Annotated in this window: 200 protein-coding genes, 6 pseudogenes and 2 riboswitches (1 of these 208 running past the window's edge); of the genes and pseudogenes, 112 read left to right on the forward strand and 94 right to left on the reverse strand. The window is 68.2% G+C overall.

Annotation, left to right across the window (positions count from 1 at the left end; all coding sequences use genetic code 11):
• Both VXM69_RS34770 and VXM69_RS34775 read left to right on the forward strand, forming a co-directional pair.
• A protein-coding gene (locus VXM69_RS34770) for an ATP-binding protein (protein ID WP_200088039.1) crosses the window boundary here: on the forward strand, positions 1–806 show its 3' portion. Its footprint begins 472 nt before the window's first position; the window shows 806 of its 1,278 coding nt (coding positions 473–1,278); its start codon lies off the left edge, out of view; the stop codon is at positions 804–806.
• Between the two features lie 671 nt (positions 807–1,477).
• Complete coding sequence (locus VXM69_RS34775; protein WP_231750658.1) at positions 1,478–1,792, forward strand: VOC family protein; 315 nt, start codon at positions 1,478–1,480, stop codon at positions 1,790–1,792.
• A 375-nt stretch (positions 1,793–2,167) separates the two neighbouring features.
• On the opposite strand, the gene VXM69_RS34780 is transcribed toward VXM69_RS34775, so the two are convergent.
• The 8 genes from VXM69_RS34780 to VXM69_RS34815 form a co-directional block, all read right to left on the reverse strand.
• A complete protein-coding gene (locus tag VXM69_RS34780) occupies positions 2,168–3,067 on the reverse strand; it encodes an MBL fold metallo-hydrolase (protein WP_367190812.1) in 900 nt (299 codons plus the stop codon).
• 61 nt (positions 3,068–3,128) lie between these two features.
• Positions 3,129–3,665 carry a DUF3331 domain-containing protein gene (locus VXM69_RS34785; protein WP_185733135.1) on the reverse strand — a complete coding sequence of 179 codons (537 nt, stop codon included), beginning with the start codon at positions 3,663–3,665 and terminating at the stop codon, positions 3,129–3,131.
• Between the two features lie 116 nt (positions 3,666–3,781).
• Positions 3,782–4,603 (reverse strand): alpha/beta hydrolase, encoded by an 822-nt coding sequence (locus VXM69_RS34790; protein ID WP_069706410.1) that lies wholly within the window; start codon positions 4,601–4,603, stop codon positions 3,782–3,784.
• Between the two features lie 304 nt (positions 4,604–4,907).
• On the reverse strand, positions 4,908–5,654 hold the full coding sequence (locus VXM69_RS34795; RefSeq protein WP_034190443.1) for a glucose 1-dehydrogenase: 747 nt from the start codon (positions 5,652–5,654) through the stop codon (positions 4,908–4,910).
• Positions 5,655–5,813: 159 nt separating this feature from the next.
• Positions 5,814–6,455 carry an HD domain-containing protein gene (locus tag VXM69_RS34800; RefSeq protein WP_124671152.1) on the reverse strand — a complete coding sequence of 214 codons (642 nt, stop codon included), beginning with the start codon at positions 6,453–6,455 and terminating at the stop codon, positions 5,814–5,816.
• Between the two features lie 66 nt (positions 6,456–6,521).
• Positions 6,522–7,991, reverse strand: coding sequence for a catalase (locus tag VXM69_RS34805; protein ID WP_367190813.1), 1,470 nt, complete (start codon positions 7,989–7,991; stop codon positions 6,522–6,524).
• A gap of 376 nt (positions 7,992–8,367) precedes the next feature.
• Entirely contained in the window at positions 8,368–9,300 is a 933-nt protein-coding gene (locus tag VXM69_RS34810) for an AraC family transcriptional regulator (protein ID WP_082744782.1), read from the reverse strand.
• Positions 9,301–9,536: 236 nt separating this feature from the next.
• Entirely contained in the window at positions 9,537–11,003 is a 1,467-nt protein-coding gene (locus tag VXM69_RS34815) for an efflux transporter outer membrane subunit (RefSeq protein ID WP_367190635.1), read from the reverse strand.
• Between the two features lie 97 nt (positions 11,004–11,100).
• Between VXM69_RS34815 and VXM69_RS34820 the strand changes: the two genes are divergently transcribed.
• From VXM69_RS34820 to VXM69_RS34830, 3 genes are all read left to right on the forward strand, one after another.
• Positions 11,101–11,718 (forward strand): TetR/AcrR family transcriptional regulator, encoded by a 618-nt coding sequence (locus VXM69_RS34820; RefSeq protein ID WP_049035844.1) that lies wholly within the window; start codon positions 11,101–11,103, stop codon positions 11,716–11,718.
• A 76-nt stretch (positions 11,719–11,794) separates the two neighbouring features.
• Positions 11,795–12,916, forward strand: coding sequence for an efflux RND transporter periplasmic adaptor subunit (locus VXM69_RS34825; protein WP_367190636.1), 1,122 nt, complete (start codon positions 11,795–11,797; stop codon positions 12,914–12,916).
• Positions 12,913–16,017 (forward strand): efflux RND transporter permease subunit, encoded by a 3,105-nt coding sequence (locus VXM69_RS34830; protein WP_034190447.1) that lies wholly within the window; start codon positions 12,913–12,915, stop codon positions 16,015–16,017. Before VXM69_RS34825 ends, VXM69_RS34830 begins: the two co-directional genes overlap by 4 nt.
• A 304-nt stretch (positions 16,018–16,321) precedes the next feature.
• On the opposite strand, the gene VXM69_RS34835 is transcribed toward VXM69_RS34830, so the two are convergent.
• Entirely contained in the window at positions 16,322–17,656 is a 1,335-nt protein-coding gene (locus VXM69_RS34835) for a PLP-dependent aminotransferase family protein (RefSeq protein ID WP_367190637.1), read from the reverse strand.
• 477 nt (positions 17,657–18,133) lie between these two features.
• Here VXM69_RS34835 and VXM69_RS34840 point away from each other — a divergent pair, with 477 nt between their 5' ends.
• The gene (locus tag VXM69_RS34840; RefSeq protein WP_049035835.1) at positions 18,134–18,892 is read left to right on the forward strand and encodes a sulfite exporter TauE/SafE family protein; all 759 of its coding nucleotides are present in this window, start codon (positions 18,134–18,136) and stop codon (positions 18,890–18,892) included.
• Between the two features lie 135 nt (positions 18,893–19,027).
• On the opposite strand, the gene VXM69_RS34845 is transcribed toward VXM69_RS34840, so the two are convergent.
• Positions 19,028–20,050 (reverse strand): ABC transporter substrate-binding protein, encoded by a 1,023-nt coding sequence (locus tag VXM69_RS34845; RefSeq protein ID WP_124609961.1) that lies wholly within the window; start codon positions 20,048–20,050, stop codon positions 19,028–19,030.
• A gap of 140 nt (positions 20,051–20,190) precedes the next feature.
• Positions 20,191–20,312, reverse strand: a riboswitch (guanidine-I (ykkC/yxkD leader).
• 432 nt (positions 20,313–20,744) lie between these two features.
• Positions 20,745–20,876: riboswitch (guanidine-I (ykkC/yxkD leader) on the forward strand.
• Between the two features lie 57 nt (positions 20,877–20,933).
• Here VXM69_RS34845 and VXM69_RS34850 point away from each other — a divergent pair.
• The 6 genes from VXM69_RS34850 (at position 20,934) to VXM69_RS34875 (ending at position 29,833) form a co-directional block, all read left to right on the forward strand.
• Positions 20,934–21,701 (forward strand): urea amidolyase associated protein UAAP1, encoded by a 768-nt coding sequence (locus VXM69_RS34850; protein ID WP_367190638.1) that lies wholly within the window; start codon positions 20,934–20,936, stop codon positions 21,699–21,701.
• Positions 21,702–21,712: 11 nt separating this feature from the next.
• Complete coding sequence (locus VXM69_RS34855) at positions 21,713–22,369, forward strand: urea amidolyase associated protein UAAP2 (RefSeq protein ID WP_034190452.1); 657 nt, start codon at positions 21,713–21,715, stop codon at positions 22,367–22,369.
• Positions 22,366–25,971 (forward strand): urea carboxylase, encoded by a 3,606-nt coding sequence (gene uca / locus VXM69_RS34860; RefSeq protein ID WP_367190639.1) that lies wholly within the window; start codon positions 22,366–22,368, stop codon positions 25,969–25,971. The genes VXM69_RS34855 and uca overlap by 4 nt, the downstream gene beginning before the upstream one ends.
• The gene (gene atzF / locus VXM69_RS34865; RefSeq protein ID WP_034190454.1) at positions 25,968–27,836 is read left to right on the forward strand and encodes an allophanate hydrolase; all 1,869 of its coding nucleotides are present in this window, start codon (positions 25,968–25,970) and stop codon (positions 27,834–27,836) included. Before uca ends, atzF begins: the two co-directional genes overlap by 4 nt.
• 65 nt (positions 27,837–27,901) lie before the next feature.
• On the forward strand, positions 27,902–28,876 hold the full coding sequence (locus tag VXM69_RS34870; protein ID WP_034190455.1) for an ABC transporter permease: 975 nt from the start codon (positions 27,902–27,904) through the stop codon (positions 28,874–28,876).
• A 45-nt stretch (positions 28,877–28,921) separates the two neighbouring features.
• Positions 28,922–29,833 (forward strand): ABC transporter ATP-binding protein, encoded by a 912-nt coding sequence (locus VXM69_RS34875; RefSeq protein ID WP_367190640.1) that lies wholly within the window; start codon positions 28,922–28,924, stop codon positions 29,831–29,833.
• Between the two features lie 29 nt (positions 29,834–29,862).
• Here the strand turns inward: VXM69_RS34875 and VXM69_RS34880 are convergent, their stop codons facing one another.
• From VXM69_RS34880 to VXM69_RS34915, 8 genes are all read right to left on the reverse strand, one after another.
• A complete protein-coding gene (locus VXM69_RS34880; RefSeq protein ID WP_059562218.1) occupies positions 29,863–31,056 on the reverse strand; it encodes an MFS transporter in 1,194 nt (397 codons plus the stop codon).
• Between the two features lie 144 nt (positions 31,057–31,200).
• Positions 31,201–32,628: an MFS transporter gene (locus VXM69_RS34885; RefSeq protein WP_124609965.1), complete on the reverse strand. Its 1,428-nt coding sequence runs from the start codon at positions 32,626–32,628 to the stop codon at positions 31,201–31,203.
• 206 nt (positions 32,629–32,834) lie between these two features.
• Positions 32,835–33,278, reverse strand: coding sequence for a type II 3-dehydroquinate dehydratase (aroQ, locus tag VXM69_RS34890; RefSeq protein ID WP_069706399.1), 444 nt, complete (start codon positions 33,276–33,278; stop codon positions 32,835–32,837).
• A 19-nt stretch (positions 33,279–33,297) separates the two neighbouring features.
• The gene (gene aroE, locus VXM69_RS34895) at positions 33,298–34,131 is read right to left on the reverse strand and encodes a shikimate dehydrogenase (protein WP_059562215.1); all 834 of its coding nucleotides are present in this window, start codon (positions 34,129–34,131) and stop codon (positions 33,298–33,300) included.
• Complete coding sequence (locus tag VXM69_RS34900; RefSeq protein WP_034190460.1) at positions 34,131–35,351, reverse strand: CaiB/BaiF CoA-transferase family protein; 1,221 nt, start codon at positions 35,349–35,351, stop codon at positions 34,131–34,133. Before VXM69_RS34900 ends, aroE begins: the two co-directional genes overlap by 1 nt.
• Entirely contained in the window at positions 35,351–35,809 is a 459-nt protein-coding gene (locus VXM69_RS34905; RefSeq protein ID WP_034190461.1) for a MaoC family dehydratase, read from the reverse strand. The genes VXM69_RS34900 and VXM69_RS34905 overlap by 1 nt, the downstream gene beginning before the upstream one ends.
• A 2-nt stretch (positions 35,810–35,811) precedes the next feature.
• Entirely contained in the window at positions 35,812–36,204 is a 393-nt protein-coding gene (locus VXM69_RS34910) for a VOC family protein (protein WP_034190462.1), read from the reverse strand.
• On the reverse strand, positions 36,201–37,151 hold the full coding sequence (locus tag VXM69_RS34915; RefSeq protein WP_034190463.1) for a ketopantoate reductase family protein: 951 nt from the start codon (positions 37,149–37,151) through the stop codon (positions 36,201–36,203). Before VXM69_RS34915 ends, VXM69_RS34910 begins: the two co-directional genes overlap by 4 nt.
• Positions 37,152–37,232: 81 nt before the next feature.
• Between VXM69_RS34915 and VXM69_RS34920 the strand changes: the two genes are divergently transcribed.
• The gene (locus VXM69_RS34920) at positions 37,233–38,165 is read left to right on the forward strand and encodes a LysR family transcriptional regulator (protein WP_367190641.1); all 933 of its coding nucleotides are present in this window, start codon (positions 37,233–37,235) and stop codon (positions 38,163–38,165) included.
• 142 nt (positions 38,166–38,307) lie between these two features.
• On the opposite strand, the gene VXM69_RS34925 is transcribed toward VXM69_RS34920, so the two are convergent.
• The 3 genes and pseudogenes from VXM69_RS34925 to VXM69_RS34935 all read right to left on the reverse strand — a co-directional run bounded on the left by VXM69_RS34925 (position 38,308) and on the right by VXM69_RS34935 (position 42,053).
• Positions 38,308–40,575 carry a LamG-like jellyroll fold domain-containing protein gene (locus VXM69_RS34925; protein WP_367190642.1) on the reverse strand — a complete coding sequence of 756 codons (2,268 nt, stop codon included), beginning with the start codon at positions 40,573–40,575 and terminating at the stop codon, positions 38,308–38,310.
• A 217-nt stretch (positions 40,576–40,792) separates the two neighbouring features.
• Positions 40,793–40,942 (reverse strand): annotated as a pseudogene (locus VXM69_RS34930) (integrase core domain-containing protein); the annotation flags it as partial.
• A 127-nt stretch (positions 40,943–41,069) separates the two neighbouring features.
• The gene (locus tag VXM69_RS34935) at positions 41,070–42,053 is read right to left on the reverse strand and encodes a GlxA family transcriptional regulator (protein WP_080287918.1); all 984 of its coding nucleotides are present in this window, start codon (positions 42,051–42,053) and stop codon (positions 41,070–41,072) included.
• Positions 42,054–42,333: 280 nt separating this feature from the next.
• Here VXM69_RS34935 and VXM69_RS34940 point away from each other — a divergent pair, with 280 nt between their 5' ends.
• Positions 42,334–43,320, forward strand: coding sequence for an alpha/beta hydrolase (locus VXM69_RS34940; RefSeq protein WP_367190643.1), 987 nt, complete (start codon positions 42,334–42,336; stop codon positions 43,318–43,320).
• A gap of 209 nt (positions 43,321–43,529) precedes the next feature.
• Positions 43,530–45,008, forward strand: coding sequence for a catalase (locus VXM69_RS34945; protein WP_367190644.1), 1,479 nt, complete (start codon positions 43,530–43,532; stop codon positions 45,006–45,008).
• A 293-nt stretch (positions 45,009–45,301) separates the two neighbouring features.
• Here the strand turns inward: VXM69_RS34945 and VXM69_RS34950 are convergent, their stop codons facing one another.
• The 5 genes from VXM69_RS34950 to ansP all read right to left on the reverse strand — a co-directional run bounded on the left by VXM69_RS34950 (position 45,302) and on the right by ansP (position 50,950).
• A complete protein-coding gene (locus VXM69_RS34950) occupies positions 45,302–46,123 on the reverse strand; it encodes an IclR family transcriptional regulator (RefSeq protein ID WP_367190645.1) in 822 nt (273 codons plus the stop codon).
• Positions 46,124–46,158: 35 nt separating this feature from the next.
• The gene (locus tag VXM69_RS34955; RefSeq protein WP_367190646.1) at positions 46,159–46,965 is read right to left on the reverse strand and encodes a transglutaminase domain-containing protein; all 807 of its coding nucleotides are present in this window, start codon (positions 46,963–46,965) and stop codon (positions 46,159–46,161) included.
• An 8-nt stretch (positions 46,966–46,973) separates the two neighbouring features.
• The gene (locus VXM69_RS34960; RefSeq protein ID WP_069245754.1) at positions 46,974–47,915 is read right to left on the reverse strand and encodes an alpha-E domain-containing protein; all 942 of its coding nucleotides are present in this window, start codon (positions 47,913–47,915) and stop codon (positions 46,974–46,976) included.
• Between the two features lie 64 nt (positions 47,916–47,979).
• The gene (locus tag VXM69_RS34965; RefSeq protein WP_049036808.1) at positions 47,980–49,392 is read right to left on the reverse strand and encodes a circularly permuted type 2 ATP-grasp protein; all 1,413 of its coding nucleotides are present in this window, start codon (positions 49,390–49,392) and stop codon (positions 47,980–47,982) included.
• A gap of 67 nt (positions 49,393–49,459) precedes the next feature.
• Complete coding sequence (gene ansP, locus VXM69_RS34970; protein WP_367190647.1) at positions 49,460–50,950, reverse strand: L-asparagine permease; 1,491 nt, start codon at positions 50,948–50,950, stop codon at positions 49,460–49,462.
• Positions 50,951–51,465: 515 nt separating this feature from the next.
• Between ansP and VXM69_RS34975 the strand changes: the two genes are divergently transcribed.
• The 5 genes from VXM69_RS34975 to VXM69_RS34995 all read left to right on the forward strand — a co-directional run bounded on the left by VXM69_RS34975 (position 51,466) and on the right by VXM69_RS34995 (position 55,841).
• Positions 51,466–52,272: a transporter substrate-binding domain-containing protein gene (locus tag VXM69_RS34975; protein ID WP_034189546.1), complete on the forward strand. Its 807-nt coding sequence runs from the start codon at positions 51,466–51,468 to the stop codon at positions 52,270–52,272.
• An 89-nt stretch (positions 52,273–52,361) separates the two neighbouring features.
• A complete protein-coding gene (locus tag VXM69_RS34980) occupies positions 52,362–53,048 on the forward strand; it encodes an amino acid ABC transporter permease (protein ID WP_049036812.1) in 687 nt (228 codons plus the stop codon).
• Positions 53,045–53,695, forward strand: coding sequence for an amino acid ABC transporter permease (locus VXM69_RS34985; RefSeq protein ID WP_069705813.1), 651 nt, complete (start codon positions 53,045–53,047; stop codon positions 53,693–53,695). The genes VXM69_RS34980 and VXM69_RS34985 overlap by 4 nt, the downstream gene beginning before the upstream one ends.
• Positions 53,682–54,431 carry an amino acid ABC transporter ATP-binding protein gene (locus tag VXM69_RS34990; protein ID WP_034189549.1) on the forward strand — a complete coding sequence of 250 codons (750 nt, stop codon included), beginning with the start codon at positions 53,682–53,684 and terminating at the stop codon, positions 54,429–54,431. The genes VXM69_RS34985 and VXM69_RS34990 overlap by 14 nt, the downstream gene beginning before the upstream one ends.
• A 255-nt stretch (positions 54,432–54,686) precedes the next feature.
• Entirely contained in the window at positions 54,687–55,841 is a 1,155-nt protein-coding gene (locus VXM69_RS34995) for an aldose epimerase family protein (protein WP_226254329.1), read from the forward strand.
• A gap of 27 nt (positions 55,842–55,868) precedes the next feature.
• Here VXM69_RS34995 and VXM69_RS35000 read toward each other — a convergent pair whose 3' ends face one another.
• Together VXM69_RS35000 and VXM69_RS35005 are read right to left on the reverse strand one after the other, a co-directional pair.
• A complete protein-coding gene (locus tag VXM69_RS35000) occupies positions 55,869–56,729 on the reverse strand; it encodes a PhzF family phenazine biosynthesis protein (protein ID WP_049029026.1) in 861 nt (286 codons plus the stop codon).
• An 80-nt stretch (positions 56,730–56,809) separates the two neighbouring features.
• Positions 56,810–57,781: an AraC family transcriptional regulator gene (locus tag VXM69_RS35005; protein ID WP_034189552.1), complete on the reverse strand. Its 972-nt coding sequence runs from the start codon at positions 57,779–57,781 to the stop codon at positions 56,810–56,812.
• A gap of 94 nt (positions 57,782–57,875) precedes the next feature.
• Between VXM69_RS35005 and VXM69_RS35010 the strand changes: the two genes are divergently transcribed.
• Positions 57,876–58,709: an oxidoreductase gene (locus tag VXM69_RS35010; RefSeq protein WP_301743065.1), complete on the forward strand. Its 834-nt coding sequence runs from the start codon at positions 57,876–57,878 to the stop codon at positions 58,707–58,709.
• Between the two features lie 153 nt (positions 58,710–58,862).
• Positions 58,863–59,699, forward strand: coding sequence for an alpha/beta hydrolase (locus tag VXM69_RS35015; RefSeq protein ID WP_034189573.1), 837 nt, complete (start codon positions 58,863–58,865; stop codon positions 59,697–59,699).
• 103 nt (positions 59,700–59,802) lie between these two features.
• Here the strand turns inward: VXM69_RS35015 and VXM69_RS35020 are convergent, their stop codons facing one another.
• Positions 59,803–60,723 (reverse strand): LysR substrate-binding domain-containing protein, encoded by a 921-nt coding sequence (locus VXM69_RS35020; RefSeq protein WP_059561327.1) that lies wholly within the window; start codon positions 60,721–60,723, stop codon positions 59,803–59,805.
• A gap of 164 nt (positions 60,724–60,887) precedes the next feature.
• Between VXM69_RS35020 and VXM69_RS35025 the strand changes: the two genes are divergently transcribed.
• Complete coding sequence (locus VXM69_RS35025; RefSeq protein WP_124610147.1) at positions 60,888–61,538, forward strand: LysE family translocator; 651 nt, start codon at positions 60,888–60,890, stop codon at positions 61,536–61,538.
• A gap of 84 nt (positions 61,539–61,622) precedes the next feature.
• Here the strand turns inward: VXM69_RS35025 and VXM69_RS35030 are convergent, their stop codons facing one another.
• Complete coding sequence (locus VXM69_RS35030; RefSeq protein ID WP_049029037.1) at positions 61,623–62,330, reverse strand: DUF3142 domain-containing protein; 708 nt, start codon at positions 62,328–62,330, stop codon at positions 61,623–61,625.
• Between the two features lie 7 nt (positions 62,331–62,337).
• Entirely contained in the window at positions 62,338–64,509 is a 2,172-nt protein-coding gene (locus VXM69_RS35035) for a hypothetical protein (protein WP_367190648.1), read from the reverse strand.
• A gap of 449 nt (positions 64,510–64,958) precedes the next feature.
• On the opposite strand from VXM69_RS35035, the gene VXM69_RS35040 reads away from it, so the two are divergent.
• The 3 genes from VXM69_RS35040 (at position 64,959) to VXM69_RS35050 (ending at position 68,038) form a co-directional block, all read left to right on the forward strand.
• Positions 64,959–66,479: a hypothetical protein gene (locus tag VXM69_RS35040; protein WP_367190649.1), complete on the forward strand. Its 1,521-nt coding sequence runs from the start codon at positions 64,959–64,961 to the stop codon at positions 66,477–66,479.
• Positions 66,480–66,511: 32 nt separating this feature from the next.
• Complete coding sequence (locus VXM69_RS35045) at positions 66,512–66,838, forward strand: hypothetical protein (protein WP_367190650.1); 327 nt, start codon at positions 66,512–66,514, stop codon at positions 66,836–66,838.
• Positions 66,839–66,985: 147 nt separating this feature from the next.
• On the forward strand, positions 66,986–68,038 hold the full coding sequence (locus tag VXM69_RS35050; protein WP_367190651.1) for an AraC family transcriptional regulator: 1,053 nt from the start codon (positions 66,986–66,988) through the stop codon (positions 68,036–68,038).
• Between the two features lie 21 nt (positions 68,039–68,059).
• Here the strand turns inward: VXM69_RS35050 and VXM69_RS35055 are convergent, their stop codons facing one another.
• Together VXM69_RS35055 and VXM69_RS35060 are read right to left on the reverse strand one after the other, a co-directional pair.
• Positions 68,060–69,475, reverse strand: a complete 1,416-nt coding sequence (locus VXM69_RS35055) for a hypothetical protein (protein WP_034189560.1) — start codon at positions 69,473–69,475, stop codon at positions 68,060–68,062.
• Between the two features lie 130 nt (positions 69,476–69,605).
• Positions 69,606–70,367, reverse strand: a complete 762-nt coding sequence (locus VXM69_RS35060; protein ID WP_124671266.1) for a fumarylacetoacetate hydrolase family protein — start codon at positions 70,365–70,367, stop codon at positions 69,606–69,608.
• A 296-nt stretch (positions 70,368–70,663) separates the two neighbouring features.
• Here VXM69_RS35060 and VXM69_RS35065 point away from each other — a divergent pair, with 296 nt between their 5' ends.
• From VXM69_RS35065 to VXM69_RS35075, 3 genes are read left to right on the forward strand one after another with little or no spacing between them, the layout of a single operon-like run.
• On the forward strand, positions 70,664–71,143 hold the full coding sequence (locus VXM69_RS35065; protein ID WP_034189562.1) for a universal stress protein: 480 nt from the start codon (positions 70,664–70,666) through the stop codon (positions 71,141–71,143).
• Positions 71,144–71,158: 15 nt separating this feature from the next.
• Complete coding sequence (locus tag VXM69_RS35070; RefSeq protein ID WP_034189563.1) at positions 71,159–71,350, forward strand: DUF2964 family protein; 192 nt, start codon at positions 71,159–71,161, stop codon at positions 71,348–71,350.
• 58 nt (positions 71,351–71,408) lie between these two features.
• Positions 71,409–73,142 (forward strand): phage integrase family protein, encoded by a 1,734-nt coding sequence (locus tag VXM69_RS35075; protein WP_367190652.1) that lies wholly within the window; start codon positions 71,409–71,411, stop codon positions 73,140–73,142.
• 52 nt (positions 73,143–73,194) lie between these two features.
• Here VXM69_RS35075 and VXM69_RS35080 read toward each other — a convergent pair whose 3' ends face one another.
• Complete coding sequence (locus tag VXM69_RS35080) at positions 73,195–75,225, reverse strand: SMI1/KNR4 family protein (protein WP_367190653.1); 2,031 nt, start codon at positions 75,223–75,225, stop codon at positions 73,195–73,197.
• A 285-nt stretch (positions 75,226–75,510) separates the two neighbouring features.
• Between VXM69_RS35080 and VXM69_RS35085 the strand changes: the two genes are divergently transcribed.
• Both VXM69_RS35085 and VXM69_RS35090 read left to right on the forward strand, forming a co-directional pair.
• Entirely contained in the window at positions 75,511–75,834 is a 324-nt protein-coding gene (locus tag VXM69_RS35085) for a TfoX/Sxy family protein (protein WP_034189565.1), read from the forward strand.
• A gap of 71 nt (positions 75,835–75,905) precedes the next feature.
• A complete protein-coding gene (locus VXM69_RS35090; protein WP_059561308.1) occupies positions 75,906–76,823 on the forward strand; it encodes a hypothetical protein in 918 nt (305 codons plus the stop codon).
• Positions 76,824–76,853: 30 nt separating this feature from the next.
• On the opposite strand, the gene VXM69_RS35095 is transcribed toward VXM69_RS35090, so the two are convergent.
• Both VXM69_RS35095 and VXM69_RS35100 read right to left on the reverse strand, forming a co-directional pair.
• Entirely contained in the window at positions 76,854–78,005 is a 1,152-nt protein-coding gene (locus VXM69_RS35095) for a branched-chain amino acid ABC transporter substrate-binding protein (protein WP_367190654.1), read from the reverse strand.
• 41 nt (positions 78,006–78,046) lie between these two features.
• On the reverse strand, positions 78,047–79,276 hold the full coding sequence (locus tag VXM69_RS35100) for an FAD-binding oxidoreductase (RefSeq protein ID WP_226254345.1): 1,230 nt from the start codon (positions 79,274–79,276) through the stop codon (positions 78,047–78,049).
• A 231-nt stretch (positions 79,277–79,507) separates the two neighbouring features.
• Here VXM69_RS35100 and VXM69_RS35105 point away from each other — a divergent pair, with 231 nt between their 5' ends.
• The gene (locus VXM69_RS35105; RefSeq protein WP_049032151.1) at positions 79,508–80,920 is read left to right on the forward strand and encodes a PLP-dependent aminotransferase family protein; all 1,413 of its coding nucleotides are present in this window, start codon (positions 79,508–79,510) and stop codon (positions 80,918–80,920) included.
• 25 nt (positions 80,921–80,945) lie between these two features.
• Here the strand turns inward: VXM69_RS35105 and VXM69_RS35110 are convergent, their stop codons facing one another.
• Positions 80,946–83,120 carry a DUF4132 domain-containing protein gene (locus VXM69_RS35110; RefSeq protein WP_367190655.1) on the reverse strand — a complete coding sequence of 725 codons (2,175 nt, stop codon included), beginning with the start codon at positions 83,118–83,120 and terminating at the stop codon, positions 80,946–80,948.
• Between the two features lie 578 nt (positions 83,121–83,698).
• On the opposite strand from VXM69_RS35110, the gene VXM69_RS35115 reads away from it, so the two are divergent.
• Positions 83,699–85,123: a PLP-dependent aminotransferase family protein gene (locus VXM69_RS35115; protein ID WP_059561294.1), complete on the forward strand. Its 1,425-nt coding sequence runs from the start codon at positions 83,699–83,701 to the stop codon at positions 85,121–85,123.
• 58 nt (positions 85,124–85,181) lie between these two features.
• Here VXM69_RS35115 and gcvA read toward each other — a convergent pair whose 3' ends face one another.
• Positions 85,182–86,102, reverse strand: a complete 921-nt coding sequence (gcvA, locus tag VXM69_RS35120) for a transcriptional regulator GcvA (protein WP_034190509.1) — start codon at positions 86,100–86,102, stop codon at positions 85,182–85,184.
• A gap of 125 nt (positions 86,103–86,227) precedes the next feature.
• Here gcvA and VXM69_RS35125 point away from each other — a divergent pair.
• Together VXM69_RS35125 and VXM69_RS35130 are read left to right on the forward strand one after the other, a co-directional pair.
• A pseudogene (locus VXM69_RS35125) lies at positions 86,228–87,575 on the forward strand (aminotransferase class III-fold pyridoxal phosphate-dependent enzyme).
• Complete coding sequence (locus VXM69_RS35130) at positions 87,572–87,706, forward strand: hypothetical protein (protein WP_264172389.1); 135 nt, start codon at positions 87,572–87,574, stop codon at positions 87,704–87,706. Before VXM69_RS35125 ends, VXM69_RS35130 begins: the two are co-directional and overlap by 4 nt.
• A gap of 2 nt (positions 87,707–87,708) precedes the next feature.
• Here VXM69_RS35130 and moaD read toward each other — a convergent pair whose 3' ends face one another.
• From moaD to fdhD, 5 genes are all read right to left on the reverse strand, one after another.
• On the reverse strand, positions 87,709–87,966 hold the full coding sequence (gene moaD / locus VXM69_RS35135) for a molybdopterin converting factor subunit 1 (RefSeq protein WP_034190508.1): 258 nt from the start codon (positions 87,964–87,966) through the stop codon (positions 87,709–87,711).
• A gap of 52 nt (positions 87,967–88,018) precedes the next feature.
• Positions 88,019–88,591 (reverse strand): molybdenum cofactor biosynthesis protein MoaE, encoded by a 573-nt coding sequence (locus VXM69_RS35140; RefSeq protein ID WP_034190507.1) that lies wholly within the window; start codon positions 88,589–88,591, stop codon positions 88,019–88,021.
• 47 nt (positions 88,592–88,638) lie between these two features.
• Complete coding sequence (gene moaA, locus VXM69_RS35145; protein WP_367190656.1) at positions 88,639–89,763, reverse strand: GTP 3',8-cyclase MoaA; 1,125 nt, start codon at positions 89,761–89,763, stop codon at positions 88,639–88,641.
• A gap of 199 nt (positions 89,764–89,962) precedes the next feature.
• Positions 89,963–91,177: a gephyrin-like molybdotransferase Glp gene (gene glp, locus VXM69_RS35150; protein ID WP_367190657.1), complete on the reverse strand. Its 1,215-nt coding sequence runs from the start codon at positions 91,175–91,177 to the stop codon at positions 89,963–89,965.
• Positions 91,174–92,046: a formate dehydrogenase accessory sulfurtransferase FdhD gene (fdhD, locus tag VXM69_RS35155; protein ID WP_059561282.1), complete on the reverse strand. Its 873-nt coding sequence runs from the start codon at positions 92,044–92,046 to the stop codon at positions 91,174–91,176. Before fdhD ends, glp begins: the two co-directional genes overlap by 4 nt.
• Positions 92,047–92,452: 406 nt before the next feature.
• Here fdhD and VXM69_RS35160 point away from each other — a divergent pair, with 406 nt between their 5' ends.
• The 4 genes from VXM69_RS35160 to VXM69_RS35175 all read left to right on the forward strand — a co-directional run bounded on the left by VXM69_RS35160 (position 92,453) and on the right by VXM69_RS35175 (position 96,452).
• A complete protein-coding gene (locus VXM69_RS35160; protein ID WP_069705799.1) occupies positions 92,453–93,853 on the forward strand; it encodes a cytochrome ubiquinol oxidase subunit I in 1,401 nt (466 codons plus the stop codon).
• A gap of 3 nt (positions 93,854–93,856) precedes the next feature.
• Entirely contained in the window at positions 93,857–94,864 is a 1,008-nt protein-coding gene (gene cydB / locus VXM69_RS35165; protein WP_367190658.1) for a cytochrome d ubiquinol oxidase subunit II, read from the forward strand.
• A gap of 160 nt (positions 94,865–95,024) precedes the next feature.
• A complete protein-coding gene (locus VXM69_RS35170) occupies positions 95,025–95,945 on the forward strand; it encodes a bestrophin family protein (protein WP_124608192.1) in 921 nt (306 codons plus the stop codon).
• Positions 95,946–96,038: 93 nt separating this feature from the next.
• The gene (locus VXM69_RS35175) at positions 96,039–96,452 is read left to right on the forward strand and encodes a VOC family protein (RefSeq protein ID WP_124608193.1); all 414 of its coding nucleotides are present in this window, start codon (positions 96,039–96,041) and stop codon (positions 96,450–96,452) included.
• A gap of 9 nt (positions 96,453–96,461) precedes the next feature.
• Here the strand turns inward: VXM69_RS35175 and VXM69_RS35180 are convergent.
• The 4 genes and pseudogenes from VXM69_RS35180 to VXM69_RS35195 form a co-directional block, all read right to left on the reverse strand.
• Positions 96,462–96,878 (reverse strand): annotated as a pseudogene (locus tag VXM69_RS35180) (tryptophan--tRNA ligase); the annotation flags it as partial.
• Between the two features lie 9 nt (positions 96,879–96,887).
• Positions 96,888–97,644 (reverse strand): IS5 family transposase gene (locus tag VXM69_RS35185; protein WP_367190788.1). Its coding sequence is split into 2 segments (ribosomal slippage): positions 96,888–97,323 and positions 97,322–97,644, totalling 759 coding nucleotides; the frame shifts between segments, so codons are not numbered across the junction.
• Positions 97,645–97,699: 55 nt separating this feature from the next.
• A pseudogene (locus VXM69_RS35190) lies at positions 97,700–98,302 on the reverse strand (tryptophan--tRNA ligase); the annotation flags it as partial.
• 214 nt (positions 98,303–98,516) lie between these two features.
• Positions 98,517–98,678: a hypothetical protein gene (locus VXM69_RS35195; protein WP_175028498.1), complete on the reverse strand. Its 162-nt coding sequence runs from the start codon at positions 98,676–98,678 to the stop codon at positions 98,517–98,519.
• A gap of 703 nt (positions 98,679–99,381) precedes the next feature.
• Between VXM69_RS35195 and VXM69_RS35200 the strand changes: the two genes are divergently transcribed.
• The 4 genes from VXM69_RS35200 (at position 99,382) to argE (ending at position 103,068) form a co-directional block, all read left to right on the forward strand.
• Positions 99,382–100,704 (forward strand): NAD(P)/FAD-dependent oxidoreductase, encoded by a 1,323-nt coding sequence (locus tag VXM69_RS35200; protein ID WP_226229509.1) that lies wholly within the window; start codon positions 99,382–99,384, stop codon positions 100,702–100,704.
• Between the two features lie 84 nt (positions 100,705–100,788).
• The gene (locus VXM69_RS35205; RefSeq protein ID WP_034190498.1) at positions 100,789–101,226 is read left to right on the forward strand and encodes a RidA family protein; all 438 of its coding nucleotides are present in this window, start codon (positions 100,789–100,791) and stop codon (positions 101,224–101,226) included.
• Positions 101,227–101,234: 8 nt separating this feature from the next.
• Positions 101,235–101,912, forward strand: coding sequence for a DUF1028 domain-containing protein (locus VXM69_RS35210; RefSeq protein ID WP_059561271.1), 678 nt, complete (start codon positions 101,235–101,237; stop codon positions 101,910–101,912).
• Complete coding sequence (gene argE, locus VXM69_RS35215; RefSeq protein ID WP_367190659.1) at positions 101,905–103,068, forward strand: acetylornithine deacetylase; 1,164 nt, start codon at positions 101,905–101,907, stop codon at positions 103,066–103,068. Before VXM69_RS35210 ends, argE begins: the two co-directional genes overlap by 8 nt.
• A 45-nt stretch (positions 103,069–103,113) precedes the next feature.
• On the opposite strand, the gene VXM69_RS35220 is transcribed toward argE, so the two are convergent.
• Positions 103,114–104,046, reverse strand: a complete 933-nt coding sequence (locus VXM69_RS35220; protein WP_367190660.1) for a LysR substrate-binding domain-containing protein — start codon at positions 104,044–104,046, stop codon at positions 103,114–103,116.
• A 403-nt stretch (positions 104,047–104,449) separates the two neighbouring features.
• Between VXM69_RS35220 and VXM69_RS35225 the strand changes: the two genes are divergently transcribed.
• On the forward strand, positions 104,450–105,871 hold the full coding sequence (locus tag VXM69_RS35225; RefSeq protein WP_069705795.1) for a cytosine permease: 1,422 nt from the start codon (positions 104,450–104,452) through the stop codon (positions 105,869–105,871).
• A 100-nt stretch (positions 105,872–105,971) separates the two neighbouring features.
• On the opposite strand, the gene VXM69_RS35230 is transcribed toward VXM69_RS35225, so the two are convergent.
• From VXM69_RS35230 to VXM69_RS35250, 5 genes are all read right to left on the reverse strand, one after another.
• A complete protein-coding gene (locus tag VXM69_RS35230; RefSeq protein WP_034190493.1) occupies positions 105,972–108,251 on the reverse strand; it encodes an FdhF/YdeP family oxidoreductase in 2,280 nt (759 codons plus the stop codon).
• Positions 108,252–108,373: 122 nt separating this feature from the next.
• On the reverse strand, positions 108,374–111,214 hold the full coding sequence (locus VXM69_RS35235) for an AAA family ATPase (protein ID WP_069705794.1): 2,841 nt from the start codon (positions 111,212–111,214) through the stop codon (positions 108,374–108,376).
• A gap of 620 nt (positions 111,215–111,834) precedes the next feature.
• The gene (locus VXM69_RS35240; RefSeq protein WP_049031555.1) at positions 111,835–112,104 is read right to left on the reverse strand and encodes a hypothetical protein; all 270 of its coding nucleotides are present in this window, start codon (positions 112,102–112,104) and stop codon (positions 111,835–111,837) included.
• Positions 112,105–112,213: 109 nt separating this feature from the next.
• Positions 112,214–113,029 carry a family 1 encapsulin nanocompartment shell protein gene (locus VXM69_RS35245; RefSeq protein WP_034190491.1) on the reverse strand — a complete coding sequence of 272 codons (816 nt, stop codon included), beginning with the start codon at positions 113,027–113,029 and terminating at the stop codon, positions 112,214–112,216.
• Positions 113,022–114,002 carry a Dyp-type peroxidase gene (locus VXM69_RS35250; RefSeq protein WP_367190661.1) on the reverse strand — a complete coding sequence of 327 codons (981 nt, stop codon included), beginning with the start codon at positions 114,000–114,002 and terminating at the stop codon, positions 113,022–113,024. Before VXM69_RS35250 ends, VXM69_RS35245 begins: the two co-directional genes overlap by 8 nt.
• Before the next feature lie 464 nt (positions 114,003–114,466).
• Between VXM69_RS35250 and VXM69_RS35255 the strand changes: the two genes are divergently transcribed.
• The 6 genes from VXM69_RS35255 to VXM69_RS35280 all read left to right on the forward strand — a co-directional run bounded on the left by VXM69_RS35255 (position 114,467) and on the right by VXM69_RS35280 (position 118,041).
• Entirely contained in the window at positions 114,467–114,820 is a 354-nt protein-coding gene (locus VXM69_RS35255; protein ID WP_367190662.1) for a LysR family transcriptional regulator, read from the forward strand.
• The gene (locus tag VXM69_RS35260) at positions 114,817–115,266 is read left to right on the forward strand and encodes a phosphate-starvation-inducible PsiE family protein (RefSeq protein WP_034190488.1); all 450 of its coding nucleotides are present in this window, start codon (positions 114,817–114,819) and stop codon (positions 115,264–115,266) included. Before VXM69_RS35255 ends, VXM69_RS35260 begins: the two co-directional genes overlap by 4 nt.
• A 49-nt stretch (positions 115,267–115,315) precedes the next feature.
• Positions 115,316–115,513, forward strand: coding sequence for a hypothetical protein (locus tag VXM69_RS35265; protein WP_034190487.1), 198 nt, complete (start codon positions 115,316–115,318; stop codon positions 115,511–115,513).
• 68 nt (positions 115,514–115,581) lie between these two features.
• Positions 115,582–116,037: a DUF1269 domain-containing protein gene (locus VXM69_RS35270; protein WP_034190486.1), complete on the forward strand. Its 456-nt coding sequence runs from the start codon at positions 115,582–115,584 to the stop codon at positions 116,035–116,037.
• 34 nt (positions 116,038–116,071) lie between these two features.
• On the forward strand, positions 116,072–116,326 hold the full coding sequence (locus VXM69_RS35275) for a hypothetical protein (RefSeq protein WP_034190485.1): 255 nt from the start codon (positions 116,072–116,074) through the stop codon (positions 116,324–116,326).
• Between the two features lie 290 nt (positions 116,327–116,616).
• A complete protein-coding gene (locus VXM69_RS35280) occupies positions 116,617–118,041 on the forward strand; it encodes a PLP-dependent aminotransferase family protein (RefSeq protein WP_059561253.1) in 1,425 nt (474 codons plus the stop codon).
• Between the two features lie 34 nt (positions 118,042–118,075).
• On the opposite strand, the gene VXM69_RS35285 is transcribed toward VXM69_RS35280, so the two are convergent.
• Positions 118,076–119,236 carry an NAD-dependent formate dehydrogenase gene (locus tag VXM69_RS35285; RefSeq protein ID WP_367190663.1) on the reverse strand — a complete coding sequence of 387 codons (1,161 nt, stop codon included), beginning with the start codon at positions 119,234–119,236 and terminating at the stop codon, positions 118,076–118,078.
• 234 nt (positions 119,237–119,470) lie between these two features.
• Here VXM69_RS35285 and VXM69_RS35290 point away from each other — a divergent pair, with 234 nt between their 5' ends.
• Entirely contained in the window at positions 119,471–121,003 is a 1,533-nt protein-coding gene (locus tag VXM69_RS35290; RefSeq protein WP_367190664.1) for an FAD-dependent oxidoreductase, read from the forward strand.
• 41 nt (positions 121,004–121,044) lie between these two features.
• Entirely contained in the window at positions 121,045–121,422 is a 378-nt protein-coding gene (locus VXM69_RS35295) for a DUF5594 family protein (RefSeq protein ID WP_034189952.1), read from the forward strand.
• Between the two features lie 49 nt (positions 121,423–121,471).
• On the opposite strand, the gene VXM69_RS35300 is transcribed toward VXM69_RS35295, so the two are convergent.
• The gene (locus tag VXM69_RS35300) at positions 121,472–121,690 is read right to left on the reverse strand and encodes a DUF6566 family protein (RefSeq protein ID WP_034189953.1); all 219 of its coding nucleotides are present in this window, start codon (positions 121,688–121,690) and stop codon (positions 121,472–121,474) included.
• Positions 121,691–121,812: 122 nt separating this feature from the next.
• On the opposite strand from VXM69_RS35300, the gene VXM69_RS35305 reads away from it, so the two are divergent.
• The 4 genes from VXM69_RS35305 (at position 121,813) to VXM69_RS35320 (ending at position 124,674) form a co-directional block, all read left to right on the forward strand.
• Positions 121,813–122,451 (forward strand): MarC family protein, encoded by a 639-nt coding sequence (locus tag VXM69_RS35305; protein ID WP_367190665.1) that lies wholly within the window; start codon positions 121,813–121,815, stop codon positions 122,449–122,451.
• A 45-nt stretch (positions 122,452–122,496) separates the two neighbouring features.
• The gene (locus VXM69_RS35310; protein WP_367190666.1) at positions 122,497–122,961 is read left to right on the forward strand and encodes a hypothetical protein; all 465 of its coding nucleotides are present in this window, start codon (positions 122,497–122,499) and stop codon (positions 122,959–122,961) included.
• A 151-nt stretch (positions 122,962–123,112) separates the two neighbouring features.
• Positions 123,113–124,318: an alcohol dehydrogenase catalytic domain-containing protein gene (locus tag VXM69_RS35315; RefSeq protein ID WP_367190667.1), complete on the forward strand. Its 1,206-nt coding sequence runs from the start codon at positions 123,113–123,115 to the stop codon at positions 124,316–124,318.
• A 32-nt stretch (positions 124,319–124,350) separates the two neighbouring features.
• Positions 124,351–124,674, forward strand: coding sequence for a ferredoxin (locus VXM69_RS35320; protein ID WP_034189956.1), 324 nt, complete (start codon positions 124,351–124,353; stop codon positions 124,672–124,674).
• Between the two features lie 10 nt (positions 124,675–124,684).
• Here VXM69_RS35320 and VXM69_RS35325 read toward each other — a convergent pair whose 3' ends face one another.
• Positions 124,685–126,277, reverse strand: coding sequence for an ATP-binding protein (locus VXM69_RS35325; RefSeq protein WP_367190668.1), 1,593 nt, complete (start codon positions 126,275–126,277; stop codon positions 124,685–124,687).
• A 282-nt stretch (positions 126,278–126,559) separates the two neighbouring features.
• Here VXM69_RS35325 and VXM69_RS35330 point away from each other — a divergent pair, with 282 nt between their 5' ends.
• The 11 genes from VXM69_RS35330 (at position 126,560) to VXM69_RS35380 (ending at position 138,718) form a co-directional block, all read left to right on the forward strand.
• On the forward strand, positions 126,560–126,928 hold the full coding sequence (locus tag VXM69_RS35330; RefSeq protein WP_367190669.1) for a chemotaxis protein: 369 nt from the start codon (positions 126,560–126,562) through the stop codon (positions 126,926–126,928).
• A 210-nt stretch (positions 126,929–127,138) separates the two neighbouring features.
• A complete protein-coding gene (locus VXM69_RS35335; protein ID WP_367190670.1) occupies positions 127,139–127,918 on the forward strand; it encodes a BON domain-containing protein in 780 nt (259 codons plus the stop codon).
• Between the two features lie 46 nt (positions 127,919–127,964).
• Positions 127,965–130,742, forward strand: coding sequence for an ABC transporter transmembrane domain-containing protein (locus tag VXM69_RS35340; RefSeq protein WP_367190671.1), 2,778 nt, complete (start codon positions 127,965–127,967; stop codon positions 130,740–130,742).
• Positions 130,687–131,211 carry a hypothetical protein gene (locus tag VXM69_RS35345; protein ID WP_175028771.1) on the forward strand — a complete coding sequence of 175 codons (525 nt, stop codon included), beginning with the start codon at positions 130,687–130,689 and terminating at the stop codon, positions 131,209–131,211. Before VXM69_RS35340 ends, VXM69_RS35345 begins: the two co-directional genes overlap by 56 nt.
• Positions 131,212–131,365: 154 nt before the next feature.
• Positions 131,366–132,145: an SDR family oxidoreductase gene (locus VXM69_RS35350; RefSeq protein ID WP_124608200.1), complete on the forward strand. Its 780-nt coding sequence runs from the start codon at positions 131,366–131,368 to the stop codon at positions 132,143–132,145.
• Positions 132,136–132,747, forward strand: coding sequence for an HAD-IIIA family hydrolase (locus tag VXM69_RS35355; protein WP_034189961.1), 612 nt, complete (start codon positions 132,136–132,138; stop codon positions 132,745–132,747). Before VXM69_RS35350 ends, VXM69_RS35355 begins: the two co-directional genes overlap by 10 nt.
• On the forward strand, positions 132,744–133,946 hold the full coding sequence (locus VXM69_RS35360; protein ID WP_059561385.1) for a glycosyltransferase family 9 protein: 1,203 nt from the start codon (positions 132,744–132,746) through the stop codon (positions 133,944–133,946). Before VXM69_RS35355 ends, VXM69_RS35360 begins: the two co-directional genes overlap by 4 nt.
• Before the next feature lie 3 nt (positions 133,947–133,949).
• Complete coding sequence (locus VXM69_RS35365; RefSeq protein WP_367190672.1) at positions 133,950–135,695, forward strand: carbamoyltransferase; 1,746 nt, start codon at positions 133,950–133,952, stop codon at positions 135,693–135,695.
• Positions 135,692–136,693 (forward strand): glycosyltransferase family 2 protein, encoded by a 1,002-nt coding sequence (locus tag VXM69_RS35370; protein WP_367190673.1) that lies wholly within the window; start codon positions 135,692–135,694, stop codon positions 136,691–136,693. The genes VXM69_RS35365 and VXM69_RS35370 overlap by 4 nt, the downstream gene beginning before the upstream one ends.
• On the forward strand, positions 136,690–137,778 hold the full coding sequence (locus VXM69_RS35375; RefSeq protein WP_367190674.1) for a glycosyltransferase family 9 protein: 1,089 nt from the start codon (positions 136,690–136,692) through the stop codon (positions 137,776–137,778). The genes VXM69_RS35370 and VXM69_RS35375 overlap by 4 nt, the downstream gene beginning before the upstream one ends.
• Positions 137,768–138,718 carry a glycosyltransferase gene (locus VXM69_RS35380; protein WP_367190675.1) on the forward strand — a complete coding sequence of 317 codons (951 nt, stop codon included), beginning with the start codon at positions 137,768–137,770 and terminating at the stop codon, positions 138,716–138,718. Before VXM69_RS35375 ends, VXM69_RS35380 begins: the two co-directional genes overlap by 11 nt.
• 10 nt (positions 138,719–138,728) lie before the next feature.
• Here the strand turns inward: VXM69_RS35380 and VXM69_RS35385 are convergent, their stop codons facing one another.
• The gene (locus tag VXM69_RS35385) at positions 138,729–139,757 is read right to left on the reverse strand and encodes a sigma-54 interaction domain-containing protein (RefSeq protein ID WP_367190676.1); all 1,029 of its coding nucleotides are present in this window, start codon (positions 139,755–139,757) and stop codon (positions 138,729–138,731) included.
• A 351-nt stretch (positions 139,758–140,108) separates the two neighbouring features.
• On the opposite strand from VXM69_RS35385, the gene VXM69_RS35390 reads away from it, so the two are divergent.
• Entirely contained in the window at positions 140,109–141,476 is a 1,368-nt protein-coding gene (locus VXM69_RS35390) for a sigma-54-dependent transcriptional regulator (protein ID WP_367190677.1), read from the forward strand.
• A gap of 17 nt (positions 141,477–141,493) precedes the next feature.
• On the opposite strand, the gene VXM69_RS35395 is transcribed toward VXM69_RS35390, so the two are convergent.
• Positions 141,494–142,417 (reverse strand): glycosyltransferase family 2 protein, encoded by a 924-nt coding sequence (locus tag VXM69_RS35395; protein WP_367190678.1) that lies wholly within the window; start codon positions 142,415–142,417, stop codon positions 141,494–141,496.
• Positions 142,396–143,106, reverse strand: a complete 711-nt coding sequence (locus tag VXM69_RS35400; protein WP_226229531.1) for a PIG-L family deacetylase — start codon at positions 143,104–143,106, stop codon at positions 142,396–142,398. The genes VXM69_RS35395 and VXM69_RS35400 overlap by 22 nt, the downstream gene beginning before the upstream one ends.
• A gap of 101 nt (positions 143,107–143,207) precedes the next feature.
• Here VXM69_RS35400 and VXM69_RS35405 point away from each other — a divergent pair, with 101 nt between their 5' ends.
• Positions 143,208–145,520 (forward strand): ATP-binding protein, encoded by a 2,313-nt coding sequence (locus VXM69_RS35405; protein WP_175028776.1) that lies wholly within the window; start codon positions 143,208–143,210, stop codon positions 145,518–145,520.
• Between the two features lie 25 nt (positions 145,521–145,545).
• Here VXM69_RS35405 and VXM69_RS35410 read toward each other — a convergent pair whose 3' ends face one another.
• Positions 145,546–146,592: a UDP-glucuronic acid decarboxylase family protein gene (locus tag VXM69_RS35410; protein ID WP_367190679.1), complete on the reverse strand. Its 1,047-nt coding sequence runs from the start codon at positions 146,590–146,592 to the stop codon at positions 145,546–145,548.
• Complete coding sequence (locus VXM69_RS35415; protein WP_301742479.1) at positions 146,592–147,911, reverse strand: glycosyltransferase family 1 protein; 1,320 nt, start codon at positions 147,909–147,911, stop codon at positions 146,592–146,594. The genes VXM69_RS35410 and VXM69_RS35415 overlap by 1 nt, the downstream gene beginning before the upstream one ends.
• Before the next feature lie 243 nt (positions 147,912–148,154).
• Here VXM69_RS35415 and VXM69_RS35420 point away from each other — a divergent pair, with 243 nt between their 5' ends.
• From VXM69_RS35420 to VXM69_RS35450, 7 genes are all read left to right on the forward strand, one after another.
• Positions 148,155–148,550: a BON domain-containing protein gene (locus tag VXM69_RS35420; RefSeq protein WP_367190680.1), complete on the forward strand. Its 396-nt coding sequence runs from the start codon at positions 148,155–148,157 to the stop codon at positions 148,548–148,550.
• Positions 148,551–148,577: 27 nt separating this feature from the next.
• On the forward strand, positions 148,578–149,606 hold the full coding sequence (locus VXM69_RS35425; RefSeq protein WP_367190681.1) for an SDR family oxidoreductase: 1,029 nt from the start codon (positions 148,578–148,580) through the stop codon (positions 149,604–149,606).
• 27 nt (positions 149,607–149,633) lie between these two features.
• A complete protein-coding gene (locus VXM69_RS35430; RefSeq protein WP_049035074.1) occupies positions 149,634–149,933 on the forward strand; it encodes a DUF2795 domain-containing protein in 300 nt (99 codons plus the stop codon).
• Positions 149,934–149,999: 66 nt separating this feature from the next.
• On the forward strand, positions 150,000–150,566 hold the full coding sequence (locus tag VXM69_RS35435) for a hypothetical protein (RefSeq protein WP_367190682.1): 567 nt from the start codon (positions 150,000–150,002) through the stop codon (positions 150,564–150,566).
• 127 nt (positions 150,567–150,693) lie between these two features.
• On the forward strand, positions 150,694–151,551 hold the full coding sequence (locus tag VXM69_RS35440) for an SDR family oxidoreductase (RefSeq protein ID WP_226253167.1): 858 nt from the start codon (positions 150,694–150,696) through the stop codon (positions 151,549–151,551).
• A gap of 41 nt (positions 151,552–151,592) precedes the next feature.
• Complete coding sequence (locus tag VXM69_RS35445) at positions 151,593–152,198, forward strand: DUF4142 domain-containing protein (RefSeq protein ID WP_124669544.1); 606 nt, start codon at positions 151,593–151,595, stop codon at positions 152,196–152,198.
• Positions 152,199–152,256: 58 nt separating this feature from the next.
• On the forward strand, positions 152,257–152,865 hold the full coding sequence (locus VXM69_RS35450) for a DUF892 family protein (protein ID WP_034189977.1): 609 nt from the start codon (positions 152,257–152,259) through the stop codon (positions 152,863–152,865).
• Between the two features lie 67 nt (positions 152,866–152,932).
• Here the strand turns inward: VXM69_RS35450 and VXM69_RS35455 are convergent, their stop codons facing one another.
• Entirely contained in the window at positions 152,933–154,243 is a 1,311-nt protein-coding gene (locus VXM69_RS35455; RefSeq protein WP_367190683.1) for an NRAMP family divalent metal transporter, read from the reverse strand.
• Positions 154,240–154,905: a UdgX family uracil-DNA binding protein gene (locus VXM69_RS35460; protein WP_367190684.1), complete on the reverse strand. Its 666-nt coding sequence runs from the start codon at positions 154,903–154,905 to the stop codon at positions 154,240–154,242. Before VXM69_RS35460 ends, VXM69_RS35455 begins: the two co-directional genes overlap by 4 nt.
• Positions 154,906–155,138: 233 nt before the next feature.
• Between VXM69_RS35460 and VXM69_RS35465 the strand changes: the two genes are divergently transcribed.
• On the forward strand, positions 155,139–155,627 hold the full coding sequence (locus VXM69_RS35465; RefSeq protein WP_175028784.1) for a response regulator: 489 nt from the start codon (positions 155,139–155,141) through the stop codon (positions 155,625–155,627).
• 212 nt (positions 155,628–155,839) lie between these two features.
• Here the strand turns inward: VXM69_RS35465 and VXM69_RS35470 are convergent, their stop codons facing one another.
• From VXM69_RS35470 to VXM69_RS35480, 3 genes are all read right to left on the reverse strand, one after another.
• Positions 155,840–156,322, reverse strand: coding sequence for a PRC-barrel domain-containing protein (locus tag VXM69_RS35470; protein WP_034189979.1), 483 nt, complete (start codon positions 156,320–156,322; stop codon positions 155,840–155,842).
• 89 nt (positions 156,323–156,411) lie between these two features.
• Complete coding sequence (locus tag VXM69_RS35475; RefSeq protein WP_034189980.1) at positions 156,412–156,843, reverse strand: CBS domain-containing protein; 432 nt, start codon at positions 156,841–156,843, stop codon at positions 156,412–156,414.
• 79 nt (positions 156,844–156,922) lie between these two features.
• Positions 156,923–157,177: a hypothetical protein gene (locus VXM69_RS35480; protein WP_034189981.1), complete on the reverse strand. Its 255-nt coding sequence runs from the start codon at positions 157,175–157,177 to the stop codon at positions 156,923–156,925.
• Positions 157,178–157,343: 166 nt separating this feature from the next.
• Here VXM69_RS35480 and VXM69_RS35485 point away from each other — a divergent pair, with 166 nt between their 5' ends.
• The 12 genes from VXM69_RS35485 to ligD all read left to right on the forward strand — a co-directional run bounded on the left by VXM69_RS35485 (position 157,344) and on the right by ligD (position 167,826).
• Positions 157,344–157,649 carry a hypothetical protein gene (locus tag VXM69_RS35485; protein WP_367190685.1) on the forward strand — a complete coding sequence of 102 codons (306 nt, stop codon included), beginning with the start codon at positions 157,344–157,346 and terminating at the stop codon, positions 157,647–157,649.
• Between the two features lie 180 nt (positions 157,650–157,829).
• Positions 157,830–158,078, forward strand: a complete 249-nt coding sequence (locus VXM69_RS35490; protein WP_082744758.1) for a hypothetical protein — start codon at positions 157,830–157,832, stop codon at positions 158,076–158,078.
• Positions 158,075–158,386 (forward strand): hypothetical protein, encoded by a 312-nt coding sequence (locus tag VXM69_RS35495; protein WP_124608215.1) that lies wholly within the window; start codon positions 158,075–158,077, stop codon positions 158,384–158,386. The genes VXM69_RS35490 and VXM69_RS35495 overlap by 4 nt, the downstream gene beginning before the upstream one ends.
• 25 nt (positions 158,387–158,411) lie before the next feature.
• The gene (locus VXM69_RS35500; RefSeq protein WP_034189983.1) at positions 158,412–158,726 is read left to right on the forward strand and encodes a hypothetical protein; all 315 of its coding nucleotides are present in this window, start codon (positions 158,412–158,414) and stop codon (positions 158,724–158,726) included.
• Positions 158,727–158,938: 212 nt separating this feature from the next.
• Positions 158,939–160,372 carry an RNA polymerase factor sigma-54 gene (rpoN, locus tag VXM69_RS35505; protein ID WP_367190686.1) on the forward strand — a complete coding sequence of 478 codons (1,434 nt, stop codon included), beginning with the start codon at positions 158,939–158,941 and terminating at the stop codon, positions 160,370–160,372.
• Positions 160,373–160,446: 74 nt separating this feature from the next.
• Positions 160,447–160,635, forward strand: a complete 189-nt coding sequence (locus VXM69_RS35510) for a DUF3008 family protein (protein ID WP_049028728.1) — start codon at positions 160,447–160,449, stop codon at positions 160,633–160,635.
• Positions 160,636–160,681: 46 nt separating this feature from the next.
• Entirely contained in the window at positions 160,682–160,843 is a 162-nt protein-coding gene (locus VXM69_RS35515; RefSeq protein ID WP_027792525.1) for a DUF1328 family protein, read from the forward strand.
• Positions 160,840–161,226, forward strand: coding sequence for a DUF3022 domain-containing protein (locus tag VXM69_RS35520; RefSeq protein WP_175028786.1), 387 nt, complete (start codon positions 160,840–160,842; stop codon positions 161,224–161,226). The genes VXM69_RS35515 and VXM69_RS35520 overlap by 4 nt, the downstream gene beginning before the upstream one ends.
• A 122-nt stretch (positions 161,227–161,348) precedes the next feature.
• Positions 161,349–163,454, forward strand: coding sequence for a catalase HPII (gene katE, locus VXM69_RS35525; RefSeq protein WP_367190687.1), 2,106 nt, complete (start codon positions 161,349–161,351; stop codon positions 163,452–163,454).
• Between the two features lie 15 nt (positions 163,455–163,469).
• Positions 163,470–163,973 carry a DUF421 domain-containing protein gene (locus VXM69_RS35530; protein WP_367190688.1) on the forward strand — a complete coding sequence of 168 codons (504 nt, stop codon included), beginning with the start codon at positions 163,470–163,472 and terminating at the stop codon, positions 163,971–163,973.
• 37 nt (positions 163,974–164,010) lie between these two features.
• Positions 164,011–165,006 (forward strand): Ku protein, encoded by a 996-nt coding sequence (locus VXM69_RS35535; protein ID WP_367190689.1) that lies wholly within the window; start codon positions 164,011–164,013, stop codon positions 165,004–165,006.
• A 24-nt stretch (positions 165,007–165,030) separates the two neighbouring features.
• Entirely contained in the window at positions 165,031–167,826 is a 2,796-nt protein-coding gene (gene ligD, locus VXM69_RS35540) for a DNA ligase D (RefSeq protein WP_367190690.1), read from the forward strand.
• 5 nt (positions 167,827–167,831) lie between these two features.
• On the opposite strand, the gene VXM69_RS35545 is transcribed toward ligD, so the two are convergent.
• The gene (locus tag VXM69_RS35545; RefSeq protein ID WP_124608221.1) at positions 167,832–169,151 is read right to left on the reverse strand and encodes a cation:proton antiporter; all 1,320 of its coding nucleotides are present in this window, start codon (positions 169,149–169,151) and stop codon (positions 167,832–167,834) included.
• Positions 169,152–169,193: 42 nt separating this feature from the next.
• Complete coding sequence (locus VXM69_RS35550; RefSeq protein ID WP_034189992.1) at positions 169,194–169,550, reverse strand: DUF3175 domain-containing protein; 357 nt, start codon at positions 169,548–169,550, stop codon at positions 169,194–169,196.
• 157 nt (positions 169,551–169,707) lie between these two features.
• On the opposite strand from VXM69_RS35550, the gene VXM69_RS35555 reads away from it, so the two are divergent.
• The 5 genes from VXM69_RS35555 to VXM69_RS35575 all read left to right on the forward strand — a co-directional run bounded on the left by VXM69_RS35555 (position 169,708) and on the right by VXM69_RS35575 (position 172,171).
• Positions 169,708–170,124 carry a hypothetical protein gene (locus tag VXM69_RS35555; protein WP_226229551.1) on the forward strand — a complete coding sequence of 139 codons (417 nt, stop codon included), beginning with the start codon at positions 169,708–169,710 and terminating at the stop codon, positions 170,122–170,124.
• A gap of 96 nt (positions 170,125–170,220) precedes the next feature.
• Entirely contained in the window at positions 170,221–170,586 is a 366-nt protein-coding gene (locus VXM69_RS35560; protein ID WP_049029431.1) for a DUF3022 domain-containing protein, read from the forward strand.
• Positions 170,587–170,784: 198 nt separating this feature from the next.
• Positions 170,785–171,333 (forward strand): type 1 glutamine amidotransferase domain-containing protein, encoded by a 549-nt coding sequence (locus VXM69_RS35565; protein WP_034189995.1) that lies wholly within the window; start codon positions 170,785–170,787, stop codon positions 171,331–171,333.
• A 4-nt stretch (positions 171,334–171,337) separates the two neighbouring features.
• A complete protein-coding gene (locus tag VXM69_RS35570) occupies positions 171,338–171,670 on the forward strand; it encodes a DUF1488 domain-containing protein (RefSeq protein WP_124669530.1) in 333 nt (110 codons plus the stop codon).
• 255 nt (positions 171,671–171,925) lie between these two features.
• Positions 171,926–172,171, forward strand: a complete 246-nt coding sequence (locus tag VXM69_RS35575; protein ID WP_034190091.1) for a hypothetical protein — start codon at positions 171,926–171,928, stop codon at positions 172,169–172,171.
• A gap of 30 nt (positions 172,172–172,201) precedes the next feature.
• Here the strand turns inward: VXM69_RS35575 and VXM69_RS35580 are convergent, their stop codons facing one another.
• Positions 172,202–173,452 carry a phosphatidylserine decarboxylase family protein gene (locus VXM69_RS35580; protein WP_367190691.1) on the reverse strand — a complete coding sequence of 417 codons (1,251 nt, stop codon included), beginning with the start codon at positions 173,450–173,452 and terminating at the stop codon, positions 172,202–172,204.
• Positions 173,453–173,562: 110 nt separating this feature from the next.
• On the opposite strand from VXM69_RS35580, the gene VXM69_RS35585 reads away from it, so the two are divergent.
• Positions 173,563–173,811 carry a hypothetical protein gene (locus tag VXM69_RS35585; protein WP_059561180.1) on the forward strand — a complete coding sequence of 83 codons (249 nt, stop codon included), beginning with the start codon at positions 173,563–173,565 and terminating at the stop codon, positions 173,809–173,811.
• A 108-nt stretch (positions 173,812–173,919) separates the two neighbouring features.
• Here the strand turns inward: VXM69_RS35585 and treY are convergent, their stop codons facing one another.
• From treY to VXM69_RS35630, 9 genes and pseudogenes are all read right to left on the reverse strand, one after another.
• Positions 173,920–176,685 carry a malto-oligosyltrehalose synthase gene (gene treY / locus VXM69_RS35590; RefSeq protein ID WP_367190692.1) on the reverse strand — a complete coding sequence of 922 codons (2,766 nt, stop codon included), beginning with the start codon at positions 176,683–176,685 and terminating at the stop codon, positions 173,920–173,922.
• Positions 176,682–178,925, reverse strand: coding sequence for a 4-alpha-glucanotransferase (gene malQ, locus VXM69_RS35595; protein ID WP_367190693.1), 2,244 nt, complete (start codon positions 178,923–178,925; stop codon positions 176,682–176,684). Before malQ ends, treY begins: the two co-directional genes overlap by 4 nt.
• Positions 178,922–180,793, reverse strand: coding sequence for a malto-oligosyltrehalose trehalohydrolase (gene treZ, locus VXM69_RS35600; protein ID WP_124669525.1), 1,872 nt, complete (start codon positions 180,791–180,793; stop codon positions 178,922–178,924). Before treZ ends, malQ begins: the two co-directional genes overlap by 4 nt.
• 8 nt (positions 180,794–180,801) lie before the next feature.
• Positions 180,802–182,916, reverse strand: a complete 2,115-nt coding sequence (gene glgX, locus VXM69_RS35605) for a glycogen debranching protein GlgX (protein ID WP_367190694.1) — start codon at positions 182,914–182,916, stop codon at positions 180,802–180,804.
• 32 nt (positions 182,917–182,948) lie between these two features.
• Positions 182,949–185,156 (reverse strand): 1,4-alpha-glucan branching protein GlgB, encoded by a 2,208-nt coding sequence (gene glgB / locus VXM69_RS35610; protein ID WP_367190695.1) that lies wholly within the window; start codon positions 185,154–185,156, stop codon positions 182,949–182,951.
• Entirely contained in the window at positions 185,153–188,566 is a 3,414-nt protein-coding gene (gene treS, locus VXM69_RS35615; protein ID WP_059561372.1) for a maltose alpha-D-glucosyltransferase, read from the reverse strand. Before treS ends, glgB begins: the two co-directional genes overlap by 4 nt.
• Positions 188,566–191,958 (reverse strand): maltotransferase domain-containing protein, encoded by a 3,393-nt coding sequence (locus VXM69_RS35620; RefSeq protein ID WP_367190696.1) that lies wholly within the window; start codon positions 191,956–191,958, stop codon positions 188,566–188,568. Before VXM69_RS35620 ends, treS begins: the two co-directional genes overlap by 1 nt.
• A 154-nt stretch (positions 191,959–192,112) precedes the next feature.
• Complete coding sequence (locus VXM69_RS35625; RefSeq protein WP_069705760.1) at positions 192,113–192,601, reverse strand: phage protein NinX family protein; 489 nt, start codon at positions 192,599–192,601, stop codon at positions 192,113–192,115.
• A pseudogene (locus VXM69_RS35630) lies at positions 192,487–192,836 on the reverse strand (endonuclease); the annotation flags it as partial. The gene VXM69_RS35625 and the pseudogene VXM69_RS35630, both read right to left, overlap by 115 nt.
• 103 nt (positions 192,837–192,939) lie before the next feature.
• On the opposite strand from VXM69_RS35630, the gene VXM69_RS35635 reads away from it, so the two are divergent.
• Both VXM69_RS35635 and VXM69_RS35640 read left to right on the forward strand, forming a co-directional pair.
• Positions 192,940–193,182, forward strand: coding sequence for a DUF6566 family protein (locus VXM69_RS35635; RefSeq protein ID WP_049035449.1), 243 nt, complete (start codon positions 192,940–192,942; stop codon positions 193,180–193,182).
• A 26-nt stretch (positions 193,183–193,208) separates the two neighbouring features.
• Positions 193,209–193,530 (forward strand): annotated as a pseudogene (locus VXM69_RS35640) (2Fe-2S iron-sulfur cluster-binding protein); the annotation flags it as partial.
• Positions 193,531–193,560: 30 nt separating this feature from the next.
• On the opposite strand, the gene VXM69_RS35645 reads toward VXM69_RS35640, so the two are convergent.
• From VXM69_RS35645 to VXM69_RS35675, 7 genes are all read right to left on the reverse strand, one after another.
• Positions 193,561–193,965, reverse strand: coding sequence for a hypothetical protein (locus VXM69_RS35645; RefSeq protein ID WP_124608231.1), 405 nt, complete (start codon positions 193,963–193,965; stop codon positions 193,561–193,563).
• Positions 193,966–194,010: 45 nt separating this feature from the next.
• A complete protein-coding gene (locus VXM69_RS35650; RefSeq protein WP_367190697.1) occupies positions 194,011–195,123 on the reverse strand; it encodes a DUF6402 family protein in 1,113 nt (370 codons plus the stop codon).
• Between the two features lie 953 nt (positions 195,124–196,076).
• Positions 196,077–197,120, reverse strand: coding sequence for a Rieske (2Fe-2S) protein (locus VXM69_RS35655; protein WP_367190698.1), 1,044 nt, complete (start codon positions 197,118–197,120; stop codon positions 196,077–196,079).
• A gap of 5 nt (positions 197,121–197,125) precedes the next feature.
• Positions 197,126–198,178 (reverse strand): Rieske 2Fe-2S domain-containing protein, encoded by a 1,053-nt coding sequence (locus tag VXM69_RS35660; RefSeq protein WP_367190699.1) that lies wholly within the window; start codon positions 198,176–198,178, stop codon positions 197,126–197,128.
• Between the two features lie 12 nt (positions 198,179–198,190).
• Positions 198,191–199,273 carry a terpene synthase family protein gene (locus VXM69_RS35665; RefSeq protein ID WP_367190700.1) on the reverse strand — a complete coding sequence of 361 codons (1,083 nt, stop codon included), beginning with the start codon at positions 199,271–199,273 and terminating at the stop codon, positions 198,191–198,193.
• Positions 199,274–199,286: 13 nt separating this feature from the next.
• Positions 199,287–200,249 (reverse strand): cyclopropane-fatty-acyl-phospholipid synthase family protein, encoded by a 963-nt coding sequence (locus tag VXM69_RS35670; RefSeq protein WP_367190701.1) that lies wholly within the window; start codon positions 200,247–200,249, stop codon positions 199,287–199,289.
• Positions 200,250–200,872: 623 nt separating this feature from the next.
• Complete coding sequence (locus VXM69_RS35675) at positions 200,873–201,547, reverse strand: HAD family hydrolase (protein ID WP_034190015.1); 675 nt, start codon at positions 201,545–201,547, stop codon at positions 200,873–200,875.
• Positions 201,548–201,777: 230 nt separating this feature from the next.
• On the opposite strand from VXM69_RS35675, the gene VXM69_RS35680 reads away from it, so the two are divergent.
• Positions 201,778–202,962 carry a sugar transporter gene (locus tag VXM69_RS35680; RefSeq protein WP_367190702.1) on the forward strand — a complete coding sequence of 395 codons (1,185 nt, stop codon included), beginning with the start codon at positions 201,778–201,780 and terminating at the stop codon, positions 202,960–202,962.
• 75 nt (positions 202,963–203,037) lie between these two features.
• On the opposite strand, the gene VXM69_RS35685 is transcribed toward VXM69_RS35680, so the two are convergent.
• From VXM69_RS35685 to VXM69_RS35695, 3 genes are all read right to left on the reverse strand, one after another.
• A complete protein-coding gene (locus tag VXM69_RS35685; RefSeq protein ID WP_367190703.1) occupies positions 203,038–204,225 on the reverse strand; it encodes a helix-turn-helix domain-containing protein in 1,188 nt (395 codons plus the stop codon).
• A 152-nt stretch (positions 204,226–204,377) separates the two neighbouring features.
• Complete coding sequence (locus VXM69_RS35690; protein ID WP_034190018.1) at positions 204,378–205,505, reverse strand: NAD(P)-dependent alcohol dehydrogenase; 1,128 nt, start codon at positions 205,503–205,505, stop codon at positions 204,378–204,380.
• Between the two features lie 14 nt (positions 205,506–205,519).
• A complete protein-coding gene (locus VXM69_RS35695; protein WP_367190704.1) occupies positions 205,520–206,989 on the reverse strand; it encodes a benzaldehyde dehydrogenase in 1,470 nt (489 codons plus the stop codon).
• Positions 206,990–207,400: 411 nt separating this feature from the next.
• Here VXM69_RS35695 and VXM69_RS35700 point away from each other — a divergent pair, with 411 nt between their 5' ends.
• From VXM69_RS35700 to VXM69_RS35745, 10 genes are all read left to right on the forward strand, one after another.
• On the forward strand, positions 207,401–207,913 hold the full coding sequence (locus tag VXM69_RS35700) for a hypothetical protein (protein ID WP_367190705.1): 513 nt from the start codon (positions 207,401–207,403) through the stop codon (positions 207,911–207,913).
• A 124-nt stretch (positions 207,914–208,037) separates the two neighbouring features.
• Positions 208,038–210,197 (forward strand): alpha-galactosidase, encoded by a 2,160-nt coding sequence (locus VXM69_RS35705; protein ID WP_367190706.1) that lies wholly within the window; start codon positions 208,038–208,040, stop codon positions 210,195–210,197.
• A 138-nt stretch (positions 210,198–210,335) separates the two neighbouring features.
• Complete coding sequence (locus VXM69_RS35710) at positions 210,336–210,773, forward strand: hypothetical protein (protein WP_367190707.1); 438 nt, start codon at positions 210,336–210,338, stop codon at positions 210,771–210,773.
• Positions 210,774–211,125: 352 nt separating this feature from the next.
• Positions 211,126–212,262 (forward strand): muconate/chloromuconate family cycloisomerase, encoded by a 1,137-nt coding sequence (locus VXM69_RS35715; protein WP_069705749.1) that lies wholly within the window; start codon positions 211,126–211,128, stop codon positions 212,260–212,262.
• A 53-nt stretch (positions 212,263–212,315) separates the two neighbouring features.
• Positions 212,316–213,251 (forward strand): catechol 1,2-dioxygenase, encoded by a 936-nt coding sequence (gene catA, locus VXM69_RS35720; RefSeq protein ID WP_226229582.1) that lies wholly within the window; start codon positions 212,316–212,318, stop codon positions 213,249–213,251.
• A gap of 113 nt (positions 213,252–213,364) precedes the next feature.
• Positions 213,365–214,723, forward strand: coding sequence for a Rieske 2Fe-2S domain-containing protein (locus VXM69_RS35725; RefSeq protein ID WP_367190708.1), 1,359 nt, complete (start codon positions 213,365–213,367; stop codon positions 214,721–214,723).
• Positions 214,720–215,208, forward strand: a complete 489-nt coding sequence (benB, locus tag VXM69_RS35730) for a benzoate 1,2-dioxygenase small subunit (RefSeq protein WP_034190024.1) — start codon at positions 214,720–214,722, stop codon at positions 215,206–215,208. The genes VXM69_RS35725 and benB overlap by 4 nt, the downstream gene beginning before the upstream one ends.
• Before the next feature lie 39 nt (positions 215,209–215,247).
• Positions 215,248–216,270: a benzoate 1,2-dioxygenase electron transfer component BenC gene (benC, locus tag VXM69_RS35735; protein WP_367190709.1), complete on the forward strand. Its 1,023-nt coding sequence runs from the start codon at positions 215,248–215,250 to the stop codon at positions 216,268–216,270.
• A complete protein-coding gene (gene benD / locus VXM69_RS35740; protein WP_367190710.1) occupies positions 216,267–217,043 on the forward strand; it encodes a benzoate diol dehydrogenase BenD in 777 nt (258 codons plus the stop codon). Before benC ends, benD begins: the two co-directional genes overlap by 4 nt.
• Positions 217,044–217,128: 85 nt before the next feature.
• Positions 217,129–217,527, forward strand: a complete 399-nt coding sequence (locus VXM69_RS35745; protein ID WP_124669509.1) for a RidA family protein — start codon at positions 217,129–217,131, stop codon at positions 217,525–217,527.
• A 56-nt stretch (positions 217,528–217,583) separates the two neighbouring features.
• On the opposite strand, the gene VXM69_RS35750 is transcribed toward VXM69_RS35745, so the two are convergent.
• From VXM69_RS35750 to VXM69_RS35770, 5 genes are all read right to left on the reverse strand, one after another.
• Positions 217,584–219,176, reverse strand: a complete 1,593-nt coding sequence (locus VXM69_RS35750; RefSeq protein ID WP_367190711.1) for a c-type cytochrome — start codon at positions 219,174–219,176, stop codon at positions 217,584–217,586.
• Positions 219,167–219,568: a cytochrome C oxidase subunit I gene (locus tag VXM69_RS35755; RefSeq protein ID WP_124669507.1), complete on the reverse strand. Its 402-nt coding sequence runs from the start codon at positions 219,566–219,568 to the stop codon at positions 219,167–219,169. The genes VXM69_RS35750 and VXM69_RS35755 overlap by 10 nt, the downstream gene beginning before the upstream one ends.
• Positions 219,565–222,201, reverse strand: a complete 2,637-nt coding sequence (gene ctaD / locus VXM69_RS35760) for a cytochrome c oxidase subunit I (RefSeq protein ID WP_367190712.1) — start codon at positions 222,199–222,201, stop codon at positions 219,565–219,567. The genes VXM69_RS35755 and ctaD overlap by 4 nt, the downstream gene beginning before the upstream one ends.
• Positions 222,202–222,214: 13 nt before the next feature.
• A complete protein-coding gene (gene coxB, locus VXM69_RS35765; RefSeq protein WP_367190713.1) occupies positions 222,215–223,222 on the reverse strand; it encodes a cytochrome c oxidase subunit II in 1,008 nt (335 codons plus the stop codon).
• A 168-nt stretch (positions 223,223–223,390) separates the two neighbouring features.
• On the reverse strand, positions 223,391–225,208 hold the full coding sequence (locus VXM69_RS35770) for a thiamine pyrophosphate-requiring protein (protein WP_367190714.1): 1,818 nt from the start codon (positions 225,206–225,208) through the stop codon (positions 223,391–223,393).
• A gap of 125 nt (positions 225,209–225,333) precedes the next feature.
• Here VXM69_RS35770 and VXM69_RS35775 point away from each other — a divergent pair, with 125 nt between their 5' ends.
• Positions 225,334–225,717, forward strand: a complete 384-nt coding sequence (locus tag VXM69_RS35775) for a DUF305 domain-containing protein (RefSeq protein ID WP_034190032.1) — start codon at positions 225,334–225,336, stop codon at positions 225,715–225,717.
• A gap of 20 nt (positions 225,718–225,737) precedes the next feature.
• Here VXM69_RS35775 and VXM69_RS35780 read toward each other — a convergent pair whose 3' ends face one another.
• The gene (locus VXM69_RS35780; protein ID WP_260449317.1) at positions 225,738–225,869 is read right to left on the reverse strand and encodes a hypothetical protein; all 132 of its coding nucleotides are present in this window, start codon (positions 225,867–225,869) and stop codon (positions 225,738–225,740) included.
• An 18-nt stretch (positions 225,870–225,887) separates the two neighbouring features.
• On the opposite strand from VXM69_RS35780, the gene VXM69_RS35785 reads away from it, so the two are divergent.
• From VXM69_RS35785 to VXM69_RS35795, 3 genes are all read left to right on the forward strand, one after another.
• The gene (locus VXM69_RS35785) at positions 225,888–226,388 is read left to right on the forward strand and encodes a low affinity iron permease family protein (RefSeq protein ID WP_034190033.1); all 501 of its coding nucleotides are present in this window, start codon (positions 225,888–225,890) and stop codon (positions 226,386–226,388) included.
• 156 nt (positions 226,389–226,544) lie between these two features.
• Positions 226,545–227,024, forward strand: coding sequence for a BON domain-containing protein (locus VXM69_RS35790; RefSeq protein ID WP_034190034.1), 480 nt, complete (start codon positions 226,545–226,547; stop codon positions 227,022–227,024).
• Between the two features lie 53 nt (positions 227,025–227,077).
• On the forward strand, positions 227,078–227,560 hold the full coding sequence (locus tag VXM69_RS35795) for a DUF1641 domain-containing protein (RefSeq protein WP_367190715.1): 483 nt from the start codon (positions 227,078–227,080) through the stop codon (positions 227,558–227,560).
• The last annotated feature ends 96 nt before the right edge of the window (positions 227,561–227,656 follow it).

The following is a 227,656-nucleotide window of genomic DNA, read 5'->3' on the forward strand; positions in this document are numbered from 1 at the left end:
CGTGGCACCTGAACCGCCCCATCCGCGATCTTGCCGCAGCCGCGCGTGAGCATCGCACTGGCCATCACCTGAACCGCGTGCGCACACGCGGGCCGCGCGAACTGCGCGAGCTGATTGGCGACTTCAACGACATGACGCGCGAGCTGGCCGAGGCAGAGCGCGAGCGCGCCGTGATGCTCGCGAGTATCGCGCACGACCTGCGGACACCGATCACACGCATGCAGGTGCGGGCAGACCTGCTGACCGACCGTAGCGATCGCGAGGGCTTTCTGCGCGATACCGAATCCATGTCGCGTGTCATCACGCAGTTTCTCGACTTTGCGCACGAGAGCCCCGAAGGGTCGCCGCAAATCAGCGTGGACACGCATTGTCGTCGCGATTACACCGACGCACCGAGTCCGGGCGGCGAAGCGCATACCGATGCACTTGTCACGCTCGATCTGCACGCGGGGCTCGACTTCATGCTGCCCATGGTCGATATCGACCGCATTCTCTCCAACCTTGTCGAGAATGCGCTGACCTACGGCGAGCCGCCCGTGGAGATCGCCACGCGAGCGCATGACGAGCACTACGAAATCGTGGTGCGAGATCACGGGGCCGGCGTGTCCGAGCCTGACCTGGACCGCGTGCTGCGTCCGTTTGTCCGGCTCGATCCCGCGCGCGGCGGCACCGCGCACAGCGGATTGGGCCTCGCCATCGTCCGCCGCCTCGTTCGCCATCACGGCGGCACGCTGCAGATTTCCAACGCGGCCGACGGCGGCCTTGTCATAGCGATGAGGTTTCCGAAGCACAGCGCCGCGCGATGAAGTGCCGCATGCGCTGTCGCCGCTCGTCCGGGGGGCAGCGGTGTCTAGTCGAGCTTCCCTGCGCCCACCGCTTCGGCAAGCGTGAGGGCGCCTTCGTTGAGGTCCTCGGTGGTGTGTTCACCAGGTGTTGGCGGAAGGGAGGAACGGCAACCCGACATCGATGACTCCGTTCACGATATGTTTCCCCTTCATCATCGCTTCCAGTGTTCGATACCGATGACTGTGCGGATCGTGCAGCGTGAGTGCACGTCGAAGTGATCGAGACCCTTTTCGACGTGACAGGATACGGGCGCTTCATGGCTGTTCAGCAGGGCCGCCAGACGGCGATTCGACCGGACGACGCGAGTCGAATCGAATTCCCCATAGCTCGGCGCGAATGACACAACTCGTCTACGTCCGCATTAAATTTGTCCACTCACGCAGTGGACCAAGCGTTCCGGCAGTACCCCCTGATTTCTAGACCGATTCCCGGCGCACCGTGCCGCCGGCCGGGCGAAGCACCGAGTTCAGACAGTACGCTTTCGACCTCAAGCTCAGTCAAGCTTCAATCACTGCATGAATCTGGCCGATGCTGTTGAAAGCCAATTATTTTGGCATCTGATACATTCCGTTGGCATCCATTTCGGGGGCACGTCATGAAACTTCGGACCGTGTATTTGAAGGTGAGTGATATGGAGACGTCCACTTCTTTCTGGGAGCGACTTCTCGGATATGAACCGCTGAAGCGGTCCGGCAAGTGGACTGAATTCTTGATCGGCACAAACAGACTGGGCCTTTTGTTAAACGATTTTGGAGACGAGATAAAAGGTAGCAGCTCCGTCCCGGTCTTTGAGTTCGAAGAAAGTGCACTTCACGAATTCGTGAAACGGGCAACAGAAAACGGCGCCGCCATCGTGATGGACGGATTGAAGATCGCGTCCATGAAAAGCATTGTATTGAGCAGCCCCGACGGACACGAGTTCGAGCTTTGCATGTGCCGCAACTAACCACGGGCTTTGCAGTTCGTCGTATGTCCCGCGAACGACCGCTTGGCGGCGACGAAGGGCCGTTGCAGGAGCCGCGACGAATGTCGCCCGGGTCGCAAAGCATCCTTCGCGCGAGCACACAACGGCCGCTCGACATCATGTGCCGCTGATTGTCGATGCCACATAACGGAAGGATAACGAAGTAATGCCGCTTATTTTCAGGCGTATCGACTCGAACTTCAATCACGGTAGCGCCCCGCATGCCGTGCATGCCAGGCTCAGCTCGCATACACGGTCAGGGTCCAGTCCAGCCGTGGCTCAAGATCCAGTGAACCCGCGCTCCGAGAGAGCCCAGGAGCACCGACCCGCCGAACGCCAGGTTCACCGCCGATTGCATCAGATCGTATTCAACGGAATTCTCAGATAGCGCTTGCCGTTGTTTTCCAAAGGCGGAAGGGCGCCGGCCCGCATGTTCACCTGCATCGCTTGAAGAATCAGCTTCGGCAAGGTCAGCGTCGCGTCTCGTGCGGTACGTGCCGCGACGAACGCGTCTTCAGTAATCCCGTCACGAACGTGTACGTTCGTGGTGCGTTCGGCCCCGATTGTCGTTTCCCACGCGTAGGCGTCCCGTCCGGGCGCCTTGTAGTCGTGACTCAGGAACAGTCTTGCTTCGTCGGGAAGGCAAAGCAGTCGCCGAATGGAGCGGAAAAGCCGCCTGGCGTCTCCGCCCGGCAAGTCGGCTCTCGCCGTCCCGTAGTCCGGCATGAACATCGTGTTGCCGCAGAACACCGAATCGCCGATGACGTAGGCGACACTGTCGGGCGTATGTCCGGGAACGTCGAGAACCCTGCACTCGATCGCCCCGATGTTGAATCGCTCGCCGTCATCGAACAGGTGATCGAATTGCGAGCCGTCGCGCAGGAACTCCGGTCCGGCGTTAAACAAGCTGCCGAAGCGTCGCTGTACCGCGGTGATCGCGCGTCCGATTGCGAGCGCACCGCCGACACGCGCCTGCAGAAAGGACGCGGCGCTCAGGTGGTCCGCATGGACATGGGTTTCGAGCAGCCATACGATCGAGAGGCCTTCCGATTCGATATAAGCGACGATAGCGCGGGCCGATGTCTCCGAACATCGGCACGTCGGTGCGTCGAAGTCGAGGACCGGGTCGATGATTGCTGCGGCAAGCGAGATCGGATCGTGAACGACATAACTCGCGGTAGATGTCGCCTCGTCAAAAAAGGAATGGACAACCGGCACCGGATGTTTTCCGGCACGCGTCCGAACGATGCCCGCGATGGCGCGTTCGAGCGATTGATCCACGCGATGTCTCCTTTTCTTGCCCCCGTCCGTCTCCGATTCAAGCCTCGGAGACGAGTTGGGCAAAGTGCGGTTCGAGTTCGGGAAAAGCATCCGCGTGCCGATCGCCAGGCCGGTTCGGCGTCGAGGCCCTGGATTCAGAGACCGACCCGACTGATGTCTGACCGCCCCGGCAAGGCGGCGAATCGATGGCCGACGCCTTGATCATTGCCGTCGCGTTGCTGCACATCGCGTTTCGCGCGCGCTTTGGACGAAAGACCGCGTCCCCTCGAGCAATCGAGTCGCCGCTCAGAATGCAAACGCCGTCCTTCCGGGCAATCACTCTCTGCCAGGTCTGCTCGCCGTATCGACACGTCGTTGAACTGCTCCACGAGACGAGCACGGTGTCGGCGGACGGGCGCTCGAGAATCACGATGCGGACCGCCCCGAGGTTCGAATCGGTCCTGCACGCACGCTCGTCCGCTCCCGCTGAAAGCGGTGCAGCCGGAGGCGATCGCAGGGCATCGAGGATCCTGTCCCAACGATTCCGGTCGCTGATGTCGTTTGCGACGTCGTCGATACCTGGAGTGTTTTCCATAGCTTCAATATCGCCGTTGGATGCTGGATGCAGCGTGAGAAACGGTGCTGCCAGGCGGGCGGTTTTTGCGCGGGGCCTGTGCAAAGCGCTGCACAGGCACATCGCAGACAGACGATTCAGCTTTGCAGGAAATCGAGTAGATCGAGGTTGACTGCGCTCGCGTTGATCGTCGCCATGCCGTGCGAGCCGCCGGGATAGATCTTGAGCCGTGCGTTCGGGGCGATTTCAACCGACCGTCGTGCCGATGCGTCGATCGGCACGATCTGGTCGTCGTCGCCGTGCAGAATGAGGAGGGGAACGTCGATTTTTTTCAGGTCTTCGGTGTAGTCGACCTCGGAGAATTCACGAATGCAATCAAATTGCCCCTTGATCGAACCCATCAGGCCTTGCACCTGGAAGGCGTCGATCGTGCCTTGTGACACGTCGGCACCCGGGCGGTTGAAGTTGTAAAACGGTACGGCGAGATCCTTGTAGAGCTGCGAACGATTGTTCACCACGCCGGCGCGCAGTCCATCGAATACATCGATCGGCAGACCGCCCGGGTTATCGGTGGTCTTGAGCATGATCGGCGGAACCGCGCCGATCAGCACCGCCTTTGCGACGCGTCCGGTTCCGTGGCGGCCGATGTAGCGTGCGACCTCGCCTCCACCGGTCGAATGCCCGACCAGCACCGCGCCGCGCAGATCGAGATGGTTCAGGAGTGCCGCGAGATCGTCGGCATACTGATCCATGTGGTTCCCGTCCCACGTTTGACCGGAACGGCCGTGGCCGCGGCGATCGTGTGCAATGACACGATAGCCTCGGGTGCCGAGGAACAGCATTTGTGCATCCCAGGCGTCGGCACAGAGCGGCCACCCATGGGAGAAGACGACCGGCGTGCCTGTCCCCCAGTCCTTGTAGAAAATCTCGGTACCGTCCGTGGAGTTGAAATAGCTCATGGCACGTTCCTGATCAGGTTGATTTGAAGGAAGTCTCGGGCAGGGCAATACGGAGCATCGTGTCGAGTTGGCGATCGCGAACGGCGCGTCGCACCGGCGCCCGCTGGTTTCCGGCGTGGCGGTGAGCAGCGACCCGCGCATGCGGGCCGCACTCACGAAGTGCGGGCATCGTCGTTTCGTTTCAGTGACTGCAGTCGTCACGCTCCGAATCGACGTGGCAACCCGCTGAGCCGCGGGAAATCCGGAGCGATCGTCATATGCATTGCGTCGATGGCGGGGCCGACGGTACGCGAGCGAACCCGCGTCAGCGCATGCCGCCGCTGGCGATGATGTGTTCGCCCGTCAGCCACTTTGCGTCGCCGGAAGCGAGGAAAACCGCAATCGATGCAACGTCGTCCGGCCGGCCCACGCGTCCGAGCGGCGTCTGGCTGACCGCTGAACTCTCGAACTCCGATCCGATCACGCCGGCGCTTTGCGCACCTTCGGTCACGATCACGCCGGGGTTGATCGTATTCACGCGAATGCCGCGCGGCCCGAGTTCGCGCGCGAGCGCGCCTGTGATGGAATCCACCGCGCCTTTCGTGCCGCTGTAGACGGCGGTCGTCGCCGGTGTGAGCGTCGAGACGACCGAGCTGACATTGATGATGCTGGCGCCTTCGCCCAGGTGCTGGACGGCGGCCTGTGTCGTGAGCAGGACCCCGAGCACGTTGATGTCGAATTGCCTGCGGTATTGCGCTTCCGTGAACGCCTCGATCGGCGCGAACTCGTAGACGCCCGAGTTGTTGACGAGAATGTCGAGGCGCCCATACGTTTCGATCGCCGCGTCGACGATGCCTTTCGCGTCGGCCGCCTTCGACACGTCGCCGCCCACGGCAACCGCTTTTCCCCCGGCCGTGGTGATGGCGGACACGACGTCGTCCGCGCCGGCCTTGCTGCTGGCGTAGTTCACGACGACCGACGCGCCCTCTGCCGCGAGCGCCTTGGCGATGGCGGCGCCGATACCTTTCGACGCACCGGTTACAACGGCCACTTTTCCTGCAAGCTTGCCCATGATGTTCACCTCAGTGTGAATGATTCCGTTGATGGACACCGGCCAGCCGTCTCGCACGATGCGATCGCCGGTGTTTTCTGCCTGTGCGGACCTGCATGCGGTCGCGATCGCCTGGCGCGGCGCGACTGGCCGGCCGTCGATGCGCGGGACATGGCATCGTCAACCCGGCCATGCCGAATCGCGGATGACGGAACAGAAATTCCCCCGATGGAAGTGAGGCTCCTTGTCGGCGATCACGTCGGCCTTCACGTTGCCGAACGTGGTCTCCGGTTTGTGCTTGATGCCGTTGTAGAACGCTTGAATGATCTCTTCCTTGAAGTGCGGCGGGCGCGGGTGCGCATGCGTCACGGCTTCGCGTTCCTCGTGCGAGAACGCATGGTACGAAAGTCCGAGCACATCCATCTCGACCCCGGCGGTCACCAGCGCAACGACCGGGTGCATATGGCGCGGAATGCCGGGCGTGGTATGCAGCGCAATGGCCGTCCAGACGAGATCGATGTCGGCCGCGGTGATGCCCCGGCCCGAGAGAAAGTCGCGGGCCGCATTGGCTCCGTCGACTTCGAAGCGTTCGGTGGCGCTGCTGTACGCGCCGGTGAGGCCGATGTCATGGAACATGGCGCCCGCGTACAACAGTTCCGGATCGAATTTCAGGCCGCGACGCACGCCTTCCAGGGCGCCGAACAAATAGACGCGGCTCGAATGATGAAAGAGCAGCGGGGTGGACGTGTCGCGCACGAACTCGGTAATTTCCCGCGCAAGCTGACTGTCGGGCACGGCGACATCCTGAATGACCTGCGACATGACGGTTCTCCATCGAAATGTGAGCGGATGCCGGCGTCCTGGCGGACGCCGCACGCGAACGGCCGGTTACTTCGCCGCAGCCGTCGCCCCGATTCCCGCGAGGGCCTCGCGAACGCCCGCGCCGTACTCGGGGTCCGCCTTCGCGCAATGGAGGATGTGGCGTTCCTGGATAGGCGCGTGGACGGAGGCCAGCTGCCGGGCGGTGTTGTCGAACAGCACCTGTCGCTGCGCCCGACTCATCAGGCGAAACAGATTCCCTGGCTGCGCGAAGTGATCGACGTCCACGCGGTGGTCCCAATGTGCGGCGTCGCCTTCGATTCGCAGCGGCGGCTCGTGAAGATCGGGCCGCACTTCCCACTCGCCGGCACTGTTCGGGTAGTAGGACGGCGTGCCGCCGAGGTTGTCGTCGGTGCGCATGGCGCCATCGCGGTGGTAGCTGTGGAAGGGGCACTTCGGCGCATTGACGGGAATGTGATTGAAGTTCACGCCCAGTCGATAACGTTGCGTGTCGCCATAAGAGAAGAGCCGCGCCTGCAGCATCTTGTCCGGCGAAAAGCCGATGCCGGGCACGACGTTCGCGGGCGAGAACGCGGCCTGCTCGACCTCGGCGAAGTAGTTGCCCGGGTTGCGGTTCAATTCGAGCACGCCGACCTCGATCAGCGGGAAATCGCTTTTCGGCCAGACCTTGGTCAGGTCGAACGGGTTGAACGGCAGCGCCCTGGCCTCGTCGTCGTTCATCACCTGAATGAAGAGGGTCCAGCGCGGGAACTCGCCGCGTTCGATGCTTTCGTAAAGGTCGCGGCCATGCGTTTCCCGGTCCTTGCCCACGAGCTGTTCGGCTTCGCCGTCGGTCAGATTCTCGATGCCTTGCTGCGTACGGAAGTGGAATTTCACCCACGTCCGCTGGTTGTCGGCATCGACGAGGCTGAACGTATGGCTGCCGAATCCATGCATGTGACGATAGCTGCGCGGGATGCCCCTGTCGCTCATGACGATCGTGACCTGATGAAGCGCCTCCGGCAGCAGCGTCCAGAAGTCCCAGTTGCTGTTTGCGCTGCGCAGTCCGGTGCGCGGATCGCGCTTGATCGCGTGATTGAGATCGGGAAAACGCAGCGGATCACGGAAAAAGAACACGGGCGTGTTGTTGCCCACGATGTCCCAGTTTCCTTCTTCCGTATAGAACTTCACCGCGAAGCCCCGGATATCGCGTTCGGCATCGGCGGCGCCGCGCTCGCCGGCGACTGTCGAAAAGCGCATGAATACCGGCGTTGCCTTGCCGATTTCCGAAAAGAGTTTCGCCTTGGTGTAGCGCGTGATGTCGTGCGTGACCGTGAATACGCCATGCGCGCCCGATCCTTTGGCGTGCATGCGTCGTTCGGGAATGACCTCGCGGTCGAAGTGCGCGAGTTTCTCGATCAGCCAGATATCCTGCAGCAGCGCGGGACCGCGCGGGCCGGCCGTTTCGATGTTCAGATTGTCGGCGACGGGCGCACCGGTTGCGTGATCGAGACGCGTAGACGTATCGCGATTTTTCATGCGTCGACTCCAGGAGGGGTGGGCGGACCGGCGCAGCGCCATGCCGTTTCGGGGCGGGCGGCCGCGCGAGGCTTTACGGGAAAATCAACGTGCAATTTCGGCAGGTGCGCCGACATGAAACGGCCGGACCGCGATGGCCACCCGTTCGACGAGTGACGCGCCACGGAGGCATCGACGAGTCGATGTGAGAGAAGCGTACCCGCGGGGTGCCCGCGCGATCTTGTATAAAACACCGGTTCGTTGGACGATTCGCGGACGACCGTCGAATACCGGGGGCAGGGGCTGAATCCGGATCAGGAGGCGGCGGTGCGGGGTGCGTCGGTGCATGTCGAGCGGACACACATGCGCCGCCCGTGACGTTTGCACCGGTGCGGGGCTATCGGTTGCGCTGCGCCCAGTCTTTCGGCCCGCACCCCTCGAGACGCGAGAACACGCGCGAGAAATGGCTCTGGTCGAAAAATCCGCAGTCCGACGCGATGCTGGCCAGGCTCGCATCGGTGTCCCGCAACAGCGATTTCGCACGCTCGATACGGCGCTTGAGCAGCCACTGATGGGGCGTGCTGCCGGTGGTCTGCTTGAAGGCTTCGCCGAAGTAACTGGTGGAGAGATTGCACTCGCGCGCGAGATCGGCGATCGACGGATTGTCGTGCAGGTGGGACGCGAAATAATCCTCGATGCGCCGCATCTGCCAAGGAGCGAGTCCGGAGCGGCGCGGCCGGAGCGCCGGATCGGCTCGGCCATAGCGTGTGACGACGTGTTCGCAGAACGCCAGCGCGAGGTAATCGATGAACAGCGCACTCGTCAGGTTGGGCTGCTGCAGGACCGTCTGCAGCGTATGCGACAGACTGAGCAGCACCGGGTCGCTGGCGCCGAGATGCGGCTGCACGAGTCCTCCTATGCGCCGGCGCCGCTTTTGATCGGTGAATTCCTCGATCGCGCCCTGGGCCAGATAGAGCCGCATGGTATCGAACGGCATGTCGAGACGGCGCGTCGGGCTCGAGCGCAGGTCGAGCAGAAAGCAACTGCCGGGACTGCACGACGCGGACGCGTCGAGATTGCCGCTTGAATAACGGAGGCCGGGATCGGGGCCGAGTATCAGCGGCATCTGGAAGACGAAGGCTTCCTCCGGTTGCGGCGTGAGCGAGCGCCCCGGCTGGGGCCGCGGGTTGATCAACCGGGTGAACGAAATCGGTTGCCCGTGGGAGAAAACGCCGGCCCGCACGGTCGGTGCATCTCGCAGGAGAAACCGTCTGGCGAGCGTGTCGTCTGCAACCGGTTGACCGTAATCGACAGGATCCTTGTCGTTCATTCATCGCGCCCTGGAGTGCGCCCGGTCGGGCGTGGCGTGCCTTTGCCCGACGGCGGGTTCAAATGAAATCAGGCCCAATTTAGCGCAATTCGATGACGGCCGCGCGATGCGTGCAGTCACGCGCGTGACGCTGTCCGATCGCGGGTGCGACGCGCACGGCAATGGTGCGATTCGCACTCGCGCGGAACCGGACGGTGCGCGGGCGTCGTTGCGCGCGCCAACGCAGGGCGGCTTCGTCAGCGTGAACTCAACGACGTCTGACCGCCGTGCGATGCTGGGTCCCAGCCGCCGCCGAGCGCCTTGAACGTCGAGATCGCGGCCCGCGCGGATTCCGTCTGTGCTTGCGCACGCGCGTCGGCGGCCTGCAGCAGCGTCTCGTTCGCGTGCAATACGTCGATGAAGCTCGCCGCACCGCTGCGGTACGCGGTCATCGACGCATCCTTGGCGCGGGAAAACGACGACTCGGCATGCGACAGCGTGGCCGCCTGCGCCTGTCGATTCACCAATGACGAGAGCGAGTTCTCGACGTCCTCGGACGCGCGGAGGACGGCCTGCCGATAGGCCGCGAGCGCCTGCGCGTCGGCGCCTTTCGCCGCTTCGACATCGGCGCCGATGCGCGCGAAATCGAACAGGCGCCAGCGCAGCCCGACGAGGCCGGCCGCCTGGTTGGCGCCGCTCGAGAACAACGTACCGGTGGCGGCGGCGGTCGCGCTGCCGAGGAAGGCGTTCAGCGAGACCGTCGGGTAGTACTCGCCGATCGCGGCGCCAATGCGCGCATTGGCCGCGGCGAGGTGACGTTCGGCGGCGATCAGGTCGGGACGTCTTTGCAGCAGATCGGCCGGCGTGCCCATTTCCGCGAGCGACGGCGCAACGGGGATCACGGCGGGCGGGCTCAGCTCCGCGCGGTGCGTGCCGGGAGGCGTGCCGAGCATCACGTCGAGGGCGTTCGACGCCGCGTCGAGCGCCGCGAGCAGGACGGGCACGCTGGCCTGAACCTGATCGAGCGCGCCTTGCGCCTGCTGAACCTGATAGTCGGCCGCCGCACCTTTCGAATACAGGAGTTTCACGTCCGCGAGCAGTGTCTGCTGCGTCTGCACCTGCCGGGTCGCGATGTCCAGACGGGCCTGGAGCCCCCGGATCGTGACGTAGAGGTCCGCGGTCTGGGCCGCGACGGCAAGGCGGGTGGCGACCGCCGCCGCCTGCGTCGCCGAGTAATCGGCGAGCGCGGCTTCACGCTGGCGGCGCAGACCGCCAAAGATGTCGATCTCCCAACCGGCCTCCAGGTTGGTTTCGTACTCGGTGCCCCAGCGCGCGTAACCCGGTGTGGCATTGAGCAATTGCCCCAACGGCGTGTCGACGGACTGATAGGCGCGGGCCGCCGACGCGGAAACCGAGGCCGACGGGAGGAGCGCCGCGTTGGCCGTGCCGAGGCGCGCGCGTGCCTGAGTGATTTGCGCGACGGCCTGAGCCAGGTCCAGGTTCTGCGCTAGCGCCAGCGAAACGTAACGCGTGAGCAGCGGGTCGTTGAAGCTTTCCCACCAGGCGGAGAGATCGGCAACCGGAGCCTGTGCCGTGCCGGCGGACGGCTGGGTCAGGTAGTGCTGCGCCAGCGGCGCATCCGGGCGGTGGTAGTCGGGACCCACGGCGCACGCCGAAAGGGCGGCGACGCTGGCCAGGAGAACAAGTGGACGGTGCAGGGGCATGATCATCTCGGGAGCGCAACGGCAGAGCGGATAGTGTGACCAATATACAATATGGTCACAAGTTGTCAACTCGCGAGTGAGCGGCTAAGCTTGAGACATGAACAAACCGACTCCCTCCGCCTCCCCGTCCCGCGGCCCCTCGGACCACGAAGTTCGCGCGCAGATCGTCGACGCCGCAACGGAATACTTCAGCCGCTACGGCTACGAAAAGACCACCGTTTCCGACCTCGCGAAGGAAATCGGGTTTTCAAAAGCCTATATCTACAAATTCTTCGATTCCAAGCAGGCGATCGGTCAAGTCATCTGCGCGAATCGCCTCGCCGCGATGATCACCGCCGTCAAGGAAAACATCGACGGCGCGCACAGCGCGACGGAAAAATTTCGCTGTATGTTCAAGACCTTGCTTTCATCCGGAAGCGAGCTCTTCTTCCAGGATCGCAAGCTTTACGACATCGCCGCCGTGTCGGCCGCATCGCCCTGGCCATCGGTCCAGGGTTATGAGGACCAGATCCGGCAACTCGTCGCCGAGATCCTGCGGCTCGGGCGCGAAACCGGCGAATTCGAACGCAAGACGCCGCAAGACGAGGCGGTGAACGGGATCTTTCTGGTGATGAAGCCCTATTTCAATCCGCTGCTGCTCCAGTACAACCTCGAGGGTGCGGAAGAGGCGACGACCCAACTTGCGAACCTGGTACTCAGAAGTCTCGCGCCATGAATCTTGTTGTGACTGTTGACTGAATTGGTCACTGGTATCAGAATGAGGGCTCCTGTTCTTTGCGAGAGGGGACCTCATGTTCCGGCGCCATCATTTTGTCTACACATTGGGCGTGGCTTCGCTTGCGCTCGCGGCATGCGGCGAGCATCCGGCCGCCGATCCGCGCACCGAGGCACCACTTGTGCGTACGAGCGCCGTTCACGGCGCGGCGGGGGCGAGCCGGTCGTTTTCGGGTGTCGTGGGCGCCCGCGTTCAGAGCGATCTCGGTTTCCGGGTTCAGGGCAAGGTCATCGAGCGGCTGGTCGACGCGGGCCAGACGGTCAAGCGCGGCCAGCCGCTGATGCGCATCGATCCGATCGACCTGGGGCTGCAGGCCCGTGCGCAGCAGAAGCTCGTGGATGCCGCCCAGGCGCGCGCGACGCAGACGGCCGCCGACGAGGCGCGCTATCGGGATCTCGTCGCGGCCGGCGCGGTTTCGGCATCGACCTATGACCAGCTCAAGGCGGCGGCCGACTCCGCCAAGGCCCAGCTCGTCGCGGCGCAGGCGCAGGCGGTGCTCGCCAACAACGCGTCCGGCTACGCCGTCGTCATGGCGGACGCCGACGGCGTGGTGGTCGAGACGCTGGCGGAGCCCGGCCAGGTCGTCGCGCCGGGACAAATCGTCGTGCGGCTCGCGCATGCCGGCCCCCGCGAGGCCGTCGTCCAGCTTCCCGAGACGCTGCGTCCCGCATCCGGCTCGATCGCCGAGGCGACGCTGTACGGCGCGGCCCAGAAGCCCGTTCCCGCCGTCCTGCGCCAGCTCTCCGACTCCGCCGATCGGCTGACACGGACCTACGAGGCGCGATACGTTCTCCAGGGCGCGCTGTCGAATGCGCCGCTCGGCGCGACCGTGACGCTCGATCTCGCAGGCGATGCCGGCCAGGCACCCGCCGGCATGGTGGTACCGGTCGGCGCGGTGTTCGATCCAGGCACGGGCACCGGGGTCTGGACGGTCGACCGGGCCCAGTCGCGCGTGACCTGGCGCAAGGTGCGCGTCACCGCATTGAGCGACGACAGTGCGACGGTGACGGGCGACCTTCGCGACGGCGATCAGGTCGTCGCGCTCGGTGCCCAGTTGTTGCACGACGGAGAGCAGGTGCGTCTCGCCAACGACAAGATGATCGCGGCATCCGTCGCCGCGCAAGGAGCGGCGCGATGAGCGGCTTCAACTTGTCGGCGCTCGCGGTGCGGGAGCGCTCGGTCACGCTGTTTCTGATCATCCTGATTTCGATCGCCGGCGTGGTGGCCTTCCTGAAACTGGGGCGGGCCGAAGATCCGCCCTTTACCGTCAAGTCGATGACGGTCATCACGGCGTGGCCCGGCGCGACCGCGCAGGAAATGCAGGACCAGGTGGCCGAGCCGCTCGAAAAGCGCATGCAGGAACTGCGCTGGTACGACCGGACCGAGACCTATACGCGTCCGGGGCTGGCCTTCACCACCGTGACCTTGCTCGACAGTACGCCGCCCGCGGACGTGCCCGAGGAGTTCTATCAGGCGCGCAAGAAGCTGCATGACGAAGCGGGCAACCTGCCGCCCGGCGTGATCGGCCCGCTCGTCAACGATGAGTACTCCGACGTGACGTTCGCGCTGTTCGCGCTGAAGGCGAAAGGCGAGCCGCAACGAGTGCTGGTGCGCGACGCCGAGGGATTGCGCCAGCGGCTTCTTCATGTGCCGGGCGTCAAGAAGGTGAACATCATCGGCGAGCAGGCGGAACGGATCTACGTCTCGTTTTCGCACGACCGGCTCGCGACGCTCGGCGTGACGCCGCAGGAGATCTTCGCCGCGTTGAACAACCAGAACGTTCTGACGCCGGCCGGTTCGATCGATACGGCGGGCGCGCAGGTCTTCATTCGCGTCGAAGGCGCGTTCGACAAGCTGCAGACCATTCGTGACACGCCGATCGTCGTTCAGGGCCGCACGCTGAAGCTTTCCGATGTGGCGACCGTCGAACGCGGTTACGAAGACCCGGCCACATTCCAGATTCGCAACAACGGCGAACCGGCGTTGCTGCTCGGCGTCGTGATGCGGGACGGCTGGAACGGGCTCAACCTCGGCAAGGCGCTCGACGCGGAGGTCGCATCGATCAACGGCGGGATGCCGCTCGGCATGAGCCTCACGAAGGTGACCGACCAGGCCGTCAATATCCATTCGGCCGTCGACGAATTCATGGTCAAGTTCTTCGTCGCGCTGCTCGTGGTGATGGTCGTGAGCTTCGCGAGCATGGGATGGCGCGTCGGCATCGTCGTGTCGGCGGCGGTGCCGCTGACGCTCGCGGGGGTCTTCGTCGTGATGGCCGCCACGGGCAAGAGCTTCGACCGCATCACGCTCGGTTCGCTGATTCTCGCGCTGGGCCTGCTCGTCGACGACGCGATCATCGCCATCGAAATGATGGTCGTGAAAATGGAGGAGGGCTACAACCGCGTCCAGGCGTCGGCTTACGCGTGGAGCCACACGGCCGCGCCGATGCTGTCGGGCACGCTGGTCACGGCGGTCGGCTTCATGCCGAACGGCTTCGCGCGCTCGACGGCGGGCGAATACACGAGCAACATGTTCTGGATCGTCGGCATCGCGTTGATCACGTCGTGGGTCGTGGCCGTCGTCTTCACGCCGTACCTCGGCGTCAAGCTGTTGCCCGACATCGCCGTGATCGAAGGCGGCCACGAGGCGATCTACAACACGCGGAACTACCAGCGCTTTCGCCGTTTCCTCGGGCGCGTGATCGGCCGCAAGTGGATGGTCGCCGGGATCGTGGTGGCATCGTTCGTGATCGCCGTGATGGGCATGGGGCTGGTGAAGAAGCAGTTCTTCCCGACGTCCGATCGCCCGGAAGTGCTCGTCGAAGTGCAGATGCCCTACGGGACTTCGATCGAGCAGACCGCGTCGGCAACGGAAAAGGTCGAGGCGTGGCTCGCGAAGCAGCCGGAAGCGCAGATCGTGACCTCGTACATCGGGCAGGGCGCGCCGCGCTTCTATCTGGCGATGTCTCCGGAGCTGCCGGATTCGTCCTTCTCGAAGATCGTGATCCGCACGAACGACGAGCGTCAACGTGAAGCGCTCAAATTCCGTCTGCGCAAGGTCGTCGCCGCAGGCCTGGTGCCCGGGGCGCAGGTTCGCGTCACGCAGCTGGTGTTCGGCCCTTACTCGCCTTACCCCGTCGCGTTCAGGGTCATGGGCCCGGACGCGGGGACGTTGCGCACGATCGCCGCACAGGTCGAACGGACGATGAACGCCAGCCCGATGATGCGAACGGTGAACGCCGACTGGGGGCCGCGCGTACCCACCGTGCACTTCACGCTCGATCAGACTCGTCTCGGGTCGTTCGGGCTGACGTCCAGCTCGGTCGCGCAGCAACTGCAATTCCTGCTGACCGGGATTCCCGTCACGCACGTGCGCGAGGACATTCGTTCGGTGGAACTGGTCGCGCGTTCGGCGGGAGACACCCGGCTCGACCCGCAACGGATCGAAGGATTCACGCTGGTCGGTACCGCGGGGCAGCGGGTGCCGCTCTCGCAGGTCGGCAAGGTCGACATCCGCATGGAGGATCCGATCCTGCGCCGTCGCGATCGAACGCCGACGATCACCGTGCGCGGCGATATCGCCGAAGGATTGCAACCGCCCGATGTGTCGACCGCGATGCTCGCGCAGCTGCAGCCCATCATCGCGAAGCTGCCGGGCGGCTACCGGATCGAGGAGGCCGGCTCCATCGAGGAGGCCAACAAGGCGACCAATGCACTCGCGCCGCTGTTTCCGATCATGATCGCGCTGACGTTGCTCATCATCATTTTCCAGACGCGCTCGATTGCCGCGACCATGATGGTGTTCGCGACCAGTCCGCTGGGTCTGATCGGCGTGGTGCCGACGCTTCTGCTGTTCAATCAGCCCTTCGGCATCAACGCCTTGGTGGGACTCATTGCGCTGTCCGGCATCCTGATGCGCAACACGCTGATCCTGATCGGCCAGATCGAGGTGAACACGCACGCGGGCATGATGCCGTTCGATGCGGTGGTGGAGGCGACCCTGCAGCGCTCGCGGCCGGTGATCCTGACGGCGGTTGCCGCGATGCTGGCGTTCATTCCGCTGACCCATTCCGTGTTCTGGGGCACGCTGGCTTATACGCTGATCGGAGGAACCTTCGCCGGAACGATTCTGACGCTGGTGTTTCTGCCGGCCATGTACTCGATCTGGTTCAAGATCCGGCCCGCGGCAGGAGAAAGCCGTTCCGCGCTCGAACCCAGCGCCGGCGTGACAACGGAGGCATGAGCGCGCCGGGCGATGAAGGTATCGCCCGGCGCCTCGCGACGCGGAGTCGACCTGCGTCCGGTTGCGAGCCCGGCGGCGAACGGATTGACGCTGCGGGAAGGCGAGCCATGGCTTGCAGTCGAGATCGGGAGAGGCGATCCGGTGCGCCCCGTTTGTTCTTTGCGCGGTGACTTCGGGGCGTCGGGCCGTGGCACGGAATCGGACCGACGCCGGACGGCGACTCGATGCGGCGGCGGGAGGTGACAGGCAGGTGAGACGAGATCCGGCCTTCGCAGGCCGGCAATGCCGGCCGGGACAAGACTGACTACCGATCAGTATGGTCTTTCACCACGTTCGCGACTGTCTCGAGGGAGCGCCGGAGCGTGTCGAGGTCGACCGAACCCAGTGCCAGGCGAACGGCGTGCGGAACGTGTCTCGACGCAGCAAAGGGATGTGCCGTCGACACCGAGATGCGCTCACGCAGCAACGCCTTCGCAACGGCATCCGCCCGAACCTCGTGTGGCAGCGGCAGCCAGACGAAGTACGACGAGGAGTGACGGACCGGCTTCAAATGACCGAGGACTTCGCTCACGACGGCCTGGCGCAGGGAAGCGTCACGCCGTTTCTCCGCTTCGAGCCTTGCAACGGTGCCGTCCTCGATCCAGCCGCAGGCAATCGCCGTCATGGCGGCGGGCGTGTTCCAGACGGTCGCCCGGATCGTGCGTTCCAGTTTGCCGACCCAGTCGCGCGGTGCGCTGACCATGCCGATGCGCAGCCCCGTCGCGACGCTCTTCGACAAGCTGGACACGTACACCGTCAGTTCGGGCGCAAGCATCGCAAGCGGCGGCGGCGGACGCTTCTCCAGAAAGGCATAAGCCGCATCCTCGATCAGGATCAGTCCGTGTTGCCGGGCAATGGACACCAGATGACGCCTTTGACGGGCGCTCACCACCCATCCCAGCGGGTTATGCAGGGTCGGCATCGTGTACATCGCGCGCACCCGTCTTCGCCGGCACAATTTCGCCAGGGCATCCAGATCGGGGCCGTCTGCCGCACCTGGAATCGTCACGAGTTCGAGCCGGAAAGCCTCGGCGGTCAGCTTGAAACCGGGGTACGTCAGCGCGTCCACCGCGACGACGTCGCCGGGGTCGAGCAATGCCATGGCGGTCGCGGTGAGCCCGTGCTGTGCGCCGCTCACGAGCAGCGTGTTCTCGGGTGACGCCGACAAGCCGCGGCTGGTCAGATGGCGGGCCATGGTCTCCCGCTCGTGCGGCCGTCCGCCATGGGGATGGTAGCGAAGCAATGCGTCCAGGTTGCCCGACCCCGCCAGCTCTCGCAGCGCCGTTCTCAGAAGCTCGCCCTGACCCGGCATGGAAGGGTTGTTGAAGTTCAGGTCGATCGCGCCGTCGTTCCAGGCCTGGAGATCGACGCCATGACCGCGCGGAAGCACTTCCTTCACAAACGTGCCGCGGCCGGTTTCACCGCTGACCAATCCCATTGCATCGAGCTCGGCGTAGACGCGCGTGGCGGTCGCGAGCGACAGCCCCTCTCGCGCGGCGAGATCGCGGTGGGTCGGCAGTCGGGTTCCGGGACGCAGTCGACCTTCGTGGATGTCCGCCGCGAACCGGTCAACCACTTCCTTGTAGCGAAGTCGAGGCATGTCGATTCAATACAATCGTTTGAATGTACCGATTATCTTCCAAACATCGCGCGTGATACCGACGCTTCTCGCGTCTTGTCGCAGTCGCTCGCCTTTACGCATCGACATTTGTGCAGGTCACGCGCCTCCAGGATCAGAAATTACGGCGCAATTCGACAGATTTACATACGCCGAAACCTGCGATCCGGATGACGCTTGCCGGCTCGGAAAAGACCTGAAGGGAGCCGGCCTGGCAGGCTGCTGCACGTCCAAGACATCGCCTGATGTATCCATGACAATAATTTGATTGTACTGAAATGGCGAACTACGATGCGTTGTCGATTCAAGCCAGACCCGTGATTTCCGGCAGATCGCCGCACTGGCGGTCAGCGCGAACGTCACACCGACCCGGCGCGCCGGACTGCATGCGCCGTCGTTTGCGGGGTCGATCTCACTGAATACGCTTCCCGTTACCGAGGTGAAGGGAAGGGAGGCAACATGGAACTGAACGTCACTGTCATCCTCATCACTTTCGCGGGTGTTTTCCTGATCTGCTTCATGAAGGGCGCCTTCGGTGGCGGTTTCGCCATCGTCGGCATCCCGCTGCTGTCGCTCGTCATGGATCCCGTCACGGCGGGCGGCTTGCTTGCGCCGCTGTTCATTGCAATGGATCTGTTCGGTCTGCGGTACTGGAAGCCGTCGACCTGGTCCAAGCCCGACCTCGTGTGGCTGGTGCCCGGACTGGTCGTCGGCATCGGGATCGGTTATGTGCTGTTTCGCGGGCTGGACCACCGGGCAATCGCCATCGTGATGGCCATCGTGACACTGACGTTCGTCGGAATGTGGTTCATGCGAGGGGGTGAAGTCGTGGTGCGTGCGCGCTCGTCGCGCAAAGCGGTCGCAGCCGGCATGACCTCGGGCATTACCACGATGGTCGCGCACTCCGGAGGGCCGCCGTTGGCGATGTACCTGCTGCCGCTCGGTCTCGGCAAGCAGATGTATGCCGGGACGACCAGCATGTTTTTCACGGTAGGCAACCTCCTCAAGGCGTTGCCCTGGCTGGCGCTGGCGAGGCCGACGGGCGCTGTCTGGGCGTTGATGGCCATCTGCCTTCCCGCCATTCCCGCGGGCGTCTGGCTGGGCTGGCGCCTGCATGACAGGCTGAACCAGCGTCAGATGTACCGAGCCTGTTATGGCTTGCTGATGGTCACGGCCCTGAAACTGCTGTGGGATGGTGCATCCGGATTTCTGCGTTAGAGATCCTGCGCTGTTGCTCGCGACCGCTGGTGGCAGCGTGCGCCGATTCGACAGTCGGCCCGCGGCGGCCACCGCGCGGCCGTTCGTCGGGAACGGCCGGATCGGTAACCGGGGCGGCACGCGGGCCGGCCGCCGTCAATGCGGCGCGGTGAACCGCGGATCGATGTACGCGTCGACGTCCTGCGACTGCTTGTACACGGCGTTGCGCACGTTGAACGCGTTCGCGTTGCGCGTCGAGCCGTAGAGGGAGTCGAGCCCGTCGCCCTTGCGGAACGCACGTTTCGCGGCGGCCTCGTCGAGCAGGTGCGTGCCCTTCAGCAGCGGAAGGTATTGTTCCGGCGCGAGTCCGACGCGTGCCGACATGATCTTGACCGCGTCGCCCTGCGTCTTCGGATCGTTGATGTACGCGACGCAGCGATACCAGACCTTGACCACCTTCGCCCAGTCGGCCCGGCGCGCGGCGAGGCTCGTCGGCGCGACCGTGATCGCGTCGTAGATCAGCCCCGGCGCATCGGCCGACGTGAAGATCGCCCGCGCGCCCGGCGCGCGCTTCAACGCTTCGCCCGCATTCGGTTGCCACGCGGCCACCGCGGCGATATCGGCCGACGAGCCGAGCACCTGCGGCAGTTCGTTGGTTTTCGCATTCACGAGCGTGACGTCGCTGTTCTTGAGCCCGTGCTTCTGCAGCGCGGTTTCAAGCAGCAGGTGGTCGACGAGGCCGAGTTCCACGCCGACCTTCTTGCCCTTCAGCGCCTCGACGGTGCGCAACGGCGGTTTCGCGACGATCATGTCGTTGCCGGCCGAATAGTCGGTCAGCAGGATCATCACGTTCTTCGCGCCGGACGCGCCGGTGACGAGCGCATCGCCGTTGGTCGCCGCGACCGCGTCGAGCTTGCCCGCCGAAAACGCGTCGAGCGACGCCGAGTAATCGAACCATTCGAAATCGACGTCGACGCCGGCTTCCTTGAACCAGCCCTTGTCGAGCGCGACCTGGAACGCGACCCAGCCGGGCCAGTCGCTGTAGCCGATCTTCAGCGGGGCGGCGGCTTGCGCGGCGGGGGCCGCCCACAGCGCGGCAGCCGCGACGGCGGCCCCCACTGCGTGGCGGACAAAACGGAAGGACGACAGGCGGCGGAACGCCGGGGCGGGACGGGTCATCGTTGTTCTCCAGGAGACCGGGATCGGGATCGTCGATACGGACCGCACGTGAACGCACGGTCCGACTGCGTGACCGGTTCCTGCGGATGCGGAACGGAAAAAGCGGCCACGGAGAGGCACGATGGCCGTTGCCATCGCCAATCTCCCGGGCTTTTGTCCCGCCGTGTAGCGCATGCGCGTCCGCTCTCGCGATCGGACGAACCCGCGCCGGGCTGCTCTCGGACCAGACGTTCGGTGAACCGGAACCCTAGCACCCCTAAGATGCGACGCCGCCGCACCTCTCGGCGTCATGCCGAGCGAGAAGCGTGCCAACGGCACGCGGCGGCGCGTTTCAGCGGCGGCGCGTGGCGTGCTGAAGTTCGATGAAGCGGGCGGCGAACAGCGCGGTCAATACGCGCCGGAGCAGGTCGAGCTTGTTCATGAGGGGCGGGACATCGAGTGACGGTGTGCCGATTCAGCAATGCCCGTGCCACCGTGTATCGCACCATGCGCGATCGCATTGCACGCACTGCGCCGGTGCGCGTTCGCGTGTGCGTGGTGCGCCGCGCGCCCGGTGCGGGGGCAAGCGGACGCGGCGGCTTCGCGCATGCCGGGCGTCGGCGCGCCGCCGTGCGGCGTCGTGCGGTCGGGGCGAGGACGTTGGCACGCAATTCGCTTGATCGACATTCGAGAGGTGCGAAGCAATTTGCATCATCTTCAGGATCGCTAGGGTTCCGGTCGTGCGGCGTACGCCGCGCGATGCCTGGTCCGAGAGCAATCCGGTCTTGCCTTTGCCTCGATGCGAGGAAACGGCGAGGCTCCACGGAGGGATAAAAGCCCGGGAGGTCGCGATGTCGTTCGGTCGCCCTCTCACGCCTTTTGTCCAACCGACCCCGGAGCCGCCATGTCGCCGAGCCCCCAAGCCACCCCCGTCTCTGTCCTCGCGCCACCGCCGCACGTCGCGTGGGAAACGCTGATTCCTGCCGGAACCCATTGGTCCGGCATCCTGCGCCGCGGTCTCGCGCTGCGCATCGTCGACGTCGACGGCGGCGCGAACCTGTCTGCCGTCTTTCATCGCCAGGAAGACCTGCTCGAACGTTACAACATGGCCGACACGCTGAAGGCGCAGCACACCGCGCATCTCACGAGCGGCCATGCGCTGTACACGGACATGGGGCGCGTGATCGCGTCGATCACCGCCGATACGCTCGGCTGGCACGACCCGCTCGGCGGCGTCGGCGATGCGCGGTTGTTTGCGCACAAGTACGGCACGACGTCGTACCAGGCCGATCGCAACGCGATGATCCGCAACGGCCGCGACAGTCTCGTGCTCGAGCTCGCGAAATACGGGCTGTCGGCGCGCGACCTGGCCGCGAACGTCAACTTCTTCAGCAAGCTGGACACGCGCGAGGACGGCGCGCTCGATTTCGTCGCGGGACATTCGCCGGCCGGCAGCGCGCTGGACCTGCGCTTCGAGATGAACACGCTCGCGGCGTTCTCGACCGCGCCGCATCCGCTCGATCCGCGCCCCGACTATGCGCCGAAGGCCGTGAAGCTGATCGCATACCGCGCGTATCCGGCCGATGGCGCGGCGTCCGACGACGACCCGTGCCGGCACGCGTGCGCCGAGAACACGCGCGGCTTCGCCAACACCGACCGTCTGTTCGCATAAGGAGCGAGGCCATGCCGATCATCGAAAGCCGTCTCGACCCGCGCGACGCAATCCACGACGTCACGCTGAACGCGGGCGACCCGTGGCTGTACGACCTGAAGCGCGGGCAGGTCCTGCGCATTCTCGACCTCGAGGGCAACCAGGCCGTCGATACGCTGTTCTACCGCTCCGACGATCCCGAGGAGCGCTACAGTGCGCAGGACACGATCCGAGCGCAGCGCAACCTGTACCTGAGCGCGGGCAGCGTGCTCGTCTCGAGCCGCGGCAATCCGATGGCGACGATCGTCGCCGATACGTGCGGCCGCCACGACACGCTCGGCGGCGCCTGCGCGGCCGAGAGCAACACGGTGCGCTATGCGCTCGACAAACGCTACATGCACAACTGCCGCGACAGTTTCCTCAACGCGATCGCGCACTGCACGTGCGGAACCGGCGCGCGGCTCACCAAGCGCGACCTGGTCGGCAATGTCAATTTCTTCATGAACGTACCCGTCACGCCGCGCGGCGGGCTCACGTTCGAGGACGGCATCTCCGCGCCCGGCAAATACGTCGAGATGCGCGCGGAGATGGACGTTACGGTGCTGATCTCGAACTGCCCGCAGCTCAACAATCCGTGCAACGGCTACAACCCGACGCCCGTGCGGCTGACGATCTGGGAGGCCGCATGAGATTCTCCAAAGTGCTCGTCGCGAACCGCGGCGAAATCGCCTGCCGCGTGATCCGCACGCTGAAGCGCCTCGGCATCGCGTCGGTCGCGATCTATTCGGACGCCGATCGCGACGCGCGCCACGTGGCGCTCGCCGACGAGGCCGTGCGAGTCGGGCCGGCACCGGCGGCCGACAGCTATCTGAACGTCGCGGCGATCCTCGCGGCCGCGCGCGAGACCGGCGCGCAGGCGGTGCACCCCGGCTACGGCTTCCTGTCCGAGCATGCCGGTTTCGCCGACGCATGCGAAGCAGCCGGCCTGCGCTTCATCGGGCCGCGCGGCGATCACATGCGCGCGTTCGGTCTCAAGCACACCGCGCGCGAACTCGCCGCCGCGCAGGGCGTCGCGCTGCTGCCGGGCACCGGGCTGCTCGACGACGTGGCGACGGCGCTCGCCGAAGCCGACGCGATCGGCTACCCGGTGATGCTGAAAAGCACTGCGGGCGGCGGCGGCATCGGCATGTCGCTGTGCCGCGATGCCGCGCAGCTCGGCGCGGCGTTCGAATCCGTCGTGCGGCTCGGCACCGCGAACTTCGCGCATGCGGGCGTGTATCTCGAGAAGTTCGTCGAACACGCGCGGCACATCGAGGTGCAGATCTTCGGCGACGGCCGCGGCGGCGCGATTTCGCTCGGCGAACGCGATTGCTCGGTGCAGCGTCGCAACCAGAAAGTGATCGAGGAAACGCCCGCGCCCGACCTGACCGACGCCGAGCGCGACGCGTTGCACGCGAGCGCGGTGCGGCTGGCGCGCGCGGTGGGCTACGCGTCGGCCGGCACGGTCGAGTTCGTGTTCGACGCAAGCGCGCGGCGGTTCTATTTCCTCGAGGTGAACACGCGGCTGCAGGTCGAGCATGGCGTGACCGAAGCGGTGACGGGCGTCGATCTCGTCGAATGGATGATCCTGCAGGCCGAAGGCGACCTGCCGCCGCTCGACACGCTTGCCGTTGCGCCACGCGGCGCGAGCATTCAGGTGCGGCTCTATGCGGAGGATCCGCACAAGCAGTTCCAGCCGAGTGCCGGGCTGCTCACGCACGTCGCGTTTCCCGAAAACGTGCGGGTCGACGGCTGGATCGAGGCAGGCACGGAGATCAGCGCGTTTTACGATCCGCTGCTCGCGAAGCTGATCGTGCGCGGCGACACGCGGCGCGACGCGCTGGCCGCGCTGCGGGCCGCGCTCGAACAGACCGAGCTGTACGGGATCGAGACCAATCTCGACTACCTGCGTGCCGTGGCCGGCTCCGACACGTTTGCGCGCGGCGCGCCGACGACCGCCTTTCTGTCGCGCTTCGCGTTCGCGCCGCACACGATCGACGTGCTCGACGGCGGCGTGCAGACCACCGTGCAGCAGTCCCCGGGGCGCGTCGGCTACTGGAGTGTCGGGGTGCCGCCGTCGGGTCCGATGGACGATCGCGCGTTCGATCTCGCCAACGCGCTGATCGGCAACCCGCGCGACGCGGCCGGGCTCGAGTTCACGATGGTCGGCGGGACGCTGCGCTTCAATACCGCGACGCTGTTCGCGCTCGGCGGCGCGCCGCTCGCGGCCACGCTCGACGGCGAACCCGTGCCGTTCTGGCAGGTCGTTCGCGCGCGGTCGGGCGCGGTGCTGAAACTGGGCGGCGTGACGGGCGCGGGCGTGCGTGCGTGTCTCGTCGTCAAGGGCGGGCTGCAGGTGCCCGACTATCTCGGCAGCAAGGCGACCTTCACGCTGGGCCAGTTCGGCGGCCACGCGGGCCGCGCGCTGCGCAAGGGCGACGTGCTGCATCTGCACGCGGACGCCGGGCGCGGCGACGCGGGCGCGGCGCTGTCGACGGCCGACGTTCCCGTGCCGACGCATGCGTGGACGCTCGGCGTGCTCGATGGCCCGCACGGCGCACCGAATTTCTTCACGCCGGACGACATCGCGATGCTCCACGGCACGCAATGGACGGTCCACTACAACTCCAGCCGCACCGGCGTGCGGCTGATCGGGCCGAAGCCGCGGTGGGCGCGTGCGGACGGCGGCGAGGCTGGGCTGCATCCGTCGAACATCCACGACAACGCATATGCGATCGGTGCCGTCGACTTCACCGGCGACATGCCGGTGATTCTCGGCCCGGACGGGCCGAGCCTCGGCGGTTTCGTGTGTCCGGTGACGGTCGTGCGCGACGAGTTGTGGAAGCTCGGGCAGTTGCGGCCGGGCGATACCGTGCAGTTCGTGCGTGCGGGCGCGTCGGCCGGGAAACCGGCTGACGAGATCGTGCAGCCGACGCGCGACGTCGCCGCTGCTGCCTGCGCGGCGCCCGGCGAATGCGTGCTGCATCGCGACCCGTCGGCCGGCGGCGTCGGCGTCGTCTATCGGCGCTCGGGCGATCGCAACGTGCTGGTCGAATACGGGCCGCTCGTGCTCGACCTGAACCTGCGCTTTCGCGTGCATGCGCTGATGTGCTGGCTCGACGCGCACCGGTTGCCCGGCATGCTCGACCTGACGCCGGGCATCCGTTCGCTTCAGGTGCAGTTCGACGCGAGCGTGCTGCCGCTCGAAACACTGCTCGCGCATCTGCAGGCCGCCGAGCGCGAATTGCCCGACGTGGCCGACATGCGCGTGCCGAACCGCATCGTGCATCTGCCGCTGTCGTGGGACGACCCGTCGACGCGCGTCGCGATCGAGCGCTACATGCAGTCGGTGCGGCCCGACGCGCCGTGGTGTCCGAGCAATATCGAGTTCATCCGGCGCATCAACGGCCTCGCGAGCATCGACGACGTGAAGCGCATCGTGTTCGACGCGCGCTACCTGGTGATGGGGCTCGGCGACGTCTACCTCGGCGCCCCCGTCGCGACGCCGATCGATCCGCGCCACCGGCTCGTGACGACCAAGTACAACCCCGCGCGGACCTGGACGCCGGAGAACGCGGTCGGCATCGGCGGCGCGTATCTGTGCGTGTACGGGATGGAAGGGCCCGGCGGCTATCAGTTCGTCGGCCGTACCGTGCAGATGTGGAACCGTCACCGCAGCACGCGCGAATTCGAAGCCGGCAAGCCGTGGCTGCTGCGGTTCTTCGACGAGATCCGTTTCTATGAAGTCAGCGAGGCCGAATTGAGCGAGTTGCGCGCGGATTTCATCGCGGGCCGCGCGACGCTGAAGATCGAGGATTCCGTGTTCGATCTGCGCGCCTACAACGGCTTCCTGCACGACGAGGCCGACTCGATCGCGGCGTTCAAGGCGACGCAGCAGGCCGCATTCGACGCCGAACGCGAGCGGTGGCGGGCAGCCGGCCATGCGGAATACGTCGGCGAGACGGAGCAGGACGACGCGCATGCGGCGCCGGCGGCAGCCACGCTCGACGATACGCAGCGGGCGATCGCCGCGGACGTGTCGGGCAGCGTATGGAAGGTGCTGGTGGAAGCCGGTGAGCGCGTGACCGAAGGGCAGGTCGTCGCGATCGTCGAATCGATGAAGATGGAGGTGGCGGTGACGGCAACGGAAGACGGCACGATCGAGACGATCGATTGCGCGCCCGGCGCGGCGGTGGTGGCCGGGCAGCGGCTGATGGTGATGAAGGCGGGTGCCGCCGAGGAGGTGGCATGAGCACGACGGAGCACTCGATCCTGCCGGGGCTGCAATCGATTGCCGCGCTGCGCGCGCGCTACGCGGCGGGCGACCTGACGCCGCATGCGCTCGTCGATGCGATTGCCGCGCATTTCGACGCGGGCGATCCGCACCATGCGTGGATCCGGCCGCTGACGCGCGACGAGATGTCGTCGTATGCCGACGCGCTGGCCGGTCGCGACATGGCGTCGCTGCCGCTTTACGGCGTGCCGTTCGCGATCAAGGACAACATCGACCTCGCCGGCATACCGACGACGGCAGGCTGCCCCGCGTACGCCTACACGCCGGCACGCAGCGCGCCCGTCGTCGAACGGCTGATCGCGGCCGGCGCGATTCCCGTCGGCAAGACCAATCTCGACCAGTTCGCGACCGGGCTCTCGGGGCAGCGCTCGCCTTACGGCGCGTGCCGCAATGCGCTCGATCCGCGCTACGCGTCGGGCGGCTCCAGCTCGGGGTCGGCCGTGGCGGTCGCGCTCGGCGTCGCAGCGTTCTCGCTCGGCACCGACACGGCCGGCTCGGGGCGCGTGCCGGCCGCGTTCCACGGGCTGGTCGGGCTCAAGCCGACGCGCGGCGTGCTGAGCACGCTCGGCGTGGTGCCGGCCTGCCGGTCGCTCGATTGCGTATCGGTGTTCGCGCGTTCGGCGGACGATGCGCGCACGGTGTTCGCCGCCGCGCACGGCGTGACCGAAGGCGACCCGTACGGGCGCGCGTGGCAACCGCTGTTGGGCGCGGACGGCCTGCGAGCGCACGCGGCGCGGCCGCTCGGGCAAGTGCGTTTCGGCACGCCGCGGGCCGATCAGCTCGAATTCTTCGGCGACGCATCGTATCGCGCGGCCTGGGCGGCGGCGCTCGAGCGGCTTCGCGCGACCGGCGCGCAACTCGTCGAGATCGACTTCGGCCCGTTCCTGGCCGCCGCGCGGCTGCTGTACGAAGGCCCGTGGGTGGCCGAGCGGCTCGCCGCGATCGGCGCGTTCGCCGCGCGCGAACCCGATGCGCTGCATCCGGTGATCCGCGAAATCGTCGGCGGCGCGTCGCGCTTCAGCGCCGCCGATGCGTTCACCGCGTTCGACCGGCTCGCCGCGCTGCGGATCGACGCGGCCCGCGCGTGGGATGGCCTCGACGCGATCGTGATGCCGACCTCGGCGACGACGGCCACCGTCGACGCGCTCGAAGCCGATCCGATCGCGATCAATTCGCGCTTCGGCTACTACACGAACTTCGTGAACCTGCTCGACCTGTCGGCGATCGCGGTGCCGGCGGGCACGTGCGAAACCGGGCCGCACGCGGGCTTGCCGTTCGGCATCACGTTCGTCGGTCGCGCGCACGACGATGCGCGGCTGCTCGATCTCGCGCACGCGTGGGGTGACGGCGCCGCGAGCGCCGGCGACCTCCGGCCATCGGCAGCCGCGGTCACGCCGCGTGCCGCATCGGCCGGCGTCGTGCGGCTGGCCGTCGTCGGCGCGCATCTTCGCGGCGAACCGTTGAACGGGCAGCTCACGGAACGCGGCGCGCGCTTCGTCGCCGCCACCACGACGGCGCCCGCCTATCGCCTCTATGCGCTCTCCGCCGAGGCGAGCGGCGGCGTGGCGAAGCCGGGCCTCGTGCGCGTGCCGGACGGCGGCGCGCCGATCGCGGTCGAGATCTGGGAGATGCCGGTCGAGGCATACGGCAGCTTCGTCGCCGGCATCGCGGCGCCGCTCGGTATCGGCACGCTTACGCTCGCCGACGATTCGCGGGTGCAGGGCTTCCTGTGCGAGAGCGTCGCGCTGGGCGACGCGCAGGACATCACGCGCTTCGGCGGCTGGCGGGCCTACCGCGCGCAGTCCGGCGGCGCATTGCACTGATTGCACGGTCGCGCGCTGCCGCGGCAGCCGCGCGACCGGTACCCGAAACCGAAATGGAGATTCCCATGACAACGACCCGCTACACGACCGGCTGGCTCGCGGTGCGCCGCGAGCTGACGACGCGCGGCAAATGGACCCTCGGGCTGGCGTCGTTCCTGCTGCCGTTCGCCGTCTGGTGCCTGATCAGCTATGTGCCGTTCGTCTGGCATCCGCAAATGCGCGTGACGAATCCGGGCAGCGTCGACTATTTCCAGACCGGCATGCAGGTCGATCGCGACGTGTTCGACGACGAGCTCGCGCATGCGCGGGCCGCCCACGCCGCGGTGCCCGAAGGCGTGCGCGCGAATCCGGTCTACCTGCCGGCGCCGCATCAGGTGCTGCGTGCGTTCTACACGGCGTTCACGACGCCGCCGGCCTCCCGCGACGGCGTATGGCTGCACGAGAGCCTGTGGCACAGCATCCGCATCATCTTCTGGGGCTTCGTGATCTCGTCCGCGATCGGCGTGCCGCTCGGCATCGTCTGCGGCACCTTCAGCGCGCTCGCGCGGCTGCAGGAGCCGTTCCTGGAGTTCTTCCGCTACCTGCCGGCGCCGGCGTTCGGCGCGTTGATGGTCGCGATACTCGGCATCTACGATGCGCCGAAGATCGCGATCATCGTGATCGGCACGCTGTTCCAGCAGGTGCTGATCATCGCGAATACCACGCGCAAGCTCGAATACGGGCTGTTCGAGGCCGCGATGACGCTCGGCACGAAGAAGCTGAAGCTGCTCACGCATGTCGTGATTCCGGGCGTGCTGCCGGACCTGTATCGGGATCAGCGGATCCTGCTCGGCTGGGCATGGACCTACCTGATCGTCGCCGAACTCGTCGGCACCAGTTCCGGCATCACGTGGTACATCAGCCAGCAGGCGCGCTACCAGCATTTCGACAACGTGTATGCGGCGATCCTGATGATCGGGATCATCGGCCTCGGCACCGACATCGTGCTCGGGCTGCTCGGCCGCCGGTTCTTTCCGTGGGACCGCACGCTCAAGGCGTGACATCCGTTGACGCAACCCCATCGACCGTTTCTCGCAGAGGGCATCATGCAGAACCCCCAGGCCGTTCCCGATTACCTGGTTCAATCCGACGCGGTGCGCGAGCGCTTCGCGCGGCTGAAGGCCCGCGACGTGATACTCGACGTGCGGCACGTCGGCAAGCGTTTCGCGACGCCGCAAGGCGAATGCATCGCGCTCGACGACATCAGTTTCCGCACGCACCGGCGCGAGTTCGTGTGCGTGATCGGCCCGTCCGGCTGCGGCAAGTCGACGTTGATCCGGATCCTGGCCGGGCTCGAGGCGCAGTCGAGCGGCGAGGTGCTGCTGGACGGCAAGCCGGTGCAGGGGCCGGGCGCCGATCGCGGGATGGTGTTCCAGGGCTATACGCTGTTTCCGTGGCTCACGGTGAAGAAGAACGTGATGTTCGGCCTGCGCATGAACGGCAGCAGCAGCGGCGAGGCCGAGCGCGAGGCGCTGCAGTGGCTCGATCTCGTCGGGCTGACGCGTTTCGCCGACGTGTATCCGCATCAGTTGTCGGGCGGCATGAAGCAGCGTGTGGCGATTGCCCGCGCGCTCGCGAACCGTCCGCGGATCCTGCTGATGGACGAACCGTTCGGTGCGCTCGATGCGCAGACGCGGGCGCGGATGCAGGCGCACCTGCTCGACATCTGGCGCAACATCGACGTGACGATCCTGTTCATCACGCACGACCTCGACGAGGCGATTTTTCTGGCCGACCGGATCCTGGTGCTGAAATCGAACCCCGGCGGAGTGCAGGAACTGATCGAGGTGCCGGTGCCGCGGCCGCGCGACCTCTCGCAGGTCAATACGCCCGAATTCATTGCGACGAAAGCGCGGCTCGAGGCACTGATCCATCCGAAGGAGGCCGTCGCGGCGGAAGACGAGGGTGTCAAGCCGCACATGATCCGGATGACGGACGTTTCGGACAACGTCGAGTAGCGGCGAGCGTGCCGCGACATGTCACGCGGTCACGCGCTTGCGTGGTTGATTCGAGGCAGCCATGCAAACGCGATCGTCACCAGCGTCACGCCCACCACGAGCATCGGCACCACCATCGGCCACGCGCCCAGGTGATAGCGCGGATCGGTGAAGCTCGCTGCCGTCTGGCCCGCGCTGAACGCGAAGAACATCATGATGAAGCCGGACCAGGAGACGGCGCGGCCTGCAAGGTGGGGCAGGCCGCTGACCGCTCCAGCCTGTCCGCACGGCTGATGAATGCCGTGGCCGAGGCAATACACGCCATGCCCGACGAGCAGCGGCCAGATGCTGCCGGGAAGCAGCGCGCACCCCAATGCCTGGATCACCGCGCCGGACAGGCTCAACGTCGCGCCTTGTCGTACCGTTCGCAACATGCTTTGGCGGCGCAGCAACACGCGGCAGCCAAACGTACTCAGCACATAGACGAGCGTCCCGGTTGCCGGTATCCAGCCATAACGCTGGGGCGAGATGCCGAGCTGCCCGATGTAGATCGTCGGCGACAGCAGCAGAAAGCAGAACATGCCGGTGTACGTCGACGCGGCCAGCAGCGTCCATACCCTGAACGGGGCATTGCCGAGTATCTCGCGCACCTCCTGGGTCGAGTTCCGGCTCGGCGGGCTGCGCACGAAGCTTTCCTCGAAGCCGTACCAGCACATGACGAGCAACCCGAACGCATACACGCTCATCCCGGCGAGCACCCATCGCCATCCGGCTTGCTGGGCGACATACGCACCGAGGAGCGGGGCGAGGAACGCCATCATCCCCATCCCCATGAAACCGCGCGCCATCACGTACGGACCGTCGCCCGCCGAATACCGGTCGCGCACCGTCGCACGCGCGCATACCAGTATCGCGGCCATGGCCAGCCCCTGCATCGCGCGAGCGGCCACCAGCATCGCCGCGGTCGAGGCCAGCGCAGCGGCCAGCGCGGTCAGCGCATAGAGCGCAAGGCCGGTCAGCAGCACGGGGCGGCGGCCGAACCGGTCGGCAAGGCTGCCCATCGGCAATTGCCCGACACCGAATATCAGCGCGAAAACCGTGAGGCTGACACTGGCGGAGCCCAGCGTGGCGGCGATTTCGGGCAGCGCCGGCAGGTAACTGTCGGTCGCCACCGGCTGGGCCGCCAGCAGAAGCGGCAACATGAGCGCGAAGTTCAGGCGAGCGGGTCGCGTGGTGTCCGGCATGGCGGTTTTCGACACGGTATCGGGCATCGAGCTTCGAATAAGCGCAGCGGTTACGCAAGGTTGCTCGTGCGGCGAGGGCGGCCGCGGCGAGCTGAAATGGCTGGACGGAAGGGGCGCCGAACCCGACGCCCCGCCGAACGCCGGTTAGCCGCCGACGGATCCGGGCACGGGTTCGCGCACGACGCGATCGTGCGACAGTGCCTCGGCGCGCAGCAGGTCGTATTCTGCCTTGCCGACCGGTTGCGCGTTCGCTCGCCCCAAATCGTTCAAATGGACACGACTGGTCTCGCGTGCGCTCCAGGCAGCGAGCGACGCGATCATGGTGATGCCGAACGCGATCGCACCGACGATCAGCCAGACGTGATGGGCACCCGGCGGCGCGACCGCGGTGAACAGCGCGGGCAGCATCGCCGTGGCCGCGGTACCGAGGTTCTGCGCGATGGCCATCGCCGAGACGCGCGTGCGGGTCGGGAAGAGTTCCGGGTAAAAGGCGGGAAATACCGCGTTGTAGCCCTGGTACACCACGCCCCACATCAGCATCGACATCACGAAGGCGAGCGGCACGTTCCGGATGCTGATCGCATACAGGTAGGCGAACGCGAGCAGCCCGGCGGCCAGCGAGCCGACGATGATCGGCGGCCGGCGGCCGACGCGGTCGGACAGGTTGCCGACGAACGGAATCACGATCATCGCAACGATATTGCCCATCACCGTGATCCAGAGATAGACATCCTTCTGGAATCCGATTCCATACGCCGGCTGGACCGCATAGGCCGCGCCGAAGATCGTGGCGACGACCGGAATCACGTTCATCATCGACATGCAGGCCACGCGCAGCATGTCGGGAAAGTGGTGCCTGAAAGCGTCGGCCACCGGCGAGCCGGCTTGCGACCGGTTGCGCACCGCTTCGTCGAAGGCCGGCGACTCGTCGACCTCGCGGCGAATGATCAGGCCCGCGACGATGACCAGCGCACTCAGCAGGAACGGAATGCGCCAGCCCCAGCTGTCGAATTGCGCGGACGGCATGTAGTAGGCGAGCGGCAGGAACACGGCGGCGGCCAGCACTTGCCCGGCCTGCACGCCCTGCAGCGTGAAGCTGACGAAGTAGCCGCGCCGGCCGAACGGCGCGTGCTCCAGGATCATCGAGCTCGCGCCGGTGATCTCGCCGGCCACGGCGAAACCCTGCAGCAGGCGAAGCGTCACGAGCAACGCGGGCGCGATCAGCCCGGCTTGCTGATAGGTCGGCAGGAGGCCGACGCCGACGGTCGAGATGCCCATCAGGAACATGCAGAACAGCAGGACGGTTTTCCGTCCGCGCGTATCGCCGAGGTGGCCCAGCACGAACGCGCCGATCGGGCGGGACACGTAGCCGACGCCGTAAGTGGCCAGCGACGCGATGATGGCGGTGGTGGGGCTGCCGTGCGGAAAGAATATCTGCGGGAAGATCAGCGCCGATGCCGTGGCGTAGATGAAGAAATCGTAGTATTCGAGCACCGATCCGATCCAGCCGCTGATGGCGGCTTTTCTCGATTGGTGCCTGCCCCTGGGCTCGTCTCGCAAGGTCGTGGTCATCGTCGTCTCCGGATATTGATATGCGTGCCGGGCAAGGCGGGTGATGCGCGGCGTCGTCACTGCCCGATGTGTCGACGCCGTCGTGCGACCAGACCGCGGCCAGTCGATACGGCGCGCGGCGAGCACGCGCGGTGCGCAACGCCGCGCGTTGGCGACGGCTGCGCATGCGCGTCGGTCCCGCATCGGCAGCCGATGCGGGAATCGGCTTATTCGTCGCCGAGCGCCGAAACCGCGGCCCTCAGTGCGAGCAGATAGCTTTGGACCCCGAACCCGCAAATCTGCCCGCTGACGATCTCGGCCAGGACGGAGTGATGCCGGAACGGCTCGCGTGCATGAATGTTGGACATGTGCAGCTCGACGATCGGGCACGTGAGGATCGCCAGGGCATCGCGAATGCCGTAGTTGTAATGCGTCCATGCGCCCGCGTTGATCAGCACCGCGTCCTGGCGTTCCTCGAAAGCGCGATGGATGCGCTCGCACATCGCGCCTTCGCCGTTGGTCTGGAACGACTCCACCTGTACGCCCAGTTCCGTCGCCAGCGCTTGCAGCCGCGCATCGATCTGCGCGAGCGTGATCGTCCCGTACTGCGCGGGATCGCGCTTGCCGAACATGTTGTGATTGATGCCGTGCAGCATCAGGATCTTCTTCATGCGAATCTCCGTCGCGGGTTCAATCAAAGGGCACGGCCAGGCGATCGATCACCGCGCTGGTCTGCGGGCGTACGCCGCGCCACCACGCGAATGCTTCGGCCGCCTGCTCGACCAGCATGCCGACGCCATCCGCGATCCCGTGGACCCCTGCGTTTTTCGCGAGCCGCAGAAACGGCGTCAGACGCTTGCCGTATGCCAGTTCGTAGGCCGTGCCGGCCGGGCTGAACACGCTCGGCGGGACCGGCGGCAGGTCGCCGGTCAGGCTGGCCGACGTCGCATTGACGACCAGGTCGAAACGCCCCATCCGGGCGAGGTCCGCGTAGCCGCTGGCGACGAGCGGACCGCGTCCGGCGACCTGCTCCGCCAGTGCGCGCGCCTTGTCGACGTCGCGATTCGCGATGACCAGTTCGGCCGGTCCCGCTTCGAGGAACGGCAACAGCGCGCCGCGCGCCGCGCCGCCTGCGCCGAGCACCAGCACACGCTTGCCGGCCATCGGCAGGTTGAGGTTCGCTTCGATGTCGCGCACCAGCCCGATGCCGTCGAAGTTGTCCGCCAGGATGCGGCCGCCGTCGAACTTGAGCGCGTTGGCCGCGCCCGCCAGCCGCGCCCGCTCGCTGCGTTCGTCCGACATCGCGAACGCGTCGAGCTTGAACGGCGCGGTGACGTTGATGCCTTTGCCGCCACCCTCGAAAAACGCCCGAACCGCGGCCGCGAACGCGCCTGCCGGCGCGACGGGCCCCTCGATCGCCGTATAGCTGATGTCCTGCCGCGTCTCCTTCGCGAACAGCCCGTGAATCAACGGGGATTTCGTGTGCCCGATCGGATTGCCGATCACCGCGTATTGGTCGGTCATCATTGGCTCGCTTTTGAATAGAGGACGCCGTCGGCCTGCATCGCGTCGATCTCGGCCGAATCGAACCCGAGGGCGCGCGCGACTTCCGCGTTGTGCTGCCCGAGATCGGGCGCGACGTCGCGAATCGTCGTGTCGCAATCGGAAAACCGGAACGGCAGGTTGGGCAGGCGCAGCGTCCCGTAGCGCGGATGCTGTTGCTCGACGACCATGCCTCTGGCCTGGATCTGCGGATCGTTCAGCACTTCGTCGATGCGCTGCACCTTCGCGCACGGCACGTCGATGCCGTCCAGCAGGTCCAGTACCGACGCGACGGAGCGCGCGGCCACCCACGGCTCGACGACCGACAGAATCTCCGCGCGGTGCGCGTTGCGCCCGACGCTGTCGTGGAAGCGCGTATCGGCGCCGAAATCCGCCGGCCCGCCGTGCGTCGCGATCAGCTCGGCGAAGCGTTTCCACGCGTCGTCGACTTGCGCGGCGATCACGAGATCGCCGTCCGACGCGCGGAACACGCCGTAGAGCGTCGAGGTCGGCATGTCGTGCCCGGTCTGCTCGGGCAGCACGCCCTGCAGCGTGTAGCACTGCACCGCATATTCGTGCATCGATACCAGCGTGTCGTACAGCGCCATGTCGATGTGCTGCCCGCGGCCGCTCTTCACGCGCCCCAGCAGCGCGGCGTTGATGGCCGCGACCGCATGGATGCCGGTGTACATGTCGCCGAGCGAGATGCGCAGCAGCGGCGGCCGTTCGCCCGGCGTGCCGACCATCTGCATGATCCCGCTCTTGGCCTCGGCGATCAGCCCGAAGCCCGCGCGATGCGCATCGGGGCCGGTATGCCCGTACGCGGAAATCGAACAGTAGACGAGGCCCGGATTGCGCGCCGACAGTTCGTCATAACCGAGCCCGAGCTTGTCCAGCGCGCCCGGCCGATAGTTCTCGATGAACACGTCGGCGGAGTCGCACAGCCGCTGCATGAATGCCTTGCCGCGCGCATCCTTCATGTTGACGCTCACGCCGCGCTTGCCCATGTTGAGCTGCAGGAAGTAGCCGCTTTGCTGGTCGTCGAGCACGGTCGCGTGCTGCCGTCCGGCGTCGCCTGACCCGGGGCGCTCGACCTTGATGACTTCGGCGCCGAGCGCCGCCAGACAGCGTCCGACATACGGCCCGGCAAGGAAGTGGCTGTAGTCGACGACGCGAATGCCTTCGAGTGGGCGAGCCTGCATTACAGTGCCTCCGGGCGGCGCGGCACCATCAGGCGGTGCTCGCCGTGTTGAACGACCTGACCGTCCTGATTGATCAGCTCCGACGGCAGCACGACGATGCCCCAGCCCGGGCGGCTCTTGCTCGCCCGCATCGAGCCCACGCGGAACTTGACGTGAAGCACGTCGCCGACCTTGATCGGCAGCAGGAAATCCCAGGTCCAGCCGAGCGACATGCCCGGCAGAAAGCGATAGTCGCTCTGCGTCTTCAGGCCGTCGGCGATGGACAGGCCGAACAGCCCGTGCGCGACGAGGCAGCCGAAGTGGCTGGCGTTCGCGTATTCCTCGTCCACGTGGACGGGCGTATGGTCGCCGGTGAGGTCGGCGTACGCGAGGATGCGCGCCTTGGTCACGGTGTAAGTCGGGCTCGTGCACGTGTCGCCCTCGCGGGCGTCGTCCCAGTATTTTTCGACGATCGTCATGGTCATGCCTCCGCGCGCGGGTTGATCGCCAGTGCCTGCGCGACGCAGGAAGCCGGCCTGGCCTGGATCAGTTCGACCGCCAGCCCGTCGGGCAGGCGAAGCCAGTTCCGTCCCTGCGGCATTTCCGTCACGCCGAATCGTTGTGCCGCGGCCAGCGCGGCCTCCAGGTCCTCGCACATCACGCCGAGATGGGCGAGGCGGCCTTCCGGGCCGTCGTGTTCCGGCGCGTGGATGAACTGCAGGCCGCCGAGCGTCCAGTACTGCCGCGGCGCGTCGAGCGTGCCGTCCACTTCGCGCAGGGTCATGCCGAGCACGTCCTCGAAGAAACGGATGTGCCAGCGGATGTCCTTCACCCAGATCGCGACGTGTTCGAGATAGGCTTTCGGGACGCTCATGCGGCGGTCTCCTTCCGTTGACGGTCGGCCATCGCGCGTTCCAGCCCCTTGATGCAGGCGACGAGCGTGGCATTGACCGGGGTCGGCACGCCGTAGCGCTGCCCCCAGCGCACGACCGAACCGTTGATGAAGTCGATTTCGGTGATCGAGCCCTTCTCGAGGCTTTGCAGCATCGACGTCTTGAAGCTCGCGGGCAGCCCCTCGGCGGCCAACGTCCATGCCTGCTCGGGATCGGTCATCGACAGCTTCACGCCCGCCGCCTGGGCGGCCGCGATCGCCTCGGCCACGGCCGCGAGCGACGTCGCCTTCAACAGCGGCTCGTCGTAAAGCTGCCCGTAGGTGAGGCCGGTCAGGCCGGTCAGCGCGCCCGTCGCGACATTCACCAGCAGCTTGTCCCACATCGTGCCGACGATGTTGTCGCTGATCGTCGTGGCGAGGCCCGCGGCATTGAACGCGGCGGCGATTGCCTCGACGCGCGGCGTGATGCGGCCGTCGAGTTCGCCGATATAGGTGTATTTGCCGATCACGCCGGATTCGATGTGACCCGCGCCGCGCAGCACGCCGCCGACGTAGGTCTTGCCCGCGAGGACGCGCTCGCGGCCGACGACGTCGATCAGGATGTCCTCGTGTCCGAGGCCGTTCTGCAGCGACAGCACGGTGGTATCGGGCCCCACCAGCGACTGGGCGCCGCGGATGGCCGCATCGGTGTGGAACGACTTGACCAGCACGACCACCAGGTCGGCCACGCCGACATCGGCAGCCCGCGTCGTCGCGTGGACCCGTACGTGGCGGGTGCCGCCGGTATCGTCGACGCGCAGGCCGTTATCGCGCATCGCATCGACGTGCGCGGGCGAGCGGTCGATCAGCCAGGTCTCGTGGCCACCTTGGGTGAGGGTGGCGCCGATCGCGCAGCCCAGTGCGCCGGCCCCCAGAATCGCTATTTTCAATGGCTTCTCCTTGACGTATGGCGTCACGATAGGAGTCGCCGCTCATGCCGACAATGCAATGGATACAATGTCGTCATTGCCATGGACAATAACGCCACGATGCCCGCCGACCTGCCCGACCTGAAGCTGCTTCAGCTTTTCGATCTCCTGTACGAGGTGCGCAGCGTCACGCGCGTCGCCGAGCAACTGGGCCAGAGCCAACCGACGGTCAGCATCTGGCTCGGGCACTTGCGGGAACATCTGCACGATCCGCTGTTCATTCGCACACCCGGCGGCATGGCGCCGACCCCGCAAGCCGACGCGCTGATCGGGCCCTGCCGGGAAATTCTCGAATCCCTGCGGCGCTTCACCGCGTGGGAGATCGCGTTCGATCCCGCGACGGCCCAGCGACGGTTTCGCATCTGCATGACCGACGCGAGTCACGTCACGCTGCTCCCGCGGCTGCTGGCCCATGTCCGCGCGCAGGCGCCCGGCGTCCGGCTGGAAGCCGCACGGATCGACGGCAATACGGAACGCGCGCTCGAATCCGGCGAAGCCGATCTCGCGATCGGCTACGTGCCGTGGCTGGGCGGCGGTATTTATCAGCAGAAACTGTACGACCAGGACTGGGTCTGTCTGGCCAACCGGCATCATCCGAGGATTCGCGGCCGCCTCGGCGCGAAGCAGTACCGTGCCGAAGGCCATGTCGCCATTACGGGCGGAACGGGGGCGCAACTGCTCGAACAGGCGCTGCGGCAGGCGCGCATCGAGCGAGACGTCGTGCTGGAGTTACCGGGTTTCCTGGGTTTGGGTGCGATCGTCCAGACGACCGACCTGATCACGACGTTACCGCGCCATATCGGCCAGACCCTGGCTCAGGCGAGCGATCTGGCGGTTCATGCCTGCCCGATCCCGGTCGAAGGCTTCGCGGTTCGGCAGCATTGGCATGCGCGCTATCACCACGAGGCCGGCAATCGATGGCTGCGCGGTGTCGTGATCCGGTTGTTCGGTGCATCGCATCCGTCCACGGCGTAGGGAAGTGCGCGTGTTCGGCGGTGCCTGGAGACCGAACGTCACCGCCGGACGGCAGCCACGAACGGCAGCCACGAACGGCACGACCGGTTCTCCATGCACCGATCGTGCCGCCGTGTGGCCGGACGGCGTGCGCTGGCCGGCCTCAACCGGTCATCAGCGCCACGATCTGCGCGGCGCCGAGCGCGCCGCGGTAAATGCGCAGGTCCTCGAGCAGGCCGTTGAAGGTCGAGACGGGGTACTGCGATTTGCCGAGCCAGTTATGCGTGAGACCGCCGAGCCGGAACGGCGCGAGAAACATGCCCGTGTTGCCGGCGACCGGCTTGCCGTTCATGTAAAGCGTCGCCGTCGGGCCGGCGAGCGTGACCGCCACGTGCACCCATTGCTTGTCCGGCATCGTCGGTGCGTCGACCATCTGGTCGCCGAACCCGTTCACCGCGATCGCGAAGCGCATCGACTGATTGTCGGTGCGCCAGTCGGTACGCGGCATCAGCGTGACGTAGCTGCCGAAGCGGCCGCTCAGGTCGAGAATCGGCGCCCAGCTTTGCCCGCGGTCGTTCCAGTACACCCACACCGCGATCGTGAAATCCGCTACGTCGGACAGAATCTCGCCCGCCAGTTCGACGTACGCGCCGGCTCCGTTGAGCGACACCGCATGGGTGCGGCGTCCCGGGGCCCATGTCGCCCCGTTCAGCGTGCCGTGGTGGCCGTTGCCCGACCGGTCGGCGGCCGTGAGGCCGCTGCCCTCATCGAACGTCAGGTGCGCGAGCAACAGCGTCGAGGTTGCCACCTTCACCTCGTTCGACGCGGCCGATTCGCCCGCCGGCGTTTGCGCCGTGACGACATAGAAGTACGTGCCGGGCCCGGGCGGAGTATCGGTGTGCGTCAGCCAATCGGTGACGCCGGTGCGGAGGGTGGTGTACGGCCCCCCGGCGATCGTCGCGCGCTTGACGTTGTAGCCGCTCGCATTGCTGCATCCCCACCAGGACAGCACGACCTTGTCCGCGCTTGCGTAGCCCGTGAGGCCGCTCGGCGTCGGGGCCGGCGTGCCCGGATCGCGCGTGCACGTGAGCGTGCCGTAGCCGAGCTGGTCGTAGCCGCCGCTGGCGCTGCCGTAGTTGCCGCCGCCGCCTTCCGGCGCGACGAATTCGGCAAAGCGTTGCGTGTAAGGTGCCGCGAGACCCTTTCGATTGATGTAATGGTTTGCCACCAGGGCCCAGCAAGGGCGGCCGCCGCCTTGCGAACCGGTCGCGAACGCCGTTTGCGTGACGTCCACGTTCTGGTAGGTGGCGAACGGCACGGGGAAGAACGAGCCGTCCGCCTGCTTGAGGTTCGACTTCGCCACGTATTCGGCACCCGCCAGGAAGCGGTTGTTGTCGTAACCGTACAGATCGATGCCCTGATTCCACGCCATCTCGCAGATCGCGCCGGTCAGCGCGATGCCGAGCTGGGTATGGCCCTGGTCGCGGCCGGCTTCCTGCCATTGGCCGAGGTAACCGGGGTGTACGAAATACACGGCCATGCCGATACTGCCGTTGCCGGCGCCGTTCTTGAAGTACGAGACGGCATCGTCGACGATATCCGCGTTGTCGCACAGTACGCCGATGGCCAGCATCGACGCGAGGTTGCACAGTTCCCAGTTGGCCCAGTAATGCGTGCGTTGGCGGTCGACGGGGCGGTGCAGGAACCCGTGGTTGATCGGATGGAAGACATCGAGCATCATCTTCTGAAACGCGGCGAGGCCGCTGGCATTCCAGCCGTCGTAACCGCGCATCATCTCGCCCACGTTCGCGAATTCGTAGCCGTAGATGCCGGCAGCCAACGCCACGTTGCTGTTGCCGCCGAGCGCCGTGAGCGTCGACGACCACCTGTCCAGGTACTCCACCGCCTTGTCGCCGTGACGCTTGTCACCCGATACCCGCCAGCACAGTGCATGGCCATAGGCGAAGGCGATGTCGCCGTAGAGGATCCAGTAGTTCTCGTTGCTCCCGCCGCGCCTGATCTCGGGCTGCGGGTTCGGGATGCTCGTCAGGCGGGTATGGAAGTTTGAGAGAAGCAGGTTCCAGCTGTCGATCCACGGGGAAGCATGTGCGCCGACCTTGGCGCGCATGCGTGCGAAATCCGCTTCGGTATGCAGTAGGCCGGGATGGGAAAAGGTGCGGATTCGAGCGGCGCCGGTCGACGGCGTACCGCCCTCGCTACCGTTCGATGCGGGCACGGTGCCCGACGACTGACCGCTACTGGTCGGCGCTGCGCGCACGCCCTCGGCAAACGCGTTTTCACTGTCTCCGCCGCATCCTGCCAGAAGCGTTGCACTGAGTCCCATCAGGAAATGGCGCCGCGCAATGTTTTCGATGATACCGAGCCCGGCGACTTCCTCCGATAAGGGTGTCGCCGTGTCCTTGTCTCTCATGTATGGACTCCTTTTCTTTTGATGTAATCGAATTGTTAGTGAATGTACTAACTGTTCCGTATTTCATTATGAGCGGCTGGGTATTCTATCCAGCAGGGCAGGGAGGCGATCAAGAGGTAAATAACGAATTCACTGATGACATGTGTTTGTCATGTCGGCGACGTAGCGGCATCGAGACGCGCGGGGACGTTGATCTGCGGCGGGATTTTGTAGCCAATCAGGCAGTGAGTCTCGCGTCGATATTGTCGGAATCCAGCCAGGCTCGACGGACCGTGGCCGGAGGTTGGTAGCGATGAGCGCGGTGGGGCCTGCGCTCGTTATAGAACTGCCGCCAGCGTTCGATGAGCATCCTGGCATCGGCGCGGCTGCAGGCCGTCGATTACCAGCATCTGCTCGTCGATAAATCGCTTCTTCATCGAGTCCTCCTCGTCCCTGGGATAAAAGAGAACTCACTTGCTGGATGGCTACAAGAAACGTCTCAGGTCACCCGGCCTTTATCGTGGTCGAAACTTATCTCGATATATGTTAGGAAGGACTCCAGTTATTTTCCGAAATATTTTCCTGAAGGCCGATGAATCTGAATATCCAATCGACCAGGCAATATCGTTGATTGTTTTATTCGTGAGCTCCAGTTCCTCGCGCGCCTTCATGATGCGGATCTGCTGAATATATTCAGTAGGACGCATCCCGGTCGCCTTCGTGAAGCGGCGTATGAATGTTCGCTCCGTGAGATGTACTCGAGCAGCGAGATTTTGGATGGAATGATCTTGTGCCGGATGGGCATGCATATGATGTTGTGCACGGACTATTTCCGTGTCGCCGTGATCGAACCTTGGTGAGAATGTGCGAAACGCGAGTTGGTCTCGGCGCGGTGCGTCGCTCAATAGGAAGCGTGCGGTCGAAAGCATTACGGCCGGTCCCATCAATTTCGAGACAAGCGCCAATCCAAGATCAGTCCAGGCAAGGATGCCTCCAGCTGTAATGACGTCACCGTCGTCTATCACCATATCGTGTGTTACGAGATCAATCTCAGGAAAGCGGCTTGAGAGCAAGTCTACAAAGGCCCAATGAGTCGTAGCTGTTCGACCATTCAGTAGACCGGTTTGTGCCAGAACGAAGGCGCCGGCACATACGGAGCACACTGTCACTCCCTCAGCATGACGGGCCTTCATCCATGAGGCGATTACAGGTGTCAAGGGCATTCTGTCGGGCATAACAACGCTCGGCGGAAGGATAACGTGTGTTAGCCGATGGTCTTGCTCAGGGTGGCTGTCCCATACGCAGGAAACAGTGCCCAGGGCCGTATCGAACTTCCAATGCGATACCCGAATGTATCGCCCGCGAAGCGCAGCGCCGAGGTGGGTGGACCACTCGGTCGCGATCCTAAACAGGTCTGTCAGTCCGTGAATTGCCGCCATCTGACAGTCCGCATAGATCAGTAGACCAACTTCTGCCACTTGTTCAGGAGCAGCACTCATTTTGTCAGATTCGACTCTATTTTTGGCTGTATTAACGCGTCCCATCTTGATGTCCCTCACGTAGAATTTTTGACACCACACCGGACTTCTTTCTACCTGGACCCACCGAGTGACGAAGCAAAGTGGACGGGGCGTAGACGAGCATGACGCAAAGATTCTACCTCCTCTTGGACTGAGTCTGGTTGGTCTTGTCGACCGATTTTGGTCGGCTCGGCGAGTGCGGTGTCATCCTTGCGCCGATGCGTGAGGGATACAGAACGTCGTTTCAGGAGTTCATAAAATGAGTACTACCAAGCAGGAATCCATCCCTCTTCCGCCCACACCGTATCTTGAGTCCGCAGCTCGTGCGCTCTGCGACGCTACGGATCCGCATCCCCGCATCTATGAAGTGCCGCCCGAACGTGGCCGAGCAATTCTTCGTGATCTGCAGAGCGGGAAAAACGTTGATCGACCGGATGTCGAAGAGCAATGGGTTACCATGGATGCCGGAAAGTGGGGGAAAGTGCCCACTCGCATCATTCGACCGATTGGCGCTACCGCGCCGCTGCCTGTTGTCTTCTATATCCATGGTGCTGGTTGGGTATTCGGCGACGACAAGACGCATGACCGACTGTTTCGTGAGCTTGCTGTCGGAGCGGGGGCGGCCGGCGTATTCCCGGTCTACACAAACGCCCCCGAGGCTCGATATCCGACGCAAGTCGAGCAAAACTATGCGGTCGGTCTCTGGCTTGCCCAGAATGGCGCGAAGTACGGTCTGGACACGTCGCGCGTTGCAGTAGCGGGGGAATCCGTGGGCGGCTGCATGTCTGCTGTTTTCGCGTTGATGAACAAAGAGCGCGGCGGGCTCAAACTCAAGGCGCAGGTACTTCTCTACCCCGTCGCCAATGCCGATTTCGAGACGGCGTCGTACGTTCAGTTTGCCGAGCACTGGTATCTCGCTCGCGATGGCATGAAATGGTTCTGGGACCACTACTCCGATCCGGCACAGCGAACCGAGCACCACGCTGCACCGCTTCAGTCGACCTTGCAGCAACTCGAAGGACTCCCGACTACGCTCGTGATTACGGCGGAAGCGGACGTGCTGCGTGACGAGGGCGAGCACTACGCGTCGAAACTCCGCGAAGCGGGAGTCGACGTGACTGCAGTCCGTATTGCCGGCACAACGCACGACTTCATGTTGCTCGATAGCTTGCGCGACACAAGAGCGGCGAATGTCGCTCGTAAGCTCGCGATCGATGCTCTTAAGACCGCGCTTCATTCCAAGTAATGCCGACGCCGCCACAGTATTTCGGTGCCCGGCGCGGCGCTGGTGTAGCTGAGGCGGCGTTGCAATCATGGCGCGTCCGGGGCGAGTCCTCATTGCTCAAGGACCGGCACCGTGGTTGGTCTGTAGTTCGCTATGGCAGCTGTCGTCAATCTTGATGTACGGGTGTCACGGTGTCGTATGCATTCGATCTCTGTAAGGGAAAGCAGATTATGAGTAGCAGGAAGGTTTTCACGAACGCCACTGGCGCGCCCGTAGCAGATAACACCAACATTTTGACCGCCGGCCGGCGTGGACCAGCGCTTCTGGAAGATGTCTGGTTGATCGAAAAGCTCGCTCACTTCGACAGAGAAGTCATCCCCGAGCGACGCATGCATGCGAAGGGATGGGGATGTTATGGGACGTTCACCGTTACCCGTGATGTGACACGTTATACCAAAGCCAAGATTTTTTCGGAGGTTGGGAAGAAAACAGACTTGGTTGTTCGTTTCTCAACCGTGGCAGGGGAGCGCGGCGCCGCCGATGCTGAGCGTGATATCCGTGGTTTCGCAGTCAAGTTTTATACGGAAGAAGGCAATTGGGATATCGTAGGCAACAATACCCCGGTTTTCTTTTTCCGGGATCCGTTGCGCTTCCCAGATCTGAATCATGCGATTAAGCGTGACCCCAGAACGGGGCTCCGATCGGCCAATAGTAACTGGGATTTTTGGTCACTGCTGCCAGAAGCGTTGCATCAGGTGACGATCGTTATGTCTGATCGTGGAATTCCCAGAAGCTTTCGGCATATGCATGTGTTTGGCAGCCATACCTTTTCCATGGTTAATGCTGTCAATGAGCGCGTATGGGTCAAGTTTCACTTTCGTACCCAGCAAGGCATTGAAAACCTGACCGATGAGGCGGCTGCGGCAGTCATCGCGATTGATCGCGAAAGCCATGGTCGCGATTTGTTCAACGCGATCGAGCGCGGTGACTTTCCGAAGTGGACACTTTATATTCAAGTCATGACCGAGGAGCAGGCACAACACCACAAACACAATCCATTCGATCTTACGAAGGTATGGCCAAAGGCGGACTATCCGTTGATCGAGGTCGGTGTAATGGAATTGAACCGATATCCGGAAAACTATTTCGCAGAGATCGAGCAGGTCGCGTTCTCACCAGCCAACATCATTCCTGGCATCGGATACTCTCCGGATCGTATGTTACAAGCTCGACTGTTCTCATACGGTGATGCTCAACGCTATCGCCTTGGAGTGAATTTCAATCAGATTCCGGTCAACGCACCGCGGTGCCCCTTTCATAGCTACCATCGAGACGGTGCGATGCGAACGGATGGAAACCTTGGTGGAACGACGACGTACCAGCCGAGCACTGAAGGAATGTGGGGAGATCAGCCGGAATTCGCGGAGCCGCCGTTATCGATCGATGGGCCAGCTGGACGCTTCGATCACTATGTTGACGACGATCACTATGAACAGCCTCGCGCGTTATTTCAGTTGATGACTGAGGACCAGAAGCAACAGCTATTTGACAATACTGCCCGAGCCTTGGGCGACGCAAGCACGGTCGTCAAAGAGCGCCACATCGCGAATTGTGCCAAGGCTGACCCTGCATACGGGGGCGGCGTGGCCGCAGCGCTGCTGCAATTAGAGCGCGATAGCGCTATTTCCTTGGATGGCGCCGAACAATAATCGAATTTATACTCGACCATCCACAGAGGAAACACACTATTTTTTAGTATATTTACTGTTTTTCTGTCCCCGCCCCTATGCCAGGGTTTAATCGGATTTGGGGTGGGTTTTTTTATGTAAATGCTATGATGAAAGTGATGGTCGAATTTCAATCTTGAAAATGCGGTAGATTTTTATGTGTGAAAGTAGGCGGGGGGCGTACTTTGCCGTGTCAGGTGACCCTATGGAGGTTGCGCAATATATTTGCAGCGACTTACCTTCCGCCATGCCGGGCTCCCGCGCAGGGTTTCCCGTCAGCAGGAGGTGTTTTGGGGTATCGACAGATGATCGGCCGTGCGGAGCAGGGCCGCAACGACCTTGTCGACCGTCGGCGCCATGTGCGCGTCGATCCGGCGCATGTACGGGCAGGTCAGCACCGCGATCGCATGGTCGGACGACCCGAGGATCGGCGCGCTCAGATCGGTCACGCCATAGGCCTGACGGCTGTCCTGGCGCAGGTAGCCGGACTGCCGGATGGACTGGCATGCATACGCGAGTTCCTGCTCGTTCAGCGGCGCCTCGCCCTTGACCTTGCGATGCTCGGCCAGCATGTGCGCGCGTTGCTCGGGGCCCTGGAACGACAGCATCACGCGCCCCGACGCGGTATCGGCGAGCGCGATACGGGAGCCTAGCCGCACGGATACACCCCACGTGCCGGGGCCGTCGACCTGCGCGATCACGAGCAGGTTGCCGCGGTCGTAGACGGTCAGATGGCACGACTGTTCGACCGCATCGGCGAAGCGTTGCATCGGCGGCAACGCATCGGCGATCAGCCGGTTCATCGGCGGATGCCGGTGCGCGAGCGCGAACAGCTTGAGGCCGAGCGTGTAGCGATCGCCGCCGGTCGAACGCATCACGTAGCGGCGTGCGACGAGGCGCTCGAGCATCCGGTAGATCTCGCTCGCGTTGCGGCCGAGTTCCTTCGTGATTTCGGTGCGGGTGAGGCCTTCCTTCCGCTCGGACAGGAGTTCGAGAATGTCGAGTCCCTTGTCGAGTGCCGGGGCGCGATAGCGGTCGATGGAATCGATCGAATCCGGCAGCTCGAAGTCGGATGGCAGGGCGCGGGTCGTTTGCATCGTCGGTGCGAGTGCCGGGATTTTCGTCGCTCGACTCATCGGGCCGGCAGGGTGACCGCGATGTCCACAGCCAGCGTTTCCGCGCCCGAATTCGACCGGACGCGGGTGACGGGCGCGGCGCTGCAAGCGTCGATGCCGGTCGCCAGCTTCACGTAGTGTTCGTCCGGGCAGAGGTTGTTTGCCGGATCGAAGCCGATCCATCCGAGCGGGTCGACGTAAACTTCAGCCCACGCATGATCAGCGGCTCCGGTTTCGTCATCGTCGCCGATCAGATAACCGGAAGCGAAGCGCGCGGGAAGGCCGAGCCGATGCGCCACGGCGATGAAGACATGCGCATGGTCGCGACATGTCCCGCCGGAACGGATCCATGCCGCTTCCGCATCGGTGGCGTCGTTGCCGTTCTCGAACCCCGATGCGAGGCGATCGTGCACGATGTCCATCAACTCGTGTAGTTGCAGCAGACGGTTCTGCGTGCTCTTCAGGGCCGACGCAAGTTCGATCAGCGAGTCCCCGGGGCGCGTGAGCGGCGATTCGCGCAGGAACAGCCACGGATTGGTCCGATCGTCCGCGGAGCCCAGCACGCCGTCCTTGTTGTGCGTCGTCACTTCGCCGCGCGAAACGATGACGATCTCCGGGGCGTCGTTCGGGCGGCGCACCAGGTCGACATGGTTTCCGAATCCGTCGATGTACGACAATTCCGGTTGCCTGTCGTTTGCGAGCAATTCCCAACGTCCGACCGTTTGGCCGGGATTCGACAACGGTCGCAGTCGAAGGCGCTGCAGTGCCTGCGGCAATGGTGCGTCGAAGGTATAACGCAGCGTGTGGGCGATTTCGATATGCATGGCGGTACTCAATCGAAATTGTAGGCCTGGGCGATGTCGAGCCCCAGTTGCTGATTGCGCCGAATGAATCCGGTCAGGAACTCGTGCAGGCCGTTCTTGAAGATGCGTTCGATCGTGCTGTCGGACAGCATCGTGAGCGTCTGCGCGGCGGTGTCGTGGCACGCGTGAGCGGTGCCATGCTCCTTCACGAGCAAGTTGAGGCTCGACATGACGCGCCCGTAGCAATGGCGCAGCGAGCGCGGCATGCGGCCGTTCAGGAGCAGGTAGTCGGCGATGTTCATCGGCTTGTACTTCACGCCGTACACCCAGCGGTACGAGTTGTGCGCTTCGACCGATCGCAGGATCGATTCCCAGTGGTTGGTATCGAGGATCGTGCCGACGTGCGACACCGACGGCAGCAGCAGGTGGTACTTCACGTCGATGATCCGCGCGGTGTTGTCCGCGCGCTCGATGAATGCGCCGATCTGCGCGAAATCGAAGATCTCGTTGCGCAGCATCGTGCTGTAGAAGCTGCCGAGGATCAGCGCGGTTTCGCGCTTCACTTCGTCGAGCACGGCCGGCAGCTCGCTCTCCGGCACCGGCTGCGCCAGCGCGCGGCGCAGCGCGAGCCACGCGCCGTTCACGCTTTCCCACGCCTCGCGCGTAAGCGCCGTGCGCACCATCCGCGCGTTCGAGCGCGCGGCCTCGATGCACGACAGCACGCTCGACGGGTTGTCGCGGTCGCGCAGCAGGTAGTCGGTCACCGTATCGGCCGCATACGCGTCGTATTTCTCCCGGTAGCCGTCGTCCGCGCCCGAGCTGACGAGCACCGACGACCATTCGGCCGGCGCGTCGGACGTGCGCGTGAGCGCCATCCGCAGCCCGGCATCGACGATGCGCGCGATGTTCTCCGCGCGCTCGATATAGCGGTACATCCAGTAGAGCCCGCTTGCAGTACGTCCCAGAAGCATCTCGTGTCCACTCCGTCTTCGTTCGGTTCGCGCGCCGGCTGCGGCGCGCGCGGTCGCATCCGGCTCAGTCGGCCAGCACCCAGGTGTCCTTGGTGCCGCCGCCCTGGCTCGAGTTGACGACCAGCGATCCCTCCTTCAGCGCCACGCGCGTGAGCCCGCCCGGCGTGATGCGGATCCGGTCCGACACCAGCACGAACGGCCGCAGGTCGACGTGGCGCGGCGCGAGGCCGGCGTCGGTGAGGATCGGCGTCGTGGACAGCGCGAGCGTCGGCTGCGCGATGTAGTTCGCCGGACGCGCGCGCAGCTTCGCGGAAAACGCCTCGAGCTCGGCCTTCGACGCGCACGGGCCGACCAGCATCCCGTAGCCGCCCGAGCCGTGCACTTCCTTCACGACCAGTTCGTCGAGATGCTCGAGCACGTACTTCAGGCTGTCGGCCTCGCCGCAGCGCCAGGTCGGCACGTTCTCCAGCAGCGCCTTGCGCCCCGTGTAGAACTCGACGATCTCCGGCATGTACGAGTAGATCGCCTTGTCGTCGGCGATGCCGGTGCCCGGCGCGTTCGCGATCGTGATGTTGCCGGCGCGGTACACGTCCATGATCCCCGCCACGCCGAGCACCGAATCGGGGCGGAACGTGAGCGGATCGAGGAAGGCGTCGTCGACGCGGCGGTACAGCACGTCGATCGGCTGGAAGCCCTCGGTCGTGCGCATCGCGACGCGGCCGTCGATCACCTGCAGGTCGCTGCCCTCGACGAGGTGCACGCCCATCTGGTCGGCGAGGAACGAGTGTTCGTAGTACGCGGAATTGTGGATGCCGGGCGTGAGCACGGCGACGGTCGGGTTGTCGGCGTTGCCGCCCGGCGGGCACACCGCGGCGAGCGACTGGCGCAGCATCTGCGGATAGGTCTCGACCGGGCGCACCTTCACCTGCTGGAACAGCTCCGGGAAGAGCTGCATCATGGTCTCGCGGTTTTCCAGCATGTAGGACACGCCGGAGGGCGTGCGCGCGTTGTCCTCCAGCACGTAGAACTGGTTCTCGGCGGTGCGCACGATGTCGACGCCGATGATGTGCGTGTACACGTTGCCGGGCGGCCGGAAGTCGATCATCTCCGGGATGAACGCCTCGTTGTGCGCGATCAGGTGCTTGGGCACGATGCCCGCGCGCACGATTTCCTGGCGGTGGTAGATGTCGTCGAGGAAGGCGTTCAACGCCATCACGCGCTGCTCGATGCCGAGCGAGAGGCGGCTCCATTCGGCGCCCGAGATGATGCGCGGGACGATGTCGAACGGAATCAGCCGCTCGGCGGCCTCCGCGTCGCCGTAGACGGCGAACGTGATGCCCGTCTTGCGGAACACGCCTTCCGCGTCGTGGGCTTTCTGGGCGAGGCTCGCGGGATTCTGCGTGTCGAGCCATGCCTTGACTCGCGAGTAGGGCGGGCGAACCAGATCGCCCGCAAGCATTTCGTCAAACGGTGCCATTGAATTGTCTCTTGTTCTGCGAGGCGGCCTGCGTCGGCCTCAGGCCGTCCGCCAATTGCGCGTCGGCTCAGTCGTTGCCTTTTTCGAGTACTTGCTGGGTCAGCGTGACCGACGGGATGGTCGGCTTGAGCAACCCGCGGCGTGCGCGGCTGCTCAGCCATTTCCAGCCGGCCACGAGCAGCAGCGCGACCAGCGGGATCGAGGCGATCGTCCAGGTGCCGTTCGGATAGTCGAATGCCATCAACACCAGCACGCCGAGCAGGAACAGCAGCGTGAGCCACGACGTCACGGGCGCGCCGGGCATCCTGAACGACACGTCGTCCACCTCGCCGCGCCTGACCGCGGCGCGGAACTTCATCTGGCACACGACGATGAAGCCCCACGTGCTGATGATGCCGAGCGACGCGATGTTCAGGACGATCTCGAACACGTTCGACGGCACGAGATAGTTGAGCAGGACGCCAACCACATAGATCGCGACGGTCACCAGAATGCCCGCGTACGGCACGGATTGCGCGCTCATTCGTCCGAGGAATGCGGGGGCCGAGCCGCCCATCGACAGCGAACGCAACACGCGCCCGGTCGAATAGAGGCCCGAGTTGAGGCTCGACAACGCCGCCGTCAGCACCACCAGGTTCATCACCGAGCCGATGCCCGGCACGCCGAGCGCGCCGAAGAACGTGACGAACGGGCTCTGGCCCGCCTTGTACGCACTCCACGGCAGCAGGCAGACCAGCAGAACGACCGATGCGACGTAGAAGATCGCGATGCGCCAGATCACGTTGTTGATCGCGCGCGGCAGCACCTTGCGCGCATCCTTGCATTCGCCGGCCGCCGTGCCGACCAGTTCGACGCCCGCGAACGCGAACACCACGCCCTGCACCAGCACCAGCGCCGGCATCAGTCCGTGCGGAAAGAACCCGCCGTTGTCGGTGATCAGATGCATGCCGGTGTCGTGGCCGGCTACCGGCATGCCCGTGCCGAGGAGCACGGAGCCGATCGCGAGAAACAATACGATCGCGGCGACCTTGATCAGCGCGAACCAGAACTCCATCTCGGCGAACCACTTCACGCCGATCAGGTTCATCGTCGCGACGATGCAGAGCGCGACGAGCGCGAAGATCCACTGCGGCACGGCCGCGAACGGCGCCCAGTAATGCATGTACAGCGCGACGGCGGTGATGTCGACGATGCCGGTCATCGCCCAGTTGAGGAAGTACATCCAGCCTGCGACGAACGACGCCTTCTCGCCGAGGAATTCGCGCGCGTACGACACGAAGCTGCCGCTGCTGGGGCGATGCATCACGAGTTCGCCGAGCGCGCGCAGGATCAGGAACGAGAACGCGCCGCATACCAGGTAGACGATCGCGAGCGACGGTCCGGCGGCCTGCAGACGGCCGCCGGCGCCGAGGAACAGACCGGTGCCGATGGCCCCGCCGATCGCGATCATCTGTACCTGTCGATTGCCGAGGGTCTTGTGATAGCCGGCTTCGTGCGATTCGAGCCAGCTGCGTTTGTTGGTTTCGCCCGTTGTCGACGGTTCCGGAAGCGATGCCATGATTGCGTCCTCGTGCTCTGAAGTGATTGCATTCGTCCCGATCGCGGGACGATCGGGAACGACTCGTACCGGAGAACCCGGGCGCGGAATCAGGCGCGCCCGTCCTGCTTGCGATTTGCCGATCGCGGCGAAACGCACGGTATGTCGCGAACGTATTCGGCCGTAATTCCCGTCACAAACGGAATGCAAATTTGGACTGAACCTGTTCGAATCCGTGCATATGGGCCACGACGATCGCGCCGCAAAACGCGCCGGCCGGCACCGCGCATGCACGGCGGTCGTGTTTCCCGGATGAACCGGTTAGGTAATTTGGTGCGCCCGCGCGCGCTGCGGGGGCAACGGCTGTCGCCGATGCCGACTCATGCACCGAAATGAGGAATGCGGGTTGCCGGCATTTCCCGCTCGTGCCGGCACGGCAAGCGTTTCACGGCAATGGCCCGGTTTTTGCTGGAGTTGCATCGGCCGCGCAACGGTTGCGCGCTGCCCGACGACATACCAGACAAGGAAGATTCACCGTGAGCCCGACGACTCGACCGTTCCCCCGACGCACCTGGCTGGCTGCGCTGATCGCCGCACCCGTGATGGCGCTGTTCGCCGCTGCACCGGCACATGCCGACGCGCTCGACACCATCGCGAAAAACGGCGCACTGCGCGTGGCGGTGCCCGAAGACTATCCGCCGTTCGGCTCGGTCGGCACGGACATGCAGCCGCAGGGCTACGACATCGACATGGCCGAGCTGCTCGCCAAATCGCTCGGCGTGAAGCTGAAGCTGGTGCCCGTGAACAGCGCGAACCGGATTCCGTACCTGACGACCAACAAGGTCGACATGGTGATCTCGTCGCTCGGCAAGACGCCCGAGCGCGAGAAGGTCATCGACTTCTCGACCGCGTACGCGCCGTACTTCCAGGGCGTGTTCGGGCCGGCTGACGTGAAGGTGAGCGGGCCCGCCGACCTGACCGGCAAGACGGTCGGCGCCACGCGCGGCGCGCTCGAGGAGATCGCGCTGACGCAGCTTGCGCCGAACGCGACGATCAAGCGCTTCGAGGACAACAACGCGACGATCCAGGCGTTCCTGTCGGGGCAAGTGCAGCTGATCGCCGCCGGCAACATCGTCGCGGCGGCCATTCTCGCGAAGAATCCGCCGCGCCGGCCCGAGGTCAAGTTCGTGATCAAGAATTCGCCGTGCTTCGTCGGCGTCAACAAGAACGAGCCGCGCCTGCTCGCGAAGATCGACGATGCGATCACGCATGCGAAGCAGGACGGCACGCTGGGCGCGATGTCGCGGAAATGGCTCGGCCAGCCGTTGCCGGCGGGGCTGTGACGGGTCGCCGTGTTGCCTGATACACCGCCGCGGCCGGCGCCGCCGGCGCGGCGGGTGTCGTTGTCCGAACCTGAACTTACTCAATCGTCATGAGCTACCAGCTTCAATTCGGCGATCTCGCCGAATACGCCGGCGTGTTCGCGAGCGGCGCGGCGATCACGCTCGCGCTGACCGCGGTCGCGACCGTGCTCGGCGTGGCGATCGGCGTGCTCGGCGCGGCCGCGTACAGCGTCGACGCGCCGGTGGTCGTGCGGCTGCGCCCGCTGATCGGCGCGTACGTCGAGGCGATCCGCAATACGCCGTTCGTCGTCCAGCTGTTCTTCATCTTCTTCGGATTGCCCGCGCTCGGCGTGCACATCGACGAATACACGGCCGCGATTCTCGCGATGACGCTCAATCTCGGCGCGTACTCGGTCGAGATCGTGCGCGCGGGCGTCGCCGCCGTCCCGAACGGGCATCTCGAGGCGGCGTCCGCGCTTGCGATGTCGCGCGCGCAGATGCTGCGCCACGTCGTGTTGCCGCAGGCGCTCGCCAAGGTGTTTCCCGCGCTCTCGAGCCAGATCGTGATCACGATGCTCGGTTCGGCGGTCGTGTCGCAGGTCTCGGTGGCCGACCTGACCTATGCGGCGGGCTACATTCAATCGCGCAACTTCCGCGCATTCGAGACGTATTTCGTCATCACGCTCGCGTACCTGGCGATGGCGCTGCTGCTGCGCGGCGCGCTCGGTTCGATGGGGCGCCGCCTGTTCTCCCGTCGTGTGCGAGGTGCGCGATGATCGATTTCACGTTCGGGCAGATTCTCGCCAACCTGCTGCTGGCCGCGCGCTGGACGATCGTGCTGTCGATCGTGTCGTTCCTGTCCGGCGGCCTGGTCGGCCTCGGGGTGCTCGTGATGCGCGTGTCGGGTTCGCCGGTGTTGCGTGGCAGTGCGAAGCTGTACATCGAGGTATTCCAGGGCACCCCGTTGCTGATGCAGCTGTTCATCGTGTTCTTCGGCCTGCCGCTCGTCGGGCTCGACGTGCCGCCGTGGGTCGCGGCCACGGCCGGGCTCACGTTCTTCACCAGTGCGTATCTCGCCGAAATCTGGCGCGGCTGCGTCGAGGCGGTGCCGAAAGGGCAGTGGGAGGCCTCGGCGAGCCTGGCCATGAGTTATGTCGAGCAGTTGCGTCACGTGATCCTTCCGCAGGCCGCACGCATCGCGATCGCGCCGACGGTCGGCTTCGGCGTGCAGGCCGTGAAGGATACGGCGCTGGTGTCGATCATCGGCTTCACCGAGCTGACCAAGGTCGGCATCGCGATCTCGAACGCGACGTTCCGGCCGTTCGTCGTGTACGGGCTCGTCGCACTGATCTATTTCGCGCTCTGTTACCCGCTTACCCGTTATGCGCGCACGTTGCAAAGGAGATGGCATGTCGCTCGTTGAAACCCGTGGTCTCGAAAAGAACTTCGGTACCCATCATGTGCTCAAGGGCATCGATTTCTCCGTCGAGCGCGGGCAGGTCGTCTCGATCATCGGCCGCAGCGGATCCGGCAAGAGCACGCTGCTGCGCACGCTCAACGGGCTCGAGAGCATCGACGCGGGCACGATCTCGGTCGACGGCGAGCGTGTCGATGCGCGGCACGCCGACCTGCGCGCGCTGCGGCTCAAGGTCGGGATGGTGTTCCAGCAGTACAACCTGTTTCCGCACCTGAGCGCCGGACAGAACGTGATGCTCGCGCAATCGGTCGTGAAGAAGGCGCATCGCCAGCAGGCGCGCGCGATCGCGGAATTGATGCTCGAGCGCGTCGGCCTTGGCGACAAGTTCGACGCGTTTCCGGAACAGCTGTCGGGTGGCCAGCAGCAGCGCGTGGCGATCGCGCGGGCGCTCGCGATGAAACCGAGCGTGCTGCTGTGCGACGAGATCACGTCCGCGCTCGATCCCGAGCTCGTCGGCGAGGTGCTGGGCGTCGTCGAGCAACTCGCGCGCGAGGACATGACGCTGATCATGGTCACGCACGAGATGAACTTCGCGCGCGCGGTGAGCGACCGGATCGTGTTCATGCACCAGGGCCGGGTGTGGGAAACCGGGACGGCCGAAGAGATCTTCGAGCGGCCGCAGACGGTGGAGCTGACGCGGTTTCTGGGCAGCGTCCGGAATACGGAAGCGGTGGCGCGCTGACCGGCTACTCCTGAGCGGTGCGGACATCGGCGCCGGCTCGACACCGACGTTTCAGCCTGCCGTGCGCCGCGCCGTATCCGGTGCGTGCGAGCCGGACGTGCCGCCGTATCGATGCGCTTCCGTGCGATCATGCGCGTGCGATGGCGCGGCGCCGTGTTCGGATCCCCGAGGCGAGACCGGTTCCGCCTGTCGCCCGGCGGCGTGCGGGCACGCAGCTTGCGCGCAGCCGCCCGTCGCAACGCTTCGGAGGCTTCCATGAAACGACCACACCCGCTGATCGCGATCTGTGCGGTCGCAACGATCGGGTTCCATGCCGGTATCGCCTCGGCGGCGCCCGACGTATCGATCCGCCGCGCCGATTACGGAAAGACCGCCGCCGGGCAGCCGGTGGCCCAGTACACGCTCGCGAACCCGCGCGGCGTGACGTTGAAGATCATCACGTACGGCGGCATCGTGACCGCGCTCGACGTGCCGGACCGGTCGGGTCACGTCGCCGACATCGTGCTCGGCTTCGATTCGCTGCGCGATTACGAGGCCCACAACGGCAACATCCATTTCGGCGCGCTGATCGGCCGTTATGCGAACCGGATTGCCGGCGGGCGTTTCGCGCTCGGCGGCGGCACGTGGAAGCTGCCGGTCAACGACGGGCCGAACACGCTGCACGGCGGCCCTGACAGTTTCGACGCGAAGGTATGGACGGTCACCGGTACGCGGAGCGACGCGGACGGTTCGAGCGTCACGCTGCGCTACGTGAGCCCCGACGGCGAGAACGGTTTCCCCGGTACGTTGACGACGGACGTGACCTACACATTGACGCCCGACAACGTCATTCGCATCGACTATCGCGCAACGACCGACAAGGACACGGTCGTCAACCTGACCAACCACAGCTACTTCAACCTGGCGGGGCAGGCCGGCGGCAGCGTCGAGCGGCAACTGATCGAGATCGCCGCATCGCGCTTCACGCCGACCGACGCCACGTCGATTCCGACCGGGCAACTGGCGAGCGTCGCGGGCACGCCGATGGACCTGCGCCAGTTGACGCCGATCGGCGCGCGTCTGCGCGACGCGGATCCGCAGCTCATGATCGCGCACGGCTACGACCAGAACTGGGTGCTCGACCAGGGCGGCCAGCCGGCACCGGCGTTTGCTGCGCGCGCTTACGACCCGGCGTCGGGGCGTTTCCTCGAGTTGTACACGACCCAGCCGGGGCTGCAGTTCTACACGTCCAACGGGTTGAACGGCAGCGTCGCGGGCAAGGGCGGAACGCTTTACCGGCAAACCGATGCGTTCGCGCTGGAAGCCGAGCATTTTCCCGACTCGCCGAACCATCCGGCGTTCCCGACGACGGTACTCAAGCCGGGCGAGACGCTGCACGAAGTGACGGTGTGGCGGGTAGGGGCACGATGAACGAAGGCGACGCCCGGCGCGCGTGCGTCATAGGTTGACGACGCCGCGGCCGATTTCGATCACGCGTCCGCCGACGCCTATGTCGCCCGTTGCGCCGATCGACAGCCGCAGCCGGCAAGGCCGGCCGACGGCGTCGCCCTGTTCGACCAGAAACGCGGCGGGCAGATCGTGTCCGGCGGCAAGCAACCAGCCGCCGAGATTCGCACAGGCCGACCCGGTGCCCGGATCTTCCGACACGCCGCCGCCCTGTTTCACGAAGAAGTAGCGCGACACGACCGTCCCCGGGCGTTCGGCGTCGAACGCGAACACGTATGCGGTCCTGCGCCCGAGACTGCTTCGAGGCCAGATGTCCAGGCAGGCGCTGTCGGGCTGCGCGCGCCGCACGGCGGCGGGATCTCTGAGCGCGACCAGCAGTTGATCGGTGCCGGTGTCGATCCACTTCGGCGGCGCGAGCAGGTCGTCCTCGGCGAGCCCCAGCAGCGCTGCCGTCTGCGCATCGGACAGCTCGCACGGCGCCGTGTTCGGCATGCCCGCATGCGGCGCGGTGAAGGTCCAGACGTCGTCGCGCGCGTGGACGTCGACGATGCCCGCCTTGAATTCGAGTGCGAGCGTATCGCCGGTCTTGCGCAGGTCGCGCACGACGTGCGCGGTGCCGAGCGTCGGGTGGCCCGCGAAAGCCATCTCGTAGCCCGGCGTGAAGACGCGGACATGCGCATGCGCGCGCGCCGACGGCAGCACGAAGGTCGTCTCCGACAGGTTGAACTGCACGGCCAGCGCCTGCATGGTCGCGTCGTCCATGCCGCGTGCATCGTCGAACACGCAAAGCGGGTTGCCGCCGAACGTCGATTCGGCGAAGACATTCAACAGGCGAAAGGCATACGGCGTCATGTGAGTCTCGGGTGAAGGGGTGATGATCCGGCTTCGAAACAGGATGGGCCGGGTGTGGATGCCGGTGTGATCGACGCCGGTCAATGCGACGACACGAACACCGCATCGTCGAATGCATCCGGAATCGCGAAGCTGTCGCGCATGCGCCGCGTCTCCTGCGCCGGCGTCAGGCCGAACAGACGCTTGAATTCCCGGCTGAACTGCGACGGGCTCGTATAACCGACCGCATAACCGGCGGCCTCCGCCGTCAGGTCCTGACGCACCATCAACAGGCGCGCCTGATGCAGGCGCGTCGACTTCAGGTATTGCATCGGCGACACCTGCGTGATCGCCTTGAAGTGACTGTGAAAACTCGGCACGCTCATGCCGGCCGCGTCGGCCAGTCGCGACACGTCGAGCGGCTGCGCGTAGTCGGCATGGATCACGCGTAACGACCGCCCGATCCGGCCGAACTGTCCGCGCATCGCCAGCGCGCTGCGCATCGCGCTGCCCTGGGCGCCGGTGAGCACGCGGAAATACAGTTCGCGCAGCAGCGCCGGGCCGAGTATCGCGGCGTCGAGCGGCCGGTGCATCGCCTCGACGAAACGCAGCACCGACGCGTGCATCGCTTCGTCCATCGGCGTCGACATCATGCTTCTCGGTGCGTGCACGGGTTCCGCGCTGCCTTCGCGGTCGATCTGCGCGGCGAGTTCGGCGGCCAGCGTGAAATCGAGGTGCAGGTACAGCGCGAGCAGCGGGCGCTCGGGCGTGGCGTCGGTTTCCATGCTGAACGGGACGGGCACCGACACGGCCAGGTAATGGTGTTCGTCGTACAGATAGCGCTCGCCGCCGAAGTAGCCGCACTTGGAGCCCTGGCACACGATCACGATGCCGGGGTCGTACAGCACCGGCGTGCGCGACAGCGCGCGGTTCGAGCGCAGGATGCGCACGCTCGGCAGCGCCGTCAGGTTGTAGCCTTCGTCGGGCGCCAGCGTGCGCAGCAGCGTCACCAGGCGTTTCCGGTCGCGCGGCGACAGCGACGGATATCGGGCGGAGGTTGGGGCGTCGCTCATAGTTTTGTGCAAGAAAATCAGCGGAATCTGGCTTAATCGACATCGATCGTCAGACTAGTATGCATGCTTCAATCGACATTCGGGAGAAGCACACATGGCATCCGGCAACATCATGCTCATCACGGGCGTCAGCAGCGGATTCGGTCGCGCGCTGGCGCAGGAGGCGCTGGCGGCCGGTCACACGGTGGTCGGCACCGTGCGCAGCGCGCAGGCGGCACGGGAATTCGAGGCGCTGTCCGCGCACGCGGCGGTCGCACGCGTGCTCGACGTGACCGACTTCGATCGCATCGACGGCGTCGTCGCGGACATCGAGGCGAACGTCGGGCCCATCGACGTGCTGGTGAACAACGCGGGCTATGGGCACGAAGGGATCATGGAAGAAGCGCCGCTCGCGGAGATGCGCCGGCAGTTCGACGTCAACGTGTTCGGCGCCGTCGCGATGATGAAGGCGGTCGTGCCGTTCATGCGCGAACGCCGGCGCGGCCGCATCCTGAACATCACGTCGATGGGCGGCCACATCACGATGCCGGGCATCGCCTACTACTGCGGCAGCAAATTTGCGCTGGAAGGCATTTCCGAATCGCTCGGCAAGGAGCTCGAGCCGTTCGGCATCGCGGTGACGGCCGTGGCGCCGGGATCGTTCCGCACCGACTGGGCCGGCCGCTCGATGGCGCGCACGCCGCGCTCGATCGCCGACTACGACGCGCTGTTCGACCCGATCCGCCAGGCGCGCGAGGAAAAGAGCGGCAAGCAGTTGGGCGATCCCGCGAAGGCCGCGCGGGCGATGCTCGCCGTCATCGCCGCCGACCACCCGCCCGCGCATTTGTTGCTCGGCAGCGATGCGCTGCGGCTGGTGCGCAACAAGCTGGCGGCGCTGGACGACGAAATCCGCGCGTGGGAGGCCGTGACGGTCTCGACGGACGGCTGACGCGCGCGGTGCGCGGGGCAAAACGGCGCGTTCGCTTCCTGCGGGTGGATGATTGGCCCGGGCATGTCACCGTCGAATCGGGTTTCACAATAATCCCCGATAATGGTCGTCGGCCAGTGCGCCACGTTCATTCACCTCACAGGAGTCATCGCGATGCCATACGTCACCACGAAGGATCACGTCGAGATCTTTTACAAGGACTGGGGCCCGAAGGATGCGCAGCCCATCGTGTTCCACCATGGCTGGCCGTTGTCCAGCGATGACTGGGATGCGCAGCTGCTCTTCTTCGTGCAGAAGGGCTATCGCGTGATCGCGCACGACCGGCGCGGCCATGGCCGCTCGGCGCAGGTCTCGGACGGCCACGACATGGATCATTACGCCGCGGATGCCTTCGCGGTCGTCGAGGCGCTCGACCTGCGCAATGCGGTGCATATCGGTCATTCGACCGGCGGCGGCGAAGTCGCGCGCTATGTCGCGAAGCACGGCGAGCCGGCCGGCCGGGTCGCGAAGGCCGTGCTGGTGAGCGCGGTGCCGCCGCTGATGCTGAAAACCGCATCGAACCCCGAAGGCCTGCCGATCGAGGTGTTCGACGGTTTCCGGAAAGCGCTCGCCGACAATCGCGCGCAGTTCTTCCTCGACGTGCCGAGCGGCCCGTTCTACGGGTTCAACCGGGAAGGCGCAACCGTGCATCAGGGCGTGATCCGCAACTGGTGGCGCCAGGGCATGGAAGGCAGCGCGAAGGCGCACTACGACGGCATCAAGGCGTTCTCGGAAACGGACCAGACCGACGACCTGAAGTCGATTTCCGTCCCGACGCTCGTGCTGCACGGTGAAGACGACCAGATCGTGCCGATCGCGGATGCCGCGCTGAAGTCGGTCAAGCTGCTGAAGAACGGCACGCTGAAAACCTACCCGGGTTATTCGCACGGAATGCTGACGGTCAATGCGGACGTCCTGAACGCCGACCTGCTGGCGTTCGTGCAGGCATAACGACGTCCGGCGCACGCCTGCCTGCGGCGGGCGGCGTCGCGATGCGCGGCTGGCGATCCGTCGCCCCCGTTGAACGGGGCGGCGCGATGGCCGGCCGCGCGTTTCAGCCCACCCCGTTGAAGCGGACGCCCGGATGCGCGAGGCGCGGCATCCGGGCGGCCAGAAACGCATGCAGTTCGCGCACCTGCGCGGCCTTGCCGGAGTCTTCCGGCCAGACGAGGTAGTACGCGTCGCCGGTGCCGACGGCCGTCTTGAACGGCAGCACGAGCTGCTTCTCGTCGATCGCCTTCGCGCACAGCGCGAGGTCGCCGATCGAAATCCCGTGGCCGGCGATCGCCGCCGCCATCCCCTGTTCGAGCATGTCGAACACCTGCCCGCGCGTGATGTCGACGTCCAGAGCGTGGCCGCTGCCCTGGAGCCAGCGGCGCCAGTCGCGCCGGTCGGGCGACGGGTGGATCAGCTCGCACGCGGACGGGTTCGCTCGTGCGACCGTCGCGGTCGCGCGCGAGCACACCGGAATCAGCCACTCGTCGAACAGCTTCACGCAATGCGTGCTTTCGCCGAACCTGCCGGCGCCGAGCAGGATCGCGCAATCGTAGGATTCGCTGAAGAAATCGACGGTATCGACATCCATCCACACGCTCGCGATCTGCACTTCGAAGGCCGGCCGCGTGGCGCGAAACGCGGCGAGTGCGTCGAGCAGCCAGCGCATCGTGAGCGTCGACGGCGCCTTGAGCCGCAGCACGTCGCGCTGCGTCTGGAACAGCATGCACGCTTCCTCGACCTGCCGGAAGCCGCGCCGCAAGCCCGACGCGAGGATGTGCGCTTCCGCCGTCACGGTCATCTTCGGCCCGCGCCGGACGAACAGCTTCCGGCCGAAGTAGGCCTCGAGCGTCTTCACGTGCTTGCTGACCGCGCTCTGCGTCAGGCTCAGTTCCTCGGCGGCCAGCGTAAACGAGCCGGTGCGCGCGGCGCTTTCGAATGCGCGCAGTGCGTAGACAGGGGGAAGCGGTTTGGCCTTCATGGGTTTCGAATATGAATAAAACTCATGTCATGCGGCAGGATTTTCCGTTTTTCGTCAGTGTCCCGGACGCGTGATACTCCAGGAAAGGCGAAATTCGGCATGCCCGGCTTCCATGATGCCACCGTGACCGGCTCGCACGTCAAACGGTAGAACAACTTTTTGTCATGTCACTCCATTACCCGCTACTGTTCGCCTATCTTGCCGCGATCGTGCTGCTCATCGCGACGCCCGGCCCGGTCGTCATGCTCGTGACGGGCACCGTGGCGCGACGCGGTTTCCGCCAGGGCATGCTGACCGCGGTGGGCGCGAATGCCGCGAGCCTCGTGATGATCGCGGGCGCGATGCTGATGGTGTTCGGCGTCGTGCTCGTCAGCGATCGCCTGCTCGACGGGCTGCACGTGATCGGTTGCGTGTTCATTGCGGTGCTGGCGATCCGCAGCTTGCTCGGCGAATGGCGCACCGGCCGCATGCGCGGCGGCGACGATGACGCGCGCGCCCAACGGGAACCGCGGCCGCGCGGCTTGCCCGGCGTCGTGCGCGGCTTTCTCGTCGGCATCGCGAATCCGAAGGACCTGCTGTTCTTCGTCGCGTTCTTTCCGCAGTTCGTCGCGATCACGCCGGATTCGCGCGTGAGCCTGGCGATCCTGGCCGCGCTGTGGATCGCGGTCGATTTCACGATCCTGACCGGCTACATGGCCGCGATCAATCATCCGCTGCTTCACCGGAAGCAGCGCTGGATCACCGCGGCATCGGCGTTCGCGCTGCTCGTGATCGCGCTCGCGGGGCTCGCCGGCACGATCGCGCGTGCCGCGTAGGACATTGGCGATCTGCGTGACCGGCGCCGCGTTCGCGATCACGCGTGAGGAGCGACGGCAGGCGGGCCGGCCCGGTTCCGGCCGCTAGCCGTTGCGCAGGAACACGACGTAGCCGCGAAACCACGGATTCGACGCGAGGTACGGCGGCGCGTCCCACTCGCCGCCCTGGATCACGCCGATGCGAAACGGCAGCTGCAGCCGCGCGACGCGCGGCAGGTAGTCCGCATAGTCGCGAATCGTGCTGCGCCCCTGGTAGGTCTGCACGACCACTTCGTCGACGATGCCCCGGAGCTGGTTGACCTGGTCGGTATCGATGCGGCTGCTCCAGTCGAGCAGCCCCGTGATGCTCAGCCGGCAATCGGCGGGCAGGCTCGCGCGCAGCGTCCGCAGGAATTCGAGGTAATCCTGCAGATGGCGCGTGCGCGCGTCGAAGTCGATCTGGATGCCGGTGATCGTGCGGCCCGACGCGCGCCAGCGCTCGAGCTGCGCGAGCATGATCTGCGTGACGCGCGGCGTCCAGCGCAGCGTGTGCGCACGATAGACAAGCCACACGCGTGCGCGGGGCGCCGGCGGCAGCGCGACGCCCTGCGCGATCACGCGGACTTGCGATTCGTCGCGCGGCGCCGCCTCGATCTGCCCTTGCAGCACGTAGACGGTGCGCGCGTCGCGCACGACCGCCTGCGGCTTCACGCCCGCCCACAGCCAGAACGCGTCGTACCGGGCGGCGTCGACGGTGCCGGCCAGCGCGACGCGCGCGGCCAGCAGCAGCGCGACGCACGCGATGCGCGTCATGCGGCGCTCACCAGTAGTAGCGGAGCTTCTGCGCCCACGGGCTGCCCGGATAGGCGGTCTTCAGCGTATCGAACCAGCGCTTGCGCGTATTCTTCGGCACTTCCTTGCCGCCGCATTCGTTGCTGCCCGACGGCGCATAGCACTTGATCGCGCGGTAGAACGCGTAGGCGCGGTCGTTCGGGTTCGCCTGCGCATCGGCCATCACCGTCACATAGCTCGACATCCGCTCGTACGGCTTGCCGGCGAACTGCGACGGTGCGTTGCCGAGGGTCGGCGGCGCCGTGCGCGGGGTGCTCGACGGCGGCGCGTAACGCGCCCACGGCGACGCATCGCCCTCGAGGTTGGCCTCGAGCGGATTGAGTCGCACGAAATCGGCGAGACAGTTCAACCCTTTCGCGTCGGCGGGATTCTGCTGGAGTACCGTCGCGATGTCGCGCGCGGACGGGCACGTGTAGCCGTCGTCTTTCCGCGGGCCGGCCGCGACGAACGGCTTCAGCGGGTCGGCCGGCGTGCCCGACACCAGCGCGGTATCGGCGATGAACTCCGCGTAGCGCGAGCGCGTGAGCTCCTTGTACAGCAGCGTGTACAGCGCGGCGTCGCGCAGCGCGGCGCCGGCCGCCGGGTTTTGCGCCTGTGCGCGCAGCAGGTCCGCATTGGCCGCGCGCCTCAGCAGGACCGCGCGAATCGCAACGTTCTGCACGAGCGAATCGTCGGCAAACACGTCGTTGACGAGCCCGGCCTGCTCCAGGTTGATCGCGAGCGCGAGTTCGAGCGCTTCGCGCTGGAAGCGGAATTTCGCGAGCGGGATCAGGTCGCGCCACAGCTGGCGTGCCTTGTCGCTCTGGCCGCTGTCTTCCAGCGCGAACGCGCGCAGCGCCTGCTGGCTCAGGCCGAAGTAGTCGAGCGGCGAGGCGGGCGTCTGCGGCAGCAATTCGAGCGCGGCCTCCGGCTTGTGCCCGATCTGCACGTACCAGGTCGCGAGCAGATAGTCGTACAGCACGGGCGCGTTCGCGAAGCGCGGCTTCTGCGCCTGCAACTCGTCCAGCGTGATCGGCTTGCTGCTGCTCGAATCGCCGCTGTCCGACACGCGCATGCGCATCAGGTCGACGGTCGCGAGCACGGTCGGCGACTGGATCTGGCGTGCGTCGAAATCCGGTCCGAACAGCAGCTTGCTGTCGAGTTCGTTCGCCAGCTGCATCAGCGGCACGTTCGACGTCGCCGGCGACCAGCGCGCGAGCGCGTGGCCGTAAAGATCGGCCTGCTGCGTCACGTTCCCGCCGAGCCACGCGACCCGTCGCAACAGCCCCGTCGCGGACACCGCGTAGCGCCCCTGCGGATACACCTTCAGGTAGGTGCGAAACACCGTATTCGCGGCGTCGAGCGACACCTTCGTCACGCGCGCCCGCGTCGGCGTCGGGCTGTCGTTGTCGAACACGTTGGCCTGCGCGGCGTTCAGCTGCGCGCGCCCGGCCATGTAGAGGCCGGTTTCCTTCAGCCACGGGTTCGCACTGTGCGACGCCTGCGCGAAAGACCGGGTCGCGGTGAGGAAGTCGGCGCGGTAGAACGCGTTCGTGCCGTCGAGGTACGCGGCGAACTGCTGGCCGAGCGGCGACTTGACCGGCGGCTTCATCCAGGCGGCGCTCGCGCCGCCGGCGGCACAGGTCTTCTGCGCGATGTCGGCGCGTGCCGTGCGCAGCCGCGCGGCTTCGTCGGCGGGGAGGCCGCCGGCGCCGGTCAGTGCGTCGTTGAACGCATCGGCGCCTGCGTTCATGCTGCGGCAGATGCTGCCTTCGCCGTCGGCATACCGGTTCGACGAGGCATCGGCGTCCGGCGTGCCGCCGGTTTTCTCCGCTTCCTTCTGGCCGATATAGATCCATCCGGAGAAGTCCATCGGGAACGGCACGATGATCTGATTGATCCGGTCTTTCGCCGGGATGGTCTTCGGGTCCGGAAACACCTGCGCGACCCTGGCGCTGTCGACCATCATCAGCATCGCGTTGACGCGCGTGTCGTTGGCGGGGCTCAGCATCGGCAGGTTGGCGCACGAGTAGCCGGATTGCCGGAGCGTGGTCGGCGCATAGCAGCCGTCGTCCCCGCTGGCGTGGGCGGCCGGAATCCAGAGCAGGCTGGCCGCCAGCGCGGCGAACAGGTTTCGGTGCAGCAATGGGTTGCTTGGCATTTTTCTTGTGCTGGGTAGGGGGCCGCGATGGCCGGGTCTCTCAGGCGGGGCGCGTCGCCCCGGCGCGTATCGTACCTCACGGCCGGCAACGGTTGCCGGCACGCGCGGGCCGGTCGCGTCGATCGCCGCCGGGTGAAACGGAAGTCCACTCAGTGTGGACGCAACGCCACCTTGAATCGGGACTGCCTGAATTAAGATGCAGCCGGCAGTGACGGACATCCGACGATAGACCACCTGTCGTCGTCCTCGCTGCCCGACGGGGGGCCGTCTGCCGAAAGCGGCGTTCGCACCGATCCTAACGACGGCTTCGATCATGACAGGGGCGCGAACGCATGCCGGTTTCCATGCCTTTTAAATAGTATTGCTTATCAATCTTTCGGGCGGTGCGATGCGTGTTTCTCCGCATCGCAGACGCGCGTGCGCCGGCAAATGAAAACAAGAGGATTCCGATGAAACCCATTACATGGATGGTCATGGCAGCCGCGCTCGCGCTGACTGCATGCGGCGGCGACGACGTCGCGCCGAACGGCGGCGCGTCGCTGTCGACACCGAACACGCCCGGTTCGCCTTCCGGTTCGACCTCGCCCGGCGGCGGTTCGAGTGGCGGCGGTGCAAGCGGCGGCCCGACGGGCGGCGGGACCGCGCAACCGCAGGCCGGCTGGTCGCAGGCCGCGGCGGTCGACGACAAGGGGCCGGAGGGCGAGCCCAGCGTGACGATCGACGCGAGCGGCAACGCGCTTGCGACCTGGATGACCAATGGGCCCGCCGGCGCGAACGGCAACGAGATGTGGGGCGCGCGCTATGTCGCGGGCTCGGGCTGGGGCAGCGCGACGCGGCTCGACACGGGCGACGGCTCGCATTCGATGAACACGACGAGTTCGAGCCCGCCGCAGCTGGTCGGCAACGCGAGCGGGCAGGCCGTCGCATTCTGGACCGAATGGAAACCGGGCCCCAACACGTACGCGCTGTGGGCGCGCCCGTACAGCCCGGCCGGCGGATGGGGCGCGGCATTCGAACTGGTGCCGGACGTGGCGGGTTCGACCTATTCGGCCGGGATCGACAGCCAGGGCAACGCGCTCGTCGCGTGGACGCAGTCGATCAGCCTGCTCGATACGCGCATCGCGTGGTCGCGCTACACCGCGGCCGGCCAGTGGTCGCCGGCGGCGGTGATCCAGATGCCGGTGCAGACCGGGCCGGGTGCGGTGACCGGCGACACCGACAACGTGCGGCCGATGATCTCGGTGCTGGCGTCGGGCCGTGCCGTGCTCGCGTGGCGGCAGACCAACCATACGCACTCGGCGCTGTGGACGGCCACGTACGACGCGACCAACGGCTGGACCAACGTGAACCAGGCCGTGTCGAACACGAGCCTGTTCACGACGATCATCTCGCCGGTGGCCGGCATGGACGCGAAGGGCAACATCACGCTGCTCTGGGGGCAGATCGACGTGACGAACGGGAAGATCTACACCGCCACGATGTCGCAACGCTATGTGTCCGGAACCGGGTGGCAGCCCGCGCAGCCCGTTTCGCCGGCGATCGTCGAGCCGACGGGGTTCATCGCGACGCCGATGCTGACCGTCAACGACAACGGCGTGGCCGCCGCGATGTGGGCGGAAGGCGGCGCGGCGCTGCAGGTGAGCGTGTCCGATGCGAGCGGGAACTGGGGGCCGCTGCAGCGGCTGACGGAACACCTGAACGGCGCGGCAGGCCAGTACCCGCCGCTCGTGATCGATGCGGCCGGCAACGTGACGGCCGCCTGGCAGGACACCGGCTTGCCGGGCGCATCGGCCGTCATCGCGGCCAGCTACCGGAAGGGCGCGTGGAGCGCGTCGACGGTGGCGGCACAGAGCGCATCGTGGCCGGCGCTGGCCGTCAACGCGACGGGGGCGATGGCGCTGGCGTGGCTGTCGTATGTCCCGAGCGTCGGCAGCCAGGTACAGGCAAGTTTTTACACACCGGGCTCGTAACGGATTCGCGCCATGAATTTGAAGGAGAAAACATGAAAAGAACCTTGCATTGCACCTTCCGGACCGCCTTGGGCGTCACGGTCGCCGCCCTCGTGCTGTCCGCATGCGGCACGACGCAGATGAACATGGTCGACGTCCAGACGTCGACCGCGAAGACGCTCGGGCTCGCGTCGTCGGACGAGATCACCATCGCCAACGTGCAGTACGCGAAAAAGGACGGGCTGGGCGGCCAGAAGGTGAGTTACGACGCGACGACCGGCAAGGGGCGGCGTTTCGGCTGCACGGTGTTCATGATTCCGGGGCTCACGCCGCTCGATCGGCCGACGTACAACAACTGGGAATGCCATCCGCAACGCTGATGGCCGCGGTGACGACGGCGCCCGTCAGCGGGCGCCGGCCGACCGCTTGAATGGACGAATGGCCGCGTCGGCCTTGCGCCGGCGCAATTTGGTCCGATAATCGACGAACCGATTCCTCCTTTTCCACCGGTTCGATAAAAAACTGTCATGGATCAAGCGGCATTCGTCCCTGTTTTCAAGTTTCGCACGATCGACTATCCCGAGCCGGACCGGTTCCACGTCTGGGTCAAGGACATGCTGTGCGATTACCGGCTCGATGACGATGGCGGGCTTGGCCCGTTCGACGCGGAGGCGAGCGGCGCGGCAATCGGCCCGCTGATCCTGTCGGGCCGGCAATGGCGCTCGCGCGTGCCGACCTATACGGTTCGCAGGACGCCGCGGCGCATCCGCCTCGACGGGCAGGATTCGATCCGCTTCACGCTGCTGCTCGGCGGGCGGCTCGCGAGTCATACGGGCGGCCCCGAGCTGGTCAAGCGCGCCGGCGACCTGTTCGTCTACGATGTCGCGCAGATCAACGACTGTCGGGTCGACGCCGGCGACGTGATCAGCCTCGTCGTGCCCCGATACCTGTTGCCGGGTCATGCGGCGCAAGCGCACGGCCAGACGCTGACGAGCGGCGTGGGCCGCCTGGTCGCGGACCAGATGCTGTCGCTGTTCCGGAACCTGCCGAACCTGCGCACGCACGAAGTGCCGAGCGTCGTCCAGTCGATGTTGCTGCTGCTGGCCGCGGCCGTGGCGCCCACTGCGCAGGCGTTGAGCGATGCGCGCGGCCCGATCGACCATGCGCTGGTCGACCGGGTGCGCCGCTACATCGACGTGCACCTGCTGGAGCCGGACCTCACGCCCGAGCGGATCTGCCGCGACATCGGCGTGTCGCGGGCGCGGCTCTATCAGTTGTTCAAGGAGGAGGGCGGCGTGATGCGGCAGATCACGCGCAGGCGGCTGCGTCATGCCTACCACGTGCTGGGCGATCCGCAGCGCCGGCACCGGCGCATTGCCGAGATCGCCTGGGCGCACGGCTTCCCCGACGAGAAGTATTTCCACCGGCTGTTCAAGGCGGAGTTCGGCCATACGCCGAAGGAAACGCTCGAGTACGCGGCCGCGCCGGTGCTGCTGCCTTGCGGGGCGACCGACGCGCGATGGGCCGACAGCGGCCGGCTGGCGGGGTGGACGTTGCCGTTCGGCGTGCTCACCCACTGAGCGGACCGGGCCGCTCGCCGGTCATGCGCACACGCTGCTGGCGACCTCCCCGTCGTCGGCGTCGCCGATCGCGGCCCGCAGGTCGTCGATCGCCACCATCAGTTCGCGCACCTGCCGCAACGACGGATACTGATGCAGTACGGCGTGCCATTGCGGCACGGTCAGCAGCGCGTGCCAGATGACGCCAAGGCCGTCCGGATCGGCATCGGGACGCTGCTGCGCGAGCGCGCTCGCGTATTCGAGGCTCGCCTGCGCCGACAGCAACTGCATCCGGCTCCCGGCGCCCAGCAGGCGCGGTGTCGCGTCCGCGGCGGCGTCGCAGCAATAGAGCACTTCCCGTTGCAGCGCGGCGGCGTCGGTGGTCAGCGCGCGCAGCGACGCGCCATGCACGCGCACCGTGCCCTGGTGCGTCTCGAACGCGTAGACCGTGTCCGGATCGGCCTGCGCCAGCAGGTTCAGGCCGCGCAGCAGCCGCGGCAGATCGGTCGTCGCGGCATCGGCGGACGCTTTTGCTTCGACGAGGAAGCGGACGTTCCATGCGGATGCCGCGTCGTCGCTTCGTGCGCGTTCGAGCAGGATCGCGTCCCACTCGGTCTTGGCACGGTCGTGGCGGCCGGGGATCGATGACGGCACGCGCATCGACGTGACCACCCGGTAGGACCGCTGCCCGTCCACCGCTTCGAGCCTGCCGGCCAATGCGTCGAGCGCCTGTGCCGCGAGCGCCTCGACGGCCGCGCCGCGCTGCTGGGAGGCAACGCCCTGCGCGACCGCGATCGTGCTGCCTTCGAGCGGCCCCTGGCGGACCCACAGCGCGCGGTAGCGGCGGACGTCGTCGTCGGAAGCCAGCCTGTCGAGATGCAACAGGCGTTCGAGCGCGGGGCTGTCCTTCAGCTTGACGATGTCCTGCTCGAAAGCGGTGTCGGTCGCCATCTCGGGCAGCGCGAGCAGTTGCCGCAGCGTCGCATGAAGGTCGGCCCACGACGCCGTGGTGGCGGCCGCATGCAGTCGCGCGAGCGCGTCGCGTTGCCACGTCTGGGCGCTGCGCTCGAGTTTGGCCGGGTGCGCGATCGCATTGACGGCCGAGTACAGCGCGCGCCGGTCCTGCTCGGCGTGCGCGGACAGCGACGCATATTCGCGCACGTTCGGCGCATCGTGCCGCAGTACCGATGCCTGAAACGACGGATCGCCGGATCGAGGGTCCATCGCGTCGCGGATCATCCGCGCGAGTGCATCGATGAAGCGCTGCCGCAATGCCGTGCCGGGCGCCTCGCCGTCCGCCCGCATCCGGCGCGCTTCCTCGATCACGATCGCGAGGGCGGTGGCCGGAGGCGTGGCGTCGGTCAACGACGCTGCGCTGTCGAGCGGCGGCAGCCGGTAGCGACGAGCGACGATGCGCAGGGTTTCGTCGAGCAGGGCGGGCAGCGGTGTCAGCGACATGGCGGGTTCGGGCGTAAAGGCGGTTCGCGGGGAGGCGGCCTTCGGGCCGGAACGCGCGACGTTGTGCAACGGTATCACGGCGGGCGGCAGGTGCACGGCGCCGTGCGCCTGCCGCCACGCGCCGGATCGATCACGCCGTCAACGTCACCGACAGGCTGCCGAGCTCGCCGAAGCGAACCGTCAGCGCATCGCCGAGCGGCACGTCGATCGCACCCGCATACGAACCGGTCGTCACGATCTGCCCGGCGCGCACCACCTCGCCGCGCGCCGCGAGGAAATTGACGAGCCACACCAGCGGCTTGAGCGGATCGCCGTCCGGATGGCGGCCGTCGATCGTGCGGTTCAGCGCGCCTTCGAACGACAGCGCCAGCGTCTCGAGCGGCACGTTCAGCCCGTCGGGCACGACCGGGCCGACGCACAGCCCCTGGTTGAATTGCCCGTCGGCCAGCAACTCGAACTTCGACGCGCGCGCGGGCTCCGCGTAGCGGCAGCCGAGCACCTCGAGCACGATGCGCACTTCGCGGATCGCCGCGCGCACGTCGCTTTCTTCATAGGGCCGCGCGCGCGGGGGCAGGTCGCGGTCGAGCACGAATGCGATTTCCGGTTCGATCCGCACGATCGGACCGCCGACGACGCGGTACGGCGCATCGGCTTCGCGGATCGTCGACGCGAAGATCGGCGCGAGGATCACGCGGTCGGGCGGCGGCAGCGCGCATTTCCATCCGCCGACGGGTTCGCCGAGCAGGTCGGCCACGCGCTGCTGGATCGCGAGCGCGGTGTCGACGTCCTCGGGGCGCAGCGCATCGGGCAGCAGCGGGCCGGGCGAGCCGGCATGGCGGGCGGCGACGAGATGCTGGGCGGCGCCGTCCACGCGTTCGGTAGTCGTTGTCATGTCGGTTGAGCGAGTTGAAAGTGGGGCCGGCAAAAAAGGGCCGGACGAAAGTCGCACATCCGATGATAGCGCCTTCGGCGCGATGGCCGCTCGAAAGCCCCTCGGCGGGCCGGTCATCCGCCCGGTTCGCCGCGCTGCCGACGACGCAAGGGGCCGGTCCTGCGTCGCGTCGGTTTGCCGCATGCACGGTTCCGGCCGGGGTTGACGATCGTCAATATCCGGCCCCCGCGTCGGCCGATGATGGTGACATGGCCGCGTGCGAGGGGGCGCGCGGCGTTCACCCCAGCGAGGTTCGTATGTACGAAAAGATCATGGTGGCCGTCGACGGCAGCGCTTCGTCGAAACGGGCGCTGGCCGAGGCCGTGAAGGTGGCGCTGGCGGCCGGCGCGCACGTCAGCGCCGTGTACGTGGTCGACAAGTCGGTATTGTTCACGTATGCGGGCCGTTTCGATCCGCACGCGCTCATCGAGGAAATCCGCGACGACGGGCGCAAGGTGCTGCGCGAAGCCGAACAGGTCATCGCGCTGGCCGGCGCGAAGGGCGAGGCCGAACTCGTCGAGACCGAAAGCATCGGCGAGGATATCGCGGAACGCCTGCAGCGCTACGTGAAGGAACGCGGCATCGATCTCGCGGTGGTCGGCACGCACGGGCGGCGCGGTATCCGCCGCGTGCTGCTCGGTAGCGTCGCCGAGCACTTCGTGCGCGGCGCGAAGTGTCCGGTGCTGCTGATTCGCGGCGACGATGCCGACGAGCCGGCGGCTGCCGCGGCAGCGTAACGCGGACGACACGCGATGATACGTCGCCAGTACCGCATCGTCGTCGCGGCGATCGCCGTGTTCGTGTCGCTCGCCGGGATGATGGCCGTCGTGACGGGGTTGCTGTTCGATACCCCGACGGCGCTGCGCGGCGGCGCGATCGCGTTGATCGTCGGCGTGGCCGGCTTCGTCGTGATGCTCAATCCCGGGCCGAAAGGCGAGGAGTGACGCCGGGACGCGCGGCCGCGTGTACCCGGCCGCGCACGCTTCTGTCAAACTGGCGCCCATGAAACCGCGCCTCATTTCACCGCCTTCCGATGCCGCGCCTGCGCCCGCGGGCTTTCCCGACGCCGACGAACTGGCCGCGCTGCGCGCGTGGTACGCGGGCATGACCGTGCGCCAGGCCGTCGAACGCTACCTGCCCGATCGCCTCGGCGCAGGACGGTCGGCGCGCGGCGTGATCGGCGCCATTCGCCGCCGCCTCGTGCGCGTCGCGCGGCAGGCCGGCCGCCCCGATCTCGCGGAACGGCTCGGCCATCCCGACGGTGAGCGTGTGCGGGAGGCGAAGGCCGCGACCGAAGCAATCGGCCTGCTGCGTCACGCGCGCGCGCCGTTGCCGCAGATCAGCGACGACGTCGGCCTTTGGCTGCCCGCGCGCGCGGTCGTCGCGCTGCGGGCGCACGGCATCGCGACGCTGGCCGACCTGACGGTACGCATTCCGCGCCGGCGCCAGTGGTGGACCGCGATCGCGGGCCTCGGCGTGGCCGGCGCGCGGCGCATCGAGGCATTTTTCGCCGAGCATCCCGACCTGACGGAGCGGGCGCGCGCGCTGATCGCCGCGACGCCGCGCGGCAGCATCGTGCCGTGGGAGCAGTTGAAGCTGCCGCACGAGGTCGACGGCTCGGCCGGCACGTTCCGCGCGCCGCGCGCGACCAGCACGCTCGACGCGGACAACGATTACGCGGCCGTGCACGCGTGGCTGTCGCTGCACGAATCGGCCGCGACGCGGCGTGCATACCGCAAGGAAGCCGAGCGGCTGATCCTGTGGGCCATCGTCGAGCGCGGGCGCGCGCTGTCGTCGCTGACGACCGAGGATGCGGTCGCCTATCGCGCGTTCATCCGGCGCCCGACGCCGCACGAACGCTGGGTCGGGCCCGTGCGGCCGCGCGGCGCGCCCGACTGGCGGCCGTTCTCGGGCGCGCTGTCCGCGCGGTCGGCGGCGTACACGCTATCGGTGCTCGGGGCGCTGTTCCGCTGGCTGATCGAGCAGCGCTACCTGCTCGCGAACCCGTTCGCGGGCGTGAAGGTGCGCGATACGCGCGGCGCGAACGCACTCGACACGTCGCATGCGTTCACCGAAGGCGAGTGGCTGCTGGTCCGCACGATCGCCGACGGCCTCGAGTTCCGGACGCGCGCGGCTGACGGCGCGCCGCAGTCGGGCTGGACGCCGGCCGCCGCGCAACGGCTGCGCTTCATTCTCGATTTCGGCTATGCGACCGGGCTGCGCGCGAGCGAGCTGGTCGGCGCGACGCTCGGCGGTATCGAGACGGATGCGCACGGCGACGCGTGGCTGAAGGTGATCGGCAAGGGGAGCAAGGCCGCCCGCGTCGCGCTGCCGCCGCTCGCGCGCACGGCGCTCGACCGCTATCTGGTCGCGCGCCGGCTGCCGGTCACACCGGTGCGCTGGCGGCCTGATACGCCGCTGATCGCGAGTCTCGCGGAAGACGAGTCGGCCGCGATCACGAGCGTGCGGCTGTGGAAGGTGATGCAGCGCTTCTTCGCGCAGACGGCGGATGCCGTCGAAGCCGATAACCCGGCGCTCGCGCAGAAGCTGCGGCAGGCGAGCCCGCACTGGATGCGGCATACGCATGCGACGCACGCGCTTGCGCGCGGGGCCGAGCTGACGACCGTGCGCGACAACCTGCGGCATGCGTCGATCTCGACGACGTCGATTTATCTGCACGGCGACGACGTGAAGCGCGCGCGGCAGATGTCGAGCGCGTTTGCGGCCGACAAGTAAGCGGATGGCGCGGCGGCGCTCGCGCCCGTTTGCACCCGTTTGCGCGAGCCGGTCAGTCGGCGGCCGGGCCGTCGCGTTCCGCCGCCACGCGTGCGAGCCATTCCGCGTAACTCGATGCGACGCGCTCACGCAGCTCGTCGTCGTGCCACACGCGGATCACCTGGCCGCTCACGCCGCCTTGCGCGGGATCGAGGTCGATGCAGAGATGATTGCCGCTGCCGTCGTGCGTGAACGGAATCCACTTGAGGTTGTACCAGTCATCGCGGACGCCGGCATCGGGTTCCGACGTCATGCCGGCGAAATCGCCGCCGGAAACGAGTGTCCGCCAGATCGTCCATTGCGCGACGATCTCCTGCGCGCCGAGCAGCGCATCGCTTTCGGTGAAGACGGCGTCCGGATCGGCTTGCCCGTCGTGCAGCCGGAGGCTGTCGATCACGTCATCGGGCAGCGTCGCGCCCAGTGCGGCAGGCAATTCGGCCAGCACATGATCGTCGGCCGGCCCGTTCAGGCCGCCCGGCAAGCTGGCGGGATGAGCGGCGATCGCACGTTCGATGCGTTGCCACGCTTCGCGAACATCAGGCGTCGCGGGGCCGGCAACCGGTACGTCGGGAGAAGGTGAGGTCTGCCGCGGTTGCGCCGGAACGTTCGCGGTTTCGTCCGGCGTCACGCCGGCGTGCGAGGCGCGCGCGCTCGTGCCATCCAGCCGCAGAAACAGAACGGGCGTCCCGGCCGGCAGTACCTCGACGCCCGCCGGGATCGCGACGAGCGCATCGGCCTCGGCGACACCGCGAATCGGCCCGTCGCCCTGGAACGGCAGCAGGCGGACTCGCGATTCGCCGCGTTCGGTGGCGGACAGGCAGCCCCATCGCATCCCGTTGCATTCGGCATCGGGTTCGATGTCGTGCGCGGTCGGTGCGGTTTCCCAGCAAGGGCCTGGCGCCGCAACATGTTCCAGCAGGTCGAGCACGTGCGGAACGATCGTGTGCATCAGCACGGCGACGCCGCTCGCATGGCCGGGCAGATTGACCAGCACGGCCTGGTCGTAACCGACGCATGTTTCAGTTCGGTAGACGACGCCGTCCGGCCGGGTGGATTGCACGGTCCACATCGTCGGCGGCGAACGGTCGTCGCTTCGCCCGACATTGAACCGCTCGCCGGGTGTCTGCCTGATCCGGATCGTCTCGCGATCGTTCGCGTAGACCGTCTGCGCATTCAGGCCGCGCATCTCGAACGGCGCGCCCGCCGGCAATCCGGCGCCGACAATCAGGTCATAGCGCCCGGAAAGCGCGCCCAGCTGTTGCTTGAACGCGCTTTCGTCGCGTTCCGTATCGGGCGAGCACGGAAACGACGAGGGCAACGGCAGGGTTTCCGCGGCCGGCACCGCGTATCCCCATTGCCGCAGTACCGCGCGGAGATACGGACCCAGCGAGTCGAATCGCTGCCAGGGCTCGCGTGCATGGCCCGGCGGCACCACGTCGTACCCCGCGATCACGACGCCGATCCGCGGCCGCTTCGTGACGACGACGTCGCGCACGCCCGCGGCTATCAGCCCCGCCAGCCGTGCGGGCGTGATCCGCATCCCTTTCGCGAGCAGCACCTGTCCTTTCCGGAATTCGCTGCCGACGGCGATCACGTGCTGTCCGGCCGCGAGCGGCGCATGGAAGCGCAGGCGTGCGCCCGCGTTCCCGTCGATCCATCGATGCTCGGCCTTCGGCGCAACCGCGTCGGCGTGCGCCGGCATCGCGACGTAGGCCGGAATGCCGGCCGCTTGCCGTGCGTCGAGTGCGCGGGCGGCCGGGCTGGCCGTTCGCGACGCCAGCGGGGCCAGCCGGAGTTCGCAATCGAGCTCGACGGGTTCGCGGCGGGAGGCCGCTGCGGTATCGGCCGCGCGCAGCGCGTAGCCGTCGCAGGCGGCGAGCGGAACGGACGGAACGTCGTCGGGGGCGATGACGTCTTCAGCCGTGACGCGCCATGCGGCGTCGTCGACCGGAACCGTCTCGCGCCGCATCGCGCCGGGGACGAGAGACCGGCATCGTTCGTAGGCTTGCCCGAGCCATGCGGGAAGGTTGGCGGGTACGCTCATCGACATCCTCGTCGTGATTCGTGATGCTTCATTGTGCGGCCTGATCGCCGGCGCGTCGCGCCCGACATACGATCGAGGCCGGATTTTCGTGAAGCGCCATTGGACGATTCATCGCGCCGCGATGTAACTGTCAGGTGTGTCAGGAGACGGCCGGCCGGGAACGCCGGTCCATGACCGAACACGCTTTCCGTCGACGAATGGATGACGCGCCACGGCGTATCCGCCGAGGCAACGGAACGGTCGGTGTACGCTGCGGTCATAATTTTTTTTTGCAAGGAGCAGCGCATGGCATCGAGCCAGGGCACGGTCGATTTCATCGTCGAGCAGAGCGCGGCGGCCGGTACGGTATCGGCGCGCAAGATGTTCGGGGAATACGGCATCTATTGCGACGGCAGGATGGTCGCGCTCGTCTGCGACGACCGGCTGTTCGTCAAGCCGACACCGGAAGGACGCGCGTATCTCGGCGCCTGCGAAGAGGCGCCGCCGTATCCGGCCGCGAAGCCGCACCTCGTCATCCCCGGCGATCGCTGGGACGACCGCGAGTGGCTGGCCGCGCTGATCCGGATCACCGCCGCGCAGTTGCCGATGCCGGTGAAGCGGAACCGATAGCGGCAGCGCGCGGCATGCAGGCGTATTCTGTGACACAGGCGCGCGCCCATCGCGCGGCAGGGAGTACAAGAATGGAGACATCCGGACATTCGCGCGGCACGTGGCGTGCCCGCCGCGTCTGGCACGCGTGCGTCGCGGCGCTGTGCGTCGGCTGGAGCGCGCTGTCGTTCGGCGCCGATGGCGCGAACGGCGCGGCCGCGTTGCTCGATCGTTATCGCAGCCTCGGCGCGCAACTGAAGGACAACGCGTTTCACCGGCCGTTGTACCTCGAGTCGGCGGAGGCGTCGTCGTCGCTGAAGGGCGACATCTACGCGGTGGTCGACTATCCGTTCGCGGTCGTGAGCGGCCAGCTCGACGATGCCGCGCAGGGCCCCGCGAACTGGTGCGCGGTGCTGATCCTGCACCTGAACACGAAATACTGTCATGCGTCGAGCGGCGGCAACGGGCCGGTGCTCGACGTGAACCTCGGCCGCAAGATCCAGCAGAAGCTGTCGGACACCTATCGCGTGCAGTTCCGCTATCGCGTGGCGGCCGCGACGCCCGACTACTTCCAGGTCGATCTGGCCGCCGACAGCGGCCCGATGGGCACGAAGGATTACCGGATCGCGCTGGAGGCCGTGCCGGTCGGCGCGTCGCGCACGTTCCTTCACCTCACGTATTCGTATGGTTTCGGCACGGTCGGCCGGATGGCGATGAAGACCTACCTCGCGACGGTCGGCAGCGACAAGGTCGGGTTCACGAACGTCGGTGCATCGGCCGCGCAGCCGCAATACGTCGGCGGCGTGCGCGGGCTGCTGGAGCGCAACACGATGCGCTATTACCTTGCGATCGACACGTATCTCGCGACGCTCGACAAGCCGCTCGACCAGCGCCTCGCGCGCTGGTTCGATGCCACCGAGCAGTATCCGCAGCAACTGCACGAAGTCGAGCGGAGCGCGTATCTGCAGATGAAAGCGCAGGAGGTGCAGCGGCAGCAGGCGGCGCGGTGACGCCGCCCGCCGCCGGCTGCCCGGCGTCGATCAGTTCGACGCGCCGCCGACCGTGCGAATGCTGTGCCACTGCCCCTGTTCGACGCGGAACAGCGTGTATGGCGGCTTGATCAGGTCGCCGCGCTCGTCGAACGAGATCTTGCCGGTCACCCCGGTCACCGCCACACCCGGCAGGCTCGCGACGATCCTGCCGCGATCGAGCGAATCGGCCTTGCGGACCGCCGCGATCATCGCGAGCGCCGCATCGTAGGCGAACGGCGCATACAGCTCGACGTCCTGGTTGAAGCGCGCCTTGTAGCGCTGCGCGAACGCGACGGCCGACGGCAGCTTGTCGAGCGCGGGGCCGGGCTCCAGATCCTGCGTGCCTTCGCCCGAGTTGCCGGCGATCTTCAGGAATGCGTTGCTTTTCAATGCGCCGGCGCCGAACAGCTGCGCACGGATGCCGAGCGAGCGCATCTGCTTGACGAGCATCGCCCCCTGTTCGTCGAGCCCGCCGAAGAACAGCAGGTCGACGTTGTTGCTCTTCATCGTCGTCAGGATGCCGCGGAAATCGACGGCCTTGTCGTTCGTGTATTCGCGGCCGACGATGCTGCCGTGCGCGTCCTTCACGCCTTTCTCGAATGCGTCGGCGAGGCCCTGGCCGAACGCGGTGCGATCGTCGATGATGCCGATCCGCTTCGCCTTCAACTGCTCGACCGCGAAGCGGCCGGCCACCACGCCGCCGACGCCGTCGTGCCCCATCGTGCGGAACACGTTCTTGAAGCCCTGCATCGTCAGCTGCGGATTGGTCGAGCCGGGAGTGATCATCGCGACGTTCGCCTGCTTGTAGACGGCCGACGCGGGAATGCTGCAGCCGGAATTGTAGTGGCCGATCACGCCGACCACGCCGTCGTCGACGAGCTTCTGTGCGACCTGGATCGCGATGCGCGGATCGGCCTGGTCGTCCTGCACGTCGAGCACGAAGCGCACCGGCTTGCCGCCGACGGTCGGATGCTTCGCGTTCTCCTCGTCGAGGGCGAGCTGCGCCCCGTATTGCAGATCCTTGCCGACGCGCGCGACCGGCCCCGTCAGCGGGCCGGCGAAGCCGATCTTGACGGTTTCCGGGTCGGCTGCGTGCGCCGACCCCGCGACCGTGCCGATCGAGCAGACGGCCAGCCATACCAGCCAGTGACGACGATTCATGATGCTTCTCCTTGCGTGGGTGGAAGGGGGCGTGGCGCGCGTCAGAATCGCGCGGCCCGGTACGGCGCGAGGTCCAGCGGCGGGGCGCGCCGGGCGACGAGGTCGGCGACGAGCTGTCCGGTGATGCCGGCGAGCGTTACGCCGAGATGCTGATGGCCGAATGCATGGATCACGCGCGCACTGCCGCGTGCGTGGCCGATGACGGGCACGCCGTCGGGCAGCGTTGGCCGGAAGCCGAGCCAGTTGCGCGTCGGCGCGCCGAGCGACGGCACGGCTTCGCGCGCGGACCGCGTGAGCAGCGCGACGAGCGACGGGTTCATCGGCGCGTCGAAGCCGCCGAGCTCGACGGTGCCGGCCGCGCGCAGCCCTTCGTCGAGCGGCGTCATGTAGAAGCCGCGTTCGGCCCAGCCGACCGGCCGCGTGACGCGCTCTCCGGGCGCGCCGAACTGCACGTGATAACCGCGCTCGGTGTCGAGCGGCACCGCATCGCCGCATGCGGCCGCGAATTCGCGCGAGCGGGCGCCCGCGGCGACGACGACGTGATCGAACGCGCGGACCGTCCCGCCCGCCTGCACGTTCACGGTATCGCCGGCAGGCGTGATGCGCTCGACGCGCGCGCGATCGAGCGTCGCGCCGCCGGCGGAAAGGTGCGCGAACAACGCGCCGAGAAAGCCGTGCGGATCGGAGAAATGCCAGCTGCCGACGAACAGCACGCCGCGCGCGAAGATCGGCGCGAGCGCGGGTTCGAGCGCGCGGATCGCGCCCGCGTCGAGCGTCTCGAACGGCACGCCGAGCCGGCGTCGCAACGCGAGCGACGGTTGCGCGGCATCGAACGACGCCTGCCGCGCATACAGGTACAGGCATTCGCGCGGCCGCACGAACGCCGCGAGCCGCGGCGAGGCGAGCAGCGGCGCATAACCGTCGGCGGCGCGCGACAACAGGGCGGCCAGCGCGCTCGCGCTGCGTGCGTGGCGCGCGGGCGTCGATGCGAGCAGGAACCGCGCGAGCCACGGTGCGCCGTGCAGCAGGTACGGCCAGCGGATACGCAGCGGGCTGTCGGCGGCGAACAGGAAGTGCGGCAGCTCGCGGAACACGGACGGCCCGTTCACCGGCACGCAGCCGTACGGCGCGAACGTCGCGGCATTGCCGAACGATGCACCCTCGCCGATGCCGGCCGGATCGAACAGCGTCACGCGATGCCCGTCGCGCTGCAGCCATGCCGCCGCGCCGAGCCCGATGAAGCCCGCACCCACGATGGCGACGTTCGCCATGACGCTTCCCCTCCGGTCCACAAGGTTCACACAAAGTTGCGATCAAGAATCACACAGTAAATTTTTGTGTGCAATCAAAAAGAGATTGTGTGGTGTTGGTGTTTACCCGATTTCAAACCGCTGATTCCGCAGACTTTTCCTTAAGCGTTTGACGGGGCGGGGATGTCATATACAATCGCTGAGCAAGTCAAAACGGCAGACAAACGCTTTTTGTGTGGTCATGGGCGACAAATGGCATCAGACAAACTTTCCGGCGAGCGTGACGGCGGCCTGCCGGCGCAGGCGAAGCGGCCGACTTATGTCGAGGTATCGAGCTCGATCGAGGAGGAAATCCGCAGCGGCACGTATCCGCCGGGCAGTCGCCTGCCGCCGCAGCGCCAGCTCGCGACGGAGCTCGGCATCAACGTGTCGACCGTGTCGCGTGCGTACAAGGAACTGCAGCTGCGCGGCCTCGTGATCGGCAGCAAGCGGCGCGGCTCGCTCGTCACCGGCGGCGCGATGCCGAGCATCGCGCCGGCCCGCGCGGCGCTCGCGGCCGGCAACGGCGTGATCGACCTGACCGTGAACCGCCCGGCGACCGGCGAGTTTCTCGCGAGCCTCGCGCAGACGTTCGGCACGCTGCCGAGCGACCCGCGGTTCGCCGCGCTGCAGGAATACCAGCCGCCGCAGGGCCCGGACTGGGCGCGGGCGGCCGGTGCGCAGTGGCTTGCCGCGCCCGGCTTCACGCCGTCGCGCGACCAGGTGGTTGTCACGAGCGGCGCGCAGCACGGGCTGTATGCGGTGCTGAACAGCCTGATCGGCACCGACGGCGTGATCGTCGCCGATCGCCTCACATACTACGGCCTCAAGGCGCTCGCGCCGGTATTCCAGTTCGAGATCGTCAGCGCGCCGGCCGACGACGACGGCCTGCTGCCCGACGAGATCGAGCGGATCTGCCAGCGCATGCCGGTCAAGGCGATCTTCGTCGTGCCGAACCTGCAGAACCCGACCGTGACGACGATGAGCCTCGCGCGCCGGATGGCGCTCGTCGACATCGCGCGCCGCCATCACGTGACGATCATCGAGGACGACGTGTACGGCCCGCTCGTGCGCGACCGGCTGCCGGCGATCGCGGGGCTGTGTCCCGAGCTGACGTTCCATCTCGGCGCGACGTCGAAGATCCTCGCGCCGGGGCTGCGCCTCGGCTACCTGAGCTGCCCGCGCGACAGCGTCGCACTGTGTGCGGAGGCCGTGCGCACGACCGCATGGATGCCCGCGCCGACCTCGATGCTGATCGCCACGGTGTGGATCGAGGACGGCACCGCCGAGCGGATCATGGCCGCGCAACTCGCGGAGATCCGCGCACGTGTCGATCTCGCCCGCGAACTGCTGCCGGCCGGGCAGTTGAAGGCCGACCCGGCGTGCATGTTCGTGTGGCTGCGGCTGCCGCCGCCGTGGCGTGCCGACGACTTCGCCGCGAATGCGAAGGCGCGCGGCGTGATCGTGATGCCGTCGTCGACGTTCGCGGTCGACCGCGCGGAAATCGAGCACGGCGTGCGCATCAACCTCGCGTGTCCGGCCACGCGCGACGAACTCGTCAACGGGCTGCGGATCCTGGCGGGCACGCTGAAGGACCGGCCGCGCGCGCTGTTCGGGTCGATCTGACGGCGGCCACGCACGTTCGCAAGGCCTACTCGAGCAGATGCGCGACGACGTCGACGATCCGCTGCAGCAGCGCCTCGTCGTAGGGTAGCCACGGCACCGCGCGCAGCGGCGATGGCGGCGGCTCGAGCGGGGCGTCGACAGGCTCGCCGTCGCGCGTCACGCGGCCGGTCGCGCAATGCACCGACCACGCGCCGACGTGCACGTGGCGATCGTCGATCGTGATCTTCCCTTGCGCAACCGGTTCGGCGAACACGAGCGACAGCACGTGTTTGCGATGCCGCGCCATCACGCCGAGCGGCAGCGCCGACAACCGGTTCAGGCGCTGCCGGCGTTCGGTTTCGAGGTCGCGCTGGCGGGCCGGGGCCGCCGCGAGCGAAGCGGCGGCCGCGCGTGTCGCGGGGTCGTCGAGCGCGAACGCGGCCACGCTCACCAGCAGGTCGACCGCCCGCGCCACTTCGGAGAACACGACAGCGTCGATCTCGCCGATCGGCACCGGCACCCAGCGCCGGTCGTGCCGGCGCTCGAAGACCAGCCGGCGCGACGTGCCGTGGCCCTCCGTGCCGGGATAGAGCCGCGCATCGACGAGGAAGGTCGCGCGCACGTCGCCGAATTCACGGGCGAGCCCGTCGTCGTACGCGCGGATCGACCAGCCTTCGCGGCGCGCGATGCCGAGCAGCGGCCGGCTCGACAGCACGTGACCTTCGAACATCGCGGAATCGCTCGCCGACGCGTCGCCGTCGGCCGGCACGTAGTACTCGCGGAACGCCTGCCGCACCGGCTGCCGGAGCGTGCGGTCGACGATCGCGCGCTGCCACGCGAGCCGCTCGTGCGCGTCGGCCAGCAGCGGATGCCATAGCCGGATCGTGCAGTCGTCGGCGATCTCGCATGCGTGCCCTGCCGCGTCGCGCGGCACGACCTTGCCTTTCGCGATGTCGGGGATGAACGATTGCGTCGAGCCATCGCGGCCGCACGCTTGCCAGATCATCCGCGCGGAGAACGCGGCGCCGGCCGGCGTATCGACGAGACGCTCGCGCCATTCGGCATGACCCAGCGACATCGGCTGCCAGAAGCCGGCTTCCATGCAGGTGGCAAGCATCGCGAGCTGCTTCTTGTCCGGTTTCGCGTCGAGCGTCATGCGCAGCGCGGTACGCGGCCGCTCGCCGAGCGCACGTTCGGCGGGTTTCAGGTTGCGCGCGAGCTTTTTCTGCACGCCCGCGTGACGCACCGTGGCGAGCGCGTCGCGCAGCGCGCGCACGCTCTCCGGCGTCGGGATCGTCTCGACCGCGTGGCCGAGCGCAATCGCGAGCGACTGCGACGGCACTGTTTTCGCGGTCGTCGGCGCGACGCATACGCCGGTCAGCAGCGGCCCGATCAGCGGGCGCAGCCATGCTTCGTCGCGATAGGCGGCCACGCGCGCGGCGCGCGCGACGACCTGCGCGTCGTCGGTCGTGAACGCGCGATCGGCCTCGTACGGCGCGGCGCCGGCGTGCAGCGCGGCGACCAGTCGCGCGGCCTCGGTCAGCGCGTCGCGCGCGAACGCGACGTACGCGGCGTCTTCCGCGAGCGTGACGGCCGGGTCGCCGAAGTCGAGCCACAGCCGTTTCGGCGCGAAATAGCCGTCGTTCGTCGCGGCCAGCGCGAGCAGCGCGGCCGGCCCGAGTTCGGGCAACACGTCGAGTTCGCGCACGCGAAACGGCGAATCCGCCAGCGCCTGCGCGTACGCATCGCGCCGCGCCGAGAAGTCGCGGCGGCCAGCGAACCAGTCGAGCGCATACGCGCCATACGCGGATTTCGCCCGCGGTTCGCCGTCTTCCGGTTCGCCCGCGATGCGCGCCAGTTCGGCCTGCAGCGCGGGCGACGGCAGCGCGTCGAGACAGGGCAGGTCTTCCAGCGCACGTTTCCATCCGCCGGGCGGAATGTCGCGGAACAGTTCGAGCGCGGCATCGGCGTCGACGAGCGGCACGAGGCCGAGCGCGTCGAGCTGCCCGCGCAGCCAGCGCGCGAATTCGGCGCGTGGGTCGTCGTACGCGTGGTCGCGCAGCATGATGTCGTGCTCGGCGCGACGCAGCGCCGGCCAGACCGTACCGAGCGTGTGCGCATCGAGCGTCGACAGGTCGATCGGCGCGCCGGTGAAGCGCGGATGGTCGGCGCTGCCGGTCAGTCGCGCGACGAGCCGCGCGGCGAGGTCGCGATCAGTCATCGGCGTTTTCCGGGCCGGCGGCGCGCGATGCGCGGGCAGTCGTTACGTTCTGACACCATTTCATCATCTGTACTGGTCGGGCGTTGCGGATCAAGGCGCCGGGGGGCGGCGGCCCGTTCGATCGCATGCGCGGCGGGGCTGACTCCGGCCATGAAAAACCGTGCGGCCGCACAGTATTGCACCCCGGCGAGACGGTCGGACGAATGCCCGTGTCGCGGTCGTTCCAGGCCGATCCGGCCGCGCCGCGCGCGGTTTCCGGCCGCCAGGCCATTTCATAAGACGTACAGTTCTCCCGCCATGCGCGATTCGCGCCGAACTGTACTCTTGTTCGCGTGGTCGATGTGTGTACTCGCCGCCAACTGTTCTGCTCTTAAGATTCCACCATCAAGTGCACAGTGCCGCGGATCCAGTCGTACCGGAACCCTGCCGGCGCATCTTCAAGAGAGAGCCGCGATGGAAAAGGCAAAACCGGAGGGAAGGATCAGGAATCACGACGGCCCGGTCGGCGGGCGAAACACGTGCGTGCCGGACGCACACGGCAGGGCGGCGCGGCTGCGCATGCCGGCGGGAGACGCACGATGAAACTCTACGAAAAACTCGCGGACGACATCGAGCGCCTGATCCGCCAGGGCGTGTACCGGCACGGCGACCGGATTCCGTCGGTGCGGCAGGCGAGCCAGCAGCACCGGATCAGCATCACGACCGTGCTGCACGCGTATCTGCTGCTGGAAAGCCGCGGGCTGCTGGAAAGCCGGCCGCAGTCGGGTTATTTCGTGAACCTGCGCCGAGACGACGGCCACGCGCCGGTGCGCGAGCTGCGGCCGTCGAAGCCGATCGCGATCTCGTCGTCGGTCGACGTGAGCCGGCTCGTGCTGTCGACGCTGCGCTCGATCGGCACGGACGACGCGGTGCCGCTGGGCTCGCCGTATCCGGACCCGAGCCTGTTTCCGTTCGAGAAGCTGAACCGCTACGCGTATGCGGCCGGCCGCGACAAGTCGCTGTGGGGCGTGACGGACGGGCTGCCGCCCGGCCATCCGCGCCTGATTCGGCAGATCGCGCGCCGCTACCTGGAAAACGGGATGTCGGTGGACCCGAACGAGATCATCGTGACGGTGGGCGCGACGGAGGCGATCAACCTGTGCCTGCAGGCGGTGGCGAAGCCGGGCGACACGATCGCGGTGGAATCGCCGACGTTCTACGCGATGCTGCACGCGATCGAGCGGATGGGGATGAAGGCGATCGAGGTCGCGACGCATCCGGAGTACGGGATCGACATCGCGGCGCTGGCCGCGATCGCGAAGTCGCAGCCGATCGCGGCGTGCATGGTGATGCCGAACTTCCAGAACCCGCTCGGGTTCCAGATGCCCGACGAGCGCAAGCGCGAACTGGTTGAGTTTGCAACGAAAACCGGCATGCCGATCATCGAGAACGGCGTGTACAACGAGCTGTATTTCGGCGATACGCATCCGAGTTCGCTGAAGTCCTACGACCGGACCGGGATCGTGCTGCATTGCTCGTCGTTCTCGAAGAGCCTGACGGCCGCGTACCGGATCGGCTGGGCGTTGCCGGGCCGCTATCGCGATCAGGTCGAGAAGCTGAAGTTCCTGAACACGCTCGCGACGCCGTCGCTGCCGCAGCTGGCGATCGCGGAGTTTCTCGAACGCGACGGCTACGAGCATCACCTGCGGCGCTTGCGCAAGGCGTATGCGCAGCAGGCGAACCTGATGCGGGCGATGGTGTCGCGGTTCTTTCCGGAGGGCACGCGCATCTCGAGCCCCGCGGGCGGGTACGTGCTGTGGGTCGAGCTGCCCGCGCAGGTCGACGCGATGCGGCTGTACCAGCTCGCGCTGGAGCAGGGCATCACGATCGGCCCCGGCTACATGTTCTCGATCACCGACAACTACCGGAACTTCATCCGCTTGAACTACAGCAGCCCGTGGTCGCCGGAGATCGAGCAGGCGGTGATCGCGGTCGGGAAGCTGGCCGCCGCGTGCATGCGGTGAACGGGCGGGCGAGGTGGAACGCGGGCGTCGGTATCCGCCGCGCGGCGATTCGCGTCGTTCAAGCCCAGCCGGCTTCCGAAAACGACCGTGCGGCCGATCGCAGCCAACTGCAGAAGGCGTCGACTGGCGGCCGTGCGGTTGCCGCGCGTGTCGTCAGCAGGTGGTAGCTGTAGGGTCCCTGTACCGGCTTGCCCGGCGCCATGGCCAACAGCCCCTGCCTGACCGCATCGGCGGCGAGGACGTCCGACGCTACCGCCACGCCTTGGCCCGCGATCGCGGCATCGAGCGTGAGATAGGTGTGCGAGAAGCTCGGGCCCTGTCGCAAACGGGTCGCGCTCGCGTGTACGTTCTGCATGCGGCACCAGCGCACCCAGTCCACCTGCTCCGGAATGCGGGCCTCGTATTCGTCATGCAGCAAGGTTGCCCGCAAGATATCGTCCACGGTGTGCAACGCCCGGCACACCAGAGGTTGACCGACCGCCAGGAACGTCTCCGACATCAGTTTTTCCGCGACGAGCCCCGGATAGGGGCCCGAGCCCAGCCGGATCGCCACGTCCACCCGCTCGCGGCTGAAGTCGACGGCGGGCACCGAGGCCAGCAAGCGCACCTCGATGTCGGGATGCAGCCGCCTGAACTCACCCAGGCGCGGCATCAGCCAGCGGGTCACGAACGATGGCATCGCGGTGACCGTCACCTCCGGGGCGTCCGCGGCTTGGCGGATGCCGAGCGACGCACGCTCGAGCTCGTCCATCAAGCGCTCGATTTCCAGGAAGTACCGCCGTCCGATGTCCGTCAACTGGACGGACCGGGCGCCGCGCATGAACAGCGGCGTTCCCAGCCATTCCTCCAGCAGCCGTACCTGATGCCCTACCGCACCGGACGTGACGCATAGCTCTTCACCCGCCCGGGCGAAGCCGCCATGGCGCGCCGCCGCCTCGAATGCACGCACGGAGAGCAGGGGCGGAAGTTGTCGTGCCATGACTCAGTTAAATTGAGGCTCAGTGTCGAAACGTTTGATTTGTTGTGCGTGAAATGCGTGCTTAATCTATCAGCCTCACATCACGAGGCTCAGAAATAGTGAGCCATGCCATTTCCGGAGTCAACATGGATCTACGCATTCACGGCGAGTCGGATCGCGCGCTCGCGCCGTCGTTTCGAAAGGTGCTCGTTCCCTGGGCGGTCCAGGGCGGACTCAACCCGCCGGTCATCACGCATGCGCAGGGATGCTACTTCCACGATGCGAACGGCAAGCGCTATCTGGACCTCACCAGCGGTTATGTCGCGGTGTCGTTGGGCCATGGCCATCCGAAGGTCGTCCAGGCGATCCAGGCACAGGCCGAGCGCATGTGCTGGGTCGCATCCAGCTACTTCAACGACGTGCGTGCCGAATACGCTGGACTCCTGAACAGTGTTTCGCCGTGGCCGGAAGGACTGCGTGTGCATTTCACGTGCGGCGGAGCCGAGGCGAACGATGACGCGGTGAAGATCGCCCGGCTGGTGACAGGCAGGCCCAAGGTGCTGACTGCCCATCGGTCGTATCACGGCAGCACCATCGGCGCGAGCGCGATGACGGGCGTGGACCGCTGGCGCGATCCTTTCCCGGCGCTCCCGGGCATGGTGAAGTTCTTTGCACCGTATCCGTACCGCAGCCCCTTTTACGCGTCGGATCCGGTCGAGGAGACGCGCCGTGCCCTCGATCACCTTGCGCGCGTCCTGTCGCACGAAGGCGCGCAAAACGTCGCCGCGATCCTGATGGAGCCGATGACCGGGTCCAGCGGTGTGGTCGTCTACCCACCGGGCTACCTCGAAGGCGTTCGCAACCTGTGCGACCGGCACGGCATCCTGCTGATCTTCGACGAGATCATGACGGGCTTCGGGCGCACGGGGGCATTGTTCTGCGCCGAGCGTGTCGGCGTATTGCCGGACCTGATTTCGTTCGCCAAGGGGGCCAGCTTCTTCGTATACACCCCTCGGCGGTGTCCTGGTGCGCGAAGGCGTGGCCCGCCACTTCGATACCGAACTCTTCGACGTGGGCCACACGCACGCGGGCCACGTGCTGGCGGTCGCCGGCGGGCTCGCCGCGCTGAAGGTCTATCTGGAAGAGGGTTTGTTCGACCGGGCGCGCGAGATCGAAGGCTGGTTGCGCGACGGTCTCGGCGATCTCGCAGACCGTCATCCGTCGATCGGGGACGTGCGGGGCATGGGCGCCCAGTTCGGCATCGAGCTGGTGCGCGACCGGGACACGCGCGAGCCGCTCGTCGAGTGGCACCACCCGGCGGGATCGGCGCCGATGCGGGCGTTCTATGGCGAGCTGCTGAAGCGCGGCGTCCACGCGTACGGGCGCTACAACGTGGTGATCGTGACGCCGCCGCTGGTCATCTCGCGCACGGAGCTGAACGAGGGGCTGGACGCGCTCGACGCGGCGCTGACGGTGCTGGAGGCTGCCCGATGAGCGACGAGGACATCCTGTATCGCGAGGCGCGCGGCGTGGCGACCGTCACGATCGACCGCCCGTCGGTGTACAACGCGTTCCGGGCCAGGACGGTCGAGGATCGCCGTCGAAACGGGCGGCGTGCGTGGTGAGCTCACCCACCCGTCACCGGCGGAAAGAACGCGACCTCGCTATCCTCCCGCACGACGAATTCCCCGGTCACCATTTCGAGGTTCACGGCGGCCCGCACGGGGCGGTCCATCCGCAGTGCGTCCGCGCTGCGCGCGTCGCGCGCGGCCAGCGTGCCGCGCAGCGCGTCGACGGTGAGTTCGCGCGCATCGATCTCGACGGTTTCCTCGTCGAGCGCCAGTTGTTCGCGAATGCTTGCGAAATATTTGATCTTCAGTTTCATTGCGATGTCTCGAGCAGGAGCGGCGGAATCGGAAAGCGCGAAGCGGACGCGGTCAGCCCCAGCGCCGCATCGCGTGGTCGTCGTGGGCCTTCGCCTCGACCCAGCCGGATTCGCCGTCGTGCCGGATCTCCTTCTTCCAGAACGGTGCGTGGGTTTTCAGGAAATCCATCAGGAATTCGCACGCGTCGAACGCGGATGCGCGATGCGCGGCGGCCACGACGACCAGCACGACCGGCTGGCCGAGCGGAATGCGGCCGACGCGGTGCACGATCCTGACCGCTTCGAGCCGCCAGCGTGCCGTGGCCTCCTCGACGATGCTCCACAGTGCCTGCTCGGTCATCGTCGGGTAGTGCTCGACTTCCAGCGCGACGACGTCGTCGACGTCGCCTTCCTTGCGCACGACCCCGAGAAAATTCACGACCGCCCCGACATTCGGATTGCGAACGATCGGTGCAAGCTCCGCGCCCGCGTCGATCGGCGCATGCTGCACGCGTACTTCGAAGCCGGCGGCAATGGCGGGCGCCGGTTCGGGAGGCGGATCGGTCGCGTCGGCGGGCGGCGGGGCGCTGCCGGCTGGCAGCGGATCGTCCGGCAGCCCGGCGCGGGATTCGGTGAAGGTCGTCATGACAGGTTCTCCAGTGGGCGGCGCATCCTGTATCGCGCGGCGGCCCGTCAGCCGCCGACGAGCGACATGCGCACGGTCGGATAGGTCTTGCCCGGCGCGCGGGCCGGCCGCGCGGCCCGGTGCTCGGAATAGCGGTCGTCGCGCCGCGTCCAGCGATCGCGCACGGCGGCCGCGAGGTCGGCGGTCGATGCCGCATCGTCGAGCCACGGCCGCAGGTCGGTGCCCTGCGTCGCGAACAGGCACGTATAGAGCTGCCCGTCGGCGGACACGCGGGCGCGCGAGCAGGTGCCGCAGAACGGATGCGACACGCTCGCGATGAAGCCGACTTCGCCCGCACCGTCGATGTGCGCGCAACGGATCGCGGTCGCGTCGTGCCCCGGTTCGCCGACGAGCACGAGCGGATAGTGTTGTTCGATCAGTTCGCGCATGCGCGCGGCCGGCACGACCTTGTCGCCGGACCAGAAGCTCGCGCCGCCGACGTCCATGTATTCGATGAAGCGCACGGCCACGCCCGACTGCCGGAAGTGGCGCACGAGCGGCAGGATCTGGTCGTCGTTCACGCCGCGCTCGATCACCGCGTTGACCTTGACCGGCGCGAGCCCGGCAGCATGCGCGGCTTCGATGCCGGCCAGCACGCGCGACACGGGCACGTCGGCGTCGCTCATCCGGCGGAATACGGCGTCGTCGAGCGCGTCGAGGCTCACGGTCACGCGCGACAATCCGGCGTCGCGCAGCGCGCGTGCCTTCGCGGTGAGCAGCGAACCGTTGGTCGTCAGCGCGATTTCGACGGGATTGCCGTCGACGGTCGTCAGCGCGGCGAGCCGTTCGATCAGTGCCTCGAGGTTGCGGCGCAGCAGCGGCTCGCCGCCCGTGATGCGGATCTTCTCGACGCCGAGCGACGTGAACGCACGTGCGATCTTTTCCAGTTGCGCGAACGACAGGCGCTCGGACGACGGCATGAACGCATAGTCCGAACCGAAGCTTTCGCGCGGCATGCAGTAGCCGCAGCGGAAGTTGCATTGGTCGATCACGGACAGGCGCAGGTCGCGCAGCGGGCGTCCGAGCGTGTCGGACGGGCGGGGAAAGGCGCCGGGCGCTGCGCCGCCGGATGATGCGGCGGCGGCCGGCGCGGCTGAAACGATGGCGTTCACGATCGGTTCGTCGGCCTGCATGAAGTAAGCGGAGGGGCGTCGCCGGTCGGCCGTGCGTGTACCGACGTGTCGGCGCACAGGTCGTGACGAGCCTCAGCGTGAGCATAGTCCGCCGGGTTGGGCCGGCAGAGGCACAATCGCGCCCGAATTGCAGGAATACAGTTCGCCGTGCGGCGGGCGCGGCGCATGGGTCGCATCGGGCGCGTGATGGGCGTCGCGCTCATGCGAGCCACGGCGCGAATTCGTAATACGGTACCGCGTCGCCGCGCGCGATGGCCCGCCCGGCCGGCAGCCGTGCGAGCCCGCTCGCCTGCACGAGCGACTGCAGCGTGCCGGCGCCTTGCTGGCGCAGCGTATCGAGCACGGGCGCGCCAGCGGCACCGACCGTGCAGCGCACCCGTACGAAGCGTTCGCGCTGCGCATCCGGCTCGAAGTCCGTGTCGATCGGCAGCGCCGGCACGGCCTGCAGGCGCGCGTCGCGCCCCTGCAGGCAGCGGATCAGCGGCGCGACGAACAGCGCGAACGCGGTCATGGCAGCCCCCGGATTGCCGGGCAGCAGCACCACGGGCCGCGTGTCGAGCCGCGCGAGCGCGACCGGCTTGCCGGGCTTCATCCGCACACCGGTGACGATGAACGATGCGTCGAGCGCGGTCAGTGCGGGGCGCAGCAGATCCTTGTCGCCGACCGATGCGCCGCCGACGCAGATCACCAGGTCGCAACCCGCATGCAGGTCGCGCAACGCACGATCGACGGCCGCCGCCGTATCGGCCGCATGCACGTTCATCGCGACGCGGGCACCGGTGCCCGACACGAGTGCGGCGAGCATCGGCGCATTGCTGTTGTAGATCTGCTGCGGCGCGCGCGGCTGGCCGCATGCGACGAGTTCGTCGCCGGTCGTCAGGAGGCCGACGCGCAGCGCCGGGCGCACATCGATGCGCGCGAAACCTTGTGCGGCCGCCACGCCGACGTGCATCGCGCCCAGCCGCGCGCCGGCCGGCACCAGCAGGTCGCCGGTACGCACTTCCTCGCCCCGGCGGCGGATGTGCGATCCGGTGCGCGGCGGGGCATCGAACGCGACCCAGCCGTCCCGTTCGTGCGCGTGCTCCTGCATCACGACGGTGTCGGCGCCGGGCGGGATCAGGCTGCCGGTGAAGACGCGCGCAGCCGTGCGGGCGGCCAGCGGCATCGGCGTGTCGCCCGCATAGCAGCGTTGCGCGACGCGCAGCGGCTCGCCAGGCGAGACGTCCGCGCGACGCACGGCATAACCGTCCATCGCGCTCTGGTCGGCCGGCGGCTGGTCGAGCACGGCGGTCAGCGGCGCGGCCAGCACATGGCCGGCCGCTTCGGCGACCGGCAGCGAGGCGCTCGCCGCAAGCGGCGCAAATGCGCCGGCGAATTGCTGCTGCGCGGTATCGAAATCGAACAGGTGTTTCATGACGAGTGGGCCGGGTGCGCGGGCGCAAGCGCCGGTTGATCGGGGTGAACGGCGTCGGGCGACACGTATTCGACGAAGCCGTCGTTGCGGCAGAAGCCGAGCAGGCGCACGCCGGCTTCGCGAGCGACGTCGATCGCCAGCGACGTCGGCGCCGAGATCGTCGCGATCATCGGGATGCCGACCCGCGCGGCCTTGCGTACCAGCTCGTAACTCGCGCGGCTCGACAGGAACACGAAACCCGCGCCAAGGTCGGCGCGGCGCCGCGCGAGATGCCCGATCAGCTTGTCGAGCGCGTTGTGGCGGCCGACGTCCTCGAACACGGCGCGCACGGCGCCGTCGCGGTCGCACCACGCGGCCGCGTGGATGCCGCCCGTCTCGCGCATCAGCGTCTGGTGGGCCGGCAGCGTGCGCGCGGCGCGTGCAATCGCGTCGGCGCCGATGCCGGCAGCCGCGCCGGCGGCCGCGATGCGCGGCGGGTGCAGGTCGAGCTGCGCGATGCTTTCGATCCCGCAGACGCCGCAACCGGTGCGGCCGGCCAGCGCGCGCCGGTGCGCCTTCAGCGCCATGAACGCCTGCTGCGACACGGTGAGCCGCACCTCGGCGCTGCCGGGGCGGCATTCGCTCTCGATGTCGAAGACGTCCGACGCACGCTCGACGATGCCTTCGCTCAGCGCGAAGCCGAGGCCGAATGCATCGAGGTCGATCGGCGTCGCCATCATGACCGTGTGCGAGATGCCGTTGAACACGAGTGCAACCGGCGTTTCGTCGACGACGCGATCGACGGTGTCGCGCGTTTCGCCGGCACGATGGCGCGTCACCTGACACGCGGTGCTGCCGGTCGGATCGTCGATGGGGGGGCGGGACGCCATGCGGGTTTCTCCAGTCGGATCGGCCGGCGTGTACGCCGGACGACGGAAATCGGTGCTGCCGGGCGGGCGCCGGGGGCGGCGCACTATCGCGTCGGGCAGGCGTTGCATAACATGTTAAGTGGAGTGAACAGCGCGCCGGAGATACAGCGCCGCCACGCGGAAAGCAGTACAGCTGACCATCCCGCAGGCACGAAATGTGTTTTCCGTGCACACATCTTCGGCGACGGAAGCAGCACAGTTTCAGCGCACGTTCGAGTGATTGCGAGTATCGTGGCAAACGCGATATCGTCACTCACGCTTCGATGCCGTGCGAGGGTCCGTTGACGTTCGCATGTGTAGTCGCCAAGCCGTCGCGCGATTTCCTGCTTCGGGCGTACGTCCTCACAACCACGAGCAAATTACGGTCATGGAAATCTTCGATGCATTCCATCTCGCCCGATTGCAATTCGCATTCACGGTGTCGTTCCACATCGTGTTTCCCGCGATCAGCATCGGCATGGCGAGCTTCCTGGCGGTGCTGGAATGGCGTTATCTCGTCACCGGCGACGCCGCCTACAAATCCATGTTCCAGTTCTGGTCGAAGATCTTCGCGATCGGCTTCGGGATGGGCGTGGTCTCCGGCGTCGTGATGGCGTACGAGTTCGGCACCAACTGGGCCGGCTTTTCGCGCGTCGCGGGCAACATCACGGGGCCGCTGCTCACGTATGAAGTGCTGACTGCGTTCTTCCTCGAGGCCGGCTTCCTCGGCGTGATGCTGTTCGGCTGGCAGCGCGTCAGCCCGCGTGCGCACTTCTTCGCGACGCTGATGGTCGCGGTCGGTACGTTGATCTCGACGTTCTGGATCCTCGCGTCGAACAGCTTCATGCAGACGCCGCAGGGCTACAAGATCGAGAACGGCCTGGTCGTGCCGGTCGACTGGTTCAAGATCGTCTTTAACCCGTCGTTCCCGTACCGTCTCGTGCACATGACGATCGCGGCGTTCATCGTCGCGGGTTTCATCGTCGCCGCGTGCGGCGCGTGGCACCTGCTGAAGGGCCGTCGCGACGAGCCGGTGAAGCGCAGCTTCTCGATGGCGCTGTGGATGCTGCTGGTGCTCGCGCCGATCCAGATCGTCGTCGGCGACGCGCACGGGCTGAACACGCGCGAATACCAGCCGGCGAAGATCGCCGCGATCGAGGGGCTGTGGGAAACCGAGAAGGGCGGCACCGCGCTGAACCTCGTCGGGCTGCCCGACATGCAGGCCGAAACCACGCGCTATGCGATCCAGGTGCCGCACCTCGGCAGCCTGATCCTCACGCACAGCTGGGATGGCGAGATTCGCGGGCTGAAGGAATTCCCGCCGCAGGACCGCCCGTATTCGCCGATCATCTTCTGGACGTTCCGGATCATGGCCGGCCTCGGGATGCTGATGCTGCTCACCGCGCTGCTCGGGCTGCTGTTGAGAAAGGGCGGGCGCCTCTATGAGACGCGCTGGTTCCAGTGGTTCGTGGTGGCGATGGGGCCGTCGGGCATCGTCGCGCTGCTGGCCGGCTGGATCACGACCGAGGTCGGCCGGCAGCCGTGGACGGTGTACGGCGTGCTGCGCACCATCGATTCGGTCGCGCCGCTGAGCGCGCAGCAGGTCGGCGTGTCGTTGCTGATCTTCGTGGTCGTCTATTTCCTGGTATTCGGGACGGGTATCTACTACATGATGAAACTGATGAGGCGCGGGCCGGCCGCCCAGGCCGGGTACATCGAGCTGCACCGGCATCCGGGGCTGCGCAAGAGCGCGCTGTCCACGCCGCTGAACGTCACCGAAGCGGAGTAAGCCATGCACATCGATCTTCCTGTCGTGTGGGCCGCGATCATCGGCCTCGGCGTATTCATCTACGTGATGCTGGACGGTTTCGATCTCGGGATCGGCCTGCTGTTTCCGTTCTTCGACGCGAAGGCCGAGCGCCAGGTGATGCTCGACACCGTCGCGCCGGTGTGGGACGGCAACGAGACGTTCCTCGTGCTCGGCGGCGCGGGCCTCTATGGCGCGTTCCCGGTCGTGTATTCGACGCTGCTGCCGGCGAACTACCTGCCGCTGGTGCTGATGCTGGTCGGCCTGATTTTCCGGGGCGCGGCGTTCGAGCTGCGCGCGAAGGCCACCCGCACGCAGCACATGTGGGATCTCGCGTTTATCGGCGGCTCGGCGCTCGCCGCGTTCTGCCAGGGGATCGTGCTCGGTTCGCTGCTGCAGGGCATCAAGATCGAGAACAACCAGTTCGCGGGCGGGCCGTTCGACTGGCTGTCGCCGTTCAGCCTGCTGTGCGGGATCGGCGTGCTCGTCACGTATGCGACGCTCGGCTGCGGCTGGCTGATCCTGAAGGTCGATGGCGAGCTGCAGCGCAAGATGCGGCTGCTGATGAAGCCGCTCGCGGGCGTGCTGCTCGTCGTGATGGGCGTGGTGAGCCTGTGGACCGTGATCGGGCTGCCGGCCGTCGCGCACCGCTGGTTCGGCAGCGGCAACCTCGTCTGGTTCCTGCCGGTACCGGTTCTCGTCGTCGCATGCGTGTGGGGCATCTTCCACACGGTGAAGCGTGCGCACGAGGCCACGCCGTTCCTGCTGACGCTCGCGCTCGTGTTCCTCGGCTACACGGGGCTCGTGATCAGCATCTGGCCGAACATCGTGCCGCCGTCGTTGACGATCTGGGACGCGTCGTCGAGCCATTCGAGCCAGCTGTTCGCGCTCGTCGGCACCGTGATCGTGCTGCCGATCATCCTCGTGTACAACGCGATGCAATACCGCGTGTTCCGCGGCAAGGTGCGCGAGGGCGACATCGGTTATCACTGAGCGGCATGCGAGGTGACGGGGCGCGGCGTGCGCGTATCATCACGCGCAGCGCGGCGCCCGGCACGGCATCCGACGGAAAGCGGCCCGCCATGCGCGGGCCGCTGCGCATCGGGTGCGGGCGCAACGGGTTGCGTATTCCTTTGGCAGTCGAGAAAACATCATGATCGTCCGACCACGACAGAACTGGCTCAGGATGCTGTTCGTATGGAACGGCTCCGTGCTCCAATCGATCATTCCGCAGCTCGTGTTCATGGCGATCGTCAGCACGCTGGCGGTCTTCACGAACGGGCGCATCTTCGGCGAGAAGATTCCGCTCAACACCGCGCCGTTTACGCTGTTCGGGCTCGCGCTCGCGATCTTCCTCGGGTTTCGCAACAACGCGAGCTTCGAGCGTTTCAAGGAGGCGCGGCATCTGTGGGGCAACCTGCTGATCGCCGCGCGCGCCGTGACGTCGCAACTGCATCGCTACCTGCCCGACGGCGTGAGCGACGCGGAGCGCAACCGGCTTGCCGACCTGCTGATCGCGCTTGCGTATGCGCTGAAGCATCAATTGCGTCATACCGACCCGACCGCGGACCTGCTGCGCATTCTCGGGGCGGAGCGCACGGCCGCGCTCGGCGGCAAATGCTACAAGCCGGTCGCGATCCTCGACGAACTGCGCGGCGGCATCGTTCGTGCGCTGGGCCCCGCGGCCGGCAGCGGCACGACCTGCTGGATGTTCGAGACGCAACTCGACGAGCTCGGCAAGTCGGTGGGCGGTTGCGAGCGCATCCTGTCGACGCCGATCCCGTTTTCATACAGCGTGCTGCTGCATCGCACCGTCTATGCGTATTGCGTGCTGCTGCCGTTCGGGCTCGTCGATTCGACGGAGTTCTTCACGCCGCTGATCTGCGTGTTCATTGCCTACACGCTGATCGCGCTCGAAGCGATCGCGAACGAAGTGGCCGAACCGTTCGGCCTTGCGCCGAATGCGCTCGCGCTCGACGCGATCACGCGCACGATCGAGCGGTCGGTGCTGGAACTCGGGGATCGGCCGATGCCGGAGGAGTTCGTGCCGGCGTCGACGTATCAGATCACGTAGGGAGCGTGGTCGGTAGTGTAGTCGTCGGTAAGGTTGATCGGTCCGACCGGGAGGGGTTGTGTAGACTCGTGCTCGTTCAATGGAGCCTACACCATGCAACTGCTTGATCACGTGTCGATCGGCGTTCCGGACATCGACCTGGCACGCCCCTTCTACGATGGCGTCATGACTGCGCTGGGCGCGACCAAGGTCTATGACCGGCCCAATGCGCTCGGCTATGGCGAACGTTGCAGCGCGAACGACCCTGCATCGACTTTTCTGGCGGTGTATCTGGATCCCGCCGAAATCGGGACGAGCAAGCGGCACTGGTGTTTCAAGGCCGCGTCCCGCGAGCAGGTGCATGCGTTCTTCGAGGCTGGCCTTGCCACGGGCGGCCAGTCCGACGGCGACCCCGGATTGCGGCCGCACTACCACGGCGACTACTACGCGGCCTTTCTGGTCGATCCGGCCGGCAACCGGGTCGAGGCCGTGTGTCATGCGGCGGTGCCGGCGCGCGAGCGGCCGTGACGGCGCTGCTCAATCGAAATACGTGAGCTCCATCGCGCGCTTCACCTCCGCGATCGTTGCACCCGCCACTTCCCGTGCGTGCAGCGTGCCGCGCTTCAGCGTCGCCATCACCTCGGCCTTGTCGGCCTCGAACTCGCGACGGCGCGCGCGGATCGGCTCGATCAACGCCTGCAGCCGCTCGTTCAGCACGCGCTTGACGACGCTGTCGCCGAGGCCGCCGCGGCGATAGTGGGCCTTCAGTTCGTCGACCTTCGCGACGTCCGGCTCGAACGCATCGAGGAACGTGAACACGACGTTGCCCTCGACCTGGCCGGGATCGCTCACGCGCAGGTGGTTCGGATCGGTGTACATGTCCTTCACGGCCTGCGCGATCTCGTCCGGCGTCGAGCCGAGCGTGATCGCATTGCCGAGCGACTTGCTCATCTTAGGTCCTGTTCACATTCTCACCAGCGGTCCAAAGGCGCAAGCAAGCACCGCGAAGGCGAGATAGTTACCGGCGAGCTTGTCGTAACGAGTGGAGACACGACGAAAATGTTTGATGCGATTGAAGAAGCGTTCGACGATGTTCCGAGTTCGATACAGCACGCGGCTGTACCGACGTTTGGTCTTTCGATTCGAACGCGGCGGGATAACGGCCTTCGCGCGCGTAGCGCGGATGGTGTTCACGAAGGCGTCCGAGTCGTAACCTTTGTCAGCAATCACGGCGCCCGTGCGCAGATGCTCGACCAATTCGTGCGCACACGAAATGTCCGAGACCTGTCCTTGCGTGACAATCATTCGCAGCGGCCGCCCGGCTTCATCAACGGCCAGATGCAACTTGGTCGTCAATCCTCCTCGTGAGCGGCCGAGCGCTTGCGGGCCGCTTTTTTCGGGCGCCTGCCGAATGCTGGTGTGCTCGCACGATGGTCGAGTCGATCAGCACGCGTTTGATTTCCGTCTCGTCGGATACCGCATGTGCCACGCGTTCCCACACGCCTTTGCGACGCCACCGGGAGAAGCGCATGTACACCGTATGCCATCGGCCGAATTCCTTCGGCAAGTCGCGCCACGGACAACCCGTGCGGCCGATCCAGAGAACGGCCTCGACAAACCACCGATTGTCGGCTGCCGTTCGCCCCGGGTCGCCTTCCTTGCCTGGCAGGACATACTCGATTCGTGCCCATACCTCGTCGCTCAGTAATGTTCGGACCATCTTGCCTTGATCGTGCAAAAAACAAGATGTAAACACATTTCATCGAATGTAAACAGACCCTAGCCTTGCCGTCGATGCCCGGCAGCCGCGTGACCGACGACAGCACGGCCTCGCATTCGACCAGCACCGGCTGCTCGACGGTCGCGTTGAAGCGGCGCACGAGTTCGTTGGTCTGTTCGATCATCGGCAACTGATCGTCGCCGACCGGCACGTGCGTCGCCTTGAACGCGGTGATGTCGGCTGCCTGGCTCACCGGGTAGGTCAGGAAACCGGCGGGGATGTCGCGCTCGAACCCGCGCAGGCGGATCTCTTCCTTGATGGTCGGATTGCGTTCGAGGCGCGCGACCGTGACGAGGTTGAGCAGGTATTGCGACAGCTCGGCGAGTTCGGGCACCTGCGACTGCACGACGATCGTCGAGACCGCAGGGTCGATACCGACGGCGAGGTAGTCGAGCGCGACCTCGATCACGTTCTCGGTGACGCGCTGGCGGCGGCCCATGTTGTCGGTCAGCGCCTGCGTATCGGCGAGCAGCAGGAATTGCTTCGCTTCGTGCTGCATCTGCACGCGCGCGCGTAGCGAGCCGATGTAGTGGCCGAGATGCAGCGGGCCGGTCGTGCGGTCGCCGGTGAGGATGGTCGGGCGGGTGGGTTGCGTCATGGTCGTCGTTGGCTCCGGGTTGTCGAAGGCGCCAGCCATGATGTCGGTGCGGTGCAGAAACGCAAATGCCGCCATGGCTGGCGGCATCACGTTTGGGACGTGCAAAAGGAAACGGGCCGCCTGGGTCAGGCGCGCCACCAGCAATGCACGATCGGCGAGGCGGGTTGGGTTTCCATCGCGCGAGTATAGCGTAGTGCGCGGCCGGGCGTGCGCGTCAGCGGATCATCGACTCCATCGCGAGGTACGCGGTTTCGGCGGACGGCCACAGCAGGTACAGCAGGCCGACCATCAGCAGCCACGCGCCGGCGCGGACGAGCGGTGTGCGGTCTTTGTCGCGCCGCGGGGCAGGGCGGGTGGGCGGGTTCGAATTTTTCATGCTTGCAGGCGCGGGGTGCGCCACTCCAACGGTTACTGCAACGGGTCGCGCGGGGCGACGCCGGGGTGTTGCGGGGTTCTACGGGGCTGGGTGCCGTCTGAGACACCAAGTCGCCGAGGGTGCGTTGGCGAGGTTAGCCGGTCGTGGGACATAAAAGGGAACGATCGAGTGTCGCGTATCCGCTTCCATGCCGATGTGACGCGCATGCTACCAGTTCGACGATGCGGACACAGTCAAGAATTGTCGGGCGGCTCGATCGGCTCTCCGTCGGTCCGGCGAGGCAGACTATCGCCGCGGGCTCACGGAGCTCGAGCAGCGGGTCGAGCTTGCCCGTGGATACGCCGTCGCAAGCGTGAATCGTGAGTGGGTGACGCTGTACTGGCGGATCGGTGGCGACGCTTTCGAACACCAGGAACGACAAGGGTGGGGCGAAGGTCATCGATCGGCTGGCGCAGGACCCGAAGGCTGCGTTTCCCGACATGCGGAGATTCTGCCCGCGCAACCTGAACGACGTATGGGCTCTGCTGCAAGCGTGGTCATCGTCGGTACCTCCATCGCTCCCGCCCCAGCTTTTTTCTCGTCAACACCAACAAAAAACATCATTTCGCGCCAGGCGGCCTGTCCGCAGAATGTCTCCATTCCCACTCGCCCGACAGCACGAACGTCGCAGCGAGCCGCACGTCAGAAGCTGAAGGAGACAGCCGTGGCAGTCGAAACAACCTCAATCGATACGCTCGTCGTCGGCGCCGGGCAGGCCGGCGTGGCCATGAGCGAGCATCTGGGCAAGCTGGGCGTGCCCCATCTCGTGCTGGAGCGCAGCCGCATCGCCGAGCGCTGGCGCACCGGGCGTTGGGATTCACTGGTCGCGAACGGCCCCGCGTGGCACGACCGTTTCCCGGGGCTCGAATTCGACGGCCTCGATCCCGATGCGTTCGCATCGAAAGACCAGGTCGCCGATTACTTCGAAGCGTATGCGCGCAAGTTCAACGCGCCGATCCGCACGGGCGTCGACGTGACGAACGTCGTGCGCAACACCGGCAAGCCGGGCTTCGTCGTCGAGACGTCCGACGGCACGATCGAGGCGAACCGCGTGGTCGTCGCGACGGGGCCGTTCCAGCGCCCGGTCGTTCCGCCGATCGCGCCGGACGATGCGCGCCTCGTGCAGATCCATTCCGCCGACTATCGCAATCCGGGCCAGCTTCCGGACGGCGCGGTGCTGGTGGTCGGCGCCGGCTCGTCGGGCGTGCAGATCGCCGACGAGCTGCAGCGCGCGGGTCGGCAGGTGTATCTGTCGGTCGGGCCGCACGATCGCCCGCCGCGCGCATATCGCGGCCGCGACTTCTGCTGGTGGCTCGGCGTGCTCGGCGAATGGGACAAGGAAGTCGCGACGCCCGGCCGCGAACACGTGACGATCGCGGTGAGCGGGGCGCGCGGCGGCCACACGGTCGATTTCCGCGCGCTCGCGAACCAGGGCGTGACGCTCGTCGGGCTGACGAAGTCGTTCGACGGTGGCGTGGCCGTGTTCGAACGCGATCTCGCGGTCAATCTCGCCCGCGGCGACGAGAACTACCTGTCGCTGCTCGACGCGGCCGATGCCTACGCGGCACGCAACGGCCTCGACCTGCCGGAAGAGCCGGAAGCGCGGCGCATCCTGCCGAACCCCGACTGCGTCGCGCATCCGATCCTCGCGCTCGATCTCGCCGGCGCGGGCGTCACGTCGATCGTCTGGGCGACTGGCTACGCAGTCGACTACGGTTGGCTCAACGTCGACGCGTTCGCGCCGAACGGCAAGCCGCAGCACCAGCGCGGCGTGTCGAAGGAGCCCGGCATCTATTTCCTCGGGTTGCCGTGGCTGTCGCGGCGCGGCTCCAGCTTCATCTGGGGCGTGTGGCACGACGCGAAACACATCGCCGATCACATCGTCACGCAACGCAAGTACCTCGCGTACCACGATGCGTCGCAGCGTCGCGTGGCAGCCCAGCAGGCACCGGCCGACGCGCGCCCGCTCGCCGAAGCGACGAACTGACCACCTGACGGACCGACACGCATCCGCTGCGCCGCGGCCGCTTCCGGCGCGGCGGGCGTACCCACCGACACTCGAAGGACCTCGATGAGCCAGCCTACCCATACGCGTATCCGCATGTTCAACACCAAGGATACCTACCCGAACCAGACGCTCGACAACGACCTGTGCCAGGCCGTGCGCGCCGGCAACACCGTCTACGTGCGCGGCCAGGTCGGCACCGATTTCGACGGCAACCTGATCGGTCTCGGCGATCCGCGCGCGCAGGCCGAGCAGGCGATGAAGAACGTCAAGCAGCTGCTGGAGGAAGCCGGCAGCGACCTCACGCATATCGTGAAGACGACGACCTACCTGATCGATCCGCGTTATCGCGAACCGGTGTACCAGGAAGTCGGCAAGTGGCTGAAGGGCGTCTATCCGATCTCGACGGGGCTCGTCGTCTCGGCGCTCGGCCAGCCGCAATGGCTGATGGAGATCGACGTGATCGCGGTGGTCCCCGACAACTGGCAGCCGAACCGCGCATAGGAGGCGACATGACTTTCTCCATCGTCGGGCGCTGCCCGGAGACAGGCCAGCTCGGGATCGCGATCAGTTCGTCGAGCATCGCGGTGGGCGCGCGCTGCCCGTGGGTGCGCGCGGGCGTGGGCGCCGTCGCGACGCAGAACATCACGCTGCCGGCGCTCGGGCCGCAGATTCTCGATCTGATCGAGCACGACCAGCTTGCGCCGGCCGCGGCGCTCGACCGCGCGCTCAGCGCGAACGGCTGGAGCCAGTACCGGCAGGTCACGGTGATCGACGGGCAGGGGCAGACGGCGTGTTTCACCGGCAAGGAAGCGCTCGGCACCCATCACGCGGTGCAGGGCGAGCAGTGCGTGGCGGCCGGCAACCTGCTGGCCGCGCCGGCCGTGATCGACGCGATGGCGCGGGCGTTCGAACAGGCGCACGGCCTGCTCGCCGATCGCCTGCTGGCCGCGATGCATGCCGCGATGGCGGCCGGCGGCGAAGCCGGTCCGGTACATTCGGCCGCGTTGAAGGTGGCCGGCGACGTGACCTGGCCGATCGTCGACCTGCGCGTCGACTGGGCCGATACCGATCCGATCGGGCAACTCGATGCGCTGTGGCGCGCGTATCGGCCGCAGATGCAGGACTACCAGACGCGCGCGCTGAACCCGACCGCCGCGCCGAGCTACGGAGTGCCGGGCGATGAGTGACACGTCGAGCCGTGCGCTGCTCGAACGGTTGATCGGCTTCGCCACGGTCAGCCGAGATTCGAACCTCGAGATGATCGGCTTCATCCGCGACCATCTCGCGGGTTTCGGCGTGGCGAGCGAGCTGTTCTACAACGCCGAGCGCACGAAGGCGAGCCTGTACGCGACGATCGGCCCGCGCGATCGCGGCGGCATCGCGCTGTCGGGTCACACCGACGTGGTGCCGGTCGAAGGGCAGGCGTGGACGGTCGAGCCGTTCCGGCTGACCGAGCGCGACGGCCGCCTGTATGGCCGCGGCACGGCCGACATGAAGGGCTTCATCGCGTCGGCACTCGCGGCCGTTCCGGCGTTCGTGTCGCGGCCTTTGAGCATGCCGGTGCATTTCGCGTTCTCCTATGACGAGGAAGTCGGTTGCCTCGGCGTGCGGCCGATGCTCGACGCGCTGGCCGCGCGCGAGCATCGGCCGCGGCTGTGCCTGATCGGCGAGCCGACCGAACTGAAGCCGGTGCTCGGTCACAAGGGCAAGCTCGCGATGCGTTGTCACGTGAAGGGCGCCGCGTGTCACTCGGCGTACGCCCCGTCGGGCGTCAACGCGATCGACTATGCGGCGAAGCTGATCGGCCGGCTCGGCGAGATCGGCGCGGCGCTCGCGCGACCCGAGCGGCACGACGGCCGTTTCGATCCGCCGTTCTCGACCGTGCAGACGGGACTGATCAAGGGCGGCCGCGCATTGAACATCGTGCCGGCCGAATGCGAGTTCGATTTCGAGGTGCGTGCGCTGCCGTATTTCGACGCGCACGACGTGCCGAGGACGCTGCAGGACTACGCGGAATCCGAGCTGTTGCCGAAGATGCGTGCGGTGCAGCCCGATACCGACATTCGCTTGCAGGCGCTGGGCGCGTATCCGGGGCTGGCCACCGCGCCGGACAGTGAAGCTGCGCGCCTGCTCGCGATGTTGAGCGGTTCCGACGCATTCGGCACGGTCGCGTTCGGCACCGAGGGCGGACTGTTCGGGCAGGCCGGCATTCCGACGGTGGTGTGCGGGCCCGGCAGCATGGACCAGGGGCACAAGCCCGACGAGTTCGTCACGCTCGAGCAACTTCACGGCTGCGACGCGATGCTGGGCCGCCTGGCCGCGCATCTTTCCTCGGCGGCCTGAGCCTGCAGCCTGGATGCATGCGCCGCGTCCCGCGGCGCGTGCGCTTCACGTTCCTTGTCGCGCCGATTCCGCGACGATTCGCGCGAGCCGTTCACGGCAGAAATCGACGAACGACTGCGCCTGCTTCGTGAGCTGTCCCCGCTTCAGCCGTGCGCTCACGAGCCCCGACGGGCTCACCGTTTCGCTGAGGCCGATCGTCACGACGCGCTGGCCGTCGTACGTGTATTCGGAATGCGGGCGCGTGACGAGCAGCGAGAAGCCGAATCCCTGGCCGACCATGCCGCGCACCATCTCGATCGACGGCGAGCCGAACACGATGTTCGGCGTGAGGCCGAGTTCATGGAACAGGCTGACGAAATACGTGCGGCTGGGCTGCACGTCGAGCAGGATCATCGGCTCGACGCACAGGTCGCGCAGCGACACGTGCGCCTGGCCGGCGAACCGATGGTTCTCCGGCAGCAGCACGTACGGCTGTTGCGGCGGCATCAACGGTTCGGTCTCGATCGTGCCCTCGAGATCGTGGTCGTACATGAGGGCGAGATCGAACGTGCCGGACGTCAGGCCCTGCACGAGTTCCTGCTGGTCGCCGTCGCGCAGCCGGATGTTCACGCCCGGGTAGCGCTCGCGAAAGCCCGCGATCAATTGCGGCAGGTAGAGCGGTGCGACCGTCTCGAAGCAGCCGATGTCGATCTGCCCGGTAATCACGTCGTTGTCGGCGAGTGCGTTCTGTTCGAATTCGTGCGCGATGCGCAGCAGCTCCTGCGCTTTCCGGTAGAAGCGCGTGCCGGACGGCGTCAGCGACACGCCTTGCGCGTGATGGCGGATGAACAGCTTCACGCCGAAGCTCTCCTCCAGCCCCTTGATCGCGCTGGAAATCGACGGCTGCGCGATGAAGAGCTGACGCGAGGCTTCGGCGACGCTGCCGGATTCGACCGTCGTGATGAAGTATTTCAGTTGCCGCAAAGTGTAGTGAGCCACAAGCACCTCTGATGCCCGGCCCCGGCGTGCCGCCGCGGGCGCATGCGCGTTCCATGGGGAAACAGACCCTGGCACCTTACCCGAAGTCGTTCGGCGCCGGAATTTCCGCTGCAGAGCTTTTTCGTATGTCGCGGAAATATTTTTAGTATTTTCCGGCCGCGACGGTCGTGGCGCACCATCGTCTCCAACCTGGATCACGACGCTCGCGAAGCGGCCGCGCCCACGCCGGCGGGACATGTCATCCGTCCCCGCCGGCGTGCCTCGTCCGCTTCGTTCGACGCCGCCGCGCATGCACGCGGCGCGTCGTTGCTCGCGTATCCGGACCCGATTGCAGGCGCGCACCCCGACGCGCACCAGCGGAAACGGCACGCGCGCATCGGCGCGCAGGACAGGAGACTTGACCATGACGAACGCGGAACGCAATGCGTCCCCGATGATAGAGAAGCACACGATCGGCTATGTGCCGCCCGCAGAGCGCCACGGCAAGGTGCGCGACCTGTTCACGCTCTGGTTCGGCGGCAACATCGCGCCGCTGCCGATCGTGACGGGTGCGCTCGGCGTGCAGATGTTCCACCTGAACCTGATGTGGGGCATCGTCGCGATCGTCGTCGGTCAGGCCGTCGGCGGCGTGCTGATGGCGCTGCACTCGGCGCAGGGGCCGCAGATGGGCATCCCGCAGATGATCCAGAGCCGCGCGCAGTTCGGCTCGTGGGGCGCGCTGCTCGTCACGGTGATCGCGGCCGTGATGTACGTCGGCTTCTTCGCGTCGAACATCGTGCTGGCCGGCAAGTCGGTACACGGCATCGCGGCGTCGGTGCCGGTGCCCGTCGGCATCGTGATCGGCGCGGTGGGCTCCGGGCTGATCGGGATCGTCGGCTACCGGTTCATCCACATCCTGAACCGCATCGGCACGTGGGTGCTCGGCATCGGCATCTTCGTCGGCTTCTGGATGATCCTCTCGCACGTGACGACCGACGATTTCCTGACGCGCGGCGGCTTCGACTTCGCGGGCTGGCTCGCGACGGTGTCGCTGTCGGCGTTGTGGCAGATCGCGTTCGCGCCGTACGTGTCGGACTATTCGCGTTATCTGCCGGAGAACGTCGGCGTCGCGTCGACGTTCTGGGCGACCTATCTCGGCTGCACGATCGGCTCGACGCTCGCGTTCATCTTCGGCGCGGTCGCGGTGCTCGCGGTGCCGGCCGGCGCGGACACGATGGACGCCGTCAAGCAGGCGACGGGCCCGCTCGGCCCGCTGATGCTCGTGCTGTTCCTGCTGAGCGTGATCAGCCACAACGCGCTGAACCTGTACGGCGCGGTGCTCGCGGTGATCACGTCGGTGCAGACGTTCGCGTACAAGTGGATTCCGACCGCGAAGGCGCGCGCGGTGGTGTCGGTCGTGATCTTCGTCGCATGCTGCTACGCGGCGATCGGGGCATCGACGAACTTCGTCGGCAACCTCGTCGATCTCGTGCTCGCGCTGCTGGTCGTGCTGGTGCCGTGGACGGCGATCAACCTGATCGACTTCTACGTGATCCACAAGGGCAAGTACGACATCCAGTCGATCTTCAGGGTGGACGGCGGGATCTACGGCCGTTTCAATCCGCAGGCGCTGCTCGCGTATGCGATCGGCATCCTCGTGCAGATTCCGTTCATGAACACGCCGATGTACGCGGGCCCGATTCCCGCGCACCTGGGCGGTGCGGACCTGTCGTGGCTCGTGGGGCTGCTGCTGACCTCGCCGCTGTACTACTGGCTCGCGACGCGCGACAGCGCGTATCGGCGCCGGCAGGGTGCGGCGCACCTGCCGCCGACGGCAGCGCGCTGAAAGGCGGGGAGGGCCGCCGCCCGGGTTGCGGCGCGCGGCGGCCGGTGGCAGGGATCGGGCAGGCGCGCGGTGAACGATGCACCGCCCGCCTGCCGGTCCGTCAAACGACGGCCGAGCGCACGACGCGCACCGGCACCGACTTGTACGACGGCGTGCCGCTTTCCTTGTCGATGTAGTCGAGCGGCACGAGCACGTTCGCTTCCGGATAGTACGCGCCGACCGAGCCCGGCGCGATGTCGTACTCGATCGCGGTGATCTTCTCGAGGCGCAGCGTGCGGCCCGACGCGGTGATCGTCTCGATGTCGACGAGGTCGCCGTGCTCGAGCCCGTACTTCGCGAGGTCGGCCACGTTCATGAACAGCACGTCGCGTCGCCCGAACACGCCGCGATAGCGGTCGTCGAGCCCGTAGATCGTCGTGTTGTACTGGTCGTGGCTGCGCAGCGTGATCAGCCGCAGCACCTGCTCGGCGCCGAGCACGTCCGCGTCCTCCTTCACCCCCTTGTAGACCGAGAACATCGCCTTGCCGGTCGGCGTCGGCCACACGCGCTCGGTGGGCGGCAGCGGCAGGCGGAAGCCGCCCGGCGTGCGGATGCGCTCGTTGAACGCCTCGAAGCCGGGCACCGTGCGGTCGATCAGGTCGCGGATGCGGTCGTAGTCGGCGATCAGGTCGAGCCATGCGACCTTGCTGTTCGGCAGCGTCGCATGCGCGATTCCCGCGACGATCGCGGGCTCCGAGCGCAACTGGTCGGATGCCGGCTTGAGCTTGCCGGCCGACGCGTGGACCATCGACATCGAATCCTCGACGGTGATCGACTGGCGGCCGGTCGCCTGCATGTCGAGCTCGGTGCGGCCGAGCACCGGCAGGATGAAGGTTTCCTTGCCGACCAGCAGGTGCGAACGGTTCAGTTTCGTCCCGAGATGCACGCTCAGGTCGAGCTTCGCCATCGCCGGGAACGACAGCTCGGGATCGGGCAGCGCGACCGCGAAATTGCCGCCGAGGCACAGCAGCGCCTTCGCGGTGCCGTCGATCATCGCCTGCATCGCCTGCACGGCGTCGTGCCCGTGATGCGCGGGCGGCGTGAAGCCGCACACGTCCTCGATCTTCTTCAGGAACTCGGCCGACGGCTTCTCGGTGATGCCGACGGTGCGGTTGCCCTGCACGTTCGAATGGCCGCGCAGCGGGCACACGCCGGCGCCGGGCTTGCCGATGTTGCCGCGCATCAGCAGCAGGTCGGCGATCAGGCGGACGGTCGCGGTGCCCTTGTTGTGCTGCGTGACGCCCATGCCGTACGTGACGATCGTCGCGTTCGACTTCGCGTACGCGAGCGCGACCTGTTCGAGCTGTGCCTGGCTGAGGCCGCTGGCGCGTTCGATGTCGTCCCACGACGTGGCCTCGAGGTCGGCCGAGAACGCGTCGAAGCCGTTGGTGTGCTGCGCGATGAAATCGCGGTCGAGCACGTTGCCTTGCTCGGCTTCGAGCTTCAGCAGCGCCTTCATGATGCCCTTCAGCGCGGCCGCGTCGCCGCCCGCGTCGACCTGGTAGTACGTCGACGCGATACGCGTCGAGCCGAACGACGCCATCTCGATCATGTCCTGCGGATCGGCGAAGCGTTCGAGCGCGCGTTCACGCAGCGGGTTGAACACGATGATCGGTACGTTGCGGCGCGCGCACTCGTGCAGCGTGCCCATCATCCGCGGGTGGTTCGTGCCGGGGTTGTGGCCGATCGAGATGATCAGCTCGCAGTGGTCGAAATCCTCCAGCGACACCGTGCCCTTGCCGATGCCGATCGACTGCGGCAGGCCGACGCTGGTCGGCTCGTGGCACATGTTCGAGCAGTCGGGGAAGTTGTTGGTGCCGAGCTCGCGCGCGAACAGCTGGTACAGGTACGCGGCTTCGTTCGACGCGCGGCCCGACGTGTAGAACTCGACCTGCTCGGGCGGCAGCGCGCGCAGCACTTCGCCGATGCGCGCGAACGCGTCGTCCCATTCGATCGCGCGGAACGTGTCGCTCGCGCGGTCGTAGACGAGCGGATGCGTGAGCCGCCCCATGTCCTCCAGTTCGTAGTCCGACATGCGCAGCAGCGACGATACGGTGTTCGCCGCGAAGAACTCGGGCGTCACGCGCTTGGTCGTCGCTTCCCACGTGACGGCCTTCGCGCCGTTCTCGCAGAACTGGAACGTCGACTTGTGTTCCTTGTCGGGCCACGCACAGCCGGGGCAGTCGAAGCCGTCGGGCTGGTTGGTCCGCATCAGCACGATCGGCGCCTCGATGGTTTCCATCTGCGTACGCACCGCATCGGCTGTCGCGCGAAGCGCGCCCCAACCGCCGGCGGGCCCATCGTATTTCCTGATGCCTGGCACTTCGCGTCGATTTGTCATGTGAATCTCCAAGAGCCGGGCCCGCTACGGGTGGCTCGGTTGCGCCGTGTCGCGGCGTGGGGCGGCTCCGTCCCGCGGACGGAGCCGGTCATGCGTGCCCGGTCTGCCGGGTACGCGTTTTTTTAATGTGCGTCCTTCTTCGCGCCGGACGACTTCTTGCCCGACTTCGCCGCGGGCGGCGGCGCGTCGGCGGGCGTGTCGTCCGCCTTCGCGTCACCGGATGCCTGGGCGGCCTTGCCGTTCGGCCTGGCCTTGCCGTCCGCGTCCTTCCCGGCGTCCTTCTTGTCCTTCGCTTCCGGCGCGGCGAGCTTGTTGAACTTCACTTCGTCGCTGTCCTTGTCGTAGTCGACCTCGCAGGTGTCGCCCGATTTCAGCCGGTCGGCGAGGATCTCCTTCGCGAGCCGCGTCTCGATGGTCTGGCGGATCTGGCGCTTCAGCTCGCGCGCGCCGAATTCCGGCTGGTAGCCGACTTCGGTCAGGTGGTCGACGAGCGAGCCGCCCATCACGAGCGTGATGTCCTGCGCGGCGGCCGTACGCACCACGCGGTCGAGCTGGATCTGCACGATCGCGCGGATGTTGTCCTTCGACAGCGCGTGGAAGACGATCACCTCGTCGATCCGGTTCAGGAACTCGGGCCGGAAATGGCCCTTCAGCACCTGCATCAGTTCCTCGCGGATCGCCTTGTCGGTCTTGCGCGCGGCTTCCGGCTGCGTGAGGTTGTCCATGATGATCGCCGCGCCGAGATTGCTGGTCGCGATGATGATCGTGTTGCTGAAATCGACCACGCGGCCCTTGCCGTCGGTCAGCCGGCCGTCGTCGAACACCTGCAGCAGCACGTTGTAGACGTCGGGATGCGCCTTCTCGATCTCGTCGAGCAGGATCACGCTGTACGGGCGGCGCCGCACGCGCTCGGTGAGCTGGCCGCCTTCGTCGTAGCCGACGTAGCCGGGCGGCGCGCCGATCAGCCGGGCAACCGCGTGCCGCTCCATGTACTCGGACATGTCGATGCGGATGATCGCCTGCTCGTCGCCGAACACGGTCTCGGCCAGCGCTTTCGCGAGTTCGGTCTTGCCGACGCCCGTCGGCCCGAGGAACAGGAACGTCGCGATCGGCCGGTGCGTCTGGCCGAGCCCCGCGCGCGACAGCCGCACGGCGTCGCTGACGGCGACGACCGCATCGCTCTGGCCGACCACGCGTTCGCGCAGCTGTTCTTCCATCTTCAGCAGCTTCTGGCGCTCTTCCTGCGTCAGCTCGGACACGGGGATGCCGGTCAGCCGCGACACGACCTCGGCCACCGATTCGACGGTCACTTCGAGCGTCTCGGAGCCGGTCTTGCGCTGCCACGCCTCCATCTTCTCGTCGACGGACTTCTGCTTCGCGTTGATCTGCTCCTCGAACTGCTTCGCTTCGTCGAAGCGCTTGCGCGACGTCGCGTAGTCCTGCTCGCGCTTCAGTTGCGCGATCTGCGCCTCGCCTTCCTGGATGTCGACCGGGCGCGACGTCGCGCCGATCCGCACGCGCGCGGCGGCCTGGTCGATCAGGTCGATCGCCTTGTCGGGCAGGAAACGCGACGTGATGTAGCGGTCGGCGAATTCGGCGGCCGCGACGAACGCGTCGTCGGCGAACGTCACCTGGTGGTGCGCCTCGAGGCTGTCGCGCAGCCCGCGCAGGATCACGATCGTCTGCTCGACGCTCGGCTCCGGCACGAACACGGGCTGGAAGCGCCGCTCCAGCGCGGCGTCCTTTTCGATGTACTTCTGGTATTCGTTGAGCGTCGTCGCGCCGATCAGGCTCAGCTCGCCGCGCGCGAGCGCGGGCTTCAGCACGTTCGCGATGTCGAGGCCGCCTTCGCCGCCGCCCTGGCCCGCGCCGACGATCGTGTGCAGCTCGTCGATGAACAGGATCAGTTCGTCCTGCTTCGCAGTCACTTCGTCGATCAGCTGCTTCGCGCGCTCCTCGAATTCGCCGCGGTACTTCGCGCCGGCCACCATCGAGTTGATGTTGACTTCGACGAGCCGCTTGTCGCGCAGCACTTCGGGCACGTCGCCGTTGACGATCCGCTGCGCGAGCCCTTCGACGATCGCCGTCTTGCCGACGCCCGGCTCGCCGATCAGCACCGGGTTGTTCTTCTTGCGGCGCGCGAGTACCTCGATCGTGCTCTCGATTTCCTGCGCGCGACCGAGCACCGGGTCGAGCTTGCCCTGGCGCGCGATCGCGGTGAGGTCGCGGCCGAACTTGTCGAGGTTCGGCGTGCCGGTCGGCGCGTCGACGCGGCCGTCCTCGGCGCCCTTGCCGACCACCTTCACGACTTTCTGGCGCAGCGCCTCGGGCGTCACGCCGTATTTCTTCAGCAGCGTGCCGGCGACGCTGTCCGGCACCGATGCGAGCCCGATCAACAGGTGCTCGGGGCCGATGTACGAGTGGCCGAGATCGCGCGACGCCTGGAACGCGTACTGCACGGCTTTCTTGACGCGCGGCGAGATCGACAGCTTGTCGAGCGGCGCATCGGGGTCGGCCGTGCCGGTGTGCGCATGCTCGTCGATATACGACCGGATGTCCTGCGGCGACAGCTTCAGTTCCTTCAGCAGCGCGGCGCACACGTCGGTGTCCGCGAGTGCGTACAGCAGGTGTTCGGAGTCGAGTTCGCTGCGGCGCAGCTCGTGTGCCTTCTCGGCCGCGCGCTGCAGCAGTTCGAGCGTCTGTTCGCTGAACGCGTCGGTCGGGTCGACCGATTCGCGCGGAATCTCGGCGGCGAGCGGCGATTCGTCGCCGAGCCCGCCGAACAGCGAAGACGGGCCGCCACCGCCCAGCAGCGAATCGAACGGGTTCAGCATGCTCTGATGCCGCATCAGCTGACGGAAGTGGTAATCGCAGATCGAAATCGTCTTGCGCTCGCCGTCCTGCATCACGGTTGCGCGCGCGACGGCCGGCCGGGCGTGACAGATATCGCAAAGTGCGGGCATGGTGGTCTGGCTCCTGTCTGTGAAGGTGGGTCGAAGGGTGAAGTCCCGATGCGGTGCGGCGCTCGCGTGTCCCGACCGCGCTCGCACGACGCGCGGCGCGGCGGCGCGCGTGCCGCGCCCGGGCGGTCGCGCAGCGCGCGCCGGCGTGGCGCACGGTCGCGGTCGGGGCAGGAAACGCGAGTGCTGCGAGGAGCCCACGGCATCGCTTCGACTGCGTTCAAAATAGCGAATCGGCGGGGGCCATCCAAGACACAGTTCCACGCCGGACCGGCCGTGAATTGCACCCTCACATGGCGGCGCGCGTCGGCGGAAAGGAGTACAGACGGGCGCGCGCACGGCGGCACGGGCGTGCGCGGCGGGCGCAGCGCGCGATGGCCGGACACGGCAAGCGGGGGCGCGCGGACGCCGCACGGTGCGACATCGGCGCGCAGGGGGCTGGCGGCCGGCAAACGGCCGGCGATACGGAAGACGGGACGCAGCGCGGATGCCGCAGCGCGAGCGTGCGCGAACCGGTTACGGCCGATCGCGCGCACGCCGCAGCCGGTGCGTGCACGGGAACCGAGGACGAGGGCGGGTTGCACGGGGCGCGCCGGACAGGGCGCAACCGTGTCGAAACGCGATCAGTCGGACAGATTCATCGCAAGTCGCTGCCGCGCGATCTGCTTCACGTCGGCCGACAGTGCCGCATTCGGCAGACCATTGGCCCAGACGGAGAACGAATCCTCGATCAGGTTGCGCGTGTCGGGCGGCAACTCGGCCAGCATCAGTGAGACGACGGTAAACAGCACGGCGGTGTCGCCGGCCTGGCTGCCCGCGTTCGCGTCGACGGCCTGCTTCAGCGTATCGACCGACGCTTGCAGCGCCTGCAGTGCATCATTCGTATCGCTCATGACAATCTCCATGCGGGATGGGCTCGATCGGCGACGAACATGCGGCCGGCGGCGCGGCCGGTTCCCGCGCGACGCCCGGGCTCGGGCCGTCGCGCGCGGGCAACCGGGCTCAGGCCGCCGTGTTGCCCTGCGGCGCCACGGCCACCGATGCCTCGCTCGTCAGCATCAGGAACGTGAACGTTTCGCGCAGGTACAGGCGGACGGCCTTGTCGGTGTGGCTCGTGTAGCCGATCGATACGTCTTCCCCGAGGTGCAACTCGTAATCGCCGCCGCGCGTGGACAGCACGCAGCCGCCGCTGATCGCCGGCGCCCAGATGATCTCGCCGCTGACGATGCGTTTGATATGGCCGAGGACCGGATAGCCCTGGTCGCGCGCCTCGCTGAGCGCGGTATAGGCGTCCGAGCCGAGCACGACCGAGTACGGGCCGTCGACGCCGGCGAGGCGCAGCGCCTCGAGCGCGTCGCTGATCGCGTCCGGATACGCGCTGACGTCCGCCGGCAGCGTGAGCTTGCGGTTCGACGTGCCTTCGCGGATGCCGACGATCCCGGCGGCCGGATAGCCGTCGAAAATCGCGTTGTCTTCGGCGAACGCGAGCCGCTGCGCGGCTTCCTTCGCCGGTTGCCAGTCGGCGTCGCGCGCGCCGCGCTCGACGCTGTCGATCGCTGCGCGGCTCAGTTCGAACGGCACCGTCAGCTCGACGATCGTGCGCACTTCGCGCAGCCGCGCATTCACGTGCTCGCGCGGTGCGGTGACCTCCAGCAGGTGCCCGGTGCCGACGGCCGACAGCTCGGGGCCTTCGGGCCCGTCGACGTCGACCACGCGGCGGCCGGCCACCGATCGCTTGAAGGTGCGCGCCACTTCCTCCTCGATTTGTTCCCAGGCGGACGACGAGATCGGGGCGAGTTCGCGGTGCAGGTTATTCATAGGTCGGGGTTCCTTTCAGCGAGCCGATGTTCAGCGAGCCGTCGCGACGCGGCGCGGACGGCGTGGATTCCGGCGGCGCGGCGTCGGCGGCCGGGGCCGCGCGGTCCGCGAGCGCCTCGAGCAGGTCGGCCGACGGCACGAAGAACAGCGAGCCGGTGACCGCGCGGCTGTAGTCGAGCAGGCGGTCGTAGTTGCCGGGCGGGCGGCCGACGAACATATTCTCGAGCATCTGCTCGATCGGCGCCGGCGAGCGCGCATAGCCGATGAAATAAGTGCCGAATTCGCCGGCGCCCGGGCGCCCGAACGGCATGTTGTCGCGCAGGATCTTCACTTCCTGGCCGTTTTCGTCGAGCGTCGTCAGCGAGCTGTGCGAGCACGACGGCTTCACGTCCGGCGCGAGCTCGATGTCGGCCAGTTTGGTGCGGCCGATGATGCGCTCCTGCGTTTCGACCGCGAGCGCGTTCCAGCCGGCCATGTCGTGCAGGTACTTTTGCACGATCACGTAGCTGCCGCCGGTGAATTCGGCATCCTCGTCGCCGATCACCGTGAAGTCGACCGCTTCGCGGCCCTCCGGGTTCTCGGTGCCGTCGACGAAGCCGATCATCGCGCGCTGGTCGAAATTGCGGAAACCGTGCACCTCGTCGACGACGGTCACCGCATCGCCGAGCGCGCCGAGCAGTTGCGTCGCGAGTTCGAAGCACAGGTCCATCGCTTCGGCGCGGATGTGCAGCAGGATGTCGCCGGGCGTCGCGACCGCGACGCGCTGGCCGGCGCCGAATTCGCGGAACGGATGCAGCGACGCGGGACGCGGATCGCCGAACAGCGCATCCCATGCGTCGGCGCCGAAACCGCAGACGCACGTGAGGTTGCCGCCCGGCACGCGCTTGCCGACCGAGCGCACGAGCGCGGCGATGTCGCCGCACCACGACCGGATCGTGTCGGCGTGATCGGCACCGGGGTTGACCGTCGCCACGAGGAAGATCGCGCTGCGCGTGACCGTGCTGTGAACGGCCTGGGAGAGGGGGAGGGGTAGTCTGCATCGCGGCCTGCCGGTCAGTCATGTCGGGACGGACGGGCCGCGGGTGCCGCGGCGCGCGAAGGCGAACGGTTGAACTGTGTCATGCGACTGTTCTCTGTGTGACATGCGGATGAAGGACGTTGCGCGGGCATCGCGCAACGGGCCGCGGCAGCGGCGGCCGGCCGCCCGGCGCGTGACCTGCCCGCACCGCGTAACGTCGTCGAGCATGCAATCTAGCAGCTTCGGCGGGTCTTTGGAACACGTATCGACAATCTGTCATTCGAATGCGTCAAACGGGGAGGGAATTTGCGCGCTGCCCGCGCAGCTGTACTCCTGGCGCCCGCGGCGCTGTGCTCTTGAGCGTGCGTGCCGCGTGCAGTAGATTAGGTCCCGCTACGCCGCCGACGAGGAGCGTCATCATGAACCTGCTGGAAGCGATGCGCGTGTTTGTCGCCGTGGTCGAGCACGGCGGGCTGTCCGGCGCCGCGGCCGACCTGCAGTTGCGCGAGGCGCAGGTGCGCGACCGGCTCGACTCGATCGAACGTTATCTCGGCTGCCGGCTGCTGCTGTGCCGCGAACCCGGCGACGTCGCCTGCACCGACGCGGGCGACGCGTTCCACGTGTGCTGCCGCCGCACGCTGTCCGCGGTCGAGCAGGCGACCGGCGCGGCTCGTCCGCCGCAGGCGCGTGACGGCGCGCATCGCCCCGCGCGTTGCTCCGATTTGCCGCCGCCCGGCGCCACCCACGCTTCATCACACCGACTGTCGCCTTGAATACGTCCGCCCTGTCCCGTTCGCCATCCGAGCGCATCCGCCGCCGCTTCGGTCATTTTCTTCACGCGGCCGAGCTGGCCGGGCTGATCGTGATCGGCCTCGCGACCGCGTTCGCGATGGTGCAGGAAGCGTGGAAGGTCGTGCTCGCGGGCGAGGTGTCGCTGACCGACCTGCTGCTGATGTTCCTGTATCTCGAAGTGCTCGCGATGGACGTGCGTTACCTGCGGCTCGGCCGGCTGCCCGTGCGGTTTCCGCTGTTCATTGCGATGACGTCGCTCGCGCGCGACCTGATCCTGCGCGGCGCGACCGACAGCCCCGAGCGGATGCTGATGACGACCTTCGGCATCGTGCTGCTCGCGGTCGGCGTGCTGATCCTGAGTTTCGGTCAGCATCGTTTCCCGGCCGACGTCGACGATGTCGAGGACGACGTCCATGCGCGCAGGTGAAGGGCCGCCAGCCACCGATCAACGCACCGTCTCCGCAGGAGGACGCCGCATGAACACGCAGAACGTCGACACGAAACAGGCGATCGAACGGCAGCACGCGGCGTCGCACGCGTACCGCCTGGCGCGCGACGCGTACGATGCCGACCCGGCACGCGTGCGCGCGCCGGCCGTCGCGGCGCTGCAGCAGGCGGCCGCGCACGCGTACGCCGATGCGGTTGGTGCGCGCGTCGCGGCAACCGGCATCTGAAGCGAATTCCGGCGTGCCGCACGCGGGGCGGCGGCCATTTCCGATCATCCAACCGAGCGAGGGTTCGAATGACCAGGCAACTGATCGTCGCCGTGTTCGGCAGCGTTGACACGGCCCGCCAGGCCGCGAACGATTTCGAGGCGCTGTCGGAGAAGAACGAAGGATTCCACATCGAGAACGGCGTCGTCGTCGAGAAGGACGCGGCCGGCAAGCTTGCGGTGCTCGCGGCCGAATCCCGGCCGTTCAAGGGCGGCGTGATCGGTGCGATCGCGGGCGGCCTGCTCGGCCTGCTTGCCGGGCCGCTCGGCGTGGTCACGGGTATGGCCGCAGGCGCGGGTGCGGGCATCCTCGCCGATGCGGCCGGCAATGCGCTGCTCGACGGCAGCTTCGTCGAGACGGTGGCCGCGCGGCTCGCGCCCGGCAGCGTCGCGGTCATCGTCGAGGCGAAGGAAGACACGCCGTTTTCGGTCGACAACGTCGTGACGGGATTCGGCGGCAAGGTCTTCCGTCAGGCGCTCGGTTGAGCGCGCCTTTTTCGAACCGATTCGGGAGAACCGCATGCGCATCGATCAATCCTACCGGCGCTTCGACATCGCCGCGACGCTCGCGCCGCTGCCCGGCAACGGCAACCGCGCGATCGCGACCGTCGACGTGACGACCGACGATCCGGCCCGCCTCGCCGATCTCGGCACGGGCCAGTTCCTGCAGATCCGCAAGTGGGTCGAGTCGAACGACATCGCGCTGCTGACGGTGGTGTTCGACGAGTGCAAGGTCGCGATCGACCACTACGCGGACAACGTCGACGACGCGTGAGGGCACGCGGGCCTGCGCGGGCCCGCGCCGTCGCGTGTGAATCTGTTCACCACGCCGGCCGGATTTGGCGTTTCCTCGCCAAACTGTCACTTACATTCGTCGAAATGACGCAGTAGCATGCCGAACCTTGTCTTGATGAGATTCGCATTGCTATCCGCCTTCAATTTCGATAACGGACGAGGTTCGAACCGGGATACCCGCTCCCCGGCGCCGCTATCCGGCTTCGTGCATCGGCGCGGCCATGCCGCCGATGCGTCGCCGGCCGGTTCACCGCTGGCGGGGCGAGGCGGATGAAGCTCTACGAGAAATTTGCAAACGACGTAGAGCGACTCATCCGGCAGGGCGTATATCGACACGGCGATCGTGTGCCGTCGGTGCGGCAGGCGAGCCAGCAGCACCGGATCAGCATCACGACCGTGCTGCACGCGTATCTGCTGCTGGAAAGCCGCGGGCTGCTGGAAAGCCGGCCGCAGTCGGGCTATTTCGTGAACCTGCGCCGCGACGACGGCCACGCGCCGGTGCGCGAGCTGCGGCCGTCGAAGCCGATCGCGATCTCGTCGTCGGTCGACGTGAGCCGGCTCGTGCTGTCGACGCTGCGCTCGATCGGCACGGACGACGCGGTGCCGCTGGGCTCGCCGTATCCGGACCCGAGCCTGTTTCCGTTCGAGAAGCTGAACCGCTACGCGTATGCGGCCGGCCGCGACAAGTCGCTGTGGGGCGTGACGGACGGGCTGCCGCCCGGCCATCCGCGCCTGATTCGGCAGATCGCGCGCCGCTACCTGGAAAACGGGATGTCGGTGGACCCGAACGAGATCATCGTGACGGTGGGCGCGACGGAGGCGATCAACCTGTGCCTGCAGGCGGTGGCGAAGCCGGGCGACACGATCGCGGTGGAATCGCCGACGTTCTACGCGATGCTGCACGCGATCGAGCGGATGGGGATGAAGGCGATCGAGGTCGCGACGCATCCGGAGTACGGGATCGACATCGCGGCGCTGGCCGCGATCGCGAAGTCGCAGCCGATCGCGGCGTGCATGGTGATGCCGAACTTCCAGAACCCGCTCGGCTTTCAGATGCCCGACGAGCGCAAGCGCGAGCTGGTTGAGTTCGCAACGAAAGCCGACCTGCCGATCATCGAGAACGGCGTGTACAACGAACTGTACTTCGGCAACATGCATCCCAGCACGCTGAAATCGTTCGACCGCCATGACATCGTGCTGCATTGCTCGTCGTTCTCGAAGAGTCTGACGGCCGCGTACCGGATCGGCTGGGCGCTGCCGGGCCGCTATCGGGAACAGGTCGAGAAGCTGAAGTTCCTGAACACGCTCGCGACGCCGTCGCTGCCGCAACTGGCGATCGCGGAGTTTCTCGAACGCGACGGCTACGAGCACCACCTGCGGCGGATTCGCAAGGCGTATGCGCAACAGGCGAACCTGATGCGGGCGATGGTGTCGCGGTTCTTTCCGGAGGGCACGCGCATCTCGAGCCCGGCGGGCGGCTACGTGCTGTGGATCGAGCTGCCCGCGCAGGTCGATGCGATGCGGCTGTACCAGCTCGCGCTGGAGCAGGGGATCACGATCGGCCCCGGCTACATGTTCTCGATCGCGGACAGCTACCGGAACTTCATCCGCCTGAACTACAGCAGCCCGTGGTCGCCGGAGATCGAACAGGCGGTCGTGACCGTCGGCAAGCTCGCCGCGCACTGTCTCGACTGACCGTACCGCCGTGCGTTGCGCGCCGCGCCCGGCGTCATGTCAGGCGGTACGACTGCGCGCCCGTGCCCGCGAGCGTGCCGCCGTCGACGATCAGGTATTCATTGCGGATCGGCTTGCCGTCGAACCAGCATTGCAGGATTTCCAGCGTGCCGGCCGCATAACGCGCCTGCGCGGACAGCGACGTGCCCGAGATATGCGGCGTCATCCCGTTGAAGGGCATCGCGCGCCACGGATGGTCGGCCGGCGCCGGCTGCGGAAACCACACGTCGCCGCCGTAGCCGGCGAGATGCCCGGACGTGACGGCATTCACGATCGCGTCGCGGTCGACCAGCTTCGCGCGCGCCGTGTTGATCAGGTACGCGCCGCGTTTCATCCGCGCGATCATCGCCGCGTCGAACAGGTGCTCGGTCGACGGGTACAGCGGGATCTGCAGGTTGACGATGTCGACGGCGCTCGCCAGCGACGCGGGATCGGCGTGATACGTGAGCGCGAGTTCCTGTTCGATCGACGGGTCGAGCCGGTGGCGCTGCGTGTAGTGCAGCTGCAGGCCGAACGGCTTCAGCCTGCGCAGTACCGCAAGCCCGATGCGCCCGGCGCCGACCGTGCCGAACTGCATCCCCTCGACGTCGTAGCTGCGCGACACGCAATCGGCGATGTTCCAGCCGCCTTGCTGCGCGACTGCGTGCGACGGCAGGTAGTTGCGCACCAGCGCGAGCGTCGTCATCACCACGTGTTCGGCCACGCTGATGCTGTTCGAGCCGGTGACTTCGGCGACGGTGATGTGCGCGCGCGCCGCGGCGTCCAGGTCGACATGATCGGAGCCGATCCCGGCCGTCAGCGCCAGCTTCAGCTTCGGCGCGCGGGCGATCCGGTCGGCCGTCAGGTACGCGGGCCAGAACGGCTGCGAAATCACCACGTCGGCTTCGGGGAGCCGGCGCTCGAATTCGGAATCGGGGCCGTCCTTGTCGCTCGTGACGATCAGCGTGTGACCGTGCGCTTCCATGTAATCGCGCAGCCCGAGCGCGCCCGATACCGAACCGACGAGTTCGCCGGGCCGGAAGCCGAGCGGGCCGGCCGGCGTTGGCGCGGTCTGGCCGTCCGCGTACCGCGTCACGACCGGAATCGTGTCGCGCACGTAGCGCGGCGGATAGCCGTCGACGGGATCGGGGTAGAGCACGCACAGAACGGTGGCCATCGGGAGCGCTCCTGATGAGGAAAGAGAGGCGGCACGCGGATTGCGCAGGTGGCGCGACGCGTGTGCGGCGTGGCGGATGTGTTGCGCCGCAACGTGGGTGACGTTCTACGCCCGTCATGGATCGCGTACAAGCTACAGTCCGCGTTTGCGTGCGCTGCGAGGTCGTCTGTACCTGTTATTTTCAGGAGGGATGTCGATAATGGGATCGTTACCTGACTTTCCGGGAGCCACGTCATGAGCGCAAGCGACGATTCGTCTTCGCGCCCCGATCTCGCGGCAGGCATCGCGCTCGACGATATCGCCGACGGCGCGATGATCGAGGGCCATGTCGGCGATGCGGCGGTGCTGCTCGTGCGCCGTGCCGACGAACTGTATGCCGTGGGGGCGCAATGCCCGCACTACGGCGCCCCGCTGGCCGACGGCCTGCTGGTGGGCGACACGATCCGCTGCCCGTGGCATCACGCGGCGTTCTGCCTGCGCACGGGCGAGCTGCAGCGCGCACCGGCGCTCGACGGGCTGCCGTGCTGGCGCGTCGAACGCCGCGATGGCCGCGCCGTCGTGCTCGATGCACGGCCGGCACCGGTGCCGCCTGCGCCGGAAGCGGCCGGGCTGCCGGCGTCGGTCGTGATCGTCGGCGGCGGTGCCGCCGCGATCGCGGCGGCCGTGACGCTGCGGCAGGAAGGCTATCCGCATCCCGTCACGCTGTTGAGCGCCGATCGCGATCCGCCGTACGACCGGCCGAATCTGTCGAAGGATTACCTCGCGGGCACGGCCGATGCCGACTGGCTGCCGCTGCGCGCGCCGTCGTTCTATACCGACCGGCGCATCGACGTGCGGTGCGGCACGCGCGTCGCGCGGATCGATCCCGCGCGGCACGCGGTCGAGCTGGCCGACGGCAGCCGCGTCGAATACGGTGCGCTGCTGCTCGCGACGGGCGCCGAGCCGAACCGGCTGACGGTGCCAGGCGCCGACCTGCCGCACGTGTGCGTGCTGCGCTCGCGTGCCGATTGCGACGCGCTGATCGGCAAGCTGAAAACGGCGCGCCGCTGCGTGGTGGTCGGCGCGAGCTTCATTGGTCTCGAGGCGGCCGCCGCGTTGCGCACGCGCGGGCTCGACGTGCAGGTCGTCGCGCCCGATGCGCGTCCGATGGCGCGTGTGCTCGGCGACGCGCTCGGCGATACGATCAAGGCGCTGCACGAATCGCACGGCGTCGTGTTCCATCTCGGCGCGACACCCGCGCGGATCACGCAGGACAGCGTGACGCTGTCGACCGGCGACGTGCTGCCGGCCGATGTCGTCGTGATCGGCATCGGCGTGCATCCGAACGTGGCGCTGGCGCAGGACGCCGGGCTCGCCGTCGAACGCGGCGTGACGGTCGACCGGTTCCTTCGGACGAGCGCGCCCGGCATCTACGCGGCCGGCGATATCGCGCGCTGGCCCGATCCGCTGACCGGCGAGCGGATTCGCCTTGAGCACTGGGTCGTGGCCGAGCGGCAGGGGATCGTCGCCGCGCGCAACATGCTTGGCCAGCAACGGCTGTTCGACGCGGTGCCGTTCTTCTGGAGCCAGCATTACGACCTGACGATTCGCTATGTCGGGCATGCGGAGCAATGGGACCGCGTCGAGATCGACGGCGACCTCGGCGCGCACGACTGCTCGATCGCGTACTGGCGCGGCAACACGCGGCTCGCGGTCGTGACGGTCGGCCGCGATCTCGACAGCCTGAAGGCGGAAGCGGCATTCGAGCAGCAGATTGCAGCCGCGTGACGGCGGCGTGACGACACGAACCAACCTGGAGTGGAGAAGAGATGAATTCCGATGTCCGTGCCCGTTTCGAAACCGAGTTCGCGCCGCGCATCGCCGCGCGCCTGCGCGGCCTGTACCCGCCCGGCGACGTGAAGGTCGACGTCGTGCCGCATGACGGGCAGGGCAGCCCGACCTGCGTCGACGTCGTCGGCCTCACGTCGACGGTGGGGCTGCCGAACCGGCTGAATGCGCGGCTCGCGTGGCGCGACGATGCGATCGCCGGTCTGCTCGCCGAGCCCGACCACGGCCGCTTCGACCGTTATCTCGCGGCGCTGCCGGTCACGATCGAGCGCTGGCAGATGGAACTGCCGGTCGATTTCAGCTCACGGACCCAGCGCGATCGCGAGATCCTGATCGGCGACCTCGATTTCGATGCGTGACCCGCGTGGTGCGATGCCGGCCGACGACGCGCCGGCGAACCGCGCGACGTTACCGGTCGCGCGTCTTGACGATCACGCGGCCCTGGTCGATGCCGCCGCGCAGCGCCTCGTCGCACGTGAGCCATTCGGGCGTGACGAGCTCGGGCGCGGGCAGGTCGACCGGCGCGCCGTCGCGGAAGATCCGCACCTGCGCGACCCACGCGCCGTTTGCGTTGCGCGTCGCTTCGACGCGTATCTCGTGATCCATGAAGGTATCGGTGGCTTGCATCGGTCGGGGCCCTCCGTCGTGCGTGAACGCGGTGCGTCGATCGTATCAGCATGGCGCGCGCCGCGCACTGGAAACCGGCCGAATTCCGCATTCGATTCGGCCTGCGAAACGGGAGCAAGCCTGTGGGCTTCGATCTGACCTTTTCCATCAAGGTGTTCGCGGCGCTGTTCGCGATCATGAACCCGATCGCGAACATTCCGGTGTTCCTGTCGCTGACCGAGGGCGCAGCGGACGGCGTGCGCCGCAAGGTCGCGCTGACGGCCGCGATCGGCGTGTCGATCGGCTGCATCGTGTCGGCCGTCGCGGGCGACGCGATCCTGCACGTGTTCGGTCTGACGATCGACGATTTCCGCCTCGCGGGCGGGCTGCTGGTGCTGCTGATCGCGCTGTCGATGCTGCATGGTTCGCCGAGCCGCCAGCATGCGCCGGGCGACGACGAAGGCGCGGATCCGGCGGCGGCCGAGCGCGTCGCGATCTATCCGCTGACGATCCCGCTGCTGGTCGGCCCCGGCACGATCGCGACGATGATCGTGCTCGGGCACAGCGCGTTCACGACCGGACAAGAGCTTGCGTTCGCGCTCGGGCTGGCCGCGTTTCTCGTGCTGCTGTCCGTCTCGCTGCTGTCGGCGCCGCTGATCGGCCATTACCTGTCGCCGCGCGTGACGGCCGTCACGCAGCGGCTGATGGGGATGATCCTCGCGGCGATCGCGATGCAGATGATCGTCGCGAGCCTGAAGGCCGCGTTCGGGCTGCCGCATTGAGCGCGGGCTGCCGGCACGCGACCGTTTGATTGCATGGAGTTGTCGATGAACACGCTGATCGTGTTGTCCTATCCCGACCTGGAGGCCGCCCGTCGCGCGCTGGCGGAACTCGGCACGTTGCGCGACCGGCACGTCGTCGCGCTGTCGGGCGTCGTGGTCGTCGAATGTACGATCGACGGACAGTTGCGCGCGCATTCGGTCGATCCCGGCCGCGTGTCGTCCGGATCGCTGCTCGACAGCGTGGTCGGACACATCGAATCGTCACTCGACGCGTGGCGCGAGCGGCCGGTGGACGACGCGCTGACCGATCGCGTCGCGCGCAAGGCGCGCCCCGGCGCCGTCTCGCTCGGGCTCGCCGCGACGCAGCTCGACATCTATGCGCTGAGTGCGGCGCTGGCGCCATTCGGCGGCGAAGTGACCGACACGACGCTGTCGATCGACGACGAACTGAAACTCGTCGAAGCGATCTCGAACGCGCGCGACGGCGGCCGCGGCGCGGCGACGGACTGACGCATCGCGCCGACAGACGCTCCCCGGAAACTCGAAGCCCGTTTGTCGATGCACGACAGGGTGCCGTGCGCGTCTTGCGCAGGCGCATACCTTGCTCGATCAGCTCGACGGTGAAATGCACCGTTTCCGCTATCGACAAGGAGGGCCAGACATGAAAGCAGTCGTATTTCACGGCATCGGCGACATTCGCATCGACACGATGCCCGATCCCGAAGTCTCCGCGGCGACCGACGCGGTCGTGCGCCTGACGGCCAGCGCGATCTGCGGCACCGACCTGCACATGGTGCGCGGCACGCTCGGCGGGATGAAACCGGGCACGATCCTCGGCCACGAAGGCGTCGGCATCGTCGAGGCGGTCGGGCGCGACGTGCGCAACTTGCGGCACGGCGACCGCGTGCTGATCCCGTCGACGATCGCGTGCGGCAGCTGCGCGTACTGCCGCGCGGGCTACACCGCGCAATGCGATGTCGCGAACCCGGGCGGCCCGCGTGCGGGCACCGCGTTTTTCGGGGGACCGGCCGACAGCGGCGCGTTCGACGGGCTGCAGGCCGAATATGCACGCACGCCGCTTGCGCATGCGAGCCTGATCCAGCTGCCCGACGCGATCGACGACGACCGCGCGATCCTGATGTCCGACATTTTTCCGACCGGCTATTTCGGTGCGCAGCTCGCGGAGGTGAAGCCGGGCGATACGGTCGCCGTGTTCGGTGCGGGACCGGTCGGCCAGTTCGCGATCGCGAGCGCCAAGCTGATGGGCGCCGGGCGCGTGATCGCGGTCGACCGCATCGCGTCGCGCCTGGAGATGGCCTGCGCGCAGGGGGCCGAGATCGTCGATTTTTCCGAGGACGATCCGGTCGACACCGTGTTGCGCTTGACGGGCGGGATTGGCGTCGATCGCGTGATCGACGCGGTGGGCGTCGACGCGATGCGCGCGACGCACGGGCCGGCCGCGGCCGATCGCGACGCCGCGCGCGCGTTCGACGCGGAAGTCGAGGCGATCGCGCCGCACCGCCGCCCGGCCGGCCGCAACTGGGTACCGGGCGACGGGCCGTCGCAGGTGCTGCAGTGGGCGGTGCGCGCGGTCGCGAAGGCCGGCACCGTCGCGGTGATCGGCGTGTATCCGCCGGCGTCGCGCGTGTTTCCGGTGGGCGATGCGATGAACCGGAACCTGACGATCAAGATGGGCAACTGCAATCACCGCACGGTCACGCCGCCGCTCGTCGAGCTGGTACGCAGCGGCGCGTTCGATCCGCTGTCGGTGCTCACGCGTTGCGAACCGCTGACGAACGCGATCGATGCGTATCGCGCGTTCGACGTGCGCGAGCCGGGCTGGATGAAGGTGAAGCTGACGCCATGAGGACGCGGAGAACCGAAACCGGGAGGACGGCGATGAACGATCGATACGACAACTGCATGGCCGCGTGCGATGCCTGCGCGCATGCATGCGACGCGTGCACGGCCGCGTGCCTCGCGGAGCGCGACACGCACGCGCTGGCCGACTGCATTGCGCTCGACATTGAATGCGCGCAGCTGTGCCGCTTCGCGTCGGGTGCAATGGCGCGCCGCAGCGTGCTCGCGCCAAGCGTCTGCGCACTGTGCGCGCACGCGTGCGACCTGTGCGCGGCCGAGTGCCAGCGGCATGCGCATGCCCATTGCCGCCGCTGCGCACTCGCGTGCGAAGCGTGCGCGGCGATGTGCCGCGCGATGGCCTGAGCGCGGGCGGCTAGGGCGTCCGCTGAACCCGGCGCGCGACGCGCTGCAGCAGCGCGTCGAGCACGGCCATCTCGACCGGCTTCACGAGATGGTCGTCGAAGCCCGCGCGTTCGGTTCGCGCGAGATCCGACGCACGCGCATGGCCGGACAGCGCGACACAGGTCGTGTCGCGCAGCGCATCGATCGCGCGCAGTTCGTACAGCAACGTGAAGCCGTCGACGTCGGGCATCGTCAGGTCGAGGATCATCAGGTGCGGGACGTAGTCGCGGGCGAGCGCCAGCGCTGCGTCCGCCCGGTAGGCGACGCGCGGTGCGTGTCCCTTCATCTCCAGGAGCATGGCGAGCGTGTCTGCGGAATCGCGGTTGTCGTCGACGACGACGATGCGCAGCGGCGCGGCGGCCGGCTGTGCGTGCGCGGCCGGCTCGGGCTCGCCGCCGCGTTCCGTGCGCCCCATCCGGTCGATCGGCAAGCGCACCGTGAACGTCGCGCCGCGGCCGGGCCCGGCGCTTTCGGCGGAAATCCGTCCGCCATGCAGTTCGACGAACGTCCGGCAGATCGCGAGACCCAGCCCGAAGCCGTCGACCGGCCGGCGCCCGGGCGCGCCTTCCTGCTCGAACAGGTCGAAGATCGTTTCAAGCGCGCCCTGCGCGATGCCGACGCCGTGATCGGTGACGCGGATCGCGACCACCGGCCCTTCCGTGCGCGCGCCGACGTCGATCCGTCCGCCGTGCGGCGAGAACTTCGACGCGTTGTCGAGCAGGTTGTGCAGCACCTGGACGAGCCGCGCGTCGTCGCCGTGCAGCAGCACGGCCTCGGGCGGCAGATCGACGTGGATGTGCTGCCCGCGCGCGGCCAGTTTCGGCTGGATGCTCTCGACACCGCGACACACGATGTCGCGCACGGTGACGGGGCGATCGTCGAGCGCGACCTTGCCGGCCGTGATGCGCCCGACGTCGAGCAGATCGTCGACGAGCCGCGTCAGTTGTCCGACCTGGCGATCCACGGCGTCGCGGCAGCGGGCGAGCGCGGGCGCCGGGTCCGGCAGGTTTTGCAAGATGCCGACCGAATGGCGCAGCGGCGCGAGATGGTTGCGCAGCTCGTGCGCGAGCATCGCGATGAACACGCTGAGCCGGTGCGTTGACGCTTCGAGTTCCTCGAGCCGCTTGCGCTCGGTCATGTCGCGCGTGATCTTGATGAAGCCGCACAGCTGGTTGCCGTGATCGTGCACGGGCGTGATCGTCACGCTCGCCCAGAACTGCGAGCCGTCCTGGCGCACGCGCCAGCCCTCGTCTTCGAAGCGGCCCTGCGTGGCCGCCCGGTCGAGCCCGTGCGACGGCCGGCCCGCCGCGATCGCGTCGGGGGGATAGAAGCGCGAGAAGTGCTGGCCGACGATCTCGGCGGCGCGATAACCCTTGATGCGCTCGGCACCCGCATTCCAGGTCGCGACGTTGCCGTGCGGATCGAGCATGAACACCGCGTAATCGGTGATCGAGCTGACCACTGTCTGGAAACGGAACTCGGCGAAGCGATGCAGCAGGTCGCGCGCGTCGGGCAAGCCGGGCGGCGTGGGATGCGAGCGAGGATCAGCGTCGTCTCTATTCATCGTTGCGTTACGGCGGATCGAAGGCGGGCAGGCAAACGCTGCCCGGCCGCCGCCGGGCGAACCGGCGGCGGCGACAGGAATCGGATTGGCACCCCGGAAAGCATAAGGGAACTCGATTCACCTGATCAATGGGCGCGCATCCGCTGTGCCATCCGCCGCCGCGGCGGCCGGAACGATGGCCGGCCGCCCGACGCGGCACGCCGGTTGCACGACCGTTCCGTCTGCCGGTTGGCCGGCGGCCGGGTGGTCGCACGCGACGGCAAGCCATGCAAGGAGATCGACATGAACAGCACGCTGAACCCCGACAACGAACCGGCCGGCCCGGACGACGACAACGCCACCCGCGGCCGTGACGGCCGCGCGCTGGGGCCGAGCGACTCGTCCGACAGCGGCAGCGACACGGCCGGCGCGCGGCGCCATCCGTTCGACATCGATTCGCCGCTCGACGAGCATGCGCTCGAACGCGGCGACGCGTCGCTCGACAGCGACACGGACCGCGCAGGCACTGGCGAGCGTGCGTCGGCCGACGGCGATTCGACGTTCAACGACGGTGCCGACATCGAACCCGACCGCACCGAGCGGCTGAGCGAGCCCGGCGGCACGCGGGAAGCGGACGATCCCGCCGAACCGGACGACGGCGGCGCGTCGTGATGCCCGGCGCGCAAAAACTGCAATCGCGTTGCAGATTGGCGCGCCCGCATGCGTCCGGTCGCGGCGTCCGGCGGCAGGGCGGCGATGCGGCATGGATGCATCGGGCATCGGCGGCGATACCGGCACGCGACTTGCGTTCGACCCGGACGACGCACGCCGCGACCCGGCATGGGGCCGTGCGCGGCGCAGGCGCGATCAAGGAGGGACACGATGCAACGACGATATCCCGGACGGTACGGCGCGCGCGGCATCCCGGACGACCCGGCGCGCTGGCCGGAGGAAGACCATGAATCGGCCTCCCGCCGCTTGGCGAGCGAGGACGTCGGCCCCGAAGACTGGGGCAGCGAATGGACCGAGCGCGCCGCGCGGCCGGCCGACCAGCGGCGCGGCGCGGCCGACGCGGACTGGCCGGGCGGCGCGCGCCCGCCGGCGCGGGGCGGCGAACCCGGCTACGGCGAACCGGGCCGCCGCGCGGAGGGCCGCGAAGGCCGCTACGGCGGCGAACGTGCCGATTTCCGCGGCCGTGACCGGATCGGCGGATACGGCGACGAGCGCGACCCGCGCGCTGGCGGCGCGCCGGACCGGTCGCGAGCCGGCAGCGCGGCCGAACGCGACGCGTTGCGACACCGCCGCGGGCCGAAAGGCTATACGCGCTCCGACGAGCGGATCCGCGAGGACGTCTGCGAGCGGCTGGCGCATGCGCTCGACATCGACGTGAGCGATGTCACCGTGCAGGTGCAGGACGGCTGCGTCATCCTGGACGGCACGGTCCCGGCGCGCTGGATGAAGCACGACATCGAGGATCTGGCTGACGGCTGCATGAGCGTGCGCGACGTCGATAATCGCGTGCGCGTGCGCCGCGAAGGCGAGCACGATACGGGCATGGTGCTGCATCCCGACCAGCGGACCGTCACGCCGACGCTGCCGGCCGCACGCGATCCCGAACCGGGCGCCGTCGTGCCCGGCCGCGAGCGCAAGCCGCACCATTGACGGCCGTGCACGCCGCGCCGCGATCCCGACCGCGAGCCGCTTACGCATGACGGCCGGCATCGACGATACGCGGCCCGCGCGGCGCGGCGGTACCGCGGGCCGCGACCGTCGCGACGAGCGCGGCCTGCGGCTGCGGATTGCGGCCGAACTGGGGCGCGCGATCTGGCATTACCGTGCCCGCGTTCTGGCGGCGATCGCGCTGCTGATGCTCGCGAAGGCGGCGGCCGTCGCGGTGCCGCTGCTGCTCAAGGACATCGTCGACGGCTTCGGCCGCGCGGCCGGCCAGCCTGTCGCGTGGCCGGTGCTGCTGCTGTTCGCGTACGCGGTCGTGCGCTTTGCGTCGAATGCGCTGAACGAAGTGCGCGACATGACCTTCGTGCAGGTCACGCAGCATACGGTCGCATCGTTTACCGTACGCACGTTCGGCCACCTGCACCGGCTCGGCGCGCGTTTTCATGCGCAGCGCGAGACGGGCGCGGTCGTGCGCGACCTCGAGAAAGGCACGGCCGGCATCGGCTACCTGCTCGGTGTCGCGGTGTTTACGGTCGTGCCGACGGCCATCGAGATCGGCTCGGTGATCGCGATCGTGATCGGCAAGTACGGCAGCGGCTTTACCGCGATCATCGTCGTCACGTTCGGCGTCTACGCGGCCTGTACGGTTGTGTTTACGCGCCGGCGGATGCGTGTCCAGCGGCGCGTGAACGCGCTCGAGGCCGAGTCGAACGCACGCGTGGTGGACAGCCTGCTGAACGTCGATACGGTCAAGTACTTCGCGCGCGAGGACGTCGAGCGCGACCGGCTCGAGCGCGTGCTCGACGCGTGGCGCGAGGCGGGCATCGACAACCAGTACGCGCTGTCGACGCTGCATATCGGCCAGAGCGCCTGCATCGGCGCGGGGATCGCCGCGGTGATGCTGCTCGCCGGCCAGCAGGTGGCGCGCGGCGCGATGACGGTCGGCGATCTCGTGCTGATCAACGCATACATCATCCAGATCAGCCTGCCGCTGAACGCGCTCGGTTTCGTGTTCCGCGAGGCGAACGACGCGATGACGAACGTCGAGCGGCTGTTCGGGCTGCTCGATGCACGCGGCAAGCCGGGCGAGGACGGCGATGCGCCGGGGGCGCAGCCGCTCGCGGTACGCGGCGGCGCGATCGAGTTCGCGCATGTCGACTTCGGCTACGAGCCGGGCCGGCAGATCCTGTCGGACGTGTCGTTTCGCATCGAGCCCGGGCAGACGGTCGCGGTGGTCGGCGGCAGCGGCTCGGGCAAGTCGACGCTCGCGCGGCTGCTGTTCCGGCTGTACCAGCCCGACGCGGGCACGATCCGGATCGATGGCCAGGACCTACGGCTCGTCACCGAACGCAGCCTGCGCGACGCGCTCGGCATCGTCCCGCAGGACACGATCCTGTTCAACGACACGCTCGCCTACAACATCGCGTACGGCAAGCGCGATGCGACGCGCGGCGACGTGATCGCGGCCGCGCGCGGCGCGCAACTCGACGCGTTCATCGAACGGCTGCCCGACGCGTACGACACGCGCGTCGGCGAGCGCGGCGTGCGGCTGTCGGGCGGCGAGCGGCAGCGGGTCGCGATCGCGCGCGCATTGCTGAAGGCGCCGCCGATCGTCGTGTTCGACGAGGCGACCTCCGCGCTCGACATGCGCGCGGAGCGCGCGATCCAGCAGGAGCTGATGCGCGTCGCCCGGCACCGCACGACGCTCATCATCGCGCACCGGCTGTCGACGATCGTCGACGCCGACCGCATTCTCGTGATGGAGCACGGCCGCCTCGTCGAACACGGCACGCACGACGCACTGCTCGCCAGCGGCGGCGTCTATGCGCAGATGTGGTCGCTGCAGGCAAAGCAGCGCGAACTGGCGCGCACGGAGGCGAAGTTCGCGCTGCAGCCGGTCAGGATCAACCCGCTCGTGTCGCAGGTGCTCGATTCGCTGGCGGACGACGCCGCGCGGCGCGGCGTGCCGGTGTTTCGCCACCTGTCGGACGAGGACCTCGTCGTCAACGCCGATCCGGCCGCGTTGCGGCGTTTCGTATGGGAACTGTGCCGCGGCGGGATCGACGCGAGCGGCGGCGGGCACCTCGAGGTGCGTACCGCGCGTCACGATCCGGAGGCGCGGATCACGATCGCGTGCGCGGACGCCGACGCGCTCGAGCTGTCGCTGCTCGACCTCGAACGGTTGCAGGGTGCGATCGAGGATGCCGGCGGCTACGTGGTGCGCGAACGCGACGATACGGGCGTGACGCTGCACCTGTCGCTGCCGATGTACGTGGTGGCGCCCGAGCCCGTGCAACCGGCCGGCGGCATGCCACCCTCCGATGCGCCGGCCAGGCCGCTCGACGGCCTCGTCATCGCGTGCGTGGACGATCACGACGAGGCGCGCGACGCGCTCGCCGCGCTGCTGCAGCTCGCAGGCGCTCACGTGCATGCGTACGCGTCCGGGCAGGCCTTGCTCGACGACCTGTGGCGCGCGCGCCGGGCGGACTGGCCGGCGCTGCTCGTCTGCGACATCGATCTCGGCGACGACGAGGATGACGGCTATGCGGTGATGTCGCGCGTGCGCCAGCTCGATGCCGCGCGCGACCGCGCGGGCCGTGCGCCGCTCGAGGCGCTCGCGCTGTCCGGCCACGCGCGCGAACGCGACCGCACGCGCGCGGTCGAGGCCGGTTTCCATGCCTACCTGACCAAGCCCGCGGTAGCGGCCGACCTGATCGCGGCGTTGCGTGCGCTCGCGTTTTCCTCTGGAGAATCCCATGCCGAACCTTCCCCGCCCGATGCCCGACACACTGATCGACCGACGCGCGGGTAGCGCGTTCGCGGACCGCCAGGCCGCGGTGGCGGCCGTCGAGCTGCTGCTGCCGAGCCTGTCGGCCGCGCTGCAGAGCGACTTCGTCGGCGACAGCGGCTGCCTGCACATCGTGATCATGGATCCGGCGCTCGGGCCGCACGACACGTCGTTCGAGGACGCGATTCTGTACGAGTTCTCGCTGCCCGACCCGAAGGACTGGGACGCCGACTACCGTGCCTATGCGCGCGCGAAGGCGCGGTTGTCGTGGGAGACGGGCCGCGACGGCCATGTCGTGCAGGCGCTGGAGCCGTACCGGTTACGCGCGGGCGACACGAATCTGTGGGGCGGCGTCGCGCTCGGCGGAATCGTGGTCGGCGTGTCGGGCGCGCAGCCGTGGTTCGACGAAGCGTTCGCGGGCTGCATCGCGCACTGCCTGCGCGCGCTCGCGAAGCACCGCGCGCAGGCGACGCCCGACGCGCTCGCGATCTGAGTTCGGCCGCGCGGTCCGTTTTTACAGCCGCTTATAAAAAAGCCAGCGATCGCCCGCCGGCGCCCGATGCGGCGCGGGCGCACGCGGCCCGGCACGGTTTTCGCTGTACCTCATGCACCGACGCTTGTCACGACAAGCGTCCCCCATCAGCAGCATGACGCTCGAACGTCGACAGGAGGTGCAGGTGAACGCGACTCACGAATCAGCCAGACCCGCGCTCGCGGGACGAACCGCGCTCGTGACCGGCGGTGGCCGCGGTCTGGGCGAAGCGATATGCGAGGACCTGGCGCGGCATGGCGCGCACGTGGTCGTCGCCGATCTCGACGGCGACCGCGCGGCGGCCGTCGCGCAGCGGCTCGAACGCCACGGCGGACAGGCGGTCGGCCGCCCGCTCGACGTGCGCGACGAGGCGTCGGTGCTGGAGGTGATCCGCGACGCGCGCGAATCGCTCGGCGATCTGGACGTGATCGTCAACAACGCGGCGATCGACGTGACCGCGCCGATCGACGACGTGAGCGTGGACGCCTGGCGCCAGGTGCTGATGACGAACCTGTTCGGCCCGTACCTGATGTGTCACGCGGCCGTGCCGATGATGAAGGCGCGCGGCGGCGGCCATATCGTCAATATCGCGTCGACCGCGTCGAAGCGGGCGTGGCCCAATGCGTCCGCGTACCACGCGACGAAGTGGGGGCTGCTCGGCCTGTCGCATGCGCTGCATGCCGAACTGCGCCCGAGCGGCGTGCGCGTGTCGGCGATCGTCGCGGGCGGGATGCGCACGCCGTTCCTGCTCGACCGCTTTCCCGACATCGACGAGGACACGCTGCAGCCGCCGGAGAACGTCGCGGCCGCCGTGCGCTTCGTGCTCGCGCAGCCGCCGGGTACCGTCGTGCCGGAAGTGATGGTGCTGCCGATGAAGGAGTCGTCATGGCCCTGACGCGCGAACGGCGGCTGCCCGGCGCGGTGCTGCTCGACAAGGACGGCACGCTGCTCGACGACGTGCCGTACAACGTCGACCCCGCACGCATGCGCCTCGCGCCGGGGGCGGCGCGGGCGCTGCGCGCGCTCGGCGCGACCGGCATGCCGCTCGCGGTCGTCTCGAACCAGCCGGGCGTCGCGCTCGGCCGCTTTACCGAAAACGAGCTTGGCGCGGTCCGCCAGCGTCTCGCCGAACTGTTCGAAGCAAACGGTGCGACGCTGGCGGATTTTTTTTACTGCCCGCATCACCCGCAGGGCAGCGTGCCGCGCTATGCCTGCGACTGCCTGTGCCGCAAGCCGCGGCCCGGCATGGTGCGCCGCGCGCTGGCCGCGCTCGGCGCCGTTCCCGAATGGAGCTGGATGATCGGCGACATCCTCGACGACGTCGAGGCCGGCCGCACCGCGCGGTGCGGCACGATTCTCGTCGATTGCGGTCACGAGACCGAGTGGCGCGTCGACGCGGCGCGCACGCCGCACCATGTCGTCGACCGGATCGACCTGGCCGCCGACATCGTCGTGCGCGAAGCCGTACGCCGGCACGGCACGTGGGGGCGGCGATGAACGCCGCCTGGCACCGCGCGCGCCGCATCCTGTGCGTGCGGCTCGACAGCCTGGGCGACGTGCTGATGACGACGCCCGCGCTGCGGGCGCTGAAGGAGGGCGGCAGCGGCCGCCGGCTCACGCTGCTGACGTCGCGCACGGGCGCCGCGCTTGCGCCGCACCTGCCGATGGTCGACGACGTATGGTGCTACGACGCGCCGTGGGTCCGGCATCCCGACGTGCGCGGCGACCCGGTGGCCGATCTCGACATGATCGACCGGCTGCTGGCCGGCCGCTTCGACGCGGCCGTGATCTTCACCGTATACAGCCAGAACCCGCTGCCCGCCGCGATGATGTGCTGGCTCGCGGGCATCCCGCTGCGGCTCGCGCATTGCCGCGAGAATCCGTACGAGCTGCTGACCGACCGCGTGCCGGAAACCGAGCCGGACGCCCATGTGCGCCACGAGGTCGCGCGTCAGCTCGCGCTGGTGCGGGCCGTCGGCGCGACGACGTCGGACTGGCGGATGGCGTTCGAGCCGGGCGACGCGGCCCGGCGCGCGGTCCACGCGCGTTTGCGGGCCGCGCTGCAGCGCATCGGCGGCGCGCGCCGGCCGGAGGCAGGCCGGGCGCGCTGGCTGGTCGTCCATCCGGGCGCGAGCGCGGCGTCGCGGCGCTGGCCGGCCGAGCGGTTCGGCGAAGCGGCTGCCGCCGTCGCGCCGCTGTTCGACGGCATCGCGGTGACGGGCAGTGCGGGCGAACGCGCGCTGATCGACACGGTGTGCGAACGCGCCGGGCCGCGCGCGGTGCCGCTGGCGGGCGCATTGCCGCTCGGCGAGCTCGGCGCGCTGATCGAGAGGGCCGACCTGCTGCTGTCGAACAACAGCGGCCCCGTGCATCTCGCGGCCGCGCTCGGCACGCCGGTCGTCGACCTGTACGCGCTGACCAATCCGCAGCACACGCCGTGGCGCGTGCCGCACCGCGTGCTGAACGTCGACGTTCCGTGCCGCAACTGCTACCGCAGCACATGCAACCAGCCGGGCCATCCATGTCTGCTCGGCGTGCGGGTCGACGATGTGGTGGCCGCCGTGCACACGCTGCTGCACGACCGCGCGCGCCATGCGCAACGCACGGCCGCACGGGCCGCCGCACGCGGCGCCGAGCCGGTCGCGATGTCCGCATCGAACGTGATTCCATTCGCGCACGTCATCACGAGGAACTGACGCATGCCAGACCCGATCCATACGCTCGGCATCAATGCCGCGTTCCACGACAGCGCCGCGTGCATCGTGCGCGACGGCGTCGTGATCGCGGCGGCCGAGGACGAACGCTTCACGCACGTGAAGCACGCGAAGCGCCCGGTGCCGTTCTCGACCTGGGAACTGCCTTACCACGCGATCGACTATTGTCTGGACGAGGCCGGCATCACGCTGGCGGACGTCGATCACGTCGCGTATTCGTACGACCCGTGGCTCGAACTCGACCGCGAGGGCGGCCCGCCGGTGCTGACGTTGCCGCTGTCGCCGTCCGCGCACTCGCCGCGCGACGACGGTGCGTCGCCTTGGCATCCGCTGTTCCTGTCGTCGATCGTCAACGCGCCGCGCCAGCTCGCGGGCGGCGCGCCGCATCATCTGCAGCGGCGTTTTCGCGGTGTCACGCACGACGGACCGTTTCGCTGGCATTTCGTCGAGCACCATCTCGCGCACGAGGCGAGCGCGTTTCTCGCGGCGCCGTTCGGGCGCTGCGCGGTGATGACGATGGACGGGCGCGGCGAGCGGGCGACGACCAGCTACGGCGTATTCGACGGCCGCAACTACCGGCGGCTCGGGCAGGTGAACCTGCCGCACTCGCTCGGGCTGTTGTACGAGCGCCTGACCCGCCATCTCGGCTTCCTGCACTCGTCCGACGAATACAAGGTGATGGCGCTCGCATCGTACGGCAAGCCGGTATTCGCCGACGCGATGCGCCAACTGGTGCGGTATCGCGGCGAAGGGCGCTACGACGTGGCCGATGCCGATCTGGTTGCGCTGTTCGGCGCGCCGCGTGAACGCGGCGGCCCGATCGAGCCGCATCATTACGACATCGCGCATGCGTTGCAGCTCGTGCTCGAGGAAACGACGCTGCAGGCGGTCGACTGGCTGGCCGCCGAGACGGGCGAGCGGCAGCTCGCGATGGCGGGCGGCGTCGCGCTGAACTGCGTGATGAACGCGAAGATCCGCGATCGCGGCCCGTTCGACGAGGTCTGGGTGCAGCCGGCCGCGGGCGATGCGGGCACGGCGCTCGGCGCGGCGTTGTGGACCGACTTCCGGATGCGTGGCGAGCGCGGCGGCTGGCGGATGGATCATGCGTATCTCGGGCCGTCGTACGGCGACGACGCGATCGAGGCGTTCCTGAAGGACGCGCAGCTGCCGTACCGGCGGCTCGCCGACGTCGCCGCGCAGACGGCCGCGCTGCTCGCGGAGAACCGTGTGATCGGCTGGTTCCAGGGGCGCATGGAGTTCGGCCCGCGCGCGCTCGGCGCACGCTCGATCCTCGCGTCGCCGATCGACCCGGACATGCAGCACAAGCTGAACCGGATCAAGGATCGCGAGGACTTCCGGCCGGTCGCGCCGGTGGTGCTCGAAAGCCGCGCGCATCACTGGTTCGCCGGCGGCCGGCAGACGCCGCTGCGCGCGCCGTTCATGCTGTTCGTCTACGACGTCGTGCCCGAACGCGCCGCGCGGATTCCGGCCGTGCGTCACACCGACGGCACCGCGCGCGTGCAGACCGTCGACGAGCGGCAGCATCCGCTGCTGCATGCGCTGCTGACCGAGTTCGATGCGCTCACCGGCGTGCCGGTGCTCGTCAACACGTCGTTCAATACGCGCGGCGAGCCGATCGTCTGCACGCCGCGCGATGCGATCGAATGCTTCTGGACGTCGCCGCTCGACGCGCTCGTGATCGGCCCGTTCCTGCTGGAGAAGCCGAGATGAACGCGCGCGCCACGCACCTGCCGCCCGTGGTGTCGGTCGTCGTGCCGACCTACCGGCGGGCCGACCTGCTCGAACGCTGCCTTGACGCGCTTTGCGTGCAGGTGTTCGACCCGACCACCTACGAGATCGTCGTCGTGGACGACGATCCGGCCGGCAGCGCGCGCCCCGTCGTCGACGCGTGCCGCGCACGCGTGACCGACGTGCCGGTGATCCGCTACATGACCGCGCCAGACACGCAGGGGCCGGCCGGCGCGCGCAACGTCGGCTGGCGCAGCGCGTGCGGCGCATTGATCGCCTTCACCGACGACGACACGATTCCCGACCCGACGTGGCTGCGCCACGGTGCGGCCGCGCTGCTCGCCGAGCCGTCGGCGGCCGCCGCGGCCGGCCGCATCGACGTGCCGCTGCGGCCGTGTCCGACCGACTACGAACGCGACGCGGCCGGCCTTGCGCACGCGGAATTCGCGACCGCGAACTGCTTCGTGCGTCGCGCGGCGCTCGAGCGGGTGGGCGGCTTCGACGAACGCTTCACGCGCGCGTGGCGCGAGGATGCGGACCTGATGTTCGCGCTGCGCGAGCATGCGGGGCCGATCGTCGGTGCCGACGCCGCGCGCATCGTGCATCCGGTGCGTCCCGCGCACTGGGGGGCGAGCGTCGGCCAGCAGTCGAAGGTGTATTTCGACGCGCTGCTGTACAAGAAGCATCGCGCGACCTACCGGCGCCACATCCGGCCGGTGCCGCCGTGGCACTACTACGCGGCCGTGCTGGCGGCGCTCGCCGCGATCGCGTGTTTCGCGGCCGGATGGCCGGCGCCGGGCGCGGCGTGCGCCGTCGTCTGGGCCGTGATCACCGCGGCGTTTTGCGTGAAGCGATTGCGCGGCACGCAGCTCACGCCTTCGCACGTCGCGGAGATGATCGTCACGTCCATCGCGATTCCGCCGGTGTCGGTGTACTGGCGCATGCGAGGGGCGCTGCATTTTCGGGTGCTTTTCCTATGATGCTCGACCAAGGTTTCGACGCCGGCGGCGCGCGCGGCCCGAGGCGGATCGCGGTATTTCGCGCGCTGCAGCTCGGCGACATGCTGTGCGCGGTGCCCGCGTTGCGCGCGCTGCGGCACGGCGAGCCCGATGCGCGCATCACGCTGATCGGCCTGCCGTGGGCGCGCGAGTTCGCGTCGCGCTTCTCGGACTACATCGACGGCTTCATCGCGTTTCCCGGCGCGCCCGGGCTCGCCGAGCAGCCCGAACCCGACGCGGCCACGCGCGAGGCGTTCGTCGCCGAATGCCGTTCGCGCGACTTCGACCTCGCGATTCAGCTGCACGGCAGCGGCGCGCACACGAACGCGATCGTCGCGTCGCTCGGCGCGATGCGCACGGCCGGTTTCGTGCCGGCCGACGGCGGCACGACCGCGCTCGATTGCGCGCTCGCGTGGCGCGACGACGAACCGGAAGTGACGCGCTACCTGGCGCTCACCCGCAAGCTCGGCTACGCGGATCGCGGCGACCACCTCGAATTCCCGCTTGGCGGCCTCGACCATGCGCTGTGGCAGGTACTCAGCGACGAACACGCACTCGATCCGGGGCGCTACGTGATCGTCCATCCCGGCGCGCGGATGGCGTCGCGGCGCTGGCCGGTCGAACGCTTCGCGCTCGCCGCGCGGCAGCTTGCCGACGACGGCTGGCAGGTCGTGCTGACCGGCACGCGCGCGGAAATGGCGCTGGCCGGCGCATTCGCCGAGCGCCTCGCGCGGCCGTGCGTGAACCTGTGCGGGCGCACGCCGCTCGGTGCGCTCGCGGCCTTGATCGCCCGCGCGCGGCTGTTGTTGTGCAACGACACGGGCGTGTCGCATATCGCGGCGGCGCTCGGCACGCCGAGCGTCGTCGTCGCGTGCGGCAGCGATACCGCACGCTGGGCGCCGCTCGACGGCGCGCGCCATCGCGTGCTCGCCAATTATCCGGCGTGCCGGCCCTGCATGTTCGACACCTGCCCGTACGGGCACGAATGCGCGACGGCCATTGGCGTCGGCGACGTGATCGGCCAGGCGGGCGACCTGCTCGCGAAGGAGAGACGTCATGTCACGTAAGCGGTTGCGCGTGCTGACCTGGCACGTGCATGGCAACTACCTGTATTACCTGTCGCACGCGCCGCACGACTTCTACCTCGTGACGAAGCCACAGCATCCGCCCGGCTATGCGGGCCGGGTCGGGCACCTGCCGTGGGGCGACAACGTGCACGAGGTGCCGGTCGAGTGCGTGCGCGACACCGAATTCGACTGCGTGCTGTACCAGCATGAGAATCATTACCGGCACGACCGCCTGCGGCTGCTGAGCGACGCGCAGCGTGCGCTGCCGACGCTGTTCGTCGAGCACGATCCGCCGCGCGAGCATCCGACCGACACGCTGCACCCGGTGCAGGACCCGAACGTGTTGCTCGTGCACGTGACACCGTTCAACGCGCTGATGTGGGACAGCGGCGTGACGCCGACGCGCGTGATCGAGCATGGCGTGCCGACGCCCGAGGGCGTCGAGTATCGCGGCACGCTGCCGAAGGGCGTGACGGTGGTGAACCATCTCGCGCGGCGCGGCCGGCGCCTCGGCGCGGACCTGTTCGAGGCCGTGCGTCACAGCGTGCCGATCGACCTGGTCGGGATGGGGTCGGCCGAACTCGGCGGGATCGGCGAGGTGCCGAACCCGGCGCTGCCGCAGTTCTTGTCGCACTACCGGTTCTTCTTCAACCCGATCCGCTACACGAGCCTCGGGCTCGCGGTGATCGAGGCGATGATGGTCGGGCTGCCGATCGTCGCGCTCGCGACGACCGAGATGGCGCAGCTCGTCCGGAGCGGCTTCAACGGCGTGGCCGATACGCGATTGAGCGTGCTGGTCGATGCGATGCGCATGCTGATCCGCGATCCGGAACTCGCGCGCGAGTGGGGCGCGGCTGCGCGCCGCGACGCCTGCGAACGCTTCGGCATCGAACGGTTCGCGCGCGACTGGGACGCGGCGCTGCGCGATGTGACCGCGTGACGCGCGCCGCTTACGGGTTCGCGGCGGGCGAATCGGGCGCGCTGCTGCCGTTTGGATTCGGCTGATATGCGCCGCCGCTGACCGCATTGCGCTCGTGTTCGGGCAGCAGCGCGAGGCGGTTGTACAGCGTCTTCAGGCTGATGCCGAGCGCCTTCGCGGTGCGCGGCTTGTCGCCGTTGAAGTGCCGCAGCGACGCGACGATGGAGCGCTGCTGCGTATGCGCGAGCGTCGTGCCGATATGCAGCGTCATCGCGTTGTGACGCACCTCCTCGCGTGGCGGCTGGCGGCGCGGCAACTGCAGTTCGATCTGCTCGTCGGCAAGGATGAACGCGCGCTCCAGCGCGTTGCGCAGCTCGCGCACGTTGCCGGGCCACGTATACGCGCGCAACGCCTTCATCGCCTGCGTGGACAGCCGCTTTCGCGTACGGTGCCGCGCATTCAGTCGTTCGACGATCTGCAGCGCGATATCGCCGACATCGTCCTCGCGCTGCCTGAGCGCGGGCACATGCAGCGCGACCGGCGCGATCCGGTAGAACAGGTCCTCGCGCAGCCGCCCGGTGCGCAGCGCCTCGACGGGATCGTGATGGGTGGCCGCGACGATCCGCACGTCGAGCGGAACCGGCTCGTGGCCGCCCACGCGCACGATCGTGTTCGTCTCCAGCGTGCGCAGCAGCTTGACCTGCAGCTCGGCCGGCATTTCGGCGATCTCGTCGAGAAACAGCGTGCCGCCGCGTGCGGCTTCGAACATGCCCACGTGCTGCGAAATGGCGCCCGTGAAGCTGCCTTTTTCGTGGCCGAACAATTGCGATTCCGCGATGTCGTGCGGTATCGCGCCGCAGTTCACGGGGACGAATGGCCCGCGCCGGCGCGGGCTCATGTCGTGAATGAGCCGCGCGACGATGTCCTTTCCGGCACCGCTTTCGCCGACGATCAATACGCTGATGCGCGTCGCCGCCACGCGCGATACCTTCAACAACAGATCCTGAATCGTACGCGAGCGACCGAACAGACGTGCACCCTCATCGACTGATTTCGACATGATGTGAGATCGAATTGGGAAAATATGACCGAATGCGTCGAAGCTGGATGAAAAAATGACGTGGCACACGTCGTTTTTCATGTATCGAGGATACATTTTGTGCCAATTTCGCGGCATTGAATCTGGCAATGCAGGTAGCGTCGACAGATAGATTTATTAGATGAACGACGAATGCGCAACCTCGTTCTTCTATACTGCCTAAGCACTTGTTTGTCAGTGCAGGACAGCTTGTCTGCCCGTTCGCGTACGGCGCAAAACGCGCCGCCGCGGCCTGCGCGGCGGCGCGTTTTGCGCCGTACCTGTCGCGGTGCCGGCCGACGATCGCGCCGGGCCGCATTTCAAGGAGCCTCGATGCCATATGTCCTGATCGTCGAAGACGATGCCGATACGCGAACGATGCTGGCCACGCTTGCGCGCACGCAGCAGCTTGCGTGCGATACGGCGGCCACGCTCGAAGAGGCGCGTACGCTGGTCTCGACGAATACGCCCGATCTCGTGCTGTGCGATCTCGTGCTGCCGGACGGCAACGGCATGGATCTGTTCGACGCGTTGCCCAAGCGCGCGCATTGCGAAATGGTGTTGACCACCGGCCACGCGAGCCTGGAAACCGCGATCGACGCATTGCGGCGCGGCGCGACCGACTATCTGGTGAAGCCGCTCAACATGCAGCGGCTGAACAGCATCTTTGCGCGCGTGCCGCGCACGACCGCGCTGCACGAGGAAATCGCGGAGCTGCGCTCGGAGCTGAAGCGCCTCGGCCGCTTCGGCCGCATGCTCGGCAGTTCGCCCGCGATGCAGGCCGTCTACGACGCGATCGGGCGTGTGGCGCGCACCGAGGCGTCGGTCCTGCTCACCGGCGAATCGGGCACCGGCAAGGAACTCGCCGCGCAGACCGTGCACGACCTGAGCCTGCGCCGCCGCGGTCCGTTCCTCGCGGTGAACTGCGGCGCGATCGCCGCGAACCTCGTCGAGAGCGAGATGTTCGGCCACGACCGCGGCAGCTTCACCGGCGCGGAGCGCCAGCACAAGGGCTTCTTCGAACGCGCGGACGGCGGCACGCTGTTTCTCGACGAGATCACCGAAATGCCGCTCGAGTCGCAGGTCAAGCTGTTGCGCGTGCTGGAAACGGGCCGCCTCACGCGACTCGGCTCGACGCGCGAGATCGACGTCGACGTGCGCATCGTTGCCGCGACGAACCGCGATCCGGAAGCCGCGATGGCGGACGGCAAACTGCGGCCCGACCTGTTCCACCGGATCAACGTGTTCCCGATTCCACTGCCGTCGCTGCGCGAGCGCGGCGACGACATCCCGATGCTCGCGGATGCGTTCCTGCAGCGCTACAACGAGGAAAGCGGCCGCAACCTGCGTTTCGCGCCGGCCGCGCGCGAAGCGCTGAAGACCTACGAGTGGCCCGGCAACGTGCGTGAGCTGCGCAACTTCGTGCAGCGCGCGAGCATCTTCACCGATGGCGACGTGATCGACACGCTGCCGCCGCCGATCATGGACGAGCTGTCGAACATGGTCGATTCGCACGAGGATCGCGTGACGGTGCCGTTCGGCACGCCGCTCGAGGAAGTCGACCGCAAGCTGATCCTCGGCACGATCGCCCAGTGCGGCGGCGTGAAGGCGCAGGCGGCCGAGGTGCTCGACGTCAGCCTGAAGACGATCTACAACCGGCTCGCGCAACTGGAAGACGAAGTGGAAAAACCGGATTCCTGATGCCGTCGCGATCGCGCTCATGCTCCCGTTCCCGTATCACGACGCGTCTCGCGATCGAGACGGCGGCGCATGCGTTCGATCTGCGGCGCGATCGCACGCCGTTCGCGCAGGATCCACGGCAGGCCGGCGAACGTGCGCGCGATCGCGCGTTCGCGGCGCAGCAGCGGCAGCCGGCGCACGGTGTGCAGCCATGCTGGCGCGGCCGGCCACCGGAGCCATGCGGTCCACACCGCGTTGCGGGCGGCGACGCTGGCGCGTGCCGGCCCGTCCCGGTGCGGCGACGGGTAGTGATGCACCGTGAGATGAGACGCATACACGAGCCAGTGGCCGGCACCGTACAGGTCGAACGCGAGCAGCGCTTCCTCGCCGCCGAGGAAGTAGCGCGGGTGATAGCCGCCGGCTTGCACGAACGCGTCGCGCCGGAATGCGGTCGCGCCGGCCAGCAGCCCGAGGATTGGGGGGCCGGGCAGCGCGACGGGGGCGTCGAGCGGGCTGTCGGCCATCGTCCGACAGGTCGGGTCCTCGCGCTGTGCGGGGCCAACCAGCACGCGCGCCGTGACGGCCGCGACGTGCGGATACGCATCGAGCAGGTTCGCGGCTTCGGCGATCGAACCGGGCGCCCACCACGTGTCGTCGTCGCAGAACGCGACGTGGCGCGTGCGCGCGACGGCCGCGCCGAGATTGCGGCCGGCGGCCCCGAGATTGGCCGGCGCATGCACGAGCGTCGCGTGCGCGAAGCGGTCGCGAATCAGCGCGGCCGTCTCGTGGTCCGACGCATTGTCGACGACGACGATCGCCGGCCGGTCGGGCAGCGCGGTGAGTTGCGCCAGCGTGCGCGCGAGTTCGGCCGTGCGCCGGCAGGTCAGCACGACGGCGGTCACGCGCGGCTCGGCCGGCGGCAGCGCGACGCGCGCGGGCGTTACGCGGATGTGACGTCGCATGCGAGCCGCCAGTACGTTTCGGGTTCGTGGAGATCGGCGCGCATATGAGGCTCGAACAGCGCAACCTGGCTCGCGTACGCGGCGACGGCGGCGGCTTTCGCGGCGGCGCCGCGCGACTGGCTGCCGGCCGGTGCGCCGACCGGATGCGCGATCCAGCCGCGTTCGCGCCAGTCGATCACGCGTTGGGCCATCAGGCCGCGGATACGGCGATACGGCACGTCTTCGTAGAAGCGCCAGACGCGCGACGCGTGCTCCGGCATGTCCGCGTTGTGCGGCAGCAGCGACAGCACGGCCTGCTGCACCTTCAGGTGATCGCGATGGAACAGGCCAACCGGCGCAAGCACGCCGAAGCCGTCGTGGGTATCGATCGCATCGGCCACGCGCGCGGCGATGGCGGTCGAGGCGGCCGGCACGCCGTACTGGTCGTCGAGGAAGTCGAGCCAGACGGGGTGCGCGCCGAGCAGTGCGAGCGCGCGGGCGTCCTCGGCGCGGCGCGCGCGCACGGCTTCGTCGGCGAAGTCGAAGCCGGCGCGGCGATCCCAGGGCGGTGCGGGCGTGCCGCGCGGCGGAATGCCCGCGAAGACGGTGACGACGATCGAACCGGGCGCTTGCGCGAGCAGTTGACCGCAACTGAAGACGGCATCGTCGAGATGCGGCGAGACGACGAGCCAGCGTGTCGGAATGTTCATGACGTGACGGTTCCCGTGGTGGGCGGCTGCGCCGCGGGTTCCGACGGGCCCGCACGCGCCGTGCCTGCCCGTCGCCGGTGTTCCCGCGAGGAGCGTGTCCGATGATCGACTTGATCCGGCCGCCGGCCGGAAACTACGCAACGGCGGTGATGCTGGTCGCGATCGCGACCGTGCTGCAGGCGCTCGCGATCCGTTTCGGCGGCGTGAACCTGCCGTTCGCTCTGTACTACCCGCTGCTCGCCGGCGCCGCATGGGCGACGTCCTTCCTGTTCGGCGTCGTGTCGACCGTCGTGAGTGGATTGCTCGTGTGGACGCTGTTCCTGTCCGATCCGGCCGCCTATCCCGCCCCGCTGCCCGAACGGCTTGTGCAGCTTGGTACCTTCTTGCTCGTCGGTGCGCTGGTTTGCGCGATCGCGTCGATGTTGCGACACACTCGGGTCGCGAACGACCGCGTGCGCCGCCACGAGGCCGCCGCGCGCCGGCAGCTCGAAGCGGTGCTGCGCGCGCTGCCGCACGGCGTGATCGCGACCGATACGAAAGGGCGGGTGACCTACATCAACGCAGCGGCGGCCGAACTCGCCGGCTGCCGGCCGGACGACGCGGCGGGGCGGCCCGTGCGCGACGTGCTGAAAATCGTCGACCGTGACGGGCGCCGCGTGCAGACGACGCCGCTCGACCGCGCGCTCGATGGCGCGGACGCCGTGTCCGACCGGCACTGGCTGCAACCGGATGGCGCTGGCGAGCCGGTACCGATCGTCGAGGTGGCGTCGCCGCTCGGCGACGCGGACGGCAACGTCGGCGGCGCGGTGCTGCTGCTGCGCGACGCCGGCGCGGATCGCGCGCGCGTCGACGCGTCGCGGTTGCAGCATGCGGTCGTCGACGCGTCGCCGGATGCGATCGTCGGCATCGACGCGAGCGGTCGCATTGCCAGCTGGAATGCAGCCGCTCAGCGGATCTTCGGCTACGACGAGGCGGACGCGCGCGGCCGCATGTTCGACACGTTGATCGCGATGCGCTGGTTGCGGCGCAATCCGCTGACCGCATCGTTCGACGCGATGCGCGAACCGGTCGGGCCGCTCGAGTTGCTGTGCGTGCGGCGCGACGGCCGGCGTTTTCGCGCGACCATGTCGGCGTGCCCGGTACGCGGCAACGCGCGCGAATGCGTCGCGCTGTCGCTGACATTGCGCGAAACCGGTGCGCAGCGCCGTCGCGACCTCCGCGCACAGCGTTCGCTGCAGGGCGCGCGCGATGCGCGCGACCAGGCCGACACGTCGAACCGGCTGAAGGACGAACTGCTGGCGACGGTATCGCACGAACTGCGCACGCCGCTGAACGTGATCTACGGCTGGATCGAGGTGCTGCGCAATTCCGGCGATCACGCGCTGCAGCACCAGGCCGTCGACGCGATCGACCGCAGCGCGCGCTCGCTCACGCGGATGGTCGGCGACATTCTCGATGCATCGTCGCTCGCGACCGGCAAGCTGCGGCTCGACACGACGCCAGTCGACCTCGTGCGGCTGTTTTCCGATTCGGTAGGCACGTTCCAGACGGCCGCGTCGTCGGCCGGCATCGCGCTCGAATTCGATTGCGACGCCGCGTCGTGCATCGTGTCGGGCGACGCCGAGCGCTTGCGGCAGATGCTGTCGAACCTCACGTCGAATGCGCTGAAATTCACGCCGGGCGGCGGCAGCGTGACGGTCCGGCTCGCGCGCGACGACACGCGCGCGGTATTGACCGTCGCCGATACCGGGCAGGGCGTCGCGCCGGAATTCGTCCCGTACGTTTTCGACATGTTCCGCCGCGCGGACGATTCGCCCGCATCGTCGCGGCGCGGGCTTGGACTTGGCCTGTCGATCGTGCGGCATATCGCCGAACTGCACGGCGGCCGCGTGACCGTGGCGAGCGCGGGCCGCAATCGCGGCACGACCTTCACGGTGACGCTGCCTGCCGGCTGGCAACCCGCTGGCGCGATGGCGTGGGGCATCGCGCAGGCGGTCAGGGAGCCGCGCGAGCCGTTCGCGCTCGATGCGCAGCGGATCCTGATCGTCGACGACGATGCGACGACGCGCGCGAGCCTCACGGCCGCGCTGACCACCTTCGGCGCGGCCGTCGCGATCGCGTCGTCGGGCCGCGAGGCGCTCGCGGTGGCCGCCGACATGCGGCCGACCGTGGTACTGTCCGATCTCGCGATGCCCGACGGCGACGGCTTCTGGCTGCTCGACGCGTTGCGGCGCGGGTCGACGAACGGCAGCGGCGGCCAGGCCGACGTGTGCGTGCTGGCCGTCACCGCGCACGCGGGACCCGCCGACGAACGTCGCGCGCTGGAGGCGGGGTTCGACGGTTACCTGTGCAAGCCGGTCGACGTGCGCGAGCTGGCAAGCAAGATCGCGCACGCGACGAAGCGCGACGGCTGACGCGCCGGCCGGGGCCGACAAGCCGTCACGTCGCGGGAGCCGGCCGGTTCTGCGTATGTACCTGCGCGAGCAGGTGCGACGCGATCCGCGTGCTGCGCACGAGGTCGCCGGGCGCATGGTGCGTGACCTGGCGCTGGATGAAATACCGGGCGGTGTGCGCGAGCCCGTTCGCCAGCGGCGTCGTCGCACGCCAGCCGAGCCGCCGATGCGCGGCGTCCAGGTTCGGCCGCCGCTGGCGCGGATCGTCGGACGGCAGCGGCCGGAACTCGATCGGCACCGTCGTGCCGACGATCCGCACGACCTCGCGCGCGACGTCGATCATCGCGATCTCGACGTCGCTGCCGAGATTGACCGGCTCGCACGCATCTCCCGGCTCCGCCATCAGCCGCATCAGCGCATCGACCATGTCGTCCACGTAGCAGAACGAGCGCGTCTGCCGGCCGTCGCCATACACGGTCAGCGGCGCTTCGGCGAGCGCCTGCGTGACGAAGTTCGACACGACGCGCCCGTCGGCCGGATGCATGCGCGGGCCGTAAGTGTTGAAGATCCGCGCGATCCGTACGTCGACGCCGTACTGGCGGTGATAGTCCATGAACAGGGTTTCCGCGCAGCGCTTGCCTTCGTCGTAGCACGCACGGACGCCGGTCGGGTTCACGCGGCCGCAATACCCTTCGTCCTGCGGATGGACATCGGGGTCGCCGTACACCTCGCTCGTCGACGCCTGCAGGATGCGCGCCTTCACGCGCTTCGCGAGGCCGAGCAGGTTGATCGCGCCGTGTACGCTGGTTTTCGTCGTCTGCACGGGGTCGCGCTGGTAGTGGACGGGCGACGCGGGGCACGCGAGGTTGTAGATCTCGTCGACCTCGACATAGAGCGGAAACGTCACGTCGTGCCGCATCAGTTCGAAGTTGGTGGCGTCGAGCAGGTGCGCGATGTTGTCGCGGGTGCCCGTGTAGAAGTTGTCGACGCACAGCACGTCGTCGCCGGCCGTCACGAGGCGTTCGCACAGATGCGAACCGAGAAAGCCGGCGCCGCCGGTCACGAGCACGCGTTTTCGATCGTAGCCCTTCATTACGTATTCTCCTTGCGGTGGGCGAGTAAGCCCGGCGTGGCGGCCACGGGCGTGCGCCGGCCGGTGCCGGCCGAGGTGCCGGCGCGCTGCGGGTGCGCGACGTCGCGGTAGATGTCGACGAGCCGGTCGGCCACGCCTTGCCACGTGTAGTGCCGGTGCGCGCGCAGGTAGGCGGCGCGCCCGAGGGCCTCGCACAGATCCGGTTGCGCACGCAACTGCACGAGGCGCGCGGCTAGCGCGGCCGGGTCGCGCGGCGGCACCAGGTAGCCGGTCGTGCCGTCGTCGACCGTCGTGCGGATGCCGCCCACGTCGCTGCCGATCACCGGCGTCGCGCAGGCCATCGCCTCGACCGGGGTGATGCCGAACGGCTCGTACCACGGCGTCGTCACGAACACGTCGGCGGCGCTGTAGTACAGGTGCAGCGCGTCGCGCTCGCGCCGGCCGACGAAGGTCACGCGGTTGGCGATCCCCAGTTCGTGCGCGAACGCGGCGAGCCGCGCGAGTTCCGGATCGCGCGCGGGGTCGGGCGTCGCCTGGCTGCCGCCGACGACGTAGAGGTGCGTCGGCCGCCGCGGATCGCGCGGCATGCGCGCGAGCGCGTCGATCACCGTGTCGATACCCTTGCGCGGCACGAGGCGGCCGAGCTGCAGCACGACGAACGCGTCCTGCCGCCAGCCGAGCCGCGCGCGCGCGTCGACGCGCGGCACCGGCCGGAATTCCTGAAGATCGAAACCGCACGGCACGATCTCGATGCGGGTCTTGTCAGCGCGATAGTGCGTGATCAGGTCGAGCGCGTCCTGCGGGCATTCGGCGATCAGGCGATCCGAGCGCCGCGCGAGCGTGTCCTCGATCGCGAAACGCGCGTCCGGGAACCCGTCGGCCGCGCCCTGGTGCAGGCGCCGCACGCGGCCGAGCGCGTGGAACGTGGTGACGAACGGAATGCCGAGCTGCCGCTTCACGCGCAGCGCGACGTCGCCCGACATAAAGAAGTTCGCGTGCATCACGTCGACCGGGTGGGGTTCGCGCCGCATGCGCGCGATCATCGCGTCCGCGAACGCGACCATGTACGGCAACAGCTTCTCCTTGGGCACGTCCGCCGGCGGTCCGGCCCGCACGTGGATCACGCGCATGCGCGTGCCGATCGGCACGACGTCCGGCAGGTGCGGATTGTCGCAACGCGTGTAGACGTCGACGTCGAGCCCGCGCTCGGCCAGTTGCTTCGCGACGTTCGCGACATAGATGTTCTGGCCGCCGGCGTCGACACCGCCGATCACCCCCAGCGGCGACGCATGTTCACTGATCAACGCGATTCTTTGCATGGCATTGCTCCCCGTATCGGGGCCGCGCAAATGGGCCGCCGTTGTCGCTCGTTCGGCAAGCGGCATGCCCGGTACATTGCCGGGGAAACCGCTTCCCGGCGTGCCGAAAAAATTACAACGCGTTGGATGAAAGGGCGTCCGATCGCGGTTTCCCGCGTACTTGCGCCGCTGCCGGCACGGCACACGACTTGCGCGGGGGATACGCACCCGCCGGCCAGGCCGGCCTGACGAAAGGAGGTCACGATGAAGTCATTCCCGCTGCAAGCCCGCTCTCCCCGCAACCGCCGTCGGCACGCGTTGCGCGCCGGCATGGCGGTCGCGATCGCCGCCGCCGCGGCGTGCGCGGTGATCGCGCCGAACGCGAGCGCGGCAGGCGACGCCGCCGCCGCCTCGTCGTCATCGCATTCGAGCACGGGCACGAAGATTCGCGACGCGACGATCACGACCAAGGCGAAAGCCGAACTCGTCGGCACGAGCGGCCTGTCGGCCGGCGACATCCACGTGAAGACGCGGCACGGCACGGTGACGCTCACCGGCAGCGTGCCGGACGAGCAGCAGCGCACGCAGGCCGTGAGCGTCGTGAAGCAGGTCGACGGCGTGCAGGGCGTGCGCGATCAATTGACCATCCGGCCCAAGTAACGGGCGCCGCGTCCAGGGAGTCCAGTGATGAACTGCATGCTCAAACCGGTCGGCGAACAGACGATCGTGATCACCGGCGCGACGAGCGGCATCGGCCTCGTCACCGCGCGCAAGGCGGCACGGCGCGGCGCGAAGCTCGTGCTGTTCGCGCGCAACGAGGACGCGCTGAACACGCTGTGCGAGGAAATCCGCCAGCACGGCGGCCTGGCGGTGCCGGTCGCCGGCGACGTCGGCAACGTCGAGGATCTGCAGCGCGCGGCCGCGAAAGCGGCCGACACTTACGGCGGCTTCGACACGTGGGTCAACAACGCGGGCGTGTCGATCTTCGGCACAGCGGCCGCGGTGCCGCTCGAGGACCAGCGGCGGCTGTTCGACACCAACTACTGGGGCGTCGTGCACGGCTCGCTCGTCGCGGCCGATCATTTCCGGCGCAAAAGCGATTTCCATGGCGGCGCGATCATCAACATGGGCAGCGAGGCGTCCGACGCGCCGGTGCCGCTGCAGAGCGCGTACGTCGCATCGAAGCATGCGGTGAAGGGCTTCACCGATTCGCTGCGGCTCGAGATGGAGTCGGACCGTCTGCCGGTGTCGATCACGCTGATCAAGCCGGCCGCGATCGACACGATGTTCGTGATGCACGCGAAGAACTACATGAACGTCGAGGCGAAGCTGCCGCCGCCGATCTACGACCCCGATCTCGTCGCCGACGCGATCCTGTTCGCGGCCGCGCACCCGCGCCGCACGCTGTTCGTCGGCGGTGCCGCGAAATTCACGTCGGCGAGCGCGTATCACGCGCCGCGCCTGTTCGATCGCGTGGCGGCCACGCTGTTCTCGCGCGGCCAGCGCACGGTGCGGCCGGCACGGCCACGCGACGACAACGCGCTGTACGAGTCGCGCCATGCGCTGCACGAGCGCGAAGGGATGGACGGCCCGGTGCTGCGCGGCTGCGCGTACAACGCGGTGGTGCAGCGGCCGAAGGTGGCCGGCGCGGTCGCGCTGGGCGCGGCGGCGCTCGTGTTCGCCGCGCTGGCGCGTTCGCGCCGGACATCCGCGTGATTTCATTCATTTGCGAAGGAGTTCGACATGACATCCCGACAACACACGGGCCACGAATACAGCCATTCGCGCGCGCACGAAGGCGAGCGCGTGCAGCAGGACCACGACAAGGGCGGCCACCAGACTGGGCACGGCAAGGCGCCGAGCCCGGTCGACGTGCAGAAGGCGCTGAAGGGCATGGACTATCCCGCGAGCAAGGCGGAAGTCGTCCAGTGCGCGGAACGTTCGCACGCGGACGCCGGTGTGCTCGACATGCTGCGCCGGATTCCCGATCGCGAGTACGCGACGCCGGCATCGGTATCGAAGGAACTCGGGCGGCTGATGTAAGTGCCGCCGCGTCGCGCCGCGCGGGTTGCCGCGCGCGGCGCCTGACCCGTCACGAGGAGGACGAGCATGGCGATGATCGTCGCAGGCCGCTTCACGACGTTCGATGAAGCGGAAGGTGGGGCGCGCCACCTTTACGAGCGCGCGTTCGGCCCGGACGACGTATCGATCTTCTTTCTGAATCCGGGCGGCCAGCATGCGCGCTTTCCGATCGGCGGCGACGTGTATGCCGATACGGCGGCGAAGCCGGGCGGCCGCGGCGCGATGATCGGTGCGATGCGCGGGTTGCTGATCGGCGCCGTCGCGGGGCTGGTCGTCTATGCGGTCGGCGTGCGCTACTGGTTCGTGCCCGCGGCCGGCGCGCTGGCCGGCGCGTATCTCGGCGCGTTCGGCGGTGCGCTCGGCCGGATGCGCGGCGAGCCGGCCGAAGGCAAGGGCACGCTCGCGCGGAGCGAAACGGGCGTGATTCTCGCCGCGCGCGTGACGCCCGACACGGCGAGCACGGCCGAAGACGTGCTGTGCGCGACTGGCGCGCGCTCGATCGAGCGCGTCGAAGGCGACTGGCAGGACGGCGAGTGGCGCGATTTCGACCCGGTGCGCCGGCCGGACGAACCCGCGTCGGGCGGCCCGCGCTGAGTACGCGCTTTCCTGCATGCGCTTGCAACGCCGACCGGGAAAACGCGGCAGCAGTGCCGCGCGCCCGCGGGTCGTGCGCGGCATGCCGCTTGCGCAGCAGGAACGGCACCCGTTCAAGGAGGAACCCATGACTACCGCACAGACTCCGCCGCCCCAGCAGCAGCGCCATCAACCCGGCACCGAGCGCGACATGCATCCGCAGCCGCGCGACGACGCGGCCGATTACATCGGCAGCGGCAAGCTGGCCGGCAAGGTCGCGCTCGTGACGGGCGGCGACAGCGGGATCGGCCGCGCGGTCGCGGTTGGTTTCGCGAAGGAAGGCGCGGATGTCGCGATCGTTTATCTGAAGGAGTCCGACGATGCGGCGCACACGAAGCGGTTGGTCGAGCAGGCCGGCCGGCGTTGCGAGGCGATCGCGTGCGACGTCGGCGAGCGTCGGCAGGCACGCGACGCGGTGGCGCGCACGGTCGAGCGGCTCGGCCGGCTCGACGTGCTCGTCAACAACGCGGGCGAGCAGCATCCACAACCGGGCATCGAGGACGTGACCGAGGAACAGCTCGAACGCACGTTCCGCACGAACGTGTACGGCATGTTCTTCTGCACGCAGGCCGCGCTGCCGCATATGCAGCATGGCGGGCGGATCGTCAACACGGCGTCGGTGACGGCCTATCACGGCAGCCCGAGGCTGCCCGACTACTCGGCGACCAAGGGCGCGATCGTCGCGTTCACGCGTTCGCTGGCGATCGAGCTGGCCGAACGCGACATCCGCGTCAACGCAGTTGCGCCGGGGCCGATCTGGACGCCGCTGATCCCGTCAACCTTCACCGCCGACCAGGTCGCGAAGTTCGGCTCGAACGTGCCGCTCAAGCGGCCGGGGCAGCCGGACGAACTGATCGACTGCTACGTACTGCTCGCGTCGGACGGCGCGAGCTACATGACGGGGCAGACGCTGCACCCGAACGGCGGCTCGATCGTCGGTGGCTGACGGCCGCCGGCGGCTTCCACGCAAGCACTAGGAGAAAGCAGATGAGACATCCGGACTGGACGATCGCGATGCTCGCCGCAGGCGCGCTCGCGGTGTCGGGGCTCGCCCGCGCGCAGGCGCCGAGCGAGCCGCCCGCATCGAATTCGCACGTGCCGGGCGGCGTGATCAATCCGTCGTCGGGCGCGGGCGATGCGCGGATCGCGAAGGCGCCGCAAGGCGGCGACGCGGAATTCATCGACAAGGCCGCGCTCGCCGGCAAGGCCGAGGTGCAGGCGAGCCAGCTCGCGCTGAAGCAGGCGCAGTCGCCGGACGTGCGCGCATTCGCGAAGCGGATGGTGAGCGATCACGGCAAGGCGAATGCAAGGCTCACCGAGCTTGCCGCGCGCAAGGGCATGAAGCCGCAGGTCGAACAGATTTCGGACCCCGACGTCGAGGCGCTGCGCGGCAAGAACGGCCGAGACTTCGACGTCGCGTATGTCGCGGCGGTCGGCCCCGACGCGCACCGCAAGGCGGTCGCCTTGTTCGAAAGCGAGGCGCGCGACGGCAGGGATCCGCAGTTGCGCGAATTCGCGAGCGCCACGCTGCCGACGCTCCGGCATCACCTGAGCATGGCGCAGGCGCTCGAACGCAAGGTGGGCGCGCGATAACGCGTGCCCGTTCAACCCCGGGCCGCATGCGCGGCCCGTTTTTTCCGGAGAGAGAGTCATGGCCCATCGGCAACCGAAACACGAAGGCATCCGCGAATTGCTCTGTCAGGCCTACGAAACCGAGCTTGGCGGCGCGAAGATCTACGAGGCCGCGCTGCAGTGCGCGACCGACGACGATCTGCACAAGGAGTGGGAGAAGTACCATCGCGAGACGCTGCATCACCAGGAGGTGCTGCGCAAGGTGTTCGAGACGTTCGGCATGGACCTCGACGCGCAGTCGCCCGGACGCAGCGCGGTCGCGGCCACCGGCCAGTCGCTGGTCCACGTGATCGAGCAGGCGCAGAAGCACGCCGATCCGGCCGTCGCGCAGGTCGTCGCGGCGGAATGCGTGGTGCTCGCCGAAACCAAGGACCACCTGAACTGGGAGCTGATCGGCTACGCGGCCGACCAGTTGTCGGGCGATGCGGCGAAGACGCTGAAGGACGCGCACGACGAGGTCGAGGCCGACGAGGATCACCACCTGTATCACACGCGCGGCTGGGCGCGCGAGATGTGGATCGAGTCGATGGGCTTCAAGGCCGTGCTGCCGCCGCCGGAGGAAGTGAAGAAAGTCGAATCGGCGGCCGAGGCGGCGCGCGCCGAACGCTCGCGCGGCAAGATGATGTGACGCGCGATGCGGAGCGGGCAGCCGTTCGCGCGGCTGCCCGGTTGCCGACGCAACCGTCTCGTGACGCTCAGGTGAGCAGGTCGACGATCATCGCGGCCACGGCCGCGGCCATCAACGCGACCGCGAGCCAGCCGAACGCTTGCGCTGCCGGACCGCTCCCGGGCTGCCCGGCAGCGTCGCGCTGCCTTGCGAGCAGCATCACGAGCACGAGCATCGGCACCGCCGCGACGCCGTTGAGCACGGCGCTCCAGTACAGCGCCCGGATCGGATCGATCGGGCCGACGCAGATCGCGATGCCGACGATCACACATAGCACCAGTACCGCGTAGAACGCGGGCGCGCGCCGCACGGGTTCGTTCAGCCCTTCGCGAAACCGCCAGGCTTCCGCGCAGCCGTACGCGGCGCTACCGGCGAACGCCGGAATCGCGAGCAGCCCGCAGCCGACGATGCCGAACGCGAACACGACGAACGCGGCTTCGCCGGCGATCGGCCGCAGCGCCTCGGCCGCTTGCGCGGTGGTGCCGATATCGTGCCGGCCGTGCGCGAAGAACACGGCCGCACCGATCACCATGATGCAGAACGACACCGCATTGGTGACGATCATGCCCGTCCACGTGTCGAGCGTGACGCGCCGCTCGGTGCCGGCCTGCGTATCGGTCTGCGTGCCGGTCCCCTCGTCGCGCTGTTCGGCCGCGGTTTCCTCGACTTCGAGCGCGGCCTGCCACACGAACAGGTACGGGCTCAGCGTCGTGCCGAGCACGGCGACCGCGGTCGTCGCATACGCGTGCGTGAACGCGATCTGCGGCAGCACGAGCGCATGCAGCACGTCGTGCCAGTCGACATGGACAAAGCCGAGTTCGAGCACGTACGCGATCAGCCCGAGCGTCATCCATTTCAGCCAGCGCGCATAGCGTTCGTACGACAGCATCACCTGCAGCGCGAGCGACGCGATTCCGTAGAGCGGCGCATACCAGTAGCCGCGGCCGCCGGCGACGAGCGCCGTCGCGTCGCCCATCGCCGCGAGATCGGCGCCGACGTTCACGACGTTGACCACCGCGACCATCACGATCAGCGCCTTCGCGAGACGGTCGGAGAAGTGCGTGCGAATGCCGGCGACGAGGCCTTCGCGGTTGCGGCGTCCGACGAAGGCCGCCGCGAGCTGCACGGCGACCATCATCGGCAGCGTGACGACGATCATCCAAAGCATGTTGAAACCGAACTGGCTGCCGGCCTGCGCGTAGACCGCGACGTTGCTCGGATCGGCATCGGATGCGCCCGCGAGCAGTCCTGGGCCGAGCCGCTGGTACCAGGGTTTCGCCGTGGCGGCGGCGGGCGAGGTCACGGCCGCCGGCCCTGCGCCCGGGTCCGGCGCACTCATCCGGCGTTGCCGTGTGCGCCGCGCGTGCCGCCGCGGCGTGTGTCGCGCGCGAGGTCCGATGCGGTGCGCAGCGCGTCGACGAGCGTCCGGTACGCGTGCTCGCGCGAATCGGCGCCGCGCGTGCGCAGCACGTACGACGGATGATAGGTCGCGACGACGAGTTGCCCGCCGGCGGTACGCACCGGCGCGCGCGTGCGCTCGAGCGTCGCGTCGTGGTCCTGCAGCACCGCGCGCAGCGCCGTGGCGCCGAGCGCGACGACCACCCGGGGGCGCACCGCATCGAGTTCGCGTTCGAGCCAGTAGCGGCACGCGGCCACCTCTCGCTGCGCGGGCGTCTTGTGCAGCCGCCGCTTGCCGCGCGGTTCCCATTTGAAGTGCTTGACCGCGTTGGTCAGGTACACGTGCGTGCGTTCGATCCCGGCTTCGCCGAGCGCGCGGTCGAGCAGGCGGCCGGCCGCGCCGACGAACGGCAGGCCCGCGCGGTCTTCCTGGTCGCCCGGCTGCTCGCCGACCAGCATGATCGACGCGTCGCGCGGTCCCGCGCCGGGTACCGGCTGCGTCGCGTGTTCCCACAGCGTGCAGCGGCGGCACGCGTCGAGCGTCGGCGGCGCGTCGTCTTCGGCGGACGACGGTGTTGAGCGGCCCGGCGGCTGGCGGGTCATGCGGCGCGCCCCGCGCGGGTCGACGCCGGATCGCGCCGCCATCGAGGGGAACGGGCTGGCGCTCGGCCTGTCGCCCGCGCAGCGGGGTGCAGACCGGACGGAGAAAGCCGCATCGCTCGCATCAAGGACTCCCGTGTCGACGATGCGAACGACGCAGCAACCGGCATGCCGCGTGCGGTCGTGACGGGTGCGCGGCTTGCGTGGCCGTCCGGTCCAACGACAGGAGAAACGCGATGCAACCCGATCCCGGCGACGATCCGGCCGCCGCCGACGTGCTGCTGTGGCGCGCGCCCGACAGCGTGCCGCGCCGCCCGCGCCGCGTGCTGGTCGTCGACGACTATCGCGACGCGGCCGACGCGTTGCGCCTGCTGCTCGAGGCGCGCGGCTTCGAATGCCGCATCGCCGACGATCCGTTCGCCGTGTGCGACGTCGCACGCGACTGGCAACCGTTCGCGGTGCTGCTCGACATCGCGATGCCGGGCCTCGACGGGCTGCAGCTCGCGACGCGGCTGCGCGCCGATCCGCGCACGGCCGACATGCTGCTCGTCGCGTGCAGCGGGTTCGCGTCGCGACGCGATTGCGAGGAGGCGAAGGCCGCGGGTTTCGACGCGCATTGCGCGAAACCGCTGACGCCGCACCGGTTGCTGGGCTATCTGGAATCGGCGAGCGGCGCTGGCGGTGGCGCTGCGAGCCCCGACGAGGACGTTACACGGCGCTTGTAAAAAGGCGGTCGGATCGCCTGCCGCATGCAGCCGGACAGGGCGCCAGGCGACGCTCGACGGGTTCGGCATCACGTGGGTCGAGGACGTCGGCCGAGGCTGCCGCGCGTTCACGCGTGCGTCCGGCGCGGCCGCGGCCCGCACGAAAACGCCCCGCGCGGGGCGGGGCGTGTCGCAAGCGGATACGCCGGCGAACCGGCGCCGCATCGTTGCGATCAGTGACGGCCGCGCGTGCGCGGATCGTCCAGTTCCTCGGTCGGGTCGGTCAGCCCGAGTTCGTCGCCGGCGCTCCAGTACGGCGCGCTGCCGTAGAACTCGTGCAGCGGCTCGGCCCATTGCGGGTCGGCCATCGCCGGCCAGTGGTCCTTGTCGAACCCCGGCGCGTTGCGGATCCGCTCGGACGATACCGACAGCAGGAAGCACTTGCGCTCGGTGTCGAGCGTGAGCGCGCTCCACGGAATCGCGTGCAGCTTGTCGCCGATGCCGAGGATGCCTCCGCTCGACAGCACCGCGTAGGCGATCCGGCCCGAGCGTACGTCGAGCATGATGTCCTTGATCTTGCCGACGTCGTCGCCGTCGGTCGTATAGACCTTGTTGCCTTCCAGCGTATCGGCCGCCATCACGTCGGGGCCGGGGCCGGCCGCGGTCGCGGCGCCCTTGCCGATGATGCGGGTCTGACCTTGATCGGAAGTCTGCATGGTTTCCTCCAGGCTGCGTGGGGCGCGACCGTGCCCGGGGCGGGCCCTGCGGGTCGCGCGGGTTGTCGGGACGGGCGAGGATCGCGCCGTCACGTCTGCTTCGGTTGCGACACGCTTTCGAGCGTGTTCGCGACGTCGTCGCGCTCGGGGCTCGCGGAGCGCGTCGCGATGTCCGCGAGCGACAGCATGCCGACCAGCCGCTTGTCGTGATCGACGACGGGCAGGCGGCGCAGTTGCGCGTCGGCCATGTAGTGCTGGATCTCCTCCAGCGAATCGTCGTCGAAGCACCATTCGATCGGGCCGGACGCGACCTCGTGGATCCGCGTCTCCGGCGGCTTGCCGGCCGAGATCGCGCGCACCGCCAGATCGCGGTCCGTCACCATCCCGATCAGCCGGTTGTTGTCGCATACGGGCAGCGCGCCGATGTCGTAGCGCTCCATCAGTTGCGCGGCATGACGGATCGAATCGGTCGGCGCGATGCGCACGACGTCCTGCGACATGATTTCGTTGACGCGATGCATGAAGTCCTCCTTGCGGGTGGGTACGGTGTGTTGGTCATCCGAACCAGCAAGCCGCGTGCCGCACGGCGCGCGCGGCCGCTCATGTGTCGCCGCGTTCGCGCTTGTCCTGCCGCGGCGCGTCGTCGTGCGTGCCGGGCGGCGTGTCGGGTTCGATACGCGTGACGCCGCCGGTCGCCGGCGGGTCGCTCGCCGGAAAGGTGTCCTCGAGCTGTTTGTCGATATGGCGTTCCGAGTGGCGAGTGTGCGTGCGGTCCTGGTGTTTCAGCGGCGGCGACGGGTCGTCGTGCCGCTCGTGGGCCGGCGCGTCGTGGCCGGACCGGGTCGAATCCTTCATCGCGAGGCTCCGTATCGGTGACGATGACGCGGGTCTTCCCGCAACGGACGTTCCCGGCGCGCGCGAGGCACGCGACTTGCCGCGTGAACGGCGACGACGAACACGACACGACGACGATGCGCGGCGCAACCGGTGCCTGCCGTGCGCGTGTCCAGCGGGAGGCACGATGACGATTCCGAAACGACGACCTGGCGTGCGCTACGAGGTCAACGTATGCGGCGGCGGATTCGATTCGGTGAAGCACCATTTCAACGAATGGAAGCATGAACCGCTGATCTACCGGCCCGAGCGCCGGATGTTCGAAGGCAAGGTCGACGTGCGGCCGCTCGGCGACGAGACGTTCGGCGCGACCGAGCCCGCGCGTTTCGCGCTGCAGCGCGCGTGCGAGCCGTCGGACCCGTATGCGCTCGCGGCACGCGTGACGGACGACGGCCGCGAGCTGTGGCTCGTGATGGCCGCGTATGACGCGTAGCGTGGCGCTTGCAAGTTTTGCAGTGGACGGTGTAGCGAAGGCACGGCGTGTCGGGGGAGCCGCTCGCATGCGCGTTCATGCCGGTCCGCGGGCGACGCGCGCGACGGCATGCGCATTGCGCGACCGCTGTACCCGAATGCGGCCGCTATCCGCAGTACGGTCCGAACCCGCAACGATGGAATGCCGATGAAACACGATCCCGTGCAGTGGCTGCAGCGACCCGAGCCGCCGATTCCCGACATCGAGCCCGACCCCGAACCGCCCGATCCGGACGACCTGCCGCCCGACATGCCGGAACCGCACCGTCAGCCCGCGGGCGACCCGCCCGGGACCGCGCCGCCGGAACGCGACCCGCCGTCGCGCGAGCCGCCGGTGCGTGCTTGGGCGGTGAGCAGGGTGCGACGAACCCATCGGGAGGCACCGCGATGAGCCTCCGCGTGAAACCCGGCATGCTGCGCGAGATCGCCGAGACGCTCGGCCGCCATTTCGAGGCGCGCGCGCTGCCGTTCCATGTCGAGGAACAGCCGGCGGGCGCGTTGCATATCGGCTTCCGGGTCGACGGCCATCCGGCATCGTTGACCGTGACGTTCGACGCGCGCGCATTCGCGGCGCTCGAACGGGCCGGCATCGAGCGGCAGCGCGGCACGCTCATGCGGGTCGCGGCCGAATTCGACGCGATGATGGCGCGCCGCGCACCGACCGCCTATGCGGGCGATTTCCATTTCAACCGGCTTTGAGCCGCCGATCCGAGGGAGGATTTCGATGAACACGATCCAGACGATCCGCGCGGGCGCCTGTGCGTTCGCCGCCGTGTGCGCGCTGGGCGCCTGCACGCAGCCGACGAACGGTCCGTACGGCGCCCATGCGGCGCCGCCCGCGCCGCCGGACGGCCGCGGCGCGCAGTCGACCACGACGATGCCCGATGCGAATACGCGCTACGACACGCGTCCGTCGCCGGGCAACATGATGCCGCAAGGCGCGGCCGGCGGTGAACCGGCCGACGTGCCGCCGCCGGGGCCGAACGGCGCGCAGGGCGACCAGCCGTTGCCGGGCACGCCGCCGCCGATGCAGTACTGAACCGGCGACGCATGACGTGAGGCAGGGGGCGGCATGAGCGAAATGCGTGCCCCAAACTTGCCGCCGGCTTGTAAAAAAGCGGCCCCGAGCGGCGGCGACTCGGGGTAGGAACCCGCGAGAGCCGCGGCGCAACGCGCTTTGCCGGATTGGCACGAAAGCTGCATGAATCCTGGACACGATTGAACACGAACCGAACCGTCAGGAGGCTTTCGATGCCCGTCTCGCTTGCGCTGCAGATGCGACAGCATCTCGCACTTACGCCGAGGCTTCAGCAGTCGCTGCGGCTGCTGCAGTTGTCCTCGCTCGAATTTCAACAGGAACTGCGGCAGGCGCTCGACATGAATCCGTTTCTCGAAGACGGACAGGGCGACGACGAACCTGCCGCCGATCCGGCGGCGCAGCCGGCCGAAACGGCCGCGCCCGATCCGGCGCCCGAACCCGACGAAGGGCGCCCGCCGGACGGCGAGGTGCCCTTTACGGCCGCGCCCGCGCCGCGCGGCACCAATCGTCGGGGCGACGACGGGGGCGGCCTGTCGCCCGGCGAATGGATCGCCGCCGAACCGTCGCTGCATCAGCAACTGCACGACGCGCTGCGGCTCTATCCGTTGAACAGGCGCGACCGTGAAGCCGCGCGCATGGTGATCGACGCGCTCGACGACGACGGTTACCTGCGCCAGGAGCTGGCCGAGCTGCTGGCCGCGGCCGATCCCGCGCTGCTGTTGTCCGAACAGGATCTCATGGTCGCGTTGCGGCTCGTGCAGATGCTCGACCGCCCGGGGATTGCCGCGCGTTCGCTGTCCGAATGCCTCGTGCTGCAGCTCGATGCGATTCCGGCCGGCACGCCGGCCCTGGCGGAAGCAAAAGCGATCGCGCGCGAGCATCTCGAGCGGCTCGCCCGCCGCGAGACGGCCGAAATCCAGCGGCGCCTGGGCTGCAATCAGGAGACGCTGCACGCCGCATGCGCACTGGTGCGCGGGCTCGACCCGCGCCCTGGCAATCACTACGGCAGCACGCGCGGCGACTACGTGGTGCCCGACGTGATCGTGCGCCAGGTGCGCGACGAGTGGATCGTGACGATCAACCCGGCCGTGCTGCCGCGCGCGCGCCTGCACGAGCGCTACGCGACGCTGTTCGCGCAGTCGAGCGGCGAGCGCGATTCGCCGCTCGGCCAGCAGCTGCAGGAAGCGCGCTGGCTGATCCGCAACGTGCAGAAGCGCTTCGACACGATCCAGCGCGTCGGCGAATGCATCGTCGCGCGGCAGCGCGATTTCTTCCGCTACGGCGAGATCGCGATGAAGCCGCTCGTGCTGCGCGACATCGCCGAGGAACTCGATCTGCACGAATCGACCGTGTCGCGGGCGACGGGCAACAAGTACATGGCCACGCCGCACGGCACGTTCGAATTCAAGCATTTCTTCCCGCGCAAGCTCGAGGCGGCCGGCCGCGGCGTGTGTTCGGCATCGGCGGCGAAGGTGCTGATCCGCGACATGATCGCGGCCGAGCGGCGTACCGATCCGCTGTCCGACGTCGCGCTCGCGGCGTACCTCGCGGGGCGCGGCATCCTTCTTGCGCGTCGCACGGTGACGAAGTATCGCCAGGCGATGAAGATTCCGCCGGCCGACCTGCGGCGTCGCGATGCCGCGTGACGGCTTGCCTGACGAATCCACCGCGCGAGGCTGCCCGCCGTAGCGGCCCGCGCACTCACGACAGGAGCGCAACCATGCCAGCAAAATCCCAGGCCCAGCAGCGTGCCGCAGGCGCCGCGCTGTCCGCCAAGCGCGGCGAAACGAAAATGAAGGATCTCAAGCCGCCGTCGAAGTCGATGGCCAAATCGATGAGCGAGAAAGAGCTCGAGAAAATGGCTTCCACGCCCGTGCGCGGCAAACCGAAACACAAGCACGATGCGTGACCGACGACGACGTTTGGTGACGACCGCTGTCCTTCAGGAGGGTTCCATGCTTCGATACGCCATCATCTTCTTCATCATCGCGATCGTCGCCGCCGTGTTCGGCTTCGGCGGCATCGCGGCCGGCGCGGCCGAGATCGCGAAGATCCTGTTCTACATCTTCGTCGTGATCTTCCTGGTCACGCTGCTGCTGGGTGTCGTGCGCCGATGAGCGATGCACCCGACCGTTCGCAGCGCGTGGCCGAACTCGAACACGCGCTCGCGATCGGATTTCCGTCGCAGTCGACCGTCGTCGTGCAGGCGGACGACGCGTCCGGCCGGCTGACGATCCACGTGTCGTGGGTGCGCGTGCCGTCCGACCAGGACGCGCGCGAATGGCGCTGCGCGGTCGACCTGCGGTTCGATCCGGACGTGATCGCGCGCTATGCGTCGCTCGACGCGGCCGACCGGCTGCGCGTGCGCACGCAGCTGTGCGATCGCGCGCGGCGCGCGGTCGACGAGTACAAGCCGCGCGTCGAGGATGCCGCGATCGAATGCAGCGTGACGCTCGACGTGACACGCACCGAATTCGACGCGGCGCTGCGTGCGCCCTGACCCTTCGCGGCCGGTCGCGGGTGCGGTTCCGCCCGCGCCGGCTTTCGCCGCTGTCCGCACGCGCGCGCCGTAGCGCGAGGGCGCGTGTAGCGGCGGCCTCACACATGCCACGAGGACTCTCGATGACCCATTCCCCCTCAGCCGGCAAGACCCCGCCGGCGCCGTCGCCCGACAGCGCGAAGTCGCGCCAGCTCGAAGAAAACCGTTCGCGGCCCGACCGCGAGGCGCTGCGCACCAACCAGGGCGTGCGGATCGCCGACAACCAGAACACGTTGCGCGGCGGCGCGCGCGGCCCGTCGCTGCTCGAAGACTTCATCATGCGCGAGAAGATCACGCACTTCGATCACGAGCGCATTCCGGAGCGCGTGGTGCACGCGCGCGGCTCGGCCGCGCACGGCGTGTTCCGCGTCTACGAACCGATGGCCGACTACACGAAGGCCGCATTCCTGCAGGATCCGGCCGCCGAGACGCCGGTATACGTGCGCTTCTCGACGGTGCAGGGGCCGCGCGGGTCGGCCGACACCGTGCGCGACGTGCGCGGCTTCGCGGTGAAGTTCTATACGGAGGAAGGCAACTACGACCTCGTCGGCAACAACATGCCGGTGTTCTTCATCCAGGACGCGATCAAGTTTCCCGACTTCGTGCATGCGGTGAAGCCCGAGGCGCCGAACGAGATGCCGACCGGCGCATCCGCGCACGACACGTTCTGGGATTTCGTGTCGCTGGTGCCGGAAGCCACGCACATGGTGCTGTGGCTGATGTCTGACCGCGCGCTGCCCGCGAGCTTTCGCGCGATGGACGGCTTCGGCGTGCACACGTTCCGCTTCGTGAACGCGGCCGGCGACGTGCGTTTCGTGAAGTTCCACTGGCGCCCCGTGAGCGGCGCGTATTCGCTGCTGTGGGACGAAGCGCAGCGGATTGCCGGCCACGACCCGGATTTCAACCGGCGCGACCTGTGGACGGCGATCGAGCGCGGCGACTATCCGGAGTTCGAGCTCGGCGTGCAGATGATCGATCCGGCCGATGCGGACCAGTTCGACTTCGATCTGCTCGACCCGACCAAGCTGGTGCCCGAAGAGCGCGTGCCGGTGCGGCCGATCGGCCGGATGACGCTGAACCGCAATCCCGACAACTTCTTCGCGGAAACCGAGCAGGTCGCGTTTCACCCGGGCCACGTGGTGCCGGGCATCGACTTCACCAACGATCCGCTGTTGCAGGGGCGCCTGTTCTCGTACACCGATACGCAACTGAGCCGGCTCGGCGGCCCGAATTTCCATGAAATCCCGATCAACCGTCCGGTGTGCCCGTTCGCGAACAACCAGCGCGACGCGATGCACCGGCAGACGATCAACGTCGGGCAGGCGTCGTACGAGCCGAATTCGACGAGCGGCGGCTGGCCGCGCGAGACGCCGCCCGCGCCGTCCGGCGGCGGCTTCGAGACCGTGCACGAGCCGCTCGAGGGCGAGAAGGTGCGCGTGCGCAGCGAATCGTTCGCCGATCATTTCTCGCAGGCCGCGCTGTTCTACCAGAGCATGACCGGGATCGAGCAGCGGCACATTCGCGACGCGTACTGCTTCGAGCTGGGCAAGGTGACGCAGCCGCGGATTCGCGAGCGGGTGGTCAACGACATCATCGCGCGCTTCGATGGCGGGCTCGCCGCGCAGGTCGCGGAACGGCTCGGGCTGCCCGCGCCGCACGCGGCCGCGACGCCGGCCGTCGCGCAGCGCTCGCCGGCACTGAGCCTGATCGGTCGCGCGAAGCCGGGCGTCCGCTCGCGCAAGATCGCGCTGATCGCGACGCCGGGTACGAGCCCGGCGCTCGTCGAGCAGGTGCGCGACACGCTGCAGGCCGCGCACGCGGTGCCGACGATCGTCGCGCCGACGCTCGCGCCGATCGGCGGCGTCGTGCCGGAGGCGACGCTGGCCGGCATGCCGTCGGTGATGTTCGACGCGGTATTCGTCTGCGGCGGCGACGACGATGGCGGCGACCTCGCGCACAGCGCCGACGCACGGCACTTCGTGCGCGAGGCGTTCAAGCACCTGAAGCCGATCGCGGCCGTCGGGGCCGGGCGGCAACTGCTCAGCGCCGCGCACCTGCCGGACCCGGCCGAAGGCGTGTGCGTCGGGCAGGCCGTCGATCTCGACGCCGTCCTGAAGGCGCTGTCGGACCACCTCGGCCAGCATCGCGTCTGGGCGCGCGAGCAGCAGGCGGCCGAGTTGCCGGCCTAGCGCCGCCGCGCGATCATGGACGTCGTCGTCGCGCTGTTCGGACAGGGCCGGATGCTCGGCCCCGGCCAGATGGCGCTGCGCGCGATTGTCGTGTCCGCGATCGCGCTCGTGCTGATCCGCGTCGCCGGGCGGCGCGCGTTCGGCCAGCGTTCGCCGTTCGACTACGTGGTCGGGATCCTGCTCGGCGCGATCCTGAGCCGCGCGGTGGTCGGCGCGTCGCCGTTCGTGGCGACCGTCGCGGCGTCGTTCGCGATCGCGCTGCTGCATCGCGCGATCGGCTGGGCCTGCGTGCGCTCGCGCCGGCTCGAGCGGCTGCTGGTGGGCGTCGAGCGCGAGGTGTATCGCAACGGCCGCTTCGACGACGCGCAGATGCGTGCCGCGCTGCTCACGCCGACCGACATCCGCGAGAGCGTGCGGCAGGCGCTCGGCGCGAACGACCTGTCCGACGTCGACGCGGCGATCCTGGAGTGCAACGGCCACGTCAGCATCGTGCGGCGCAGCCGCCGCCGCAGGCCGTGACTTGAGCCGGACCCCACACGCGGCAAGGAGGACATCGATGGCACGGATGATCTGGAAAGGCGCGATCAGCTTCGGGCTCGTTCACGTGCCGGTGCAGCTGTTCCCGGCCACGCGCACCGTGAAGCCGTCGTTCCGGCTGCTCGACAAGCGCTCGATGGACCCGGTCGGCTACCGGCAGATCAACAAGCGCACCGGCAAGGAAGTCACGCGCGAGGACATCGTGCGCGGCTACGAGTACGAGAAGGAGCGCTACGTCGTGCTGACCGACGACGAGATCCGCGCGGCGAACCCCGAATCGACGCAGACGGTCGACATCGTCACGTTCGTCGACGAGGACGCCGTGTCGTTCCTGTATCTCGACACGCCGTACTACCTCGTGCCGGACCGCAAGGGCGAGAAGGTCTATGCGCTGCTGCGCGACGCGCTGAAGGACAGCGGCAAGATCGGCATCGCGCACGTCGTGATGCGCGACCGCCAGCATCTCGGTGCGCTGATTCCGGTCGGGCCGCTGCTGGCGCTCGACACGCTGCGCTGGCAGGAGGAGCTGCGCCCGCTCGACGAACTGTCGGTGCCGGCCGACGACGCGAAACGTGCCGGTGTCAGCGCGCGCGAACTCGCGATGGCGAAGAAGCTGATCGAAGACATGTCCGGATCGTGGTCGCCCGACGCGTATCACGACACGTTCCGCGACGACATCCTCGAGCTGGTCGAGCGCAAGGTCCGCGCGGGCCGGATCGAGGAGATCGAGGACCGGCCCGCGCAGACGGGGCGTGCGGCGTCCAACGTCGTCGATCTGACCGAATTGCTCAAGCGCAGCCTGAAGGGTGGCGGGCGCGCGGGCGGTGGGGACAACGATGCGGATACTGAAGCATCGGCGCCTTCGCGTGCGGCCGGCGCGCGCCGCAAACCGGCGGCGAAAGCGCCCGCCAAAGGAGCGGCGAAGGCGCCCGCGAAACGTACGGCCGCGAAGCACGGCGCCACCGGTGCGCACTCGGCGAAGAAGGCCGCCGCGCGCCGCAAGCACGCCGCATGACGCCGCGTGACGGAGGATGACGCGATGGCAGGCAAGCTCGATCCGTATCGCCGCAAACGCCGCTTCGACGCGAGCCCGGAACCCGAGGGCGCGCACGGGCGGCGGCGCGCTTCCGCCGATGCGACTACGCGCACGGGGCGCAACGCGCGACCGGCCGCGCGCGCGGCCAGGCCGCTGCGCTTCGTGATTCAGGAACACCACGCACGGCGCCTGCATTACGACTTCCGTCTCGAGCTCGACGGCACGCTGAAGTCGTGGGCCGTGCCGAAGGGGCCGAGCGTCGACCCGTCGGTGAAACGGCTGGCCGTGCACGTCGAGGATCATCCGCTCGAATACGCGTCGTTCGAAGGCGAGATTCCGGCCGGCCATTACGGCGCGGGTTCGGTCGTCGTCTGGGACGCGGGCACGTGGACGCCCGACGGCGGCGTCGCACAGGCACGCGCCGGCTATCGTGACGGCAAGCTGACGTTCCGGCTCGACGGCGCGAAGCTGCACGGCGGCTGGGCGCTCGTGCGCAGCGGGCGGCAGCAGGGCCGCCAGGCGCAATGGCTGTTGATCAAGGAACGCGACGACGACGCGCGCGACGCCGAGACGTTCGATGTCGTTGCCCAGCGGCCGGGCAGCGTGCATGACGGACACACGCGGGCCGCGCGCGATCCGGCACCGGCCGACGCGGCGCCTGCCGCGCGTGCATCGCGCCGCGCCCGGCGCAACGCGTCGGACACGCGCGGCGCGGCGCACGGCGCTGGGCTGGAAAGGCCGCCCACCGACCTGTCGCAGGTAGACGGCACCGTGCGTGCGGCGTTGCCCGAGCGCGTCGCGCCGCAACTCGCGACGCTGGTCGATGCGCCGCCGACGCACGGCGACTGGCGCTACGAGGTGAAATTCGACGGCTACCGGATCCTCGCGCGGATCGCGGGTCGCGGCGCGCGGCGGCACGTCACGCTGATGACGCGCGAAGGCCGCGACTGGACCGCGAAACTGCGCTTGCAGCGTGATGCGCTCGCGGCGCTCGACGTCGACAACGCGTGGCTCGACGGCGAGGCCGTCGTGCTCCGCGACAGCGGCCTGCCGGATTTCCAGGCGCTGCAGAACGCGCTCGGCGCCGGGCGCTCGGACGCGGTGACGTTGTTCGTGTTCGACCTGCCGTTTCTGGACGGATACGACCTGCGCGACGCGCCGCTCGCCGCGCGTCGCAGGCTGCTCGAACCGCTGCTCACCGGCAGCGACCCCGCGCGGCTGCGCTACTCGCCCGATCTCGGCGACGATATCGCGTCGCTGATCGCGAGCGCGTGCGACACGGGGCTGGAGGGGCTGATCGGCAAGCGCGCGGATTCGCGCTATCGCGGCGGCCGCTCGCCCGCGTGGATCAAGCTGAAATGCAGGCGGCGGCAGGAGTTCGTGATCGGCGGTTATACCGAGCCGTCGGGCAGCCGGCATGGCTTCGGCGCGCTGCTGCTCGGCGTCCACGAGCCCGCCGCGGGCGGCAGGCGGCCGCGCGGCACGCCGCCGCTGCGTTATGTCGGCCGTGTCGGTACCGGGTTCGATACGCGCCTGCTCGACCGGCTCGCGGCCACCTTGCGCAAGCACGAACGCGCCACGACGCCGTTCGACCCGCCGCCGCGCGAACGGTCGCGCACGCGGGTCCACTGGGTCGAGCCGACGCTCGTCGCCGAATGCGAATTCGCGGAATGGACCGGCGACGGGATCGTGCGGCAGGCGGCGTTCGTTGCGCTGCGCGAAGACAAGCCGGCGCGGCAGATCGTCCGCGAGGTGCCGCGCCACACCGACACGGAGACGACGATGGATGGACCCCGCACCACGCACGACCGGCACCCGCCCGCCGCGCCTGCCGAAACCGCGCACGGCCGCCCGCCGCGTACGCGCTCCGATGCGTCGGCCGGCCGCATGCAAGACGAATCCGGTGCCGCCCGGGTCGGCCGGGTTCGCATCACTCACCCCGATCGCGTACTCGATCCGCAAAGCGGCACGCGCAAGATCGACCTCGCGCATTACTGGCAACGTGTCGCGCCGTGGCTGCTGCCCGACCTGAAAGGGCGGCCCGTATCGCTCGTGCGCGCGCCGGGCGACATCGCCGGCGAACTGTTCTTCCAGAAGCATGCGGAGCGACGCGAGATCCCGTTCGTCACGCAGCACGTAGGACTGGATCCCGGCCACGGGCCGCTGCTGTCGATCGACAGCGTCGACGCGCTGCTCGGCGCCGCGCAGATGGGCACGATCGAGCTGCATACCTGGAACGCGCATGCGTCGAACATCGAGCGGCCGGACCGCATCGTGTTCGACCTCGATCCCGATCCGGCATTGCCGTGGCGCGAGATGATCGACGCCGCGCAGCTCGTGCGCGGGCTGCTCGATGCGCTGGGACTCGTGTCCTTCTGCAAGACGAGCGGCGGCAAGGGGCTGCACGTGGTCGTGCCGCTCACGCGGCACGCGGGCTGGGACGACGTGAAGGCGTTCTCGCGCGCCGTCGCGCAGCACGTCGCCGGCACGTTGCCCGAGCGCTTCACCGCGACGATGGGGCCGCGCCACCGGCGCGGCAAGATCTTCGTCGACTACTTGCGCAACGGCCGCGGCGCGAGCACGATCGCCGCGTACTCGGTGCGCGCGCGGCCCGGCATGGGCGTGTCGGTGCCGCTCGACTGGGACGAGGTGCCCGCGACGACGGGCGGCGCGCAATGGACGATCGACACGCTGCACGAACGGCTCGATACGCTGAAGCGCGATCCGTGGGAAGACTATGCGAAGACGCGCCAGCGCGTCACCGCCGCGATGCGTGCGCGGCTCGGCGTGCAAACGTGAACGCGTCAGCGCCGGTGCTGCAGCCGGTAGTACCAGTTCATCAGCGGCGTCGCGGAGATCCCGTGCGCGACCACCGATGCGCAGACGACGGCCAGCACCGGCGCGGCGAGCGGGCGCACCGCATCGGACGGCCCGTGCTCGAGCGCGAACAGCAGGTAGTAGAACGAGCCGATTCCGCGAATGCCGAACCATGCCATCAGGCGCCGCTGCGCGTGCGTCGCGGGTGAACCGGCGAGCGTGAGCAGCACCGCGAGCGGCCGCACGGCGACGAACAGCACGGCGGCCAGCGCGGCGGCGCCCCAGGTGAACAGCGCGCCCGGCAACGTCGCGAGCACGCTGCCGACCATCGTCATCACGACGGCTTCCGCGATCCGTTCGAGTTCGATCGTGAAGCCGAGCACCGATTCGGCCATGAACGCGTGGGCCTTCTCCGGATGCTTTTCGGTCGCGACGACGTCCTCCGAATCGATCTGGCCGATGACTTCGCGCGGCTTGCGGTCGCCGCTCGCGCGATGCTCGACGCGCCGCATCGCGACGCCGGCCGCGAACGTCGCGATGAAGCCGAACGTGTGCGCGAGCTGCGCGGCGCCGAACGACAGCACGATCAGCGCGAGCGCGAAGAAGCCTTCGAGGCCGAGTGCCTGCGCATGGCGCGTGCGCAGCCAGCCGATCGTCCAGGTCGTCGCCCAGCCGAGGCCGCCGCCGATCGCGGCCGCACCCGCGATGCCCCACAGCGCGGCGAGCGCGAACGTGCCGGACAGCGGCGCGATGCCATGCGTCGCGTTGCTTGCGCCGCACAGCGCGAGCCCCGCGAGCGCGAACGGCAGCGCGATGCCGTCGTTCATTCCGCCTTCGCCCGACAGCGCGAAGCGGACGAGATCGCGATCGCCCGGATCGTGCACCTGCACGTCGTGCGCGAGCACGGGGTCGGTCGGCGCGAGGATCGCCGCGAGCAGCAACGCGGGGCCCCAGCCGAGCCCGAGCGCGAGCACCGCGCAGGCGGCGAGCAGCGGCACGGTGACGACCATCGCGAGCAGGCCGAGGCGGCACGGCACGAGCCACAGCCGGTCGGACAGCGGCACGCGCAGCCGCAGCCCGATCGCGAACAGCGACACGAGCAGCGCGATTTCGACGATTTCACGCAGCAGCCGGCCGTCGCGTTCCAGGTCGAGATGCAGCAGGCCGGCGCCGGCCGGGCCGAGCGCGATGCCGAGGATGAGATAGATCATCGCGGTGCTGCAGGGCAGGTGGCGCAACGCGGACGTCGCGAGGCCCATGCCCAGCAGCACGGCGCCGATGATCAGGTACCAGAGCGTCTCGTGCATGGGTGCGCTCGTGGCTGGCGGGCAACGCAGGCGCGCAAGCCGTCAGGGCTTGCGGCCGAACGCCTCGCGCAGTTTCCGCTTCGCGCGTTCGAGCGTCGTGCGGCGCGTTTTCGGGAGGTTGCGGCCCGCGCGGTTCACGTAGAAGTTCAGCATCGACATCGCCGACTGGAACGGCGATGCCTTGCGGCGGCGGCTGTGCTCGGCCGAACGCTTCAGCGAGGCGGCGATCGCGGCCGGATCGTCGGATTTGAAGATGTCGGGCTCGAGGTCGAGCGCATCGCTTTTTTGCGTGACTTCGCCCGACCAGCGCTTGCGGTGTTTCGGGTCGGCGCTGCGGGCGCGGCCGGCGCGGCGCGTGAGGCGCTTGCCGTGCGCATGGGAAGCGGAGGCGGAAGGCATGAAGGCGGCTCCATATGGGGTCGGGGGAGGGTCGTACGGTGAGAGGCGCCGCAAACCGCGTGCCGCGCGGCGCGCCGGTGCCGGCGACGGCATGGGCCTTGCTGAAAGGTACGGGCAGGCTTTTCCATGACCGCATCACCACCAGGGAGACAACACCATGGAGTCAGTATTGGAATCGATGTGCGTCGCGCGGCGCGTGCTCGCTTGCGCGGCTGTCGCGATCGTTGCGGCCGCGCCGGCCGCATGGGCCCAGAACACGCAGCGTCCGGACGAAGGAACGGGCGCACCGAATCCGTCGATGGACATGTCGACGCCAGACACCAACGGCAATACGGCCGCGCCGCCTCCGCCCGCCAGCCCGAAGCGGCACGGCGCGAAGCACGGCATGCCGTCGCACAGCGGGGCGGCAGGCCACGTGAAGCCGGGTGGCGGCCCCAACGGTGCGGGTGCGGGCGGCAGCGGTGCCGCGGGGGGCGGTGTCGGTGGCGGTACGGGCGCGGGCAACGGCGGCTCGCCGGGGTCGACGGGCTCGGGCGGCGGCGGGGCCGGCGGCGCGGGTTCGAGCGGATATTGAGGCGGTAATCGACGGTGTCGTGCCGGCGCGGCCGGCACGGCGCGATGGCGGCGCGGTTTCCAGGACCGGCGCACCGCCACCACGCAGGAGGACATCATGCAATCGAATTCCCGGATTTTGCTGGAGAACGAAGAGATCGACGGCGACGCGATCGACGCGGACGATCTCGACACGACGGTCCAGGTCGATGTCGAAACGGGCCGGATCATGTTCCATGCGGCATGGGCGCTCACGCCCGAAGCGCCGCCCGAGGCTGCGCGGCATGCGGTCGTGCTCGCACTCGACTGCGACACGATGGAGCGTTACGCGGATCTCGACGACGGCGCACGGATGCGCGTGCACGCGATGCTGCACGAGGCCGTGCAGCAGACGCTCGACCAGTTGCCCGACACCGACGAGCACCTGACGCTGACGGTCGAACTGACCGACGCGATGCTCGACGCCGCGCGACATCTGCAGTAGCCGTGGCGGATCGGCCTGCCGCATCGGATTACATCCCGTTGAAATCTTTGCAGCCGGTACGTGGCGACGTCGAATGGCCGGCCGCACGCACGCGCGCGGCGGCCTTCGCGTGATTGCGGGGTGGTTCCCCGGCCGGCACGCCGATTGCGGCGCAATCGACGCGGCACGACGTGTGCCGCCATTCCGACGGAGGCATTCATGAGCGGCAGGCTGGATCATTGCAGGGTGGCCATTCTCGCGGTCGACGGTTTCGAGGAAGCCGAACTCGTCGAGCCGCAGCGCGCGCTCGCGGCCGAAGGCGCGCAGGTCGACGTGATTTCGCAGCAGCGCGGCGAGATCCAGGGTTTCCGACACGTCGACAAGGGCGAGCGCGTGAAGGTCGACCGCACGTTCGACGAAGCGCGCGAAGGCGACTACGACGCGGTCGTGCTGCCCGGCGGCGTGGTGAACGGCGACGCGATCCGGATGCTGCCGGCCGCGCGTGAATTCGTGACGGCGGCCGTCGGCGCCGGCAAGCCGATCGCGGCGATCTGCCACGGCGGCTGGCTGCTCGTGTCGGCCGAACTCGTCGAGGGCCGCACGATGACGAGCTGGCCGAGCCTGCAGGACGATATCCGGCACGCGGGCGGCAAGTGGGTCGACGAGGAGGTGGTGCGCGACGGCAACCTGATCACGAGCCGCAAGCCGGCCGACCTTCCCGCGTTCAACGGCGCATTGGTCGATCGCCTCGCGGCGCGGGGCGCATAGCGCGATGCCGGCCGATTCCGCCCGCCAAGTGACGCTGACCGCCGCGCCGCCCGTGTTCGACGGGGCGGCGCTGCAGTTGCGTTTCGTCGTCGAGGTCGATGGCACGCCGCAGACCTGGGCGATCACGGTCGAAGCGCTGGAAGATCATTTCGGCGCGCGCTCCGCGCTGGAGGCCGACCTGCGCGACGCGTTCGAACGCGGCCGTGCGCGCATCGAGGCGGCATGTGCGGACCTGCTGGCGAACGGCAATGAGGGTGATGTCGTGCTGCACAGCGGGTATTTCCGGGCGCCGGCGGGCCGCGCGCGGGCAGGGCTGTTCCCTTCCGGGCGGCGCTGACCCGCGTGCCGTTCCCGTGCCGGGGTTCGGGCGCACCCGGCCCGCCGGCCTTACACGCGATTGAAAACTTTCCAGCCCGGCGTGCCCGCCGTCCGGTGCCACATCGCGCGGCAGGCACGCCGCCCGGACATCGATCGCCTCACGCCGGCTGGCACGGACCCTGCATGTTCATCCCGTTGCCGGCGCACGATGCGCGCCGCACGCCGATGCGGCGCCGGGAGCGCGTCGCGCGCAGCCGTCAACGGGGAAACGAGCATGCTGACCGCCCATGAATTTGCCGCGCTGTTCCTGGCGCATCACGCGCCGGAACAGATCCAGATCGATCGCGACGACATCGTCGCCCTCGTCGAACAACACCTGATCGTGATGCAGCACGACGACGCGTCGGGCGAGCACCGTCCCGCGCTGACGGCCGACGGGCTGTCGGTGCTGCGCAGCGTGCAGCGGCATGACGCGGCCGAATCCGGCGCGATCGGCCTGAGCGACACCGCCGACGCGTAATGTTTCGCGCTTGCGCGCTGCGCGCGCCGCTCACCGCGCAATCGCCACGGCCGCGTTGACCCGCACGACGGGCGCCGGGCCGTCGTGCGGCGGAGCATGCAGGAAGCGGTCGATCACGCCGGCTTCGAACAGCAGACAGTACGTCGACCCGCCGAACTGGAAATAACCGATCTCGTCGCCCTTGTCGACGCGCTGCCCCGGCACGACCTCGATCACGCACGACGACACGTCGCCCATCCCGACGAACACGGCCGCCACGGTGCCGATACCGGGGTCGTCGCAGGAAAAGGCGACCACCGCACGCGCGGCGACGGACGTCATGTAGCCTTGCGAATCGTTGAGTCCGGCAGGATCCGGGCCTTCGGCTTCGGCGACCGAGTAGTAGGCGCCGTCGACCCGGTAAGCATGCGTGACGACACCACGCACCGGCGCATGCCAGCGATGGTAGTTGTAGGCGCTGAGATAGGCCTGGTAGACGTCGCCGCCGACGAAGCGTTCGGCCAGCGACAGCCGCGCGGGCGTGAAGAGATCGCGCAGCGAATACGGCTGCGCCTTGATCCAGAACGTGTCGCGCAGCTTCACGTGCGTTTCGGTGTGATACGGCGCGGCCTCGCACGCGCTGACGATCACGTGCGGATCGTCGGGCGCCGCGACCGGCCGCGTGCCGTCGCGAAAGCGTCGCGTGAAGAAATCGTTCCACGAATCGAACCCCCAGTGCGGCTGGTCGTCGCGATACCGGAATTGCGACAGGCCGAGGCGCTCGTACGCTTCGTCGCAGAACCAGCCGTCGGGCGCCGACGTGTCGAGATGCGCGCGCGAGTGCGGGCCGCCGAGGAAGTCGCACCACACGGTCAGCATGCGCTTCAGGTGGGCGTTGACGGTCTGGTCGCGAAACACCGCGTGGCCGGACGGCATGCACATCGGCCAGTCCAGGAACGCATTGATCGGGCAGACGATCAGGCTCGCTTCGCTGAACGGCGGTGTGTAGGTCATCAGGTGGTCGAGCACCGTCATCAGTTCGCCGATCGACGCATAGCCCAGCCGGCGGCCCGATTCGACCGCTTCGTCGATCGCGCGGGTCAGGCCCATGCGCAACACCGCGTGATCGTCGAACAGCCGCGCGAGGTCCTGCACGGCCGGCGTGCGCAGGCGGTCGCCGGCATGCGCGTGCGCTTGCGCCGCGACTTTCTCGCGGAACGCGGCCATATGAGCCTCTTCGCGCGCCATCCAGTCGCCGAGCCGGCGGCGCGTGGCGGGCGGCGGGTTGGAATGGGTGGACATTGTCTCCTCCGGACGTCGGTTCGCGTGAAGCGCAGCAAGATGCCTGCCCGGCGGCGGCACCGGAATTGCGACGCTCGTTCGACGACTGTTTCATGACACGGGAGAGCAAGATGAACACGACTTCGAAGGCACGACAAACGAAGGAGGCCGAGGCGACCGACACGCGCCGCGGCGGCGGACAGCATACGGTGACGCCGACGCGCCCGCGGGTGCGTGCCACCCGGGCCGCGCCGCGCGATGCGCGACGGCCGACGGAGCACGACGCGAGCGGGCCGGTGGCGGCGCACGACGGCCACGGCGAGGACAAGCCGTTATGGGAAGACGACCGCGGGGCGATGCCGCCGGAAGAAGGGTCGTGAGGCCGTTATCGCGCAGCGGCCGCCGCACGGCGGGGCCGGCGCTCGGTCGTTGATGCGGACGATCGTGTGCTGCCGGCGCGCGGCACGCGCCGGCAGGGTGAATCGGCTTCAGCGTCCGGCACGCGCCGCAACGAGCACCGCGACCGGCAACCCGCTCAGGCAGCGCTCGAGCGCCAGCACGCCGTCCGTCGCATCGATCTCGGCGCGCCCGTCGAGCCAGTCCGTCCACGGCCCTTCCATCGCGCGCGGCAGCACGACCGCCGTATCGCCCCACCGCGCGGGTTCCACGCGCGGCAAGCCGGGCGTTTCGCCCAGCAACCGGCACGCGAGCCGCGTCGCGATCACCACCACGGCGGCCGTGTCGTCGCACCGCGCGAACGCGATCGCGTGACGTGCGAGCCTGCCGCGCACGCGCAGCGGCACGTACGCGCCCTCCGCGAAGGTCGCCGGCCAGCGCGCACGCAGCGCGAGCATCCGCTCGACCAGCGCCCGCTTCACGCGCGCATCGGGCCACGCCGGCAGGTACGACGCGACCGGTCCGTCAACGCGCTCGGCCGCCAGCGTGGCGAACGGCACGTCGCGCCGGTTGTCCGGATCGACGAGCGAGTGATCCCAGGATTCGGTGCCTTGGTACAGGTCCGGCACGCCGGGCGACGCGATCCGCAGCGCCGTCTGCGTCAGGCTATTGACGACACCGGCCGGCGCGATCCGCGCGACGAACGCATGCAGCCGGTGCGCGAAATCGCCGGGGCCGCGCGGCGTCAGGATCGCGCGGACGAACGCGTCGCAGTCCCGTTCGTAGCGCTGCTCGGGCGCCAGCCAGTCGGTATGCCGCTTCGCTTCGCGCAGCGCCTTCGTCTGCCACTGCGCGACGCGTGCGGCGAGCGCGTCGAGACCGGCCGCATCGTCGGGGGCGAGTGCGGGCGGCCAGCAACCGACGAGCGTCTGATACAGCATCGCCTCGGCGGCCGGCCCCGGCGCCCACGCGAGGTCGCGATGCGCGCGGCCGCGGTGCGGCAGGTTCAGCGCCGACCAGTCGAGCGACACCGCGCGCCACGCATCGGGCAGCTCGCTGAGCACCGCGAGCCGCGCCCGCGTGTCCTCGCCGCGCTTGTGGTCGTGCGTGGCCGTCGCGACGAGCCCGTGCGGCACGGTGCGCGCGCGGCGCCGGTTGCGCGCATGGAACGCGCCGCGCGACAGGCTGAAGTCGCCGGCATCGGCGCCGACCTCGTTGCGCGACAGCAGCCGGCCGTAGCGGTAGTGGGCCGTATCCTCGACGCCTTTCGCGGCGAGTGGCGCGGTGAGCTGCGCGAACGCGATGCGCGCCGCATGGCGCTCGGCCGGCGCCGCCCGCGGCACGCGCACGACCGGCAAGCCCAGCCATGCGGCGACCCGGTCGAGCGCGAACCGGTCGGCCGGCTCGACGGCTGCCCGCGCGCTTTCGTAGGCTTGCGCGAGCACGCGGAGATCGGTGTCGGCCAGCCCGTTGCGCGGTGACGGATAGGTGCGGTACACGGGCAGCCGCACCGCGAGTTCGCCAAGTACGCGCTGAATCGCGATCCGGCTGACGTCCCGCGTCGCGGGCGACGCGCGTGCGACGCCGTGCAGCAGCCGCGCGACCCGCGCATGCTCGGCGGCGAGCTGGCGCATCAGCACGCGCCGCTTGCCGTCGAGCACCTCTTGCGCGAACGTGCGCGATGCGCCCGACACGGCGGCCCAGTGCGCGGCGAGCGGCTCGGCGCCGGCGGGGTCGTGCAGCAGCGCGCCGACATCGTTCATGAAGTCGTAGCCGGTCGTGCCGGCGACGGGCCAGTCGGCGGGCAGCGCCTCGCCGGGCGCGAGGATCTTCTCGACGACGACGTACGGCGGTGCCCGACGCTGAGTGGCGAGTCGCGCATCCAGCCGCCGGCAGTACGCCGGCGGATCGGCGAGGCCGTCGACGTGATCGACGCGCAAGCCGTCGACAAGCCCCGCCGCATGCAGGCGCAGCGGCAGCGCATGCACGGCGTCGAATACCGCGTCGTCGTCGACGCGGACGGCCGCGAGCGTCGCGATGTCGAAGAAGCGCCGCCAGTTCAGTTCGTCGGCAGCCGTGCGCCACCACGCGAGCCGGTAGTGCTGGCGTTCGAGCACCTGGTGCAGGCGGATGCGCGAACGCGCGAGGCGCGGGTCGGCCCCGCGCAGCACCGCGTCGAACGCGTGCGGGCCGTGCGCGGCCGCATGATCGCGCAGCGCCGCATGCGCGGCGGCCAGCCGCGCGCTGTCGCGCGCCGGCGCGGCGTCGAAGCGTTCGGCGAGGGCGTTCAGGTCCGCGCGGTTCGCGAGGCGCAGGATCTCCGCATACGTGGCGGCGGCCACCGGCAGCCGCCGTCCGGGGCATGCGACGAAGAAACGTCCGGCGGCCGGGTCGACGCCGAGCGTGATGTCGCCGGCTGCGAGCGCGTCGGCATAGGGCACGCCGAGGCACGGCAGCAGCACCTTGCCGTCGAGGTCTGGATCGGGCGGGTGCCAGTCGATATCGAAGTAGTGCGCGTACGGGCTCGCCGGTCCCCATTCGAGCACGTCGTTCCACCAGCCGTTCGACGATCCGCCGACGCCCATGTGGTTCGGCACGATGTCGACGATCACGCCGAGGCCCCGTGCGCGCAGCGCGTCGACGAGCCGGACGAAACCGGCTTCGCCGCCGAGTTCGGGATTGAGCACGCCGTAGTCGACGGTGTCGTAGCCGTGCCGCGAGCCCGGCTCGGCCGTCGCGACCGGCGACAGGTACAGGTGGCTCACGCCGAGCCGCGCGAAGTAGTCGGCGTGCGCGGCGGCGTCGTCGAACGTGAAGCCCGCATGAAGCTGCAGCCGCAGCGTCGCACGCGGTGTCATGCGCCGCGCCTCGGTGAACGGCGCGCGTGTACGATGGCCGCGATGCGTTCGCGCACGTCGGCGTCGACCAGCGTGTCGATCGTGCGCGGCAGCCGCTGCCGCCAGTTCGGATGGCCGCACGGCGGCCCCGGCAGGTTCGGCTGCGCGTCGAGCGCGAGCAGATCCTCGAGCGGCACGATCGCGAGCGGCGACGGGCCGTGCGCGACGTACGCGAGGATCGCGCTCACCGGCGGCGCGGCGGCGGGCGGCACGGCGGTGCCGGCCGGTGCACAGCCGGCTTGCTGCATCGCGTGCCACAGCGCTGCGCGCTCGGTCGCGCGTGCCGCATGCGCGGCAGCGAGGCCGGGGGGCGGGACGGAAGGCGGGGCGGGAGGCAGCAAGGCGTCGCCGCTTTCCGGCGGCTGCACGGTGTCATGCCCGGACGGCGCGCTTTGCACGATCTCGTCGGCATCGTGCGCGCTGGCGTCGTCCGGCGCGGGGGCGGCCACCTCGCCCCTGGCAGGCGCCTCCGTTTCGCTGCGCGCCTTCGCGGCGTCGGCCGCGGCCTGTCGCCACGCCAGGTCGACCCCGCGCCACCAGCCGCCAACGGTCGGCAGATCGTGCGTCGACGTCGTCGCGATGGCGTCGCGGTCCCAGGCGGACGGCGGCCGGAATGCGCCGCCTGCGTCGCGCTCGAACCACAGCACGCGCATGCCCGCGATGCCCTGTGCGCCGAGTCGTTCGCGGAATCCGGCCGGCACGGTGCCGAGATCCTCGCCGATCGCGATCGCGCGATGGCGGGCCGCCTCGAGCGCGACGAGCCGCACGAGATCGTCCAGCGGATAGCGCAGGTAGGCGCCGTCGCGCGGCGAGCCGCCGTCCGGGACGATCCACATCCGCGCGAAGCCGAGCACGTGATCGATGCGGATGCCGCCCGCGTGCGCGAAGGCGGCGCGCAACAGGTCGACGAACGGCGCGAAGCCGTCGGCGCGCAGCGCGGCGGGCGTCCACGTCGTCACGCCCCACGCCTGGCCGGCCGCGTTGAACAGGTCGGGCGGCGCGCCGAGCGACACGCCGCGCAGCAGCGCCGTGCCGTGCGCCCACGCGTCGCTGCCCGCGCGATCGGAGCCGACCGCGAGATCGGCGATCAGCCCGGTCGCCATGCCCGCGCCGCGCGCGGCGTGCTGCGCGTCGCCGAGCGCGCGCGATGCGCACCATTGCAGGAACGTGTGGAACGCGATCGTGTCGGCATGCTCGTGCGCGAACGCCTCGACTTCCGCGGATCCCGGCATGCGCCACGGCGCCGGCCACTGGCGCCAGTCCGCGCCGATCCCGTGCTCGATGCAGAACGCCTGCAGCGCATCGAAGCGCGCATGCGCGTCGAGCGCCGCGCCGCCCGCCGCGCGAAACCGCTGGTACGTGTCGCGCGACGGGTCGTTGCCGGCGCGCCACGCGTCGAAGCACGCGCGCAGGCGCCGCAGCTTCATCGGCAGCACGCGCGGCCAGTCGATCAGCGGCGCATCGGCCGGGCCGGTGGGCACATGGTGCGCGCCATCGGCGCCCGGCACCGCGTCGCAGTCGAGATACGCGACGTTGTGCCAGCGCCGCGACGACGGCGAATACGGGCTGTCATGCGCGGGGAGTGCCGGATAACCGGCGTGCGTCGGGCTGATTGCGACGGCCTGCGCGCCGTGGCGCGCGACCTGCGCGACCAGTTGCGCGAGGGCCGTGTAATCGCCCGCGCCATCGTCGCCGCCGCGGCGCAGGCTGTAGAGCTGGGCCGCGATGCCCCAGCGGCCGCCCGTGTCGTGCGCGTGCGCCAGGGTGTCGAACGGGCGCGCCCGCTGCGGCGCGATCGCGAGCCCGATGCGCTGCTCGCCGATGTCGAGCGCGTGATAGCCGGGCATCGAAAGGGGCGGCAGCAAGCCGTGCTCGCCGGCACCGCCGACGCGGCCGTCGACGTGCCCGCCGGTCTCGAACGAGATCCGGAAGCGCGCGCCGGGCGGCGCGAGCGTCGCGGGCAGGGCGAGCGCCAGCCCGGCGTCGCCGGTCACGAGGCGCGGCGGCGCCGCGTTCCCGTCGGCGAGTGCCGCCGCGCTGTCGACCCGCTGGGCCGCGGTGCCGCACGGCCAGCCGAGCGCATCGACGAGCGCGGCGAGCGCGACGTCGTCCACCCGCCGCGCGACGCCGCCGGCGTCGGTCCAGTCGGTTTCGAGGCCGGCCGCGTGTGCGAGTACCGCGATCGAGACGTCGGTCGTCATGATCCTCCCAGTCCGTTCGCGCGGTGATGCCGCGCATCGTGGTTGACCGCGCCGTCGCGCCACGCGATGCAGGCCCGTGGCGGCATCCGCAAGTCGCGCAGCCGGTCGCGGGCGCGCGGCGGCGTCTCGAACACGAGCTTGCCGACCGGCAGCGCGGGCAGCACCGCATCGTGCGGGCCGAGGTTCAGCGCGATCGTCAGCGTGCTGCCGTCGCCGAGCCGCCAGCGCGCGACGAGTGCCTGCGGCTCGTCGTCGCCCGCGAGCAGGTCGACGCCGAGCACGTGCGCGCCGGGCAGATGCGGCGCCACGAGCGCCATGCGCACGGCCAGCGCGCTGCGGTAGAAGCGCTGCCAGGCGGCCGCGTCGGCCCAGGAGTCGTCGGGCGGGTGGTGCAGCGACGACCGGACGAAGGTCGCGATGTCGTTCGGATCGGGAATCCGGTCGCGATGCGCGGGATCGGCGAACGCGGGAAACGCCGCGAATTCGCGGCGCCGGCCTTCGCGCACGGCATCGGCAAGCGCGCCGCGATAGTCGGTGAAGAACTGGAACGGCTGCGTGCTGCCGTCTTCCTCGCCCATGAACAGCAGCGGGATCGGCGGCGCGAGCAGCATCAGCGCGGTGACCGCGCGTACCGCGTCGTCGTTCGCGAGCGCGCGCAGGCGTTCGCCGAACGCGCGGTTGCCGATCTGGTCGTGGTTCTGCAGGAACGTGACGAACGCGGTGGGCGGCAGGTGCGCGCTCGGCTCGCCGCGCGCGGCGCCGTCGTGCAGCGGCGACGGCTCGCCCTGGTACGCGAACCCTTCGGCGAGCGTGCGGGCGAAATGGCGCAGCGGCGCGTCGGCGTACGCGCGGTAATAACCGTCGCGCTCGCCGGTCAGCAGCACGTGCGCGCTGTTGTGGAAGTCGTCGTTCCACTGCGCGTCGAACCCGCCGGGGCCGAGCAGGCTCGCCGCGTTGCGCTCGTTCTCGAGCACCAGATGGATGTGGCGTGCGTTGCCCGCGTACGCGCGCACGCGGCGCGCGAGTTCGCGCAGCCACGCATCGTCGTCGATCGCGTGCGCGGCGTCGATGCGCAAGCCGTCGACGCGAAATTCGTCGAGCCAGTACAGCGCGTTGTCGATGAAGAACGCGCTCGTCTGCGGGCACGAGAAGTCGATCGCCGGCCCCCATGCGGTCTGCCGGTCCGCGCGGAAGAAGGCGGGCGCGTAGCGCGGCAGCAGGTTGCCCTCGGGGCCGAAATGGTTGTACACGACGTCGAGGAACACCTGCAGACCGAGCCCGTGCGCGGTATCGACGAGCGCCTTCAGTTCCTCGGGCCGCCCGTACGACGTGTCGGGTGCGAACGGCAGCACGCCGTCGTAGCCCCAGTTGCGCGCGCCGGGAAACGCGTTGACGGGCATCAGCTCGACCGCGGTCACGCCCAGCGCGGCGATCGACGGCAGCCGCCGTTCGACGCTCGCATAACCGCCGCAGGCGCCGACGTGCAGTTCGTACAGCACCGTCTCGTGCCACGGGCGGCCGCGCCATGCATCGTGGCGCCAGCGATAGGCGCCCGGATCGACGACCTGGCTCGGGCCGTCCACGCCGCCGGGCTGGAAGCGCGACGCGGGATCCGGCACGACGAGACCGCCGTCGAGCCGGTAGCGATACAGCGCGCCGGGGCCGCACGGCGCGACCGTCTCGAACCAGCCGTCGCCGACGGGTGTCATCGGGATCACCTGCTCGCTGTCGTCGTGCAGCTCGACGGCGGCTGCACGGCTCGCGGGCGCCCACAGCCTGAAGCGCGTGTGGCCGGCATCGATGCAGGTGGCGCCGAACGACGAGTCGAATGCATGCGTGCCGGACGGGCCGGCGGAACGGGTTGTCATGGCGATCCTCACGAAGGCGGGTCGAGCGGCACGGCCGCGACCGCGATCGCGGCCGCATGCGCGGCGACGTCGAGACCGTCGGCCGGCCAGGTGCGCGGGCCGGCGTCGGGCGTGGCCGTATCGACCAGCACGCGATACTCGAGCACCGGTGCGGGCGGCACGAACACGATCGTCTCGGACGACGCGTTCAGCATCACGAGCAACGCCTCGGTGCGCCCGGTGCGGCCCGTGCCGACCCGCCGCATCGTCAGCGCGCGGCGCTCGCGGTCCTGCCACGCGGGGACGGTCAGCGCATCGCCGTGCTCGTCGAACCAGCCGATCTCGGCCATCCCCGGCGCGCCGTCGCGATCGCCGGACGGATAGCCCGGCGCCGACATCACCGGGTACATGCGCCGCAGCGCGGCGAGCCGCGACACGAAGCGCATCAGCGTCACGGCTTCGTCGCCGCGCGCGAGATCCCAGTCGAGCCACGACAGTTCGTTGTCCTGGCAATACGCGTTGTTGTTGCCGTGCTGCGTGCGGCCGAATTCGTCGCCGGCCACCAGCATCGGCGTGCCGAGCGCGGTGAACAGCGTCGCGAGCATCGAGCGCGCGACGCGCGAGCGTACCGCGCGAATCGCCGCATCGTCGGTCGGCCCCTCGACGCCCCAGTTCGCGCTGCAGTTGTCGTCGCGGCCGTCGCGGTTGTCCTCGCCGTTCGCGTCGTTGTGCTTGGCCGAGTACGACACGAGATCGGCGAGCGTGAAGCCGTCGTGCGCGGTGATGAAATTGACCGACGCCCACGTATGGCGCCGGTGGTGGTTGAACAGGTCGGCGGAGCCGGCGAGCCGCGCGGCGAGTTCCGGCCGCTGCCCCGCGTCGCCGCGCCAGAAGCGCCGCACGGTGTCGCGAAAGCGGTCGTTCCATTCGGCGAAGCCGGGCGGGTGGCGGCCGAGCTGGTAGCCGCCGGGGCCGAGATCCCACGGTTCGGTGATCAGCTTGCGTTGCGAGAGCACCGGGTCCTGCCGCAATGCGTCGAAGAATCCCGCGCCGGGATCGAAGCCGTGCGCCTCGCGGCCGAGCGTGACACCGAGATCGAAGCGGAAGCCGTCGATGTTGAACGCGGTGGCCCAGTAGCGCAGCGAGTCCATCACCATCTGCAGCACGCGCGGATGCGACAGGTTCAGCGTGTTGCCGCAGCCCGTCTCGTCGACATGAAACCGCTGGTCGCCCGGCACGAGCCGGTAGTAGCTCGCGTTGTCGAGGCCGCGCCACGACAGCGTCGGGCCGAGCTGGTTGCCTTCGGCGGTGTGGTTGTAGACGACGTCGAGCACGACCTCGATGCCGGCCGCATGCAACTGGCGGATCGCGATGCGCATCTCGTCGAGCCGCCGCGTCGCGAGATACGCGGGCTCCGGCGCGAAGAACGCGGCCGTGTCGTAGCCCCAGTAGTTGCGCAGCCCGCGGTTCACGAGCGCGCGCTGCTGCAGGAACGCGTGGATCGGCAGCAGTTCGACCGTCGTCACGCCGATCGACAGCAGATGATCGACGAACGCCGGATGCGCGAACGCCGAAAACGTGCCGCGCTCGGGCACGCGCAACCCGGCGCGCCGCATCGACGCGCCGCGCACGTGCGTCTCGTAGATCACGGTGTTGCGCCATGGCACGCGCGGGCGCCGGTCGGTGCTCCAGTCGAATGCCTCGTCCACCACCACGCATTTCGGCATCGCGGGCGCCGAATCGCGGCGGTCCAGCGACAGGTCCGCGCGGTTCGAATGCACACGATAGCCGAACAGCGCGTCCGACCAGCGGAACTGGCCGACCAGCTTGCGTGCGTACGGGTCGAGCAGCAGCTTGGTCGGGTTGAAGCGGTGACCATGCTGCGGCTGGTACGGGCCGTCCGCGCGAAACCCGTACACGGTGCCCGGATGGGCGTTGGGCAGGTAGCCGTGCCACACCTCGTCGGTGCATTCGGGCAGGTCGAGGCGCGCGAGTTCCTTGCGGCCGGTCGGATCGAACACGCACAGCTGGATGCGCTGCGCGTGGGCGGAAAACACCGCGAAGTTGGTCCCGAGGCCGTCCCAGGTCGCACCGAGCGGATAGGCGCGGCCGGCTTCGAGGCGGGCGGGCAGGGCGGTCGGCATGGGGCGAATCTCCGAGTCGAGGGAGCGGGAAATCACGCGGGGGTCAGCCACAGCGTCGCGAGCGGCGGCAAGCGCAGGGTCGCCGACCACGCCTCGCCATGGGCGGGCACGGCCTCGGCCCACACGGCGCCGTCGTTGCCGGCGTTGGTGCCGCCGTACGGCGCGGCATCGGTGTTCATCAGTTCGCGCCAGTGGCCGGGGGCGGGCAGCCCGAGGCGGTAGCCGGCGCGCGGCACGGGCGTGAAGTTGCAGACGGCGACCACCAGGTGCCCGGCGTCGTCGCGGCGCGCGAACGCGAACACGCTGTTGTCGCGGTCGTCGCCGATCAGCCAGGCGAAGCCGGCCGCGTGGCAGTCGAGCGCATGCAGCGCCGGTTCGGCGGCGTAGGTCCGGTTCAGGTCGCGCACGAGCCGCTGCACGCCGCGATGGGCCGGCGCGTCGAGCAGGTCCCAGTGCGGCGTCGCATCGTGCGCGAACTCCGCCCATTGCGCGAATTCGCTGCCCATGAACAGCAGCTTCTTGCCCGGATGCGCCCACATGAAGCCGAAGTACGCGCGCAGCGTCGCGAGCCGCTGCCATGCGTCGCCCGGCATCTTCGCGACGAGCGAGCCCTTGCCGTGCACGACCTCGTCGTGCGACAGCGGCAGCACGAAGCGCTCCGAGAACGCGTAGACGAGCCCGAACGTCATCCGGTCGTGGTGATGGCGGCGGTGGATCGGGTCTTCGTGCAGGTACGCGAGCGTGTCGTGCATCCACCCCATGTTCCATTTGAAGTCGAAGCCGAGCCCGCCGTCGCGCGTCGGCGCGGTGACGCCCGGCCACGCGGTCGATTCCTCCGCGATGGTGACGACGCCGCCCGGCGCGGCCGCGCCGTGCAGCGTGTCGTTCAACTGGCGCAGGAACGCGACCGATTCGAGGTTCTCGCGGCCGCCGTACCGGTTCGGCACCCATTCGCCTTCCTTGCGCGAATAGTCGCGGTACAGCATCGACGCGACCGCGTCGACGCGGATGCCGTCGACGTGGTAGCGGCGCGCCCACGCGAGCGCCGACGCGACGAGGAACGCGCCGACTTCGGCACGCCCGACGTTGAACACGCAGGTGTGCCAGTCGGGATGCAGCCCTTCGCGCGGATCGGCATGCTCGTACAGCGCGCTGCCGTCGAACTGCGCGAGGCCGTGCGGATCGTCCGGGAAGTGCGCGGGCACCCAGTCGACGATCACGCCGATGCCGGCCGCGTGCGCGCGGTCGACGAACCGCGCGAAGCCGTCGACTGGCCCGAAGCGCGCGGACGGCGCGAACTGCGCGAGCGGCTGGTAGCCCCACGATCCGCCGAACGGGTATTCGGCGATCGGCATGAATTCGACGTGCGTGAAGCCCATCCCCTGCACGTAAGGAATCAGCCGCTCGGCGAGCTCGTCCCACGTCGCGCTGCGATTCATCTCCTCGGGCACGCGCTGCCACGACTCCGGATGCACCTCGTAGATCGACCACGGCACGCGGTAGCGGTCGGCGCGCGGCCGCGCGTGCATCCAGCCGTCGTCGTGCCACGCGAACGCGTCGAGCGCCGCGACGTCGGCGACGACGGACGCCGTGCGCGGCGGCGCTTCGGTCGCGCGCGCGCACGGATCGGCCTTGTGCGGCAGCACGCGCCCGTCGGCCGCGCGCAGCTCGTACTTGTAGCACTCGCCCGCGCCGATGCCGGGCACGAACAGCTCCCACACGCCCGACGGCCGGCGCAGCCGCATCGGATGGCGGCGGCCGTCCCACGCGTTGAAGTCGCCGACCACCGACACACGCTGCGCGTTGGGCGCCCAGACCGCGAAGCGCACGCCGTCGATGCCGTCGATCCGTGCGGGCGTCGCGCCGAGGCAGTCGAGCACGGCGGCCGGGTCGCCGGACGAGAGGCGCGCCAGTGCGGCCTCGTCGAGCAGCGTGCCGAACGCGTACGCGTCGTCGATCACCTGCCGCGCGTCCGGCCAGTCGATCGCGAGCCGGTAGTGAGTCGCGCCGCCGTTGCGTGGGATGGTTCCCGCGAAGCAGCCTGCGCGATCGACGCACGCGAGCGTCGCGAGTTCGTCGCCGTCCGGCGCCAGCGCACGCACGCGTTCGGCGCCGGGCAGCAGCGCGCGCACGACGGTCCGGTCGGCCTGCCCGTGCGGGCCGAGGCACGCGAACGGATCGGGATGGCGGCCGGCGAGCAGCGCATCGATATCGGTGCGGTCGAACAACGTATCGGTCATCGCGTGTCTCCGTCGTCGTCGGGTGGGCCGCCGTCGCCGAGCAGGCGTTCGACGAGCGCCGCGAGCCCGCCGACCGGCACGCTCAGCCAGTCCGGCCGGTTCGCGGCTTCGTAGCACAGCTCGTACGACGCCTTGTCGATCAGGAACAGCGCGAGCAGGCGGTCGGCATAGCGCGGATCGACGAAGCGCGCGGGAGCGAGATCGGCGGCCGTGCGATAGCAGTCGACGAAGCGGTCGGCGGCCGCCTGTCCGAAGCGGTCGAACAGCGCACGCTTGCGGCCGGCCGCCTGCGGCGGCGCCTTCTCGATCGCGAACTGCGCGGTCGCGCTCACGTACGACAGCGAACGCAGCAGGCCGGCGACGTCGCGCAGCGGATGCGATTTCGCGCGGCGGTGCGCGAGCGGGCGCGCCGGTTCGCCCTCGAAGTCGATCAGCAGCGCGTCGCCCTGGACGTCGAGCACCTGGCCGAGATGGAAATCGCCGTGAATCCGCAGGCATTGCGCGTCGAGCGTGCGCGGCACGAGGTCGCCGAGCGCCTGCACGGCGGCGTCGCGCGACGCGAGCAGCGTGTCGGCCGTCGCGCGCATCGCGGGGTCGAGCGTATCGAGCCGCGTGCGCAGCACGTCGAGCGCGCGCTCGAACGACGCGATCGCGTCCGCGCACCAGCCGTCGACGTGGTCGGGCGTGGCATGCTCCGGTGCGAACGCGGGGTCGCCGGACGGCTGTGCGAGCGCGACGTGCAACTGGCCGAGCCGCGTGCCGATGATGCCCGCGAACGCCGCGTAGCCGAGCAGCGCATCGGGTGCTTCGTCCGCGTCGGCCGTTTCTTCGTCGTCCGCGGCCGGCAGCGCGAGTTCGTCGACCGCCCGCCGCAGGAAGTCGAACGACCGTGTCCACGCGTCGCCCTGGTTGTCGACGTAGCGTTGCAGGATCGCGACCGTGTGCGGCGTGCCGTCCGGATCGACGTGCACGACTTCGCCCGCGAGCGTCGCGGTGTTCGCATAGCCGATGCGCGTCAGATGCCGGCTCATTTCCGCTTCCGGGTGGATGCCGTGCGCGACCTTGCGCACCAGCTTCAGCACGATCGCGTCGCCGATCACGAGCGAGCTGTTGCTCTGCTCGGCCGCAAGCCAGCGGATGTCCGCGTCGTCGCCGGGATCGAGCGCCGCGAGCGCCTCCTCCGGCAGGAACGCGAGCCGGCCACCGTCGGCGGTCGGCACCGTCGCGCCGTCGCGCAGCTTGCGCAGCATCCCGCGCGCGAACGCCGGCAGCGCGAACGCATCGGTCAGGTACCCGACCGTATGGCCGCGCCGCACGCGCGCCAGTGCCAACTGCGCGAACAGCGGCTGCGAGGTCTCGCCGCCCCATGCGGTGGCGAGCGGCACGACGTAGCGTTCGACGCCGCCGTCGCTGGCCGACACCCACGCCTCCGCATACTGGAACGGCTCGTCCGGCATCGGCGTGACGACATTCAGCCACGCGTCGCCGATCGCGCGATCCTTCGACGCGAACCAGCGCCGCCGCGCGAGCCAGGACGCGAGCGCGTCGTGCGCGAGCGCGTGCAGCTGCGCGACGTCCGGCCGCGTTTCGCCGCGCCGCATCACGAGCGTCACGTATTCGGGCAGCGGCTCCGCGTGCGGCTGCCGCCACGACGGTTCGCGGCCGTGCTCGGCGAGCACGAACCACAGGAACCCGTACGGCGGAAAGGTGAGGAGATACGGGAGCTGACCGATCGGCGGAAACGGCGAATCGGACGTCATCTCGATCGGCACGCGGCCCGCGAATTCGGACAGGTCGAGCTCGACGGCCTGCGACGCGCGCGACAGGTTGGCGACGCACAGCACCGGCTCGTGGCCGTCCAGCTCGCGCAGGTACGCGAGTACCTTGCGGTTTTCCGGCCGCAGGAAGCGGATCGTGCCGCGCCCGAACGCCTGCGAGGCGCGGCGGGTCGCGAGAATGCGCCGCGTCCAGTTCAGCAGCGAATGCGGGTCGCGCGTCTGCGCCTCGACGTTGATCGCGTCGTAGCCGTACAGCGAGCCCATGACCGGCGGCAGCACGAGCAGCTCGGGGTCGGCGCGCGAGAAGCCGCCGTTGCGGTCCGACGACCATTGCATCGGCGTGCGCACGCCGTCGCGGTCGCCGAGGTGGATGTTGTCGCCCATCCCGAGCTCGTCGCCGTAGTAGATCACCGGCGTGCCGGGCATCGACAGCAGCAGCGAGTTGATCAGCTCGATGCGGCGCCGGTCGCGCTCCATCAGCGGCGCGAGCCGGCGCCGGATGCCGAGGTTCAGCCGCGCGCGCCGGTCGCTCGCATAGGTCTGCCACAGCAGGTCGCGCTCCGAATCGGTGACCATCTCGAGCGTCAGTTCGTCGTGGTTGCGCAGGAACACGGCCCACTGGTTGCTCGGCGCGAGCGCCGGCGTCTGTCGCATGATGTCGACGATCGGGAAGCGGTCCTCGCTCGCGATCGACATGTAGATGCGCGGCATCAGCGGAAAGTGGAACGCCATGTGGCATTCGTCCTCGTTGCCGAAATACTCCTGCACGTCCTCCGGCCACTGGTTCGCTTCCGCGAGCAGCATCCGGTTCGGGTATTCGGCGTCGATCGTCGCGCGGATCCGCTTCAGGATCGCGTGCGTCTCGGGCAGGTTCTCGTTGTTCGTGCCTTCGCGCTCGACCAGGTACGGCACCGCGTCGAGCCGCAGCCCGTCGATGCCGAGGTCGAGCCAGAAGCGCATCACCTGGATCACTTCGCGCACCACGGCCGGGTTGTCGAAGTTCAGGTCGGGCTGGTGCGAGTAGAAGCGATGCCAGTAGTACTGGCCGGCCACCGGGTCGTGCGTCCAGTTCGACGTTTCGGTGTCGAGGAAGATGATCCGCGTGCCCGCGTATTTCGTGTCGGTGTCGGACCACACGTAGTAGTCGCGATGCGCGGAGCCCGGCTTCGCGCGGCGCGCGCGCTGGAACCACGGATGCTGATCCGACGTGTGGTTGATCACGAGCTCGGCGATCACGCGAATGCCGCGCGCATGCGCTTCGCGGATGAAGCGCCGCACGTCGGCGAGCGTGCCGTAGTCGGGATGCACGTCGCGGTAGTCGGCGATGTCGTAGCCGTCGTCGCGGCGCGGCGACGGGTAGAACGGCAGCAGCCAGATCGTGTCGACGCCCAGTTCGGCGATGTAGTCGAGCTTCGCGATCAGGCCGGGGAAATCGCCGATGCCGTCGTTGTTCGAGTCGTAGAACGACTTCACGTGCACCTGGTAGATGATCGCGTCCTTGTACCACAGCGGATCGTCCGTGCAGAGCGCGGGGGCGCGGCGGCGCGCGCGACGCCGGCGCGGCGTGCCGGCCGGCGCGAGCGACGGGAATTGCGCGCGGCGCACGTCGTCGAGGGAATCTTCGCGTTTCATCATCCATGGGCTCCCGAGGAGGGGCGGGCGACGTCCGGTGCGGGCGCCGCCGCCCGCGCGGCGTCCGGCGACGGCGCGAGCCGCCAGATTGCGTAGGGCCGCACGTGCGGATCGAGCGACACGTACTGGCGATGCCCGCGCCACGTTTGCGCGTGGGCGGCATCCTGTTCGAGCGCGTCGAGCGGTTCGCCGTCGGCGAGCCCGAAACCGCGCCACAGCGCGGCGTCGAGCGTGAAGTTCGCGGCCTGCGGATGCCACGGGTCGAGGCTGATCGCGACGACGACCACGCTGTCGAACGCCGGCGTCGCCTTCACGAACACGAGCACGTTGTCGTTGTCCGCCTCGACGAATGCGAGGCCCAGATGCGTCTGCAGCGCCGGGTGATCGCGCCGCGCGCGGTTCAGCCGCGTGATTTCCGTGCCGATGTGCGCGGCCTTGCTCCAGTCGCGTGCACGCAGTTCGTACTTCTCGGCGTTCGCGTATTCCTCGCTGTCCGGCAGCGGCGCCGACTCGCCGAGCTCGAAGCCCGAGTACATGCCCCACGAACCGGCCAGCGTCGCCGCGAGCGCCGCGCGGATCACGAACTGCGCGCGCGGCGCGTTCTGCAGGTGGCGCGGGTTGATGTCGGGCGTGTTGACGAAGAAGTTCGGCCGGAAGAATTCGCGCGCGGGGCCGGCCGTCAGCTCGGTCAGGTAGTCGATGAAGTCGCGCTTCGATTCGCGCCACGTGAAGTACGTGTACGACTGCGAGAAGCCGACCTTGGCGAGCCGGTACATCATTCCCGGCCGCGTGAACGCCTCGGACAGGAACACGACGTCCGGATGCCGGCCGCGCACGTCACCGATCATCCATGCCCAGAACGGCAGCGGCTTCGTGTGCGGGTTGTCGACGCGAAAGATCCGCACGCCCGCGTCGACCCAGAACAGCACCGCGTCGCGCAGCGCGAGCCACAGGGCCGGGAGCGCATCCGGTGCATAGAAGTCGGGGTTCACGATGTCCTGGTAGCGCTTCGGCGGATTCTCCGCGAAGCGCAGCGAACCGTCGGGGCGCCACGCGAACCAGCCGGGATGCTCGGCGAGCCACGGGTGATCGGGCGAGCACTGGATCGCGAAATCGAGCGCGATCTCGAGCCCGTGGTCGCGCGCGGCATCGACCAGCGCGCGAAACGACGCGAGCGTGCCGAGCTGCGGATGCACGGCCGTGTGGTCGCCGTCGGGCGAGCCGATCGCATACGGGCTGCCGACGTCGTCCGGGCCGGCGCTCAGGCTATTGTTGCGCCCCTTGCGCGCGGTCGTGCCGATCGGATGGATCGGCGGGAAGTACAGCACGTCGAACCCCATGTCGCGAATGCGCGGCAAGTGCGCGCGCACGTCGTCGAACGTGCCGTGCCGCCGCGGATCGTCGCTCGCCGAACGCGGAAACATCTCGTACCAGCTCGAAAAGCGTGCCTTGCGGCGTTCGACGTCGACCGGGTAGGCGGTGTCGTCGTGCGTGGCGAACGGGCGGTAGCGCAGCGCCGCGAATGCGTCGGCGAGCGGCGGCGCGGCGAGCAGCGCGCGTCGCGCATCGGGCGGCGCGTCCTTGAACTCGGCGACGAGGCGCTCCATCCGCGCGCGGGCGCGCGGGTCGACCGGATCGGCGAGCTTGAGCGCGGTCGAGAGCAGCAACTGCGCCTCGCGCAGTTCGAGCGTCACGTCCTGGCCGGCCGCGTGCTTCTTGGCGACGTCGTCGACGAGCGACGCCCAGTCGTCGCGCCAGGCGATCACGCGGAATTCATGCCGGCCGAGCCGGTCGAGCGCGACGCGCGCATGCCAGCGGTCGTTCGGCCCGGCTTCGAACGGGACTTCTCGCCACGCGTCGTCGCCGTCGGCGCGCCACTGGAGCGCGGCCGCGAGATGCGCGTGACCGTCGGTGAAGATCGACGCATGGACGACGAGCGACTCGCCGATCACGCGCTTGACCGCGAAGCGGCCGCCGTCGACCGACGGCTCGACGCGCTCGATCGCGATCCGGTCGGCCGCGAGCGCGGCCGACAACGCTTCGCGCTCGCGCGCGGCATCGGGGCGCGTCGTGACGGAGGGCGCCGGCCACGCGTGCAGCAACGCGTAGGCGCCGGGTTCGAGTGTCAACGGTGCGAGCGCGGCAGGCGGCTGCGTGTGCGCGCCCGCCTGCGTGGCGACACGCGTGAAGCCGCCGGGCACGCCGGGCAGGATCGTCGCGGGGTCGACCGTCGCCCGTGCGTCGAGAGCGGGATTCAGCGCGATCAGCAGCGCCGCGTCGTCGTGTTCGAGCGACGGGCCGGTGCCGCGCAGCAGCACCGTCGCGGCCGCGCCGGGCGCGCTTAGTTGCGCGATCTCGCCGCGGGCCGCCGCGACGGGCGTCGCACGCCGCCAAGCGTTCGCATCGGCGATCGCGCCCGACAGGTCGAAACGCCCGTGCTCGAACGCGGCGCGGTAGCGCCCGGCGTCGGCATCGCGCGCCATCAGCGGCACCGCGACGCCGCGCTCGAAGCCCATCGGCACCAGCCAGCCGGTGCCGACGGCCGCCGCCGTCCACAGCGCGCGGCGATATGCGCGGGCGACGGTGTCGTCCGGCGCGTCGGGCCAGTCGTCGGCGAGACGCGGGCCGTCCAGCGCGTCAGGGAACGCGATCGGCGAGCCGATGCGCCGCAGCAGCCGGTGCTCGTCCGCGAACCACGGCGCGTGCAGGTCCCACCAGCGTACCGACGAAAACACCGCGTCGAATCCGGCCGCCTCGAGCTGCGCGAGCGCGTCGCGCGCATGGCCGGGCACGCCCGCGAGCACCGCGACGTCGGGGCGGGCGCGGCGCAGCGCCGCGCGCCAGCCCGGCCACCAGTCGGCCGGCAGGTGATGCGGCGCGTCGATCAGGAAGCCGGCCGCGCCCGCATCGGCGAAGTTGGCGAGGTGCGCGCACCACCAGACGGCCAGCGCGTCGCGTACCGCTTCGTCGCCGCTGTTCGCGTGCGCGATATCGAGCGCATGCGCGGTGCCGCGCGGGTCGATCAGCGCATCGTCGTGCGTGCGCTCGACGTACCAGTCCGGATGCTCGGCGCGCAGCGGGTTGTCGCGCGCGATGCGGTCCGGCACGACTTCGAGCAGCAGGCGCAGCCCGTGGCCGTGCGCGAGCTGGGCGAGCCGCGAGAAGGTTTCGAGCGCGCTCGCGCGGGTCGCGAAGGCCTGCGCCGGCCGCCGGTAATCGGCCACGTGGCGCGGAAAGCCCGCGACGCTCGCGGCCCAGAACGCGCCAACGAGCACGTGATCGAAACCCATGCCCGCGATATGCGCGAACGTCCGCGACCACGCGTCGAGCGGTCCGACGAGGCGGGCGTCGCAGAAATAGAGGTGCGGAGCAAAAGTCGGCGTGGAGTCCATGGCGTGGCGCGGGGCGGGTGGCGGCAGTCGATGACGCTGGTGCCTCGCAACGCGCGTGCCTGCCCCGCGGTTTCCCCGCAGGCAAGGCGCGTGCGCGACGCCGGCCGGGGCCGGGACTGTCGTTTTTACATGACTGCCGGGCACGCGCATGCAGTTACATGCGCGGGATCGAGCGGATATCGGTGCTGTCGCCGCTGCCGCGATCGTCGTCCGCGGCGGGCAGCGGCACGCCCGGGTCATAGCGCACCACGGCACCGTGTTCGATGCGATGCGCGAACGGCGGCGGCGCATCGACGTCGTCGCCGAAGCGTGCGCGCACGAACGCGCGCAGCAGCGCCACGCGCGCGTCGCGGCCGTGCGCGCCGCAGGTCGACGGCCCGTCGACAAAGGTTGCGTCGCATTCCACGTCGTCGCCGTGGCGGGCGATCCGCAGGTCGTCGACGCGATCGAGCACCGTGCCCGCGTCGGCCCACGAGGTCGACGGCGCGAACGGCGCGTCGAGGTGCCGGAACGCGTCGCAGGCGGCCGTCACGACGACGGTCGGCGCGACGGCCGTGAAGCGCAGGGTGTCTTCGTCGTCCGCGCACAGCGCGCGGGCGCACCAGTAATCGAGATCCTTGCCGTCGAGGGCGTCGGTTTGCATGGGTCGCTCCGCCGAATCGAAAAAGGGCTCAGCGCGCAAGCAACGTGCCCGTCGCGGGTGTCGCGCGCATCCGCGCCACCAGCGGGTAGTGGTCGGACGCATGCCGCGCCCGCACGCTGCGATGCACGACCACGTCGACCAGCAGCTCGCCCGGGTGGATCCAGATCCGGTCCAGCGAGAACACCGGGCACACGGTCGGGAACGTGCGCGGCGCCGGCGCGCGCCGGAACCGCGTGGATGACCGGGCATGAGGCTTGCGCGCAAGTCCCGACGGGTGCGCGGCGATCATGTGGCGCGCATTTCTTGATCGATATCGCAGAGAAGGACAGGAGGCCACCGTGCAACATCAACAGGACGCACAGGTTCGCGACCCGTATCGCGGTCACGAGATCCTCGTCTGGGCGCGGCGCGATGAAAACGGCGCATGGCGCGACGAGGTGCAGGTATATGTCGGCGGCGCACGCATCGAGAGGGTCGCGCCGGAACCGGCCGGCCCGGAATGGCTGACCGAGCTCGAGGCGCTGCGCGCGGGCGTCGAGCGCGGCCGCTACCTGATCGACAAGCGTGTGGACGACGACTGACCGGCGGCGCTTGCGACGTCGTGCGCCGCGAGGGGATCCGCGGCGCGGACGCGATGAACATCGACGGCAAGAACGGCCTCGCATGCCTGACCCACATGCGGACGCTGCCGCGCGCGCGCGTGCTGCGGCCGTTGCAGGGGCTGCCGGTGGTGCGCGGCTGCTGCAGGCGTACCGCCCCATTGCCGATTCGCGCGATCTCGCGACGGCCGGTTCGACAACCTGGAGGATCCATACCGGCCGTTCCGCTGCCGGGCGATCATGAACTGTACGGACGTATGCCCGAAGGGGCTGAATCCGACCCGGGCGATTTCGGAGATCCGGACGATGCCGGTCAGGCGGACGGTGTGACGCGCGACGTCTGAATGCTTGCGTTCGAACTCATGAAAATAATGCGATCAGTCGTTGCAGAAAAGGTATTCGCGCCGTCCATCTGTCCATCCTGGAAGGCGGCATGGCGATGAAGCGCAATGGAGACGATTTCGATTGGTCGTAGTAGAAAATATTGTCGTCGCCGTACTCCAGTTCCCGAGGAACGGCATCGTTGATCGTGCGTACTGCAAAATACCGCTCCGCCAGCACATCCCCCGCCGGTCCTATCACTTGGAGCCGAATTTCGTCACCGTCACCAAAAGAGCGACGTGCCCCACACAGCTCGATTTTGTATTTTTCGCCACTGAATTCTTTTGTTCCTCCGTTAAGAGCCTGAGTATAGCTTTTGCACCCCTCATATGATTTTCGCAACGTAAGCGACGAAATCGCCAACGCCGAAACGAGCGAGAGCACGATTAAATTTTTTCGGGTGACCTGCATATTTCGCCCAGACTCAATTTAATGGGATTTGTTAAACTTGAGGTATCGAAATGGTGAATATATCACAAAATCTTCCCCGCGATTATGTTTGATTCTCCAGTCGTTGTAGGTTTTGTTGAAAATGGGATAGTACACATCACATGCCCTGAATTTCTTGAGCAGACCTTTTCGTGTGTCGATCGGATTATCGAGAAAGTCATCGATCAGATACTTCCACTTAATCCTCGAGTCAACCTCGAGGGAGGTTCCGAGATTCGAATTGACGCCACTTCGATATAGAAGCTCCCTGATTCTCCCTCCGTTCGTGATAATCATGCCATTTTTGTTCCAGTGTCCCAAATACTGGCTGCTCGATGGCGATTTCCCGTCGTTGAAGGAATAGCTATCTTTTATATATACATAGATATGTGTTATGGATGCGGCCAGATCGACGCAGTATGATTTGGATTTTTCATGGTTGTTGTATTTGTAATATCTGTCTCCAGAAAACTCCACACGCCCAATGGCGGCATAGATGTTGAAATTCGCCAGAGCAGCAGTCAAATCCGTCGGCGCATATGGGAGGCCTCCCGTCGTATCAAAGCTGGACACATTGACAAGTTGAAATTGCCACTTCCTGCAAAACTCGACGGGATTGCCTTTGTCGCCGACCGTCTGAAAATCGAGAGCTACCGAAGATGCGAATTTTTCTTTCACCACATGCCGTAGCAGATCTCTCAATCTAGCCGTGGCATTTTCGTTGTAGATATTTTTCGAGATAAGTTCTTCATATCGCTCTTTGACCTTCCCGAATTTCAGGGCCCAATCAAGGGTGACTGCGGTATTGTCAAACGGCTGATCTGTTTTGAAGCTGTTGTCCCATACGTGCTTGGGGCCGCTGAACCATCGCCTGGCGAGCTTGGCGGCAACAGGCCATTTCATTCGTTTCATCGCCTCAGGGACTTCCAGCAGGTCAAACGGAGGCGGATTTTCGCAATGCTCCGCATCGGCTGGCTCGGGCGACTTGGGTGGCGGGGCTTGCTTGGGTGGAGGAGTCTTTGCCGGCTCAGGTGCTTTCATCGTCTCGGGCTGGGCGGGTTTGGGCCCCGGAGACTTGGCGGGTTCGGGTTCGCCCGGAGCGAGCTTGTCCATGCAAACTCCGTGCGGGGTATTCAGGGGGACACACCCGTTGACGCCAGCGTATTCCTTCCACTTCGGCAATGAGAATGGAACCGATGATGTTTTGATTTCATAATAAGGTAATTTTTTGACTTCCGGCATAGGGTGTTCGATATAGGATTTTTTGAAATGGAGTGGCAATGATTTAATCAATGATCTGGAAAAATAGAACGGCAACAATGAAAACAACTGTCAGAATTTTCCTTGCATTTGAGATCGTAAAGATATGGGTGGCTCGCCATCGGAGGCGTACAGCAACTCGCGACGATTGGCGTACTCCGCCCGATACGATGTCGACATCGTCAGCGACGGCCGCGCATTCCTGCGGCCTCGGCGTTCGACATTAACGTACTGATAGGTCAGGTGGCTCCTGCCATCGTGTTGGTCACCTCTATTTGTTTATCGAAACCCGTCTAGTCTACCGGGATGCAGAAGTGCGGCTGTAGCTGTCCGGGAGGACGACCTTATAATCTATCGATGAATTAAATAGCCACTTCTATTCGCGAATTGATAATTAAGATTATCTTGTGCGAGAAAATCGCTCGCCTGCCGAGACTCCCATGTGAGGATTATCGATTGGCAATTTTAAAATACGGGGAAAATACGCAAGCGTTGCTCGCAGAGAACGTCGGTCCTGGCGTTGTACGCGTCATGCCGTTTGCGCCGGCCGCGAAGCTCGACGTCGCTTTAATGCATGGCGATGGGCCGGAACGTCGTACACGCTCAGCGTGCCGGCGCGTTCGAGTTCGTCGCGGCCGTAGCCTCGAGGATCCGTACCTGCTGTTCGCGTGCCGGCGATCGTGAACTGCACGGACGCGTACCGGACGGGGGCGACTCAGACCCGGGCGATTGGGAGATCAGAACAATGTTGGTCCAGGCGGACGGTGTGACGCAGGACACCCCGCTGCCGGGGCCATCGGCTCCTGCTATTTCCCGGCGAACGCATCGGCATGCGCGGCGCGATGCCGTGCTTCGGCCCGATCCCCGGCCGGATAGAACTGCCGCGCCCAACGCTGGAACACCGGATACGGCCCATCGCCCGCGCCCGGCGTACCGTAGCCGGTGTAGTCGCGGTTGCTCCACACCATGATGTCTTCCTTGAACACCGGCACGAGCCACAGTCGGTGCAGCAACCGGCCGAGCGCGGCGTAGACGACGCGCTGCAGCGGGGCCGGCCACCTCGACAGCCACGAAAAGCGGAACGAGATGCCGTCCCGGAAGGTCCAGCGCAGCGGCGCGATCTGCACGCCGCACGCGAAGATCTTCGCTTCGAGGCCGATCGCCTTCATTTCATGGTCGGACGACACGCACCCGAGGCCATGCACGCCGATCAGCGTGCTCCATCTGATGTTCTTCCACGCCATGTCCACCTGCATCGAAATACGCGGGCCGTCGATCACCGGGGCATGCGGCTTCATGTCCTTCCAGCGATGCAGCGCGCCGAAATGCTCGAGGTCGTAGCCGTTTTCCGGCAGGTTCTGCATCACGCCGCGCAGCGTGAATGCCTGGCCGACCGGCGCCGAGAAGCCGGTCATGTCCACGTCGGGCAGTTCCCAGGTCGGCGCCAGGCCGTCGGCGTTCTGCCACACGAACACGAAGCCGTTCCATTCGCGCACGTGCCGGGTGCGAAGCGTCAGCCCTTGGGCGCCGTTCGGGCAGCGGGCGGTGGCGCGCCGGCCGTCGGGGCCGTATGCGTAGTGATGGAACGGACAGACGATCTGTTCGCCGTCGACCCTGCCGCCGTGGCCGAGATGCGCGCCCTGGTGCGGGCAATACGCGTCGACCGCGCACGCGACGCCCGATGCGGTGCGGTACAGCACGACATCGCGTCCCATGAACGGCGTCGTGAGCACTGTGCCGGGCTTCAGCTCGCGGCTGAAACACAGCGCGAACCATCCGTCCGGATAAGGCAGCGGCGCGATCTCGTCGACGGGGCCGGTTGCGCTCATCGCGTGCGCTTGAGTCGGCATGGCACTCATCGCGCGAATGCCCGGTCGACGTAGGCGACGGCCGCCGGCTCGGCGCCGTCCTGCCCGTCGGGCGCATCGTCGCCGGGCGCCGGATAGAACTGCGCGGCCCAGCGCCGGAACGTCATGATCGGCATCTCGCCGGCCATCAGCGTCGGGCGCGCGTCGTAGTCGCGGTGATGCCAGATGCGCAGGTCGCGCTTGAACTGCGGCACGAACCACCACCGGTAAGCGGCGCTCGCGAGTACCTCGTGCAGAGCCCGGCGCAGCGGCGACGGCCACGCCGACGCGCGTTCGACGCGCAGTGCCACGAATTCACGGCACGTCCAGCGATCGGGTTCGATCTGCGTCGGGAACAGCACGACCCGCGCATGCAGCCCGAGGTCCGGCAGTTCCATGCGCGCGGCCATGCAGCCCAGGCCGTGCATCGTGATATCCAGCAACAGGCGTTGCCCGAGCAGCACGAGCGTCGAGCGCATCGTCATCCGGTGGCCGTCGGCTTGCGGCGGCTCCAGCACCGGATTCGACCAGCCGTGCACCGGACTGAAATGGTTGACGTCGACGCCGTTCTCGGCCGGATTCTGCAGATTGCCGTTCAGGGTGTGGCACGCGCCGCGCGGCCGCGAATAACCATCGAGGTCGAGGTCGGGCAGCGACCACGACGGCGGTGCGCCCGCACGGTCCTGCCATGCGAGCACGAGGCCGTTCCATTCGCGCACCTGGCGGTGCCGCAGCGTGGCGGCAGGCGGCTTGCCGTCTTGCCCGGCGCGCACGCAGGTGCCGTCCGGCGCGAACGCGAGGTGATGGAACGGGCACACGATCTCCTCGCCGCGCACGACGCCGCCGTGCCCGAGATGCGCGCCGAGGTGCGGGCAATGCGGCGCGACCGCGCGAATCAGGCCGGATGCCGTTCGATAAAGCACGACGTCCTCGCCCATGAAACGCGTGACGACGAGCGCGCCGGGTCTGACGTCGCGGCTGTAGGCCAGCGCGAACCAGCCGTCCGGATAGCGATGTCGCGAGGCGGCGGGCGCGGACACGGGAGGGATCGATGCGTGCATGCGCGTCTCCGGTCACCGGTGCGAATCGTGCCGCTCCGCCGCCGCGATTTCCTCGAGCGTCGGCAGCGCCGTCATCGCGACTTCGCCGCCGGCGAAGCGCCCGCCGCCGAGATCGTCGCCGTGGTAGCGGGTGCTGAACGCGTGGAATTCCGCGTTGCCGGCGCTCATGTAGCCCAGTTCCGTCACGTACGCCTGCGTGTCGGCGTCGCCGGCCAGCACGCCTGTCGCGATCGCGTCGCGCGCGTCGATCAGGCGGCGCTCGTTCGACGCGCACAGGGCAGCCAGCCGGTCGAGCGCCGCCTGCACGTCCAGTTGTTCGACAAGCATCAGGATCCAGACGGCATTGAACCGCTCGTGCGCGGACCACTCCTTGCGAAACGAAAACAGGTCGTTGACGAGGATCACCGAATCGATGGCCGCGTCGCGCGCATCGGCCAGTGCCGGGTGTTTCGCGAGGCGCTCGCCGATGTCGATGTCGAGCGCGTATTCGGTGAGCAGGGTGATCCAGTGCCCGAATCCCTCGACCCGGCGAAACGCCAGATAATCGGCGAGCGACAGGCGCGACGCGTCGGTCGCCGTCGGATTGGCCTGGGTGCGGATCTGGTCGCGGATGCATTCGACGAACCGCTGCCAGAAGGCCGGGCGCGCGTCGCCCGCGGTGCGCATCAGGCGCAGCGTGTCGTGCAGCAGTCGCGCGGACGGCGCGTCGGCCGGCGGCAGCTTGCCGTCGACGGCCGCGAGGAAATGCTCGCGCAACGTGTCGAGCCCCGCCTGATCGCCGGTGCGCGCGAGATGCGTGAACGCGTCGTCCATCAGCGTCGTGACGTGCATCATGCGGTGGATCGTGTACACGCGATCGGGCCGCGCATTCGGGTAACACAGGCTGCCATAGGCGGGAATGCGCTGCGCGAGAAAACGGCGCGCCGCTGCCTCGCTGCGATAGTGCTGCAGGATGGTCGGGTAGTCGTCGATCGCGAGCTGCCGCTCGATCGCTTCATGCCGCGGGTGCCGTGCAACGGGCAGCGACAGACGCGGCAGCGGCAGCACCAGCGTCTGCGTGGCGCTCGCGGTGCGTGGCGTTTGGGAGGCGTGCATGCGAGTCTCCCGGTCATGCGTCCGGCTTGACCGCGACGACGCTGTAGGTCGACACCTTGTTCTTGATCAGCGCGACGGACCAGTTTTCGGCGAGCACGCGCAGTTCTTCCAGCGTGTCCGGGGCGTGGTGCGGAAAATGGCGATCGATGTTGGCCTTGGCGTCCATCAGCCAGCGCGCGACGTCGATGTTCGACGGCAGCACGCGCATGTCGCGGATGGCGAACCCGGCGTCGACCAGCACCTGCCTGAAATAATCGGGCGTCTTGCGGTGTTTGCACGCGATCCGGTCGATCTCGTCCGGCGTGTCGGACTGGTATTCGCTCAGGTCGACGTTGTACAGATTATCCGAGATGATCACCGATCCGCCGGGGCGCACGCGAGCATGCAGCGCGCGCATCGCCTTTTCGTACAGTGCGTTCGGGAAATGCGAGATCACGCCGCGAATGATCACGAGATCGTACGGCGTTGCGGGATCGGGTAGTCGATCGACGTCCTGGGCGTTGCACTGATAGAGGTTGATGCGGCCCGCGAGCCCGTGCTGGGCATGAAAACGTGCGCAGTAGTCGAGCTGCTCGCGACTGACGTTGACCCCGTCGAGACACAGGCAGTCAGGGAAGCGGCCGGCCAGATACTTGAGGATGTAGCCCCAGCCGCAGCCGATGTCGAGAATGCGCTCGACGCGCGCGGGAGCCGGGGCGTCGAAGCCCGCGAGGTGAAGCTGGCGTTCGAAGTAGCGCATGCCCGATTCGTCGAGCGAGATCGGCGGCGTGGAGCGGGGATCGTCGTAAACACCGAACTGGAACAGCAGGTACTCGCCGATCGCCTTGCGCCAGTCGTCCGGACTGCCGGCATAGGTCGTCTGCACTTTCCGTTCGTAATCGTTCACCGTCTCGCCATGCAGCACGCGGATAGGCAGCGCGCGCTCCAGGTGGGGCGCGCGCAGTTCGGCGCTCGCCCGTTCGCTGAGCTGATTCATCGAAATCCTCGCGTCGTCTATTTCCGAAAAAACCGGACGAAACAATGCCTGCCGATTGAGCGGCAGTGCAGGTCTTCACGAGACGTCGGCACGAAAATGCGCCCGCCGATACGTGAGATCGAATAAATCGATGTAAGCTTCTGTCGAAGCGTTATGAAGGTGAAAGATCCGTGCGCATTTACAGGTCCCCGGATAAATGGCGGAAAGGGTGCCGAGACGAAGCATCGCAACCCCGGCCCCATACCATGTGCGGGCCTTCTGGCATTGCGGGATCGCGCCGGCCAGCCGGTTCGGCGCGGTATGTCGCTTGCGTTTTCACGATTCCGATACTGCGATTGTGAAACGGAAGTGAAGTGTATTCGTTATATGAGAGGCAATTCGTTTTTTCAAGAATCTTCCAGCCTGTTTTAAAAACACCGGGAAAGCAGGCGCTAATTAAAATATTGAAATCGCAATGGTCAACGGCGATTGGGATTATTTCGATTCGATGAATCGAAGCCGGGCGGCCGCGCCGCGAACGATCGCGCACGCGGCTGCCTGGCAGGACGAGGCCGGCCGCATGACGTCAGGCTCGACGGGAACGCGCGCTCGCGCCGAACGAGCCGGGCGCGGTGAACGGGCGCCTACGGCCGCGCGGCAATCTCGTCGAGATGCCACAGCAGGTCGGCCGGGTCGTCGTACACGCGCAGCGCGCCGGCGCGCTCCAGTTCGTCGCTGCCGTAGCCGCCCGACAGCAGCCCGACGCCGAGCGCGCGGCAGCGGGCGGCGGCCAGCATGTCCCAGATGCTGTCGCCGACCACGACGGTGTGCTCGATCGGCACGTTCAGCTGCGCGGCGGCAGTCAGGAACAAGTCGGGGTCCGGCTTCGCATACTTGACCTGGTCGCGCGTGACGACCACCTGCTTCGCCGGATCGACGCCGAGCGCCTCGAGATTGATGGCGGCCGTTTCCATCCGTCCGCTGGTGGCGATCGCCCAGCGGATGCCCGCGCCGGACAGCGCGGCCAGCAGTTCGCGCGCGCCCGGCAGCGGACGCACCTGCGCGCGCAGCCGCTGGTAGGCGGCCGCATGCAGCCGCGCGAGCCGTTCGACACGCTCGGCGTCGATGTCGCCCGCCGTCTCGCGCAGCAGCTGGTTCAGGAACAGGCCGCCGCTCATCCCGATCTTGCGGTGGATGCGCCATACCGACAGCTCGATGCCCTCCGCGTCGAGCGCTTCCTTCCACGCGAGCACGTGCTGATAGACGCTGTCGACGAGCGTGCCGTCGAGATCGAACAGAAACGACGTTTCAATGCGCATGTGAATCTCCTGGTCCGGTGGCAGGCGGGCGAAGCGTCCGCGGGAATCGTGGTCGATGGAGACATTATCGGCGCATGGCCGTGTCGTCGCCATGTCCGGCCGCCGGTACGGCGACGTGTCATGCGCCGCTGGTACAATCGCCCGATGCGCCGGGCCGGGCCTTCTGTGCCGCTTTCCGCGCCGCGCCCGTGCCGTACACACCCCCAACCCTCGTCTCGTCGATTCCACGCATGGCAACACCGGACGCCATCAGTTCCAGGCACTCGTGGTGGGGCGTACTGGCCCTGTCACTCACCGCCTTCATTTTCAACACCACCGAATTCGTGCCGGTCGCGCTGCTCAGCGCGATCGGCGACAGCCTGCAGATGCAGCCGACCGCCGTCGGCCTGATGCTGACGATCTACGCATGGGCGGTGGCCGTCGTGTCGCTGCCGCTGACCTTCGTCACGCGTCACGTCGAACGGCGCAAGCTGCTGGTCGGCGCGTTGCTGGTGTTCATCGGCAGCCACATCGTGACCGGCGTCGCATGGAATTTCGCGGTACTGATGATCGGCCGGCTCGGCATCGCGTGCGCGCATGCGGTGTTCTGGTCGATTTCCGTCCCGCTGGCGGTGCGGCTCGCGCCGAGCGACCGCAAAAGCCGCGCGCTGAGCCTGATCGCGATGGGCTCGGCGATCGCGATGGTCGCCGGCATTCCGCTCGGCCGCGTGATCGGCGAGGCGTTCGGCTGGCGCGTCACGTTCCTGATCATCGCGGGCGCCGCGGCCGGCGCGGCGCTGGTGTTGCGCGCCACGTTGCCGGTCCTGCCGAGCCAGGGCGCCGGCTCGCTGAGCAGCATCGGCGTGTTCCTGCGCAAGCCGGCCCTGGTGGCGCTCTACGCGATTACCGTCCTGGTCGTGTCCGCGCACTTCACGTCGTACACGTACATCGAGCCGTTCGTCCAGAGCGTGAACCACGCGAGCAGCAGCCGGATCACGTACGTGCTGATCCTGTTCGGCATCGCCGGCCTGCCGGCCGCGCTCTGCTTCAATCGCGCGTACCCGCGCGATCCCGACCGGTTTCTGCTGACGTCGATCGTCGCGTTGTCGGGTTGCCTGCTGGTCCTGTTCCCGTGCGCGCTGAACATCGTCACGCTGTCCGTGCATACGCTGGTGTGGGGCGGCGCGATCGTCTGCTTCGGCCTCGCGATGCAGGCGTGGGTGCTGAAGCTGGCGCCGGACGCGACCGACCTCGCGGTGTCGATCTACTCCGGGCTGTACAACGTGGGCATCGGCGCGGGTGCACTGCTCGGCAACCATATCGCCGGGGACTACGGGCTGCCGTGGATCGGCACGTTTGGCGGCGTGGTCGGCGCGTTCGCGGTCGGGATCGCGTGGCTCGCGTTGCGGCTTCATGCGCGGCAGGCAGTGGCTTAGGGGCCGCGCAAGCCCGTTATCGGTATGAACGGGCCCCAAGCGCCATTGTCATGCGGCCCGCTTCGTCCCGCGTCGTCAATGCGGCGCGTCGTATGGGAGCCCCGCCGCATCGCGCTGCCGCAGTTTCGCGTACAGCGTCGTGCGTGAAATACCGAGTTGCCGCGCGGCCGCCGACACGTTGCCGTCATGCTCGTCGAGCGCCCGGCGGATCGCGTCGAGCGACTGTTCGCGCAGGCTGACGCTGGCGGGTGGGCTGACGGCCGGCGCCGCGTGACACAGGTCCTCCGCGTCGGCGAGCACGTCGGCGTGGCGCGCGGCGGTCGCCCGATCGAGCGGTGCGCGCACGGTGCGCACCCAGATGTGGCTGCCATCGTCGCGTGCGATCCGCTGCGGCGTGCGCGACGGTGTCAGCAAGCGACGCTGCTGCGCGGGCGTCGCACCGGGAAACAGTTGCCGGAGCTCGACCGGTGCGGCCGGCCCGTCGGGCGCGAGGTCGAGCATCCGGCGCGCCGGCCGGCTCACCGCACGCACGCGGGCCGCCCCGTCGAGCGCAATGACGCCGGCGAGCGGCGTGCCGAGCCAGCGCGGATCGTATTGCACCTGCAGCAGATGGCAGTCGCGCAGCATCGCATAGAGCCGCTGCTCGGCGGACAGCGCCGCATGCCGGAACGGCTCGAGCAGTTGCGCGACATTGCGCCGGCCGGTGCCGGTGATATCGAGCGCGCCGATGACTTCACCGTCGAAGCCGACCAGCGGTACCGCGAGACAGAACACCCGCGAGAACGCGTCGAGATAATGCTGCGCGCCCGCGACGATGGTCTCGACGCCGTCGTGAATCACGCAGCTCGGCGCGGTCGTGCCGATGTTCGGTTCGACGATCCGGCGCCCGGCGACGATCGGCGTCAGCAGCGCGTCGTCGCATTGCGGGCTGCGTCGCGCGTGGACGACCGTGCCGTGCGGATTGACGCACATGATCGTCCATTCGCTGCCGCCGAATGCGGCCCACAGCGGCTCGATCTCCTGCGCGACGCAGCGATAGAGCCGCCGGTCCGCGCGCGATTCGTCGTGCTCGCGCTGCATTTCATAGCGGGCGGTTTGCCACGGCCGCAGCCCGGCGTCGCGCGAGCGCAGCCACGAGCGCGCGACGCCGGCCGGCAACGCCGTGTCCGGCAGCGGCTCGCCCGCGGCGAAGCGGGCGCGGAGCCGGTCGAGGTCGACCGGCCGTGCAGGGGATTCGGGGGCCATGTTCACGCTGCGCTCCATGTGGGTCGAAAGTCCGGGCGCGCGTGCCGCGCCGGCGTGTCGAGCGAATGCGTAATATAGCCCGGTGCCCGGAATGCGGCATTTTCCTTCCCCGAGGGCGTCGTTGCGTGCCGCCGCGAGGCGTCGGCGGCCCGCGCGGCGCCCGCGTGCGCTCAATGCGGCAAGCGCAGGATCGGCTTGAGCGTGATTCCCGTGCTGCTGTCTTCCGCCGCCTGGTTGATCTGCTCGAGCGGATAGAACTTCACCAGCCGGTCGAACGGAAACCGCCCCTGCAGATACAGTTGCACGAGTTGCGGAATGAACGTCTGCGGCACGCTGTCGCCTTCGACGATGCCGCGGATCGTGTGGCCGCCGAGCAGCAGGCTGTTCACGTCGAATTCGGCCTTCGTGCCGAGCTTCGGCGCGCCGACCACGCCCATCGTGCCGCGCGAGCCGAGCGCGTCGATCCCTTGCGACAGCACCGCCGGCAGCCCGGTCGATTCGAGCGCATAGTCGACGCCACCGCCGGTGATCTCGCGGATCGCGGCGACGACGTCGACTTCCCGGCTGTCGAGCGCGTGCGTCGCGCCAAGTTCCAGCGCGAGTGCGAGCCGCGACGGGACGATGTCGACCGCGATGATCGTCGTCGCACCCGCGATGCGTGCGGCCATCACGGCACTCATGCCGACCGCCCCCGCGCCGAAGCTCGCGAAGCTGCTGCCGGGGCGCACCGCGAGCGAGTTGATCACCGCCCCCGCGCCGGTCTGGATCCCGCAGCCGAGCGGGCCGAGCAGTTCGAGCGGCGCTTGCTTCGGCACCTTGATCGCGTTGTTCTCGCGTGCGAGCGCGTAGCTCGCGAACGACGACTGCGCGAAGAAATGATCGTGCAGCGGTTGTCCGGCTTCGTCGCGGATGGCCGTCTGCCCGTCGGCGTCGGCGCCGCCGAAATTCAGCGCGAAGAACTGCCGGCAATACGCGCCGTGACCGCCGACGCACGACGCGCAGTGGCCGCACGCGCCGTAGGTGAGCACGACGTGATCGCCGGCGGCGAGCGTCTTCACGTCCGGGCCGACCGCCTCGACCACGCCGGCGCCTTCGTGACCGAGCACGGCCGGCAGCGGTACCGGGTAGTACTGGTCGCGCACGATCAGGTCGGTGTGGCACAGGCCCGTCGCGACGACGCGTACCAGCACCTCGTCGGCGCGCGGCGCGCGGAGCCGCGCGGATTCGATCGTGAAGGGCGCGCCGGCGGCGCGTGCGACGGCCGCGGTGACGGCGCGCGTATCGTTTTCGGTGTACATGGTCGGTCTCCTCGTCAAATCGGGTACAACGGCGCTTCGCCCTTGATCGTCAGCCACTGCCACTGCGTGAATTCTTCCCAGTTCGCGCTGCCGCCGATGCTCGCACCATTGCCCGATGCGCCGACGCCGCCGAACGGATTGATCACTTCGTCGTTCACCGTCTGGTCGTTGATGTGCAGCAGCCCCGTGTTCAGGCGTTCGCCGATCCTCAGCGCGCGGCCGACGTCGGCGGACAGGATCGCCATCGACAGCCCGTATTCGGTTTGATTGGCGAGGGCGATCGCGTCTTCGTCGGTATCGAACGGCACGACGATCGCGACCGGCCCGAAAATTTCCTCGTCGAACGCCGGATTGCCCGGCGTGACGCCGCTCAGCACGGTCGGCTCGAAGAACAGGCCGCGATGGCCGCCGCCCGTCTCGACGCGTGCGCCCGCGCGGCGGGCTGCATCGACCACGCTCGCCGCATGGTCGCATTGCGCGGCATTGATCAACGGTCCGAGGCCGACGTCGCCGGTAGCCGGGTCGCCGACGCGCAGGTTTTGCGCCTTCTCGACGAGCTTCGCGACGAAGCGGTCGTGCATCGCGCGCTGCACGAGCACGCGGCCGGTCGCCATGCATATCTGGCCTTGATGCAGATACGCGCCCCACGCGGTGTTGGCGACCGCGCGGTCGAGATCGGCGTCGTCGAGCACGATCAGCGAGTTCTTGCCGCCGAGTTCCAACGATACCTTCTTCAGATGGCGGCCCGCCGCTTCGCCGACCTTGCGCCCGGCCGCGGTGGAGCCGGTGAACTGGATCATCGCGACATGCGGATCGGCGACCAGCGCGGCGCCGGCCGCACCGTCGCCGGGCAGCACGTGCAGCACGCCCTCGGGCAGGCCGGCTAGCTCGAACACGCGCGCGATCGCGACACCGCCGCACACGGCGGTGCGCGGATCGGGTTTCAGCACGACCGCGTTGCCGAGCGCGAGCGCCGGTGCGACCGCGCGCAGCGCGAGGTACAGCGGGAAGTTGAACGGCGAGATCACGCCGACCACGCCGCGCGGGCGGCGGCGCGCGAGCGACAGCCGGCCGGCCGCCGACGGCAGCACTTCACCGGCTGCGCGCGACGGCAGCCCGGCGGCCTCGTGCAATGCCTTGATCGTAACGGACGTTTCGAACGACGCCTTCGCGCGCGTCGAGCCGCTTTCGCGTACGAGCCAGTCGACGATCGCATCGAAATGCGTTTCGGCGACGGCCGCCGCGCGGCGCAGCACCGCCGCGCGCTCGTCGTAGGGCAGGGCGAACCATGCGGGTTGCGCGCGATGGGCTGCGGTGGCGGCTTCCGCGATGGCCGCGCCGTCGGCGAGACCGATGCGGCCGAGCGTGTTGCCGGTCGCCGGTTCGATCACGTCGGCCGCTTGCGGGCTCGCGTCCCAGCGGCCGGTGAAGATCTTGCCGCGCCAGATGTCGGCGTCGAACAGTGCGGTGTTGCTGCTATCCATGTGCGCTCCTGTGGAAATTCGGATCGCCGGATCGGGCAACGCGCGGCCCGCTCCAGCATGCCCGCGAGGGTAGGCGGGCAGGGCGAAACGGAGCTATCCGGGTTTCTTCCCACGCGCGGGAGGCGTATGGATTGGGGCGTGTTCGCGATACCGTGTGCGGAAACTGAACAGTCGCTGTGGGTTTTGTTGCCGCATTCTGTTTGATGACACGGCAGGTGTGGTTGGTGCGGCGGGACCGGTGCCTGATCTGAAGGCCCGGCGTGAAAACCTGCGCGAAGACTTTCGGTCACGCGTGTTCGGATCGGCCGTTATCGATCCGCAAAGGATATCTGGCGCCCCCGATTGCAGTCATTTTCAAGAATGCGCTTTGGCCTGGCAGCCCCATTCCGCAATTAACTCGAGGCGATGCCGGTGACGTGCCTGATCGATCGTGCGAACGGGTGCGCGTGGCCATGGATCTTCCGCGGAGAACCACACTTCGTGCCGTTGTCGCCGGCCTGTCTGACGGACGACACCGAGGCGGAGATCGAGGCCGTGTGCGCCGGAGCCGGATTCGGCCGGTGCGCGGCGTACCTGGTTCGGCCGTACGTCCAGCAGCGGCGCCTGGTGCGCTTGTTGCCGAGCCTCGAACCGGAACCGTGGAGGCCGCACGTCTATCGGCCGCGGCCCGATGCCACGGCGTATCCGGTGGGGGGTACGACGAACGCGTGGCGAAGCTCGCGCACGCAACGTCGCGAGCGTAGCGGCACGCCTGTCCGGTTTTACTTCAAACCGGCAATAACGACGCGGATTGTTTCCGTCTGGTCGATCAAGTGTCCAAAGAGTGGGTTTTCACGGTCGATCGCGGCAAGCATCCACGTCAACGCGATGGGCGACCGGAACACCGTCATCTCCCAATATGTGACCGCGTGCCGCAAAGATTGAAACGGGGAAACGAACGTCATTAATCTGCGTACGCGCACGATGCTGACTGGCGTGCGTCGTTCACAACAATCGGGAGACGAAGATGAAGGGCGTCAATCATTTAGGAATGTTGATGATATGCCTCGTGGCGGCAGCGATTGGCCTGTCGGCATGCGGCGGCGACGATGTCGGTTCGTCGCCGGGAACGAACACGTCGGCGACGGGGACGACCTCGACCACCGGCACGACGTCGACGACTGGCGGCGGCACGACCCCCACCGGTACGTCGCCGACCGCACTGCAGCAGATCGCGGTGAATCCGCCGCCGATGGGCTGGTCGTCGTGGAACAGCCTCGAGGAAAACGTCAGCTTCGATACGATCAAGGCGCAGGCCGACGGCCTGGCCGCGCTGAACGCGAACCTCGCGACGGGCAACAAGTACCAGTATGTGAACATCGACGAAGGCTGGTGGACGTCCAGAAAGCGCGACGCGAACGGCAACTTCATCCTCAACGTCGACATGAACGGCAATCCCACCAACCAGTGGCCGGGCGGGATGAAGGCGATGGCCGACTACATTCACGGCAAGGGGTTGAAGGCCGGCATCTATATCGACTCCGGGCCGCAGGGCTGCGGAAACACGAACGGCACGCATTTCGTCGGCAGCGACTACGCGCACTACGATCACGACTTCCTGCAGTTCGCGCAGTGGGGCTACGACTTCGTCAAGGTCGACTGGTGCGGCGGCAGCGCGGCCGGATACGATCCGCAGCAAGCCTATACGGCGATCTCGCAGGCGATTCAGAAAGCCTATGTCGCCACCGGGAAGCGGCTGGTGCTGAACATGTGCGACTGGGGCACGCTCGGCAAGAGCGGTTATCCCGACTACAACCTGGGGCCCTGGGACTGGGGCGCGGGAATCGCGACTTCGTGGCGCACGACGGGCGACATCTACGGGCCGGGGAGCGGGGTGCCGAAGTTCGGCTCGGTGCTCGGCAACTTCAACGGCAACTATCACCCCGAAGGCCAGCACACCGGTTACTACAACGATCCGGACATGATGGTGGCCGGCATGGGCATGACGGCGGCGAACGACCTGGCGCACGTGAATCTGTGGGCCATCGCCGGCGCGCCGATGATACTCGGCAACGACCTGTCGAAGTCGCTGTCGAGCGATACGGCGAGCCTGCTCACCAATCCCGAGCTGATCGCGATCGACCAGGACATGCTGGGCCTGCAGGGCTTGAAGGTCGCGGATGCCAACGGGCAGCAGGTGTGGGCGAAGCTGCTGGCCGGCGCGGGCAAACGCGCGGTGCTGCTGTTCAATAACGGCACGGCGGCGAGCGATATCACGGTGACGTGGCAGCAACTGGGCTTCGCGGCCGGTACGTCGGCGACCGTCCGCGATGTCTGGGCGCACAAGGATCTCGGCGCGGCGACCGGTGCCTACACGGCCGCGAGCGTGCCGGCCGGCGGCACCGTGATGCTCGTGTTGAGCGGCACGGACCTGCCGTCGACCGCCTACCTGCCGGGCCCGCTGTCGGGCGGCGCGACGGTCGCGGACTGCACCGCGTGTGCGAGCGGCAAGAAGGTGACGGGGCTGGGCGCGGTGACGTTCAACAACGTGACCTCGCAAACGGTGGGCGGTTATGTCCAGATCGCCTACCTGAACACCGGGACGGAAACCGCCAGCGCACAGCTCGCGGCGAACGGCGGCAACGGCACGACGCTCGCGTTTCCGCCCACCGGCAATACCGTCGGCACGGTGACGGTCTTTGTCAACCTGCAGTCCGGGGCGAACACGTTGACCTTGTCGGGCCTCGGCGGTACAACGGCGGCACCGGACGTCACGTCGGTCGCCGTGGTGGCCGGCCCGGTGAAGGTTCCGCCCCCGCCGCCGCTGGCTTACGAGGCCGAGGCAGCCGGCAACACGCTCGGCGGGGCGGCGCGCGTGTCGTCATGCGGCGCGTGTTCGCGCGGACAGGACGTCGGCTATATCGGCAACGGTGACGGGACCAGCAACGGCACGCTCACGATCAACGGCATCTCGGTGCCGGCGGACGGCACCTACAGCGTCGTGATCGCCTACGTGAACGGCGATTCGACGCCGCGCAGCGCGCAGCTCGGTTTCGACGGCGCGGCGCCCGTGTCCGTGTCGTTCCCGTCGACGGGCGGATGGGGGAACGTGTCGACGGTGACGGTGACGGGCACGTTCAGGCAAGGAAGCGCCAACACGCTGAAGTTCTCCAATCCGACGGGGTGGGCGCCCGACATCGACGGTATCGGTGCGCCGGCAACGCAGTGACGTGCGCATGGCGCGGCGCCCCGCTCGCGGGCCGTCGCGCCATTCATCGGAACACGCGCGGCAAGCCGACATCGTGCGGCATCATCATGGTGCCGACGCACCCGCATGCGGTGCCCGATATTCGACTGGAGAGGCTCGATGCCGATACCCCGGATTGAAACGCGCGACGCGATGGGCGACCCCGACGTGGTCTATCTCAACCCGGCGCACGTGCTGTGGATGTCGCTGCCGACCGCCGCGCACCGGCGGCCGGGCGGCACGGCCATCCGCGTGGACGACCGCGTGAAGGGTGGCGCGCTGCTGCTGGCCGACCATCCGCCGGCCGCGCAGTTGCTGCAGGATCTCGGGCCGTTCGTGACGGTGACGCTGGCGAACCCGTCGTCCGACTATCCGAACGGTGTCGTGCACGTCCGTGCGCATGCGATCGTCAAGGTCGCGACGGACGATCACGAGAAGCCGCTGTCCGAGCGCACGCTCGGCTGGGTCCATGTCCAGGACGGCTCGGCTTTCAAGGTCGACGATTACGCCGGCGTCGCCGCGCAATGGCAGGCGACGATCGCGGCGGCCTGCCGCTGACCGACGATGGCACGGCGGCCCGTCGTGCCGCCACGGTCCGGCAGTTTTTTCCCTCAGGAAAACCCTGATCTTCCCGTATCGACCGCCGATTTCCTCGCTTATGGCCGGTGCGCGGGCGACCGCGGCGCACCGCTTCCCCCACCGTAGCGCGCATTCGCGCACACCCCGCTCCAGCAAGGCTCCGTATCTCTCTAATTAGCCAAAATAGGTATGGTGCGTCGCAATAATGCGTGCATATTGCCGAGGTTCGATACCTGTCAGGTATGAAATTCTGCGACCAAAAGTATTGGACGCCCCATTTCCCCGCCGCGTATAAATCCGTTCCATGAACAGCCCCCGAGCCGCGCGTCCCATGTCCTCCGCCACCATCGAACGTATCGAAACCCGCCTCGTCGACCTGCCGACGATCCGCCCGCACAAGCTGTCGATGGCCACGATGCACGGCCAGACGCTGATGCTCGTGAAGGTGTTCTGCAGCGACGGCGTGACGGGCCTCGGCGAAGGCACGACGATCGCCGGCATGGCGTACGGCCCGGAAAGCCCCGAGGCGATGAAGCTCGCGATCGATGCGTACCTTGCCCCGGCGATCGTCGGCCGCGACGCAACACGCATCCAGACGCTGATGGCCTTCCTCGGCAAGCTCGCGAAGGTCAATCACTTCGCGAAGAGCGCGCTCGAAACCGCGCTGCTCGACGCGCACGGCAAGCGGCTCGGCGTGCCCGTCGGCGAGCTGCTCGGCGGCCGCCGGCGCGATCGCCTGCCGGTCGCATGGACGCTCGCGTCGGGCGACACGTCCACCGACATCGCCGAAGCCGAGCGGATGCTCGACCTGCGCCGCCACAACGTGTTCAAGCTGAAGATCGGCGCGAAGTCGCCGGAGACGGATATCCGGCACGTGGCCGAGATCAAGAAGGCCGTCGGCGATCGCGCGTCGGTGCGCGTCGACGTGAACATGGCATGGAGCGAAACGCAGGCCGCGCGCGCGATTCCCGCGCTGGCCGATGCGGGCTGCGAACTGGTCGAGCAGCCGGTCGCGTCCGCCGCGGCGCTGGCGCGCCTGATGGGCCGTTTCCCGGTCGCGCTGATGGCCGATGAAATCCTGCAAGGCCCCGACAGCGCCTTCGACATCGCGAAGCATCACGGCGCGGACGTGTTCGCGATCAAGATCGAGCAGAGCGGCGGCCTCTTCGCCGCGCAGCGCGTGGCCGCGATCGCCGATGCCGCCGGCATCGAGCTATACGGCGGCACGATGCTCGAAGGCGCATTCGGCACGGTGGCGTCCGCGCACCTGTTCGCGAGTTTCGCGAACCTGCAGTGGGGCACCGAGCTGTTCGGGCCGCTGCTGATCACCGAAGAGATCCTGACGCAGCCGCTCGACTACAGCGACTTCGAACTGGCCGTGCCGGACGGCCCCGGTCTCGGCATCGAGCTCGACGAAGACAAGGTCAGGCGTTTCACCCGCGACGGACTCGTGCGAGTCGCGCGCTAGCCCGAGTCAGGCAAAGCCGTCATTCCCCCCAAAATACACGTGGAGACACCATCATGAGCGTCAAAGTTTTCGAAACCCGGGAAGTGCAGGATCTGCTGAAGGCCGCGTCGAACGCGGGCGGCGCCGGCGGTCACGCGCGCACGCAGCAGGTCGTGCTGCGCCTGCTCGGCGACCTGTTCAAGGCGATCGACGATCTCGACATCACGCCCGACGAAGTGTGGGCCGGCGTCAACTACCTGAACAAGCTCGGTCGGGATGGCGAGGCAGCGCTGCTCGCGGCCGGTCTGGGTCTCGAGAAGTACCTGGACATCCGGATGGACGCCGCGGACCAGGCCGCCGGCCTCGACGGCGGCACGCCGCGCACGATCGAAGGGCCGCTGTACGTCGCAGGCGCGCCGGTTCGCGACGGCGTGTCGAAGATCGATCTCGACGCGGACGACGGCGCGGGCCCGCTCGTGATCCACGGCACGGTCACGGGCCTCGACGGCAAGCCGGTCGCGGGCGCGGTGGTCGAATGCTGGCACGCGAACTCGAAGGGCTTCTATTCGCACTTCGACCCGACCGGCGCGCAGACCGACTTCAACCTGCGCGGCGCGGTGAAGACGGGTGCCGACGGCAAGTACGAATTTCGCACGCTGATGCCGGTCGGCTACGGCTGCCCGCCCCAAGGCGCGACGCAGCAACTGCTGAACGGCCTCGGCCGCCACGGCAACCGCCCGGCGCACGTGCACTTCTTCGTCGACAGCCCCGATCACCGCAAGCTGACGACGCAGTTCAACATCGACGGCGATCCGCTGATCTGGGACGACTTCGCGTACGCGACGCGCGAGGAGCTGATCCCGCCCGTGGTCGGGAAGACCGGCGGCACGGCGCTCGGCATGAAGGCCGATGCCTACCAGGACATCGAGTTCAACTTCGTGCTGACGCCGCTGGTGCAGGGCCAGGACAACCAGATCGTCCACCGCCCGCGCGCAGCCGCGACGGCGTAACCGCCTGGCGGCGCGGCGCGCATGCGCCGCCGCCGGCCGGGTTTCCGCGAGATTCAACCGAAACCGATGCGAGCGTGCTTGCAGGACGCGGCACGCGCATGGAAGGAGACAACATGTCCGCCACGATCGACCCCACCAACGAACTGGATCACCTGCTCGCCACCGCCGTGCAGGACGACAAGGAGGCCGGCGTATTCCGCTGCCGCCGCGACATCTTCACGAACGCGGAACTGTACGAGCTCGAGATGAAGCACATCTTCGAGGGCAACTGGGTGTACCTCGCGCACGAAAGCCAGATTCCGGCCAACAACGACTACTACACGACGTGGATCGGCCGCCAGCCGATCGTGATCACGCGCGACAAGACCGGCGAGCTGCACGCGGTCATCAATGCCTGCGCGCACAAGGGCGCGATGCTGTGCCGCCGCAAGCACGGCAACAAGGGCAGCTTCACGTGCCCGTTCCATGGCTGGACCTTCTCGAACACCGGCAAGCTGCTGAAGGTGAAGGACGAGAAGACGACGCAATATCCGGTGCAGTTCAACACGAACGGGTCGCACGACCTGAAGCAGGTCGCGCGCTTCGAAAGCTATCGCGGCTTCCTGTTCGGCAGCCTCAGCGCCGACGTGCTGCCGCTCGAGGACTACCTCGGCGAAGCGCGCGTGATCATCGACCAGATCGTCGACCAGGCGCCGAACGGGCTTGAAGTGCTGCGCGGCAACTCGTCCTACATCTACGAAGGCAACTGGAAGATGCAGATGGAGAACGGTTGCGACGGCTACCACGTCAGCACCGTGCACTGGAACTATGCGGCGACGATGGGCCGCCGCAAGGAAGACGGCACCAAGGCCGTCGACGCGAACAGCTGGAGCAAGTCGGTCGCGGGCGTGTACGGCTTCGACAACGGCCACATCCTGCTGTGGACGCAGACGATGAACCCGGAAGTGCGGCCCGTGTACCGGCATCGCGACGAGATCCGCGCGCGCGTCGGCGACGTGCAGGCCGACTTCATCGTGAACCAGACACGCAACCTGTGCGTGTACCCGAACGTGTTCCTGATGGACCAGTTCAGCACGCAGATCCGCGTGGTGCGGCCGCTCGGCGTCGACCGGACCGAAGTCACGATCTTCTGCTTCGCGCCGAAGGGCGAGAGCGACACCGATCGCACGCTCCGCATTCGCCAGTACGAGGATTTCTTCAACGTCACGGGCATGGGCACCGCCGACGATCTCGAGGAGTTCCGCGCGTGCCAGGCCGGCTATGCGGGCGTCACGGCGATGTGGAACGACCTGTCGCGCGGCGCGCCGCTGTGGGTCGACGGGCCGGACGAGAACGCGACGAAGATGGGGCTGAACCCGCGCATCTCGGGCGAGCGCAGCGAGGACGAAGGGCTGTTCGTATGCCAGCACGAACACTGGGTGCACGTGATGCGCGATGCGCTGAAGAAGGAACGCGGGGAGGTGGCGGCATGAGCTTCGATTACCGGACCATTTGCACGACGCTGTATCGCGAAGCACGGCTGCTCGACGATCGCCAGTGGGACGAGTGGCTGACCTGCTATTCGGAGGACGTCACGTACTGGATGCCCGCGTGGGACGACGACGACCGGCCGACCGACGACCCGCAGAGCCAGATCTCGCTGATGTACTACCCGGACCGCGGCGGCCTCGAGGACCGCGTGTTCCGGATCAAGACCGAGCGCAGCGGCGCATCGACGCCCGAGCCGCGTACCAGCCACAACGTGACGAACGTCGAGGTGCTGGCCGAGCGCGATGACGAAGTGGACGTGCGTTACAACTTTCACACGCTGAACCATCGTTACCGCGTGACCGACCACTTCTTCGGCACGATGTTCGTCACGTTGCGCCGGGCGGGCGATGCGCTGCTGATCTCGCACAAGAAGATCGTGCTGAAGAACGACTACATCCGGCAGGTGCTCGACGTCTATCACGTCTGACGCCGTCGTTTTGTGATGAAAGGAAGTGGAGGCGACACCATGTCCAGCTACACGATTGCACTGAACTTCGAGGACGGGGTAACCCGCTTCATCGATTGCAAGGCCGGCGAGAAGGTTCTCGATGCGGCCTTCCGCGCGAAGATCAACCTGCCGATGGATTGCTCCGACGGCGTGTGCGGCACCTGCAAGTGCCGCGCCGAAAGCGGCCGCTACGACCTCGGCGACGATTACATCGACGACGCGCTCACCGAAGACGAGAAGGACGGCGGCCTCGTGCTGACGTGCCAGATGGTGCCGCAAAGCGATTGCGTGATCGCGGTGCCGACCTCGTCGGTCGCGTGCAAGACCGGCCAGAGCGGCTTTGCCGCGACGGTCACGAAGGTCGAGCAGCACAACGACGCGGCCGTCGTGCTCGAGCTCGACGTCGGCGCGGCCGCGCCGGTGTTCCTGCCGGGCCAGTACGTGAACATCGACGTGCCCGCGAGCGGCCAGCACCGCTCCTATTCGTTCTCGTCGGCGCCGGCCGATGCGAAGGTCAGCTTCCTGATCAAGAAGATTCCCGGCGGCGTGATGAGCACGTGGCTCGAATCGGCGCGGCCGGGCGACACGCTGCAATTGCACGGCCCGCTCGGCAGCTTCTACCTGCGCGACGTCGCGCGGCCGCTGCTGTTCCTCGCCGGCGGCACCGGCCTCGCGCCGTTCCTGTCGATGCTCGAAGTGCTGGCGCGCGGCGGCTCGCGGCAGAAGGTGCACCTGATCTACGGCGTGACGCGCGATCTCGATCTCGTGCTGGTCGACGCGATCGAGGCCTATGCGGCGCAGCTGCCGAACTTCAGCTTCGCGACGGTCGTCGCGGATGCCGCGTCGGACCATCCGCGCAAGGGCTGGGTCACGCAGCACATTCCGGCCGACGCACTGAACGACGGCGATGTCGACGTGTATCTGTGCGGGCCGCCGCCGATGGTCGACGCGGTGCGCAAGTATTTCGACGACGAAGGCGTGAAGCCGAACAGCTTCCACTACGAGAAGTTCACGCCCAACGTCACGGCAAAGGCGGCATGATCATGCAACGATTCTCCGGCAAGGTCGTCGTCGTCACCGGCGCGGCGCAGGGTATCGGCCGAGGCGTCGCGCTGCGCGCGGCGGCCGAGGGCGGCAGGGTGCTGTTCGTCGATCGCGCGGATTTCGTCGCCGAGGTGGCGGCCGAGGCGAGCGGCGGCGAGACGGCGGGCTGCGTCGCCGATCTCGAAACCTACGAAGGCGCGCGGGCGGCGATCGCGTGCGCGGTGCGGACGTTCGGCGGCATCGACATCCTGATCAACGGCGTCGGCGGCGCGATTCGCATGCGCCCGTTCGCCGAATTCGAGCCGGCGCAGATCGACGCGGAAATCCGCCGCTCGCTGATGCCGACGCTCTATACCTGTCACGCCGTGTTGCCGCACCTGATCGCGCGCGGCGGCGGCACGATCGTCAACGTCTCGTCGAACGCGACCCGCGGGATTCGCCGCGTGCCGTACTCGGCGGCGAAGGGCGGCGTCAATGCGCTGACGTCGGCGCTCGCGATGGAGTACGCGGCGCACAACATCCGTGTCGTGGCCACCGCGCCGGGCGGCACGCATGCACCGCCGCGTCGCGTGCCGCGCAATGCGGCCGGCGACAGCGCGCAGGAGCAGGCGTGGATGGCCGAGGCCGTGCGGCAGGTGACCGAGTCGACGTACTTCAAGCGCTATGGCAGCCTCGACGAGCAGATCGCGCCGATCCTGTTCCTCGCGTCCGACGAGGCGAGCTACATCACCGGCACGGTGCTGCCGGTCGCCGGCGGCGATACGGGTTGAGCGGGGTGCCGCTGGACTTCGTCCATCGACCGTTTTCATCGACAACCAGACGGCCGGCGCGATGCCGCCGGCCACGGAGACACCCATGCGTGATCGCAAAGCCATCGTTCCGGCGGGAATGGAAGCGGTGTACGAGAAAATCGGCTATGCGCCGGGCCTGCAGGTCGGCGACACGCTGTACGTGTCCGGCCAGATCGGCCGCGACGCGGCGATGCAACCGGTCGACGGCCGCGAGGCGCAGATCGTGCAGGCGTTCGAGAACCTGCGGCTCGTGCTCGAGGCGGCCGGTGCATCGTTCGGCGACGTGGTCGACCTGACGACGTTCCATACCGACATGCGCGACCTGCCGCTGTTCATGCAGGTGCGCGACCGGTATCTGCACGCTCATCCGAAACCGGCATGGACGGCGGTCGGCGCGCACATGCTGGGCGGCTCGCCCGGTTATATCGTCGAGATCAAGGCGGTGGCGGTGTTGCGGGACTGAGCGACGCGCGGACGACAGCCGGGCGTGCGTCCCGGCCGTCGTTGCCATGCCGGACGCTATTGGCGAATCGCTTCCCGTAACCTTCTCACCTCCCGCTCCGACACCGGCGCGGCCCGATTGCCCCATGCGCCGCGCACGTAGCTGACCACCGCCGCGATCTCGCTGCTGGTCAGCGTGCCGCGCATGGCCGGCATCCGTTGCACGGGGCCGTTCGTACCCGGCGCGGGACGCGCGCCTTCGACCACGATCCGGATCGCGCTGGTCGGATCGGCCGCCAGCACCGCCGAATTGCCGACGAGCGGCGGCCCGTGGTCGCGCACGCCCGTGCCGTCGGCACCGTGGCAACGCGCACAGAAACCCGCATATATCCCGGCGCCCGGCGCCTGCTGGCCACCCTCCGGGCGCGGGCCGGCGGCCGTCAGCCGCGGCATGCCGACACCCAGCGGATTCGTCGCGGCAGTCGGTTGTGCGGGCAACGATTTCAGGTACACGGCGATTGCACGACGGTCGGCGTCGGTCAGCAACGCGGTACTTTCGCCGATCACCGGCGCCATCGCACCGAACACCGCGCCGCGTTGCGCGTGACCGCTGCGCAGGAACGCGGCGATATCGCCGGCGGACCAGCGGCCGAGGCCGTCCGCGTCCGCGCCGGTCAGGTTCGGCGCGAACCAGTGGTCGTTGACGCCGCCGGTCAGGAACGCGGGGCTGCGCTCGTCGTAGCCGCGTTCGTTGTAGGCCGGCCCGCGCGGCGTATGGCATGCGCCGCAATGGCCGAGCCCCTGCACGAGATACGCGCCGCGATTCCATTCGGTCGATTGCGACGGCTGCGGCGCGAACCGGTCGCCGTTGGCGAACACGAGGCTCCAGAGCCCGAGCGCCCAGCGCTGATTGAACGGAAACGGCAACTGCGTGAGCTTCACCGCGCTCGGGGACGGTGCGACGCCACGCATGAAATACGCATACAGCGCGCGCACGTCGTCGTCGCTCAGGCGCGCGAACGACGGGTACGGCATCGCCGGATACAGCCGGCTGCCGTCCGCGCGCACGCCGCGCCGCAACGCGTCGTCGAACTGGCGCAGCGTGTAGTGGCCGATCCCGTGCGTCGGGTCCGGGGTGATGTTCGGTGCATAGATCGGCCCGAATGGCGAATTCACCGGCTGGCCGCCCGCGTACGGCGTATGGTCGGCCGCGTCGTGGCACGCCGCGCAGTCGCCGGCGAGCGCGAGGTAGCGACCGCGCGCGATCGTTGCGGCATCGGCGCTTGCGGCGGCGGCGACGACGTCCGGCCGGCGACCGGCCGATCCGGAAGCCGGATGCGGCGGCCGGGCGGATGCGGCTGGCGCGGCATCCGGCGCCGCGGCGTCGCGCGACCGCGACAGCCGCGGGTCGTGTTGCACGCGCGCGGACATCGATGCCCCGGCATCGGCTGCCGATGCGCGAATCCGCACGAAACGCCAGCCCGACGCGGGCTCGGGCGCTTCCGCGGCGGACGCCGCGTCGGCCGTATCGCCGGCGGAGGCCGCATTGTCGTCCTGCTGGAGGTCGCACGCGCAGAGCACGGCGCATACGGCGAGCGCGATACCCGCGCGGCGCCCCGGCACCCGGGCCGCCGCGCGCGACAGGAGCGACACGAACGGGATCAGTGCCATGGGCTGCACGGCCCCACGAAAGCGGTGACGATCCCCGTGAACACGAGACCGATCACGAAGCCGAGCGCGGCGAGCATCCCGCAGCGCGCGAGAAAACGCATGCTGTCGTCGTGCGTCGCGGCGGGCGCATCGGCGTCGTGGCGGTGCCGCCATGCACGTGCGAGCCACGTCGCGCAGGCCGCGGCCAGTGCGAACGCACACGCGGCGATCAGCGCGAGCCACACGCCAACGTGCGCCCAGCGCGGCACCGCCTGCGCGATGCCGAGCGGATAGCACGCGGTGGACGCGAGCGTTTCGGACACGAGCATCTGCGCGAACCACAGCGCCGGCGCACCGACGAGCCCGGCCGCGATTGCGAGCAGCGGCGTCCACGCGCGTCGCGCGCCGTTCATTCCGTGCTCCTGAGCCAGAACGGCGAGACGTACAGCGCGGTGAAGATGAACAGCCACACGAGGTCGACGAAGTGCCAGTAGAGTGCGCCGGCCGTCAGCGCGACGCGCCGCTCGCGGTCGAAGAAGCCGGCGGCCGTCCAGCCGGCGAGCAGCGCGAGGATGGCGAGACCCGCGACGACGTGCGCGAGGTGGAATCCGGTGATCGTGAAATACAGGCTGCCATACAGATGCGCGGTCGGGCCGTACGGATGGTCGCGCCATTCGTGCAGCTGGACCAGCGCGAACGCTGTGCCGAGCACCAGCGCGACGGCGAGCATCGCGACCGCGCGTTGCTGCCGGCCGGCCCGTACCGCGCGCTCGGCGAGCCATACGAACCCGCTGCTCGACAGCAGCACGACCGTGTTGACGGCCGCGAGCCCGATCTTCGGCATCCCTTCGGGCGGCCACGGGGCCGAGGTCTGCGACTGCAGATAGAAATAACAGAACAGCAGGTAGCCGAACAGTCCGGCCTCGGTCACGATCAGCATCAGCACGCCCCACCAGCCGCCCGCGCGCGCGCCGCAACTGCCGATCGGCAGCGGCTCGACGCAGGGGGACGGCGCACCGTGGGGGAGCGTTGCCGACGGCGGTTCGTCCGGATGAAGGCCAGCGGCGGCGGGCGCCTGCGTGTCGGGGTGGGCCGCCAGGCCGGCGCGCTGCCCGAGCGTGCGGCGCGGCCACAGCCACGCGGCGGTCGCGATCGCGCAGCCGGCCACGGCCGCACCGACGAGCGCGGGCGAGCGCACGAGCATCGCCGCGAACACGGCGGTCGCGAGCAGCGCGAGCCCGAATGGAATGCAGGTGTCGTCGGGCATCTTCAGGATCGCGTTCGGCGTTGCGGAAAGCGGCGTGACCGCGAGCGCCTCGCGCCCGTCCGCGAGCCGGTAGCCGACGCGCACGCTGGTGCGACGCGCATCGTCGCGCGTCTCCCACAGCGGGTGCCGCGATGCGACGAGCGGCAGCGTCGCGAAGTTGTACACGGGCGTCGGCGACGTGACCGACCATTCGAGGCCGGCCGCGCCCCAGGGATTCTCGCCGGCGCGCGCGCCGCGGCGCGCGCTCACCAGCGCGTTGACGACGAACATCACGATGCCGATCCCGAACACGAACGAGCCGATCGTCGTCAGCAGGTTCGACGTATCCCAGCCCATCCCGGACGGATAGGTATAGATGCGGCGCGGCATCCCGAGCAGCCCGGAGACGTGCATCGGGAAGAAGCCGAGATTGAAGCCGATCAGCACGACCCAGAAGGTCCAGCGGCCGAACCGCTCGTTCATCATGCGTCCGGTGAATTTCGGGAACCAGTACGCGACGCCGCCGAGCACCGGGAACACGTTGATGCCGAGCAGCACGTAATGCAGGTGCGCGACGACGAAGTACGTGTCGGTGAGCTGCCAGTCGAGCGGCACGGCCGCCGTCATCACGCCCGACACGCCGCCGATCACGAACATCAGCACGAAGCCCGCGAAATACAGGAACGGCGTGCGGAACACCGGGCGGCCGGTCCAGATCGTCGCGATCCACGCGAACACCGCGACCGCGCTGGGGATCGAGATCAGCATGCTGGCCGCGCCGAAGAACGCGAGCGCGAGCGGCGCGATGCCCGTCGCGAACATGTGGTGGACCCACACTTCGAAGCCGATCAGCATCGTCGCCACTGTCGATACGGCGACGGCCTCGTACGCGACGAGCGGCCGCCGGCAGAAGGTCGGCAGCGCATCCGACACGATTCCCATCGCGGGCAGCACGACGACGTACACCCACGGATGCGCGAACATCCAGAACAGGTGCTGCCACAGGAGCGGCCGCCCGCCGTTCGCGACGTCGAAGAAATGCGTGCCGGCATTGCGGTCGAGCCACAGCAGCAGGAACGCAAGGCTCACCGACGGCACCGCGACGAGGTTCGCGACCGATGCCGTCAGCGTGCCCCACACGATGATCGGCAGCCGGTCGATCGACATGCCGTGCGCGCGCATCCGCAGCAGCGTGACGACGAAGTTCGCGGCGCCGCCGGTCGTCGAGATGCCGAGCAGGATCATGCCGAGCGCGTAGATGTCGATGTTCGCACCGGCACTGTAATCGAGCGACGTGAGCGGCACGTAGTTGAACCAGCCGCCGTCCGGCACCGCGCCGAGCGGGAAGCTCGCATAAAGGAACAGCCCGGCGAACAGGAATACCCAGTACGAGAAGGCGTTCAGCCGCGGGAACGCCATGTCGCGCGAGCCGAGCATCAACGGCCAGAGGTAGTTCGCGAAGCCGGACAGCACGGGCAGCGCATACAGGAAGATCATCGTGACGCCGTGCATCGTGAACAGCGAGTCGTATTGCGCGGGCGTGAGCAGCGTCGCGTTCGGCCGCGCGAGCTGGATGCGCATCACGAGCGCCTCGACGCCGCCGAGCAGCAGGAACGCGAACGCGGTGACGATGTAGCGCAGGCCGATGCGCTTGTGATCGACCGTCCCGAGCCAGCCGCGCCAGCCGGGCGCCGATTCCCACAGCGCGGCCAGCGCACGCTCGTGCCCGGAGCCGGGCGGCGCGTCGCCGAGGTCGGGCACGCGGCTGAGCGGGGGCGGCGTGTCGCGGGCAATGGCCATCGGCATTCTCCGTTCAGTGCAGCGTGGCGAGATACGCGGCGAGATCGTCCGCGTCGCGCGGCGCGAGCGCGATCGACGGCATCAGCGATTGCGGCTTGATCTGCTGCGCCTGCGCGATCCAGCGGCGCAGGTTGTCGGGGGTGTTGTCGAGCGTGCCGGCCGCGAGCAGCCGGCGTGAGCCGACGTGCGTGAGATCGGGGCCCGCGTCGCCGACGGCGTCGGTGCCGTTTACCGCGTGGCAACCCGCGCAGCGCGCGGCGAACACGCGTCGGCCGCGCCGCTCGGCGTCGGTGCCTGGCACGGGAGCAGGGCGGCGCTGCGCGGCGAGCCATGCGCGAAACGCGGCGGGCGGCTCGGCCACCACTTCCAGTGCCATGTGCGCGTGCTGCGCGCCGCAGTATTGCGAGCACTGTCCGCGATAGACGCCCGGCCGGTCGGCCTGGAGCCATTGGCGATTGGTCTGGCCGGGGATCGTCTGCGTCTTGCCCGCGAGTTGCGGTACCCAGAACGCGTGGATCACGTCGGCGCTGTTCAGTTCGATCGCGACGGGCTCGCCCACCGGGATGTGCAGCTCGTTCGCGGTGACGAATGCGCTGCCGTTCGCGTCGGCCGGATAGCGCGCGGCCCACCACCAGTCGTGCGCGGTGACGACGAGCGTCAGCGCGGGCGGATGCGGTGGAGATGCCACCGCGCCAAGCACGCGCAGCATGTACACGAGCGCGCCGAACAGCAGCACGATCGAGATGCCGCTGCCGAGCGCGACGAACGTCACGCCGCTGCCCGGGCGGCCCGCGGGGGCGCGGCGGCGAAACAGCGCCACGAGCAGCAGCACCGCGATCGCGATGCACACGAACGTACAGAGCGCGAGCAGCGCCCAGCCGAGCACGAACACCGGCTGCGCGGCCGGCCCGGCCGCGTGCACGACGTACGCGAGCGGCAGCGGCCCGGCGGCTGCGCAGGCGGCGGCCGGCGCGACCGCGCAGGCGAATCCGGCGACGCGCGCGAGACGGCGCGCTTTCATGGGCGGCGGGACGGGCAACGCAACTCCTTGCGGCGGCGGGATGGCGGCAACCCGCGATCAAGCAATTTCCGTGCGTGCGATCGACACGGGGGTGCCGCCGCCGGGTTGCATGCGCAACGTCCGATGCGTTACAGCCGGCTTGTAATTCGGCGCCTGCGTCCGCCGGCGTTACGTGCCGCCCTTGCCGCCGTGCTCGCCGTTGCCAGGCAGTACGGCCGACAGCACTTGCCGCGCGGTTTCGACGATCACGCTGGTTTCGCGGCTATCGCCTTTCACCAGCGTTTCGGCGAAGTGCTTCGCCTGCTGGAGCGTCACGTGCGGCGGCAGCGGCGGCACCTCGGGATCGCTCTTGACTTCGAGCACGACCGGCCGGTCGGCCGCCAGTGCTTCGTCCCAGGCGGCGCCGAGCTGTTCGGGATCGTCGACGTAGATGCCTTTCAGGCCGAGCAGCGTTGCGAAGCGGTAGTACGGCACGTTCGGAATCTGCTGCGACGCGTCGAACTTCGGGTCGCCTTCCATCACGCGCTGCTCCCACGTGACCTGGTTCAGGTCCTCGTTGTTCAGCACCATGCAGATCCAGCGCGGATCGGGCCATTGCCGCCAGTATTTCGCGACCGTGATCAGTTCGGCCATGTTGTTCATCTGCATCGCGCCGTCGCCGACCATCGCAATGACCGGACGCGCCGGATGCGCGAACTTCGCGGCGATCGCGTAGGGCACTGCGGCGCCCATCGACGCAAGCCCGCCGGACAGCGAGCCCATCATCCCGCGCCGGATCATCAGGTCGCGCGCATACCAGTTTGCGCAGGAGCCCGAATCGCTCGTCAGGATCACGTCGTCGGGCAGCCGCGGCGACAGCTCGGTAAATGCGCGCTGCGGGTTCACGCCGCGCCCCGGCATGGCCTTGGCGGCCGCCCGCGCCGCGAGCGTCTCATGCCAGGCGTCGTTCCATGTCGCGATCCGCTCGCGCCAGCCGGTGTCGTCACGCGCCTTCAGCAGCGGCAGCAGCGCGCGCAGCGTTTCGGCGCTGTCGCCGACGAGGTTGACCTCCATCGGGTAGCGCAGGCTCAGCATGTCGGCCTTCAGGTCGATCTGTACGCCGCGCGCCTGGCCCTCCTTCGGCAGGAATTCCGAGTACGGAAAACCCGAGCCGACGACCAGCAGCGTGTCGCATTCGGTCATCAGCTCGTAGCTCGGCCTGGTGCCGAGCAGGCCGATCGAGCCGGTGACCCACGGCAGGTCGTCCGGCAGCGCAGTCTTGCCGAGCAGCGCCTTGGCGGCGCCCGCGCCGAGCCGGTCGGCCACCGCGATCACCTCGTCGGTCGCCTTCAGCGCGCCCGCGCCGACCAGCAGCGCGACCTTCTTGCCGGCGTTCAGTACGTCGGCCGCGCGCTGCAGGTCGTGGGCGTACGGCACGACTTTCGGCGCGGTGTAACCGATGCCCGAGTGCACGGTACCGTGCGCGCGTTTCGGCGGCGCGTAGTCGAGTTCCTGCAGGTCGTTCGGCAGCACGAGCGCGGTGACCGTGCGTGCGCCGAGCGCGGTGCGTATCGCGCGGTCGACCAGGTGACGCACCTGGCCGGGCACCGTCGCCATCTGGACGAATCCGCCGGCAACGTCCTTGAACAGCGCCGGAAGATCGACTTCCTGCTGGTAGTGGCTGCCGAGTGCCGCCCGTGCCTGCTGGCCGACGATCGCGAGCACCGGCATGTGGTCGAGCCGCGCGTCGTACAGGCCCGTCACGAGGTGCGACGCGCCCGGGCCGGACGTCGCGACGCACACGCCGAGCTCGCCTGTAAATTTTGCGTGCGCGGAGGCCATGAAGGCGGCCATCTCCTCGTGGCGCGCCTGGATGAATTCGATCTTGCCGTCTGCGCGGTTAAGCGCACCGAAAAAACCGTTGATGCCGTCGCCCGGGTAGCCGTAGAGGCGACGCACGCCCCAGTCGTACAGCCGCTCGACGATGAAATCCGCCACTGTCGCCATGCCGTTTCTCCTTGATTCGCGATGAGCCGATGCCGGCTGTCGCGCAAGGCATGTGCCGCGCCGGGCACAGCGGTTGCATGCGGTGGGCGCGTACGATCCGTCAACCTTTATCGAGGATGCGCCACATGACTGCATTCAACCGTTTATCCGCGCGCCGTTGCGCCGCCTGCTTGATGCTCGCGGCCTGCGCGTCGGCGCTGCCCGCTGCGGCACAGTTGCGCCCCGCCGAGCCGGCCAGCGTGCCCGACTCGTCCACGCAGGCTTTCAAGCGCGCCGACCGCAGGATGATGGACGCGATGGACGCCGCGCGGTACACGGGCGACGCCGATCGCGATTTCGTCGCGCACATGGCGCCGCATCACCAGGGGGCGATCGATATGGCGCAGGTCGAGCTGAAATACGGGAAGGACCCGACGCTGCGGCAGCTCGCCAGCCGGATCGTCGCCGCGCAGCGCGACGAGATCGCGCTGATGGAGCGCTGGCAGAAGGAGCATGGCAACGCGCCGTGAGCCGTAAAGACCGCAAGGCTTCAGCGGCGATGCGGGCACGCGTGATGCTCGTCGGTCATGCGCAGATACGGGACCGAACCCCGGGCGGCTTCGTGCGCGACCGACGTGGCCGGACGCGGCACGGGAATCCGCGTGCGCAACCAGATCAACATCCGATAGCCGGAGACATCATGCGCGAATCCCAAGACTCACAGCCCGAGCGTTGCGACGCGGGCAAGGCCGGCAAATCCGCCGGGCAGGCCGGGCATCCCGTCACGCGCGCGTTCGAACGCTTCGCGTCGCACGTGACCACCTGGGCCGGTTCGCCGGTCGCGTTCGGCAGCGCGGTGGCGATCACGGTGCTGTGGCTCGTCACGGGGCCCGTGTTTCACTATTCGGATGCGTGGCAACTCGTGATCAATACCGGCACGACGATCATCACCTTCCTGATGGTGTTCCTGCTGCAGCGCAACCAGAACCGCGACAGCGTCGCGCTGCACCTGAAGCTCGACGAGCTCCTGGCCGTCACGCATGCGGCGAGCGACCGGCTGATCGGGATCGAGGACGCATCGGAAGCAGAACTGCGCGCGATGGCGCAGACCTACCTCGACATAGCGCAGCAGGCCGCGGATCGGGAAGACGAAGCGGGCACGAACCGCCCGGCGACGGCCGACACGCCGCCCGAATCGTGACCGGGCGGCGTGCGCGCCGATGATTTTTCAAACGCTTGTCGTTTCTGTCGCCGTATCGCGTGGCGACGGCGGATGCGCGGCACGCGCGCGGGGAACGGCATGTGCTCGACGTCCTCACGAAGCCCGGTCGTTCCGGGTATTGCCCACGGTGCCTCCATGAACTCCAGAACGCCTTCGAATCCCGTGTTGAATCTTGCGGTGGCCGTTGCCTGCGGCGCGGCCGCGATGTACTTCCTCGATCCGTCGTCCGGCCGGCGGCGGCGCGCGTATCTTCGCGACAAGGCGGCTGCGGGCCGTCACGACGTGGCGGACTATGCGGCCACGCAGGCGAAGCGGGCGGCCGCGCATGCGCGCGGCACGATCGCCGGCCTGCGGGCAGACTGGCTTGCGGGCGAAGCGAGCGACGTGCAGGTGGCCGAGCGCGTACGCTCGGCACTCGGCCGTCTCGTCGGCCACCCGCGCGACGTCGACGTGAGCGTCGAGCGCGGACAGGTGCGCCTGACCGGCCAGATCGACGAATCCGAACGACAGGCGATCGTCGACGGCGTGACCGCGCTGCATGGCGTGCAAGGCGTCGAAGACGCGATGGGCGCGCGCAGCGAGTACAAGGCGCCGCCCGACGGCCACTCGCGCTGATGCCACCGCGGCTGCCCGTCACGGCAGCCCGACGCCTCATCCGGAGCAAGCCCATGACCGAACGCCAGCCTCCCGACACGACGCCTCCGCCTGCGGAGCCCACGGCGCGCGACGCCCTCGAACATCTGCTCGGCAGCCTGCACCGTCACGGCTACTTGCACTTCGCGAACGAGGTCGTCAGCGCGAACGCGCGGCTGGCCGACACGTTCGTCGACGCGCTCGACAAGCCCGGCATGCGGAGCGGCATGCAGAATCTCGCGGTGCTTCTGACGGCGCTGTCGCGCATTCCGACTGATCAATTCGGACGCGCCGCGTTCGCGGCCGCCGACGCGCTGCATCACGTCGGCGCGTGGCAGCCGGCGCGGCATCCGCATGTCGCGCCCGGCGTGCGCGGCGTCTACCGGCTGCTGCACGACGAAGCGCTGTGGGATGCGCTGACGCCGTTGATCGAAGGATTGAAGGTGTTTGCGCAAGGGCTCGCGCGCGAGCCGCAGACGCCGGTTGCCGGGTTCGACGAGACGACGAAAGACGCGTGACGGTGTCCGGTCGAACGTCGTCCTCGAATCGTGCGGGACAGACGGGCGATTGAAAGCTTCGAGACGATCCCCCGCGACGCGTACTGCTGTATCCCT

Origin of the sequence: Burkholderia sp. Ed8, assembly GCF_040761425.1 — a bacterium.
Taxonomy (GTDB): Bacteria; Pseudomonadota; Gammaproteobacteria; order Burkholderiales; family Burkholderiaceae; genus Burkholderia; species Burkholderia seminalis.

What these genes read in the sequence shown, in the direction of transcription:
- VXM69_RS34775 (WP_231750658.1), top strand. Translation starts at nt 1,478, where the DNA reads ATGGAGACGTCCACTTCTTTCTGGGAGCGACTTCTCGGATATGAACCG.
- VXM69_RS34785 (WP_185733135.1), bottom strand. Translation starts at nt 3,665, where the DNA reads ATGGAAAACACTCCAGGTATCGACGACGTCGCAAACGACATCAGCGAC.
- VXM69_RS34790 (WP_069706410.1), bottom strand. Translation starts at nt 4,603, where the DNA reads ATGAGCTATTTCAACTCCACGGACGGTACCGAGATTTTCTACAAGGAC.
- VXM69_RS34795 (WP_034190443.1), bottom strand. Translation starts at nt 5,654, where the DNA reads ATGGGCAAGCTTGCAGGAAAAGTGGCCGTTGTAACCGGTGCGTCGAAA.
- VXM69_RS34800 (WP_124671152.1), bottom strand. Translation starts at nt 6,455, where the DNA reads ATGTCGCAGGTCATTCAGGATGTCGCCGTGCCCGACAGTCAGCTTGCG.
- VXM69_RS34805 (WP_367190813.1), bottom strand. Translation starts at nt 7,991, where the DNA reads ATGAAAAATCGCGATACGTCTACGCGTCTCGATCACGCAACCGGTGCG.
- VXM69_RS34810 (WP_082744782.1), bottom strand. Translation starts at nt 9,300, where the DNA reads ATGAACGACAAGGATCCTGTCGATTACGGTCAACCGGTTGCAGACGAC.
- VXM69_RS34815 (WP_367190635.1), bottom strand. Translation starts at nt 11,003, where the DNA reads ATGCCCCTGCACCGTCCACTTGTTCTCCTGGCCAGCGTCGCCGCCCTT.
- VXM69_RS34820 (WP_049035844.1), top strand. Translation starts at nt 11,101, where the DNA reads ATGAACAAACCGACTCCCTCCGCCTCCCCGTCCCGCGGCCCCTCGGAC.
- VXM69_RS34825 (WP_367190636.1), top strand. Translation starts at nt 11,795, where the DNA reads ATGTTCCGGCGCCATCATTTTGTCTACACATTGGGCGTGGCTTCGCTT.
- VXM69_RS34830 (WP_034190447.1), top strand. Translation starts at nt 12,913, where the DNA reads ATGAGCGGCTTCAACTTGTCGGCGCTCGCGGTGCGGGAGCGCTCGGTC.
- VXM69_RS34835 (WP_367190637.1), bottom strand. Translation starts at nt 17,656, where the DNA reads ATGCCTCGACTTCGCTACAAGGAAGTGGTTGACCGGTTCGCGGCGGAC.
- VXM69_RS34840 (WP_049035835.1), top strand. Translation starts at nt 18,134, where the DNA reads ATGGAACTGAACGTCACTGTCATCCTCATCACTTTCGCGGGTGTTTTC.
- VXM69_RS34845 (WP_124609961.1), bottom strand. Translation starts at nt 20,050, where the DNA reads ATGACCCGTCCCGCCCCGGCGTTCCGCCGCCTGTCGTCCTTCCGTTTT.
- VXM69_RS34850 (WP_367190638.1), top strand. Translation starts at nt 20,934, where the DNA reads ATGTCGCCGAGCCCCCAAGCCACCCCCGTCTCTGTCCTCGCGCCACCG.
- VXM69_RS34855 (WP_034190452.1), top strand. Translation starts at nt 21,713, where the DNA reads ATGCCGATCATCGAAAGCCGTCTCGACCCGCGCGACGCAATCCACGAC.
- uca (WP_367190639.1), top strand. Translation starts at nt 22,366, where the DNA reads ATGAGATTCTCCAAAGTGCTCGTCGCGAACCGCGGCGAAATCGCCTGC.
- atzF (WP_034190454.1), top strand. Translation starts at nt 25,968, where the DNA reads ATGAGCACGACGGAGCACTCGATCCTGCCGGGGCTGCAATCGATTGCC.
- VXM69_RS34870 (WP_034190455.1), top strand. Translation starts at nt 27,902, where the DNA reads ATGACAACGACCCGCTACACGACCGGCTGGCTCGCGGTGCGCCGCGAG.
- VXM69_RS34875 (WP_367190640.1), top strand. Translation starts at nt 28,922, where the DNA reads ATGCAGAACCCCCAGGCCGTTCCCGATTACCTGGTTCAATCCGACGCG.
- VXM69_RS34880 (WP_059562218.1), bottom strand. Translation starts at nt 31,056, where the DNA reads ATGCCGGACACCACGCGACCCGCTCGCCTGAACTTCGCGCTCATGTTG.
- VXM69_RS34885 (WP_124609965.1), bottom strand. Translation starts at nt 32,628, where the DNA reads ATGACCACGACCTTGCGAGACGAGCCCAGGGGCAGGCACCAATCGAGA.
- aroQ (WP_069706399.1), bottom strand. Translation starts at nt 33,278, where the DNA reads ATGAAGAAGATCCTGATGCTGCACGGCATCAATCACAACATGTTCGGC.
- aroE (WP_059562215.1), bottom strand. Translation starts at nt 34,131, where the DNA reads ATGACCGACCAATACGCGGTGATCGGCAATCCGATCGGGCACACGAAA.
- VXM69_RS34900 (WP_034190460.1), bottom strand. Translation starts at nt 35,351, where the DNA reads ATGCAGGCTCGCCCACTCGAAGGCATTCGCGTCGTCGACTACAGCCAC.
- VXM69_RS34905 (WP_034190461.1), bottom strand. Translation starts at nt 35,809, where the DNA reads ATGACGATCGTCGAAAAATACTGGGACGACGCCCGCGAGGGCGACACG.
- VXM69_RS34910 (WP_034190462.1), bottom strand. Translation starts at nt 36,204, where the DNA reads ATGAGCGTCCCGAAAGCCTATCTCGAACACGTCGCGATCTGGGTGAAG.
- VXM69_RS34920 (WP_367190641.1), top strand. Translation starts at nt 37,233, where the DNA reads ATGGACAATAACGCCACGATGCCCGCCGACCTGCCCGACCTGAAGCTG.
- VXM69_RS34925 (WP_367190642.1), bottom strand. Translation starts at nt 40,575, where the DNA reads ATGAGAGACAAGGACACGGCGACACCCTTATCGGAGGAAGTCGCCGGG.
- VXM69_RS34935 (WP_080287918.1), bottom strand. Translation starts at nt 42,053, where the DNA reads ATGAGTGCTGCTCCTGAACAAGTGGCAGAAGTTGGTCTACTGATCTAT.
- VXM69_RS34940 (WP_367190643.1), top strand. Translation starts at nt 42,334, where the DNA reads ATGAGTACTACCAAGCAGGAATCCATCCCTCTTCCGCCCACACCGTAT.
- VXM69_RS34945 (WP_367190644.1), top strand. Translation starts at nt 43,530, where the DNA reads ATGAGTAGCAGGAAGGTTTTCACGAACGCCACTGGCGCGCCCGTAGCA.
- VXM69_RS34950 (WP_367190645.1), bottom strand. Translation starts at nt 46,123, where the DNA reads ATGCAAACGACCCGCGCCCTGCCATCCGACTTCGAGCTGCCGGATTCG.
- VXM69_RS34955 (WP_367190646.1), bottom strand. Translation starts at nt 46,965, where the DNA reads ATGCATATCGAAATCGCCCACACGCTGCGTTATACCTTCGACGCACCA.
- VXM69_RS34960 (WP_069245754.1), bottom strand. Translation starts at nt 47,915, where the DNA reads ATGCTTCTGGGACGTACTGCAAGCGGGCTCTACTGGATGTACCGCTAT.
- VXM69_RS34965 (WP_049036808.1), bottom strand. Translation starts at nt 49,392, where the DNA reads ATGGCACCGTTTGACGAAATGCTTGCGGGCGATCTGGTTCGCCCGCCC.
- ansP (WP_367190647.1), bottom strand. Translation starts at nt 50,950, where the DNA reads ATGGCATCGCTTCCGGAACCGTCGACAACGGGCGAAACCAACAAACGC.
- VXM69_RS34980 (WP_049036812.1), top strand. Translation starts at nt 52,362, where the DNA reads ATGAGCTACCAGCTTCAATTCGGCGATCTCGCCGAATACGCCGGCGTG.
- VXM69_RS34985 (WP_069705813.1), top strand. Translation starts at nt 53,045, where the DNA reads ATGATCGATTTCACGTTCGGGCAGATTCTCGCCAACCTGCTGCTGGCC.
- VXM69_RS34990 (WP_034189549.1), top strand. Translation starts at nt 53,682, where the DNA reads ATGTCGCTCGTTGAAACCCGTGGTCTCGAAAAGAACTTCGGTACCCAT.
- VXM69_RS34995 (WP_226254329.1), top strand. Translation starts at nt 54,687, where the DNA reads ATGAAACGACCACACCCGCTGATCGCGATCTGTGCGGTCGCAACGATC.
- VXM69_RS35000 (WP_049029026.1), bottom strand. Translation starts at nt 56,729, where the DNA reads ATGACGCCGTATGCCTTTCGCCTGTTGAATGTCTTCGCCGAATCGACG.
- VXM69_RS35005 (WP_034189552.1), bottom strand. Translation starts at nt 57,781, where the DNA reads ATGAGCGACGCCCCAACCTCCGCCCGATATCCGTCGCTGTCGCCGCGC.
- VXM69_RS35010 (WP_301743065.1), top strand. Translation starts at nt 57,876, where the DNA reads ATGGCATCCGGCAACATCATGCTCATCACGGGCGTCAGCAGCGGATTC.
- VXM69_RS35015 (WP_034189573.1), top strand. Translation starts at nt 58,863, where the DNA reads ATGCCATACGTCACCACGAAGGATCACGTCGAGATCTTTTACAAGGAC.
- VXM69_RS35020 (WP_059561327.1), bottom strand. Translation starts at nt 60,723, where the DNA reads ATGAAGGCCAAACCGCTTCCCCCTGTCTACGCACTGCGCGCATTCGAA.
- VXM69_RS35025 (WP_124610147.1), top strand. Translation starts at nt 60,888, where the DNA reads ATGTCACTCCATTACCCGCTACTGTTCGCCTATCTTGCCGCGATCGTG.
- VXM69_RS35030 (WP_049029037.1), bottom strand. Translation starts at nt 62,330, where the DNA reads ATGACGCGCATCGCGTGCGTCGCGCTGCTGCTGGCCGCGCGCGTCGCG.
- VXM69_RS35035 (WP_367190648.1), bottom strand. Translation starts at nt 64,509, where the DNA reads ATGCCAAGCAACCCATTGCTGCACCGAAACCTGTTCGCCGCGCTGGCG.
- VXM69_RS35040 (WP_367190649.1), top strand. Translation starts at nt 64,959, where the DNA reads ATGAAACCCATTACATGGATGGTCATGGCAGCCGCGCTCGCGCTGACT.
- VXM69_RS35045 (WP_367190650.1), top strand. Translation starts at nt 66,512, where the DNA reads ATGAAAAGAACCTTGCATTGCACCTTCCGGACCGCCTTGGGCGTCACG.
- VXM69_RS35050 (WP_367190651.1), top strand. Translation starts at nt 66,986, where the DNA reads ATGGATCAAGCGGCATTCGTCCCTGTTTTCAAGTTTCGCACGATCGAC.
- VXM69_RS35055 (WP_034189560.1), bottom strand. Translation starts at nt 69,475, where the DNA reads ATGTCGCTGACACCGCTGCCCGCCCTGCTCGACGAAACCCTGCGCATC.
- VXM69_RS35060 (WP_124671266.1), bottom strand. Translation starts at nt 70,367, where the DNA reads ATGACAACGACTACCGAACGCGTGGACGGCGCCGCCCAGCATCTCGTC.
- VXM69_RS35065 (WP_034189562.1), top strand. Translation starts at nt 70,664, where the DNA reads ATGTACGAAAAGATCATGGTGGCCGTCGACGGCAGCGCTTCGTCGAAA.
- VXM69_RS35070 (WP_034189563.1), top strand. Translation starts at nt 71,159, where the DNA reads ATGATACGTCGCCAGTACCGCATCGTCGTCGCGGCGATCGCCGTGTTC.
- VXM69_RS35075 (WP_367190652.1), top strand. Translation starts at nt 71,409, where the DNA reads ATGAAACCGCGCCTCATTTCACCGCCTTCCGATGCCGCGCCTGCGCCC.
- VXM69_RS35080 (WP_367190653.1), bottom strand. Translation starts at nt 75,225, where the DNA reads ATGAGCGTACCCGCCAACCTTCCCGCATGGCTCGGGCAAGCCTACGAA.
- VXM69_RS35085 (WP_034189565.1), top strand. Translation starts at nt 75,511, where the DNA reads ATGGCATCGAGCCAGGGCACGGTCGATTTCATCGTCGAGCAGAGCGCG.
- VXM69_RS35090 (WP_059561308.1), top strand. Translation starts at nt 75,906, where the DNA reads ATGGAGACATCCGGACATTCGCGCGGCACGTGGCGTGCCCGCCGCGTC.
- VXM69_RS35095 (WP_367190654.1), bottom strand. Translation starts at nt 78,005, where the DNA reads ATGAATCGTCGTCACTGGCTGGTATGGCTGGCCGTCTGCTCGATCGGC.
- VXM69_RS35100 (WP_226254345.1), bottom strand. Translation starts at nt 79,276, where the DNA reads ATGGCGAACGTCGCCATCGTGGGTGCGGGCTTCATCGGGCTCGGCGCG.
- VXM69_RS35105 (WP_049032151.1), top strand. Translation starts at nt 79,508, where the DNA reads ATGGCATCAGACAAACTTTCCGGCGAGCGTGACGGCGGCCTGCCGGCG.
- VXM69_RS35110 (WP_367190655.1), bottom strand. Translation starts at nt 83,120, where the DNA reads ATGACTGATCGCGACCTCGCCGCGCGGCTCGTCGCGCGACTGACCGGC.
- VXM69_RS35115 (WP_059561294.1), top strand. Translation starts at nt 83,699, where the DNA reads ATGAAACTCTACGAAAAACTCGCGGACGACATCGAGCGCCTGATCCGC.
- gcvA (WP_034190509.1), bottom strand. Translation starts at nt 86,102, where the DNA reads ATGGCACGACAACTTCCGCCCCTGCTCTCCGTGCGTGCATTCGAGGCG.
- VXM69_RS35130 (WP_264172389.1), top strand. Translation starts at nt 87,572, where the DNA reads ATGAGCGACGAGGACATCCTGTATCGCGAGGCGCGCGGCGTGGCGACC.
- moaD (WP_034190508.1), bottom strand. Translation starts at nt 87,966, where the DNA reads ATGAAACTGAAGATCAAATATTTCGCAAGCATTCGCGAACAACTGGCG.
- VXM69_RS35140 (WP_034190507.1), bottom strand. Translation starts at nt 88,591, where the DNA reads ATGACGACCTTCACCGAATCCCGCGCCGGGCTGCCGGACGATCCGCTG.
- moaA (WP_367190656.1), bottom strand. Translation starts at nt 89,763, where the DNA reads ATGCAGGCCGACGAACCGATCGTGAACGCCATCGTTTCAGCCGCGCCG.
- glp (WP_367190657.1), bottom strand. Translation starts at nt 91,177, where the DNA reads ATGAAACACCTGTTCGATTTCGATACCGCGCAGCAGCAATTCGCCGGC.
- fdhD (WP_059561282.1), bottom strand. Translation starts at nt 92,046, where the DNA reads ATGGCGTCCCGCCCCCCCATCGACGATCCGACCGGCAGCACCGCGTGT.
- VXM69_RS35160 (WP_069705799.1), top strand. Translation starts at nt 92,453, where the DNA reads ATGGAAATCTTCGATGCATTCCATCTCGCCCGATTGCAATTCGCATTC.
- cydB (WP_367190658.1), top strand. Translation starts at nt 93,857, where the DNA reads ATGCACATCGATCTTCCTGTCGTGTGGGCCGCGATCATCGGCCTCGGC.
- VXM69_RS35170 (WP_124608192.1), top strand. Translation starts at nt 95,025, where the DNA reads ATGATCGTCCGACCACGACAGAACTGGCTCAGGATGCTGTTCGTATGG.
- VXM69_RS35175 (WP_124608193.1), top strand. Translation starts at nt 96,039, where the DNA reads ATGCAACTGCTTGATCACGTGTCGATCGGCGTTCCGGACATCGACCTG.
- VXM69_RS35195 (WP_175028498.1), bottom strand. Translation starts at nt 98,678, where the DNA reads ATGAAAAATTCGAACCCGCCCACCCGCCCTGCCCCGCGGCGCGACAAA.
- VXM69_RS35205 (WP_034190498.1), top strand. Translation starts at nt 100,789, where the DNA reads ATGAGCCAGCCTACCCATACGCGTATCCGCATGTTCAACACCAAGGAT.
- VXM69_RS35210 (WP_059561271.1), top strand. Translation starts at nt 101,235, where the DNA reads ATGACTTTCTCCATCGTCGGGCGCTGCCCGGAGACAGGCCAGCTCGGG.
- argE (WP_367190659.1), top strand. Translation starts at nt 101,905, where the DNA reads ATGAGTGACACGTCGAGCCGTGCGCTGCTCGAACGGTTGATCGGCTTC.
- VXM69_RS35225 (WP_069705795.1), top strand. Translation starts at nt 104,450, where the DNA reads ATGACGAACGCGGAACGCAATGCGTCCCCGATGATAGAGAAGCACACG.
- VXM69_RS35230 (WP_034190493.1), bottom strand. Translation starts at nt 108,251, where the DNA reads ATGACAAATCGACGCGAAGTGCCAGGCATCAGGAAATACGATGGGCCC.
- VXM69_RS35235 (WP_069705794.1), bottom strand. Translation starts at nt 111,214, where the DNA reads ATGCCCGCACTTTGCGATATCTGTCACGCCCGGCCGGCCGTCGCGCGC.
- VXM69_RS35240 (WP_049031555.1), bottom strand. Translation starts at nt 112,104, where the DNA reads ATGAGCGATACGAATGATGCACTGCAGGCGCTGCAAGCGTCGGTCGAT.
- VXM69_RS35245 (WP_034190491.1), bottom strand. Translation starts at nt 113,029, where the DNA reads ATGAATAACCTGCACCGCGAACTCGCCCCGATCTCGTCGTCCGCCTGG.
- VXM69_RS35255 (WP_367190662.1), top strand. Translation starts at nt 114,467, where the DNA reads ATGAACCTGCTGGAAGCGATGCGCGTGTTTGTCGCCGTGGTCGAGCAC.
- VXM69_RS35265 (WP_034190487.1), top strand. Translation starts at nt 115,316, where the DNA reads ATGAACACGCAGAACGTCGACACGAAACAGGCGATCGAACGGCAGCAC.
- VXM69_RS35270 (WP_034190486.1), top strand. Translation starts at nt 115,582, where the DNA reads ATGACCAGGCAACTGATCGTCGCCGTGTTCGGCAGCGTTGACACGGCC.
- VXM69_RS35275 (WP_034190485.1), top strand. Translation starts at nt 116,072, where the DNA reads ATGCGCATCGATCAATCCTACCGGCGCTTCGACATCGCCGCGACGCTC.
- VXM69_RS35280 (WP_059561253.1), top strand. Translation starts at nt 116,617, where the DNA reads ATGAAGCTCTACGAGAAATTTGCAAACGACGTAGAGCGACTCATCCGG.
- VXM69_RS35285 (WP_367190663.1), bottom strand. Translation starts at nt 119,236, where the DNA reads ATGGCCACCGTTCTGTGCGTGCTCTACCCCGATCCCGTCGACGGCTAT.
- VXM69_RS35290 (WP_367190664.1), top strand. Translation starts at nt 119,471, where the DNA reads ATGAGCGCAAGCGACGATTCGTCTTCGCGCCCCGATCTCGCGGCAGGC.
- VXM69_RS35295 (WP_034189952.1), top strand. Translation starts at nt 121,045, where the DNA reads ATGAATTCCGATGTCCGTGCCCGTTTCGAAACCGAGTTCGCGCCGCGC.
- VXM69_RS35300 (WP_034189953.1), bottom strand. Translation starts at nt 121,690, where the DNA reads ATGCAAGCCACCGATACCTTCATGGATCACGAGATACGCGTCGAAGCG.
- VXM69_RS35310 (WP_367190666.1), top strand. Translation starts at nt 122,497, where the DNA reads ATGAACACGCTGATCGTGTTGTCCTATCCCGACCTGGAGGCCGCCCGT.
- VXM69_RS35315 (WP_367190667.1), top strand. Translation starts at nt 123,113, where the DNA reads ATGAAAGCAGTCGTATTTCACGGCATCGGCGACATTCGCATCGACACG.
- VXM69_RS35320 (WP_034189956.1), top strand. Translation starts at nt 124,351, where the DNA reads ATGAACGATCGATACGACAACTGCATGGCCGCGTGCGATGCCTGCGCG.
- VXM69_RS35325 (WP_367190668.1), bottom strand. Translation starts at nt 126,277, where the DNA reads ATGAATAGAGACGACGCTGATCCTCGCTCGCATCCCACGCCGCCCGGC.
- VXM69_RS35330 (WP_367190669.1), top strand. Translation starts at nt 126,560, where the DNA reads ATGAACAGCACGCTGAACCCCGACAACGAACCGGCCGGCCCGGACGAC.
- VXM69_RS35335 (WP_367190670.1), top strand. Translation starts at nt 127,139, where the DNA reads ATGCAACGACGATATCCCGGACGGTACGGCGCGCGCGGCATCCCGGAC.
- VXM69_RS35340 (WP_367190671.1), top strand. Translation starts at nt 127,965, where the DNA reads ATGACGGCCGGCATCGACGATACGCGGCCCGCGCGGCGCGGCGGTACC.
- VXM69_RS35345 (WP_175028771.1), top strand. Translation starts at nt 130,687, where the DNA reads ATGCCGAACCTTCCCCGCCCGATGCCCGACACACTGATCGACCGACGC.
- VXM69_RS35350 (WP_124608200.1), top strand. Translation starts at nt 131,366, where the DNA reads ATGACGCTCGAACGTCGACAGGAGGTGCAGGTGAACGCGACTCACGAA.
- VXM69_RS35355 (WP_034189961.1), top strand. Translation starts at nt 132,136, where the DNA reads ATGGCCCTGACGCGCGAACGGCGGCTGCCCGGCGCGGTGCTGCTCGAC.
- VXM69_RS35360 (WP_059561385.1), top strand. Translation starts at nt 132,744, where the DNA reads ATGAACGCCGCCTGGCACCGCGCGCGCCGCATCCTGTGCGTGCGGCTC.
- VXM69_RS35365 (WP_367190672.1), top strand. Translation starts at nt 133,950, where the DNA reads ATGCCAGACCCGATCCATACGCTCGGCATCAATGCCGCGTTCCACGAC.
- VXM69_RS35370 (WP_367190673.1), top strand. Translation starts at nt 135,692, where the DNA reads ATGAACGCGCGCGCCACGCACCTGCCGCCCGTGGTGTCGGTCGTCGTG.
- VXM69_RS35375 (WP_367190674.1), top strand. Translation starts at nt 136,690, where the DNA reads ATGATGCTCGACCAAGGTTTCGACGCCGGCGGCGCGCGCGGCCCGAGG.
- VXM69_RS35380 (WP_367190675.1), top strand. Translation starts at nt 137,768, where the DNA reads ATGTCACGTAAGCGGTTGCGCGTGCTGACCTGGCACGTGCATGGCAAC.
- VXM69_RS35385 (WP_367190676.1), bottom strand. Translation starts at nt 139,757, where the DNA reads ATGTCGAAATCAGTCGATGAGGGTGCACGTCTGTTCGGTCGCTCGCGT.
- VXM69_RS35390 (WP_367190677.1), top strand. Translation starts at nt 140,109, where the DNA reads ATGCCATATGTCCTGATCGTCGAAGACGATGCCGATACGCGAACGATG.
- VXM69_RS35395 (WP_367190678.1), bottom strand. Translation starts at nt 142,417, where the DNA reads ATGCGACGTCACATCCGCGTAACGCCCGCGCGCGTCGCGCTGCCGCCG.
- VXM69_RS35400 (WP_226229531.1), bottom strand. Translation starts at nt 143,106, where the DNA reads ATGAACATTCCGACACGCTGGCTCGTCGTCTCGCCGCATCTCGACGAT.
- VXM69_RS35405 (WP_175028776.1), top strand. Translation starts at nt 143,208, where the DNA reads ATGATCGACTTGATCCGGCCGCCGGCCGGAAACTACGCAACGGCGGTG.
- VXM69_RS35410 (WP_367190679.1), bottom strand. Translation starts at nt 146,592, where the DNA reads ATGAAGGGCTACGATCGAAAACGCGTGCTCGTGACCGGCGGCGCCGGC.
- VXM69_RS35415 (WP_301742479.1), bottom strand. Translation starts at nt 147,911, where the DNA reads ATGCAAAGAATCGCGTTGATCAGTGAACATGCGTCGCCGCTGGGGGTG.
- VXM69_RS35420 (WP_367190680.1), top strand. Translation starts at nt 148,155, where the DNA reads ATGAAGTCATTCCCGCTGCAAGCCCGCTCTCCCCGCAACCGCCGTCGG.
- VXM69_RS35425 (WP_367190681.1), top strand. Translation starts at nt 148,578, where the DNA reads ATGAACTGCATGCTCAAACCGGTCGGCGAACAGACGATCGTGATCACC.
- VXM69_RS35430 (WP_049035074.1), top strand. Translation starts at nt 149,634, where the DNA reads ATGACATCCCGACAACACACGGGCCACGAATACAGCCATTCGCGCGCG.
- VXM69_RS35435 (WP_367190682.1), top strand. Translation starts at nt 150,000, where the DNA reads ATGGCGATGATCGTCGCAGGCCGCTTCACGACGTTCGATGAAGCGGAA.
- VXM69_RS35440 (WP_226253167.1), top strand. Translation starts at nt 150,694, where the DNA reads ATGACTACCGCACAGACTCCGCCGCCCCAGCAGCAGCGCCATCAACCC.
- VXM69_RS35445 (WP_124669544.1), top strand. Translation starts at nt 151,593, where the DNA reads ATGAGACATCCGGACTGGACGATCGCGATGCTCGCCGCAGGCGCGCTC.
- VXM69_RS35450 (WP_034189977.1), top strand. Translation starts at nt 152,257, where the DNA reads ATGGCCCATCGGCAACCGAAACACGAAGGCATCCGCGAATTGCTCTGT.
- VXM69_RS35455 (WP_367190683.1), bottom strand. Translation starts at nt 154,243, where the DNA reads ATGAGTGCGCCGGACCCGGGCGCAGGGCCGGCGGCCGTGACCTCGCCC.
- VXM69_RS35460 (WP_367190684.1), bottom strand. Translation starts at nt 154,905, where the DNA reads ATGACCCGCCAGCCGCCGGGCCGCTCAACACCGTCGTCCGCCGAAGAC.
- VXM69_RS35465 (WP_175028784.1), top strand. Translation starts at nt 155,139, where the DNA reads ATGCAACCCGATCCCGGCGACGATCCGGCCGCCGCCGACGTGCTGCTG.
- VXM69_RS35470 (WP_034189979.1), bottom strand. Translation starts at nt 156,322, where the DNA reads ATGCAGACTTCCGATCAAGGTCAGACCCGCATCATCGGCAAGGGCGCC.
- VXM69_RS35475 (WP_034189980.1), bottom strand. Translation starts at nt 156,843, where the DNA reads ATGCATCGCGTCAACGAAATCATGTCGCAGGACGTCGTGCGCATCGCG.
- VXM69_RS35480 (WP_034189981.1), bottom strand. Translation starts at nt 157,177, where the DNA reads ATGAAGGATTCGACCCGGTCCGGCCACGACGCGCCGGCCCACGAGCGG.
- VXM69_RS35485 (WP_367190685.1), top strand. Translation starts at nt 157,344, where the DNA reads ATGACGATTCCGAAACGACGACCTGGCGTGCGCTACGAGGTCAACGTA.
- VXM69_RS35490 (WP_082744758.1), top strand. Translation starts at nt 157,830, where the DNA reads ATGCCGATGAAACACGATCCCGTGCAGTGGCTGCAGCGACCCGAGCCG.
- VXM69_RS35495 (WP_124608215.1), top strand. Translation starts at nt 158,075, where the DNA reads ATGAGCCTCCGCGTGAAACCCGGCATGCTGCGCGAGATCGCCGAGACG.
- VXM69_RS35500 (WP_034189983.1), top strand. Translation starts at nt 158,412, where the DNA reads ATGAACACGATCCAGACGATCCGCGCGGGCGCCTGTGCGTTCGCCGCC.
- rpoN (WP_367190686.1), top strand. Translation starts at nt 158,939, where the DNA reads ATGCCCGTCTCGCTTGCGCTGCAGATGCGACAGCATCTCGCACTTACG.
- VXM69_RS35510 (WP_049028728.1), top strand. Translation starts at nt 160,447, where the DNA reads ATGCCAGCAAAATCCCAGGCCCAGCAGCGTGCCGCAGGCGCCGCGCTG.
- VXM69_RS35515 (WP_027792525.1), top strand. Translation starts at nt 160,682, where the DNA reads ATGCTTCGATACGCCATCATCTTCTTCATCATCGCGATCGTCGCCGCC.
- VXM69_RS35520 (WP_175028786.1), top strand. Translation starts at nt 160,840, where the DNA reads ATGAGCGATGCACCCGACCGTTCGCAGCGCGTGGCCGAACTCGAACAC.
- katE (WP_367190687.1), top strand. Translation starts at nt 161,349, where the DNA reads ATGACCCATTCCCCCTCAGCCGGCAAGACCCCGCCGGCGCCGTCGCCC.
- VXM69_RS35530 (WP_367190688.1), top strand. Translation starts at nt 163,470, where the DNA reads ATGGACGTCGTCGTCGCGCTGTTCGGACAGGGCCGGATGCTCGGCCCC.
- VXM69_RS35535 (WP_367190689.1), top strand. Translation starts at nt 164,011, where the DNA reads ATGGCACGGATGATCTGGAAAGGCGCGATCAGCTTCGGGCTCGTTCAC.
- ligD (WP_367190690.1), top strand. Translation starts at nt 165,031, where the DNA reads ATGGCAGGCAAGCTCGATCCGTATCGCCGCAAACGCCGCTTCGACGCG.
- VXM69_RS35545 (WP_124608221.1), bottom strand. Translation starts at nt 169,151, where the DNA reads ATGCACGAGACGCTCTGGTACCTGATCATCGGCGCCGTGCTGCTGGGC.
- VXM69_RS35550 (WP_034189992.1), bottom strand. Translation starts at nt 169,550, where the DNA reads ATGCCTTCCGCCTCCGCTTCCCATGCGCACGGCAAGCGCCTCACGCGC.
- VXM69_RS35555 (WP_226229551.1), top strand. Translation starts at nt 169,708, where the DNA reads ATGGAGTCAGTATTGGAATCGATGTGCGTCGCGCGGCGCGTGCTCGCT.
- VXM69_RS35560 (WP_049029431.1), top strand. Translation starts at nt 170,221, where the DNA reads ATGCAATCGAATTCCCGGATTTTGCTGGAGAACGAAGAGATCGACGGC.
- VXM69_RS35565 (WP_034189995.1), top strand. Translation starts at nt 170,785, where the DNA reads ATGAGCGGCAGGCTGGATCATTGCAGGGTGGCCATTCTCGCGGTCGAC.
- VXM69_RS35570 (WP_124669530.1), top strand. Translation starts at nt 171,338, where the DNA reads ATGCCGGCCGATTCCGCCCGCCAAGTGACGCTGACCGCCGCGCCGCCC.
- VXM69_RS35575 (WP_034190091.1), top strand. Translation starts at nt 171,926, where the DNA reads ATGCTGACCGCCCATGAATTTGCCGCGCTGTTCCTGGCGCATCACGCG.
- VXM69_RS35580 (WP_367190691.1), bottom strand. Translation starts at nt 173,452, where the DNA reads ATGTCCACCCATTCCAACCCGCCGCCCGCCACGCGCCGCCGGCTCGGC.
- VXM69_RS35585 (WP_059561180.1), top strand. Translation starts at nt 173,563, where the DNA reads ATGAACACGACTTCGAAGGCACGACAAACGAAGGAGGCCGAGGCGACC.
- treY (WP_367190692.1), bottom strand. Translation starts at nt 176,685, where the DNA reads ATGACACCGCGTGCGACGCTGCGGCTGCAGCTTCATGCGGGCTTCACG.
- malQ (WP_367190693.1), bottom strand. Translation starts at nt 178,925, where the DNA reads ATGACGACCGACGTCTCGATCGCGGTACTCGCACACGCGGCCGGCCTC.
- treZ (WP_124669525.1), bottom strand. Translation starts at nt 180,793, where the DNA reads ATGACAACCCGTTCCGCCGGCCCGTCCGGCACGCATGCATTCGACTCG.
- glgX (WP_367190694.1), bottom strand. Translation starts at nt 182,916, where the DNA reads ATGCCGACCGCCCTGCCCGCCCGCCTCGAAGCCGGCCGCGCCTATCCG.
- glgB (WP_367190695.1), bottom strand. Translation starts at nt 185,156, where the DNA reads ATGACCGATACGTTGTTCGACCGCACCGATATCGATGCGCTGCTCGCC.
- treS (WP_059561372.1), bottom strand. Translation starts at nt 188,566, where the DNA reads ATGAAACGCGAAGATTCCCTCGACGACGTGCGCCGCGCGCAATTCCCG.
- VXM69_RS35620 (WP_367190696.1), bottom strand. Translation starts at nt 191,958, where the DNA reads ATGGACTCCACGCCGACTTTTGCTCCGCACCTCTATTTCTGCGACGCC.
- VXM69_RS35625 (WP_069705760.1), bottom strand. Translation starts at nt 192,601, where the DNA reads ATGCAAACCGACGCCCTCGACGGCAAGGATCTCGATTACTGGTGCGCC.
- VXM69_RS35650 (WP_367190697.1), bottom strand. Translation starts at nt 195,123, where the DNA reads ATGGACAAGCTCGCTCCGGGCGAACCCGAACCCGCCAAGTCTCCGGGG.
- VXM69_RS35655 (WP_367190698.1), bottom strand. Translation starts at nt 197,120, where the DNA reads ATGCCGACTCAAGCGCACGCGATGAGCGCAACCGGCCCCGTCGACGAG.
- VXM69_RS35660 (WP_367190699.1), bottom strand. Translation starts at nt 198,178, where the DNA reads ATGCACGCATCGATCCCTCCCGTGTCCGCGCCCGCCGCCTCGCGACAT.
- VXM69_RS35665 (WP_367190700.1), bottom strand. Translation starts at nt 199,273, where the DNA reads ATGCACGCCTCCCAAACGCCACGCACCGCGAGCGCCACGCAGACGCTG.
- VXM69_RS35670 (WP_367190701.1), bottom strand. Translation starts at nt 200,249, where the DNA reads ATGAATCAGCTCAGCGAACGGGCGAGCGCCGAACTGCGCGCGCCCCAC.
- VXM69_RS35675 (WP_034190015.1), bottom strand. Translation starts at nt 201,547, where the DNA reads ATGCGCATTGAAACGTCGTTTCTGTTCGATCTCGACGGCACGCTCGTC.
- VXM69_RS35680 (WP_367190702.1), top strand. Translation starts at nt 201,778, where the DNA reads ATGGCAACACCGGACGCCATCAGTTCCAGGCACTCGTGGTGGGGCGTA.
- VXM69_RS35685 (WP_367190703.1), bottom strand. Translation starts at nt 204,225, where the DNA reads ATGGAGCGCAGCGTGAACATGGCCCCCGAATCCCCTGCACGGCCGGTC.
- VXM69_RS35690 (WP_034190018.1), bottom strand. Translation starts at nt 205,505, where the DNA reads ATGTACACCGAAAACGATACGCGCGCCGTCACCGCGGCCGTCGCACGC.
- VXM69_RS35695 (WP_367190704.1), bottom strand. Translation starts at nt 206,989, where the DNA reads ATGGATAGCAGCAACACCGCACTGTTCGACGCCGACATCTGGCGCGGC.
- VXM69_RS35710 (WP_367190707.1), top strand. Translation starts at nt 210,336, where the DNA reads ATGCCGATACCCCGGATTGAAACGCGCGACGCGATGGGCGACCCCGAC.
- VXM69_RS35715 (WP_069705749.1), top strand. Translation starts at nt 211,126, where the DNA reads ATGTCCTCCGCCACCATCGAACGTATCGAAACCCGCCTCGTCGACCTG.
- catA (WP_226229582.1), top strand. Translation starts at nt 212,316, where the DNA reads ATGAGCGTCAAAGTTTTCGAAACCCGGGAAGTGCAGGATCTGCTGAAG.
- VXM69_RS35725 (WP_367190708.1), top strand. Translation starts at nt 213,365, where the DNA reads ATGTCCGCCACGATCGACCCCACCAACGAACTGGATCACCTGCTCGCC.
- benB (WP_034190024.1), top strand. Translation starts at nt 214,720, where the DNA reads ATGAGCTTCGATTACCGGACCATTTGCACGACGCTGTATCGCGAAGCA.
- benC (WP_367190709.1), top strand. Translation starts at nt 215,248, where the DNA reads ATGTCCAGCTACACGATTGCACTGAACTTCGAGGACGGGGTAACCCGC.
- benD (WP_367190710.1), top strand. Translation starts at nt 216,267, where the DNA reads ATGATCATGCAACGATTCTCCGGCAAGGTCGTCGTCGTCACCGGCGCG.
- VXM69_RS35745 (WP_124669509.1), top strand. Translation starts at nt 217,129, where the DNA reads ATGCGTGATCGCAAAGCCATCGTTCCGGCGGGAATGGAAGCGGTGTAC.
- VXM69_RS35750 (WP_367190711.1), bottom strand. Translation starts at nt 219,176, where the DNA reads ATGGCACTGATCCCGTTCGTGTCGCTCCTGTCGCGCGCGGCGGCCCGG.
- VXM69_RS35755 (WP_124669507.1), bottom strand. Translation starts at nt 219,568, where the DNA reads ATGAACGGCGCGCGACGCGCGTGGACGCCGCTGCTCGCAATCGCGGCC.
- ctaD (WP_367190712.1), bottom strand. Translation starts at nt 222,201, where the DNA reads ATGGCCATTGCCCGCGACACGCCGCCCCCGCTCAGCCGCGTGCCCGAC.
- coxB (WP_367190713.1), bottom strand. Translation starts at nt 223,222, where the DNA reads ATGAAAGCGCGCCGTCTCGCGCGCGTCGCCGGATTCGCCTGCGCGGTC.
- VXM69_RS35770 (WP_367190714.1), bottom strand. Translation starts at nt 225,208, where the DNA reads ATGGCGACAGTGGCGGATTTCATCGTCGAGCGGCTGTACGACTGGGGC.
- VXM69_RS35775 (WP_034190032.1), top strand. Translation starts at nt 225,334, where the DNA reads ATGACTGCATTCAACCGTTTATCCGCGCGCCGTTGCGCCGCCTGCTTG.
- VXM69_RS35780 (WP_260449317.1), bottom strand. Translation starts at nt 225,869, where the DNA reads ATGTTGATCTGGTTGCGCACGCGGATTCCCGTGCCGCGTCCGGCCACG.
- VXM69_RS35785 (WP_034190033.1), top strand. Translation starts at nt 225,888, where the DNA reads ATGCGCGAATCCCAAGACTCACAGCCCGAGCGTTGCGACGCGGGCAAG.
- VXM69_RS35790 (WP_034190034.1), top strand. Translation starts at nt 226,545, where the DNA reads ATGAACTCCAGAACGCCTTCGAATCCCGTGTTGAATCTTGCGGTGGCC.
- VXM69_RS35795 (WP_367190715.1), top strand. Translation starts at nt 227,078, where the DNA reads ATGACCGAACGCCAGCCTCCCGACACGACGCCTCCGCCTGCGGAGCCC.